The sequence below is a fragment of the Serratia sp. KG1D genome (genome assembly GCF_037150675.1).
In the GTDB taxonomy this organism is placed as follows: domain Bacteria; phylum Pseudomonadota; class Gammaproteobacteria; order Enterobacterales; family Enterobacteriaceae; genus Serratia; species Serratia nematodiphila.
Window position 1 is genome coordinate 1,929,930 of sequence record NZ_JBAGIH010000001.1, and the last position, 226,582, is coordinate 2,156,511.

General features: G+C 58.3%; 219 protein-coding genes, 2 tRNA genes, 3 other RNA genes, 1 pseudogene and 1 riboswitch (2 of these 226 only partly in view). Of the genes and pseudogenes, 90 read left to right on the plus strand and 135 right to left on the minus strand.

The window, feature by feature from the left end:
• Positions 1-526, minus strand: partial view of an epoxyqueuosine reductase QueH gene (locus tag WFM45_RS09370; protein WP_015378073.1) — the 5' portion only. 128 nt of this gene lie to the left of the window's left edge; 526 of the gene's 654 nt are visible here — the first part of the coding sequence; it begins with the start codon at positions 524-526; the stop codon falls past the left edge of the window.
• A 175-nt stretch (positions 527-701) separates the two neighbouring features.
• On the opposite strand from WFM45_RS09370, the gene WFM45_RS09375 reads away from it, so the two are divergent.
• Positions 702-998: a YciI family protein gene (locus WFM45_RS09375; RefSeq protein WP_213929034.1), complete on the plus strand. Its 297-nt coding sequence runs from the start codon at positions 702-704 to the stop codon at positions 996-998.
• A gap of 406 nt (positions 999-1,404) precedes the next feature.
• On the opposite strand, the gene WFM45_RS09380 is transcribed toward WFM45_RS09375, so the two are convergent.
• Both WFM45_RS09380 and WFM45_RS09385 read right to left on the minus strand, forming a co-directional pair.
• Positions 1,405-3,291, minus strand: coding sequence for a hypothetical protein (locus WFM45_RS09380; protein ID WP_336955303.1), 1,887 nt, complete (start codon positions 3,289-3,291; stop codon positions 1,405-1,407).
• Positions 3,292-3,461: 170 nt separating this feature from the next.
• Positions 3,462-3,785 (minus strand): annotated as a pseudogene (locus tag WFM45_RS09385) (substrate-binding domain-containing protein); the annotation flags it as partial.
• A gap of 4 nt (positions 3,786-3,789) precedes the next feature.
• Between WFM45_RS09385 and WFM45_RS09390 the strand changes: the two are divergent.
• A complete protein-coding gene (locus WFM45_RS09390) occupies positions 3,790-3,948 on the plus strand; it encodes an amidohydrolase family protein (protein ID WP_336955305.1) in 159 nt (52 codons plus the stop codon).
• Positions 3,949-3,960: 12 nt separating this feature from the next.
• On the opposite strand, the gene WFM45_RS09395 is transcribed toward WFM45_RS09390, so the two are convergent.
• A complete protein-coding gene (locus tag WFM45_RS09395) occupies positions 3,961-4,827 on the minus strand; it encodes a LysR substrate-binding domain-containing protein (protein WP_336955307.1) in 867 nt (288 codons plus the stop codon).
• A gap of 91 nt (positions 4,828-4,918) precedes the next feature.
• Between WFM45_RS09395 and WFM45_RS09400 the strand changes: the two genes are divergently transcribed.
• On the plus strand, positions 4,919-5,863 hold the full coding sequence (locus tag WFM45_RS09400) for a DMT family transporter (RefSeq protein ID WP_336955309.1): 945 nt from the start codon (positions 4,919-4,921) through the stop codon (positions 5,861-5,863).
• A gap of 24 nt (positions 5,864-5,887) precedes the next feature.
• On the opposite strand, the gene WFM45_RS09405 is transcribed toward WFM45_RS09400, so the two are convergent.
• Both WFM45_RS09405 and WFM45_RS09410 read right to left on the minus strand, forming a co-directional pair.
• Positions 5,888-6,889, minus strand: coding sequence for a LacI family DNA-binding transcriptional regulator (locus WFM45_RS09405; RefSeq protein ID WP_015378079.1), 1,002 nt, complete (start codon positions 6,887-6,889; stop codon positions 5,888-5,890).
• 71 nt (positions 6,890-6,960) lie between these two features.
• The gene (locus WFM45_RS09410; protein WP_280598317.1) at positions 6,961-7,515 is read right to left on the minus strand and encodes a D-lyxose/D-mannose family sugar isomerase; all 555 of its coding nucleotides are present in this window, start codon (positions 7,513-7,515) and stop codon (positions 6,961-6,963) included.
• 228 nt (positions 7,516-7,743) lie between these two features.
• Between WFM45_RS09410 and WFM45_RS09415 the strand changes: the two genes are divergently transcribed.
• From WFM45_RS09415 to WFM45_RS09435, 5 genes are all read left to right on the plus strand, one after another.
• The gene (locus tag WFM45_RS09415) at positions 7,744-8,778 is read left to right on the plus strand and encodes an NAD(P)-dependent alcohol dehydrogenase (protein ID WP_033632881.1); all 1,035 of its coding nucleotides are present in this window, start codon (positions 7,744-7,746) and stop codon (positions 8,776-8,778) included.
• A gap of 4 nt (positions 8,779-8,782) precedes the next feature.
• Entirely contained in the window at positions 8,783-10,300 is a 1,518-nt protein-coding gene (xylB, locus tag WFM45_RS09420) for a xylulokinase (RefSeq protein WP_336955311.1), read from the plus strand.
• On the plus strand, positions 10,297-11,802 hold the full coding sequence (locus WFM45_RS09425; protein WP_336955313.1) for a sugar ABC transporter ATP-binding protein: 1,506 nt from the start codon (positions 10,297-10,299) through the stop codon (positions 11,800-11,802). Before xylB ends, WFM45_RS09425 begins: the two co-directional genes overlap by 4 nt.
• 76 nt (positions 11,803-11,878) lie before the next feature.
• Complete coding sequence (locus WFM45_RS09430) at positions 11,879-12,856, plus strand: ABC transporter permease (RefSeq protein WP_016927501.1); 978 nt, start codon at positions 11,879-11,881, stop codon at positions 12,854-12,856.
• Positions 12,857-12,889: 33 nt separating this feature from the next.
• Positions 12,890-13,897 carry a substrate-binding domain-containing protein gene (locus tag WFM45_RS09435; RefSeq protein ID WP_021503840.1) on the plus strand — a complete coding sequence of 336 codons (1,008 nt, stop codon included), beginning with the start codon at positions 12,890-12,892 and terminating at the stop codon, positions 13,895-13,897.
• A gap of 142 nt (positions 13,898-14,039) precedes the next feature.
• Here WFM45_RS09435 and WFM45_RS09440 read toward each other — a convergent pair whose 3' ends face one another.
• Positions 14,040-14,603 (minus strand): TetR/AcrR family transcriptional regulator, encoded by a 564-nt coding sequence (locus WFM45_RS09440; RefSeq protein ID WP_336955316.1) that lies wholly within the window; start codon positions 14,601-14,603, stop codon positions 14,040-14,042.
• A gap of 127 nt (positions 14,604-14,730) precedes the next feature.
• On the opposite strand from WFM45_RS09440, the gene smfY reads away from it, so the two are divergent.
• Together smfY and WFM45_RS09450 are read left to right on the plus strand one after the other, a co-directional pair.
• Positions 14,731-16,203: a multidrug efflux MFS transporter SmfY gene (smfY, locus tag WFM45_RS09445; protein ID WP_336955318.1), complete on the plus strand. Its 1,473-nt coding sequence runs from the start codon at positions 14,731-14,733 to the stop codon at positions 16,201-16,203.
• A gap of 200 nt (positions 16,204-16,403) precedes the next feature.
• Entirely contained in the window at positions 16,404-16,895 is a 492-nt protein-coding gene (locus tag WFM45_RS09450) for a Dps family protein (RefSeq protein ID WP_004932132.1), read from the plus strand.
• A gap of 45 nt (positions 16,896-16,940) precedes the next feature.
• Here WFM45_RS09450 and WFM45_RS09455 read toward each other — a convergent pair whose 3' ends face one another.
• Positions 16,941-17,117, minus strand: coding sequence for a YciY family protein (locus WFM45_RS09455; RefSeq protein ID WP_025159792.1), 177 nt, complete (start codon positions 17,115-17,117; stop codon positions 16,941-16,943).
• Positions 17,118-17,359: 242 nt separating this feature from the next.
• Between WFM45_RS09455 and cls the strand changes: the two genes are divergently transcribed.
• Positions 17,360-18,820 (plus strand): cardiolipin synthase, encoded by a 1,461-nt coding sequence (gene cls, locus WFM45_RS09460; protein WP_004932137.1) that lies wholly within the window; start codon positions 17,360-17,362, stop codon positions 18,818-18,820.
• Between the two features lie 56 nt (positions 18,821-18,876).
• On the plus strand, positions 18,877-19,200 hold the full coding sequence (locus WFM45_RS09465; RefSeq protein WP_004932139.1) for an HI1450 family dsDNA-mimic protein: 324 nt from the start codon (positions 18,877-18,879) through the stop codon (positions 19,198-19,200).
• Between the two features lie 73 nt (positions 19,201-19,273).
• Here WFM45_RS09465 and oppF read toward each other — a convergent pair whose 3' ends face one another.
• From oppF to WFM45_RS09500, 7 genes are all read right to left on the minus strand, one after another.
• Positions 19,274-20,275, minus strand: a complete 1,002-nt coding sequence (oppF, locus tag WFM45_RS09470) for a murein tripeptide/oligopeptide ABC transporter ATP binding protein OppF (protein WP_004932143.1) — start codon at positions 20,273-20,275, stop codon at positions 19,274-19,276.
• A complete protein-coding gene (locus WFM45_RS09475; protein WP_015378086.1) occupies positions 20,272-21,288 on the minus strand; it encodes an ABC transporter ATP-binding protein in 1,017 nt (338 codons plus the stop codon). Before WFM45_RS09475 ends, oppF begins: the two co-directional genes overlap by 4 nt.
• An 11-nt stretch (positions 21,289-21,299) precedes the next feature.
• Positions 21,300-22,208: an oligopeptide ABC transporter permease OppC gene (gene oppC / locus WFM45_RS09480; RefSeq protein ID WP_004932149.1), complete on the minus strand. Its 909-nt coding sequence runs from the start codon at positions 22,206-22,208 to the stop codon at positions 21,300-21,302.
• A 14-nt stretch (positions 22,209-22,222) separates the two neighbouring features.
• Positions 22,223-23,143 carry an oligopeptide ABC transporter permease OppB gene (gene oppB / locus WFM45_RS09485; protein WP_004932150.1) on the minus strand — a complete coding sequence of 307 codons (921 nt, stop codon included), beginning with the start codon at positions 23,141-23,143 and terminating at the stop codon, positions 22,223-22,225.
• A gap of 82 nt (positions 23,144-23,225) precedes the next feature.
• Positions 23,226-24,863: an oligopeptide ABC transporter substrate-binding protein OppA gene (gene oppA, locus WFM45_RS09490; RefSeq protein ID WP_033632876.1), complete on the minus strand. Its 1,638-nt coding sequence runs from the start codon at positions 24,861-24,863 to the stop codon at positions 23,226-23,228.
• A gap of 147 nt (positions 24,864-25,010) precedes the next feature.
• Positions 25,011-26,648, minus strand: coding sequence for an ABC transporter substrate-binding protein (locus WFM45_RS09495; RefSeq protein ID WP_048323800.1), 1,638 nt, complete (start codon positions 26,646-26,648; stop codon positions 25,011-25,013).
• Between the two features lie 696 nt (positions 26,649-27,344).
• Entirely contained in the window at positions 27,345-27,989 is a 645-nt protein-coding gene (locus tag WFM45_RS09500; RefSeq protein ID WP_015378089.1) for a YchE family NAAT transporter, read from the minus strand.
• 531 nt (positions 27,990-28,520) lie between these two features.
• Here WFM45_RS09500 and adhE point away from each other — a divergent pair.
• Entirely contained in the window at positions 28,521-31,193 is a 2,673-nt protein-coding gene (gene adhE, locus WFM45_RS09505) for a bifunctional acetaldehyde-CoA/alcohol dehydrogenase (protein ID WP_033632874.1), read from the plus strand.
• A gap of 119 nt (positions 31,194-31,312) precedes the next feature.
• Here the strand turns inward: adhE and WFM45_RS09510 are convergent, their stop codons facing one another.
• Entirely contained in the window at positions 31,313-31,897 is a 585-nt protein-coding gene (locus tag WFM45_RS09510; RefSeq protein ID WP_015378091.1) for a thymidine kinase, read from the minus strand.
• Between the two features lie 700 nt (positions 31,898-32,597).
• Here WFM45_RS09510 and hns point away from each other — a divergent pair.
• On the plus strand, positions 32,598-33,005 hold the full coding sequence (gene hns, locus WFM45_RS09515; protein ID WP_004932170.1) for a histone-like nucleoid-structuring protein H-NS: 408 nt from the start codon (positions 32,598-32,600) through the stop codon (positions 33,003-33,005).
• A gap of 186 nt (positions 33,006-33,191) precedes the next feature.
• On the opposite strand, the gene WFM45_RS09520 is transcribed toward hns, so the two are convergent.
• From WFM45_RS09520 to rssA, 5 genes are all read right to left on the minus strand, one after another.
• On the minus strand, positions 33,192-34,202 hold the full coding sequence (locus WFM45_RS09520) for an NAD-dependent epimerase (RefSeq protein ID WP_049240803.1): 1,011 nt from the start codon (positions 34,200-34,202) through the stop codon (positions 33,192-33,194).
• Between the two features lie 9 nt (positions 34,203-34,211).
• The gene (locus WFM45_RS09525) at positions 34,212-35,555 is read right to left on the minus strand and encodes a UDP-glucose dehydrogenase family protein (protein WP_004932175.1); all 1,344 of its coding nucleotides are present in this window, start codon (positions 35,553-35,555) and stop codon (positions 34,212-34,214) included.
• A gap of 40 nt (positions 35,556-35,595) precedes the next feature.
• Complete coding sequence (gene galU / locus WFM45_RS09530; RefSeq protein ID WP_033632873.1) at positions 35,596-36,513, minus strand: UTP--glucose-1-phosphate uridylyltransferase GalU; 918 nt, start codon at positions 36,511-36,513, stop codon at positions 35,596-35,598.
• A 213-nt stretch (positions 36,514-36,726) separates the two neighbouring features.
• Positions 36,727-37,740: a two-component system response regulator RssB gene (gene rssB, locus WFM45_RS09535; protein WP_004932178.1), complete on the minus strand. Its 1,014-nt coding sequence runs from the start codon at positions 37,738-37,740 to the stop codon at positions 36,727-36,729.
• Between the two features lie 103 nt (positions 37,741-37,843).
• On the minus strand, positions 37,844-38,746 hold the full coding sequence (rssA, locus tag WFM45_RS09540) for a patatin-like phospholipase RssA (protein ID WP_336955329.1): 903 nt from the start codon (positions 38,744-38,746) through the stop codon (positions 37,844-37,846).
• 118 nt (positions 38,747-38,864) lie between these two features.
• Between rssA and WFM45_RS09545 the strand changes: the two genes are divergently transcribed.
• The 10 genes from WFM45_RS09545 (at position 38,865) to WFM45_RS09590 (ending at position 43,424) form a co-directional block, all read left to right on the plus strand.
• Entirely contained in the window at positions 38,865-39,329 is a 465-nt protein-coding gene (locus WFM45_RS09545) for a YchJ family protein (protein ID WP_016927486.1), read from the plus strand.
• 68 nt (positions 39,330-39,397) lie between these two features.
• Positions 39,398-40,246: a formyltetrahydrofolate deformylase gene (gene purU, locus WFM45_RS09550; protein WP_004932187.1), complete on the plus strand. Its 849-nt coding sequence runs from the start codon at positions 39,398-39,400 to the stop codon at positions 40,244-40,246.
• A gap of 175 nt (positions 40,247-40,421) precedes the next feature.
• Positions 40,422-40,506, plus strand: a tRNA-Tyr gene (locus tag WFM45_RS09555).
• A gap of 189 nt (positions 40,507-40,695) precedes the next feature.
• Positions 40,696-40,780, plus strand: a tRNA-Tyr gene (locus tag WFM45_RS09560).
• A 47-nt stretch (positions 40,781-40,827) separates the two neighbouring features.
• Positions 40,828-40,955: non-coding RNA, RtT sRNA (locus tag WFM45_RS09565), on the plus strand.
• A 47-nt stretch (positions 40,956-41,002) separates the two neighbouring features.
• Positions 41,003-41,130, plus strand: a non-coding RNA gene (locus WFM45_RS09570) — RtT sRNA.
• Positions 41,131-41,178: 48 nt separating this feature from the next.
• Positions 41,179-41,306, plus strand: a non-coding RNA gene (locus WFM45_RS09575) — RtT sRNA.
• Positions 41,307-41,497: 191 nt separating this feature from the next.
• A complete protein-coding gene (locus tag WFM45_RS09580) occupies positions 41,498-42,070 on the plus strand; it encodes a TIGR00730 family Rossman fold protein (RefSeq protein WP_004932190.1) in 573 nt (190 codons plus the stop codon).
• A 101-nt stretch (positions 42,071-42,171) separates the two neighbouring features.
• Complete coding sequence (gene xthA / locus WFM45_RS09585; RefSeq protein WP_004932192.1) at positions 42,172-42,978, plus strand: exodeoxyribonuclease III; 807 nt, start codon at positions 42,172-42,174, stop codon at positions 42,976-42,978.
• Between the two features lie 44 nt (positions 42,979-43,022).
• Positions 43,023-43,424 carry a pyrimidine (deoxy)nucleoside triphosphate diphosphatase gene (locus tag WFM45_RS09590; RefSeq protein ID WP_242141674.1) on the plus strand — a complete coding sequence of 134 codons (402 nt, stop codon included), beginning with the start codon at positions 43,023-43,025 and terminating at the stop codon, positions 43,422-43,424.
• Positions 43,425-43,445: 21 nt separating this feature from the next.
• On the opposite strand, the gene WFM45_RS09595 is transcribed toward WFM45_RS09590, so the two are convergent.
• From WFM45_RS09595 to WFM45_RS09615, 5 genes are all read right to left on the minus strand, one after another.
• Entirely contained in the window at positions 43,446-43,742 is a 297-nt protein-coding gene (locus WFM45_RS09595) for a YnjH family protein (RefSeq protein ID WP_033632870.1), read from the minus strand.
• Positions 43,739-45,664, minus strand: a complete 1,926-nt coding sequence (locus tag WFM45_RS09600; protein ID WP_004932196.1) for a DNA topoisomerase III — start codon at positions 45,662-45,664, stop codon at positions 43,739-43,741. Before WFM45_RS09600 ends, WFM45_RS09595 begins: the two co-directional genes overlap by 4 nt.
• A complete protein-coding gene (mnmH, locus tag WFM45_RS09605) occupies positions 45,664-46,773 on the minus strand; it encodes a tRNA 2-selenouridine(34) synthase MnmH (RefSeq protein WP_048325023.1) in 1,110 nt (369 codons plus the stop codon). Before mnmH ends, WFM45_RS09600 begins: the two co-directional genes overlap by 1 nt.
• Before the next feature lie 8 nt (positions 46,774-46,781).
• Positions 46,782-47,825 carry a selenide, water dikinase SelD gene (gene selD, locus WFM45_RS09610; protein WP_016927479.1) on the minus strand — a complete coding sequence of 348 codons (1,044 nt, stop codon included), beginning with the start codon at positions 47,823-47,825 and terminating at the stop codon, positions 46,782-46,784.
• Between the two features lie 157 nt (positions 47,826-47,982).
• The gene (locus tag WFM45_RS09615) at positions 47,983-48,534 is read right to left on the minus strand and encodes an NAD(P)H nitroreductase (protein WP_033632868.1); all 552 of its coding nucleotides are present in this window, start codon (positions 48,532-48,534) and stop codon (positions 47,983-47,985) included.
• A 160-nt stretch (positions 48,535-48,694) separates the two neighbouring features.
• On the opposite strand from WFM45_RS09615, the gene sppA reads away from it, so the two are divergent.
• The 4 genes from sppA (at position 48,695) to WFM45_RS09635 (ending at position 53,827) form a co-directional block, all read left to right on the plus strand.
• Positions 48,695-50,551, plus strand: coding sequence for a signal peptide peptidase SppA (sppA, locus tag WFM45_RS09620; RefSeq protein ID WP_082996723.1), 1,857 nt, complete (start codon positions 48,695-48,697; stop codon positions 50,549-50,551).
• A 93-nt stretch (positions 50,552-50,644) separates the two neighbouring features.
• Positions 50,645-51,661, plus strand: coding sequence for an asparaginase (ansA, locus tag WFM45_RS09625; RefSeq protein ID WP_336955335.1), 1,017 nt, complete (start codon positions 50,645-50,647; stop codon positions 51,659-51,661).
• 22 nt (positions 51,662-51,683) lie between these two features.
• On the plus strand, positions 51,684-52,316 hold the full coding sequence (pncA, locus tag WFM45_RS09630; RefSeq protein WP_033632866.1) for a bifunctional nicotinamidase/pyrazinamidase: 633 nt from the start codon (positions 51,684-51,686) through the stop codon (positions 52,314-52,316).
• A gap of 233 nt (positions 52,317-52,549) precedes the next feature.
• Entirely contained in the window at positions 52,550-53,827 is a 1,278-nt protein-coding gene (locus tag WFM45_RS09635) for a glycoside hydrolase family 18 protein (protein WP_103085345.1), read from the plus strand.
• A gap of 42 nt (positions 53,828-53,869) precedes the next feature.
• On the opposite strand, the gene WFM45_RS09640 is transcribed toward WFM45_RS09635, so the two are convergent.
• Together WFM45_RS09640 and msrB are read right to left on the minus strand one after the other, a co-directional pair.
• Positions 53,870-54,142: a YeaC family protein gene (locus WFM45_RS09640; protein WP_004932218.1), complete on the minus strand. Its 273-nt coding sequence runs from the start codon at positions 54,140-54,142 to the stop codon at positions 53,870-53,872.
• A gap of 63 nt (positions 54,143-54,205) precedes the next feature.
• On the minus strand, positions 54,206-54,619 hold the full coding sequence (gene msrB, locus WFM45_RS09645) for a peptide-methionine (R)-S-oxide reductase MsrB (RefSeq protein ID WP_004932219.1): 414 nt from the start codon (positions 54,617-54,619) through the stop codon (positions 54,206-54,208).
• A gap of 348 nt (positions 54,620-54,967) precedes the next feature.
• Between msrB and gapA the strand changes: the two genes are divergently transcribed.
• Both gapA and WFM45_RS09655 read left to right on the plus strand, forming a co-directional pair.
• The gene (gapA, locus tag WFM45_RS09650; RefSeq protein ID WP_016927474.1) at positions 54,968-55,963 is read left to right on the plus strand and encodes a glyceraldehyde-3-phosphate dehydrogenase; all 996 of its coding nucleotides are present in this window, start codon (positions 54,968-54,970) and stop codon (positions 55,961-55,963) included.
• 194 nt (positions 55,964-56,157) lie between these two features.
• Entirely contained in the window at positions 56,158-57,033 is an 876-nt protein-coding gene (locus WFM45_RS09655) for a D-hexose-6-phosphate mutarotase (RefSeq protein ID WP_021503854.1), read from the plus strand.
• Positions 57,034-57,127: 94 nt separating this feature from the next.
• On the opposite strand, the gene WFM45_RS09660 is transcribed toward WFM45_RS09655, so the two are convergent.
• Positions 57,128-57,892: a MipA/OmpV family protein gene (locus tag WFM45_RS09660; RefSeq protein WP_015378103.1), complete on the minus strand. Its 765-nt coding sequence runs from the start codon at positions 57,890-57,892 to the stop codon at positions 57,128-57,130.
• 426 nt (positions 57,893-58,318) lie between these two features.
• Between WFM45_RS09660 and yeaG the strand changes: the two genes are divergently transcribed.
• The 3 genes from yeaG to WFM45_RS09675 all read left to right on the plus strand — a co-directional run bounded on the left by yeaG (position 58,319) and on the right by WFM45_RS09675 (position 62,222).
• Positions 58,319-60,253, plus strand: a complete 1,935-nt coding sequence (gene yeaG / locus WFM45_RS09665; protein WP_004932230.1) for a protein kinase YeaG — start codon at positions 58,319-58,321, stop codon at positions 60,251-60,253.
• Between the two features lie 132 nt (positions 60,254-60,385).
• Entirely contained in the window at positions 60,386-61,654 is a 1,269-nt protein-coding gene (locus tag WFM45_RS09670; protein WP_004932234.1) for a YeaH/YhbH family protein, read from the plus strand.
• Positions 61,655-61,991: 337 nt separating this feature from the next.
• Positions 61,992-62,222 (plus strand): hypothetical protein, encoded by a 231-nt coding sequence (locus WFM45_RS09675; protein WP_004932237.1) that lies wholly within the window; start codon positions 61,992-61,994, stop codon positions 62,220-62,222.
• A 181-nt stretch (positions 62,223-62,403) separates the two neighbouring features.
• On the opposite strand, the gene WFM45_RS09680 is transcribed toward WFM45_RS09675, so the two are convergent.
• Entirely contained in the window at positions 62,404-63,093 is a 690-nt protein-coding gene (locus tag WFM45_RS09680; RefSeq protein WP_004932239.1) for an alpha/beta hydrolase, read from the minus strand.
• Between the two features lie 825 nt (positions 63,094-63,918).
• Between WFM45_RS09680 and WFM45_RS09685 the strand changes: the two genes are divergently transcribed.
• Positions 63,919-64,095, plus strand: coding sequence for a GhoT/OrtT family toxin (locus tag WFM45_RS09685; RefSeq protein WP_015378105.1), 177 nt, complete (start codon positions 63,919-63,921; stop codon positions 64,093-64,095).
• Between the two features lie 264 nt (positions 64,096-64,359).
• On the opposite strand, the gene WFM45_RS09690 is transcribed toward WFM45_RS09685, so the two are convergent.
• Positions 64,360-64,653, minus strand: coding sequence for a hypothetical protein (locus tag WFM45_RS09690; RefSeq protein ID WP_015378107.1), 294 nt, complete (start codon positions 64,651-64,653; stop codon positions 64,360-64,362).
• A gap of 225 nt (positions 64,654-64,878) precedes the next feature.
• Here WFM45_RS09690 and WFM45_RS09695 point away from each other — a divergent pair, with 225 nt between their 5' ends.
• The 3 genes from WFM45_RS09695 to WFM45_RS09705 all read left to right on the plus strand — a co-directional run bounded on the left by WFM45_RS09695 (position 64,879) and on the right by WFM45_RS09705 (position 67,499).
• Positions 64,879-65,361 (plus strand): hypothetical protein, encoded by a 483-nt coding sequence (locus WFM45_RS09695; protein ID WP_004932246.1) that lies wholly within the window; start codon positions 64,879-64,881, stop codon positions 65,359-65,361.
• Between the two features lie 306 nt (positions 65,362-65,667).
• A complete protein-coding gene (locus WFM45_RS09700; protein ID WP_033632864.1) occupies positions 65,668-66,228 on the plus strand; it encodes a 3'-5' exonuclease in 561 nt (186 codons plus the stop codon).
• A gap of 77 nt (positions 66,229-66,305) precedes the next feature.
• Entirely contained in the window at positions 66,306-67,499 is a 1,194-nt protein-coding gene (locus WFM45_RS09705) for a multidrug effflux MFS transporter (RefSeq protein ID WP_075686091.1), read from the plus strand.
• An 8-nt stretch (positions 67,500-67,507) separates the two neighbouring features.
• Here WFM45_RS09705 and dadX read toward each other — a convergent pair whose 3' ends face one another.
• Positions 67,508-68,581: a catabolic alanine racemase DadX gene (gene dadX, locus WFM45_RS09710; protein ID WP_033632862.1), complete on the minus strand. Its 1,074-nt coding sequence runs from the start codon at positions 68,579-68,581 to the stop codon at positions 67,508-67,510.
• Positions 68,582-68,657: 76 nt separating this feature from the next.
• Entirely contained in the window at positions 68,658-69,962 is a 1,305-nt protein-coding gene (locus WFM45_RS09715; protein ID WP_028127472.1) for a D-amino acid dehydrogenase, read from the minus strand.
• A gap of 539 nt (positions 69,963-70,501) precedes the next feature.
• On the opposite strand from WFM45_RS09715, the gene WFM45_RS09720 reads away from it, so the two are divergent.
• The gene (locus WFM45_RS09720; RefSeq protein WP_033632861.1) at positions 70,502-70,819 is read left to right on the plus strand and encodes an antibiotic biosynthesis monooxygenase family protein; all 318 of its coding nucleotides are present in this window, start codon (positions 70,502-70,504) and stop codon (positions 70,817-70,819) included.
• 46 nt (positions 70,820-70,865) lie between these two features.
• Here the strand turns inward: WFM45_RS09720 and zinT are convergent, their stop codons facing one another.
• Entirely contained in the window at positions 70,866-71,516 is a 651-nt protein-coding gene (gene zinT, locus WFM45_RS09725) for a metal-binding protein ZinT (RefSeq protein ID WP_033632860.1), read from the minus strand.
• A 298-nt stretch (positions 71,517-71,814) separates the two neighbouring features.
• Here zinT and WFM45_RS09730 point away from each other — a divergent pair, with 298 nt between their 5' ends.
• Positions 71,815-73,350 (plus strand): SpoVR family protein, encoded by a 1,536-nt coding sequence (locus WFM45_RS09730; RefSeq protein ID WP_016927460.1) that lies wholly within the window; start codon positions 71,815-71,817, stop codon positions 73,348-73,350.
• A gap of 57 nt (positions 73,351-73,407) precedes the next feature.
• Here the strand turns inward: WFM45_RS09730 and fadR are convergent, their stop codons facing one another.
• Positions 73,408-74,127 (minus strand): fatty acid metabolism transcriptional regulator FadR, encoded by a 720-nt coding sequence (gene fadR / locus WFM45_RS09735; RefSeq protein WP_004932271.1) that lies wholly within the window; start codon positions 74,125-74,127, stop codon positions 73,408-73,410.
• A gap of 244 nt (positions 74,128-74,371) precedes the next feature.
• On the opposite strand from fadR, the gene nhaB reads away from it, so the two are divergent.
• The 3 genes from nhaB to WFM45_RS09750 all read left to right on the plus strand — a co-directional run bounded on the left by nhaB (position 74,372) and on the right by WFM45_RS09750 (position 78,052).
• The gene (nhaB, locus tag WFM45_RS09740) at positions 74,372-75,937 is read left to right on the plus strand and encodes a sodium/proton antiporter NhaB (protein WP_033632859.1); all 1,566 of its coding nucleotides are present in this window, start codon (positions 74,372-74,374) and stop codon (positions 75,935-75,937) included.
• 120 nt (positions 75,938-76,057) lie between these two features.
• Entirely contained in the window at positions 76,058-76,588 is a 531-nt protein-coding gene (gene dsbB, locus WFM45_RS09745; RefSeq protein WP_004932277.1) for a disulfide bond formation protein DsbB, read from the plus strand.
• A 702-nt stretch (positions 76,589-77,290) separates the two neighbouring features.
• A complete protein-coding gene (locus WFM45_RS09750) occupies positions 77,291-78,052 on the plus strand; it encodes an aspartyl/asparaginyl beta-hydroxylase domain-containing protein (protein ID WP_033632857.1) in 762 nt (253 codons plus the stop codon).
• A gap of 113 nt (positions 78,053-78,165) precedes the next feature.
• Here WFM45_RS09750 and WFM45_RS09755 read toward each other — a convergent pair whose 3' ends face one another.
• The 4 genes from WFM45_RS09755 to WFM45_RS09770 all read right to left on the minus strand — a co-directional run bounded on the left by WFM45_RS09755 (position 78,166) and on the right by WFM45_RS09770 (position 80,773).
• Positions 78,166-78,612 carry a YcgN family cysteine cluster protein gene (locus WFM45_RS09755; RefSeq protein WP_004932284.1) on the minus strand — a complete coding sequence of 149 codons (447 nt, stop codon included), beginning with the start codon at positions 78,610-78,612 and terminating at the stop codon, positions 78,166-78,168.
• A gap of 122 nt (positions 78,613-78,734) precedes the next feature.
• The gene (locus WFM45_RS09760; RefSeq protein ID WP_033634830.1) at positions 78,735-79,391 is read right to left on the minus strand and encodes a fumarylacetoacetate hydrolase family protein; all 657 of its coding nucleotides are present in this window, start codon (positions 79,389-79,391) and stop codon (positions 78,735-78,737) included.
• A 58-nt stretch (positions 79,392-79,449) separates the two neighbouring features.
• Positions 79,450-80,412, minus strand: coding sequence for a lytic murein transglycosylase (locus WFM45_RS09765; protein WP_228392594.1), 963 nt, complete (start codon positions 80,410-80,412; stop codon positions 79,450-79,452).
• 88 nt (positions 80,413-80,500) lie between these two features.
• Positions 80,501-80,773: a YcgL domain-containing protein gene (locus WFM45_RS09770; RefSeq protein WP_004932294.1), complete on the minus strand. Its 273-nt coding sequence runs from the start codon at positions 80,771-80,773 to the stop codon at positions 80,501-80,503.
• A 136-nt stretch (positions 80,774-80,909) separates the two neighbouring features.
• Between WFM45_RS09770 and minC the strand changes: the two genes are divergently transcribed.
• From minC to minE, 3 genes are read left to right on the plus strand one after another with little or no spacing between them, the layout of a single operon-like run.
• Complete coding sequence (gene minC, locus WFM45_RS09775) at positions 80,910-81,605, plus strand: septum site-determining protein MinC (RefSeq protein WP_336955345.1); 696 nt, start codon at positions 80,910-80,912, stop codon at positions 81,603-81,605.
• A gap of 25 nt (positions 81,606-81,630) precedes the next feature.
• Positions 81,631-82,443: a septum site-determining protein MinD gene (gene minD, locus WFM45_RS09780; RefSeq protein WP_004932300.1), complete on the plus strand. Its 813-nt coding sequence runs from the start codon at positions 81,631-81,633 to the stop codon at positions 82,441-82,443.
• A 3-nt stretch (positions 82,444-82,446) separates the two neighbouring features.
• Complete coding sequence (minE, locus tag WFM45_RS09785; RefSeq protein WP_004932303.1) at positions 82,447-82,716, plus strand: cell division topological specificity factor MinE; 270 nt, start codon at positions 82,447-82,449, stop codon at positions 82,714-82,716.
• A gap of 241 nt (positions 82,717-82,957) precedes the next feature.
• On the opposite strand, the gene rnd is transcribed toward minE, so the two are convergent.
• From rnd to WFM45_RS09810, 5 genes are all read right to left on the minus strand, one after another.
• Positions 82,958-84,079, minus strand: coding sequence for a ribonuclease D (rnd, locus tag WFM45_RS09790; RefSeq protein ID WP_033632853.1), 1,122 nt, complete (start codon positions 84,077-84,079; stop codon positions 82,958-82,960).
• Positions 84,080-84,160: 81 nt separating this feature from the next.
• Positions 84,161-85,849, minus strand: coding sequence for a long-chain-fatty-acid--CoA ligase FadD (fadD, locus tag WFM45_RS09795; protein WP_085336654.1), 1,689 nt, complete (start codon positions 85,847-85,849; stop codon positions 84,161-84,163).
• A 209-nt stretch (positions 85,850-86,058) separates the two neighbouring features.
• The gene (locus tag WFM45_RS09800) at positions 86,059-86,649 is read right to left on the minus strand and encodes a Slp family lipoprotein (protein ID WP_049277274.1); all 591 of its coding nucleotides are present in this window, start codon (positions 86,647-86,649) and stop codon (positions 86,059-86,061) included.
• 101 nt (positions 86,650-86,750) lie between these two features.
• Complete coding sequence (gene tsaB / locus WFM45_RS09805) at positions 86,751-87,452, minus strand: tRNA (adenosine(37)-N6)-threonylcarbamoyltransferase complex dimerization subunit type 1 TsaB (RefSeq protein ID WP_049277275.1); 702 nt, start codon at positions 87,450-87,452, stop codon at positions 86,751-86,753.
• Positions 87,453-87,531: 79 nt separating this feature from the next.
• Positions 87,532-89,448 carry an ATP-dependent DNA helicase gene (locus WFM45_RS09810; RefSeq protein WP_004932318.1) on the minus strand — a complete coding sequence of 639 codons (1,917 nt, stop codon included), beginning with the start codon at positions 89,446-89,448 and terminating at the stop codon, positions 87,532-87,534.
• Between the two features lie 133 nt (positions 89,449-89,581).
• Between WFM45_RS09810 and WFM45_RS09815 the strand changes: the two genes are divergently transcribed.
• Positions 89,582-89,926, plus strand: coding sequence for a RidA family protein (locus WFM45_RS09815; RefSeq protein WP_015378124.1), 345 nt, complete (start codon positions 89,582-89,584; stop codon positions 89,924-89,926).
• Positions 89,927-89,988: 62 nt separating this feature from the next.
• Here the strand turns inward: WFM45_RS09815 and mdtI are convergent, their stop codons facing one another.
• From mdtI to zwf, 4 genes are all read right to left on the minus strand, one after another.
• The gene (gene mdtI / locus WFM45_RS09820) at positions 89,989-90,318 is read right to left on the minus strand and encodes a multidrug/spermidine efflux SMR transporter subunit MdtI (RefSeq protein ID WP_004932324.1); all 330 of its coding nucleotides are present in this window, start codon (positions 90,316-90,318) and stop codon (positions 89,989-89,991) included.
• On the minus strand, positions 90,305-90,673 hold the full coding sequence (mdtJ, locus tag WFM45_RS09825) for a multidrug/spermidine efflux SMR transporter subunit MdtJ (protein ID WP_004932327.1): 369 nt from the start codon (positions 90,671-90,673) through the stop codon (positions 90,305-90,307). The genes mdtI and mdtJ overlap by 14 nt, the downstream gene beginning before the upstream one ends.
• 552 nt (positions 90,674-91,225) lie before the next feature.
• The gene (locus tag WFM45_RS09830; protein ID WP_004932329.1) at positions 91,226-91,867 is read right to left on the minus strand and encodes a bifunctional 4-hydroxy-2-oxoglutarate aldolase/2-dehydro-3-deoxy-phosphogluconate aldolase; all 642 of its coding nucleotides are present in this window, start codon (positions 91,865-91,867) and stop codon (positions 91,226-91,228) included.
• A gap of 154 nt (positions 91,868-92,021) precedes the next feature.
• Entirely contained in the window at positions 92,022-93,497 is a 1,476-nt protein-coding gene (gene zwf / locus WFM45_RS09835) for a glucose-6-phosphate dehydrogenase (protein ID WP_004932333.1), read from the minus strand.
• Positions 93,498-93,944: 447 nt separating this feature from the next.
• Between zwf and WFM45_RS09840 the strand changes: the two genes are divergently transcribed.
• The 3 genes from WFM45_RS09840 (at position 93,945) to WFM45_RS09850 (ending at position 97,416) form a co-directional block, all read left to right on the plus strand.
• Positions 93,945-94,817, plus strand: coding sequence for a MurR/RpiR family transcriptional regulator (locus WFM45_RS09840; protein WP_004932335.1), 873 nt, complete (start codon positions 93,945-93,947; stop codon positions 94,815-94,817).
• Between the two features lie 189 nt (positions 94,818-95,006).
• Complete coding sequence (gene pyk / locus WFM45_RS09845) at positions 95,007-96,449, plus strand: pyruvate kinase (RefSeq protein WP_004932339.1); 1,443 nt, start codon at positions 95,007-95,009, stop codon at positions 96,447-96,449.
• Between the two features lie 85 nt (positions 96,450-96,534).
• Positions 96,535-97,416 carry a leucine-rich repeat domain-containing protein gene (locus WFM45_RS09850; protein ID WP_336955352.1) on the plus strand — a complete coding sequence of 294 codons (882 nt, stop codon included), beginning with the start codon at positions 96,535-96,537 and terminating at the stop codon, positions 97,414-97,416.
• 49 nt (positions 97,417-97,465) lie between these two features.
• Here the strand turns inward: WFM45_RS09850 and lpxM are convergent, their stop codons facing one another.
• From lpxM to znuA, 3 genes are all read right to left on the minus strand, one after another.
• On the minus strand, positions 97,466-98,434 hold the full coding sequence (gene lpxM, locus WFM45_RS09855; protein WP_004932345.1) for a lauroyl-Kdo(2)-lipid IV(A) myristoyltransferase: 969 nt from the start codon (positions 98,432-98,434) through the stop codon (positions 97,466-97,468).
• Between the two features lie 149 nt (positions 98,435-98,583).
• The gene (gene mepM, locus WFM45_RS09860; RefSeq protein ID WP_004932347.1) at positions 98,584-99,906 is read right to left on the minus strand and encodes a murein DD-endopeptidase MepM; all 1,323 of its coding nucleotides are present in this window, start codon (positions 99,904-99,906) and stop codon (positions 98,584-98,586) included.
• Positions 99,907-99,927: 21 nt separating this feature from the next.
• Positions 99,928-100,872 (minus strand): zinc ABC transporter substrate-binding protein ZnuA, encoded by a 945-nt coding sequence (znuA, locus tag WFM45_RS09865; RefSeq protein ID WP_049277287.1) that lies wholly within the window; start codon positions 100,870-100,872, stop codon positions 99,928-99,930.
• A gap of 78 nt (positions 100,873-100,950) precedes the next feature.
• Between znuA and znuC the strand changes: the two genes are divergently transcribed.
• Together znuC and znuB are read left to right on the plus strand one after the other, a co-directional pair.
• Positions 100,951-101,709 (plus strand): zinc ABC transporter ATP-binding protein ZnuC, encoded by a 759-nt coding sequence (gene znuC / locus WFM45_RS09870; RefSeq protein ID WP_021503875.1) that lies wholly within the window; start codon positions 100,951-100,953, stop codon positions 101,707-101,709.
• On the plus strand, positions 101,706-102,491 hold the full coding sequence (znuB, locus tag WFM45_RS09875) for a zinc ABC transporter permease subunit ZnuB (RefSeq protein WP_312423956.1): 786 nt from the start codon (positions 101,706-101,708) through the stop codon (positions 102,489-102,491). Before znuC ends, znuB begins: the two co-directional genes overlap by 4 nt.
• Positions 102,492-102,552: 61 nt before the next feature.
• Here the strand turns inward: znuB and ruvB are convergent, their stop codons facing one another.
• From ruvB to WFM45_RS09910, 7 genes are all read right to left on the minus strand, one after another.
• Positions 102,553-103,557, minus strand: coding sequence for a Holliday junction branch migration DNA helicase RuvB (gene ruvB, locus WFM45_RS09880; RefSeq protein ID WP_336955359.1), 1,005 nt, complete (start codon positions 103,555-103,557; stop codon positions 102,553-102,555).
• Positions 103,558-103,576: 19 nt separating this feature from the next.
• A complete protein-coding gene (gene ruvA / locus WFM45_RS09885; protein ID WP_004932365.1) occupies positions 103,577-104,191 on the minus strand; it encodes a Holliday junction branch migration protein RuvA in 615 nt (204 codons plus the stop codon).
• A gap of 112 nt (positions 104,192-104,303) precedes the next feature.
• Positions 104,304-104,825 carry a crossover junction endodeoxyribonuclease RuvC gene (gene ruvC / locus WFM45_RS09890; protein WP_004932367.1) on the minus strand — a complete coding sequence of 174 codons (522 nt, stop codon included), beginning with the start codon at positions 104,823-104,825 and terminating at the stop codon, positions 104,304-104,306.
• 57 nt (positions 104,826-104,882) lie between these two features.
• A complete protein-coding gene (locus WFM45_RS09895; protein WP_004932370.1) occupies positions 104,883-105,626 on the minus strand; it encodes a YebC/PmpR family DNA-binding transcriptional regulator in 744 nt (247 codons plus the stop codon).
• Positions 105,627-105,645: 19 nt separating this feature from the next.
• Positions 105,646-106,092, minus strand: a complete 447-nt coding sequence (nudB, locus tag WFM45_RS09900; protein ID WP_004932373.1) for a dihydroneopterin triphosphate diphosphatase — start codon at positions 106,090-106,092, stop codon at positions 105,646-105,648.
• On the minus strand, positions 106,092-107,876 hold the full coding sequence (gene aspS / locus WFM45_RS09905; RefSeq protein WP_336955363.1) for an aspartate--tRNA ligase: 1,785 nt from the start codon (positions 107,874-107,876) through the stop codon (positions 106,092-106,094). The genes nudB and aspS overlap by 1 nt, the downstream gene beginning before the upstream one ends.
• A 74-nt stretch (positions 107,877-107,950) precedes the next feature.
• The gene (locus WFM45_RS09910; protein ID WP_320204121.1) at positions 107,951-108,181 is read right to left on the minus strand and encodes an FmdB family zinc ribbon protein; all 231 of its coding nucleotides are present in this window, start codon (positions 108,179-108,181) and stop codon (positions 107,951-107,953) included.
• Positions 108,182-108,396: 215 nt separating this feature from the next.
• Between WFM45_RS09910 and WFM45_RS09915 the strand changes: the two genes are divergently transcribed.
• The 5 genes from WFM45_RS09915 to cmoB all read left to right on the plus strand — a co-directional run bounded on the left by WFM45_RS09915 (position 108,397) and on the right by cmoB (position 112,156).
• Positions 108,397-108,975 (plus strand): hydrolase, encoded by a 579-nt coding sequence (locus tag WFM45_RS09915; RefSeq protein WP_336955365.1) that lies wholly within the window; start codon positions 108,397-108,399, stop codon positions 108,973-108,975.
• Between the two features lie 53 nt (positions 108,976-109,028).
• Positions 109,029-109,844 (plus strand): DUF72 domain-containing protein, encoded by an 816-nt coding sequence (locus WFM45_RS09920; RefSeq protein ID WP_031299685.1) that lies wholly within the window; start codon positions 109,029-109,031, stop codon positions 109,842-109,844.
• Positions 109,845-109,946: 102 nt separating this feature from the next.
• On the plus strand, positions 109,947-110,342 hold the full coding sequence (locus WFM45_RS09925; RefSeq protein ID WP_004932387.1) for an MAPEG family protein: 396 nt from the start codon (positions 109,947-109,949) through the stop codon (positions 110,340-110,342).
• 102 nt (positions 110,343-110,444) lie between these two features.
• Entirely contained in the window at positions 110,445-111,188 is a 744-nt protein-coding gene (gene cmoA, locus WFM45_RS09930) for a carboxy-S-adenosyl-L-methionine synthase CmoA (protein ID WP_015378133.1), read from the plus strand.
• Positions 111,185-112,156 (plus strand): tRNA 5-methoxyuridine(34)/uridine 5-oxyacetic acid(34) synthase CmoB, encoded by a 972-nt coding sequence (gene cmoB / locus WFM45_RS09935; RefSeq protein ID WP_015378134.1) that lies wholly within the window; start codon positions 111,185-111,187, stop codon positions 112,154-112,156. Before cmoA ends, cmoB begins: the two co-directional genes overlap by 4 nt.
• Before the next feature lie 36 nt (positions 112,157-112,192).
• Here cmoB and WFM45_RS09940 read toward each other — a convergent pair whose 3' ends face one another.
• Positions 112,193-114,130, minus strand: coding sequence for an FKBP-type peptidyl-prolyl cis-trans isomerase N-terminal domain-containing protein (locus WFM45_RS09940; RefSeq protein WP_443005629.1), 1,938 nt, complete (start codon positions 114,128-114,130; stop codon positions 112,193-112,195).
• 32 nt (positions 114,131-114,162) lie between these two features.
• Positions 114,163-114,567 (minus strand): hypothetical protein, encoded by a 405-nt coding sequence (locus WFM45_RS09945; RefSeq protein WP_015378136.1) that lies wholly within the window; start codon positions 114,565-114,567, stop codon positions 114,163-114,165.
• Between the two features lie 438 nt (positions 114,568-115,005).
• Between WFM45_RS09945 and WFM45_RS09950 the strand changes: the two genes are divergently transcribed.
• Entirely contained in the window at positions 115,006-116,826 is a 1,821-nt protein-coding gene (locus tag WFM45_RS09950; RefSeq protein ID WP_261125596.1) for an exopolysaccharide biosynthesis protein, read from the plus strand.
• 131 nt (positions 116,827-116,957) lie between these two features.
• Here the strand turns inward: WFM45_RS09950 and cutC are convergent, their stop codons facing one another.
• Entirely contained in the window at positions 116,958-117,716 is a 759-nt protein-coding gene (gene cutC / locus WFM45_RS09955) for a copper homeostasis protein CutC (protein ID WP_015378138.1), read from the minus strand.
• A 101-nt stretch (positions 117,717-117,817) separates the two neighbouring features.
• Here cutC and WFM45_RS09960 point away from each other — a divergent pair, with 101 nt between their 5' ends.
• A complete protein-coding gene (locus WFM45_RS09960; protein ID WP_099982280.1) occupies positions 117,818-118,966 on the plus strand; it encodes a MalY/PatB family protein in 1,149 nt (382 codons plus the stop codon).
• On the opposite strand, the gene WFM45_RS09965 is transcribed toward WFM45_RS09960, so the two are convergent.
• Positions 118,963-119,529, minus strand: coding sequence for a VOC family protein (locus tag WFM45_RS09965; RefSeq protein ID WP_004929646.1), 567 nt, complete (start codon positions 119,527-119,529; stop codon positions 118,963-118,965). The genes WFM45_RS09960 and WFM45_RS09965 overlap by 4 nt on opposite strands.
• Positions 119,530-120,359: 830 nt before the next feature.
• Between WFM45_RS09965 and argS the strand changes: the two genes are divergently transcribed.
• On the plus strand, positions 120,360-122,090 hold the full coding sequence (gene argS / locus WFM45_RS09970) for an arginine--tRNA ligase (RefSeq protein WP_015378141.1): 1,731 nt from the start codon (positions 120,360-120,362) through the stop codon (positions 122,088-122,090).
• A gap of 62 nt (positions 122,091-122,152) precedes the next feature.
• On the opposite strand, the gene murJ is transcribed toward argS, so the two are convergent.
• The 4 genes from murJ to rimJ all read right to left on the minus strand — a co-directional run bounded on the left by murJ (position 122,153) and on the right by rimJ (position 125,949).
• Complete coding sequence (gene murJ, locus WFM45_RS09975; RefSeq protein ID WP_015378142.1) at positions 122,153-123,688, minus strand: murein biosynthesis integral membrane protein MurJ; 1,536 nt, start codon at positions 123,686-123,688, stop codon at positions 122,153-122,155.
• Between the two features lie 106 nt (positions 123,689-123,794).
• Positions 123,795-124,715 (minus strand): Gfo/Idh/MocA family protein, encoded by a 921-nt coding sequence (locus tag WFM45_RS09980; RefSeq protein ID WP_004929639.1) that lies wholly within the window; start codon positions 124,713-124,715, stop codon positions 123,795-123,797.
• Positions 124,708-125,355: a YceH family protein gene (locus WFM45_RS09985; protein WP_075684562.1), complete on the minus strand. Its 648-nt coding sequence runs from the start codon at positions 125,353-125,355 to the stop codon at positions 124,708-124,710. Before WFM45_RS09985 ends, WFM45_RS09980 begins: the two co-directional genes overlap by 8 nt.
• Before the next feature lie 9 nt (positions 125,356-125,364).
• Positions 125,365-125,949 carry a ribosomal protein S5-alanine N-acetyltransferase gene (gene rimJ, locus WFM45_RS09990; RefSeq protein WP_004929636.1) on the minus strand — a complete coding sequence of 195 codons (585 nt, stop codon included), beginning with the start codon at positions 125,947-125,949 and terminating at the stop codon, positions 125,365-125,367.
• A gap of 346 nt (positions 125,950-126,295) precedes the next feature.
• On the opposite strand from rimJ, the gene mdtH reads away from it, so the two are divergent.
• From mdtH to WFM45_RS10015, 5 genes are all read left to right on the plus strand, one after another.
• Entirely contained in the window at positions 126,296-127,501 is a 1,206-nt protein-coding gene (gene mdtH / locus WFM45_RS09995; protein ID WP_088381672.1) for a multidrug efflux MFS transporter MdtH, read from the plus strand.
• A gap of 73 nt (positions 127,502-127,574) precedes the next feature.
• Positions 127,575-127,823, plus strand: a complete 249-nt coding sequence (locus WFM45_RS10000) for a hypothetical protein (protein ID WP_004929632.1) — start codon at positions 127,575-127,577, stop codon at positions 127,821-127,823.
• A 127-nt stretch (positions 127,824-127,950) separates the two neighbouring features.
• Positions 127,951-128,598: a glutaredoxin 2 gene (gene grxB / locus WFM45_RS10005; protein WP_015378146.1), complete on the plus strand. Its 648-nt coding sequence runs from the start codon at positions 127,951-127,953 to the stop codon at positions 128,596-128,598.
• A 32-nt stretch (positions 128,599-128,630) separates the two neighbouring features.
• A complete protein-coding gene (locus WFM45_RS10010; protein WP_336955382.1) occupies positions 128,631-130,271 on the plus strand; it encodes an ABC1 kinase family protein in 1,641 nt (546 codons plus the stop codon).
• Between the two features lie 152 nt (positions 130,272-130,423).
• The gene (locus WFM45_RS10015; protein ID WP_004927555.1) at positions 130,424-130,987 is read left to right on the plus strand and encodes a lipoprotein; all 564 of its coding nucleotides are present in this window, start codon (positions 130,424-130,426) and stop codon (positions 130,985-130,987) included.
• Positions 130,988-131,044: 57 nt separating this feature from the next.
• On the opposite strand, the gene yebF is transcribed toward WFM45_RS10015, so the two are convergent.
• The 5 genes from yebF to cspE (WFM45_RS10040) all read right to left on the minus strand — a co-directional run bounded on the left by yebF (position 131,045) and on the right by cspE (WFM45_RS10040) (position 133,975).
• The gene (yebF, locus tag WFM45_RS10020; protein WP_015378148.1) at positions 131,045-131,404 is read right to left on the minus strand and encodes a protein YebF; all 360 of its coding nucleotides are present in this window, start codon (positions 131,402-131,404) and stop codon (positions 131,045-131,047) included.
• Positions 131,405-131,475: 71 nt separating this feature from the next.
• Positions 131,476-131,784, minus strand: a complete 309-nt coding sequence (gene yqfB / locus WFM45_RS10025) for a N(4)-acetylcytidine aminohydrolase (protein WP_021503892.1) — start codon at positions 131,782-131,784, stop codon at positions 131,476-131,478.
• 39 nt (positions 131,785-131,823) lie between these two features.
• The gene (locus WFM45_RS10030; protein WP_004927565.1) at positions 131,824-132,147 is read right to left on the minus strand and encodes a YebG family protein; all 324 of its coding nucleotides are present in this window, start codon (positions 132,145-132,147) and stop codon (positions 131,824-131,826) included.
• Between the two features lie 88 nt (positions 132,148-132,235).
• Positions 132,236-133,618 (minus strand): ATP-dependent RNA helicase DbpA, encoded by a 1,383-nt coding sequence (gene dbpA, locus WFM45_RS10035; RefSeq protein WP_031299688.1) that lies wholly within the window; start codon positions 133,616-133,618, stop codon positions 132,236-132,238.
• Between the two features lie 147 nt (positions 133,619-133,765).
• Positions 133,766-133,975: a transcription antiterminator/RNA stability regulator CspE gene (gene cspE, locus WFM45_RS10040; RefSeq protein WP_004927572.1), complete on the minus strand. Its 210-nt coding sequence runs from the start codon at positions 133,973-133,975 to the stop codon at positions 133,766-133,768.
• A 246-nt stretch (positions 133,976-134,221) separates the two neighbouring features.
• On the opposite strand from cspE (WFM45_RS10040), the gene purT reads away from it, so the two are divergent.
• Positions 134,222-135,400, plus strand: coding sequence for a formate-dependent phosphoribosylglycinamide formyltransferase (purT, locus tag WFM45_RS10045; protein ID WP_004927575.1), 1,179 nt, complete (start codon positions 134,222-134,224; stop codon positions 135,398-135,400).
• Between the two features lie 34 nt (positions 135,401-135,434).
• Here purT and WFM45_RS10050 read toward each other — a convergent pair whose 3' ends face one another.
• The gene (locus tag WFM45_RS10050) at positions 135,435-135,674 is read right to left on the minus strand and encodes a YoaH family protein (RefSeq protein ID WP_015378151.1); all 240 of its coding nucleotides are present in this window, start codon (positions 135,672-135,674) and stop codon (positions 135,435-135,437) included.
• A gap of 70 nt (positions 135,675-135,744) precedes the next feature.
• Complete coding sequence (locus WFM45_RS10055; RefSeq protein WP_015378152.1) at positions 135,745-136,746, minus strand: glycosyltransferase; 1,002 nt, start codon at positions 136,744-136,746, stop codon at positions 135,745-135,747.
• A gap of 522 nt (positions 136,747-137,268) precedes the next feature.
• On the opposite strand from WFM45_RS10055, the gene pabB reads away from it, so the two are divergent.
• The 4 genes from pabB (at position 137,269) to WFM45_RS10075 (ending at position 142,883) form a co-directional block, all read left to right on the plus strand.
• Positions 137,269-138,642: an aminodeoxychorismate synthase component 1 gene (gene pabB, locus WFM45_RS10060; protein WP_160125563.1), complete on the plus strand. Its 1,374-nt coding sequence runs from the start codon at positions 137,269-137,271 to the stop codon at positions 138,640-138,642.
• Positions 138,639-139,217 carry a CoA pyrophosphatase gene (locus WFM45_RS10065; RefSeq protein ID WP_336955390.1) on the plus strand — a complete coding sequence of 193 codons (579 nt, stop codon included), beginning with the start codon at positions 138,639-138,641 and terminating at the stop codon, positions 139,215-139,217. The genes pabB and WFM45_RS10065 overlap by 4 nt, the downstream gene beginning before the upstream one ends.
• Positions 139,218-139,663: 446 nt before the next feature.
• Entirely contained in the window at positions 139,664-141,028 is a 1,365-nt protein-coding gene (gene sdaA / locus WFM45_RS10070; RefSeq protein WP_004927589.1) for an L-serine ammonia-lyase, read from the plus strand.
• 268 nt (positions 141,029-141,296) lie between these two features.
• Positions 141,297-142,883, plus strand: a complete 1,587-nt coding sequence (locus WFM45_RS10075) for an EAL domain-containing protein (protein WP_004927593.1) — start codon at positions 141,297-141,299, stop codon at positions 142,881-142,883.
• 16 nt (positions 142,884-142,899) lie between these two features.
• Here the strand turns inward: WFM45_RS10075 and WFM45_RS10080 are convergent, their stop codons facing one another.
• Positions 142,900-144,444 (minus strand): TerC family protein, encoded by a 1,545-nt coding sequence (locus tag WFM45_RS10080; protein ID WP_015378155.1) that lies wholly within the window; start codon positions 144,442-144,444, stop codon positions 142,900-142,902.
• Positions 144,445-145,006: 562 nt separating this feature from the next.
• Here WFM45_RS10080 and manX point away from each other — a divergent pair.
• The 5 genes from manX (at position 145,007) to mntP (ending at position 149,177) form a co-directional block, all read left to right on the plus strand.
• A complete protein-coding gene (gene manX, locus WFM45_RS10085) occupies positions 145,007-145,966 on the plus strand; it encodes a PTS mannose transporter subunit IIAB (RefSeq protein ID WP_049186224.1) in 960 nt (319 codons plus the stop codon).
• A 56-nt stretch (positions 145,967-146,022) separates the two neighbouring features.
• Positions 146,023-146,823, plus strand: a complete 801-nt coding sequence (locus WFM45_RS10090) for a PTS mannose/fructose/sorbose transporter subunit IIC (RefSeq protein WP_015378156.1) — start codon at positions 146,023-146,025, stop codon at positions 146,821-146,823.
• A 15-nt stretch (positions 146,824-146,838) separates the two neighbouring features.
• Entirely contained in the window at positions 146,839-147,681 is an 843-nt protein-coding gene (locus WFM45_RS10095; protein ID WP_015378157.1) for a PTS mannose transporter subunit IID, read from the plus strand.
• 54 nt (positions 147,682-147,735) lie between these two features.
• Positions 147,736-148,194 (plus strand): DUF986 family protein, encoded by a 459-nt coding sequence (locus tag WFM45_RS10100; protein WP_060559774.1) that lies wholly within the window; start codon positions 147,736-147,738, stop codon positions 148,192-148,194.
• 218 nt (positions 148,195-148,412) lie between these two features.
• Positions 148,413-148,596: riboswitch (yybP-ykoY riboswitch) on the plus strand.
• Positions 148,597-148,607: 11 nt separating this feature from the next.
• Positions 148,608-149,177 (plus strand): manganese efflux pump MntP, encoded by a 570-nt coding sequence (gene mntP / locus WFM45_RS10105; RefSeq protein ID WP_004927615.1) that lies wholly within the window; start codon positions 148,608-148,610, stop codon positions 149,175-149,177.
• 63 nt (positions 149,178-149,240) lie between these two features.
• Here the strand turns inward: mntP and rlmA are convergent, their stop codons facing one another.
• Positions 149,241-150,059, minus strand: coding sequence for a 23S rRNA (guanine(745)-N(1))-methyltransferase (gene rlmA / locus WFM45_RS10110; protein ID WP_048323884.1), 819 nt, complete (start codon positions 150,057-150,059; stop codon positions 149,241-149,243).
• 161 nt (positions 150,060-150,220) lie between these two features.
• Here rlmA and pgeF point away from each other — a divergent pair, with 161 nt between their 5' ends.
• The gene (gene pgeF / locus WFM45_RS10115; RefSeq protein ID WP_004927619.1) at positions 150,221-150,937 is read left to right on the plus strand and encodes a peptidoglycan editing factor PgeF; all 717 of its coding nucleotides are present in this window, start codon (positions 150,221-150,223) and stop codon (positions 150,935-150,937) included.
• A 52-nt stretch (positions 150,938-150,989) separates the two neighbouring features.
• Here the strand turns inward: pgeF and cspE (WFM45_RS10120) are convergent, their stop codons facing one another.
• On the minus strand, positions 150,990-151,199 hold the full coding sequence (gene cspE / locus WFM45_RS10120; protein ID WP_002221949.1) for a transcription antiterminator/RNA stability regulator CspE: 210 nt from the start codon (positions 151,197-151,199) through the stop codon (positions 150,990-150,992).
• 41 nt (positions 151,200-151,240) lie between these two features.
• The gene (locus WFM45_RS10125) at positions 151,241-151,357 is read right to left on the minus strand and encodes a DUF2627 domain-containing protein (protein WP_002211058.1); all 117 of its coding nucleotides are present in this window, start codon (positions 151,355-151,357) and stop codon (positions 151,241-151,243) included.
• 306 nt (positions 151,358-151,663) lie between these two features.
• Between WFM45_RS10125 and WFM45_RS10130 the strand changes: the two genes are divergently transcribed.
• A complete protein-coding gene (locus WFM45_RS10130) occupies positions 151,664-151,954 on the plus strand; it encodes a hypothetical protein (RefSeq protein WP_336955399.1) in 291 nt (96 codons plus the stop codon).
• 84 nt (positions 151,955-152,038) lie between these two features.
• Here the strand turns inward: WFM45_RS10130 and WFM45_RS10135 are convergent, their stop codons facing one another.
• Positions 152,039-153,073, minus strand: coding sequence for an MBL fold metallo-hydrolase (locus tag WFM45_RS10135; protein WP_336955401.1), 1,035 nt, complete (start codon positions 153,071-153,073; stop codon positions 152,039-152,041).
• A 219-nt stretch (positions 153,074-153,292) separates the two neighbouring features.
• Between WFM45_RS10135 and WFM45_RS10140 the strand changes: the two genes are divergently transcribed.
• Complete coding sequence (locus WFM45_RS10140; protein ID WP_336955403.1) at positions 153,293-153,583, plus strand: hypothetical protein; 291 nt, start codon at positions 153,293-153,295, stop codon at positions 153,581-153,583.
• Positions 153,584-153,629: 46 nt separating this feature from the next.
• Here the strand turns inward: WFM45_RS10140 and WFM45_RS10145 are convergent, their stop codons facing one another.
• The 3 genes from WFM45_RS10145 to WFM45_RS10155 all read right to left on the minus strand — a co-directional run bounded on the left by WFM45_RS10145 (position 153,630) and on the right by WFM45_RS10155 (position 155,780).
• Positions 153,630-154,991: an amino acid permease gene (locus WFM45_RS10145; RefSeq protein WP_004927677.1), complete on the minus strand. Its 1,362-nt coding sequence runs from the start codon at positions 154,989-154,991 to the stop codon at positions 153,630-153,632.
• A 175-nt stretch (positions 154,992-155,166) separates the two neighbouring features.
• Positions 155,167-155,403: a DUF4060 family protein gene (locus tag WFM45_RS10150; RefSeq protein ID WP_004927680.1), complete on the minus strand. Its 237-nt coding sequence runs from the start codon at positions 155,401-155,403 to the stop codon at positions 155,167-155,169.
• A 74-nt stretch (positions 155,404-155,477) separates the two neighbouring features.
• Positions 155,478-155,780, minus strand: coding sequence for a phage protein NinX family protein (locus WFM45_RS10155; RefSeq protein WP_004927682.1), 303 nt, complete (start codon positions 155,778-155,780; stop codon positions 155,478-155,480).
• A 170-nt stretch (positions 155,781-155,950) separates the two neighbouring features.
• Between WFM45_RS10155 and fos the strand changes: the two genes are divergently transcribed.
• Positions 155,951-156,358 (plus strand): fosfomycin resistance glutathione transferase, encoded by a 408-nt coding sequence (gene fos / locus WFM45_RS10160; RefSeq protein ID WP_015378164.1) that lies wholly within the window; start codon positions 155,951-155,953, stop codon positions 156,356-156,358.
• Positions 156,359-156,397: 39 nt separating this feature from the next.
• Here fos and WFM45_RS10165 read toward each other — a convergent pair whose 3' ends face one another.
• On the minus strand, positions 156,398-156,673 hold the full coding sequence (locus WFM45_RS10165; protein ID WP_336955408.1) for a YebO family protein: 276 nt from the start codon (positions 156,671-156,673) through the stop codon (positions 156,398-156,400).
• 81 nt (positions 156,674-156,754) lie between these two features.
• Positions 156,755-156,913: a PhoP/PhoQ regulator MgrB gene (locus WFM45_RS10170; RefSeq protein ID WP_004927688.1), complete on the minus strand. Its 159-nt coding sequence runs from the start codon at positions 156,911-156,913 to the stop codon at positions 156,755-156,757.
• Positions 156,914-157,074: 161 nt separating this feature from the next.
• On the opposite strand from WFM45_RS10170, the gene WFM45_RS10175 reads away from it, so the two are divergent.
• Positions 157,075-157,308: a YobH family protein gene (locus tag WFM45_RS10175; protein ID WP_004927690.1), complete on the plus strand. Its 234-nt coding sequence runs from the start codon at positions 157,075-157,077 to the stop codon at positions 157,306-157,308.
• A gap of 40 nt (positions 157,309-157,348) precedes the next feature.
• Here WFM45_RS10175 and WFM45_RS10180 read toward each other — a convergent pair whose 3' ends face one another.
• Entirely contained in the window at positions 157,349-157,588 is a 240-nt protein-coding gene (locus WFM45_RS10180; RefSeq protein ID WP_004927692.1) for a DUF2766 family protein, read from the minus strand.
• Between the two features lie 184 nt (positions 157,589-157,772).
• Between WFM45_RS10180 and WFM45_RS10185 the strand changes: the two genes are divergently transcribed.
• Both WFM45_RS10185 and WFM45_RS10190 read left to right on the plus strand, forming a co-directional pair.
• Positions 157,773-157,985 carry a YccJ family protein gene (locus tag WFM45_RS10185; protein ID WP_004927694.1) on the plus strand — a complete coding sequence of 71 codons (213 nt, stop codon included), beginning with the start codon at positions 157,773-157,775 and terminating at the stop codon, positions 157,983-157,985.
• Positions 157,986-158,431: 446 nt separating this feature from the next.
• Positions 158,432-158,818 (plus strand): helix-turn-helix domain-containing protein, encoded by a 387-nt coding sequence (locus tag WFM45_RS10190; protein ID WP_004927697.1) that lies wholly within the window; start codon positions 158,432-158,434, stop codon positions 158,816-158,818.
• A 21-nt stretch (positions 158,819-158,839) separates the two neighbouring features.
• Here the strand turns inward: WFM45_RS10190 and WFM45_RS10195 are convergent, their stop codons facing one another.
• The 5 genes from WFM45_RS10195 to lysM all read right to left on the minus strand — a co-directional run bounded on the left by WFM45_RS10195 (position 158,840) and on the right by lysM (position 161,723).
• Positions 158,840-159,193 (minus strand): DUF1304 domain-containing protein, encoded by a 354-nt coding sequence (locus tag WFM45_RS10195; RefSeq protein WP_033632813.1) that lies wholly within the window; start codon positions 159,191-159,193, stop codon positions 158,840-158,842.
• Positions 159,194-159,620: 427 nt separating this feature from the next.
• On the minus strand, positions 159,621-160,562 hold the full coding sequence (locus WFM45_RS10200) for a pirin family protein (RefSeq protein ID WP_033632812.1): 942 nt from the start codon (positions 160,560-160,562) through the stop codon (positions 159,621-159,623).
• Positions 160,563-160,667: 105 nt separating this feature from the next.
• On the minus strand, positions 160,668-160,832 hold the full coding sequence (locus tag WFM45_RS10205; protein WP_004934557.1) for a hypothetical protein: 165 nt from the start codon (positions 160,830-160,832) through the stop codon (positions 160,668-160,670).
• Between the two features lie 23 nt (positions 160,833-160,855).
• Positions 160,856-161,011 carry a hypothetical protein gene (locus WFM45_RS10210; RefSeq protein WP_004934560.1) on the minus strand — a complete coding sequence of 52 codons (156 nt, stop codon included), beginning with the start codon at positions 161,009-161,011 and terminating at the stop codon, positions 160,856-160,858.
• Between the two features lie 265 nt (positions 161,012-161,276).
• Positions 161,277-161,723 carry a peptidoglycan-binding protein LysM gene (gene lysM, locus WFM45_RS10215; RefSeq protein WP_015378169.1) on the minus strand — a complete coding sequence of 149 codons (447 nt, stop codon included), beginning with the start codon at positions 161,721-161,723 and terminating at the stop codon, positions 161,277-161,279.
• A gap of 228 nt (positions 161,724-161,951) precedes the next feature.
• Here lysM and WFM45_RS10220 point away from each other — a divergent pair, with 228 nt between their 5' ends.
• Together WFM45_RS10220 and WFM45_RS10225 are read left to right on the plus strand one after the other, a co-directional pair.
• Positions 161,952-162,143 (plus strand): YebW family protein, encoded by a 192-nt coding sequence (locus WFM45_RS10220; RefSeq protein ID WP_004934567.1) that lies wholly within the window; start codon positions 161,952-161,954, stop codon positions 162,141-162,143.
• A gap of 123 nt (positions 162,144-162,266) precedes the next feature.
• Complete coding sequence (locus WFM45_RS10225) at positions 162,267-162,491, plus strand: biofilm development regulator YmgB/AriR family protein (RefSeq protein ID WP_060559781.1); 225 nt, start codon at positions 162,267-162,269, stop codon at positions 162,489-162,491.
• A gap of 82 nt (positions 162,492-162,573) precedes the next feature.
• Here the strand turns inward: WFM45_RS10225 and WFM45_RS10230 are convergent, their stop codons facing one another.
• The 6 genes from WFM45_RS10230 to WFM45_RS10255 form a co-directional block, all read right to left on the minus strand.
• Positions 162,574-163,656 carry a porin OmpC gene (locus WFM45_RS10230; RefSeq protein WP_015378171.1) on the minus strand — a complete coding sequence of 361 codons (1,083 nt, stop codon included), beginning with the start codon at positions 163,654-163,656 and terminating at the stop codon, positions 162,574-162,576.
• 568 nt (positions 163,657-164,224) lie between these two features.
• Positions 164,225-165,208, minus strand: a complete 984-nt coding sequence (astE, locus tag WFM45_RS10235; protein WP_015378172.1) for a succinylglutamate desuccinylase — start codon at positions 165,206-165,208, stop codon at positions 164,225-164,227.
• A gap of 10 nt (positions 165,209-165,218) precedes the next feature.
• Positions 165,219-166,559 carry an N-succinylarginine dihydrolase gene (gene astB, locus WFM45_RS10240; protein ID WP_049277969.1) on the minus strand — a complete coding sequence of 447 codons (1,341 nt, stop codon included), beginning with the start codon at positions 166,557-166,559 and terminating at the stop codon, positions 165,219-165,221.
• A 52-nt stretch (positions 166,560-166,611) separates the two neighbouring features.
• Positions 166,612-168,084 carry a succinylglutamate-semialdehyde dehydrogenase gene (gene astD, locus WFM45_RS10245; RefSeq protein ID WP_336955720.1) on the minus strand — a complete coding sequence of 491 codons (1,473 nt, stop codon included), beginning with the start codon at positions 168,082-168,084 and terminating at the stop codon, positions 166,612-166,614.
• Entirely contained in the window at positions 168,084-169,118 is a 1,035-nt protein-coding gene (gene astA, locus WFM45_RS10250; RefSeq protein ID WP_004934585.1) for an arginine N-succinyltransferase, read from the minus strand. Before astA ends, astD begins: the two co-directional genes overlap by 1 nt.
• 52 nt (positions 169,119-169,170) lie before the next feature.
• Positions 169,171-170,385 carry an aspartate aminotransferase family protein gene (locus WFM45_RS10255; RefSeq protein WP_015378175.1) on the minus strand — a complete coding sequence of 405 codons (1,215 nt, stop codon included), beginning with the start codon at positions 170,383-170,385 and terminating at the stop codon, positions 169,171-169,173.
• 666 nt (positions 170,386-171,051) lie between these two features.
• Between WFM45_RS10255 and WFM45_RS10260 the strand changes: the two genes are divergently transcribed.
• Positions 171,052-172,026 carry an alpha/beta hydrolase gene (locus WFM45_RS10260; protein ID WP_085336670.1) on the plus strand — a complete coding sequence of 325 codons (975 nt, stop codon included), beginning with the start codon at positions 171,052-171,054 and terminating at the stop codon, positions 172,024-172,026.
• Positions 172,027-172,028: 2 nt separating this feature from the next.
• Here WFM45_RS10260 and WFM45_RS10265 read toward each other — a convergent pair whose 3' ends face one another.
• From WFM45_RS10265 to WFM45_RS10290, 6 genes are all read right to left on the minus strand, one after another.
• Positions 172,029-172,997, minus strand: coding sequence for an ABC transporter ATP-binding protein (locus WFM45_RS10265; protein WP_004934594.1), 969 nt, complete (start codon positions 172,995-172,997; stop codon positions 172,029-172,031).
• Complete coding sequence (locus WFM45_RS10270; RefSeq protein ID WP_060559784.1) at positions 172,987-173,973, minus strand: ABC transporter ATP-binding protein; 987 nt, start codon at positions 173,971-173,973, stop codon at positions 172,987-172,989. The genes WFM45_RS10265 and WFM45_RS10270 overlap by 11 nt, the downstream gene beginning before the upstream one ends.
• On the minus strand, positions 173,970-174,920 hold the full coding sequence (gene opp4C / locus WFM45_RS10275; protein ID WP_048323906.1) for an oligopeptide ABC transporter permease: 951 nt from the start codon (positions 174,918-174,920) through the stop codon (positions 173,970-173,972). Before opp4C ends, WFM45_RS10270 begins: the two co-directional genes overlap by 4 nt.
• A 4-nt stretch (positions 174,921-174,924) precedes the next feature.
• On the minus strand, positions 174,925-175,881 hold the full coding sequence (locus tag WFM45_RS10280) for an ABC transporter permease (protein WP_004934604.1): 957 nt from the start codon (positions 175,879-175,881) through the stop codon (positions 174,925-174,927).
• Between the two features lie 48 nt (positions 175,882-175,929).
• On the minus strand, positions 175,930-177,585 hold the full coding sequence (locus tag WFM45_RS10285; RefSeq protein ID WP_443005631.1) for an ABC transporter substrate-binding protein: 1,656 nt from the start codon (positions 177,583-177,585) through the stop codon (positions 175,930-175,932).
• 187 nt (positions 177,586-177,772) lie between these two features.
• Positions 177,773-179,191 carry an aminotransferase-like domain-containing protein gene (locus tag WFM45_RS10290; RefSeq protein ID WP_004934613.1) on the minus strand — a complete coding sequence of 473 codons (1,419 nt, stop codon included), beginning with the start codon at positions 179,189-179,191 and terminating at the stop codon, positions 177,773-177,775.
• A 144-nt stretch (positions 179,192-179,335) separates the two neighbouring features.
• Here WFM45_RS10290 and WFM45_RS10295 point away from each other — a divergent pair, with 144 nt between their 5' ends.
• The 3 genes from WFM45_RS10295 to WFM45_RS10305 are packed head-to-tail and all read left to right on the plus strand — an operon-like array spanning position 179,336 to position 181,913.
• The gene (locus WFM45_RS10295; RefSeq protein ID WP_004934615.1) at positions 179,336-180,736 is read left to right on the plus strand and encodes a cytochrome ubiquinol oxidase subunit I; all 1,401 of its coding nucleotides are present in this window, start codon (positions 179,336-179,338) and stop codon (positions 180,734-180,736) included.
• Positions 180,737-180,738: 2 nt separating this feature from the next.
• Positions 180,739-181,746, plus strand: a complete 1,008-nt coding sequence (gene cydB / locus WFM45_RS10300; protein WP_033632805.1) for a cytochrome d ubiquinol oxidase subunit II — start codon at positions 180,739-180,741, stop codon at positions 181,744-181,746.
• A gap of 14 nt (positions 181,747-181,760) precedes the next feature.
• Positions 181,761-181,913 (plus strand): DUF2474 domain-containing protein, encoded by a 153-nt coding sequence (locus WFM45_RS10305; protein WP_004934619.1) that lies wholly within the window; start codon positions 181,761-181,763, stop codon positions 181,911-181,913.
• 9 nt (positions 181,914-181,922) lie between these two features.
• Here the strand turns inward: WFM45_RS10305 and WFM45_RS10310 are convergent, their stop codons facing one another.
• The 27 genes from WFM45_RS10310 to WFM45_RS10440 form a co-directional block, all read right to left on the minus strand.
• Positions 181,923-182,189 carry a hypothetical protein gene (locus WFM45_RS10310; protein WP_280598343.1) on the minus strand — a complete coding sequence of 89 codons (267 nt, stop codon included), beginning with the start codon at positions 182,187-182,189 and terminating at the stop codon, positions 181,923-181,925.
• Positions 182,186-182,410, minus strand: coding sequence for a hypothetical protein (locus WFM45_RS10315; RefSeq protein ID WP_015378182.1), 225 nt, complete (start codon positions 182,408-182,410; stop codon positions 182,186-182,188). The genes WFM45_RS10310 and WFM45_RS10315 overlap by 4 nt, the downstream gene beginning before the upstream one ends.
• Positions 182,411-182,516: 106 nt before the next feature.
• Positions 182,517-183,602, minus strand: coding sequence for an acyl-CoA desaturase (locus tag WFM45_RS10320; protein WP_015378183.1), 1,086 nt, complete (start codon positions 183,600-183,602; stop codon positions 182,517-182,519).
• Positions 183,599-184,681, minus strand: a complete 1,083-nt coding sequence (locus tag WFM45_RS10325) for a fatty acid desaturase family protein (protein ID WP_336955422.1) — start codon at positions 184,679-184,681, stop codon at positions 183,599-183,601. Before WFM45_RS10325 ends, WFM45_RS10320 begins: the two co-directional genes overlap by 4 nt.
• The gene (locus WFM45_RS10330; protein ID WP_336955424.1) at positions 184,674-185,807 is read right to left on the minus strand and encodes a sterol desaturase family protein; all 1,134 of its coding nucleotides are present in this window, start codon (positions 185,805-185,807) and stop codon (positions 184,674-184,676) included. Before WFM45_RS10330 ends, WFM45_RS10325 begins: the two co-directional genes overlap by 8 nt.
• Complete coding sequence (locus tag WFM45_RS10335; RefSeq protein WP_336955426.1) at positions 185,804-186,421, minus strand: phosphatase PAP2 family protein; 618 nt, start codon at positions 186,419-186,421, stop codon at positions 185,804-185,806. The genes WFM45_RS10330 and WFM45_RS10335 overlap by 4 nt, the downstream gene beginning before the upstream one ends.
• The gene (locus WFM45_RS10340; RefSeq protein ID WP_049277982.1) at positions 186,418-187,704 is read right to left on the minus strand and encodes a F390 synthetase-related protein; all 1,287 of its coding nucleotides are present in this window, start codon (positions 187,702-187,704) and stop codon (positions 186,418-186,420) included. Before WFM45_RS10340 ends, WFM45_RS10335 begins: the two co-directional genes overlap by 4 nt.
• Entirely contained in the window at positions 187,701-188,507 is an 807-nt protein-coding gene (locus WFM45_RS10345) for an MBL fold metallo-hydrolase (RefSeq protein ID WP_048323931.1), read from the minus strand. The genes WFM45_RS10340 and WFM45_RS10345 overlap by 4 nt, the downstream gene beginning before the upstream one ends.
• Positions 188,500-189,516 (minus strand): NAD-dependent epimerase/dehydratase family protein, encoded by a 1,017-nt coding sequence (locus WFM45_RS10350; RefSeq protein ID WP_336955430.1) that lies wholly within the window; start codon positions 189,514-189,516, stop codon positions 188,500-188,502. Before WFM45_RS10350 ends, WFM45_RS10345 begins: the two co-directional genes overlap by 8 nt.
• Positions 189,513-190,520, minus strand: coding sequence for a 3-oxoacyl-[acyl-carrier-protein] synthase III C-terminal domain-containing protein (locus WFM45_RS10355; RefSeq protein WP_336955432.1), 1,008 nt, complete (start codon positions 190,518-190,520; stop codon positions 189,513-189,515). The genes WFM45_RS10350 and WFM45_RS10355 overlap by 4 nt, the downstream gene beginning before the upstream one ends.
• A gap of 273 nt (positions 190,521-190,793) precedes the next feature.
• Complete coding sequence (gene narI, locus WFM45_RS10360) at positions 190,794-191,471, minus strand: respiratory nitrate reductase subunit gamma (RefSeq protein ID WP_336955434.1); 678 nt, start codon at positions 191,469-191,471, stop codon at positions 190,794-190,796.
• A 2-nt stretch (positions 191,472-191,473) separates the two neighbouring features.
• Complete coding sequence (gene narJ, locus WFM45_RS10365; protein ID WP_004934644.1) at positions 191,474-192,196, minus strand: nitrate reductase molybdenum cofactor assembly chaperone; 723 nt, start codon at positions 192,194-192,196, stop codon at positions 191,474-191,476.
• Positions 192,193-193,737 (minus strand): nitrate reductase subunit beta, encoded by a 1,545-nt coding sequence (gene narH / locus WFM45_RS10370; RefSeq protein ID WP_336955436.1) that lies wholly within the window; start codon positions 193,735-193,737, stop codon positions 192,193-192,195. The genes narJ and narH overlap by 4 nt, the downstream gene beginning before the upstream one ends.
• Positions 193,734-197,495, minus strand: coding sequence for a nitrate reductase subunit alpha (locus WFM45_RS10375; RefSeq protein WP_336955438.1), 3,762 nt, complete (start codon positions 197,493-197,495; stop codon positions 193,734-193,736). Before WFM45_RS10375 ends, narH begins: the two co-directional genes overlap by 4 nt.
• 454 nt (positions 197,496-197,949) lie before the next feature.
• On the minus strand, positions 197,950-199,809 hold the full coding sequence (locus WFM45_RS10380; RefSeq protein ID WP_443005633.1) for a carbohydrate-binding protein CenC: 1,860 nt from the start codon (positions 199,807-199,809) through the stop codon (positions 197,950-197,952).
• A gap of 11 nt (positions 199,810-199,820) precedes the next feature.
• Positions 199,821-200,564, minus strand: coding sequence for a glycosyltransferase family 2 protein (locus WFM45_RS10385; RefSeq protein ID WP_015378195.1), 744 nt, complete (start codon positions 200,562-200,564; stop codon positions 199,821-199,823).
• A gap of 7 nt (positions 200,565-200,571) precedes the next feature.
• Positions 200,572-201,627, minus strand: coding sequence for a glycosyltransferase family 4 protein (locus tag WFM45_RS10390; RefSeq protein WP_004934660.1), 1,056 nt, complete (start codon positions 201,625-201,627; stop codon positions 200,572-200,574).
• 1 nt (position 201,628) lies between these two features.
• Entirely contained in the window at positions 201,629-202,534 is a 906-nt protein-coding gene (locus WFM45_RS10395; protein WP_004934661.1) for a glycosyltransferase family 2 protein, read from the minus strand.
• Positions 202,535-202,537: 3 nt separating this feature from the next.
• A complete protein-coding gene (locus tag WFM45_RS10400; RefSeq protein WP_060559799.1) occupies positions 202,538-203,692 on the minus strand; it encodes a hypothetical protein in 1,155 nt (384 codons plus the stop codon).
• A 6-nt stretch (positions 203,693-203,698) separates the two neighbouring features.
• Complete coding sequence (locus WFM45_RS10405) at positions 203,699-204,547, minus strand: ATP-grasp fold amidoligase family protein (RefSeq protein WP_004934663.1); 849 nt, start codon at positions 204,545-204,547, stop codon at positions 203,699-203,701.
• Positions 204,528-205,826 carry a flippase gene (locus WFM45_RS10410; protein WP_336955445.1) on the minus strand — a complete coding sequence of 433 codons (1,299 nt, stop codon included), beginning with the start codon at positions 205,824-205,826 and terminating at the stop codon, positions 204,528-204,530. Before WFM45_RS10410 ends, WFM45_RS10405 begins: the two co-directional genes overlap by 20 nt.
• Positions 205,827-205,830: 4 nt before the next feature.
• On the minus strand, positions 205,831-208,011 hold the full coding sequence (locus WFM45_RS10415; RefSeq protein ID WP_166445196.1) for a polysaccharide biosynthesis tyrosine autokinase: 2,181 nt from the start codon (positions 208,009-208,011) through the stop codon (positions 205,831-205,833).
• A 27-nt stretch (positions 208,012-208,038) separates the two neighbouring features.
• Positions 208,039-209,172 (minus strand): polysaccharide export protein, encoded by a 1,134-nt coding sequence (locus tag WFM45_RS10420; protein ID WP_033632785.1) that lies wholly within the window; start codon positions 209,170-209,172, stop codon positions 208,039-208,041.
• A 45-nt stretch (positions 209,173-209,217) separates the two neighbouring features.
• A complete protein-coding gene (gene wecA / locus WFM45_RS10425) occupies positions 209,218-210,267 on the minus strand; it encodes a UDP-N-acetylglucosamine--undecaprenyl-phosphate N-acetylglucosaminephosphotransferase (protein WP_033632784.1) in 1,050 nt (349 codons plus the stop codon).
• Between the two features lie 173 nt (positions 210,268-210,440).
• Positions 210,441-211,403: an NAD-dependent epimerase/dehydratase family protein gene (locus WFM45_RS10430; RefSeq protein WP_015378203.1), complete on the minus strand. Its 963-nt coding sequence runs from the start codon at positions 211,401-211,403 to the stop codon at positions 210,441-210,443.
• Between the two features lie 179 nt (positions 211,404-211,582).
• Positions 211,583-212,482, minus strand: a complete 900-nt coding sequence (locus WFM45_RS10435) for a winged helix-turn-helix domain-containing protein (protein ID WP_033632783.1) — start codon at positions 212,480-212,482, stop codon at positions 211,583-211,585.
• A 771-nt stretch (positions 212,483-213,253) separates the two neighbouring features.
• A complete protein-coding gene (locus WFM45_RS10440; RefSeq protein ID WP_004934679.1) occupies positions 213,254-214,648 on the minus strand; it encodes a NarK family nitrate/nitrite MFS transporter in 1,395 nt (464 codons plus the stop codon).
• A gap of 349 nt (positions 214,649-214,997) precedes the next feature.
• On the opposite strand from WFM45_RS10440, the gene narX reads away from it, so the two are divergent.
• Positions 214,998-216,782 (plus strand): nitrate/nitrite two-component system sensor histidine kinase NarX, encoded by a 1,785-nt coding sequence (narX, locus tag WFM45_RS10445; RefSeq protein WP_015378206.1) that lies wholly within the window; start codon positions 214,998-215,000, stop codon positions 216,780-216,782.
• Positions 216,783-216,792: 10 nt separating this feature from the next.
• Complete coding sequence (narL, locus tag WFM45_RS10450) at positions 216,793-217,443, plus strand: two-component system response regulator NarL (protein ID WP_033632781.1); 651 nt, start codon at positions 216,793-216,795, stop codon at positions 217,441-217,443.
• Here the strand turns inward: narL and WFM45_RS10455 are convergent.
• A complete protein-coding gene (locus WFM45_RS10455; RefSeq protein WP_336955449.1) occupies positions 217,440-218,951 on the minus strand; it encodes a YchO/YchP family invasin in 1,512 nt (503 codons plus the stop codon). The two genes, narL and WFM45_RS10455, sit on opposite strands and share 4 nt — an antisense overlap.
• A gap of 429 nt (positions 218,952-219,380) precedes the next feature.
• Between WFM45_RS10455 and WFM45_RS10460 the strand changes: the two genes are divergently transcribed.
• Positions 219,381-220,049 carry a prepilin peptidase gene (locus WFM45_RS10460; RefSeq protein WP_235363636.1) on the plus strand — a complete coding sequence of 223 codons (669 nt, stop codon included), beginning with the start codon at positions 219,381-219,383 and terminating at the stop codon, positions 220,047-220,049.
• Here WFM45_RS10460 and WFM45_RS10465 read toward each other — a convergent pair.
• The 6 genes from WFM45_RS10465 to WFM45_RS10490 all read right to left on the minus strand — a co-directional run.
• The gene (locus tag WFM45_RS10465; protein WP_060559803.1) at positions 220,046-221,656 is read right to left on the minus strand and encodes a hypothetical protein; all 1,611 of its coding nucleotides are present in this window, start codon (positions 221,654-221,656) and stop codon (positions 220,046-220,048) included. The genes WFM45_RS10460 and WFM45_RS10465 overlap by 4 nt on opposite strands.
• Positions 221,657-221,876: 220 nt before the next feature.
• The gene (locus tag WFM45_RS10470; RefSeq protein WP_060559804.1) at positions 221,877-223,451 is read right to left on the minus strand and encodes an ABC transporter substrate-binding protein; all 1,575 of its coding nucleotides are present in this window, start codon (positions 223,449-223,451) and stop codon (positions 221,877-221,879) included.
• Positions 223,452-223,583: 132 nt separating this feature from the next.
• Positions 223,584-224,255 carry an ABC transporter ATP-binding protein gene (locus WFM45_RS10475; RefSeq protein WP_015378211.1) on the minus strand — a complete coding sequence of 224 codons (672 nt, stop codon included), beginning with the start codon at positions 224,253-224,255 and terminating at the stop codon, positions 223,584-223,586.
• A complete protein-coding gene (locus WFM45_RS10480; RefSeq protein ID WP_016927340.1) occupies positions 224,252-225,094 on the minus strand; it encodes an ABC transporter ATP-binding protein in 843 nt (280 codons plus the stop codon). The genes WFM45_RS10475 and WFM45_RS10480 overlap by 4 nt, the downstream gene beginning before the upstream one ends.
• Positions 225,084-225,953 (minus strand): ABC transporter permease, encoded by an 870-nt coding sequence (locus WFM45_RS10485; RefSeq protein WP_033632776.1) that lies wholly within the window; start codon positions 225,951-225,953, stop codon positions 225,084-225,086. Before WFM45_RS10485 ends, WFM45_RS10480 begins: the two co-directional genes overlap by 11 nt.
• Positions 225,950-226,582, minus strand: partial view of an ABC transporter permease gene (locus tag WFM45_RS10490; RefSeq protein WP_004934713.1) — the 3' portion only. 423 nt of this gene lie beyond the right edge of the window; 633 of the gene's 1,056 nt are visible here — the last part of the coding sequence; its start codon lies off the right edge, out of view; it ends in the stop codon at positions 225,950-225,952. The genes WFM45_RS10485 and WFM45_RS10490 overlap by 4 nt, the downstream gene beginning before the upstream one ends.

A 226,582-nucleotide genomic window follows, 5' to 3' on the forward strand; every position in this document is an offset into this window, starting at 1 on the left:
GCTTGCTGATCTCTATCATGCGCGACGAACCGCCCTTCTTGCGCCAGTTGTAATCCCAGTAGACCAGATCGGGATACTTTTCCGCCGCGCGGATGCCGCAGTCGGTGATCTGCTGCATGTTCTTCCAGCGCGAGATGCCCAGCGAGCTGGAGATAGTGTCGTAACCATGCTCATGCGCATACAGCGCCGTGCGCTCGAAACGCATGTCAAAACACATGGTGCAACGAATGCCGCGCTCCGGCTCATTCTCCATCCCCTTGGCGCGGGCGAACCAGTTGTCGGTGTCGTAATCGGCATCGATAATCGGCACCCCGTGCTGCTCAGCGAAACGAATGTTCTCTTCTTTACGCAGCAGATACTCTTTTTGCGGGTGAATGTTGGGGTTATAGAAGAAAATGGCATACTCGATCCCGGAGGCCTGAATCGCTTCCATCACCTCGCCGGAACAGGGCGCGCAGCACGAATGCAGCAGCAGTTTGTTTTTGCCCGCCGGCAAATCGAGTTTTTCCCTTACCAGTTCCGTCATGTCCTCACCTCAATGGCATATCAGTTTAAGCGCGCCGCACTATACGAATAAAAAGTAGCGGCTTCAAGGCATAAGCGCCAATCCGCCGGGAAATTCGCCCTATGCCGTTCCCCTGCCGCGCCTTTTGCGCTACCTTGGTAGCACCGTTTTATAGCCATGATTTTAAAGGTGAAACATGCTTTATCTGATCTACGCGCAAGACGTTCCCAATTCGCTGGAAAACCGTCTGGCGGTGCGCCCGGCGCACCTGGCGCGCCTGCAGGCGCTGCGCGACGCCGGCCGTCTGGTGGCCGCCGGCCCTAACCCGGCCATCGACAGCAACGATCCCGGCGCCGCCGGCTTTACCGGTTCGACGGTGATCGCCGAATTCGCCTCGCTGGCGGAAGCCCAGGCCTGGGCACAGCAGGATCCCTATATCGCCGCCGGCGTCTACGCCGACGTGACGGTGAAACCGTTCAAACAGGTGTTCTGATCTGCGGCACATTAACCTGGCCGGGAACGGCGCGCACTCGACGCCCGCTTCGCGCCGTTCGTCACCGATTACCCTCTCCAGCCGGGTGGGCTTTTCAAACCAAGGTAGGCTACATCCGATGTGCGAGAATGCAAAAAGAAGAAAGTGAACGCTATTGTCGGGTTCGCAATGCGGCAGCGTTGTTTCGTTGGACGCAGACTGAAAAAACGCTTAATTCAGTAACGAGTAGAATGTTCAATCACCGCCCGAATCTCGGTGAGTTCAAGTGGACGCTATGCAGTTCTTTAAAATCTCGCTTCACGTTGGTCAGCGACGAACGCAGCAAACGATGAGCCGTCAATGCAGCACCCCCGTTTGATAACGGGGTGTGCTGCATGTCATAACCGATTAATATTGGGAAATAGCATCAGACCTGCCGCAGATAAACATCCGTAATACGCAGGTCAAAGTTGCTTTTCATTTCGGTGACGTCAATAAGCAAGAAAGCGTGCGTAGCCCAGTCCGGCGCTCGCTCGAAGGCAGGAGGCTGCGTAGGATAACCCTGCATTTGGCCTGGGATGATAACGCTCTTCAGATCGGATTCATTGCCACTAAATTGATAGGTGTAAACGTGACCGGTTTGCTGCTTGAGAATTTGGGGTTCCACGTCTTGTTGCGGACCATATTCGCGCAGCTTCGCCCATAGGATTTTGACCTGGCAGCGTTGCCCATCACCCGCGTAAGTGTTGGCGCGAACATGGTGAATAACGCTGCCGTAACCTTTCAGACTAATGGTTCCCAGCACCGCCTGGAACACACCATTACCAGCGGCCTCGTTGCGCCCCAATGAAACGAAATCGGCCTGGCGAATAAGGCTGAAATTGGTGCTGTTAGTCGTACCCCACCCGTAGCGTGATTTGCGCACCGTATTAACACCTCCCGGCGGCAGAACCCAAACTTCCTCAGTCCATTTGTCGCTACCGTTGCTATACGTCGTGCCATCCAGCCAATTGTCCTGTACGGCGGTATCGGTTCGCACCTGAGTTAACAGATAAGGCCAGGCGATAGGCAATTGCGTATTACGCAAAGAGACAAATCCTGTGCCATCAATCCAGCCGCTGACGTTGGCGTCACCGCCTTGTTGCATCTCGCCAATACTGACCTTATCAAATACCACGCGAGCCAGACTGCCGACATAGAAAGGGTTAGAGGTTGTCGGATAGGTGGTTGGGCTGCCGCCAGCTTTGAAGGTGAACAGGCCGCCGATAACGTTGACTTTGCAAGGCTTAGCATCCGGGATGTTCAGGATGTAATTTTGCGGGCCATAGCCTTCAACGTGACAATCGCGGAAAATATGCTGCCCACCCTCTATATGCATATACTTTCCAACATGGCTGGTTGAGGTCTGCGGCCCATTCTTACCGTAAATGTAATCGAAGGAACAGTTGAAAAAATAGCTATAACCGCCCTGTAATTTCACCCCGCAATTACTCTGAGCAAAAACACAGCTGTGGAAATTCATTTCTTCACCGGAATTGAAAGTATTCTCGGGGAAGTAATAGCATATGTCGCAGTGATTGAAAGTAAAACCGTACATGCGCAGGAAGTAAAAATCGGTAGCGCCCGTAATACCATAGGCAAAACCTTCGATACCGCCGCCGATAAAGGTCAGTGAATTACGTCCATAGTTCGCCGAAAGCGAAGTAGAAAACGTCATGCCATCGACAAATGAATTAGTTCCAGGGCCAATCATACGCAAATTTTTCACGCTGAGATTGCCCTGGGTATAACCGGCGTTGTTTTGCCATTGAATCGCGATTTTACGTTCGGTGGCGTTGCCCTGTGTCATGGCGCTAAAATCCAGCAAGGCGCCGGAGAAATCGTAATCGACGGTTTTCAAATCCAGCTTTAGCGTTTCCGTACATTTAAATTGCCCGCTCCCGAACTGCAGATTCCCGTTTTTCAATACACGTGAACCGCTGGATACAGCCTGCGAACTGGCATAATCGTGAGCAGCTTGAATGGCAGCGGCATCCTCTGAAATACCGTCACCTTTCGCACCGAACATATAAGGCGACACCGTGCCGGCAACGTCCAGGACGCGCACCCACAACCAAGCGGCGTTGGGGCGGATGAACATCCCGCCATCATCCATCGGTGTCGATTGTGCTTTGGCGACGAAGATACCGCCGCCGAGGGGCTGACGATTGCTGGCATTCCAATCGCCGTAGTATGCGGTCACGGCGATCAATTCGCCGACTGCGCCAGGAAGAGTGTTTCGTAACGTAGCGATATCAGGGCAGGTATTCATCATATTATCCTCATAGGGTTACTGTATTTATATACAGCCATATAACTCTATGAACGAATGAACCGTGCATCAATAGCGAGAGTGTTGTTCTATTGCCCACCGAACATACCGCTCTATTGGATGGCCTCCTTCCGCTCCTTTTATCCCCTCCATACAAAGGCAGAGACATGCCGTTACGCGACGAGTTCTCCCCGCACCACCACCTTGCCCGGCTTGATCTCGGGGTCGGCAATATGACAGATCGCCAGATTCAACGCTTGCCAGGCGATCTCTTGCAAATCGTGTGATACGTACGAGAAATGAAAACCGTAGATCTCAGCATGTGAAACCTCATCGATGCTGAACAGCGACACCTCCTGCATCAACGGCAGCCGATGTTCGATGCAGGCCTTGATAAGGCCCAAGGAGATCTGGTTATTGCACCCAACGTAAAAGTCTGGGGCGCGGTTATTGGCCAGCCAACGGCTCGTCTCTTACCAGGCGACATCCATAAAGAAACGGTTGTTCGGCACCGATTTTCCGTTCCAGCCAGGCGAACTGTTTCAAACCACAGTGGACTACATCCGACGGGTGGGTTTGCCGGAGGAAGACGTGAACGCCATTTTGGTGCGCAATGCGGCTACGCTATTTGGGCTGCAGGATGTGAAGCGGCCCACATAGGTTTGGCCTCGTTTACAGCACGATGTGTTCACCGCTCTGAAAATACTCACCGATGACGCTTTCCAGCACCGCCACCGCCGGTTGGCTGGCGGCCGCGGCAGAACGGAGCAGTTGCACTTCATGTGGTGCGACCGACGGCAATTCGTCGAGTATCCGCATCGCCGCCGAAACCCGTGCGCGGTCGAGCAGCGTGACGGCCAATCCTGCCTCGACGGCAGCCGCCACCACACTGGCCGAAGGGCTGCTCACAACCACTCGCCAATGCCTTCCCGCCCTGGTCAATGCATCGATCATAGCCTCACGATAAGGGCAATCGGCGGCATGCAACGCCAGCGGCAGTGGCCGGTTAGCCTGCAGCGCCAGCGAACGGCCTCCGGCCCACACCGGCGCAGTCACCGCGAGCGGTGTCTGGCACGGTTTCCCCGCGGGTTGAACCACCAGCGCGAGATGCAGCCGATTACGGCCAACTTGTTCCGCCAGCGCCTGACTGGCAGCGGTAGAGACCTCCAGTTCCACTGCGGGAAAACTGTCGGCAAACCGCGGCAAAATATGGCCTATCACATGGGAAGCGTACTCATCAGGCAACCCCAATTTGATATGGCCGCTTAGCGGCGCGCCCTGCAGTTCCCGCAGAATATCGTCATGGGCGCTCAGCAGCCCGAGCGTCGAGGCCAGCAGCTTGTTGCCCAGCGGCGTCAACGCCACGGACTGATTGTCACGCTCCAGCAAGCGGCCGCCCGCCACCTGTTCCAGGCGCCGGATATGCACGCTCACGGCGGCGGGGCTGCGATTGACAAATGCCGCCGCCGCGCGAAATTGCCCCAAACGCGCAATAGCGTGAAAAGTGCGCAAGAGATCGATATCCAATGTCGGCCGCATGATTTAACCCCATTAAACAACTGAACGAAAATTATTCGATTTATTAAATTATAGCCACTCACTACCATCGGGCGGAAAGGAGGTGACCATCATGTCCCTGCCACCATTTCGCCCCTCTTCCCACCGCGGCAAAGCCGCCCTCTGGCTGGCTGCGGCCGAGGTCCTGCTGATCGTGGCCTGGAGCTCCGGCTTCGTCGGCATCCGCTTCGCCGCCGATTACGCGCCGGTGTTGCTGGTGGCGTTCTGGCGCTGCGTGGTGGTCGCGTTCGCGTTGCTGCCGCTTAGTGTGCGTGCCATCAGGCGCGCATCTCCGCTGACGATAGCTGTTCACGCCGGGATTGGGTTGCTCGCCATGACCGGTTACCTGACCGGCGTCAGCAAAGGCATCGAATATGGCGTGCCGGCCGGGTTGGCCGCGCTCATCGCCGATTTGCTCCCGCTCGGCACCGCGCTACTGAGCATGCTGTTGCAACGCCGCTTGCCCGATGGCCGCATTTGGTCCGGGTTAGTCTTGGGGGTTAGCGGGGTAACGCTGGCGACCGGCAGCGCCATCTCATGGGGAGACGCCCCATTGTGGAGTTACCTGTTGCCGCTGGCGGGGATGTTGGCGCTGGCGCTGGCAACGCTGTGGCAGGAACGGCTGCCGCAGACGCAAGCAATGAGTTTGCCAGCCTCGCTGGGGATACAAAGCGCGGTTTCCGCGCTGGCTTTCGCCGCCATGGCCGGCGCGGAAGGCCCGCTGCTGCCAACGGTAACGACGGGGTTTGTGATCGGCGTGCTTTGGACCGCGCTACTGGCGACGCTGGCCGGCTACGGTCTGTACTGGTTTTGTCTAAGGCACACTTCTGCGCTGCGCGTGACGAGCCTGCTGTTTCTCAGCCCCTTCGTCACCTTCTGCTGGGCAGGGTTAATGTTCAATGAACCCCTTTCCTGGCCCATGCTGCTAGGCGCGGCGGTGGCAGGAAGCGGTTTATGGCTGCTAATCCGTCCCGCCGGGCGGGATGAGCCCAAAACAGCGCAACGCGCTGAAAAATGACGGATAAGGCGAAAAGCGGCGCCGTTATGCGACGAGTTTTCCCCGCACCACCACCTTGCCCGGCTTGATCTCGGGGTCGGCAATACGACGGATCGCCAGATTCAACGCTTGCCAGGCGATCTCTTGCAAGTCGTGTGACACGCACGGGAAATGAAAACCGTAGATCTCGGCATGTGAAACCTCATCGATGCTGAACAGCGACACCTCCTGCATCAACGGCAGCCGGTGTTCGATGCAGGCTTTGATAATGCCCAGGGAGATCTGGTTATTGCAGCCAACGAAAAAGTCCGGGGCGCGGTGATTGGCCAGCCAACGGCTCGTCTCTTGCCAGGCGACATCCATAAAGAAATCGGCATACAGCACTTCAAACGACGCCACTTTCCCTTGCAGCGCCGCCTGCAGCCCTGTGACCCTGTCCCGTGCAACGTTGGAGTTCTCCGGCCCGGACACCACCACCACCCGCTGCGCTTTCTGTTCCAGAAGCCAGCGCCCCGCCTGAAGACCGCAGTCCAGGTTATCGATATACACCCCGCTGCAGTGGCGATTGTCCAACTCACGGTCGATCAATACCACCGGGATATTCAATGTTTCCAACCGCTTTAGATAGGAAGGCTGGTACAGATGATCGTTGGAAATGACCGAGAGAATGATCGCATCGACGTTGTAGCCAATCAGTTTGTCGATGATTCTGTCTTCGCTTTCCTGAGACTCATAGGAATCGAACACCAGGGTGTCATATCCCATTTTTTGCGCTTCAAGCGTCATCAACCGCGTCAGGCCGCCAAAGAACGGGTTGGCCATATCAGGGTTGACGATGCCGATGGTTCTGCTGCTTTTCGCCCGCAGGTTGCGCGCCGCAGCATTGACCACATAACCGAGTTCGGCAGCGGTCTCCCGAATGCGGCGCAGCGTTTCCGGATGAACCTTGTCCGGCTGTGAAAATGCCCGCGACGCGGTGATTTTACTGACGTTTGCCTGTGCGGCCACGCTAGCCAGCGTCGCTTTCCGTCCTCGCCCCACCGCCAAATGCAGCTCCTTAGCTTAAAGTTATCATTTTGTACCATTAACAACATCATGACAGAACTTTCATCGTGGCGCTAATGGTTTACGCCTGCCAGCCGGTTAATCCGGGGATCGGTAAAGATATCCAGCTCGTCACGGCTCTCGGAAGAGAACTCGGACACCACCGCCCCCCGCTTTCCAGCCTGAAACCAGTGCCGGGTATTGGGCGCGATGGTGTATTGTTCGCCAGGCCGCAAGAGGATATAGCGATTGCAGGTATACCACTGCTCCGCGCCTTCCGGCACCCGGCATACCGGTTCACCGCCGGCGTCATTAAGCATCAGGTTTTCATCGTCGACAAACAGAAACACCTCGCCCCAACGGCAGCGAAACGTCTCTTGCTTGCCGGGCGTGCCGGCAAAAGGAGGATGCAAATGCTCTGGGCAAGTCTGCTCAGGAAACAGCACCAACTCTTTCGCACAATACCGAGGTGAGTTGACATAGGTCAGCAGCTGCAGCCCTGAGACAGGATAGTCGGCCAAGCCAAATGTCGCAATTTCAATACGTTGCTGCTCTTCTTCGGTCAGAACGATGTCCGCCTCGCGCAAATATTCCAGCGTAACGGCTATGGCACGTTGTTGTTTGTTCATCATTTCCCCTGCAAAGTGACGGTATCGATATCAGAATGCTGATATTAAAACCGTCATTACATCGCCGATTTTGTGATCTTCATCTCCATATTGAATAACAACCCACCAGCAAAATTAACTCCCATCGAGTAATTCCAACATCGATCACAGTTTAACCACCCGCTTTAGCCCACTATCGCCGCATTGAAATGATATCGTTACCATAAAAATGATTCACCAGGAGGCAATATGAAAGCATTAGTGTTGGCCAAGGCGGGGGAAATCGCTATCGAGGACGTCCAGCTCGCCGAAACGCTGGGGCCCGATGATGTGCAGATAAAAATTCATTCCGTGGGCATCTGCGGCAGTGATGTGCACTATTACCAACATGGCCGCATTGGCCCGTTCGTGGTTAACGCCCCGATGGTGCTCGGCCATGAAGCTTCTGGCGTGGTGCTCGCGACAGGTAAAAACGTCACTCACCTCAGTATCGGCGATCGCGTTTGCATGGAACCCGGCATTCCGGATCTCAACTCGGCGCAGACGCGCGCCGGCCTTTACAACCTTGATCCGGCCGTGCGCTTCTGGGCGACGCCGCCGGTGCACGGCTGCCTGCGCGAAACCGTTATCCACCCCGCCGCCTTCACGTTCAAATTGCCGGACAACGTCAGTTTCGCCGAAGGCGCCATGGTGGAACCCTTAGCCATCGGCATGCAAGCAGCCACCAAAGCCGGGATCAAACCCGGCGATATCGCGCTGGTGATCGGCGCCGGGCCGATCGGCGTGGTCACCGCTCTCGCGGCGCTGGCGGGCGGCTGCTCGGACGTCATTATTTGCGACCTGTTTGACGAAAAACTCGCCGTTGCGGCCAGTTATGAGGGGCTGCACGCCGTCAATATCAAAACCGGCGACCTGGCGGGGAAAGTGGCCGCGCTCACCAGCGGCAATGGCGCCGATGTCGTGTTTGAATGCAGCGGCGCAAAACCGGCCATCGCTACGCTGGCCGAACATGCGGCGCCAGGAGCGACCGCCGTGCTGGTCGGCATGCCGATCGATGCCGCGCCGATGGATATCGTCGCCGCGCAGGCCAAGGAAATCACCTTCAAGACCATTTTCCGCTACGCCAACATGTACCCGCGCACGCTGCGGCTGTTGAGCAGCGGCAAATTGCGCGTCCAGCCGTTGATAAGCCAAACCTACAAGTTCTCCGACAGCGTGGCCGCCTTCGAGCGCGCGGCGGCGGGACATGCCTCGGACATCAAAATCATGCTGGAAATGGAGTGATCCTATGGCGCTCTATGCTGGAATAGACTGCGGTACGCAAGGCACGAAAGTCGTGATTGTCGACAGCACACAGGGCGTGATCCTCGGTGAGGGCAACGCCCCTCACCGTCTCATCAGCCAAGCCAATGGCCGGCGCGAACAGGAGGCCGACTGGTGGATCGAGGCGCTGGTCATCGCTTTTCGCCAAGCCGTGACTAACGCCGGCGTTGATGCACGGGAAATTCATGCTCTGGGGGTCTCGGGCCAACAACATGGATTTGTACCGCTGGACGCAGACGGCAACGTGCTGCACAGCGTCAAGCTGTGGTGCGATACCGAAACCGCAGAGGAAAACGAACGGCTCCTGCAGCAGCTCGGCGGTGCCAACGGCTCGCTGGAAACACTCGGCCTGCGGATCGCCACCGGTTATACCGCGTCAAAAATCCTTTGGTTCAAGACACACCATCCGGCGTTGTGGGTAAAGCTGCACACCGTATTGTTGCCTCATGATTATTTGAACTTCTGGCTGACCGGAGAGCGCGTAGCGGAATACGGTGACGCTTCCGGCACCGGGTTGTTCGATGTGCGCACCCGTAGCTGGAGCAAAGCCGCCGTCGATCTCATCGACGACAGCGGTCGTCTGTGGCAAGCCCTGCCGCCGCTCAAAAACGCGGAGTGCTGCATCGGCACGGTGCGCCCCGCCGCGGCGGAAAAACTCGGCCTCGGCCCAACGGTGCGGGTATCGACCGGCGGCGGCGACAACATGATGGCGGCCATCGGTTCCGGCAACATCGAGGCCGGCACCCTCACCCTGAGCCTGGGCACCTCCGGCACGCTATTCGCCTGGTCTGCCGCCCCCGTCGCGGCGGAATCAGACATGATTGCCGGCTTCTGCTCCAGCACTAACGGGTGGCTGCCATTGATTTGCACCATGAATGTCACCTCGGCCACCACCGCGGTACAAACGCTGCTGGACGAAGACCTTGCCGGCTTTAACGGTTTATTGGCGCAGGCCTCACCCGGCGCAGGCGGTGTCGAGATGCTGCCGTTCTTCAATGGCGAACGCGTTCCGCCGTTGCCTCACGCGCGCGCCAGTCTGCATAACCTCGATAGCGACAATTTTACCCGCGCCAATCTCTGCCTGGCGGTGGTCGAAAGCGCCACCTATGGCCTGCGCTATGGCATCGAGCTGTTTCGCCGTCAGGGCATTGAAGCGCGCGAGATCCGCCTCACCGGCGGCGGCGCTCGCAGCGCCGCCTGGCGACAAATCGTCGCGGACGTGATGGGGTGCCCGGTGGTCTGTCTGAAAGCCAAAGAGACCGCTGCGCTGGGCGGCGCCATTCAGGCGATGTGGGCGACGACGTTAGCCGACGATCCGCTGCGGAATGCCGGCGCGTTGTTGTCCGAACTGTGCCAACGTTTCGTTGCGCTGGATGAGGCCACACGCGCACGGCCACATGCCGGCAGACGAGCGCAATACGAGACGCTTTATCAACGGTACCTGCAACGCTTGCAGCAGACCTACCCGGAGGTGCAACTGTGACGCGAGATCCCCATACGCAAGCGCCCGCCTACCTGCTGGAGGTCAGCGGCGTCAGAAAAGCCTTTGGCCCGGTCGTGGCGCTCAAGAATGCGGAGTTTTGCCTGCGGCGTGGTTCCATCCATGCCCTGTGCGGCGGCAACGGCGCGGGTAAATCCACCTTTCTCAGCATTCTGATGGGCTTTATTCAACCCGATGGCGGCGACATTTTTATCAATGGCCAACGCTGTGAATTTCATCATCCCCGGGAAGCCCTCAACGCCGGCATCGCCATCGTGCAGCAGGAACTGAGCGCGATCCCGGATCTGACGGTGGCCGAAAACATTTGGCTGGGCCGTGAGCCGAGACGCCTGGGGTTCGTCGATTTCGCCACGCTCAATCAACGCACCACCAGCCTGCTCAAGGAACTCGATTTCAAGATCGACGCCCGAGAGAAAATGCGCAACCTGAGCGTCGCCGAGCAGCAGCTGGTCGAGATCGCCAAAGCGCTGTCGCATGCCAATGCCGACATCATCATCATGGATGAACCCACCTCGGCGATTGGCGAGGAGGATGCGCAAAAAATCTTTCAGACGCTTCAGCAATTGGCGGCGAAAGGTAAAGGCATTATTTACGTCTCTCACCGTTTGTCAGAGATATTTCAAATTGCGGACAGCTACACCATTTTCCGCGACGGCGCCTATATCCATGAAGGCTATATCGCCGACATTACCCGTGAGCAGTTGATCGAACACATTATCGGCGGCGAGTACGACAGCGAGTTCGCCAAATTCAATCAGCCCGGCGAAGAGGTCTTGCTGGAGGTCAACGGCCTGTTTTGGCGCAGCAAGATAAAGGATATCAGCCTGCAGCTTAAGCACGGTGAAATCCTGGGCATCTACGGGCTGGTGGGATCGGGCCGCAGCGAATTTCTCGATCTTATCTTCGGCATTCAGCATGCCGACAGCGGCACGATCCGTTTGGGCGACAAGACGCTGAACCGCCATTCCCCGCGAGAGGCCATCGACAGCGGCATTGCCTACGTGACGGAAGATCGCAAGGAAACCGGCCTGGTGCTGTGCCGTTCCGTCAGTGAAAACATCAATATCGCCTCTTTTGCCGGCATCAGCCGAATGGGGTTCGTCAGCGAGAAACGGGAGCAAGCGCGAACCCGCGACATGATCCAGCGCTTCAACGTTAAAACCCACGACGGCGAACAGCCCGTGGGCAACCTGAGCGGCGGCAACCAGCAAAAAGTGGTGCTGGGCCGCTGGGCGCTGCTGGATCCGGAGGTGTTGTTGCTCGACGAGCCGACGCGCGGCATCGACGTCGGCGCCAAGAAAGAGATCTATCGATTTATGTCGGAGTTCGCCTTGCAAAACAAGGGGATCATCATGGTTTCCTCCGAGCTTTCGGAAATTATCGGCATGAGCGATCGCATATTGGTGTTTCGTGACGGGCAGTTGGCCGGTGAGCTTTCGGCAGCCGATGCGACCCAGGCAGCACTGATGAAACTTGCGGTTTAACAGAGAGAGAAAAAAAATGAGCAGCGCCCACTCCTTATCACCAGGAATTTCATTTTTCACCCGCAATAAGCGCCGTATGCACAAATACGGCATTATCATCGCCTTCTTCGCGCTGTGCCTGATCGTGGCGCTGATTGGCGAATATCAGGTCGCCCAGGGGGCCTGGAGCAGCAATTATTTTCTCAGCAATGAAAACACCCTGATCGTCCTGCGCCAGGTCTCGATCAACGGCATTCTGGCGATCGGCATGACCTTCGTCATCATTACGGCCGGCGTCGATCTCTCCGTGGGCTCGGTGCTGGCGCTAAGCGGGATCGTCGCCGCCCGCTTCGCCACCAACAACAGCGGATTGGCTATCGGCGACACCGCGACCGCCGTCATGGCGCCGCTGATCGTGGCGCTGGGCATCGGGATCGTCTGCGGCCTGGTGAACGGCACCGTGTTGGCTCGCTACCGGCTGCAACCCTTTATCGTCACCATGGGCATGCTCTCTGCGGCGCGCGGTTTAACCATGTTGACCACCAACGGCAATCCGGTTTCGCAATTGAACAGCGATTTCCGCTGGTTGGGCAATGGTTATGTCGGCGGCGTTCCGGTGCCGGTCATCATCTTCATCGTGCTGTTCGCCCTCGCCTGGCTGGTGCTGAATAAAACCCTCTTCGGGCGCTACATCTACGCCGTCGGCGGCAACCCAAAAAGCGCGCGCACCTCGGGGATTAACGTCACGCGCATCAAAATACTGGTGTATACGCTGTGCGGCGCGCTGGCCGGCATCGCCGGCCTGATCCTCACCGCACGCACCGGTTCGGCGCAGACCAACGCCGGTGCAGGGTATGAGCTGGACGCCATCGCAGCGGTGGTGATCGGTGGCACCAGCATGGCCGGCGGCGTCGGTACGCTGGTCGGCACCTTCTTCGGCGTGCTGATTATCGGGGTGATGAATAACGGCCTCGATCTGCTCGGCGTGCAATCGTACTACCAACAAATTATCAAAGGCGCATTGATCGTTCTTGCCGTATTGCTCGACCCATCGCGTAAGCAACAGCGCGATTAATAACATCAGACCCAACTCTACCAGGAGAAAACCATGAATAAGACCAAGATAGCGTTGTTTGCCTCTGCCATGATGCTCGGTAGCCTGTCGGCTGCTCAGGCGGCCCCGGTAAAAATCGCGGTATTGATGTACGGCAACAAAGCCGAGTTCGTGCAATTGATGGAAAGGTTCGGCAAGGAGCACCCGGCGGTGAAAAGCGGCGAAGCCGTGCTGACCTTCTACGATGGGCGTTATGATGCCTCGGTGCAAAACGATCAGGCCGCCACCGCTATCCAGACGCGCGCCGATGCCATTATCGTCAACCCGATGGATTTTGAGGCCAATATCGATATCGTCACTAATGCCAACGAAGCCAAAATTCCGGTGGTGGTCACCAACGCGCGCCTGAACACGGACGCGATGACGTCTGAAGTAGTGTCTAATGACGAGTTGGGGGGATACCTGGAAGCCAAAGCCGTCCTGGACAAACTCGACTGCAAGAACCGAAAGGTGAACGTGGTGATTATCGAAGGCCCGAAAGGCGGCAGCGGCGAGATCCAGCGCGGCAAGGGCAATGATAAAGCGATTGCCGAGTGCGGCGCCGGTCAAGTCACGGTATTGGAGCGTAAAACGGCCAACTGGTCACGCGCGGAAGCGCAGCCGCTGATGGAAAACTGGCTGCAGAAACACCGGGGCAAAATCAACGGCGTGATTGGCCAAAACGACGAGATGGCGCTGGGCGCTATCGAGGCGATCAAAGGCGCCGGCCTGAATGTGAAGGACTTCGCGATTGCCGGCGTTGACGGCGTTTCCGACGCGATTCATGCGGTGCAGGCCGGTGAAATGGTCTCTATTCTGCAAGATGCCAAAGGCCAGATGCAGGGTTCCATCGACGTCGCGCTGCGCGCCGTGAAAGGGGAAAGCTATCAACCGCAGTCGGAGATCTGGAAGCAATACGCCAAGGATCTGAAATGGGAGGGCGGCACGCAAAAGCATTACTACATTCCGTGGACCGTCGTTACCGCAGAGAACGCCCAGTCGCTGTTGGACGCCCGTAAATAATTTCCCCCGCCCCCTGCCTTCAGGGGGCCCCGCTGGGACGCTTGCCTGCAAACAAAAAAAAGCCAGCACGGAGTGGCTGGCTAAAAAGTTCTTCGAGGGAATATCTTGTGCGATAAACATACGCCTTTCACTGCGGGCTTTACTAGCTATCAGTGCGATAGGCACCCTCAGTTAAAATCAACGCCTGCATATCGGTGAACATCGCTTCCCATTCCACCTGATCGATATCCATCAAACCAAAGTAACGCAGCATAAAGGCGCCTTCGGTGGCGAGAAACGCCAGGCGCGCGCGCTTGCCTTCTTCCGTCGTCAAATCCAAACCGGCGATGCGGCTGCGATACCATTCGCGCGTGCTCGCCAGATGCTCCGGCGTTTGAATCAGCGTCGCCATCAGCCCGGCGGCCTTGGCGCTGGCGGTCTGATCCGAGCTTTGCGTCGCCAGCATATGCGCCCGCACGCCGGTCTGCGGTGAAGGATCGTCACCGGCGATAGCGGCGAACAGCGTCTCGTAGGCACTGCCCCAGCGATCGAACATGGCGTCAATCAGGGCGTCTTTGCTGCCGAAACAGTACTGCACCCCGCCCTTGGAGATCCCCATCGCTTTGGCGACGGCGTCGATGGTCAAACCGGCGGCCCCCTGAGTGGCGACGATCTCTTCGGCGGTGTCCAAAACCTTGTCGCGATCGATGCTGCGTTGACGTCCCATTAAGAAACCCTTCTTTTCAATACGAACGTATGGATATATATTATCACCAGTATATCACCCGGCATCGCCGGAGGGTTACCCGAATGGCGGCGCCTTCGCGCCGCCCACTTTAACTGGATTATGACTTATGTACGCCAAGAACCGCTGGTTGATCCTGACGATGGTCGCCAGCGCCCTGTTCCTGATCGTCATCGATATGACGGTGTTATATACCGCTCTGCCGCGTTTAACCCAGGCGCTGGACGCCAGCGCCTCGCAAAAACTCTGGATCGTCAACGCCTACCCGTTGGTGGTGGCCGGTCTGTTGCCTGGCGCCGGCATGCTGAGCGATCGCATCGGCCATAAACGGCTGTTTCTCGCCGGGCTGCCGGTGTTCGCCGTCGCGTCGCTGTGCGCCGCTTTCTCGCCTACCGCCGAGTGGCTGATCGCCGCGCGGGTATTCCTCGCCGTTGGCGCGGCAATGATGATGCCCGCCACGCTGTCCATCGTACGCCACGTCTTTACCGACGAACGCGAACGCGCGCTGGCGATCGGCATCTGGGCGTCGGTGGCCTCCGGCGGCGCGGCCATCGGCCCGGTGGTCGGCGGCCTGCTGTTGGAGTATTTCTGGTGGGGCTCGGTGTTCCTGATCAATGTGCCGGTGGTGTTGCTGGTCTGGCCGTTGGCATGGAAACTGATCCCGCGCTGCGGCGGCGATAACCCGCGCCCCGCCGACATCGTTGGCTCGATACAGATCATGATAGGCCTGGTCGGCGCTATCTATGCGCTGAAAGAATTGAGCAGGCCGGCGCCTGACGTCAGCGCCTTGCTCACGGCGGCTGCGATCGGCGTGTTGTTCCTGGTGCTGTTCGTGCGTCGTCAGCAACGCAGCGCCCACCCGATGATCGATTTCTCTCTGTTCCGCAACCGGCTGTTCGCCGGCGGCATCGGCGTGGCATTGCTGTCGATGGTGGCGCTGATCGGCGTCGAGCTGGTGCTCAGCCAACGCTTGCAACTGGTGCTCGGCCTCAGTCCGCTGCAGGCGGCGCTGTTCATCTTGCCGATCCCGCTGGCCTCGGCGCTGGCGGGGCCGATGGCCGGTTTACTGTTGCCGCGCTACGGCGAACGCAGCATCATCCTCGGCGGTTTCGCCCTGACCACCTTCGGCATTGCCGCCCTCGCCCTGCTGTCTCAGAGCGGCATAGCGCCGCAGCTGGTGAGCCTGGCGTTGGTGGGCTTTGGCCTCGGCGGCGTGATCACCGCCGCTTCCACCGCCATCATGCTGAACGCACCGGAGGAGAAATCCGGCATGGCGGCGTCCATCGAAGACGTCTCCTACGAGCTGGGCGGCGTGCTGGGCGTGACATTGCTCGGCGGGCTGATGACGGCGGTTTACAGCCACACTCTGGCGCTGCCGGCGGAGCTGCCGGTCAGCGATTTAGCCTACGACAGCATCGACGAAGCGTTGCGCCTGGCGGCCGGAATGGCGGCCGATCGCGCGCAGCAGTTGACGCAGCTGGCGCGTCTGGCCTTTGATCGCGCCTTTATTTCGGTACTGATCGCCGCCGCGCTGTTAATGGCGCTGGGCGCAGGTGTGGTAAAACTGGCGCTGCGCAAGTAACCGAGAAAAGCGGCTTTTTTCGCCTGCGGAACCTGCGTAAACTGATTCGGCAATTTGCTCGACGGATTTATCGTCATCGGTTTGAGCGATGGCAATAATGCCTGTTATCGTATTTAACCCTGCGATAAATCCGGTTACTGTAACAGCTATGGAAATTGATTCTGTCTACTATCGGAACAAATAATCAGGAGAAGATTATTATGGCAACGGCAAAGAAAGCAGCGAAAACCCATATCGGCCTTGACAGTAAACAATCGGCAAAACTCGCCGAAGCGCTCAATGCGCTGTTGGCGAATTATCAGGTGCTGTATATGAACGTGCGCGGCTATCATTGGAACATTACCGGCCCGCAGTTCTTTGAACTGCACGCGAAATTCGAAGAGACATATAACGATCTGCTGACCAAGGTAGATGAGCTGGCGGAACGTATTCTGACGTTGGGCTCGCAGCCGCGTCACGCTTTCAGCGATTATCTGAAAACCGCCGACATCAAGGAACACACCAACGTGACCGATGATAAGGGCACGCTGCGCGGCCTGTTGGAAGGGTATTCAATCTTGCTGCAACAGCAGCGTGAGCTGCTGACGGTGGCGGCAGACGCCGGCGACGAAGGCACCGCGTCGTTGATGAGCGATTACATCAAAGAGCAGGAAAAACAGGTCTGGATGCTCAACGCCTATTTGGGCAAATAACTCAGACGCCATAACAAAACAGTCCCTTAAGGGACTGTTTTCGTTTTACCACTCGCAGGATACCGCAAACAGCAGCGCGCGCCGATGCTGATCGTCCAGGCGGCGCCGCACCCGGATAATATGGCGATTGCTGCACGACTGGCGTTCCAACCAGCGATGCCGCCGACGTTGGCTCTGCCGCAACATGCGCCAGCGGCCCACTTCATTTCTACTGCGTCTCATAATTCCGTCACTCGTTCGTCTAATGCCAACCGCGGGCATTATAGCCCTTTCCGCCCGCGATCCAAGCCGCCGTTATCGGCGGCACAGCGGACGCCACGCGGGCAAAAGCCGCCCTTTCAATTTCGGCAAGTGCCTTAACTTCATCATATTTATGTAACATAAGCGCCGATAAAAGGTTTCGCCTTGCCCGATCTGTGCGTACACTCATCATTGGTGGTTTGCGAACGGGATTTTTCGCCTTTATGACAACATTTTATACCGTAATCAGTTGGCTCATGGTGTTCGGCTACTGGCTGCTGATCGCCGGCGTGACGATGCGCATTTTGATGAAACGCCGTGCGGTTCCCTCTGCCATGGCCTGGCTGCTGGTTATCTATATTCTGCCGCTGTTCGGCATCGTCGCCTATTTATCGTTCGGCGAACTGCATCTGGGCAAGCGCCGTGCCGAGCGCGCCAAGGCCATGTGGCCGTCGACCGCGCGCTGGCTGAAGGAATTGAAAGAGAGCCGCCGCATCTTCGCCACCGAATACAGTGAAGTCGCCGAACCGCTGTTCCAGCTGTGCAACCGCCGCCAGGGCATCGACGGCGTCAAGGGCAACCAGCTGCAGCTGCTCACCACTACCGACGACACGTTGAAAGCGCTGATCCGCGACATCGAGCTGGCGCGCCACAACATCGAAATGGTGTTCTATATCTGGCAGCCCGGCGGCCTGGTCGATCAAGTGGCCGAATCGCTGATGGCCGCCGCGCGGCGCGGCGTACACTGCCGCCTGATGCTGGACTCCGCCGGCAGCCTGCCATTTTTCCGCAGCCCCTACCCGGCGATGATGCGCAACGCAGGCATCGAAGTGGTCGAAGCGCTGAAGGTCAACCTGCTGCGCGTATTCCTGCGCCGCATGGATCTGCGCCAGCACCGCAAGGTGGTGCTGATCGACAACTACATCGCCTATACCGGCAGCATGAACATGGTCGATCCGCGCTATTTCAAGCAGGATGCGGGCGTCGGCCAATGGATCGATCTGATGGCGCGCATGGAAGGCCCGGTGGCCACTACGATGGGCATCGTCTATGCCTGCGACTGGGAGATTGAAACCGGCAAGCGCATTCTGCCGCCGCCGCCGGACGTCAACATCATGCCGTTCGAGCAGGAAAGCGGCCACACCATTCAGGTGATCGCCTCCGGCCCCGGCTTCCCCGAGGAGATGATCCACCAGGCGCTGCTGACCGCGGTCTATTCCGCGCGCGAGCAGCTGATCATGACCACGCCGTACTTCGTGCCGAGCGACGATCTGCTGCACGCCATCTGCACCGCCGCTCTGCGCGGCGTTGAGGTCAGCATCATCGTACCGCGCGACAACGATTCGATGATGGTGCGCTGGGCCAGCCGGGCGTTCTTCTCCGAGCTGCTGGAAGCCGGCGTGAAAATCTATCAGTTCGAAGGCGGCCTGTTGCACACCAAGAGCGTGCTGGTCGACGGCCAGCTCAGCCTGGTCGGCACCGTCAATCTGGATATGCGCAGCCTGTGGCTCAACTTCGAGATCACCCTGGTGATCGACGACGACGGCTTCGGCAGCGATCTGGCCTGCGTGCAGGAAGATTACATCGCTCGTTCCAAGCTGCTGAACGCCAAAGAGTGGTTGAAGCGGCCATTCTGGCATCGCCTGGTCGAGCGCCTGTTCTACTTTTTCAGCCCGTTGCTGTAAAAGCCGCGGCGAGCGTGCTTTAATAGCGCCAAATCATTTGTTATCAGGATTTTTTTATGGATTTGAATAACCGCCTTACCGAAGACGAAACGCTGGAACAGGCCTACGACATCTTCCTCGAATTGGCCGGCGACAATCTGGATCCGGCGGATATTCTGCTGTTCAATCTGCAGTTTGAAGAGCGCGGCGGCGCAGAACTGTACGACCCCTCCGAAGACTGGAGCGAGCACGTGGATTACGACCTGAATCCGGACTTCTTCGCCGAAGTGGTGATCGGTCTGGCGGACAGCGACGGCGAGCCGATTAACGACGTGTTCGCCCGCGTGCTGATCTGCCGCGAGAAAGACCACAAGCTGTGCCACATTCTGTGGAAAGAGTGATTCGCCGCTCATATTTCGGATAAAAAAAGCCCCGCTGACTCAGCGGGGCTTTTTGTTGCCGGCTAGCGGCGCATTACAGCGGATCGACCTTCAGGCATGAAACCGCATGACGGAAACTGCCCTCCAGCAGCGGACGCGTCTTGGCGCACTCCGGCCCGGCGATCGGGCAGCGGGTGCGGAACACGCAGCCGGACGGCGGGTTGATCGGCGAAGGCAGCTCCCCTTCCAACAGCTGGATCTGCTTTTCCTTCTCCTTGTCCGGATCCGGAATAGGCACCGCCGACATCAGCGCCTTGGTGTAAGGGTGCTGCGGATTGTGGTACACCTCGTCATAGGTGCCCAGCTCCACCGCATGACCCAGGTACATCACCAGCACGCGATCGGAAATGTGCTTCACCACCGCCAAATCGTGGGCGATAAAGATCAATGACAGCCCCATTTCGCGCTGCAGCTGCTGCAACAGGTTTACCACCTGCGCCTGAATCGACACGTCCAACGCGGAAACCGGCTCGTCGCAGATCACCAGCTTCGGTTCGAGGATCAACGCGCGCGCGATGCCGATGCGCTGGCATTGGCCGCCGGAGAACTCGTGCGGATAACGGTTGATCAGGTTAGGCAGCAGGCCGACCTTCAGCATCATCGCCTTGACCTTGTCCTTCACTTCCTGACGCGGCATTTTCGGGTAGTAAGTGCGCAGCGGCTCGGCGATGATTTCGCCGATGGTCATGCGCGGGTTGAGCGAAGCCAGCGGATCCTGGAAGATCATCTGGATATCGCTGCGGGTTTTGCGCCAGTCGGCGTCGTTCATGCCCAGCAGATCTTTACCCAGCCAGGCGACGCGCCCGCTGGTGGCCTTCACCAGACCGATGATGGCGCGCGCGAAGGTGGATTTGCCGCAGCCGGATTCGCCGACCACGCCCAGGGTTTCCCCCTCGAACAGCCGCAGCGTAACGCCATCGACCGCCTTTAGGGTTTTCGGCGGCTGCCAGAACCACTGCTTGTCGTCATGAATGTCGAAGTGCACTTTCAGATCGGCCACTTCGAGCAGCACTTTCTTGTCGGTTACCGCTGTCATACCAACGCCTCCACCGGTTTAAAGCAGGCGCGCAGGCGCCCTTCCCCAAATTGCTCCAATGGCGGAGCGCTCGCGCACTGTTCCATGGCGTACGGGCAGCGCGGCTGGAACGGGCAACCTTTCGGCAGCCGCAGCAGGTTCGGCGGGTTGCCGGGAATGGTCAGCAACGCTTCACCTTCGGCGTCGAGGCGCGGCACCGCGTTCAACAACCCGATGGAGTACGGGTGGCTCGGCTGGTAGAACACCTCGCGCGCGCTGCCGTATTCCATGGTGCGGCCGGCGTACATCACCAGCACCTTGTTGCAGATGCCGGCCACCACGCCCAGATCGTGGGTAATCATGATGATGGCAGTGTTGAACTCGCGCTTGAGCTCGTTGAGCAGCGTCATGATCTGCGCCTGAACGGTCACGTCCAGCGCGGTGGTCGGCTCGTCGGCGATCAGCAGCTTCGGCCGGCACAGCAGCGCCATGGCGATCATCACGCGCTGGCGCATGCCGCCGGAAAACTCATGCGGATACATGCGCATGCGCTTGCGCGCTTCCGGCATTTTCACCGCGTCAAGCATGCGTACCGACTCTTCAAAGGCTTCGCTTTTGCTCATTTTCTTATGCAGCATCAGCACTTCCATCAGCTGTTCGCCAACGCGCATATACGGGTTGAGCGAGGTCATCGGGTCCTGGAAGATCATCGAGATCTCTTCGGCCCGCAGCTTGTTGAGCTGGTTTTCCGGCAGGTTGAGGATTTCGCGGCCGTTGAATTTGGCCGAGCCGCCGATGCGGCCATTGCTGGCCAGCAACCCCATCAGGGCGAACGCGGTCTGCGATTTGCCGGAGCCGGATTCGCCGACGATGCCCAGCGTTTCACCGGCGCGCAGATCGAAGTTCAGATCGTTCACCGCCGTCACGTCGCCGTCCGGGGTGGAAAACGTGACGCGCAGGTCTTTCACGTCCAGCAGCGGCGACGCTTTAACGCCGACGGCGGTTTGCATCTCAGGATGTTCAATGGTGCTCATGGTGGCACTCCTTAACGATCTTTCGGGTCGAGGGCGTCACGCAGGCCATCGCCGATGAAGTTGAAACAGAACAGAGTGACAACCAGGAAACCCGCCGGGAACAGCAGCAACCACGGTGAAACTTCCATTGAGTTGGCGCCGTCGCTGAGCAATGCGCCCCAGCTGCTCAGCGGCTCCTGCGTACCCAGCCCCAGGAAGCTGAGGAAGGATTCGAACAGGATCATGCTCGGCACCAGCAACGAGGCATACACCACCACCACGCCGAGCACGTTAGGCACGATATGCCGCAGCACGATGTTGCGCGTGGAAACGCCGCACACCAGCGCCGCTTCGATGAACTCCTTGCGCTTCAGACCGAGGGTTTGGCCGCGCACGATACGCGCCATGTCCAACCACGATACCATGCCGATCGCCACGAAGATCAGCAGGATATTCTGGCCGAAGAAGGTCACCAGCAGGATCACGAAGAACATGAACGGGAAGGAGTTGAGGATCTCCAGCAGGCGCATCATCACCGAGTCGATCTTGCCGCCCAGATAGCCGGACATCGCGCCGTACAGGGTGCCGACGATCACCGCCACCAGCGCCGCCGCCACGCCGACCATCAGCGAGATGCGCCCGCCGATCGCCACGCGCACCAGCAGATCGCGCCCGGAGGAGTCGGTGCCGAAATAGTGCCCCGATTCAACGCTGGGTGCGGCGGACATCATCGCCCAATCGGTATCGTCGTAGGCGAATTGCGACAGCATAGGCGCCAGCACCACAAACAGAGTGATCAGCGCCAGTATGAACAGGCTGCTGACCGCCGCGCGGTTGTGCATAAAACGCCGACGCGCGTCTTGCCACAGGCTGCGCCCTTCCACTTCCAGCTTCTCGCTGAAGTGTTCCAGAGCTTCGCTGTTCTTTTTAGTCAACATCATTCGCGTGCTCCAGATTAATAACGGATTTTCGGATCGATGACCGCATACAGCACATCGACGATCGCGTTGAACAGAATGGTCAGAGCGCCCACCAGAATGGTCAGGCTCAACACCAGGGAGTAGTCGCGGTTCAGCGCGCCGTTAACGAACAGCTGGCCGATCCCCGGCAGACCATAGATGGTTTCGATCACCATTGAACCGGTGATGATCCCGACGAACGCCGGGCCCATGTAGGACAGCACCGGCAACAGCGCCGGCTTCAGCGCGTGGCGGAAAATGATGCGACGCATCGGCAAGCCTTTGGCGCGCGCGGTGCGGATGAAGTTGGAGTGCAGCACTTCAATCATCGAGCCGCGCGTGATACGGGCGATGCTGGCGATATAGGCCAGCGACAACGCCACCATCGGCAAGATGATGAACTTAGGCGCACCGCCGTTCCAGCCGCCGCCCGGCAGCCATTTCAACGTGATGGCGAAGATCAGCACCAACAGCGGCGCCACCACGAAACTGGGTATCACCACCCCGGTCATGGCGAACCCCATCACCGTATAGTCCCATTTGGTGTTCTGGTTCAGCGCGGCGATCACACCGGCGCTCACGCCCAGCACCACCGCCAGCAGAAACGCGGCCAGGCCGAGCTTGGCGGAGACCGGGAAAGAACTGGCCACCAAATCGTTGACCGAATAATCCTTGTATTTAAAGGACGGGCCGAAGTCTCCCTGCGCAAGCTGCGCCAGATAATGACCGTACTGTTTCCAGATCGGGTCGTTCAAATGATATTTGGCTTCGATATTCGCCATGACTTCCGGCGGCAATGCGCGTTCCCCGGTAAATGGACTGCCGGGCGCCAGGCGCATCATGAAGAATGAGATGGTGATAAGGATAAATAGTGTCGGGATCGCTTCCAACAAGCGACGAAGTATAAATTTAAGCATTGCCCTAACCCTGTGCGACAGCCTGATGACGGCTTATTATTCTCAACATGGGCCGGCGGCCAGGCCGCCGGCGCTTACCGTATCAATGCTTGATGATGTACAGGTTTTTGTCGTACACGTTATCAAGCGGGTCTTTGCCGGTGTAGCCACCGACGTAAGGTTTCACCAGACGGGCGTTCACGTAGTAATACAGCGGAACAATGGCGGAATCTTTATCCAGCTGAACTTCCGCTTTCTGATACAGATCGGCGCGCTCGTCTTTGCTCTTCGCGGTCAACACGTTGGCCATCAGCTTATCGAACTCGGCGCTTTTGTAGTGCGGGGTGTTACTGCTGCTGTCGGACAGCATCATGTTCAGGAACGAACTCGGTTCGTTGTAGTCGGCGCACCAGCCGGCGCGCGCCACGTCATAGGTGCCCTGATGACGGGTATCCAGGAAGGTTTTCCACTCCTGGTTCACCAGCTTCACGTCCACGCCCAGATTTTTCTTCCAGATGGAGGCGGCGGCGATCGCCAGCTTCTTGTGCAGGTCTGACGTGTTGTACAACAGGGAGAAGGTCAGCGGTTTACCCGGGCCGTAGCCGGCTTCCGCCAGCAGTTTCTTCGCCACTTCGTTGCGTTTTTCCTGCGTCCAGCCGAACCACTCCGGCGCGGTCAGCTTGGCGCCGTCGGTGTATGGCGGCGTAAAGCTGTAGGCCGGCAGATCGCCCTGGTTTTTCACCTTGTTGACGATGATGTCGCGATCCATACCCAGCTTCAGCGCTTCACGCACGCGCGCATCGGTGAACGGCGCCTTCTGGTTGTTGATTTCGTAGTAATAGGTGCACAGATAAGGATCGACGTGCACCTCTTTCGGGATCTCTTTCTTCAGCTTCTGGAACAGTTCGATCGGCATGTTGTTATAAGTCATGTCGATTTCGCCGGTGCGGTAGCGGTTAACGTCGGTCACTTCCGACGAAATAGGCAGGAACGTCACTTTATTGATGATGGTTTTGGCGTTATCCCAATATTCCGGGTTGCGTTCCAGTACGATGCGTTCGTTGACAATCCAGTCTTTCAGTTTGTAGGCGCCGTTGCTGACGTAGTTGGCCGGCAGCGTCCACTTCTCGCCGAATTTCTCCACCGCCTCTTTATAAACCGGCTTCATGGCGTAGTGCGGGGTCATTTCAACCAGATAAGGCACCGGCTCGCTCAGGGTCACCTGGAAAGTGTGGTCGTCGATGGCCTTCACGCCCAGCGTCGACTTGTCTTTTTTACCGGCGATGATGTCATCGACGTTTTCCACATGGGCGTACTGCAGGTAGCTGGCGTAAGGCGACGCGGTTTTCGGATCCACTACGCGCTGCCAGCTGTAGACGAAATCTTGCGCCGTCACCGGCTTGCCGTTGGACCATTTGGCGTCTTTGCGCAGGTGGAAGGTCCAGACTTTGAAATCCTTGTTATCCCAGCTTTCCGCGACGCCCGGCACGATGGAACCGTCCGGGCTGTTGTTCGCCAGGCCTTCCATCAGATCGCGGGTCACGTTGTTTTCCGGCACGCCCTCGATTTTATGCGGATCCAGCGACTGCACTTCGGAACCGTTGTTTTTGACGATTTCTTGCTTATCCGCCAGCTGCACCCCCGCAGGAACGTCGGCGGCGAAAGCGCCGGTGGTTGCTGTGATGCCGAGCGCAGCGATGACGCCGGCGGCAATGAGGGTTTTCTTCGTGATGTTGGTCATACTTATCGACTCCAGTTTTTATTATCACAGGCTCTTCGTGGAACCTGCGTTGCCCGTAAGCGGACTCTGTTTTCCCGCCGCCGCGGAACGAATGCGGCGGCCGGCCTTCCCTATATTCCCCAGCGCCTCGGCGTGAGGAATACCCCTTTACTGCTTGATAATGTACAGATTTTTAACGTCGGTATAGTCCAGCGGATCTTTGCCGGTGAACCCGCCTACCGTCGGCTTAATCAACCGCGCGCTGACGCGGTAATACACCGGGATCAACGCGGAGTCTTTGTCCAGTTGCGCTTCTGCCTGCTGATAGAGCGCGGCGCGCGCGGCCTCATCCGGTGCCTTCAGGGTGGCGGCCATGATGGCGTCGAACGCCGGGCTCTTATAAAACACGGTATTGATGCTGCTGTTGGACAGCACCAGGTTCAGGAACGCGCTGGGCTCGTTGTAATCCCCGCACCAGGTGGCGCGCGCCACGTCGTATTGCCCCTGATGGCGGCTTTCCAGCGAGGTCTTCCACTCCTGATTGCGCAGCGTGACGTCGGCGCCGAGGTTCTTTTTCCACATCGACGCGGCGGCGATCGCCTGCTGTTTGTTTTGATCGGAGGTGTTGTACAGCAGCGAGAATTTCAGCGGCTTGGCGTCGCTGTAACCCGCTTCCGCCAGCAGTTTCTTGGCTTCGGCGTTGCGCTGTTCCTGGCTCCAGCCGGCCCAGGCGGGCTGCGTGAAGTTGGCGCCTTCGGTGAAGGTTGGCGTGAAACTGTAGGCCGGGATCTGCCCCTGGCCCATGATCTTGTTGGCGATGATGTCGCGATCCAGCGTCATCTTCACCGCCGCACGCACCCGCGGATCGGTGAACGGCGCCCGCTGGTTATTGAGTTCGTAATAGAAAGTGCACAGATAAGGGTTAACGTGCAGTTGCTCGGGCACTTCGCGCTTCATTTTGACGTACAGGTACGGCGGAATGGCGCTGTTGGTGATGTCGATCTCGCCGCTGCGGAAGCGGTTGACGTCGCTGACTTCGGAAGCGATCGGCAGGAAGGTCGCCTGATTGATCACCGTCTGCTTGTTGTTCCAGTAGCTCGGGCTGCGCTCCAGCACAATCCGCTCGTTCACCACCCACTCTTTCAGACGGTAAGCGCCGTTGCCGACATAGTTGGCGGGCAGCGTCCATTTGTCGCCGAATTTCTCCACTACCGCGCGCTTCACCGGTTTGAGCGACGTGTGGCTCAGCATGCTGATGAAATACGGCACCGGTTCGCTCAGCGTCACCTGCAGCGTCTGGTCGTCCAGCGCCTTGACGCCGAGGGCCTGTGGAGGCTTCTTACCGGTCAGGATATCGTCGATATTGTCGACTTTGGTGTACTGCAGGTAGCTGGCATAGGGCGAGGCGATTTTCGGATCGGCCAGGCGCTGCCAGCTGTAGACGAAGTCTTGCGCGGTCACCGGGCTGCCGTCGCTCCACACCGCGCCGGGGCGCAGGTGGAAGGTCCATTGCTGATAATTCTGGTTTTCCCAGCTCGCCGCCGCCGCCGGCACCACATGCCCGTTGGCGTCGGTGCTCACCAGCCCTTCCAGCAGGTTAAGAATGATATTGCTTTCCGGTACGCCCTCGACCTTATGCGGATCCAATGAAGCCACTTCGCTGCCGTTGTTGATCACAATATTCTGCTGCTGCGCCAACTGAACGCCGGCCGGCACTTCCGCCGCCAAACTGCTATTTATGGCGCCGACGCTCAGCGCGCCGCTAATCAACAAGGTCAAAGAAGTGCGCTTCAGGGTTTGCTGCATAATCGAGGCTCCTTTTCACCGACAAGCATCGCTTATCGAAGTTTGTGAAGTGTTTATAAGAATTCTAAATAAACGGATACCAGCAAAAATCATTCCCGTTTTTATGGCGCATTTCAGTTAATTGACCACGGGAAAGTTGCTCGGAAATTAGCAGAAGCCAAATTCCATAGCCAATAAATTTTACGAAAATGTTAAGCAATTCTCTTTTATCGCACGAAGCCCGATCCGGCCCCCAAGTTCGAGGACACGGAGAAACAAAATCATCGCTATGATTTTAAAGAAAAAAAAGACGAAATCATTTCATTTGAAACCATCAACGCAATCTCATTACCGCACAAAGAAACATTCAGTTAACAATCCGGACATTCAAAGAACAAACACCTGCCTATGGTCGGTTAATCACTAATAACACCTGGATGAAAGTGAGACAAGCCCCACAGAATGATGTGATTAATTTAACAACAGCTTTACCGTTGAACGGGGGCAAAACGCGCGGAAATGGGGGAAGAAAAGTGTCTGAAATAACGCTTAGCGTTTTTTTTGCACAGCAACATGAGATTTATGCAACATAAGAGTGCAACCGCATAAATTTTATTCATCCTGTGCACTATAATAATGCGAACCAATAAATAATTTAAACTTTAAAATTAATTTTAGCCGCGCCAAGGCGAAAGGTGCGCGGCTAAACCAAGGGTATTACAACAGGCCGGGGAATATCGCCTTAATGCCGGTAACGATAAACTCGATCCCGAGCGCCATCAGCAACAGACCCATGATACGGGTGATCACGTTGATGCCGGTCTGCCCAAGCAAACGCACCAACAGCGGCGCGGCGCGGAACAACAACCAACAGCAAAAGGCGAACAAGGCGATCGCGACCGTAAAGCCGAGCAGGCTTTGCCAGTTGTGATAACGGGAACTCCACACGATGGTGGAACTGATCGCCCCCGGCCCCGCCATCAGCGGCAGCGCTAACGGCACCACGCCGATGCTCTCGCGGATCGCGCTCTCCGATTTTTCCTGTTTGTTCTGTTTGTCTTCTCCCAGCTTGCCGCTGATCATCGACATGGCGATGGTCACCACCAGAATACCGCCGGCGATGCGGAACGAATCGATGGAGATGCCGAACATCCGCAAGATCCCTTCGCCCAGGAACAGCGATGTCCACAGAATAATGGCGACCGACAGGTTGGCGGTCAGGTTGGTTTTATTGCGCCCTGCTTCCGCCTGGTAGCTGGTCATGCTGATAAACACCGGCAAGATGCCCACCGGGTTGACCAGCGCAAACAGACCGACAAAGAACTTGATAAAGCCGGAAAGATCCAACAGAGATTGGCCCACAGATGGCTCCGCGTTAAGTGCTATAAAAAGGTGTGCTGCCTATGCGCGCTAATGTAATGGAATTGCCGCGGGTAATCCATCCGGCCAGAGCAGCATTTTTGACTACCAGCAAGTTAGGCAACAAAACAAATGCCCTTTGTTAAAGTGATGTATGGCCTTTTGATTTTTTATGTTGAAAAAAGAGTCATCGATCACAGTTATTGATAACCACTCTCAACACCGTCAAGCTGAAAGGTGTCAGCTTGCACTTTTCATGATTTAGATCACAAATTAACTACCCAACAGTGGGTAAGCTCTTAGTCGTAGTCAGGGAGTAGAACAAAGTCGGTGGCAATCCAGCCGGTTCCGTTCTCTTCACTGCCTGCCCCTCCGGTTGGCGCAGGGTAAAGCTCTTTAAGCAAATCAGCAGCATGCGAAGAAATAACGCGGGAACCCCCCGGTATTCGAATCACCGTCTATTCCCGTTATGACTATACTAGTGGCTCGCACGGCTTATTTACTGAAAGAGTTTAACATTATCAGGAGAGCATTATGGCTGTAACGAATGTCGCTGAACTGAACGAGCTTGTCGCACGTGTCAAAAAAGCCCAGCGCGAATATGCCAACTTCACTCAAGAGCAAGTGGATAAAATCTTCCGCGCTGCCGCCCTCGCCGCTGCTGATGCCCGTATCCCGTTGGCCAAAATGGCCGTGGAAGAATCCGGAATGGGTATCGTCGAAGACAAAGTGATCAAAAACCACTTCGCTTCCGAGTACATCTACAACGCCTATAAAGATGAAAAAACCTGTGGCATCCTGTCTGAAGATGACACTTTCGGTACCATCACCATCGCCGAACCTATCGGCCTGATTTGCGGTATCGTTCCTACCACCAACCCAACTTCTACCGCGATCTTCAAAGCGCTGATCAGCCTGAAAACCCGCAACGGCATCATCTTCTCGCCGCACCCGCGTGCGAAGAATGCCACCAATAAAGCCGCCGATATCGTGCTGCAAGCCGCTATCGCCGCCGGCGCGCCGAAAGACATCATCGGTTGGATCGACCAACCTACCGTCGAGCTGTCCAACCAGCTGATGCACCACCCTGACATCAACCTGATCCTGGCCACCGGTGGCCCGGGCATGGTGAAAGCCGCCTACAGCTCCGGCAAACCCGCCATCGGCGTCGGCGCCGGTAATACGCCGGTCGTGGTAGACGAAACCGCAGACATTAAGCGCGTGGTCGCCTCTATCCTGATGTCCAAAACCTTCGACAGCGGCGTTATCTGCGCTTCCGAACAGTCGGTCATCGTCGTTGACGCTATCTATGATGCGGTACGCGAACGCTTCGCTTCCCACGGCGGCTATCTGCTGCAGGGTAAAGAACTGAAAGCGGTGCAGGACATCATCCTGAAAAACGGCGGTCTGAATGCGGCCATCGTCGGGCAATCCGCACCGAAAATCGCCGAAATGGCAGGCATCAAAGTGCCGGCCAACACCAAAGTGCTGATCGGTGAAGTGAAGCTGGTCGACGAGTCCGAACCTTTCGCACATGAAAAACTGTCGCCTACCCTGGCGATGTACCGTGCCAAAGACTTCGAAGACGCCGTCGCCAAAGCCGAAAAACTGGTCGCCATGGGCGGTATCGGCCACACCTCCTGCCTGTACACCGACCAGGATAACCAAACGGCTCGCATCGCCTACTTCGGCGATAAAATGAAAACGGCTCGCATCCTGATCAACACCCCGGCTTCTCAGGGCGGTATCGGCGACCTGTACAACTTCAAACTCGCGCCTTCGCTGACGCTGGGTTGCGGTTCCTGGGGTGGCAACTCCATCTCTGAAAACGTCGGACCTAAACACCTGATCAACAAGAAAACTGTAGCGAAGCGAGCAGAAAACATGTTGTGGCACAAACTTCCGAAATCGATCTACTTCCGCCGTGGCTCGCTGCCTATCGCGCTGGAAGAAGTGGCGACCGACGGGGCGAAACGCGCCTTCATCGTGACCGACCGTTTCCTGTTCAACAACGGCTATGCTGACCAGATCACCAAGGTTCTGAAGTCTCACGGCATCGAAACCGAAGTGTTCTTCGAAGTGGAAGCCGATCCGACGCTGAGCATCGTGCGTAAAGGCGCCGAGCAGATGAACTCCTTCAAACCGGACGTCATCATCGCGCTGGGCGGCGGTTCGCCGATGGACGCCGCGAAAATCATGTGGGTGCTGTACGAACATCCTGAAACCCACTTCGAGGATCTGGCGCTGCGCTTCATGGACATCCGCAAGCGTATCTACAAATTCCCGAAAATGGGCGTGAAAGCGAAAATGATCGCCATCACCACAACCTCAGGCACCGGTTCGGAAGTCACGCCGTTCGCGGTCGTGACCGACGACGCCACCGGGCAGAAATACCCGCTGGCCGACTATGCGCTGACCCCGGACATGGCGATTGTCGACGCCAACCTGGTGATGAACATGCCGAAATCCCTGTGCGCCTTCGGTGGCCTGGATGCGGTGACCCACGCGCTGGAAGCCTACGTCTCGGTGCTGGCGAACGAATACTCCGACGGCCAGGCGCTACAGGCGCTGAAACTGTTGAAAGAGTATCTGCCAGCCAGTTACAAAGAAGGCGCGAAAAACCCGGTTGCCCGTGAACGCGTGCACAACGCCGCCACCATCGCCGGTATCGCTTTCGCCAACGCCTTCCTCGGGGTTTGTCACTCCATGGCGCACAAACTGGGTTCGGAGTTCCACATTCCGCACGGCCTGGCCAACGCGATGCTGATTTCCAACGTCATTCGCTACAACGCGAACGACAACCCGACCAAGCAGACGGCCTTCAGCCAGTACGACCGCCCTCAGGCGCGCCGCCGCTACGCTGAAATCGCCGACCACCTCGGTCTGAGCGCACCGGGCGACCGCACCGCGCAGAAGATTGAGAAACTGCTGGCCTGGCTGGACGAGCTGAAAACCGAGTTGGGCATCCCAACCTCCATCCGTGAGGCGGGTGTGCAGGAGGCGGACTTCCTGGCGAAAGTCGACAAGCTGTCGGAAGACGCGTTCGACGACCAATGCACCGGCGCCAACCCGCGCTATCCGCTGATTGCCGAACTGAAGCAAATCATGCTGGATACCTTCTACGGCCGCGAATTCAGCGAAGCAGTCGAAGAGGAAGCGGCAGCTCCGGCTGCAGCCAAAGCCGCGGTAAAGAAGCCCAAGAAATAACGGTTTCGTGAACCGATAAAAAAACCCGCCAAACGGCGGGTTTTTTATTGCGCCGGAGGCGCTGCATTTCGACTCACGCCGCCAAAACGCCTCAGCGGGCTTTGGCGGCGTTTTCTCCCCTACTCCAGGGAGTGAATCGCCTCTTTATAATGCTTGCGGCAGACGGAGACATAGCTCTCGTTACCGCCAATCACCACCTGCTCACCGGCGTGCATCGCCTGGCCGTTTTCATCCAACCGCAACACCATATTGGCTTTGCGCCCGCAGTGACAGATGGTTTTCAATTCCACCAGCTTATCGGCCCAGGCCAGCAAATATTGGCTGCCGGTAAACAGCTCACCGAGAAAATCGGTACGCAGGCCGTAGCACAATACGGGAATGTCCAGTTGGTCCACCACATCGCACAATTGCTCAACCTGCGCCTTGGTCAGGAACTGGCTTTCATCCAGCAGTACACAATGCACCGGCTGCTGTTGATGCTCTTGCTGAATCATGGCGTACAGCATCGAGTCGTTGTTATAGAGCTGGGCCTGCGAGGATAAACCGATGCGCGAGCTGACCTTACCTACGCCAAAGCGGTGATCGATCTCCGCAGTGAACACCAGCGTGCGCATACCACGTTCTTGATAGTTATATGAAGACTGTAGCAGCGCGGTGGACTTGCCGGCATTCATCGCAGAGTAATAAAAATAAAGTTGAGCCATGGCCCCGCAACTCCGATGGTATAAGAAATATTCAAATGTCGATTAGGACGGTAAGTGTACCATAAGCCGCCCCCCAGGCTCAGCCCAAAGCGAACGAATATTGCGTTCGCCGTAATAATGCGCTTTCAAGCGAAACATATCGTTCTGTCGGCCCGTTCTTTTTACAGCTATTTACAGGATAATGTATGCCTGTCATCACTATTAATTCTTGCTAATGGTTAACCGCGATCATTTGCCCATTAATGCATAATCACCCTTTCGCCGCGGCGGGTGCCGCAACCGCAACGGCGCGCCAGTCTATTATACACGGGGCCAATACAGGGCATTTAATCACCTCCGCTGTCCCCGAGGTTTCCTGACGCAATCTTTACCTATATACCCCTATTGTTTACAATGTCTGCCTTGCCATGACGTGATTAAGCCCACAGAACCCATTGTAATATTGATATAAATTACGGCGATAACTTATCGATGAAAGCCTTGCGACACGCGCCTTTTAAAGCATGCCTGCTGAAATTTTGACTTAAGTGCGACAAGGGTAATAGTTAACAGCCCTTCCTATATTAGTCGGACAGATCCGATTAACGGTTTTTTAAAAGGTAAATTTGAGTATTCAAGTCAATTTGGCTATTGCAGAAAAGAAAATAGCGCTCTATTATTATCGAGACGCCCCCCACCAATATAATTTGAGACTAGGACAATGAGCGAAGCATTAAAGATTTTGAACAACATCCGCACTCTGCGCGCCCAGGCAAGAGAATGCACACTGGAAACGCTGGAAGAAATGCTCGAGAAACTGGAAGTTGTTGTGAACGAACGTCGCGAAGAAGACAGCCAGGCTCAAGCAGAAATCGAAGAACGCACCCGTAAACTGCAGCAATACCGCGAAATGCTGATTGCTGACGGTATCGATCCGAATGAACTGCTGCAAACCATGGCTGCCAACAAGGCTGCCGGTAAAGCAAAACGCGCAGCACGTCCTGCTAAATACCAATATAAAGACGAAAACGGCGAATTGAAAACCTGGACCGGCCAAGGCCGTACTCCAGCGGTGATTAAGAAAGCTATCGAAGAGCAAGGTAAATCTCTGGACGATTTCCTGCTGTAATAGCGATTCGGCCCGTATCTGAAAGGCTCCCTGCGGGGGGCCTTTTCATTTTAAAGCTTATCGCCGCGATCCTGCCTCATCCCTTTCCTTTTAGTAAATATCCTAATTCGCATTTTGTTCCTTGCATGAGGTTCACGCGATAAAAAAGGGCCCTAAGGCCCCTTTGTCGCATATACCCTCGTTCAATTATTGAACCTGGTAGAATGCCTTATACCAATCAACAAAGCGCTTCACACCCTCTTCAACGCTGGTTTCCGGCTTAAAACCAATGTCACGATAAAGCTCCGCGGTATCCGCGCTGGTATCCATCACGTCGCCAGGTTGCATTGGCAGCATATTCTTGCGGGCAGTTACCCCCAAAGCCTGCTCCAACGCCGTGATATATTCCATCAGTTTAACGGGGGTGTTATTGCCGATATTATAAACATGATACGGCGCAGAACTGGTCGCCGGCGATCCCTGTTCAACGGTCCATGACGGATCTGCCTGCGGAATAACCGCCTGCAGCCGCACAATCGCCTCGGTGATATCATCAATGTAAGTAAAGTCACGGTGCATTTCACCGTGGTTATATACATCGATGCTCTCCCCCGCCAATATGGCCTTGGTAAACTTGAACAGCGCCATATCCGGACGCCCCCAGGGACCATATACGGTAAAGAAGCGTAGCCCCGTCGTCGGGAGACCGTATAAATGAGCGTAACTGTGTGACATCAGCTCATTGGCTTTTTTGGTTGCCGCATACAGTGACACAGGGTGGTCGACAGAATCTTCGGTAGCAAACGGCAACTTGCGATTGAGGCCATAAACAGAGCTGGAGGAAGCGTAAAGTAAATGCTCGACCTTATTATGACGGCAGCCTTCCAGAACGTTCAAATGACCGATCAGGTTAGCGTCCGCATAAGCCAACGGGTTGACCAGCGAATAACGCACGCCGGCTTGGGCACCCAAATGAATGACTCGTTGGAACTGATGCTCGGCGAACAATGTCGCCATGCCTTCACGATCGGCCAAATCCAACTTGATGAAGCGGAATCCCGGCTTATCCGCCAGTCTGTCCAGACGGGCCATTTTCAGGCCCACGTCATAATAGTCATTCAGGTTATCGATGCCGACAACCTGATGCCCGGCGGTCAACAAACGCTCTGCAACGTGATAACCAATAAACCCTGCGGCGCCTGTAACCAGGAATTTCATGCCCACTCCTTAAATAACCGGTTTAATCGAGGCACCGCGGCCAATCGCATAGTAGGTAAAGCCGCGATTCGCCAAACGCTCAGGATCATACAGGTTACGTCCATCGAAGATCACCGGCTGCTTCAACGCGCCCTTGATCACATCAAAGTCCGGCGCGCGGAAATTCTGCCATTCGGTACAGATCACCAGAGCATCGGCGCCGTGCAACGCAGCCTCTTTGGTACCCATCAGCTTCAAGTCGTCGCGCTGGCCATAGATGCGCTGAACTTCGTTCATCGCTTCCGGATCGTAGGCCTGAACGGTGGCGCCGGCAGCCCACAGCTGCTCCATCAGCACACGGCTGGACGCTTCACGCATGTCATCGGTATTCGGCTTGAACGCCAGACCCCACAGTGCGAAGGTTTTGCCCTTCAAATCGCTGCCGAAATAGTCTTTGATAAAGCTGTTCAGCTTGTCTTTTTGTTGGTAGTTGACCTGCTCTACCGCCTGCAACAGCTTCGGTTGGTAACCGATCTGCTCCGCCGTGCGGATCAGCGCCTGAACATCTTTCGGGAAGCAAGAACCACCGTAGCCACAGCCAGGATAGATGAAGTGATAACCGATGCGTGAATCGGAACCGATGCCCTGACGCACTTTCTCGATGTCCGCGCCCAACATTTCCGCCAGGTTGGACATTTCGTTCATAAAGCTGATTTTGGTCGCCAGCATGCAGTTGGCGGCATATTTGGTCAGCTCCGCGCTGCGGATATCCATCATGATCATACGATCGTGATTGCGGTTAAACGGCTCGTACAGCTCGCGAATAGGCTCGATCACCTCTTTATTATCGGTGCCGATCACGATGCGCTCAGGGCGCATGCAGTCAGCCACCGCAGCGCCTTCCTTCAGGAATTCAGGGTTGGACACCACGTCGAATGGCACGTTGCTGCCGCGTTTTGCCAGCGTTTCCGCCATCACTTGACGCACTTTGTCCGCCGTACCGACCGGCACGGTAGATTTGTCGATCACCACTTTGCGATCGGTCATGTGCTCGGCGATGGTGCGCGCCACCGCGGTGACATATTTCAGATCGGCGGAACCGTCTTCATCCGGCGGCGTACCGACGGCGATAAACTGGATATTCCCGTGCGCCACACCCGCTTTGGCATCGGTGGTGAAATGCAGGCGCCCAGCCTCATAGTTTTGCTGTACCAGCGGCGTCAGGCCCGGTTCAAAAATCGGGATATTCCCTTTTTTCAGGTTCTCGACTTTTCGTTCGTCAACATCGATGCACATAACGTCATGGCCAACTTCAGCCAGCACGGCGGCCTGTACCAGCCCCACATAACCAATACCAAAAACTGTTACTTTCATGTGAAAATCCTAGTTTTTCAAATTAAGACGAAAGATCAAATTACTTCTTGTCAGCGGCAACAACCTGTTGCAGCCACTGAGAAAACTCTTTGCCCAGGCTGGCATGACGCATGCCGTACTCCACGAAGGCCTGCATGTAACCCAGCTTGTTACCGCAATCATGGCTCACGCCTTTCAGGTGATACGCTTCCACCGTTTCCTGCCGCATCAGCATTTCGATGCTGTCAGTCAGCTGAATTTCATCGCCGGCGCCTGGAGGCGTTTTCGCCAACAGCGGCCAAATATCGGCGGACAACACATAACGACCGACAATCGCCAGGTTGGAAGGGGCTTTATCCGGTGACGGTTTCTCAACCACGCTGACCATCGGCGCGCTTTCGCCCGGTTGCAAATCAACGCCCTTACAGTCGGCTACGCCGTAGTTTCCGACATCCTTATGCGGCACGGGTTCAACCATGATCTGGCTGACGCCGGTGGCTTCGAAGCGCTGCAGCATTTCGTGCAGGTTGTCTTTTTTCGGATCGGCGCTGTATTCGTCGAGGATCACGTCCGGAAGCACCACCGCGACCGGTTCATCGCCCACCATCGGGTAGGCACACATAATCGCGTGCCCCAGGCCTTTGGCATTACCCTGACGAACCTGCATCACGGTAACGCCTTTCGGGCAGATCGACTGCACTTCGTCCAGCAATTGGCGCTTGACGCGTTTTTCCAGCATCGCTTCGAGTTCGAAACTGGTATCAAAATGGTTTTCGATCGAGTTCTTGGAGGAGTGGGTGACCAGCACAATCTCGTTAATCCCCGCCGCAATGCACTCATTGACGACGTATTGGATCAGAGGTTTATCAACCAGCGGCAGCATTTCTTTCGGAATGGCTTTGGTGGCCGGCAACATCCGCGTACCCAAGCCTGCAACCGGGATCACGGCTTTTCTGACTTTGCGATTTACAGCAGGCATTATTTCCTCTCTTAAAGCTAAAGCGCTCATTTTATGAGCTTGGGCTCGATATAAAAAAACCTTCGGAGTATACCAGCTTATGCGCGCCGAGCATTAACCAGAACACAAATAGAAAACATTTAGGACTATTACCCGTTCGGATAATCCGGAGAATAAATAAACGGTTTAATTACAGATAAGTAAATAGCTTAAGATCGCGCCGATCGCTGCCTGCTATTCAGCGCTGAGCATCAGTCGCAATCGGCCACCGCTGCCCCATACCTGACATTGCCAGGCGGTACAACGCTGGCTGATCTGATTCATGTAGGTAGCCCCCAGCGTCCCCAGTGGCACGCCGTTGCTCAGCTGGATTTGATTGTCACCGGTATTGACGTTGGCATGCAGCCCGGCGGAAACCAGAATCAGGTTTTTATTTTCGGCGTGATAATATCCCAACAACAGAGGGAATTGACCGTCTAATTTCCCCTGCCGCAATAATTGATTAACCTGCTTTAACAATGCCGACATTTGCGGCAAACGATGCTGTTGATTAGCCAGATGGTCCTGCAGCAGCCCATTAAATAATGCGCGCAACAGCAATGCCGCCAATACGCCATTATCGCCGGCGCGCGTGACGTCCAGGCAATAGAATGCCAGGTCCTTTTCTGACAAGGCGGCGATATCCAGCACCAGGCCGGGATTTTCGCCGGTGGTTAACTGCCGATAGTTGATCCGGCAATGCGCAATGGTCTGTTGTACCGGCGGCTGCAGTTGCTTAAGCAGTTTGACGGCTTCGGAAGGATTTTTGCTCAATGCATCCCAATCCTGAAACAGTTCAACCTCTTCAATCGCCTGGGAAGTGAACATATTGGGGTATAAGCACGCCAGCACCGCTTCACGCAGGCGATTGAGATCGGTCAGCGGCTTGAGCAGCACATCCTGCACGCCCAACCGCAGCACCTTGGCGATGTCCGCCATCTTGTCGGTGGCCGAGATCACCAGCACCGGGATCTGCAGCCCCTGCAAACGCAGGTGTTCAACGAATTCGATACCGCCCATTTCCGGCATCGCGAGATCGCACAGAATCAGATCCGGCTTGAAGTCATCGACGGCACTCAGCGCCTGTAAACCGTTGGTCGCCTCGCCGGTTTCAGCGCCCAGCGAGGTCAGATAACCGACCAGCACGGAACGAAAAACCTGTTCGTCCTCAACGATCAAGATGCGCTTGTGAGTGAGTGGTAATGCCATCAGCCGAGCCTCGTCCCTTTCCATAGTGTAATAGTGGCTCAAAAAGGTCACTTATGCTCGTCTGAAACAGACCAACTGCGCATTGCCAACCAAGAACCGAGAATTATCTATTTTTTATCAACGGCAACAACCGATCCAGTTGTTTTTCAACCGCCAGCAACCCCGCCTCGATCGCTTCATCGGCGCGGTGAAAATCCAGCGTTGAGATTTGCGGGCAAAAAGGCTGGATCAAGACATCCGGCGGATCGCTCGCCATCCGGTTGCGCTTCAGGCGATTTTCCAGCATTTGAATCGATGTGCTCATAATCTCCATCGCCGTCGGCGCCGTCGCCGGTTTGCGCTTGCGCATTCTGCCGACGCGTTCCCGCAGACGCCCGCGCCAGGTAGCCGCAGGCGCATCGTCCGGGCCTTCTTCCTCGATACGTATCGAGAACAGATCCTGCTGCATCAGGTGCGCGTCATGCTGCAGATCGACCGCAATGACGATATCGGCGCCCATGGCGCGGCAAAGCGACACCGGCACCGGATTGACCACCGCGCCATCCACCAGCCAATAGCCGTCGGCCCATACCGGCGCCAACAGGCCGGGCATGCTGCAGGAGGCGCGTATCGCCTGATGAATATCGCCTTCGGTCAGCCACAGCTCACGCCCGGTACTGAGATTGGTCGTCACGGCACCGAACTTCAACGCACAATCGGCGATATCATTGATCTTCAGCAGCTGTCCGACGGCGTTAAACACCCGCTCGCCGCGCAACAGGCCGCCGCGCTGCCAGGAAAAATCCATCAGGCGAATCACGTCCCAATAGCTGAACGATCGCACCCACTGCTCCATCGCCGGCAGGCGATGGCTGGCGAACGCGGCGCCCACCAACGCGCCGACAGAGCAGCCGGCAACGATATCGACCTCAATCCTCAGCTTCTTTAACGCATTGATCACGCCGATGTGCGCCCAGCCTTTAGCCGAGCCCGCTCCCAGCGCCAGTCCGATCTTGATTTGCCGCATCGCGTCATCCTCTCGGTAAACGGTGTTCTCTGCTTTCAGGGTAGATTGTCACTGACGAATATTGTTAGGTAACATATGCGCTAAATTCATTTTCAGCCTCGTTTTCTCAGGAGTTATTTTGCCCGAATCATGCCCATGCGGCAGCGGACTGGCGTATAACGCGTGCTGCGCCCCTTTTATCAGCGGCAGTCAGCCGGCGCCGACGCCCGGCCAACTGATGCGTTCACGCTTCACCGCCTACGTGAATCATAACGTCGACTATCTGATCGCCACCTGGCACCCCGACTGCGGCGCCGAAGCGTGGCGCAATGCCATCGTCGACAGTTTTAAGAATACCGAGTGGCTGGGCCTGACGATCGTGGAAGAGAAAGCCGGTCATGAGCCGGATGAAGGCTTCGTCGAATTCATCGCCCGTTTCACCGATGGCGAAAGCGGCGAGCCGCAGGCGATGCATGAGCGCTCGCGCTTCCTTCGTCGCGATCAACGTTGGTATTATATCGACGGCACCAAACCCCAGCCCGGCCGAAATGCGATGTGTCCCTGTGGCTCAGGGAAAAAATACAAGAAGTGCTGCGGGCGCTAACCGGCCGGCGCTTCACGTTTACGCCTGCGCAGACAGGCCGTTCAGTATCAGACAGGATCCTCAAACCCATGCCACACCAAAATGTACAACGGAAAGTGTTACGCACCATCTGCCCGGACGCCAAAGGGCTGATCGCCAAGATCACCAACATCTGTTACAAGCACGAACTCAATATCGTCCAGAACAATGAGTTCGTCGATCACCGCACCGGGCGTTTCTTCATGCGCACCGAACTGGAAGGCATTTTCAACGACAACACGCTGCTGGCCGATCTGGACAGCGCGCTGCCGGAAGGTTCGCTGCGTGAACTGCACAGCACCGGACGTCGGCGCATCGTGGTGCTGGTCACCAAAGAGGCGCACTGCCTGGGCGATCTGTTGATGAAAAGCGCCTATGGCGGCCTCGACGTTGAGATCGCCGCCGTAATCGGCAACCACGACACGCTGCAAACGCTGGTGGAGCGTTTCGATATTCCTTTCCATCTGGTGAGCCACGAAGGCTTGACGCGCGAACAGCACGACCGCGAAATGACGGCCAAGATCGATCAATATCAGCCGGATTACGTGGTGCTGGCCAAATATATGCGCGTGCTGACCCCGGCCTTCGTGCAACATTATCCGAATCAGGTAATTAACATTCACCATTCGTTCCTGCCGGCGTTTATCGGCGCACGGCCTTATCACCAGGCCTACGAGCGCGGGGTAAAAATCATCGGCGCCACCGCCCATTACGTTAACGACAATCTCGACGAAGGCCCGATCATCATGCAGGACGTGATCCACGTCGATCACACCTATTCTGCCGAGGATATGATGCGCGCCGGCCGCGACGTGGAGAAAAACGTGCTCAGCCGCGCCCTGTATCAGGTGCTGGCGCAGCGCGTCTTCGTCTACGGCAACCGCACCGTTATTCTGTAATCGTTCAATAAATCGGTGCATTTCGTTCAGGGATGCACCGCCAAGAATAAAAAAACGGCAAACGATTCATTTTCTGCATTTCAATACTTTACACATCCGCTTCATTTGATATGATGCGCCCCGCTTACCGAGACAGCGCTCTCGCAAGCAAGGCCAGTTAAGTAGCCATGTATATGGTGGGGTTCCCGAGCGGCCAAAGGGAGCAGACTGTAAATCTGCCGTCACTGACTTCGAAGGTTCGAATCCTTCCCCCACCACCATCTTCTCTTTGTTGATGAACTTGAAGCGAAAGCTGAAATATCATTAAACGTCAAGGGGGAGGATGAGAAGCTTCGACAAGGTTCGAGCCGAGCGTAGCGAGACAACGCGCTTTAGCGCGGTAATCCTTAGAAGTGCACAATAGGAATTTAGCCGATTCCTTAAAAAATCAGCAAATCCATGAATACCATGGTGGGGTTCCCGAGCGGCCAAAGGGAGCAGACTGTAAATCTGCCGTCACTGACTTCGAAGGTTCGAATCCTTCCCCCACCACCATCCCTTGCAAAAAATCCCCGAGCCTAATTAAAACACATCACTTCCATAATGTTCCGCATTGGGGAAGGATGAGAAGCTTCGACCAAGGTTCGAGTCTCACGCAGTGAGACAACGCGCTTCAGCGCGGCCCGCAGGGTGAGTCGCGCAGCGACGAATCATCCTTCCCCCACCACCATCCCTTGCAAAAAATCCCCGAGCCTAATTAAAACACATCACTTCCATAATGTTCCGCATTGGGGAAGGATGAGAAGCTTCGACCAAGGTTCGAGTCTCACGCAGTGAGACAACGCGCTTCAGCGCGGCCCGCAGGGTGAGTCGCGCAGCGACGAATCATCCTTCCCCCACCACCATCTCTTGTAGAAAATCCCCGAACTTAATTAAAAGCACATCACTTCCATCATGTTCCGCATTGGGGAAGGATGAGAAGCTTCGACCAAGGTTCGAGTCTCACGCAGTGAGACAACGCGCTTCAGCGCGGCCCGCAGGGTAAGTCGCGCAGCGACGAATCATCCTTCCCCCACCATCATCCCTTGCAGAAAATTCCAACCCTACTTAAAACACGTTGCATCCAATGTTCTCGTATCAATAAATCAAGTTATCTCCCCTTATCGCCGCTTTCACCTTGATGTTTTATCTCCGCTCTCCCAGCCGTAACTTGAACTCCGGCCGACAATTCGCTATACCACTGGCTTCTTTAGTGCAGTAAGGAACAGGTGGATGCGAAACAATATTTGCGTTTTTTGTGGCGCCAGCGAAGGCGTCAATCCCGCTTATGCCGAGCAGGCTCGTCAACTGGGGCAACTGCTGGCCGCACAGGGGCGCCGTTTAATCTATGGCGGCGGCAAAAAAGGATTGATGGGGATCGTGGCGGACGCGGTGTTGGCCGCAGGCGGTGAAGCAGTCGGCATTATCCCCGAGCGCCTGGTTGAAGCGGAAACGGCGCATCGCGGCCTGACTGAATTGGAAGTGGTGCCAGACATGCATACGCGCAAAGCCCGTATGGCGGCGCTGGCGGACAGTTTTATCGCCCTGCCCGGCGGCATCGGCACGCTGGAAGAGCTGTTTGAAATCTGGACCTGGGGGCAAATCGGCTATCACAACAAGCCGGTCGGCCTGCTGAACGTCAACGGATTCTACCGCCCGCTGAGCCAGTTCCTCGAGCACGTCGCCGATCAGGGCTTTATGCGTCACGACTATCTCGGCACCCTGCACATCAGCGAATCGGCACAGACGCTGCTGCAACAGTTTGACGACTATCAACCTAAAAATTACGACCGCTGGGCGAAATAAACCCGCTGCGCAGTCAGCGGTCATGCCGCTGTCTGCGTTACATTTCCCGCCAAACTCTGCTACTATCACAGCACATTTTTCTCGTGAAAACGGCACCGCTCATGAAGTTTGTCTCTTTTAATATCAATGGACTGCGCGCGCGTCCGCATCAGCTGGCGGCAATTATCGAACAGCACCAGCCCGACGTGATCGGTCTGCAGGAAACCAAAGTTCACGATGACATGTTCCCATTGGAAGAAGTCAGCCAGCATGGCTATCACGTGTTCTATCACGGGCAAAAAGGCCATTACGGCGTGGCGCTGCTGACCAAAGCGGAGCCCCTGGCCGTGCGCCGCGGTTTCCCAACCGATGAAGAAGACGCGCAGCGTCGCATCATCATGGCCGATCTGGCTACGCCACAGGGCACGCTGACGGTGATCAACGGCTACTTCCCGCAAGGTGAAAGCCGCGACCATCCGATCAAATTCCCGGCTAAAACACGCTTTTATCAGGATCTGCAAAACTACCTGGAGCAGCAGCTGTCGGCGGAATCCCCGGTGCTGATCATGGGCGACATGAATATCAGCCCGAGTGATTACGATATCGGCATCGGCGAAGACAACCGCAAACGCTGGCTGCGCACCGGCAAGTGCTCCTTCCTGCCGGAAGAGCGCGAATGGATGGATCGCCTGCTGAACTGGGGCCTGGTGGATACCTATCGCCACGCCAATCCGGGGCGCAACGACGAGTTTTCATGGTTCGACTACCGCTCCAAAGGGTTCGACGACAACCGCGGCCTGCGTATCGATCTGCTGCTGGCCAGCACCCCGCTGGCTTCGCGCTGCATCGCCACCGGCATTGATTACCAAACCCGCGGCATGGAGAAACCTTCCGACCATGCGCCGGTCTGGGCGGAATTCACGCTGTAACCCCATCCCCCCGGCGCTCGCCGGGGTTTTATTCTGTGAAGCCAATGAAAATTATCGACGTAGTAGCCGCCATTCTGGAACAAAATGGGCGTATTTTGCTGGCCCAGCGCGGCGCAGGCAGCGATCAAGCCGGCCTGTGGGAGTTTCCCGGCGGCAAGGTTGAAACCGGCGAAAGCCAGCCGGAGGCGCTGACGCGCGAGCTGGATGAAGAATTGGGGATTAGCGCCCGTATCGGCAACTATGTGGGCAGCAATCAGTGGCGGCAAGGCGAACGCATCATCCGACTGCATGCCTGGCGAGTCGCGGAGTTCTCCGGTGAACTGCAACAGCGCTGCCATTCGGAGCTGGTCTGGGTCACGCCGCAACAGGCGCAGGAATACCCCCTGGCGCCCGCTGACGTTCCACTGCTGGCGGATTATCTCGCCGCGCAAGGCGAGGCGCGCTGAGCGCGGTGACAGGTTACATCGTCACTTCTTTAATCGTACCCAAATCAAGGGGTTGGTGCCGATAGTATTAGGCTCACGCACGCACTGCAGCACTTCCCCTTCGACTTTGAGCACCGCCCCCTCGGAATAGTTCTGATTCTGGTAGACGCAACAACGGCTGCAGGGCTGCGCCGGCGGCGGATTGTCGCCGCTTTTGGCCGCGCCCCAGATCTCCGGCGAAACCGGTAGCACCACGTCCACATCGCCGCGATTGGCGGCGGCCAGGCCGGAAAACATCAGGGCCGCGGCAGCCAATACACCAGTGAGTCCACGCTTCATTCACTCTTCTCCTGCGCCTTGCCGGCGCTTTTCCTGCGTTTTTTGCCTCCGCTGGAGGGCGGCGGCGGCAATCCACGAAACGCCATGCTCGCCCGGCTCTGCTTGGCCTGATAAATCAGCTCTTGCAGCGTGCCGACCAACGGCTGCATAAAGTCCTGATAGCGGCAGGATTTCTCGCTGATTTGCGTCAGCGTGGCTTCCCAGTTGGCCGTCATATCAGGGCGTGCAGCAAGATCCGGCAGCGAGTGAATCAATGCGCGCCCGGTTTCGCTGGAGTGAATATAGCGTCCCTTCTTGTACAGAAACGCCCGCTTGAACAGCAATTCTATGATCCCCGCTCGCGTCGCTTCCGTACCTAAACCATCGGTCGCCCGCAGGATTTTCTTTAGCGCTTTATCTTGTACGAACCGCGCGATGCCGGTCATGGCCGACAACAGGCTGGCGTCAGTAAACGGCCGCGGCGGCTGCGTCTGGCGCTCCACCACTTCACCGCGCTCGCACAACAGCTCATCATCTTTAGCCACCACCGGCAGCGGCGCACCTTCGTTCTCCTCGTCACGCTCCTTGCTGCCCAGCAGCGTACGCCAGCCGGCTTCCGCCAGGAATCGCGCCTTGGCGATAAATTTGCCGCCGGCGATATCCAGCTCGATCACACATTTGCGGAATACCGCATCCGGACAGAACTGCATCAGATACTGGCGCGCCACCAGCCCATACACGTTCCGCTCATCCTGCGTCAGATTAATCTTGCCGGCACGGGCGGTGGGAATGATGGCGTGGTGCGCGTCGACCTTTTTATCGTCCCAGCAACGGTTGCGGCGATCGCTGTCGATCACCGGCTGCGGATACAGCTCGGGCTGGTGCACGCTGATGGCGTTCAGCACCGCGTGGCGGCCGGCGAAATGCTCTTCCGGCAGGTAGCGACAGTCGGAACGCGGATAGGTAATCAACTTGTGGGTTTCGTACAGCCGCTGGCAAACGTCCAGCACCTGTTGCGCGCTGAGGTTATAACGCCGTGCCGCTTCGATTTGCAGCGTGGAGAGCGAAAACGGCAGCGGCGCGGTATCCGATTCCCGTTTATCGTTATAAGACGTGACCAGAGCCGGCTGGCCTTCAATGCGCTTGACCACATGCTCCGCCAACGGCCGGTGCAGCAAACGCCCCTCTTCGTCCTGATAAGGCTCACAGGACTCACTGGGCTGCCACAGCGCCACGAAGCGTTCTTCTTTCGGCGTGACGATGTGCGCCTTGACCTCAAAGAAGTCTTTTGGCACGAAGTTTTCGATCTCTTCATCACGCCGTACCACCAATCCGAGCACCGGCGTCTGCACCCTGCCTACCGACAGCACGCCGTCGTAACCGGCGTTGCGGCCCAGCAGCGTGTAGGCGCGGGTCATATTGATGCCGTACAACCAGTCGGCGCGCGAACGCGCCAGCGCAGACACGCACAACGGAATGAAATCACGGTTGTCGCGCAGGCGTTCAACCGCGCGCTCCACCGCCTGCGGGTTGAGATCGTTGATCAGACAGCGGCGCACGTTCTGGCGCTTTTCCGCCGTCAAATCCAGGTAGTCCAGCACCTCATCCACCAGCAGTTGCCCTTCGCGATCCGGGTCGCCGGCGTGAACCACTTCATCGGCTTCGAGCAGCAACTTTTTAATGGCGTTGAGCTGTTTGCTGACCGAAGGCCGCGGCTGCAACCGCCATTTTTCGGGAATTATCGGCAGGTCTGCCAACGACCAGCGCGCATAGCGGCTGTCATAGGCGTCAGGCTGAGCCTGCTCCAACAGGTGGCCGACGCACCAGGTCACCACGTCGTTGTTGCCACAGGCGATATAACCGTCGCCGCGGCGATGCGGCTTGGGCAAGACGTCGGCAATGGCGCGCGCCAAACTCGGTTTCTCGGCTATGAACAGTCGCATTAATCACCGTTTTTCTGGCTGAACGTCATCAAGAATTCTCTTACTTCTGCATAGTTCCCACGGAAGACGATCCGCTGGGCTTTCTTTTCCAACTGATAGCAATACATCGGATCGTAGTACTGCTGCAACAAGGGCGCCAACCACTCGCGGTGCGCGTCACCCTGGCCGCTGAGACGCTGTGCCCGCAACGCCGCTTCCAGCCGCTGCGTCAGCTGCTGGAAGCGCTCCAGGCCCAACCGGCGGCGAATGGCGAACAGGCCATGATGCAGATAGTCGTCGTACTGCCGCCAGCCTTCTTCCACGCCATAGGCCTGTTCGAACTGTTCGCGCATCCCGTCGATATATTCGGCCTGCAGGCGTGCCAGGCGAATATCAAACGGATCGTCGATCACCGCCACCGGCGCCTGCTGCATGCCGTTGAACAACGGCAACGGCAGATTGTTGCTGCCGATGATCCGCCCTTCGTCTTCCAGCACCCAACGGCGGCTGCCACCATGCTGTTTTTTCAGCAATAACACAGCCAGACGATTCTCAAAATCGATCTGTGAGCTTTGCCCCGCCAGCGTTCGGCCAAAAGATGAACCGCGATGGCGCGCCGCGCCTTCCAGATCGACGCCGTCAGCCAGTTCGTTGACCAGCAGCGTCTTGCCGCTGCCGGTATTGCCGCCCACCAGGGCCATCGGCAATGCCGCGCTTTGCGCCAACACGCCGAGCAGATAATTGCGCAGCGCCTTATAACCGCCAGTAATACGCGGGTACTCGACGCCGGCCTCATGCAGCCATTGCTGCACCAGCTGTGAGCGCAGCCCGCCACGGAAGCAGTAAATATAACCTTCGGGTCGCTGCGCACAGGCCGCCAGCCAGGCGGCGGTGCGCTGTTCCCGCAGTTTGCCGTTCACCAGGCTGTGGCCGAGCGCAATCGCCGCTTGCTGACCATGCTGCTTATAGCAAGTGCCCACCGCCTGCCGCTCGCTGTCGACCATCAGCGGCAGGTTCACAGCCTGAGCGAAGGCGCCTTGCTGAAACTCGATCGGCGCACGCACGTCAATCAGCGGCACGTCCTGCAGAAAAATGCGTTGATAATCGGCGCTGTCCGGCCTGCCTTGCATCTTGGACACTACACAACCTCGATCAGCGGTTTACCTGCCTGTGCGGCATGCAGCTCACCGATAGGATTGAGCGTGATGCCATGCTGCTCGGCAATCGCCAGCACCTGCGCCTGCGCCTCAGGCAATACCGCCAACAGCAAACCGCCGGAGGTTTGCGGATCGCACAGCAGCTGACGCTGCAAATCGCTCATCTCGCCCACCAGATGGCCGTAGCTGTCGAAGTTGCGCCCGGTGCCGCCCGGCACGCAGCCCTCGGCAATATACGCCTCGACGTGCGGCAGCTTCGGCACCCGATCGAACCAGACCGTCGCCTGCAGACCGGAACCCTGGCATACCTCGCTCAGGTGGCCCAGCAAGCCAAAGCCGGTGATATCGGTCATCGCCGTGACGCCCGCCACTTCGGCAAAGTCGGCGCCCGGCTTATTCAGGCGGCACATCACGTCCGTCGCCAGCCCTTGATGTTCAGGGCGCAGCTTGCTTTGCTTCTCGGCGGTCGTCAGCACGCCAATGCCCAGCGGCTTGGTCAGATAGAGTTGCGCCCCGGCCTGTGCGGCGCTGTTCTTTTTCACTCGCTCGGTGTTGACCACGCCAGTGACCGCCAGGCCGAAGATAGGTTCCGGCGCATCGATGGAATGGCCGCCGGCCAGCGCGATCCCCGCCTGCTGGCAGGCGAAACGTCCGCCGTCGATCACCTGCTGCGCCACCTCCGGCGGCAGTTTGGCGATTGGCCAGCCGAGAATGGCGATCGCCATGATCGGTTTGCCGCCCATGGCGTACACGTCGCTGATGGCGTTAGCGGCGGCGATACGGCCGAAATCGAACGGATCGTCGACGATCGGCATGAAGAAGTCGGTAGTGCTGATGATGCCGACGCCGTTGCCGATGTCATACACCGCCGCGTCGTCGCGGGTTTCATTGCCGACCAACAGACGCGGATCGACAAATTTTTCCCGCTCGCTGTGCAAGATGGTTTCGAGAACTTTCGGTGAGATTTTGCAGCCGCAGCCAGCGCCATGGCTGTACTGGGTTAAACGGATCGCTGGCGATGTCATAGTCCACTCCCTTCGGTAACGGCACTCAAGATAACATAGGGTAGCGCTTGCCGAGGGGATTGATAAGAGCGCGCCGCGGATAAGCGAGCGGCCTGCTCAGAAACCATGCAATTTTGCGGGGTTTGGCGCATTTTCGCCGCACCCCGTTGGAAAAAACTTAGAAATAGCTGACGAAAGGCGTGCTGTCCGGCGGCGTCACTTTGGTGGCGGCCTTCAGCTGCGGCGTGCCCAGGTAGAGGAAACCGACGATCTCATCCTGCTCGCGGCAGCCGAAGGCTTCGCGCACCAGCGCATGCTCGGTCCAGGCGCCGGTGCGCCAGATGCCGTTAAAGCCCTGCGCCAGCGCCGCCATCTGCATCGCCTGCACGGCGCAACCGGCGGAAACCACCTGCTCCCAGCGCGGCACCTTGGTTTCCTCAGTGCAATGCGCGATGACGGTGATGATCAGCGGCGCGCGGAACGGCGCCTTGGCGGCTTTTTCAATCGCCGCTTCGTCCAGCCGATCCTGCTTCGCCGCCGCCTGCAGCAGCTGGCTGAAGCGCTCCAGACCCTGATTCTCGATCATCACGAAACGCCACGGCTGCAGCGCGCCGTGATCGGGCGCACGCAGGCCCGCGTTGATGATATTTTGGCGCACTTCCCCCGCCGGCGCCGGTTCCGCCAGGCGCGAAGCCGAGCGGCGATTCAATAAAAGATCCAGAGCATCCATTGTAAACTCCTGATAACAATTTTCATTCCGGCCACGTTAACATAGCTAAACGACGAGTTACAGCCTCGGCGATAGCGTCCGTGTGCCACGATTTAAAGCTGACATTTACCCGGCCGCTCATTAGGATAGCGGAACATTCTCGACTCTTGTTGGAGAGCACATGCGCACATTGTGGCAAATTTTTGCCGGCATTTTCCGGTGGACATGGCGTCTGCTGAATTTTATCAGGGAACTGATCCTTAACCTGTTCCTGGTCTTGCTGATCCTGGTTGGGGTTGGCATCTATCTGTCCTTCCAAAGTTCCTCCACCTCGGCGGCCCCGGCGCGCGGCGCGTTGCTGGTCGATTTAAGCGGCGTGGTGGTCGATCAGCCTTCGGTAAACAACCGGGTGCGGCAATGGGGCCGCGAACTGTTGGGCGCCTCCAGTAGCCGCCTGCAGGAAAACTCGCTGTTCGATGTAGTCGACAGTATCCGCAAGGCCAAAGACGACAAAAACATTACCGGCATGGTGTTGCAGTTGAATGACTTCGCCGGCGCCGATCAGCCGTCGCTGCGCTATATCGGCAAAGCGCTGCGCGAGTTCCGCGACAGCGGCAAACCGATCTTCGCCATCGGCGACAGCTACAACCAAACGCAATACTACCTGGCCAGCTACGCCAACAAGGTCTACCTGTCGCCGCAGGGCGCGGTCGATCTGCACGGTTTCGCCACCAACAACCTGTACTACAAGTCGTTGCTGGACATGCTCAAGGTCACCACCAATATCTTCCGCGTCGGCACCTATAAATCGGCGGTCGAACCGCTGATCCGCGACGATATGTCCCCGGCGGCGCGCGAAGCGGACAGCCGTTGGATCGGCGGCCTGTGGCAGAACTACCTGGAGACCGTGGCCGCCAACCGCCAGCTGACGCCGCAGCAGCTGTTCCCGGGCGCAGCCGGCGTGCTGAGCGGCCTGCAGGCGGCCGGTGGCGACACCGCCCGCTATGCGCTGGACAATAAGCTGGTGGATGAGCTGGCGTCGCGCACCGCGATCGAAAATCAGCTGGTCAAGACCTTCGGCTGGGACAAACAGGCGAACGATTTCAACGCCATCAGCATCTACGACTATCAGCCGAAGCCGGACGCCAACCAGGGCGGCAAGATCGCCGTGGTGTTCGCCAACGGCGCCATCATGGACGGCCAGCAGACGCCGGGCAACGTCGGGGGGGACACCACCGCCGCCGAGCTGCGCCAGGCGCGTCTGGATCCGGCCGTCAAGGCCGTGGTGTTCCGCGTCAACAGCCCAGGCGGCAGCGTCAGCGCGTCCGAAGTGATCCGCTCCGAGCTGGCCGCCGTGCGCGCCGCCGGCAAACCGGTGGTGGTGTCGATGGGCGGCATGGCCGCGTCGGGCGGCTACTGGGTCTCGACGCCGGCCGACTATATCATCGCCAGCCCGAGCACCCTGACCGGTTCTATCGGCATTTTCGGCATCATCAATACCTACGAGAAAACCCTGGATACGCTGGGTGTGCACACCGACGGCGTGGCGACCTCGCCGCTGGCCGATATCGCGGTCACCAAGGCGCTGCCGCAGGAGTTCTCGCAGATGATGCAGCTGAATATCGAAAACGGGTATAAGAACTTCCTCGATCTGGTCGCCAAATCACGCAAGATGACCCCGCAGCAGGTTGACAAAATCGCACAGGGCCACGTCTGGCTCGGCAGCGACGCCAAGGCCAACGGCCTGGTCGATCAGTTGGGCGATTTCGACGACGCGGTGAAGAAAGCCGCCGAGCTGGCAAAGCTGCAGCAGTGGCAGCTCGACTGGTTCGTCGATACCCCAAGCCTGAGCGATATGGTGCTCAGCCAGTTTGGCGTTTCCATTCACGCCATGCTGCCGGCCGCGATTCAGGCCATGCTGCCCGCCCCGCTGGCTTCGGTCGCCAACGCGGTGAAAGAACAACCGGGCTTGTTCAATAACCTGAACGATCCGCAAAACCGTTATGCGATCTGTCTCACCTGCGGAGAAGTCCGCTAACAAATAATTCTGCAGCCCGGCCACCGCCGGGCTTTTTTTCTGCCGCCATGTCCCTATAATTCAGCCCATCTTATCTTTGTTAAAATCATAACCATGCAAAAGAAATCCATTTACGTCGCCTACACCGGCGGCACCATCGGCATGCAGCGTTCCGATCACGGCTACATCCCGGTTTCCGGCCACCTGCAGCGCCAGCTGGCGCTGATGCCCGAATTCCATCGGCCGGAGATGCCGGATTTCACCATTCATGAATACGCGCCATTGATTGACTCTTCTGACATGACGCCGGAAGACTGGCAGCACATCGCCGACGACATCAAGCAGAACTACGATCGCTACGACGGCTTCGTGATCCTGCACGGCACCGACACCATGGCGTTCACCGCCTCTGCGCTTTCCTTCATGCTGGAAAACCTGGCCAAACCGGTGATCGTCACCGGCTCGCAGATCCCGCTGGCGGAGCTGCGCTCCGATGGCCAAACCAACCTGCTCAACGCGCTGTATCTGGCGGCCAACCATCCGGTGAACGAAGTCAGCCTGTTCTTCAACAACAAGCTGTTCCGCGGCAACCGCACCACCAAAGCGCACGCCGACGGCTTCGACGCCTTCGCCTCCCCGAATTTGCCGCCGCTGCTGGAAGCCGGCATCCACATTCGCCGCCAGCAAGGCATCGACAGCCCGGCTTGCAACGGCGCGTTGCAGGTGCATGACATCACGCCGCAGCCGATCGGCGTGGTCACCATCTATCCGGGCATTTCCGGCGCGGTGGTGCGTAATTTCCTGTTGCAGCCGGTCAAGGCGCTGATCCTGCGCTCCTACGGCGTCGGCAACGCGCCGCAAAAGGCCGAGCTGATCGACGAGTTGCGTGCGGCCTCTGAACGCGGCATCGTGGTGGTCAACCTGACGCAGTGCATCTCCGGGCGCGTCAATATGGAAGGCTACGCCACCGGCAACGCGCTGGCGCATGCCGGGGTGATCAGCGGTTTCGACATGACGGTGGAAGCCGCCCTGACCAAGCTGCACTATCTGTTGAGCCAGCCGCTGACGCCGGAACAAATCCGCGCCCGGATGCAGCAAGATCTGCGCGGCGAGCTGAGCATCAACGGTTAACCTACTGAACTCTGGAGCGGCGATGAAAACGGCCCTGTTGTTGATCGATCTGCAAAACGATTTCTGCCCCGGCGGCGCGCTGGCGGTCACGGAGGGCGACGCCGTCATTCCGGTCGCCAATCAGGCGATCGCCGCCTGCCTGGCGCGGGGCGAGCCGGTGGTGGCCAGCCAGGACTGGCATCCCGCCAATCACCGCAGCTTTGCGGTGAACTCCCATGCGCAGGTCGGCACCCTCGGCCAGCTGGAAGGCCTGCCGCAGGTGTGGTGGCCGGTGCACTGCGTGCAAGGGAGCCACGGCGCCGATTTTCATCCTCAATTGCAGCGGCAACACATCAATGCCGTTTTTCGCAAAGGGCAGGATACGAGCATCGACAGCTACAGCGCGTTCTTCGATAACGGCCACCGGGCGCAGACCGAACTGCACGGCTGGCTGCACTCGCAGGGCGTCCGGCGGCTGGCGATCATGGGCCTGGCGACCGACTACTGCGTGAAGTTCAGCGTGCTGGATGCACTGGCTGCCGGCTATCCGACGCAGGTGATCGTCGACGGCTGCCGCGGCGTGAATCTGCAGCCGGGCGACAGTGAACGAGCGCTGCAGGACATGGCGCGCGCCGGCGCACAGCTAGTTACCCTGTCACAGTTTCTCGCCAACTAAATCCTCTCGGGCGCCACCGGCGCCCTCTCTACGCAGCGGCGAAATTATCGACGCCGCTCACAATACCACCTTTCTTCTTCCCCAACGGCTTGTGACCGGCAGGCGCTTTTGCTGTTATGGCTGCGACGCTTTTGGCGTCAATCGGTTATACGCATCCGGGGCCCACTGAACCCGGCTTTATTGTGCCCGCCCCTGGCGGTACGGTCGGCCTTGCCGACCACAAGGAGACAGACATGAAAATAACCCGAAAACTGCTGCCTTTGCTGGCGGCGGTGCAGTTGTCTATGGCCGGCGCAAGCACGGCCCAGGCGGCCTATCTCTCCGTCGGCTACTTCAACGGCGGCGGCGATGTCACCGCCGGCCCCGGTGGCGACATCGACAAGCTGGACGTGACGCAAATCACCCATCTCAACTATTCGTTCGGCCTGATCTACAACGACGAGAAAGACGAAACCAATGCGGCGCTGAAAGACCCCGCTCGCCGTCACCAGATCTACCTGTCGCCGAAAGTCACGGCCGATCTGCAACGTCTGCCGGTGCTGCGCAAACAGAACCCCGAGCTGAAAGTGCTGTTGTCGGTCGGCGGCTGGGGCGCACGCGGTTTCTCCGGCGCCGCCGCCACCGCGGAAAACCGGGCGATATTCATTCGCTCCGCGTTGCAGGTGATCGCACAGTACCGGCTGGATGGGATCGATCTGGACTGGGAATACCCGGTAAACGGCGCCTGGGGTTTGGTGGAAAGCCAACCGGCAGACCGCGACAACTTCACCCTGCTGCTGAGAGAGCTTCATCAGGCGCTGGGTAAAGGCAAGCTGTTAACCATCGCCGTCGGGGCCAACGTCAAAAGCCCGCAGGAATGGGTCGATGTGAAAAGCATTGCCCCTTACCTCAACTACATCAATCTGATGACCTACGATATGGCTTACGGCACGCAGTACTTCAATGCCAACCTGTACGATTCAACGCGTTGGCCAACCGTAGCCGCCGCCGACCGCTACAGCGCCGATTCCGTGGTAAAACATTATCTGGCCGCCGGATTAAAACCGGCGCAGATGAACCTGGGTATCGGTTTCTACGGCCGGGTGCCGAAACGAGCGACCGAGCCGGGCATCGACTGGGACAAGCCGGACGCCGCCAAACATCCGGTGACGCAGCCTTATTTCAGTGCGCGAGAAACCGCTCTGTTCCGCACGCTGGGGTTGGATCTCAGCAAAGACACTTACTTTAAATACCGCGATATCGTCAGCAAATTGCTCAACGATCCGCAGCAGCGTTTCCGCGAGCACTGGGATGACGCCGCCAAAGTGCCTTACCTGACGCTGCAATCCGCCGAAGGCAAACCGCTGTTCGCTATCTCCTACGAGAACCCGCGTTCGGTGGCTATCAAAGCCGAGTACATCAAAAGCCGGGGATTGGGGGGAGCGATGTTCTGGGAGTACGGCGCGGACGACAATAACCGGCTGGCGCAACAGCTGGCGGAGTCGCTGGGAATAAAAGGCGAGAAACGGTAAATCGACGGGGCGATGGCGACATCGCCCCGCTTTAGGGACAGCTTACTGCGGTTTAAGTTTGACCAGCGGCTCGGCAACAAACTGCTGCTTCAGTTCTTGCTTGCTCTTCATCACGATCTGTCCGTCGGTGCCGATGCTCATGTGCTGCGGATCGACGTTATTCATCGACTGCCACAGCATCACCGCCTGCAGGCTGTTTTCCTTCTGCTCAGGCGTCAGCGCCACGCCGTCCGGCCACTTGCCAAGCTCAACCGCCTGCACCAGGCGCTGGTATATCTCGGGCGTCATCGCCGCAATCAGATCTTTCACGTCCATCAGAGCCCTTCTCGCTTACAGATGAATAATTAGCTGAATCGATTTTGTTGATTAAATTACCACTTAACCGGCCGTTTGGTCGCCATTTTCGCCATCGGTGAAACTCAACGAGGCGGAGTTGACGCAGTAGCGGTCGCCAGTCGGCTGCGGGCCATCAGGGAAAACGTGCCCCAGATGCGCGTCGCAGTGGCCGCAGCGGATTTCAACACGATGCATATTATGTGAATTATCATCAAGATAACGGATTGCATCGGCGGAAACCGGCTCATAAAAGCTCGGCCAGCCGCAGCCGGAATCGTATTTGGTTTCGGAATAGAACAGCGGCTGGTTACAGCACAGGCAATGGTACACGCCCTCGCGCTTGTTGTGCAGCAATTTGCCGCTGAACGGCGCTTCGGTGCCACGCTGTTGCGTCACATAACGTTGGATTTCATTCAGTTCCGTGACCGGATGACCGGGGGTTGTCTCTTTAGCCATTTGTGCTTATCTCTGAATGTGGATAATGTCAACGAAAACAATGATTAATAATAACAAAAAATTAACACCGCTGCAGGGGTTTTTGGCCTAAACTGTAGCCCATAAAGGCCACGTCACGATGATATGTGATAACGATCACACATCTTGCGTATGCTGACTTTATACTTGGCGGCTTGTCCCCATATAACGGATGAGGCCGAGCGCAAATGGACTGTGCAATAAGCGTGCAAAACCACCCTTCCGGTTTGACTTGCCGCAAGTATTGACACGATTCCGCTTGACGCTGGGTAAGGTTTTTGTAATTTTACAACCAACCTTTTATTCACTAACAAATAGCTGGTGGAATATATGACTATCAAAGTAGGTATCAACGGTTTTGGCCGTATCGGTCGCATTGTTTTCCGTGCTGCTCAAGAGCGTTCTGACATCGAGATCGTTGCAATCAACGACCTGTTGGACGCAGAGTACATGGCTTACATGCTGAAGTATGACTCTACTCACGGCCGTTTCAACGGTACGGTAGAAGTTAAAGACGGCCACCTGGTTGTTAATGGCAAAACCATCCGTGTTACCGCAGAGAAAGACCCGGCTAACCTGAAGTGGAACGAAGTGGGTGTTGATGTGGTTGCTGAAGCGACCGGTATCTTCCTGACCGACGAAACCGCGCGTAAACACATCACCGCCGGCGCTAAAAAAGTGGTTCTGACTGGCCCATCCAAAGATGCGACCCCAATGTTCGTTCGCGGCGCCAACTTTGACAAATATGCCGGCCAGGACATCGTGTCCAACGCCTCTTGCACCACCAACTGCCTGGCGCCGCTGGCTAAAGTCATCAACGACAACTTCGGCATCGTTGAAGGCCTGATGACCACCGTTCACGCCACCACCGCGACTCAAAAAACCGTTGATGGCCCGTCTCACAAAGACTGGCGCGGCGGCCGCGGCGCATCCCAGAACATCATCCCTTCTTCTACCGGCGCAGCGAAAGCGGTTGGCGTGGTTCTGCCAGAGCTGAAAGGCAAACTGACCGGTATGGCGTTCCGCGTACCGACGCCTAACGTGTCCGTTGTCGACCTGACCGTGCGTCTGGAAAAACCGGCTACCTACGAAGAAATCAAGAAAGCCATCAAAGACGCCGCTGAAGGCTCTATGAAAGGCGTTCTGGGCTATGTTGAAGACGACGTGGTTTCCACCGATTTCAACGGCGAAGTGCTGACTTCCGTGTTCGATGCCAAAGCCGGTATCGCACTGAACGACAACTTCGTGAAACTGGTTTCCTGGTACGACAACGAAACCGGCTACTCCAACAAGGTTCTGGATCTGATCGCTCACATCTCCAAGTAATGGCATGATGTTAAGCTGATAATGAGGGCGACATTTTTTTGTCGCCCTTTTTTTACCCGTCATCTTTCGAGTCACAGCGTTGTTCGCTGCACACACTCACCTCAGTCACTGTCTAAGCATGCGCCTGAGGGCCTGGTTGTGACCCGAAAGCTAATAGGGTCCATTTCTATCTCCGGCAAACAATAGGTCATGAAATGAACGAGAAAATTTTCACCCTGCCCGTTTCCGAACAAATTTCTCCTTATATCAGCCAGCGGCAACTCGATGAGCTGGGCGTGGTTGTGGTGTCGCACCCGAAAGTGCGCGCGGCCGTCGCGCTGCAAGGCGCGCATTTGCTGGCCTGGCAGCCCAGCGGTGAGCAGCCGGTGATTTGGCTCAGCAACAACACGCCTTTCGCCACAGGCAAGGCCATCCGCGGTGGCGTGCCGATCTGCTGGCCGTGGTTCGGCCCGGTGGCGCAACCCTCCCACGGCTTTGCCCGCAACCAGCCCTGGAGCCTGACGGCGCACGATGAAGATGAGAACGGCGTCATCCTGACCTTTACGCTGAAAGACAATGAGCAGACCCGCAAACTGTGGCCGCACGCCTTCACGCTGATTGCTCGCTTCAAGCTGGGTGAAGAGTGCGAGATCGAGCTGGAATCGCACGGCGATTATCAAGCCACGGCGGCGCTGCACAGTTACTTCCAGGTCGGCGACATCGATCGGGTCAGCGTGGCGGGCCTGGGCGAGCCTTATATCGACAAGGTGGCGGGCGGCGCAGAGGCGCATCAGACGGGTGAAGTGACATTCATCGGCCAAACCGACCGCGTCTATACCCGCCCGGAAGCTTTCAGCCAGATCCGCGATCCGGCACTCGCTCGCACCATCGAGGTTCACCACCATCATATGAGCGACGTCATCGCCTGGAACCCCGGCGTGGAACTCTCCTGCAGCATGGGGGATATGCCGAACGACGGTTACAAGACCATGGTCTGCATCGAGACCGGGCGCGTCAGCAAACCGCTGGTCGCTGCCGGCGAGCAACCCGCCCGTTTGGGTGTCACCTTCCGCAGTCGTAAGAAGGCCTGAGGAACCGTGCGCGGAAGCGCACTACAGATGTGCAAAAGGGGCGCCAGCGCCCCTTTTTGATGCACGACACGCACGATAATTGTGCAATGCGTGATTAGAAGGTGTAGCTCACACCCGTCATCAATAAACCGGTGTAAGATTTATCCACCATCGGGCTGTCTTTCACTTCATCCGACAATTTCACATAGCGGCCGACGAAGAAGGCGTTCCAGCTTTTGTTGATCTGATAATTGGCGCTCAGCTCGAGATACGGAGCCCAGCTATCGCCAGGGGTGTAGCTGTCCAGGCCGCTGCGGCGTGATTCATTGGCGCTGACGCCGTAGTAATATTTGTTCTGGTTCTTACTGTTCCACATCACGCCCACGCCCGGGACCAGCGTCAGCGCGTCCAGATCAAACTTGTACAGATAAGCGACATCGCCCACCAGCCCGTTGCTGTTGTTCAGCGTGTCGCCGGTGAACGTGGTACGAAGGGTGCCCCACTCTGCGTTGTGTGAATAGGCCAGGCCGGCCATCAGCGTGCCGCGACGCTTGTCGAGACGCTTCATGCGATCGTCGTCGCTGTCGCCCGGACGGTAGCCCCATGGCGTGTAATACCCCATGATGCTCAGCTGATTTTCTTGATCTTTCCACAGGTAGTAACCGGCGGTCAGAGTACGGAAGTAGAAGTCGTCACCTTCATAGTCGATGACGGGCACCGGATAAACGCGGTCCTGATAACCGCGATACGCGTCCGGGCTAACCAGCGCGGCAGCACCGAGTGACCAGGTCCCCGCCTGAGCACTTTGCGCACAAACCATTGCGGAAGCGATAATTGCTAGCGTTTTGAGTTTTGAAATCTTCACTGGTTCTTTTTCCATAAATTACAGGGTTAATAGCCGCGATAGTTTATGTGAAAATTTAGTTGCGCGCCTAATCTTTACAAAGGAAAACGACCAAGATCGAATAACTTATAGCGGAATTATGAATTAATCATGGCGGAACGATGACGTTTTATCCCGCAGGCCGCGCCAGACAAGGCATTTGGTTATCCCGGCAATAACTGAGTCATTGATATGACTTAAAAAAAGCTTTTTCTACGGCAGGAAATTTTCCGGCAAGCAAACTAAGCTTAAATCAGAAGGTGAATTTATCCTGGGCCCAGTGGCATACAGCGCAACTCGCGATAATAAGCGCACCAAGTTGGCATACGGGTTGCTGTACTCAGGCGTATTCTCATCTTTCGGGAGCCAGAACACTATCACACGCTCTCTTTAACCTGTGCTAATAACGAAAGGACGGGCATCATGAACATATTTGACCACTATCGCCAGCGCTACGAAGCTGCCAAGGACGAAGAGTTCACACTGCAGGAATTTCTTACCATTTGCCGGCAAGATCGCAGTGCCTATGCCAACGCGGCCGAACGTCTGCTGATGGCTATCGGTGAACCTGTGATGGTCGACACTGCACTAGAATCACGCCTGTCGCGCCTGTTCTCCAACCGCGTGATCGCACGCTATCCGGCCTTCGAAGAATTCTACGGCATGGAAGAGGCCATCGAACAGATCGTCTCTTACCTGAAGCACGCCGCGCAGGGCCTGGAAGAGAAGAAACAGATCCTTTACCTGCTGGGCCCGGTAGGCGGCGGTAAATCCTCACTGGCAGAACGCCTTAAAGCGTTGATGCAGCGCGTGCCCATCTACACCCTCAGCGCCAACGGCGAACGCAGCCCGGTCAACGATCATCCGCTGTGCCTGTTCAACCCTCAGGAAGATGCCTCAATCCTGGAAAAAGAGTTCAACATCCCAAGTCGCTATCTCGGCACCATCATGTCGCCGTGGGCGGCGAAGCGCCTGCACGAGTTCGGCGGCGATATCACCAAGTTTAAAGTCGTGAAGGTGCGCCCTTCCATCCTGGAGCAGATCGCCATCGCCAAAACCGAACCGGGCGATGAGAACAACCAGGACATCTCGGCGCTGGTCGGTAAAGTGGACATCCGTAAGCTGGAGAACCACGCGCAGAACGATCCGGACGCCTACGGCTATTCCGGCGCACTGTGCCGCGCCAACCAGGGGATTATGGAATTCGTCGAGATGTTCAAAGCGCCGATCAAAGTGCTGCATCCGCTGCTGACGGCGACTCAGGAAGGTAACTACAACGGCACCGAGGGCATCTCCGCCCTGCCGTTCAACGGCATTATTCTGGCGCACTCCAATGAATCCGAGTGGGTGACCTTCCGTAACAACAAGAACAACGAAGCGTTCCTCGACCGCGTGTACATCGTCAAGGTGCCTTACTGTCTGCGCGTGTCGGAAGAGATCAAGATTTACGACAAGCTGCTGGATCACAGCGAGCTGACTCACGCGCCCTGCGCGCCGGGCACCCTCGAAACGCTGGCGCGCTTTAGCGTGCTGTCGCGGCTGAAAGAGCCGGAAAACTCGAGCATTTACTCGAAAATGCGCGTGTATGACGGCGAAAGCCTCAAGGATACCGATCCGAAAGCCAAGTCCTATCAGGAGTACCGCGACTACGCCGGGGTTGACGAAGGCATGAACGGCCTCTCCACCCGTTTCGCCTTTAAAATCCTCTCGCGGGTATTCAACTTCGATCACGCCGAGGTGGCAGCCAACCCGGTGCACCTGTTCTATGTGTTGGAGCAGCAGATCGAACGCGAACAGTTCCCGCAGGATTTGGCCGAGAAATACCTCGAACATCTGAAAGGCTATCTGATCCCGAAATACGCCGAGTTTATCGGCAAAGAGATCCAGACCGCCTATCTGGAATCCTACTCGGAATACGGACAGAACATTTTTGACCGTTACGTGACCTACGCGGACTTCTGGATCCAGGATCAGGAGTATCGCGACCCCGACACCGGTCAGCTGTTCGACCGCGAGTCTTTGAACGCCGAACTGGAGAAAATTGAAAAACCGGCCGGTATCAGCAACCCGAAAGATTTCCGCAACGAAATCGTGAACTTCGTGCTGCGCGCCCGCGCCAACAACAACGGCCGCAATCCGAACTGGACCAGCTACGAGAAGCTGCGCACCGTGATCGAGAAGAAAATGTTCTCCAATACCGAAGAGCTGTTGCCGGTGATTTCATTTAACGCCAAAACCTCGACAGACGAGCAGAAAAAACACGACGACTTCGTCGACCGCATGATGGAGAAAGGCTATACCCGCAAGCAGGTGCGCCTGTTGTGTGAATGGTATCTGCGGGTCAGAAAATCCTCATAACGCCTCAGGTAAGCGGCATTATCAGGGCCATGTCCACAGTCATGGACGTTGCAGCGCAGCCCAAGGAGGGGCTTACACATTGCGCTGTCGCGACCGGGACATGAAGAGTTGGCAACGTCGTTTGGGGGAAGTATGGCCTATTTCATTGACCGACGGCTGAACGGCAAAAACAAGAGCATGGTGAACCGCCAGCGCTTCTTGCGCCGTTACAAGTCGCAAATCAAACAGTCGATTGCCGAAGCCATCAACAAGCGTTCGGTCACCGACGTAGACAGCGGGGAGTCGGTCTCCATCCCCACTGACGATATCAACGAACCGATGTTTCATCAGGGGCGCGGCGGCACACGCCATCGTGTTCACCCAGGCAATGACCACTTCGTGCAGAACGATCGCGTTGAGCGGCCTCAGGGCGGCGCAGGCGGTGGCGGCGGCCAGGGCAACGCCAGCCAGGACGGTGAAGGCCAGGATGAATTCGTCTTCCAGATCTCCAAAGACGAGTACCTCGATCTTTTGTTCGAGGATCTCGCCCTGCCCAATCTGAAAAAGAATCAGTACAAGCAGTTGACCGAGTTCAAAACCCATCGTGCCGGCTATACCGCCAATGGCGTGCCGGCCAACATCAGCGTCGTGCGTTCGCTGCAGAATTCGCTGGCGCGACGAACCGCCATGACCGCCGGTAAAAGACGCGCGTTGCACGAGCTGGAAGATGCGCTGACCCAGTTGGAAAATACCGAGCCGGTGCAATTGCTGGAAGAGGAGCGGCTGCGCAAGGAAATTGCCGAACTGCGCAAGAAAATCGAAAGCGTGCCGTTTATCGATACCTTCGACCTGCGCTACAAAAACTATGAGCGCCGGCCGGAGCCCTCCAGCCAGGCGGTGATGTTCTGCCTGATGGACGTGTCCGGCTCGATGGACCAGGCGACCAAAGACATGGCCAAGCGTTTTTACATTCTGCTCTATTTGTTCCTGAGCCGAACCTATAAAAACGTCGAGGTGGTCTACATTCGCCATCACACCCAGGCGAAAGAGGTGGACGAACAGGAGTTCTTCTATTCGCAGGAAACCGGTGGCACCATCGTTTCCAGCGCGCTGAAGTTAATGAATGACGTAGTCGAAGAACGTTATGACCCGGCGCAATGGAATATCTATGCCGCGCAAGCGTCGGACGGCGACAACTGGGCCGACGATTCACCGCTGTGTCATGAGCTGTTGGCGAAAAAGATCCTGCCGATGGTGCGTTATTACAGCTACATAGAAATCACTCGCCGCGCTCACCAAACGCTGTGGCGCGAATACGAGGATCTGCAGGCGAAATTCGACAACTTCGCCATGCAGCATATCCGCGAACCGGACGATATCTATCCGGTATTCCGCGAACTGTTCCGTAAACAGACCGTGTGAATAACGCCGCGTGAATGTCACCACAGCCGGAAAGCACCGTTTTCCGGCTGTTTCTTTTTCGCATTATACATTTGCAAAACCCATGTTTATTTTTTAAACAATGGCAACAACAATAATAAGTCAGATTCCCCAGAACGGTTCTCTCTATTATTTGTTCTTCTGAGGTTATTCCTAAACATCCGCCGCTACCCCCGCACGGCTTGATAGGAATATTCCCATTCAGTTATCGTTACCCCATCGCTTAAGTCTCTTCCTAAGCGAAATTTGCATCATTTTATTTTTCTATGGCTTCTCAGCCCGCTGCGGCGGGCATTTACCTGTCAGCAGGTTAGACATCATGATCGACTACACCCTCTATGGCCTCAACAAGCACGATGTTGATGAATACCATAAGCAAATATGTTGCCTGCTCGGCAAAAATGTGCTGCTGGTGTTGACCGCCAACAAGCCGATAACCAAACAGAACCTGCTCGCCAGCCTTATCCAGGAGATAGAAAAGCAGCCCGATGACTATTTTCAGCGGCTGCATCGCGCGGCAATAGAAATGATCGGCGTTAACGGGCGCTAAGGCGATATGCGTAAGGCAGACCTCTACGCCATTATTACCGCCGCCGTCGTGTTGATGATGCTGTTATAGCGATATCAGCGCTTATCCCTAATTAGCGCCTATTACGCCGGCGCTTTCGTCCGGCGTAATAGGCAGCGAAGGGATAATCTGCCGCAGAATGTCGAGCCTTCCTGCCCCTGCTTTATTTCAAACCTGCCGCTTCGTCAATCAAACCCGCCACCTCATCGGCATGGGAAACCAGCGAGGCATGGCTGGCATTCAGCACCATCACTTTCTTGGCCTGCAGCCGCTGCGCCATGCGCCGCTGATTCTCCGGCGCTATCATGCGATCGTCGCTGGAAAGTTGATACCATGACGGCTTATGTTTCCAGGCGGGCTCGCCGATGGTGTTGCCAAAGGTATCGGCCAGCGGGGCCTTCTGCGCCACCGCCATCACCAATGCCTCGTCGGCGGTCAGATCCTGGCAAAAGCTTTCGTGAAACTTGTCGGTTTTAATCCACAGATAACCGTCGCTGTCCGGGGCCAGATTCTCGACTGCCGCAGGAGGATGCGCTTGCGTAATACCGCCGGCACTTTCACCGGCATCCGGCGCAAACGCGGCGATGTAGACCAGGCCAACCACGTTAGGCTGGTTGCCCATTTCCGTGATCACGGCACCGCCGTAAGAGTGCCCGACCAACAATACCGGTCCCGCTTGCTGCGCGACCATCTTACGCGTACGTTCCGCATCCTCAGCCAGCGACGTCAACGGCATTTCCACCGCATGAATCGCCGTATATCCCCTGCGCGACAACTCGATGATGACCTTACTCCAGTGCGCGGCGCCGCCCCAGAATCCGTGTACCAGCACGATAGTTGGTTTTGTGCTCATTGCCGACTCCTTCATCTCATAGGAAAGCGCCGCAGGCAGATGAACGGCCCCGCAAGGGGCGAGCCTGGCTGCCTTCGACGCCACGCAGTCCCCCTTTTATATAGTCAGCCTCATGGCGTTCAGCAATAGCTACGACGAGTTAACGTCCCCGATTTCCCACCGCCGCCACGGCTTATCGAAGCGGCTTACGCCGCAAGGCCGGGAAAAAACAGGATTAAAACTAGGATTTTTACCCATACCGATCTAAAATTTCGCGCAAAAACAAAGAGAAGTAAATTTGGCTCACCGGGAAAAGGAATGAAGTTGTGAAGGAAATGATCTCCATCGTTTTTATGGCATGCCTGCTGGCGCTGCTGTTTTCGTGGCTGTTCGTCTACGGTCTTAACATTCATTAAACCCGTAACGACAACCATCCCCCTCCCTGGCGGGCAAGCGGCGCATCGCGACCGATGCGCTAAAACCGGCGCCTGAGGGTTCACGTACCGCCAAACCCGACGCCACCTCACCTTAGCCTTGCCGTCCGCAAATACATCATTAATTTTTATGAGTCATAACCCCACCGCGTTTCCCCCTTCACCGACTCTTTAACTGCTCAGCGGAGTTCACTCCAGAAGGATGGCTTGCCTGACGCAAGATGTTACCGGTAACTATGCTGTTGATTTCTTTTGGCAATAAACATAAAGCCGCTAATAACCCTACGTTCTTTATAGAAATAAATTATGCATACTTATGGATAAAGGTTTGAATAAAGGGCCTTTGGTCATTGATTATCACCCGCCAAGCTCCTAGAATTCGCGCGTAAAAATACAACTGGGATCGGGTTTCATGTCGCCGCTGTGGGTTGCAACGCAATACTGTTATTTTATTGGTCTGTTAGTTTCTATGGTTTTCACCTACCTGGTTAGCCGGGACACCGTCAAAATTCGCTGTATCAGCGCACTGACCATCGGGTTAACCTGGCCGTTGAGCCTGCCGGTGGTGTTGCTGTTTTCGCTGTTCTAACGCCCCAATGCCGCGCGCTGGCTTTTAAACAGTCATATTAATGAAAAGAGGCTGACCACCGGCGTCATGGTTTTTGGCGTGGGATAAAAAAGTGCCAGCGCAAGGCTGGCATGAAAACGGGAAGCAATGTGAGCAATGTCGTGCCGGATCGGGGGGCACAGAAGGAGATAACCCTTTTCCCCTCACCGGCGAATAAAATGATAATACGTCTCATTATTGAATACAAAGTCATTTCCCCAGGCAACTTTCCCCTTTGAGAAACTATCAGCCGCGCGGCGATCGCCAGCGCTGATACAATCGCCCAGCCCCCCACACCAGCAGCCAGAGCAAAGCGTTCAACCCCAACCATAGCATCAGCAAGTAGAAGAAAGTCTGATAGCCGGGTATGCCCCGATCGGCCAAAAACGGGTTGAAGTGAAAAAATTTGACGATCGCGAACGGATTAAGATTGAAACGGTTGAACACGACCGCCGTCAGCAACGGTGGCAATAGCGTATAAAACGCCAGGCTGAACAGCAGCAGAATTTTTGTGCCCGAAGTGTTTTTATAATCTTTCATATCAATAAATTATATCTGTCATCATAATGCAAAAACCGCCAGGCATTCGTACGCCAATCGACCCCGCGGGCGCAAAAGAGTTCCAGGCCAACGCGGAAATAAAGCCGATCCCGCGTTTAATTGTCATTTAGCGCTCGGGTGATATATACCCTGTGGATTTTAAATTACGATGTCGCCGCGCCGTCTTCAAGCACAGCGTTTACATGGCATCATCAGGAGGCATTAATGAAACCGGACGCACTCTCCCTGCCGCCGACCCCGAAAAAGCTCAAGGTCATCTACGGCTGGTATATTTATGTGATCTATATCCTGCTGGTTTTCAACATTTATATGGCGGTCTACAACGTCTGCGTTCGGCACCCGATCGAGGCCCCGCTGCTGTCGCTGTTTCACAGCCTGTTTCTCGCGTTGATGCTGCAGCAGGTGCTCAAGAAGAACGTCGTTTTCGCCTGGATCTTGCTGAGCTATTTTATTCTGATGCGCCTGTATTACGCCAATGTGCTGCATGTTGAGTTCACGTTGGTGAGCCGTTGCCTGGTGCTGCTGATTCTGACGCTGCTGCTGACCGGCGCCGTAGCCGTCGGGCAACTGTCCACGCCGCCGCAGCGGCATGACTGGCTGGCGCGGCTGGGCTGGCGGCAATGGGGGGCGCTCACGGCGCTGGCGGCCATCCTGACGCCGCTGATTACCACCGACTATCTGGGATAAACTGGGGGCTATTTGGGAATATGAGGTTCGGAAATGTCTACGACGCGGCATATTTTGGTGTAGTTACCCGCCTTCTCACAGATCTTGTCCGTGACGAACATGCTAAGGTAGCCCAGCAACAGCAAGTAGCCGGCCATGCACAGAATAAAGATAAGCGTTCTCACCGATAGCGACCAACCTGACAAGAGTATCACGAGCATCATAACCTGAACGAGGCGCTTTAAAAGGATTTCATGTGCGCACCGGCCGCATCGGCGCACGTTCTGTAGTAACATTAAGCCACCACGCCCACCACCGGAAACGCCGATGCACCATCTGATGTTAGACATTGAAACCCTGGATATAAAACCCAGCGCCGTCATTCTGGTGGTTGCGGCGGTGTTTTTCGATCCCCGGACCGGGGCGCTGGGCGCCGAATTCGAAACCGCCGTCAGCAGTCAGAAAGACCAACCGGGCCGTACCATCAGCCTGGACACGGTCGCCTGGTGGGCGAAACAGTCCGATGAAGCGCGCAAACAGGCCTTCGGCGGCACCGAGAGCCTGAAGCGCGTGCTGAGCAGCCTCAGCCGCTTTATCCATATGAACAGCACCGACACGGTGAAAGTCTGGGGCAACGGCAAAGAGTTCGACTGCGCGATCCTCGAACACGCCTTCCAGCAGTTGGAAATGCCCTGCCCGTGGAAGTTTTGGGATACTCAGGACGTGCGCACGGTGATCACGCTGGCGGAACTGCATGGCTTTAACCCGAAAAAGGCTCGCCCGTTCGAAGGTATGCCGCATCGTGCGCTGGATGATGCTCGCCACCAGGCCCGTTATGTGGCCGATACCGTCTCGGCGCTCTATTATCGTCAGGGGGCGCAGCGCTGACCCGCTTTGCCCCTTTTCATTTGCCGCCAGAGTCTCTACTCTAGCCCTCTTTGTCACTCGGACGTGCCTTTTCTGTTATGCAAAAGTTTCTGTTTATGCTTCTCAGCCTGGTGCTGCTCGGCCCATTAGGCATCGATCTTTATCTGCCGACGATTCCCGCTATTGCCGTCGGTCTGGGCAGCAGCGAAGCGTTGATCCAATCCACCATATCGCTATTTATTCTGGTGCTTGGCCTCGGCCAGGTCATCGCCGGCCCGCTGGTGGATAACTATGGCCGCAAACCGGTGGCGCTGGCCGGCATTATCCTCTACATGATCGGCGCCGCGATGGCGGCGCTGGCCACCAGCCCGACGATTTTCATCGCTTCGCGTCTGCTGCAAGGGGTGGCCGTTTGCTGTACCGCCGTCGTCGCCTTCAGCGGCGTGCGCGATCGCCTGAATGGCGACGACGCCGCCCGCGCTTTCGGCTTTCTTAACGGCACGCTGAACATCATCCCGGCGCTGGCGCCGCTGCTCGGCGGGCTGCTCGCCGAAGCCTTCGGCTGGCGCGCGCCCTTCTGGTTTCTGGTCGGCTACGCGCTGCTGGTGTTGGCGCTCATCGCGCTGCGCCTGCCGGAAACTCGCCCCGCCGACACCGTGCCGGTCAAGGGGTTGCCGGTGCGTCAATACGCGCGCATCCTCAGCGAACGGCGTTTTCTCTCCTTTGCGGTGGTGAACTCCGGGGCGATGGGCATGGCGCTGACCTACGTTTCTCTGGCACCGAACGTGCTGATGGGCACCGCCGGCCTGACGCCGCTGCAATTCTCGCTGGTGTTCGGCGCCAACGGTTTCTGGATCATGCTGGTCAGCTTCTTCGCCAACCGCATCATCCACAAGGTCGGCCGCCCGGTTTGTCTGGCGACCGGCGGCATGTTGATGGGGCTGGGCTGTCTGGGCCTGCTGCTGGGCGTCATGCTGCTGCCCGCGACGGCGCAAACGCACTGGCTGGCGTATATGCTGCCCGTCGCCAGCGCCTGCGCCGGGTTGGCATTCGTGATGGGCCCGGCCACCAGCTACGCGTTGGAACCCTACTCCAATGAGGCCGGCGTCGCGTCCGCGCTGGTCGGTTTCGTGCAGATGGCGGGCGGCGCCGCGCTGGGTCTGGTGGCGATGGCGTTGCCGCTGCAACCCAAGCTGTCGCTGGCGCTGGTGATGCTGGCGGGCTGCCTGCTGGCGCTGCACGCGCGGCGGCTCAGCAAGCAGATTAAAGGGCAAATCAGAAAAGTCGCCTAAGCCCCGGCTCAGGCCTCGATGGCGACCGGCACTCGCGCCGCTAACGCCGACAGCAGTTCATAGCCTAACGTCCCTGCCGCCGTGGCCACCTCATCCACCGGCAGACGTTTCCCCCACAGCTCGACTTCGGCGCCCAGTTCGACTTGCGGACAGGGCGTCAGATCCACCGCCAGCATATCCATCGATACCGTTCCCAGGGTGCGCGTCAGCACGCCGCCAACCCATACCGGCGTACCAGTCGGCGCATGACGCGGATAGCCGTCGGCGTAACCGCAGGCCACCACGCCGATACGCTGTGCGCCTGCGGCGCTGTAACGACCACCGTAACCCACACGATCGCCAGACTTCAGCTGCTGAATGCCGATGATTTCACTGCTCAGCGTCATCGCCGGCTGCAGCCCCGTCGTCGCAACGTCATTCCAGCAACCGCTCGGCGAAGCGCCATAGAGAACGATCCCAGGACGGATCCAACTGCCGTGGGTCGAAGGGTGCCACAGCGTGGCGGCCGAGTTGGCCAGGCAGCGCGGCAGCGGTATATCGGTAGCCGCCGCCTCGATGGTGGCCATCTGCTGCGTCACGCCTTCGGGGCCGTCGGCGGTGGCGAAATGGCTCATCAGCGTAAGCTCGGCAATGTTGGCTACCGCCTGCGCCCTGCGCCACACCTCATGCAGCCGCTCGGGTGCGAACCCCAGCCGATTCATGCCACTGTTCACTTTCAGATAGACATTGAGCGGCGCGTTCAGCGTGGCGTCGGCGATCGCCGCCAGTTGCCAGTCGCTGTGCACCGCCGTCGTCAGGCGATAACGATCAAGCAACGCCAGATCCTGCGGCTGGAAGAAGCCTTCCAACAACAGGATAGGTCCTTGCCAACCCGACTCGCGCAGCAGCACCGCTTCGGCCAGATCCAGCATGGCGAAGCCGTCGGTTTGCGCCATGCTGCGCCAAACGTGTTTGATGCCGTGGCCATAGGCGTTAGCCTTGACCACCGCCCAGACTTTGGCGCCGGGGGCGAAACGGCGCACCACCTGCAGGTTATTTTCAATCGCGCCGAGATGCATCGTGGCAGTTATGGGACGGGGCATCGCTTCTCCTTGGGGCAGCGTACGGCGGCCACGCGCACCTGCGCGTGGCCGGGAAAGTCTATGACAGAGCCAACGATTAACGTGCGGGATGCACGTCGTTCAGCGGAACCGCGTGTTGCTGACGAAACCCGGCGCTGTAACGCGCCACCGCCAGGTCATCGGAAGGGATCGCCGGCGTAATGCCGGACATCAGATCGGACAACAACTGCCCGGAGCCACAGGCCATCGTCCAGCCCAACGTGCCATGCCCGGTATTGAGATACAGGTTCTTCAGCGAGGTGCGGCCGACAATTGGCGTACCGTCCGGCGTCATCGGCCGCAGGCCGGTCCAGAACGTTGCCTCTTCCACTCGGCCGCCGTTCGGGTAGAGATCGCGCACCACCATTTCCAGCGTTTCGCGCCGTTTTTGCTCCAGCTGCGTATTGAAACCGACGATCTCCGCCATGCCGCCAACGCGAATGCGCTGGTCGAAGCGTGTGATGGCGATTTTATACGTCTCATCCAATACCGTAGAGAACGGCGCCGCCGCTTCGTCGGTGATAGGAATGGTCAACGAATAGCCCTTCAGCGGGTAAACCGGAATGGACACCAGGCCGCGCAGCAGCGCCGTGGAGTACGAGCCGAACGCCACCACATAGCTGTCGGCCTTGAACACTTCCTCGCCGCACTGCACGCCGGCGATCTTGTCGCCCTCCACCAGCAGACGATCGACGCTGCGGTTGAACAGGAAGGTGACGCCCGCCTGCTCTGCCATCTTCGCCAACTGTTGCGTAAACAGCTGGCAATCGCCGGTTTCGTCGTTCGGCAACTGCAGGCCACCGGTCAGCTTGTGCGCCACCTGCGCCAGCGCCGGCTCGACGCTGCCGAGCTGGCCGGCTTCCAGCAACCGGTAAGGCACGCCGGCATCTTCCAATACCGCAATGTCTTTCGCAGCGTTTTCGAACTGTTGTTGAGTGCGAAACAGCTGCAGCGTGCCGCCCTGGCGACCTTCGTACTGGATGCCGGTTTCCTGACGCAGCGCCTTGATACAATCGCGGCTGTATTCCGCCAGGCGCACCATGCGGCCTTTGTTGGTCATGTAGTGTTCGGTGTTGCAGTTTTTCAACATCTGCCACATCCAGCTCAGCTGGAAGCTGCTGCCGTCGAGGCGGATGGCCAACGGCGCATGGCGCTGGAACATCCACTTGATGGCCTTCAGCGGCACGCCCGGCGCCGCCCAGGGGGCAGCATAACCCGGTGAAATCTGCCCGGCGTTCGCCGCGCTGGTTTCCAGTGCGGGGCCTGGCTGACGATCGATCACCGTCACCTCATGCCCCGCCTTCGCCAAATACCAGGCACTGGCTACGCCCACCACTCCACTACCTAAAATTACCACTCGCATCGCTGACTCCAGCCCAAGGCTTCACAAAGCATAATCTTCTGCTTACAGGAAATTAACTCAGTGAAAAAATCCGTCCAACAACTTCGTCATCAAACGTGACAATATTCACAATTAATTTATCGTCGATGGGCCATGTATTTGCAATAGCCGTCTGAAAATAGCGATAAGATGCGGTTTAGAGGGGATTATAGCGTCATACCGCCACTGAATTGATATCAACGCTATCAATGATAGCACTCAAAAAAGGCGTAATAAGCAACATTGATTTAACAGAATATAAAAATACCAGCCAACATTTAAACAGAATAAAAATCCAATAAAATAAAAAATACCAACATAACAAACAAAGAGAGCCCCCTCCCTCCGCAGCAGAAAAATCGCGCAAAATTTCAGCTGCCGTTAACCTTGCTTTCAGTGCCGGAATAAAACACCCGAGCCCTTGGCCCGCCCGTTTATGTTGAACGCTGCAGCACGATATGAACGTTAAAGCCAGAAGCAGCGCCTAAAGTTCACACCGTCGCTATTGTGGAGAACGTCTTATGTTCATCGCCATCTACCAGTTTTCAGTCAAACCCGGACACGAACACGCCTTTCGCCAGGCTTGGCTGGCGTTGACCCAAGGTATCTATCTGCAGCGCGGCAGCCTTGGCTCGCGCCTGCATCGGGATGTGGGCGGGCAGTTTATCGGCTATGCGCAATGGCCAAGCCGAGTCGCATGGGAAAGCGCCGGTGATATTCAGTTGGATGAACGCTACCGGCAAGCCCGGGAACGAATGCGTGCGACCTTGTTGGCAGATAAAACGCTATTTGAAATGGAAGTGACGGACGATTACCTGCAAATCAGACCGTTTGACTGAGCACAAGCCCACACAGGCGGGCTTGTGGTTGCGGGAACGAGCAGCATCAATGATGCAGCATCTCATCCACGACTTCTTTGGTTTGCAGTTGGAATGGGTAGTAAGTCGGCCAGTTATCCATCTCTTTCAGCAACGCTTCCTGCGACGTGTTACCCATAAAGATATGGAAATGCGCCGATTTGCGCGGGCCGATAATGTGATCGCTGAACTGCACGAATTTCGGCGCCAGGCTGCCGGCATCCTGACATTCAAACAGATAACGCACGCCCTTTTTACCGGAAACATACGTCAGGATCTTATGCCCGGCGTACTTATACTGACAGGCGCTGGATTGGTCACCGCGGTGAAATTCCATGACGCCGTTTTCAATGCCGATGGTATCCACATCGGTGGCATACCCTTTGCGGTAATACGCCTTCACTTCGGCGAAGGTCTTGCGCTTGTCCTGTGCCGCTTTCTTCTTGAACACCGGGTCAAGATCCCCATTGAGCAGATAGGGATACACGGATTGCCACACGCCCTCCCAGTCGGCCAGGTCGCGATCTTTGACGTCCTTATCGTCGAACATCCCCGCCTCCGCCTTTTTTTCCGCCTCCGTCAACGGCTTGCCATGTGAATGATGCCCGTGGGCGCATGCCTGCCCGCTGATAAACAACGCGGCCAGCGCCACCGCCAGTTTGCCAAAATGCCTCGCCAAAATGCGCTCCTTGTCCGTTATCGGGAAAAATTAAAAGTTACAATATAACATAACCATTTTCAATCCTTGTCGTGCAACAGGCATTGTGTTGCGCCCCCCTGCCGCAGGGTTATACTCGAAGAGGAAGTGTGGTGCCGCACCGCCTTCTGCCGGGACGGGCGCCGGATTGACCGCCGTTCGCTCCTTTGCGTACCGGCATTTTTATTTCACTGATTTGCAATGGTTAATTATGACTTGAACTATGCTTGTTACAGGGTCTGCCGTTTGAGCAAGACCCGTGAATAATGAGGGTGCGCTGATGACTACTTCAACACATGAAAAGGTTAAGGATGATAAACGTCTGAGCGATGGACCGGACTGGACGTTCGAACTGCTGCAGGTGTATTTGGAGCAGATCGACCGCGTCGCCAAGCATTACCGACTCGACACCTACCCCCATCAAATCGAGGTGATCACCTCCGAGCAGATGATGGACGCCTATTCGAGCGTTGGCATGCCGATCAACTATACCCATTGGTCCTTCGGCAAGAAGTTCATCGAAACCGAACAGCGCTACAAACAGGGCCAGCAAGGGCTGGCGTATGAAATCGTCATCAACTCCAATCCCTGCATCGCCTACCTGATGGAGGAGAACACCATCACCATGCAGGCGCTGGTGATGGCGCACGCCTGCTATGGCCACAACTCGTTCTTCAAGAATAACTATCTGTTCCGCAGCTGGACCGACGCCAGCTCCATCGTCGATTATCTGCTGTTCGCCCGCCACTACATCAGCCAGTGCGAAGAGCGCTACGGCGTCGATGAAGTGGAGCGACTGCTGGACTCTTGCCATGCGCTGATGAACTATGGGGTCGACAGGTACAAGCGCCCGCAGAAAATCTCCCTGGTGGAAGAGAAAGCGCGCCAGAAAAGCCGCGAAGAGTATCTGCAAAGCCAGGTGAATACGTTATGGAAGACCTTGCCACGCGTTGAACGCGAAGAGTCGCCGGAGCAGGCGCGCCGGTATCCGAGCGAACCGCAGGAAAATATCCTCTATTTTATCGAAAAGAACGCACCCCTGCTGGAACCCTGGCAGCGTGAGGTGTTGCGCATCGTGCGCAAAGTCAGCCAGTATTTCTACCCGCAAAAGCAGACTCAGGTGATGAACGAGGGTTGGGCCACCTTCTGGCATTACACCATCCTCAACCATCTGTACGACGAGGGCCGAGTGACCGAGCGGTTTATGCTGGAGTTTTTGCACAGCCACACCAACGTGGTGTATCAGCCGCCGTACAACAGCCCGTACTATAACGGCATCAACCCTTATGCGCTGGGCTTCGCCATGTTCCAGGACATCAAGCGCATCTGCCAATCGCCGACCGAAGAAGACCGCTACTGGTTCCCGGACATCGCCGGAAAAGACTGGCTGGAGACATTGCACTTCGCCATGCGCGACTTCAAGGACGAGAGCTTTATCAGCCAGTTCCTGTCACCCAAAGTGATGCGCGATTTCCGGTTGTTCACCGTGCTGGACGACGATCGCAACAACTATCTGGAGATTGCCGCGATCCATAACGAAGCCGGTTACCGGGCGATCCGCCAGGAGCTGTCGGCGCAATACAACCTGAGCAACCATGAGCCGAACATTCAGATCTGGAACGTGGATCTGCGCGGTGACCGCTCGCTGACATTGCGCTACATCCCGCAGGAACGCGCGCCACTGGATAAGAGCCGCCGCGACGTGTTGAAGCACCTGCATCGCCTGTGGGGCTTCGACGTGATCCTCGAGCAGCAAAATGAAGACGGCAGTGTAGAGTTGCTCGATCGCTGCCCGCCGCGGCCTACGCCGCTGTAACCGCCACAACGACAAAGGGCGCCGCATGGCGCCCTTTCTTATTTCATTGACTCGCGATTAACGACGCGCTTCGGTCAGATCGCTCGGCATGGTGCCCTGCATGCTCTGCCAAATCGCTCCGCTGTCTTTACCGTAGCTGCGCACGGTATCCATCACCTGGTCGTACAATTTCTCATGGCACAGCGTGGACAGCTTGCTGTAGAAGGCCAGCGCCAGCTTGCGCGCTTCCGGATTGGAGAAGTAGTAACGGCCCACGCGGGTGTACAGCCCTTTCAGACCGTTGAAGATCAGGCCGTAGATCGGGTTGCCGGAAGCGAACGCCAGACCGCGGAAGATCTCGTAATCGAGCAGATTGAAAGCGTCCGCCTGATCTTCTACCTCGGCGGCCTTCGCCAACACTTCCTGGGCCTGCTCAGGATGATTGCGCACCGCGGCGCGAATAAAGATCGACGCGATATTGGTGCGCACGGACAGCAGGTTATCGATCAACTGAGGGACGCTTTTGTGATCGAGACGGGCCACCGTCTCAAGGATATTGAGGCCGGACGTTTCCCAAAAATTGTTCACTTTGGTCGGTTTGCCATGCTGAATGGTCAACCAGCCATCGCGGGCCAGACGTTGCAACACTTCACGTAACGTGGTGCGCGTGACGCCAATCAACTCCGAAAGCTCACGCTCCGCGGGCAAAATAGAGCCAGGGGGGAAGCGATTATTCCAAATACTCTCAATAATGTACTCTTCCGCGAAACCGGCAGGACTCTGCGCCTTTATGACCATGTGTTTGACGTTCCGTTGCGACGATAAAATCAGTAAAAGTAATCAGCTCATCATACCAGATCGTGCTGACATGACATAGCGTGAGCGAAAAACAATAAACGAAAGTGTGCATAACGTGGCAAAAAAACGAGCAAAAATACCGGTCGCAGGAATTTTCTCATCGTAAAACAAGCTCAGGTTGCGCACGCCCCCGCCGCATTGTTAGGGTACGTGCTACGACTGATTGAAGGATGCATAGAGCACAATGGAAACAACCCTGCGTAGCGCCCTGCTCAAAAATTTTCTGGGGCAATCTCCCGACTGGTACAAACTGACCATTCTCATTTTTCTGGCGATCAACCCCCTGGTGTTCTTTTTCGCCAGCCCGTTTATCGCGGGTTGGCTGCTGGTGGTCGAGTTCATCTTTACCCTGGCGATGGCGCTGAAATGCTACCCGCTGCTGCCGGGCGGCCTGCTGGCGCTCGAGGCCGTGGCCATCGGCATGACCAGCCCGGCGCAGGTCTCGCAGGAGATCGAACACAATCTGGACGTGTTGCTGCTGCTGATCTTTATGGTGGCCGGCATCTACTTTATGAAGCAACTGCTGCTGTTCGTGTTCACCAAGCTGCTGCTCAATATCCGCTCGAAAACGCTGCTGTCGCTGGCGTTCTGCCTGGCCGCTGCCTTTCTTTCCGCCTTCCTCGACGCGCTGACGGTCGTGGCGGTGGTGATCAGCGTGGCCACCGGCTTCTATTCCATCTATCACAACGTGACGTCGAATCGCCCCGACGGCGACATCGGCGATGACAGCGATTTTACCGGCGAAGAGCGCAAACAGACGCTGGAGCAATTCCGCGCCTTTCTGCGCAGCCTGCTGATGCACGCCGGCGTCGGCACCGCGCTCGGCGGTGTCATGACCATGGTAGGCGAGCCGCAAAACCTGATCATCGCCAAAAACGCGGGCTGGGGTTTTATCGATTTCTTCCTGCGAATGGCGCCGGTCACGCTGCCGGTGTTGGTGTGCGGCCTGCTGGTTTGTTGGCTGGTAGAACGTTTTCGCCTGTTTGGCTACGGCGCGCAGCTACCGGAAGCGGTACGCGACGTGCTGAAAGAGTATGACCGCAAGGCCACTGCGGGCCGTAGCAAACAAGAACGACTCAAACTGGTGATGCAAGCGCTGATCGGCGTTTGGCTGGTGCTGGCGCTGGCCTTCCACCTGGCTGAAGTGGGGCTGATTGGCCTGTCGGTCATCGTTCTCGCCACCTCCCTGTGCGGCGTGAACGACGAGCACGCCATCGGCAAAGCGTTCCAGGAAGCGCTGCCGTTCACCGCGCTGCTGACGGTGTTTTTCACCGTGGTCGCGGTCATCATCGAGCAGCACCTGTTCAGCCCGGTGATCCAGTTTGTGCTGCGCGCCGAGCCCGCTTCTCAGCTTTCGCTGTTCTACCTGTTCAACGGCCTGCTGTCGTCGGTTTCCGACAACGTGTTCGTCGGCACGGTTTACATCAACGAGGCGCGCACCGCGCTGGAAACCGGCGCTATCGGGCTGAAGCAGTTCGAGCTGCTGGCGGTCGCCATCAATACCGGCACCAACCTGCCCTCGGTCGCCACCCCTAACGGGCAGGCGGCGTTTCTGTTTCTGCTGACGTCTGCGCTGGCGCCGCTGGTGCGTTTGTCGTATGGCCGCATGGTATGGATGGCCCTGCCTTATACGGTGGTGCTGACGGTGGTTGGCCTGCTGTGCGTCCAGTTCACCTTGGAACCGGCGACCGAGCTGTTGACGCAGTGGCATTGGCTGACGCTGCCGTCCATCGACGCCGTCGGCCACTGAGACGGCGCCGGCAGGGTGAACCGACTATTTTTACGCTGAATCCGGCCCAGGTGGCTGGCAGCGAAGAGGAATTGGTTTACACTGCCGGTTCAATTGCTTACTGCATGGAAGAATCTAGATATGTTGCAATTCTTTAACCGCTGTTCACAAGGACGCGGCGCCTGGCTGCTGATGGCCCTGACAGCGTTGGTGTTGGAACTGGTCGCGCTCTATTTCCAGCACGTTATGCTGCTGCAGCCGTGCGTGATGTGCATTTACGAGCGTTGCGCGCTGTTCGGTATCCTCGGCGCCTCGCTGGTGGGCGCCATCGCGCCGAAAACGCCGCTGCGCTACGCGGCGATCTTGCTGTGGATCTACAGCGCCTGGGAAGGCGTACAGTTGGCGTGGAAGCACACCATGATCCAGTTGCATCCTTCGCCATTCAATACCTGCGATTTCTTCGTCAGCTTCCCGTCATGGCTGCCGCTGGACAAATGGCTGCCGGCGGTGTTCCACGCTTCCGGTGACTGCTCCGTGCGTCAATGGCAATTCCTGACGTTGGAAATGCCGCAATGGTTGGTCGGCATCTTCGGCGCCTATCTGCTGGTGGCGCTGATTGTGCTGATCGCGCAGTTTGTTCGCCCACGCCGCCGCGACCTGTTCGGCCGCTGATCGGCAGACAAACAAAAAACGGCGCCGGAAGGCGCCGTTTTTTTAGGTATTGCTGCCACATTCCGAGATAAAGCCACCTCAGGTATGTGTAAGGAAGTAAACGAGCACGATCAGCGCTCCAGCTACGGCAAACAGGCGGATCATTTTCATTGTTATACTCTCGAACTTGCGGGAGAGCGGCCAAATTACCCAACTTATCGTTTAAAAAGAAGCATCCCGGCACAGTTAAGCGCGTAATTTACATAACATTAAGCTTCTGCGATATCGGCGACTAAAAACTGGCCATTCTGGCACCTTCCTTTCAGCCTTCGAGCATCAATAAATTACCGTTACTTATGAACGACTGCACCTTTGTCACATTCAGAGCACAATATTTTGGTGAAGTTTACCCATAAAATCCTTATAGTATCGGCAAAGTGAGTACTACCGATTTCCCTGGTGTTGTTGTGTGTCTTGCCCCTCATCTTTGCAGGGGCTTTTTTCCCCCCCTCCTCCCTCACACAAGCCCTTACCATCCTTAAATAAATTGTTGGAATTTGCCTCTATCCGGCAGCAAGCATCAACGCTATTCGCGCACTAAAGATTAAAATCGTTCGCGATGCTTTCCCTATGCTAAATGACGTGTTGACTTTCACCCTTTCTTCCTGTGAGCCAGGTTTTGGCTGACTACAGCACAACATATGACATCAAGGACACGATACTATGCCGGATACCACATTGCCCCCTTCGTCTCAGCGCCCCTTCCTGCGGCGCATGCTGCTCAAAGCCGGGAAAAAATTCCTGCGCTGGAACGGCGAATTTCAGACTCGCCATTCGCTCATCTCCACCACGCCGCGGATCGGTAATCATGAATTTCATTGGGTGACGGCGCTGGAAGCCCGTTGGCCGGCCATTCGCGAGGAGTTGGATCGGTTGCTGGAGCACCCGGAGGATATCCCAGCGTTCCACCAAATATCGCCGGATCAGAAACGCATCTCTAAAGGAGATAACTGGAAAACCTTCGGGCTGTTTGTCTACGGGCAACGGGTTGATGAAAACTGCGCCATCTGCCCGCGCACGGCAGAGGCGGTCAGCGAGATCCCGGGCATGCGCACCGCCATGTTTTCAATCCTCAAACCGCACTATCACATCGTGCCCCACAAGGGCCCGACTCGAGCCGTCGTGCGCGCGCATCTGGGATTGATCGTGCCAAAGGATCGGGACAAGCTCTGGATCCGCGTTGACGACCAAATTCTGCACTGGGATGAAGGCAAGGTGATTTTGTTTGATGATTCTTATGAACACGAGGTCCGCAATGATACCGACGAGCTGCGTGCGGTGCTGTTTCTCGATGTCGACCGGCCAATGGACAAAGTGGGCACGGCGGTGAATAAACTGCTGTTCAGCCTGATCAAAGCCAGCCCGTATGTGAAGCAGCCGCTGAAAAATCTGGCCAACTGGCATCGCCGAGATAAAAAAGCGTGAAGCAAGAGTCTCACGCGCGTAAGCTCAATAGCCAAGAGGGCGGAATGTCTTAACACGCCGCCCTCTGGCATTAAAACTCGTGTTGCCTAGCAACATCTGTCAAGGTATCCGCGTTATCTGGCCCAGTCCGGCTTGTTGAGGATATGATCCTGCCAGTCCACCACTTCACTCTCGCGCACCGCAATATGCCGCACCGTGATGCGCTCGCCGTGCATCGCCGCTTTGGAGCCGCTGATCAGCGGGTGCCAGGGAAACAGCGGCTTGCCTTCGCCAATAAGGCGATAGGCGCAGGTCGGCGGCAGCCAATCGAAGGTAGTGAGGTTCTCGCGCGTCAGTTTGATGCAGTCTTCTTCCAGCTCGAAGCGCCGCTCATAGTTACGGCATTGGCAGGATTTGATGTTGAGCTGGTTGCAGGCTACGTTGGTAAAATAAATCTCGTCGGTATCTTCGTCGATCAGCTTATTCAAACAGCATTGCCCGCACCCGTCGCACAGCGATTCCCACTCTTGTTCTGACATTTCCGCCAGCGTTTTCTGTTGCCAAAAAGCGAGTTGTGACATGTTAGCGTCCGGTTTCGGTAAATGGATAAGTCACCTGCGCGCAGGTTCGAGGGGGGACTATATAGACATTTTAGCCACAAGATGCAAGCTTTGCCGCCGACGATGTCGGCGGCAAGGAGAAATCAGATCACCCGGGTGCTGAGCATTTTGCCGTTCAGGCTGATTTTCAGCATGTCGCCGGAAGCCATCGGCCCCACGCCCTGCGGCGTGCCGGTCAGGATGATGTCACCGGCGCGCAGCGTGAAGAAGCGGCTCATGTAGCTGATAAGCGGCAGGATTGGCGTGATCATGTCGCGCGTATTGCCCTGCTGGCGCAATTGATCGTTGACGGTCAACGACAGCTCGGCGTTTTGCGGATCGCCGAATTCCGCCACCGGGATAAATCCCGACATCGGGCAGGAACCGTCGAAGGCCTTGGCCTTTTCCCACGGCTGACCGGCCTTTTTAAAGCCCGCTTGCAGATCGCGCAGCGTCAGATCGAGCGCCACACCGTAACCGGCGATCGCCCGCGCAACGCGATCTTCGTTGGCCTGTTTCAACGGCGTGCCGATCAATACCGCCAGCTCCACCTCATGATGCACCGCACCGAACTCTTTGGGGATGGCCACCGGCTGGCGAATATCACACAACGCCGTTTCCGGTTTGATAAACACCACCGGTTCGACGGACACCGCGCTGCCCATTTCCTTGATGTGATCGGCGTAGTTGCTGCCGACGCAGACCACCTTGTTCACCGGGAAATCGAGCAACGAACCCTGCCAGTCTCTGTGTTGATACATACCGCTTCTCCCAAACTGTAGAGGCTTGGCGCGCCAAGCCGATTATTGGTGTGCCGGATCAATGCCCGATCGCGTCTGCCATCATACCCACGGCGAGAGCGAAATAGTAAGAGCGATTCCAGTGCATGAGGGTGCGGAAATTATCATAGACCAGGAACGTCCGCCCCTGCAGATCATCCGGCGCGATAATCCAACCGCGCTGCACGGCATGCGGCAACGCACTGCCATCCGCGCGGCGCACGCCGCGTTTCTGCCAGTCGTTGACGCTGCGCGCCTGCGCGTCTTTCAGGCCCAGTTCGGCCGGGTTGAAACCGGCGGGCAATTTGACCTCGCGCCCCCAACCGATGCCGGGCTGCCAACCCTCTTTGGACAAATAGCTGGCTGTAGACGCGAAAACGTCGTCAATGTTATTCCAGATATCGATGCGCCCGTCGCCGTCGCCATCCGCAGCGTAGCGCAAGAAGGAGCTCGGCATAAACTGGCATTGCCCCATCGCGCCGGCCCAGGAGCCTTTCAGCGGCGTATCGCCGACGTGCCCCTGCTCAACTATCTGCAGCGCCGCCATCAGTTCCTGGCTGAAAAAAGCTTCACGGCGCCCTTCAAACGCCAAGGTCGCCAGCGCAGACACCACGTCTTCCCGCCCCTGAATCTTGCCGTAGGCGCTCTCCATCCCCCACAGCGCGATGATATAACGCCCTGGCACCCGATAGCGCTCGCTGGCCCGCAACCATTGCGCATGGCGCAGCCGATACAGTTCGCGCCCCTGGCGCACCTTGGCGGGCGACATCACCCGCCGTAGATAGTCGTCCAGGGTTACCTTCTGCTCCGGCTGATTGCGATCGGCCTTGATCACCCGATCGACGAAATGGATTTGCGCAAACGCGCGATCAAGGGTGGCCTGACTGATGCCCTGTTCCCGCGCCCGGCGCTTAAGTTGATCGACATACGCCGGGAACTGCGCCGGATCGCGGCCGCTCGCCGCCAGCGTCGTCTCCTGCGCCGCCTGCGATGCGCCGGGCATCAGCACCCCGCCCAGCGCCAACCAGGCGGCCAATACGGTCTTTCTCGCCGAACGTGTCATCGCGCCTCCCCTGGCCGTGGCGACTGTCTCAGGCCTTATCGCCCGCCAGATGCTGATTGAGCAGGTTTTCAACCGGCGGCGGGAACTGCAGATAATAGCCTTCGTCTTTCAACGCCTGCTTCACCTTTTCGATATCCGCTGAGGCCAATTTTTTGCGCTCATCGAGCGACAGCATCATGGCGAATTGCGGCACGCCGAAACTTTTCATCAGCTCTTCCGGCACACGAGAGAAATCGTCTTTTTTTTCGACATAAAGATAAGTTTGATCGCGTTTCGGGCTTCTATAGATCACACAAAGCATTTTTTTAACTCTATTTAATTGAGGGAGCGTCTTGCCTGGATATAACTCTGACTATAACATGCTTATAGTACATCGGAATATCGCACCCCGAGTGGTATTCCGGGGATTTAAAGTTGCTGAGACTGAGTCAGGATAGATGTCACAATCGCCAATTGAGCTAAAAGGCAGCAGTTTTACCCTATCGGTTGTTCATTTGCATAATTCGCAGCCCGAGGTAATACGCCAGGCGTTACAGGAAAAAGTTGAGCAAGCGCCCGCTTTTCTGAAAAACGCCCCTGTTGTTATCAACGTCGCAACGCTGGAAGGCGATGCGAACTGGAAAGAACTTCAACAGGCTGTCGCGGCAGCAGGTCTGCGCGTTGTGGGTATCAGCGGTTGCAGAGATGAGCGTCAAAAGCGCGCGATAGCCCGCGCCGGGCTGCCGCTGCTGAGCGAAGGCAAAGGCCAGAAAATGGCGGCGTCGGAGCCTGCGCCAGCGCCCGTGGTGGCGGATAACGCCCCCGCCAAAACGCGCATCATCAGTACGCCTGTCCGCTCCGGCCAACAGATTTACGCCCGCAACAGCGATCTTATCGTGACCAGCAGCGTCAGCGCCGGCGCCGAATTGATTGCCGACGGCAATATTCATGTCTACGGCATGATGCGCGGTCGCGCACTGGCAGGCGCGTCAGGCGACACGCAATGTCAGATTTTTTGCACCCACCTGGCGGCTGAGCTAGTCTCTATCGCAGGGCAGTACTGGTTGAGCGACCAAATCCCGTCCGATTACGTCGGGCAGGCCGTACGACTCAGCCTGTTGGATAACGCTTTAACCATACAACCTTTAAATTAAGCCCTTTTGACAAGGAATCCATTTCATGGCACGCATTATTGTTGTTACATCGGGTAAAGGGGGCGTTGGCAAGACCACTTCGAGCGCGGCCATCGCTACCGGCCTGGCCCAAAAAGGCAAGAAAACCGTCGTGATCGATTTCGATATCGGTCTGCGTAATCTTGACCTGATCATGGGCTGCGAACGTCGGGTAGTTTATGATTTCGTGAACGTGATTCAGGGCGATGCCACGCTGAATCAGGCGTTGATCAAAGACAAACGCACTGAAAACCTCTATATCCTGCCGGCTTCGCAGACACGCGACAAAGACGCGTTAACCCGTGAAGGCGTTGAAAAAGTCCTCAACGATCTCGGCGAGATGGATTTTGACTTCGTGGTCTGCGACTCACCGGCCGGTATCGAAACCGGTGCGCTGATGGCGCTGTATTTCGCCGACGAAGCTATCATCACCACCAACCCGGAAGTGTCTTCGGTACGCGACTCCGACCGTATCCTGGGCATTCTCTCTTCCAAATCACGCCGCGCTGAGAAAGGCGAATCGCCTATCAAGGAACACCTGCTGCTGACCCGTTACAACCCGGGCCGCGTCAGCCGTGGCGACATGCTGAGCATGGAAGACGTGCTGGAAATCCTGCGCATTCCGCTGGTGGGCGTAATCCCGGAAGACCAGTCCGTACTGCGCGCTTCCAACCAGGGTGAGCCTGTCATTCTGGATGCCGAGTCAGACGCCGGTAAGGCGTATGACGATACCGTTTGCCGCTTGTTGGGGGAAGAACGCCCATTCCGCTTCATTGAAGAAGAGAAGAAGGGTTTCCTGAAACGCCTTTTTGGGGGATAAACCATGGCCTTATTAGACTTCTTTCTGTCCCGCAAAAAACAGACAGCCAATATAGCCAAGGAACGGCTGCAGATTATCGTCGCTGAGCGTCGCCGCGGGGACAGTGAGCCCCCGTATCTGCCTGATTTGAAACGCGATATTCTGGCGGTTATTTGCAAATACATTCAGATCGATCCTGAAATGCTGCACGTGCAGTTCGAGCAGAAAGGGGACGATATTTCGGTACTTGAACTTAACGTGACATTGCCGGAATCGGAAGAAGCAGCTAAATGATTGCGACGCATTAATTACCCCCTGTATATTTTATGCAGGGGGTAACTGTATGTACATCCAGTTATTAAGCATTATCGGCAGCAAAAAATCGATTTTCCCTTTGGGACAATTCCCAATTAACTTTGCCGCCACCTCGTTTAAAGTAAATTCTGGCCAGATTTACCTTCAACGCATTATTTCCTGCCTATATTCACCCGAGCAGAGTTTCCCTACCCTGCCCTGCCCTGGTGATAATCAGCGATTAATAATCTTTCAGGATGTCCTGCAACGGCGCCATTAATAAATCGCCGCGCCAGCCGCTGATTAATTCAGGGCGACTTTCGCCGTCCTTCAGTTTCCAATGCCAGTTCAACAATTGGTTAATTTGGCGACGGGATGCCAGCAGCTCGCTGCTCAACCCGCTTTGCTCGCTGACGGTGGCGATCGCCGCCTTGATGTCTTTGAACACCTTCTTGTAGCCCGGCTGATCGATAAGGTTGGCCAACGGCGCCGGCAACTCGGACTCGTCCAGCGCTTCGGCCTCCGCCACCAGCGCCAGCAGCGTTTTACCGTGATAACGGATCTCCGGCCCGCTCAGACCCAGCGAATCCAGTTCTCCCAGCGAAGACGGCATATAGCGCGCCACCTGCCACAGGTTCTCCTCACGCACCACAAAGTTCACCGCCAGATCGCGCTCACGCGCCTGGCGCAGCCGCCATTCCGCCAACTTCTGCAGACAACCGAGCTGACGCGGGCGCAGCTGCCAGGCGTTGCTGATTTCGCGGTAGGCCAATGCCGGCGCCAGCGTCTCGCTACGGCGCTGGCACAGCAGCAGGCACTCGTTATTGGCCGCCGCGGTCCAACCGGCCTCTTCGGTCTCCTGCACCAACTGTTTAGCCATCGGCAGCAGATAGAACACGTCGGCGGCCGCATACACGCACTGTCTTTCAGTCAGCGGGCGCGCCAGCCAGTCGGTGCGCGACTCGCTCTTGTCCAGCTCAACCTTCATGTACTCCGCCACCAGCGTCGCGAAGCCACAGGAGAGCGGCCGGCCGGTAAAGGCCGCCAGGATCTGGGTATCGACCATCGGCGTCGGCAGCGTTTTAAAGGCGTTGAGAAACACTTCGAGATCTTCACTGCCGGCATGCAGGAACTTCACCACGGCGGTGTCGGCCAGCAGGTCGACAAACGGCTGCCATTGCTTGATCGGCAGAGGATCGATAAGGGAGAGTTGTTCACCGTCGTAGAGCTGGATCAGGCCCAGCTGCGGATAGTAGGTGCGCGTTCTGACAAACTCGGTGTCCAGCGCAATCTGGGCATGCTTTCTCGCCTGCTCGCAGACCTGCTGCAATCCGGCATCGGTAGTGATCAACTGATAATTCAAAACATCATTCTCTTGTAGGATTCAAACACAACAACGCCGGCATTCACCGGCGTTGTTGATAGTCAGGCGCGAGAGCGACACCTAGGCGGCATCGGCCGGCTTCGGCGTTTTTAGCTCATCGCGCAGTTCTCGCCGCAAAATCTTGCCGACGTTAGACTTCGGCAGTTCATCGCGGAACTCAACAATTTTAGGCACTTTATACCCGGTCAGGTGCCGACGGCAATGGGTCAACAGCTCTTCCTTGGTCAGCGAGGCGTCTTTCTTCACCACGCAGATCTTCACCGTTTCGCCGGAGGCCTCGCTCGGCACGCCGATCGCCGCACATTCCAGCACTTTCGGATGCTGGCTGACCACGTCCTCGATCTCGTTCGGGTAAACGTTGAAACCGGAGACCAGGATCATGTCTTTCTTGCGGTCGACGATGCGCACGAACCCCTGCTCGTCTACGGTCACCACATCGCCGGTCGCCAACCAGCCATCTTTCAGCACTTCGTCGGTGGCGTCCGGGCGCTGCCAATAGCCTAACATAACTTGCGGCCCTTTGACCCACAGTTCGCCCGGTTCGCCCGGCGGTACATCCTGGCCATTGTCGTCCACCAGACGAATGTCCGTCGACGGCACCGGCAGGCCGATGCTGCCGCTGTAGTGTTTCAGATCGTAAGGGTTACCGGCCACCAACGGCGCGCACTCCGTCAGGCCATAACCTTCCAGCAGGTGTTTACCGGTGGTTTTCTCCCACTTCTCGGCCACCGCTTTTTGCACCGACATGCCGCCGCCGACCGAGAAACGCAGCGTAGAGAAATCGAGCTTGTGGAACTCTTCGTTGTTCAGCAACGCGTTGAACAGCGTATTCACCCCGCTCATGGCGGTGAACGGATATTTGCCCAGTTCTTTCACCAGCCCTGGAATGTCGCGTGGGTTGGTGATCAGCAAATTGCGCCCGCCCAGATCGATAAACAGCAGGCAGTTCACCGTCAGCGCGAAAATGTGATACAGCGGCAACGCCGTCACCACCAGTTCCTGCCCTTCGCGGAACAGCGGCGAATAGGCGGCCTTGGCCTGCTCGAGGTTGGCCTGCATGTTGCGGTGCGTCAGCATCGCGCCCTTCGCCACCCCGGTGGTGCCGCCCGTATATTGCAGGAAGGCCAGATCGGCATTAATGATGTCCGGTTTTACATACTGCAGGCGGCGGCCGCGCTGCAGCGCGCTGCGGAATGAAATGGCGTCCGGCAGGTTGTATTTCGGCACCAGACGCTTGACGTACTTGACCACGAAGTTGACCAGCGTACCTTTGGCGGCCGACAGCTGATCGCCCATGCGCGTCAGGATCACGTGCTTAACCTGAGTGTTGAACACCACTTTTTCCAGCGTATGGGCGAAGTTGGACACGATGACGATGGCGCTGGCGCCGCTGTCGTTCAACTGGTGCTCCAGCTCACGCGGGGTATACAGCGGGTTGACGTTGACCACCACCATGCCGGCGCGCAGAATGCCGAACAGGGCGATGGGGTATTGCAACAGGTTAGGCATCATCAGTGCGACGCGGTCGCCCTTCTTCAGGCCCAGTTCATTTTGCAGGTAAGCCGCGAAAGCCCGGCTGCGTTCTTCCAGTTTGCGGAAGGTCATCACCTCGCCCATATTGATAAAGGCGGGCTGATCGGCATAGCGCTGCACGGCATGCTCAAACATTTCGATCAACGACGAATAGCGATCGGCATCAATCTCTGCGGGCACATCTGCCGGATACCGTTTTAACCAGACCTTATCCAAGGTATTACTCCTGAAATCATTACTAATTATCATCGCAGCCCTCAAACTCGCAGCCTAACCATAACAATATTTTAACTCAGCAGACCAGTTCGGGTTTTAAACATTATTCAGGTTGCGATGTACGTCACTAATTGTCGGATATTCCTTATCCCAAAAAACAAAAGGGCGGCCTGAGCCGCCCTGTCAAATGTGTTCACATCAAGCGTATGCTACTCGGTTACGATGGTTTGCACCTGTGCCGGGCCAGGGTTGTACCAGCCATAGCCTGCGCCCCAACCGGGTCCCCACGGACCTCCGCGCCAGCCCCAAGGGCCCATCGGCGCCGGCGGCATCACCACCTGCTGCACCAGATGCCAGCGCTTGAAACCGGTCACGTTCATCGTTACGAAGCGATATGGCGTCATGCCGATCCGCCCCTCTTTCAGGCCGGTGATAGGGCCGACGACGGTCACCAGTTGGCCTTTGAAATCGACCGGTTCGAGGAAGCCGTTCACCGTGGCCAGCAAGCGGCCGTTCGACGGTTCACCCAGTATCGGCCGCGCACCGCTGTCGAGCGGCACCGCCGCAATCTCCAGCACCGTGCGCCCTTGTTCGTTGGCGACGTTTACCACGGTGCCGCCGAAACGGGCTTCCGCGCCGGTAAACAGGTTGGGTGCATTTTGTACCGAGGACAGCTGAGTCACCGGCGTAGGGCTGGAGCCTTTGATCGCATCCGGTACGGTGACGCACCCGGATAAAACCAGCGCGCCGCAGGCGACGGCCAGCAGCGACAGCTTTTTACTTGCAGTGCGGATTAACATGGTCGCAATCTCCTGAAATGGCTGTAACTTTGACCGCGTTTCATCGTTCAAGTTGCAACCCCTCATCGCCCGGCATCAACATCAGCACAATAACGCCGCGATTACTCGCGGCCCGGCAGTTTTTTCCAGGTGACTTCATTGCGCAGATAGGTCGGCTCGGCGTTTTCCACCGCTACCGCCAGCCCTTCTTGCCAGGCCTGCAGCGCCAGCGGCAGCATGTCTTCCGCCTGCGGCAACAGCATTTGGCCGTCACGTACGCTCAACGCGGAACCCTTGACCAAGTCGGGATAGGTTTGCCACCCGGTGCCAACATGGGCCCATTCGCCCTGCAGGCGCTGCGCACGCTCCAGCGCCTGCGCCGGCGACAGCACGGCCTCGCTTTCGCTTTCCAACCAGCGGCCGTCCGCCTGGCGTTCGAACTGCCCCCAGTAGACCTCGCCCATGCGCGCATCGATCGCCGCCAGCACACGCCCCGCGCCGCTGACGCGCCAGGCGCCCTGCGCCATGGTTTGCAGCGTGGAAACGCCGATCATCGGCAGATCGGCGCCCAGCGCCAGGCCTTGAGCGATGCCGATACCGATGCGCACCCCGGTAAAGCTGCCGGGGCCACGGCCGAAGGCCAGCGCATCGAGCTGATTGAGCGCCAGACCGGATTCCGCCAGCACCTGCTGCACCATAGGTAAAATTCGTTGCGTATGCTCGCGTGGGCACAGCTCAAACAGGGCGTGGATTTCGCCTTGATTCCAGACGGCGACGGAACAGGCTTCCGTCGCGGTATCGATCGCTAAAATTCGCGTGGACATGCCAACCTCTGGCGGGAATAAAACTGGGTTTTTCATACAGGGCGCGCATTGTAGCACAGCCCCGTAAGCCCTTCATCTTTCACGTGGCCGACGTGTCGGCGGCCTGCAGGAAGGCGATTGCCTGCTTCAGATCGCGGGTGCGCGGCGTGGGCGGCAGGCTATTGAGGAACACCTCGCCGTAAGGGCGCATCACCAGACGGTTATCGCAAATCACCAGCACGCCGCGATCGTCGGTGTCGCGGATCAAACGGCCGACGCCCTGTTTCAGGGTGATGACCGCATCCGGCAACTGCACATCATTGAACGGATCGCCGCCACGCAGGCGGCAATCTTCAATGCGCGCCTTCAGCAACGGATCGTCCGGTGACGTGAACGGCAGTTTATCGATGATGACGCAGGACAGCGCATCGCCGCGCACGTCCACCCCTTCCCAGAAGCTGCTGGTCGCCACCAGCAGCGCGTTACCGGCGGCGACGAACTGCGCCAACAGCTGGCCTTTACTGGTTTCCCCTTGCAACAGCACCGGCAGCGTCATCGTGGCGCGAAACTCTTCCGCCAGCTCGCGCATCATCTGGTGCGAGGTGCACAAGAAGAAGCAGCGGCCGTTGTTGGCTTCGATTAATGGCCGCAGCATGCGCGCCAGCTGGCGCGCCCCGCCGGGCTGATTCGGCGAAGGCAAAAAGCGCGGCACGCACAGCAACGCCTGTTTGGCATAGTCGAACGGGCTCGGCAGCAGCAGCGTTTTGGCCTTGGTCAGCCCCAGCCGTTCGGTGAAGTGACCCAGCTGATCGTTGACCGACAGCGTGGCCGAGGTAAAGATCCAGCTGCCCGGCTTCTCGTCCAGCATTTCGCGGAAACGATCGGCCACCGTCAACGGCGTCAGCGCCAGCACGAAGTGGCGCGAATTGCACTCATACCAATAGCTGTAGCCCGGCTCCGTCACCGCCTTGAGGCGTTTGAGGCGCGCGCGGTACAGCGTGGCGCGCTCAAAGGCGGCGTCCAGCAGCGCCGAACGCCCCAGCGACAGTTTCATGACGTCGTAACACAGCTCCAGCGCGTCATCGAGCAGCAACAAAGCGCGCTGCACGTTCGGCTCCCCGAGCACGTCACGCAGATTGCCGCGAAAACCCGGCTCTCCCAGATTAAGGCGAAAATCTTGCGTGCTCAGGCTGAGACGATCGGCGCTTTTTTGCAGTTGGGCGGCATCGCGCACCTCGGTGCGGTAGGCGATGGTGATGTCCTTCGCCAGATCCAACAATTGGCGGCTGGTGAGCTGCTGGCCAAAATACTGGCTGGCGATGTCGGGGATTTGGTGCGCCTCATCGAAAATCATCACCTCGGCTTCCGGGATCAGCTCGGCGAAACCACCCTCTTTCACCACCATATCCGCCAGGAACAGGTGATGGTTCACCACCACCACATCCGCATCCATCGCGCGGCGGCGCGCTTTAACCACGAAGCAATCCTGATACAGCGGGCAATCGCTGCCGAGACAGTTGTCATTGGTGCTGGTCACCAATGGCCAGACGAAGCTGTCTTCCGCCACTTCGCTGCAGGTGCTGATGTCGCCTTCTTTGGTCTGCGACGACCACTTGCGCAGCTGCACCAAATCGATCAGCGTCTGCCCCGCCAGTTCGCCGCCGGCCATAGACTGCTGCTCCAGCCGCTCCAGGCACAGGTAGTTGGAGCGCCCCTTCAGCAGCGCCAGCTTGCCTTTGTACTTCAGCGCCTTGGCGACGGTGGGCAGATCGCGCGCATACAGCTGATCCTGCAACGCTTTCGAACCGGTCGAGATGATCACTTTGCGATCGGCGCGCAGCGCCGGCGCCAGATAAGCGAAGGTTTTGCCGGTGCCGGTGCCGGCTTCCACCACCAGTTCCTGCTTGAAATTGATCGCTTCGGTGACGGCCTGCGCCATCTGCCGCTGCGGCTCACGCGGTTTGAATCCCTTGATAGCCTGCGCCAATGCGCCGTCTGTTGCAAAATCGTCTGTCACGCTGTCTCTCTGCCGGTGTCATTCAGCGGTGATTATGCCAAGCCTGCCGCCCGGCTACCACCCACTTTATCGCCGCGCTTTTTCATCACCGGCTGTGCTACCCTTAGCGGGACTATGATATGGAGATAAGCAAATGAATATCGAAAGAATTGATCCCGATCAGCGCTGGTCCGAAGCCGTGGTGCACAACGAGACCGTTTACTATACCAGCGTGCCGGAGAACCTGGATGATGACGCGACCGCGCAGACCGCCAACGCCCTTGCAGCCATCGACGTGCTGCTGGCGCGCGTAGGCTCGGATAAAAGCCGCATTTTGGACGCCACCATCTTCCTGGCCAATACCGCCGACTTCGCCGCGATGAACGCCGCCTGGGACGCCTGGGTGGTTGCCGGCAGCGCGCCGGTACGCTGCACCGTGCAGGCGCAGCTGATGAATCCGAAATATAAAGTGGAAATCAAAATCATCGCCGCGCTGTAAGCCTGAGCGCAGACGAAAAAAAACCGCAGACGGCAACGCCTGCGGTTTTTTATTGCCCGCTATCAGGACAGTTTAAGGATCACCATCCCCGCCAGCAACAGCGCCAGGCCGATCCAGCCTTTGGCGTTCAACCGCTGGCCGAACATGATCCAGCCCGCAGCGATAGTGGCGGCGATACCGAAACCGCCCCACAACGCATAAGCGATCGACAGATCGATGCCCTTCACCGCTTGCGCCAGGGCGCTGAACGCACCGAGTACCGACAGCAGCGACAGCAATCCCAGCCAAATTTTACGGAAACCGTCCGACATCTTCAGGAAGATATTGGCGATGATTTCCAGCACGATGGCCAATCCCAGGAACCCAATGTGGTACAACTCAAACTGTTGCATGGTTGTCACCTCGCGGGCTGACCTGTTTTCGCTCTTTGCGGGTACCGGATTTCACCAGCATGATACCGGCGATCAGCGTAGCCAGACCCAGCACCTTCAGCGCGGAAATGGGCTCGTCGAACCACAGCACGCTGAACAGGGTGATGAACAGAATGCCGATGCCTTCCCACAGCGCATAAGCCACGCCCAACGCCACGCGTTTTACCGCTACTGACAACAACACATAAGACGCGGTGATCATCACGTACATCACGATATGCCCAATCATGCCGCCATTGACGCTGGCGTATTTCATCGACAAGGTGCCGATGATTTCGGTCATGATGGCCAAACCTAAAAAGATCCAATAAATCATAATTTTTCTCCCAAACGGCGAATAACGCGCGCCAAGGCATATTTATCCCGATTTATCTCGTCGAACGGCCACAGTACGGCGCGCAAGACGCAGAGATCCCTGGGGATAAACTGACCCAAACGCAAAAAGAATGTTTGCCCGGCTGAACGGTAGAACGAAGGCCTAAGCCCGCTACCCGCACCGGTTAAGGGAGAAAGACGCTATAGCTCGCTGCACCAGTGATGCTCACTGGCAAGGATCGCAGACAGGAAGAGTTGGCACGTAGAGGTTCTGAGGGTAGTTCCGTTAATAGTCATCATAATAGTTCTCTATTATCAGCCGCACACCGTGCGATTTGCCCAATATCCTCATAAAAGTAAAATTTTCAACTGAGATATTTTTACCACAGCCAAAATAAGAAAGCAAACTGCCGTTTTCATCAAAAAGCAGAAAAAAACGGGTTAAAAATAAGAAAGTTAATCACGATAAAAATTAAAAAAGGCTCAACAAAGGGTTGAGCCTTGCGATATCCGCGGGTGAGCAAATAAGCGCCAACCCCAGGCCTAGCGCGGGTTACAACGCGGCGCCGCTGACGGCGCTGCGCGCCAGTTCAGTGATGCGCGCATAGTCGCCTTTTTCGAGCGCGTCCGCCGGCACCAGCCAGGAACCGCCGATGCAAAGCACGCTTTTCAGCGCCAGATAATCGCGGTAATTGTTTGGCGTAATGCCGCCGGTCGGGCAAAAACGCACCTGCGGGAACGGGCCGCCGATCGCCTGCAGCGCCTTCACGCCGCCGTTGGCTTCCGCCGGGAAGAATTTAAATTCGCGCAGGCCGTGATCCATGCCCTGCATCAGTTCAGACACGGTGCTGATGCCCGGGATCAGCGGGATGGGTCCCGCCGTCGCCGCCTGCAGCAAGGCCTCGGTCAGCCCTGGGCTGATGGCGAACTGCGCCCCGGCTTCGGTCACCTGCCGCAGCTGCTGCGGGTTGATCACCGTACCGGCGCCGATGATCGCCTCCGGCACCTCTTCGGCGATAGCGCGGATAGACTCCAGCCCGCAGGCGGTGCGCAGCGTCACCTCCAATACCCGCACGCCGCCGGCAACCAGCGCTTTCGCCAGCGGCACCGCCTGCTCCAGCTTGTTGATCACGATAACAGGCACCACCGGCCCCGCCGTCAGGATCTGCTCGGCGCTGGTTTTCCAGTTTTTCATCGTTATTTCTCCATTACTCGCGGTTAACAATGGCACGCCCCTGCCACAGGGCTCCGCACAAATGCGCGGACGTCCGGCCGTACCGTAAGTGATGAGGCCCACGCGCAGATCGCAGGCAAAAAAAAGCCGGCAGACAGGCTGCCGGCATTACGCATTATTCGAACTCGTTCCAGGAGCGGCCGTCGCGGGTGATCATCGCCACCGAGGCCACCGGCCCCCAGGTACCCGCCTGGTAAGGCTTAGGCGCCTCGTTGTCGGCTTTCCATGCGTCCATGATGGAGTCGACCCACTTCCAGGCTTCTTCCACTTCATCGCGGCGCACGAACAGCGCCTGAATGCCACGCATGGTCTCCAGCAGCAGGCGCTCATAGGCGTCCGCCACGTGCTCCTGGTTGAAGGTTTCCGAGAAGCTCAGGTCCAGCTTGGTGGTCTGCAGGCGGTGCTTGTGATCCAGCCCCGGCACCTTGTTCAGCACCTGAATTTCGATGCCTTCGTCCGGCTGCAGGCGGATGGTCAGCTTGTTCTGCGGCAACTGCTGGTAAGAATCGCTGAACAGGTTAAGCGGCGGGTTTTTGAAGTACACCACCACCTCCGAACATTTGGTCGGCAGACGTTTACCGGTACGCAGGTAGAACGGCACGCCGGCCCACTGCCAGTTGTCGATATCCACGCGGATAGAGACGAAGGTTTCGGTGCTGCTGCTCTTGTTCGCCCCTTCCTCTTCCAGATAACCCGGCACTTTCTTGCCCTGGACGAAGCCGGCGGTGTACTGACCGCGCACGGTGGTTTCCCGGACATTGGTCTGATCGATGCGGCGCAGCGAGCGCAGCACCTTCACCTTCTCGTCGCGGATGCGGTCGGTCGTCAGATCCGCCGGCGGTGACATGGCGATCATGGTCAGGATCTGCAGCAGGTGGTTCTGGATCATGTCGCGCATCTGGCCGGCCTGGTCGAAGTAACCCCAACGCCCTTCGATGCCTACCTCTTCCGCTACGGTGATCTGCACCGAATCGATGGTGCGGTTATCCCAGTTGGAGGCGAACAGCGAGTTGGCGAAACGCAGCGCCAACAGGTTCAGCACTGTCTCTTTGCCGAGATAGTGGTCGATACGGTAAACCTGGGATTCGTTGAAGTACTCCGCCACCTGATCGTTGATCACGCGTGAGGACGCCAAATCGGTGCCCAGCGGTTTCTCCATCACCACGCGCGCCGGCTCATGGTTCAGCTTGGCTTCGCCCAGCCCTTTGCAGATGGCGCCGAAGGTGCTTGGCGGCATGGCAAAGTAGTTGATGGTGGTGCGGTGCTTCTGATCCAGCATTTTACCGAGTTTGGTAAAGTTCTTGCTGTCGTTGACGTCCAGGTTGCAGAAGTCCAGGCGCGCGCTCAGCGTGGCCCAGAGTTCGTCATCCAGTTTTTCCTTCATGAAGGTGCCAAGCGCTTCCTTGACCACTTCGGTATAGGCTTGTTTATCCCACTCCGCGCGGCCGACGCCGATGATCCGCGTATCCGGGTGGATGTGTCCGGCTTTCTCTAACTGGTACAGGGAAGGCAGCAGCTTACGGCGCGCCAAATCACCTTTCGCGCCGAAAATAACCAGGTCACACGCCTGGGCTGTAGAGGTTACCGCCATGTTCATCTCCTCGTTGCAGGATATTTGTAATTTTCTTACATTACTAATGTACTCTGTTTGACTACGGCCAGCAAACCCGGAGCAAAGCAGAAAAAAAGGCCTCAAGATTCCAGTGGAAAGCGCCAATGTACGCCAACGCCCTCACCACGGGCAAAACTGTAATTTTTCGTCTTTTTTGACGCTCTGTTACCATTATGAAAGTTAGACACAGGTCATATTCTGGTGAAAAAACCCTGCATACGCCATGTCGAGACTGCCAACGGTTACCAGCACGTAGTATATTTTCACTAAACCGGCATTGATTTCTCCTTTGTTTGAAATCGACATACCCTATCGATTCCAGGTTACAGCCGCTCGTTTGGCGTCTGCTTGCACGGCGAACACGGGCGAAATTCGACGCTGTTGCTTGAAAGCCACAGGGATAAAACCATGAGTGACTCTCGTTATATGAATACGCTGGACAAAATCCAGAGCCATCTGGAACTCCTGAGCAAATCTGAAAGGAAAGTCGCCGAGGTGATCCTGGCCTCCCCGCAGACCGCCATTCACTCCAGCATCGCCACGCTGGCGCGCATGGCCGACGTCAGCGAACCTACCGTCAACCGTTTTTGCCGCCGCCTTGATACCAAAGGCTTTCCCGATTTCAAACTGCATCTCGCCCAAAGCCTGGCTAACGGCACGCCCTACGTAAACCGTAACGTTGAGGAAGATGACAGCGTCGATTCCTATACCAGCAAGATCTTCGAATCGGTAATGGCCAGCCTGGATACAGTAAAGGCAAATTTGGATATTGCCGCAATCAATCGTGCGGTTGACCTGCTCACCCAGGCAAAAAAGATCTCTTTCTTCGGGCTGGGCGCCTCCGCGGCGGTGGCGCACGATGCGATGAACAAATTTTTCCGCTTCAACATTCCGGTGGTCTACTTTGATGACATCGTCATGCAGCGCATGAGCTGCATGAACTCCAGCGAAGGCGACGTGGTGGTGCTGATCTCACACACCGGCCGCACCAAGAATCTGGTGGAGATGGCCCACCTGGCGCGGGAGAACGACGCCACGGTACTGGCTATCACCTCGCGCGACACCCCGCTCGCCCAGGCGGCGACCCTGGCCCTGCTGCTCGACGTGCCCGAAGACACCGACGTTTACATGCCGATGGTGTCGCGGATCGCGCAATTAACGCTCATTGACGTGCTTGCCACCGGATTTACCTTGCGCCGAGGGGCTAAATTCAGAGATAACTTGAAGCGGGTCAAAGAAGCGCTCAAAGAATCGCGCTTTGATAAAGGTGTGGTCATTCCCAACAGTTTTGATTCGTGACCCGACGAAGAAAAAATCGCCGTTCAACAGACATTTGAATGACGGCATCAGAGGCGGTACCCTGTTAACATGCTCATGCGGGTAACCCGGGTGAAATATCAGTGTTGTAAAATTACATTTCACGCCTGGTTTCGTTATCCGACGTTATCGCAACACCAATATTTGCTTCACCAGTCAACGGAGTAATACATGTCCAGACGGCTCAGAAGAACCAAAATCGTTACCACCCTGGGTCCGGCTACAGACCGCGACAATAATCTGGAAAAGATCATTGCCGCCGGCGCCAACGTAGTTCGGCTTAACTTCTCCCACGGCAGCCCGGAAGATCACCAGGCTCGCGCTGACAAAGTGCGCGAAATCGCTGCCAAACTGGGGCGTCACGTCGCTATCCTCGGCGATCTGCAAGGGCCGAAAATTCGCGTCTCCACCTTCAAGGAAGGCAAAATCTTCCTCAACGTGGGCGATAAATTCCTGCTGGACGCCAACCTGTCAAAAGGCGAAGGCGATAAAGAAAAAGTCGGTATCGACTATAAAGGCCTGCCAGCCGACGTGGTGCCGGGCGACGTCCTGCTGCTCGATGACGGCCGCGTTCAGTTGAAAGTGCTCGAAGTTCAGGGCATGAAAGTGTTTACCGAAGTGACCGTCGGCGGCCCGCTGTCCAACAACAAGGGCATCAACAAACTCGGCGGGGGCCTGTCGGCCGAAGCCCTGACCGAAAAAGACAAGGCGGACATCGTGACCGCCGCCAAGATTGGCGTCGACTACCTGGCGGTCTCCTTCCCGCGTACCGGTGAAGATCTGAACTATGCCCGCCGCCTGGCGCGCGATGCGGGCTGCAACGCCAAGATCGTGTCCAAGGTTGAGCGCGCCGAAGCGGTTTGCACCGACGAAGCGATGGACGACATTATTCTGGCCTCCGACGTGGTGATGGTCGCCCGTGGCGACCTGGGCGTCGAAATCGGCGATCCGGAACTGGTCGGCATTCAGAAGAAACTGATCCGCCGCGCCCGCACCCTGAACCGCGCAGTGATCACCGCGACCCAGATGATGGAGTCGATGATCACCAACCCGATGCCGACCCGCGCCGAAGTCATGGACGTGGCCAACGCCGTGCTGGACGGCACCGACGCCGTCATGCTGTCGGCGGAAACCGCCGCTGGCCAATACCCGGCGGAAACCGTGGCGGCGATGGCGCGCGTTTGTCTGGGCGCCGAGAAGATCCCGAGCATCAACGTTTCCAAACACCGCCTGGACGTACAGTTCGACAACATCGAAGAGGCGATCGCCATGTCTTCGATGTATGCCGCCAACCACCTGAAAGGCGTCACCGCGCTGATCGCCATGACCGAATCCGGCCGCACTGCGCTGATGATGTCGCGCATCAGCTCCGGCCTGCCGATCTTCGCCATGTCGCGGCATGAGCACACGCTTAACCTGACCGCGCTGTATCGCGGCGTGACGCCGGTATATTTCGACAGCCACAAAGACGGCGTGATCGCCGCCAATGAAGCCGTCAATCGCCTGCGTGACAAAGGCTTCCTGGTCTCCGGCGATCTGGTGATCGTCACCCAGGGCGACGTGATGGAAACCGTCGGCACCACCAATACCAGCCGTATTCTGCGCGTCGAGTAATCCACGCCGCAGACGACATGCCGGCCGGCTCACGTTGGCCGGCATTTTTTTTGCCCTGACACCGCCATAAACGACGGAGAACGCCATGCTCCACCAACGCAATCCAGCCTCGACCGGTGATGCACTCGATCTCGATGGGCGCGGTCTGACGCAGCTCGACGAATCGCAGCTAACCGGCCATGCGCTGCGCAAAATCAGCCTGTACGACAATCAGCTGACGGCCTTCCCCGCCTCCATCTTGCAACACCGCAACCTGCAGGTGCTGAACATCTCCTGCAATCAGCTCGACCGCCTGCCGCCGGAGATTGGCCAGTTGCAACAGCTTGAGATGTTCGACTTCGGCCACAATCGCGCCAGCGAGCTCCCCGAAGAGCTGGGCCAACTGCATCGGTTGAAATACCTCTACCTGAGCGATAACGGCTTTAGCGATCTGCCGCACTCGCTGGCGCAGCTACAGCAACTGGTTTACCTCAATGCGACCGACAACCGCCTGGCCGTTTTGCCCCTGGCGATACCGAGGCTTGCGGCATTGCAGGAGCTGCGTTTATACAACAACCGCATCGGCAGCCTGCCCGGCGAAATCGGGCAACTGCGCGCGCTGCGCGAACTGCATATCATGAAAAATGCCCTGACCGCGCTGCCGGCGGAAATGGCACAGCTCGGTGGGCTGGAGATACTCGACGCGGCCAGCAACGCCATCGCCGAACTGCCGGAAGCCTTCTGCCGGCTGCCGCGGTTGAGCGAGTTGAACCTGCGTTTCAACCAGCTGACGCGCCTGCCGGAAAATATCGGTGAGCTGACGGCGCTGAGAAGCCTGGATCTGCGCGCCAACCGCCTGAGCGATCTGCCGGAAAGCCTCGGCGAACTGAGTCGACTGCGCAAGCTTGATCTGCGCTGGAATGATTTCACCCACACGCCTAAAATCGTCGACATCCTGCGGGCTCGCGGCTGTAGCGTACACATCTGAAGAGACGCCGGCCGGGATGTGACCCTGCCGGCGTTAGCGGTAGAAAGGATTAACGATACAGATCGTCGCGCGAGTAGGGTTCAATCTCCCCTTCTTTGCGCGTCTTCAACAGTTTGAGGATCCAGGTGTACTGCTCCGGGTTCGGGCCCACCAGGTTTTCCACTTCTTCATTCATACGGCGGGCAATCCGTGGGTCATCGGCTTCGGCCAGATCGTCCATCGGCTCGCGAATATAGATATCCAGCATGCTGGTTTTGCCGTCGTACACCGGGAACAACGGCACGATCGCCGCACGGCATACCTTCATCAGCCGCCCGACCGCCGGCAAGGTCGCTTTATAGGTGGCAAAGAAGTCGACAAACTCACTGTGCTCAGCGCCGTGATCCTGATCGGGCAGATAATAACCCCAATACCCCTGGCGCACTGAACTGATAAAGGGTTTGATGCCGTCATTGCGCGCGTGCATGCGGCCGCCGAATTTACGACGCACGGCGTTCCACAGGTAGTCGATCAGCTGATTGCGCTGGTTGTGGAACATCGCCGCCATCGGTTGGCCGCGCGCGGCCATCAACATCGCCGGCACATCCACCGCCCAGCCGTGAGGCACCAGGAAAATCACGTTGCGCCCTTCCGCACGGATCTTGTCCAACACCTCTTCACCGTGCCAACGCACGCGCTTGAGCACTTTCTCGGGCTTGGTGCAGGCCAGCTCCGCCATCAGCACCATCGACTGCGGCGCGCAGGCGAACATCTGGTCGATAATGTGCTCACGGTCGCTTTCCGGCAATTCCGGCAAGCAATACAGCAGGTTGATGCGGGCACGACGGCGCGCGCCCTTCGCCAGCTTACCGGCCAGTTTGCCGACCGCACCCAGCACCGGATCGCGCAGGCGCGCAGGCACCAGCGAAATGCCGGCCATCAGACCGGTTCCCAACCACACGCCCCAGTAGCGCGGATATAAAAAGGCTTTTTGAAACTGCGGAATGAACTCTACGTTCGATTTCTTCTCGTTTTGCATGCACATGCTCTTGGCTTAGCGATTCGGCTAATCATAATTGCCAGCACCGATTTTGCAATTAACAACCGCGAACCGCCCAGGTAAAACAGCATCGGCCCGCAATCAGGCCGATGAAATTAACGGCGCCGAAGCGCCGGAAAAAGGGGGCGTTAATCCAACTGCAGCTGAGGAACCACTTCCTTCACCTGCGCCAGATAATCGCTGCGGTCTTTGCCGCCCAGCCCTTCGGAACGCGGCAGTTTGGCCGTCAGCGGGTTCACCGCCTGTTGGCCGGTCCACAGTTCAAAGTGCAGATGCGGCCCGGTGGAGCGGCCGGTGTTGCCGGAGAGCGCAATGCGATCGCCGCGTTTCACCTTCTGGCCTGGTTTCACCAACAGTTTTTTCAGGTGCATATAGCGCGTGGTGTACTGACGACCGTGGCGGATCGCTACATAGTTACCCGCTGCGCCGCTGCGTTTGGCGATCACCACCTCACCGTCACCGACCGCCAGCACCGGCGTGCCGACCGGCATGGCGAAATCGACGCCCTTGTGCGGCGCCACGCGGCCCGTCACCGGGTTCACGCGGCGCGGGTTGAAGTTGGAGGAGATGCGGAACTGTTTCATGGTCGGGAAACGCATGAAGCCGCGCGCCAGGCCAGAGCCTTGGCGATCGTAGAATTTGCCGTCTTCGGCGCGGATCGCATAGTAATCCTTGCCGCCGGTGCGCAAACGCACGCCCAACAGCTGGCTTTGCGATTTCTTACCGTCGAAATGCTCACGCGACATCAGCACGGAGAACTGATCGCCTTTGCGCAGCTTGCGGAAATCGAGCTGCCACTGCAACGCCTTGATCACCGAGTTGATTTCGTTACGGCTCAGCCCGGCGTCGCCGGCGCTGCTGACGAAGCTGCCGTTGACCCGGCCGCTGATCACGTTGTTGCGCCATTCGCCCTGCTGCGCCTCTTTTGACTCCTTGAAGCTGTTGCCGACGCGATCATAGGTGCGAGTTTCGCGGCGGGAAACCTCCCAGGTCAACTGCTGCAAATCGCCTGCGTCGTTCACGGTCCACGACAGCTGTTGGCCGATCTTCAGATTACGCAGATCGCGGTTTTGCGAAGCCAGCAAGGTGACATCCGACATATCGATGCCGTACTGCGTCAGAATGCTGCCAAGGGTGTCACCGGTGGAAACCACATATTCATGCACGCCATCATCGCCGGCATCCTTCTGGTCCAGCTCATCCTGCGGGATTTCGTCATCGGGGGTGGGTTGGTCGACATCTATCGGTTCACTGGCTTCAGGGAGCAATGACCGCATCTGGCTGGATTCTAACTCGACGCTCTTGGCGATGGGGTTGTGTTCTGGGTGGTAAACAAAAGGCCGCCAAACAGCGACGGCCAATGTGACGACTGTCAGCGACCCCAGCATGACGCGGTGGGGCCGTGGCAGGTTGTTATACGCCAGAGCGATAGTTCGGACTATCTGCTGCACTCGATATTATCCTCATAAGCTTTACTTCAGGCAGCTCACGTACTGGTTTGACAACTGTGTCAGGAATTTCCCGTAGCTGTCCTTCCCCAGCGCGATGCCGGTGCCCAGCGGGTCCAGCGTTCCGGAACGCACTTTGGTACCCTTGGCGACGGCATTGATTACGGCCGGCCTGAATTGTGGCTCAGCAAAAACGCATACCGCTTTCTGCTCAACCAACTGTGTTCGAATTTGGTGTAGGCGCTGTGCTCCAGGCTGAATTTCGGGATTGACGGTGAAATGGCCCAGCGGACTCAAACCGTAGTGTTTTTCAAAGTAGCCGTAAGCATCATGAAAAACAAAATAACCCTTACCTTGCACAGGCGTAAGCATGTTACCAACATTTTTGTCAGTTTGCGTCAGCAGATTCTCGAACTGGCGCAGGTTTGCGTCTAATTTGTCCTTATTTTGCGGCATAAGTTCCAACAATCTGTCGTGAATCGCGATCGCGGTCACTTTTGCTATCTCCGGCGACAGCCAAACGTGCATATTGTACTCGCCGTGATGATGCCCATGATCGTCATCGGCATGGTTATGCGCTTCGCCTGCATGTTCATGATCGTCGTCCTCTTCGCCTTTCATCAGCAGCGGCTTCACCGCCGGCAGTTCGCTGATAGCCAGCTTTCGCGTCGCCGAGATCGGCACCAGCGCCTTGGTCAGGAACGCTTCCATGTCCGGCCCGACCCACAACACCAGGTCAGCGGAACGCAGGCGCTGGATATCGGAAGGGCGCAACGCAAAATCGTGTGGCGAAGCGCCGTCCGGCAGCAACACCTCGGTCGGCGTCACGCCGTCGGCGATGGCCGCAGCGATAAAGCCTAAGGGGCGAATCGAGGTCACCACCGCAGCGGAAGCGCTGCTCAGCGGGCCGGCCATCAACAGTGCGCTGGCCAGCAGCGTGCGCTGCAGCCATTTATTTTTCTTTGCCATCATCAGTAATCCCATCGTTTTCATCAACAAGACGTGATATTATAACATCCGCTTCGTTCTGCAACCTGTAATCTCGAGATGTCTACACTGATAACGCTAAAAAATATCTCCGTCGCCTTCGGCAGCCGCAAGGTGCTGTCGAACATTTCCCTCAGCCTGCAGCCCGGCCGTATTCTCACGCTGCTTGGCCCGAACGGCGCGGGCAAATCCACACTGGTACGCGTGGTGCTGGGATTGGTCAAACCAACCGCCGGCACGCTGGAGCGGGAGCCCGGCCTGCGCATCGGCTACGTGCCGCAAAAACTCCACCTCGACGCCACCCTGCCGCTGACCGTTAGCCGCTTTATGCGTCTTAAACCCGGCGTAAAGAAAGCCGACATTCTGCCGGCGCTCAAGCGCGTGCACGCCGCCCACCTGCTCGACCAGCCGATGCAAAAGCTCTCCGGCGGCGAGAACCAACGCGTACTGCTGGCGCGAGCGCTGCTGAATAAACCGCAGCTGCTGGTGCTGGACGAACCCACGCAAGGGGTGGACGTCAACGGCCAACTGGCGCTGTACGATCTGATCGATCAGCTGCGCAAGGAGCTGGGCTGCGCCGTACTGATGGTCTCGCACGATCTGCATCTGGTGATGGCGAAAACCGACGAGGTGTTGTGCCTCAATCAGCATATCTGCTGCTCCGGCGCGCCGGAGGTGGTCTCGATGCATCCCGAATTCATCGCCATGTTCGGCAACCGCGGCGCAGAGCAGCTGGCGGTGTATCGCCACCATCACAACCATCGCCACGACCTGCAGGGAAGAATTGTCTTGAAGAAAACCGGGAGCCACGAAGCATGATCGAATTGTTACTTCCCGGCTGGCTGGCCGGGGTGTTGCTGGCTAGCGCCGCCGGGCCGCTGGGCTCCTTTGTGGTTTGGCGCCGCATGTCCTACTTCGGCGACACCCTGGCGCACGCCTCGCTGCTCGGCGTCGCCTTTGGTCTGCTGCTGGACATCAATCCTTTCTATGCGGTGATCGCCATTACGCTGCTGCTGGCCCTGGCCCTGGTGTGGCTGGAACGCCGCCCGCAGCTTTCGGTAGATACCCTGCTCGGCATTCTGGCCCACAGCGCCCTGTCGCTGGGTCTGGTGGTGGTGGCGCTGATGTCCAACGTGCGGGTCGATCTGATGGCCTACCTGTTCGGCGATCTGCTGTCAGTCACGCTGAGCGATATCGTGATGATCGCCGGCGGCGTCGCCGTGGTGCTGTTGGTGCTGTGGTGGCAATGGCGCGATCTGCTGTCGATGACCATCAGCCCGGAGCTGGCGCACGTCGACGGCGTCAATCTGGCGCGGGCTCGCACCGTGCTGATGCTGATTACCGCATTGACCATCGGCCTGGCGATGAAATTCGTCGGCGCGCTGATCATCACCTCGCTGCTGATCATTCCGGCGGCCACCGCTCGCCGCTTCGCGCGTACGCCGGAGCAAATGGCCGGCGTCGCCGTGTTGCTCGGCATGGTGGCGGTCACCGGCGGCCTGACCTTCTCGGCGTTTTACGATACGCCGGCCGGCCCTTCGGTGGTGCTCTGCGCCGCCGTGCTGTTCACGCTGAGCCTGTTCAAAAAACAGCAGGCCTGATTTAAAGCCGGGATATGACAAGGGCCGCATTTGCGGCCCTTTTTCATTGAGGATGGAAAACTTACTCTTCGCGTTCGAGACCAAAGTGCCGGTAGGCGTGCTGCGTCGCCAGACGGCCGCGCGGCGTGCGCTGGATAAAGCCCTGCTGGATCAGAAACGGTTCAATCACGTCTTCAATGGTTTCGCGTTCTTCACCGATCGCCGCCGCCAGATTATCCAACCCGACCGGGCCACCGGTAAACTTGTCGATAATCGCCAGCAGCAGTTTGCGATCCATATAGTCGAAGCCTTCGGCATCGACGTTGAGCATATCAAGCGCCTGCGCCGCCACCGAACCGCTGATCACGCCGTTGGCGCGCACTTCAGCGAAATCGCGCACCCGGCGCAACAGGCGGTTGGCGATACGCGGCGTGCCGCGCGCGCGGCAGGCCACTTCATGGGCGCCCTCGTCGGACAGCTCCAGCCCCAGGCACCCGGCGCTGCGCGAGACGATGTGCTGCAGATCCGCCACCTGATAAAACTCCAGCCGCTGGACAATGCCGAAGCGATCGCGCAGCGGCGAGGTCAGCGAACCGGCGCGGGTGGTGGCGCCCACCAGGGTAAACGGCGGCAGATCGAGCTTAATCGAACGCGCCGCCGGCCCTTCGCCGATCATGATATCCAGCTGGTAGTCTTCCATCGCCGGATACAATACTTCTTCCACCACCGGTGACAAACGGTGAATTTCGTCGATGAACAACACGTCGTGCGGTTCGAGGTTGGTCAGCATCGCCGCCAAATCGCCCGCCTTCTCCAGCACCGGGCCGGAAGTGGTGCGCAAATTTACGCCCATTTCGTTGGCCACGATGTTGGCCAGGGTGGTTTTCCCCAGCCCCGGCGGGCCGAAGATCAGTAAATGGTCGAGCGCGTCGCCGCGCTGCTTGGCCGCCTGAATGAAGATCTCCATCTGCTCGCGCACGTGCGGCTGGCCGACGTATTCAGTCAGCAGCTTGGGACGAATGGCGCGATCGAGGACTTCTTCCTCGTTGAGTGGTTCGGCGGAAATCAGGCGATCGGCTTCAATCATTATCTACCCCTTTTCGGCCTTACAGGGCGGCGCGCAGCGCGTCGCGGATCAGGGTTTCGCAGTCGGCGCCCGGCTTGGCAATCTTGCTGACCATGCGGCTGGCTTCCTGCGGCTTATAGCCCAGCGCCACCAGCGCCGAGACAGCTTCGGCTTCCGCGTCCGCTTCCGGCGTTTTGTCGGCGGCGGCCGGCAGGCTGATCTCGCTGCTGTTGTTGAACAGATCGCCGTTCAGCCCTTTGAAGCGATCTTTCATCTCGACCACCAGGCGCTCGGCAGTTTTCTTGCCCACGCCCGGCAGCTTGACCAGTGCGGTGATCTCTTCGCGCTCCACCGCGCTGACGAACTGCTGCGCGGACATGCCCGACAGGATGGCGAGCGCCAGTTTCGGCCCGACGCCGTTGACCTTAATCAGCTCGCGGAACAGCGCGCGCTCCTGCTTGTCGTTGAAACCGTACAGCAGCTGCGCGTCTTCACGCACCACGAAGTGGGTAAACACGATGGCCTCTTGCCCCAGTTCCGGCAGCTCGTAAAAGCAGGTCATCGGCATGTGCACTTCATAACCCACGCCGTTCGCCTCCAGTAACACCAGCGGCGGCTGCTTTTCCAGAATATTTCCTCTGAGACGACCTATCATTTACCCTCCTGCAGAATTACCGGGCATGGCGCCCTGCCATGCCGTTGCTGGTAAAGCTTATAACATAAAAAAGGCTGGATGAATATCCAGCCTGAGCAATCATCGTTTCGCGTCAGCGCAAACGCCCGCGCGCCAGGTTCAGCCGCCCTTCGCTCATTCGCAGCACGTTCTGGCTGAGGTGGCAGTGGGTGATGGCGATGGCCAGGGCATCCGCGGCATCCGCCTGCGGGTTGGCCGAGAGTTTGAGCAGCGAGCGCACCATGTGCTGTACCTGCGCCTTTTCGGCCGCGCCGGTGCCGACCACGGTTTGTTTGACCTGCCGCGCCGCGTACTCGAACACTTCCAGGTTCTGATTAACCGCCGCCACGATCGCGACGCCGCGCGCCTGGCCGAGCTTGAGCGCCGAATCCGGGTTCTTGGCCATAAACACCTGTTCGATGGCGAAGAAATCGGGCTGAAACTGGGTGATGATCTCGCTGACGCCGGCGTAAATCAGCTTCAGCCGCGTCGGCATGTCGTCCACCACCGTGCGGATGCAGCCGCTGGCGATATAGCTCAACTGGCGCCCCTGCTGGCGGATAAGGCCATAGCCGGTGACGCGCGAGCCGGGATCGATACCGAGTATGATCGCCATATCTACATCCACCTTGCATGCACGGCGCCGCCGAACGGCGGCGCCCGTTTTACCGGATTACAGCGTCGCCGCCACTTCGTCGGAGATTTCACCGTTATGGTAAACTTCCTGCACGTCGTCGCAGTCTTCCAGCATATCGATCAGGCGCAACAGCTTAGGCGCGGTTTCCGCGTCCATGTCGGCCTTGGTCGATGGGATCATCGACACTTCCGCCGCTTCGGCTTCGAAGCCCGCCGCGGTCAGCGCGTCTTTCACCGCGCCCAGGCTTTCCCAGGCGGTGAACACGTCGATGGCGCCATCGTCATAGGTCACGATGTCTTCCGCACCGGCTTCCAACGCCGCTTCCATTACGCTGTCTTCATCCAGGCCCGGTGCGTAGGTGATCACGCCCTTCTTGGTGAACAGATAAGCCACGGAACCGTCGGTGCCGAGGTTGCCGCCGCATTTGGTAAAGGCGTGGCGCACTTCCGCCACGGTGCGGTTGCGGTTGTCGCTCAGGCATTCGATCATGACGGCGGTGCCGCCAGGACCGTAACCTTCATAGATGATGGTTTCCATATTGGTATCATCATCGCCGCCCACGCCGCGCGCGATTGCACGGTTCATGGTGTCGCGCGTCATGTTGTTCGACAGCGCCTTGTCCATCGCCGCGCGCAGACGCGGGTTGGAATCCGGATCGCCGCCGCCCAGCTTGGCGGCCGTGACCAGCTCACGAATAATCTTGGTGAAAATTTTACCGCGCTTGGCGTCCTGCGCCGCTTTACGGTGCTTTGTGTTGGCCCACTTACTATGACCTGCCATAAAAAATCTCCGAAAAAAACTACTGGACTGAATTGATCACGAACTCTTCAATCGCCTGCTGATTGCTCCACGACTTGGTCAACTTCACGGCCTCGGCCGCCTCAAGCCATTGGTAAGCGTGATGCTCGGTAATCACCGGATCGCGCTCCTCGGGCAACGCCAGACAGAACCAGTGCTCTTTATTGCGCGTGGTTCCCGGCGCATAGCGATGTCGCAAATGGACAAAGAGTTCAAACTCCACGCAGCGCTGGCAATCGAACAACGGCAGGTGCTCTGCTTCGATATCGATGCCCACTTCTTCCATGACCTCACGCCGCGCGGCATGCGGCGGCGACTCATCCTGTTCCAGGCTGCCGGTGACCGACTGCCAGAACTCGGTATCGTCGCGCCGCTGTAACATCAGCACCCGACCACTGGATTTCGCGTAAATCACTACCAGGATAGATTCAGGGCGCTTGTAACTCATCACTCGCTCTCTTGTTCCGCACCGGCTTTCTTTACCACGCTGATCGCCAGCTCCTGCAGCGCCGCCGGGTTGGCGAAGCTCGGTGCGTCGGTCATCAGACAGGCCGCCGCGGTGGTTTTCGGGAAGGCGATAACGTCGCGGATGTTGTCGGTGCCGGTCAGCAGCATCACCAGACGGTCCAGGCCGAAAGCCAGGCCGGCGTGCGGCGGCGTGCCGTACTTCAGCGCGTCCAGCAGGAAGCCGAACTTCTCGCGCTGTTCGTGTTCGTCGATGCCCAGAATGCTGAATACCGTCTGCTGCATTTCGCTGCGGTGAATACGCACCGAACCGCCGCCCACTTCGTAACCGTTGATCACCATGTCATAGGCGTTGGCGATGGCGTTGACCGGCGCTGCGGCCAGCTCTTCCGGGCTCATGTCGCGCGGCGAGGTGAACGGGTGGTGCATCGCCGCCAGGCCGCCCTCTTCGTCTTCTTCGAACATCGGGAAGTCAACCACCCACAGCGGCGCCCAGCTGTCGAGTTGGGTCAGCCCCAGATCGCGACCCAGCTTCAGGCGCAGCGCGCCCATCGCATCGGTGACAATCTTGAAACTGTCTGCGCCGAAGAACAGGATGTCGCCTGTCTGCGCGTCGGTGCGCGCCAGGACGGCTTCCAGCACTTCCGCACTGAGGAATTTGGCGATCGGGCTCTGCACGCCTTCCATGCCGGCGGCGCGGTCGTTGACCTTCAGCCAGGCCAGGCCTTTGGCGCCGTAGATGTTGACGAAAGCGCCGTACTCGTCGATCTGCTTGCGGGTCAGCTGTGCGCCGCCCGGTACGCGGATCGCCGCCACGCGGCCTTTGTCGTCGTTGGCCGGGCCGGAGAACACTTTGAACTCGACGTCCTTGACCAGGTCGGCCACGTCCACCAGCTCCAGCGGGTTACGCAGGTCCGGCTTGTCGGAACCAAAGCGACGCATCGCTTCGGCGAAGGTCATGACCGGGAAATCGCCCAGATCCACGCCCTTCACGTCCAGCCACAGTTCGCGCGCCAGCTTCTCCATCACTTCACGCACCTGCTCGGCGGTCATGAAAGAGGTTTCGACGTCGATCTGGGTGAATTCAGGCTGACGGTCCGCACGCAGGTCTTCGTCACGGAAGCATTTGACGATCTGATAGTAACGATCGAAGCCGGACATCATCAGCAGCTGTTTAAACAGCTGCGGAGACTGCGGCAGCGCGTAGAATTTGCCCTTGTGCACGCGGCTCGGCACCAGATAATCGCGGGCGCCTTCCGGCGTCGCTTTGGTCAGCATCGGCGTTTCGATGTCGAGGAAACCGTGGCTGTCCATAAAGCGACGTACGAAGCTGGTGATTTTGGCGCGGGTCTTCAGACGCTCGGCCATTTCCGGGCGACGCAGATCGAGGTAACGGTATTTCAGGCGCGCTTCTTCGCTGTTGACCTGGTTGGAGTCCAGCGGCAGCGGCTCGGAGCGGTTGATGATCTCGAGCGCGTGGGCGAACACTTCCACTTCGCCGGTGGCCATATCTTTATTGATCTGGCTGTCCGGACGCGCACGCACGGTGCCGACGATCTGGATGCAAAATTCATTGCGCAGGTCATAGGCCTTGTCGAACGCCACTTTCTCGTCCGGGTCGAAGAACACCTGCACGATGCCTTCACGGTCGCGCATATCAATAAAGATCAGGCCGCCCAGATCGCGACGACGATTGACCCAACCACACAGAGTGACTTCCTGGCCCACGTGGGACAGATTCAACTGCCCGCAATATTCAGTACGCATACGCTATCCTTTTACACAGCCGATGCCGCGCCGGGCTACTGCGCCCCTGTCGCGCGGCTGTTATCTGATAAATTCTACTTGTTGCCCGGTTTAAAATCCGTCGCATACCAGCCGGTGCCCTTAAGCTGGAAACCGGAAGATGAAATCAACTTGGTCAACGCGGGCTGCCCACACGCCGGGCAGTCTGCCAGCGGCGCATCGGAAAATTTTTGCAATTTCTCTAACCGATGGTTGCAAGCACCACATGCATATTCATAAATCGGCATAGGTCGTTGGATTAAAGAGTGTTGAAAAAAGGGAGTCATTATAAAGGAAATTCATCCGCCCGATAAGTGCGAACACAGCATTGTTACTGCACTAAATGGCGCGTTTTTGTTCGAATCAACACATCGGTTAACAAATTTCCCATTAACCTGCGACAGTTTTTTCACGTAGCCTGATTCTCCCCCGGTTTTGCGCCGAACGCAGCTCGCCCGACGCGCCGAACAGTTTTTATCCACTTCGCAACGAGATGAAATCCATGCTGAAACTTGACGCCCAAACCACCGCTCTGGTGCTGATCGATTTGCAAAACGGCATTCTGCCTTACGCCGTCGGCCCGCACGGCGCCGACCAGGTGGTGGCGAACGCCGCCCTGCTGGCCGCGCGTTTTCGCATGCTGGGCGCGCCGGTGCTGTTGGTGCGCGTCGGTTGGTCAGACTCCTTCGCCGAGGCGCTGAAACAACCGGTGGATAAACCGGCTCCCGCGCCCGCCGGCGGTTTGCCGGCCAGCTGGTGGGAATTCCCCGCGCCGCTGGCGGTCTGCGACAACGATATTCTGATCACCAAACGCCAATGGGGCGCCTTCTACGGCACCGATCTGGACTTGCAGCTGCGCCGCCGCGGCATCAAATCCGTAGTCTTGGGCGGCATATCCACCAATATCGGCGTGGAATCCACCGCCCGCGCCGCCTGGGAGCACGGCTATGAGCTGGTGATCGCCGAAGACGTCTGCAGCGCGCAGAACGCGGAAATGCACCGCTTCGCGTTCGAACACATCTTCCCGCGTTTGGCGCGGGTGCGCGACACCGGCGAAATTCTTGCCGCGCTCGAGCGGTAACGTTAAGTTGTAGCCTGATAAACCAAGCACAAGTAAAGGAAGACGACGCCGTGATCTACATCGGACTGCCGCAGTGGCAACATTCAGCCTGGAATCGTATCGGGCTGCGTGATTTGGCGGATTACAGCCGCTACTTCAACTGCGTGGAAGGCAACACCACCTTCTACGCGCTGCCGAAACTGGAAATCGTGCAGCGCTGGCGCGACATGACCGGCGACGATTTTCGCTTCTGCTTCAAATTCCCGTCGGACATCAGCCACAAGGCCGCCCTGCGCAACTGCGCCGCCGAGCTACAGGCGTTTTACCACTGCCTGAGCCCGGTGCATCAGCGCATCGGCCAGTTGTGGCTGCAGCTGCCCGCCGCCTTCGGCCCCGATGAGCTGCCGCGCATGTGGCAGTTCTTCGAAAGCCTGCCGCAGGAGTTCACTTACGGCGTAGAAGTGCGTCATCCGGCGTTTTTCGCCAAGGGTGAGGAAGAGCGCGCGTTGAATCAGGGGTTACACCAGCGCGGCATCAATCGGGTGATCCTCGACAGCCGCCCGGTGCATCACGCCGCCCCCAATACCGCCGCCGTGCGCGATGCCCAGCAGAAAAAACCGAAGCTGCCGGTACACGCTCTGGTCACCGCCGACCAACCGTTGGTGCGCTTTATCGGCGGTGACCAACTGGCCGATAACCTGCGCTGGTTCGAAGCCTGGCAACAAAAACTGCCGCTGTGGCAGCAACAGCATCAGCCCTATCTGTTTATTCATACGCCGGACAACGGCGATTCGCCCCAGCAGGCGCAAAAAATTTGGCAGCAGTTGCGCCTGGCGATCCCTGATTTGCCTGCGCCGCCAGACTGGCCAGAACAAGATGCACTGTTTTGACCTATTAATCTGACCAATAACATCAAATATTTCCCCGCGACAGTGAATACAATGACGGCTATGATGCTGGCTGCCAGTTTTGGTTAGGGAACGGAGTTAAAAATGGTAAGCGCGCTTTATGTGGTGCTCGGCGCATTGTTGTTGATCAAACTCTCTTATGACGTAGTCAGGTTAAGGATGCAGTACCGCGTAGCCTACGGCGACGGCGGTTTCTACGAATTGCAGACCGCCATCCGCGTGCATGGCAACGCCGTTGAATACATTCCTATCGCTGCCGTATTGCTGGTGATCATGGAAATGAACGGCGCAGAAATCTGGATGATTCACCTCTGCGGCCTGATGCTGATGGCCGGGCGGTTGGTGCATTACTACGGTTTACGCAACCGCGAGGTTCGTTGGCGCCGTTCAGGCATGGCCGCGACCTATATCTCTTTGTTGTTGATGGTTCTGGCAAATATCTTCTATCTGCCTTGGGATCTGATTTTCAGCCTGCACTGATCCCGTTTTATCATCAGGCGGCCGCGCCGCCTGCTTCCGCTCCGCTTTTTTGCGCTTTTCTGTTAGACTACGCAGCTTCGAATTCTGAACTGATTTGCCGCTATGCCAAACCGCGATACTCTTTTCTCCGCCCCCATCGCCAAACTGGGCGACTGGACCTTCGACGAACGCGTCGCCGAAGTGTTCCCCGACATGATCCAACGCTCCGTTCCCGGCTATTCCAACATCATCTCGATGATCGGCATGCTGGCCGAACGTTTTGTGCAACCCGACAGCCGGGTGTATGACCTGGGCTGCTCACTGGGCGCGGCGACGCTGTCAATGCGGCGGAATATCAAGGTGCCCGGCTGCCATATCGTCGCCGTCGACAATTCGCCGGCGATGGTGGAACGTTGCCGCCGCCATATTGACGCCTTCCGCGCCGACACGCCGGTTGAGGTTATCGAAGCCGACATTCGCGACATCGACATCGAAGACGCCTCGATGGTGGTACTGAACTTTACGCTGCAGTTCCTCGAGCCGGCCGATCGCCTGCGCCTGCTGGAGAAAATCTATCGTGGCCTGCGCCCAGGCGGCGCGCTGGTGCTGTCGGAGAAGTTCAGCTTTGAAGACGCCGAAGTCGGCGAGCTGCTGTTCAACATGCACCACGATTTCAAACGCGCCAACGGATACAGCGAGCTGGAGATCAGCCAAAAACGCAGCATGCTGGAAAACGTGATGCTGACCGATTCGGTGGAGGCGCACAAGGCGCGTCTGCAACAGGCCGGATTCGAGCATGCTGAAGTGTGGTTCCAGTGCTTCAACTTCGGTTCGCTGATCGCCCTGAAAGCGGGGGATGCGCAATGATCGAATTCGGTGATTTCTATCAGCGCATTGCCAAGAGCCCCCTCAGCCACTGGCTGGATACGCTGCCCGCGCAGCTGAGCGCCTGGCAACGCGAATCGCTGCACGGCAAATTCAAGCAGTGGTTCAACTCGGTGGAGCATTTGCCGACGCTGACCCCCACCCGTCTCGATCTGCTGCACGGCGTGCGCGCTGAGATGGAGCCTGGCCTGTCGCCGGGCCAGCGTGAAGGCGTCGAGAAAATGCTGCGCACCCTGATGCCGTGGCGTAAAGGGCCGTTCTCGCTGTATGGCATCGATATCGATACCGAATGGCATTCCGACTGGAAGTGGGATCGCGTGCTGCCGCACATCTCCCCGTTGGCCGGACGCACCATTCTCGACGTCGGCTGCGGTAGCGGTTATCACCTGTGGCGCATGATCGGCGCCGGCGCACACTTTGCCGTAGGCATCGATCCGATGCAGCTGTTCCTGTGCCAGTTCGAAGCGGTGCGCAAGCTGTTGGGCGGCGATCAGCGCGCCCACCTGCTGCCGCTCGGCATCGAGCAGTTGCCGGAACTGGCGGCATTCGACACCGTGTTCTCGATGGGGGTGCTGTATCACCGCCGCTCGCCGCTCGATCATCTGTATCAGTTGAAAAATCAGCTGGTAGCTGAAGGCGAACTGGTGCTGGAAACGCTGGTGGTGGAAGGCGATCGCCACCAGGTGCTGGTGCCGGGCGACCGTTATGCGCAGATGCGCAACGTGTATTTCATTCCTTCCGCCGAAGCGCTGAAATGCTGGCTGGAGAAATGCGGCTTCGTCGACGTGAAAATCGCCGATATGTGCGTCACCAGCCTCGAAGAACAGCGCCGTACAGACTGGATGACCAGCGAGTCGCTGGCTGAATTCCTCGACCCGAACGACCGCAGCAAAACGGTTGAAGGCTATCCTGCGCCGCTGCGCGCCGTATTGACCGCCAAAAAGCCCTAGCGCTTGCTAATCGGGCCGGCCTGAGCCGGCCTCAACTTACCCGTTGCCGGCATCGACAATCCGCAGCTCATACACCATCGTCGCGTTCGGCGGGATCTGCGGCGCATAGCCCGTTTCACCGTACGCCAACTCCGGCGGCACCACCATCGTCAGCGAACCGTGATTTTTCAGATGGCCGATCGCCTCGCGGAACAACGGCGGATAGGCGGAAAGCGGCTGAGACATCACCTTTCCACTGCGATCCATATCCTGGATCACGCTGCCGTCGGTTAAGCTCTCTTTCACCACGATATCCACCCGCGCGTTTTCCGCAATGGTTTCATCACCCGCATAATCGATGCGATACCAGAAGCCGGCTGGCGACTTCTGCGTGCCCTTCTTCTTTTTGAACTCGGCAACGAACGCTTCGCCTTTGCTGGTTTGCCTCTTCGCCGCCTGACTTCTGGCGTCGTTCACCGCTTTTTCCGACTCCGCCAATGCGCGGGTCAGCTGCGCATCGCTCAACTGGTAATGGCCGTTGAAGGTATCGATCACGCCGGCCAGCAGCACGGTTTTATCGGGTGTGATGCCCCAATTTTTACGCTCCGCCAGCATCGTTTGGATATCGCGCCCCAGGGCGACGCCGGCAGCATAGCTCTGTTGTTCCGGCTTTTTCTTCAGCGTTTTCACCTCCGGCAACCATTTGGCCCGCGATCTCAGCCCGCTCAGTTCGTCTTGCAAAGCTTGCTGAGCCTGATGGGCGGCAGCCAGCTCCGCCGCCGTTTTATCCGCCCGTTGCGTCGCTTCATCCCTCTTCTGCGCTGCCTGCGCGCTTTCCGCCGTCACCGCCGCCAGACGTTGTTCCAGCGTTTTGGCCTGCTCGGTTTGCGTTTTGTTTTTTTCCTGCAGTTGCGCCAACTGCCGCTGCAGTTCCTCCGTCGCTTTGGCGGCTTCTATCGCCTGCTTTGCCAGCGCCGCCTTCAGGCTGTTCTCTTGCTGCTCGGCCTGCTGGCGTTGGTCATCACGCTCTTTTTGCAGCGCTGCCAGCTGCCGCTGCAGTTCCCCCGTCGCTTTGGCGGTCTCGGTCTTTTGCTGCTCCAGCGCCATCTTCAGGTTTTTCTCCTGTTTTTCGGCCTGTTGGCGTTGGAGATCCTGTTCTTTCTGCAGTTGTGCCAGCTGCCGCTGCAGTTCCCCCGTCAACTTGGCGGCTTCGGCCTGTTGCTGCGCCAGCGCTGTCTTCAGGCTTTTCTCTTGTTGCCCCTCCTGTTGTCGTTGGACACCCTGTTCTTTCTGCAGTTGTGCCAGCTGCCGCTGCAGTTCCCCCGTCAACTTGGCGGCTTCGGCCTTCTGTCGTTCCAGCTCAGCAGCGGCCGCTTTTTTGTCCTGTTCATAACGCTGACGCGCTTTATCGTTGGCGGTTTGCGCCGCCGCCAGCTTCTCCTCCCAAACCTGCTGCCGAACGTTTTCCGCTGGTTTAGGCAAGGCCGCCAGCCGTTGTTCCAGCAAGGCAATGCGCCGATCTCGCTCCGCGGTTTGTTGCTTTTGCCGCGCTAACGCGGCTTGCGCTTCGGCGATCTGCGCCTGAGCCTTGCGTTCCTGCGGCGTCAGATTCAGCGCCTGTCGCACGCCGCTGGCGAAGTCGCTCAACGCGCTCAGATCGGGAGCAGGTGCCGGTTTATCGGCAGCCGTCAGGGATGACGCAACGCGCAGCGCGGTCAGCTCCTGCTGCAGTGATTGAATAGCGGCTTGCTGTTGTTCCAATCGAGTCTCTTTCTCACGCAGCGCCTTTTGCAGCTGCGTCAGTTGCTTTCTCTGCGCAGCCGTTTCACGAATCTGAATCGGCCGGGACGCCGGCTTTTGGGTTTCCCGAGATGGGGTAACCACGGTATCAGCCGCCGGTGCATCCTGCCGCTGATAACGCTCGGCAAACTGCAATAACGCCGGCACATCGTCATCCGCCGCGGCCACCGCTGGCGCAAACGCCAGCGGTATCATCAGGCTCAGTAATGCCTTTCTTGCACGAGGGGTCATTGGGCGCGTTCTCCGCGCTCAGCCAGGCCGGTCATCATGGCAGAACTGATGTCTGCGCAGAGACGGCTGGTGCGATAACGATACAGCGCGTCGACGGTTTCCTGCGTGCCCGTATTGACCCGCTGACGTACCCCGGCATACTGCGCGGCGCCGCTCATCAAGGTATCGAACTCGCGTTTGAATTTCTGATATTTCTCGTTATCCATGCCGCGCATGGCATCCAGTTCGCGCTGGCACTGTTGCATGCGCTCGGCCTCACGCTGCCGCTTATCTTGCTCCGCAACTTCTTCTGCACTGGGCGGCTTACTCAATGTAGAAACGGGCCGCTTGGCGGTCTGGCAGCCGGTCAGGGCCAACGTCAGTAAAAGCGCCGCGGTCCAACAGTGTGCCGTTCGGGTCATTATCATTATCTCCTTGTTAAATCCGCCGCCAACGCGCTCTGCAGTCGAGCTGACGGCTCTCCTCATTGATGCTGTGATGTTCCGGCCATCAGCCAAGCTGTGTTCGGACATGAAAATGCAGACGCAGCATTGAGAGGCATGGCGCCAATCATTTACTGCATCAATACATATCAAAAAATCATTTAATATTATGATATTTAAAGGATTTTAACTCACAAACTTATCAGCAGGACATGACGATCGCAAGAAGAGATGGGGGGTTGGTCGACCGAGATACCACGTTGAAACGGGCGAATGGTCTTTACAAAACATAAAAAAAGCCCCGGCAAAACGCCGGGGCCTGACTTTACGCTGTATCAGCGTCCTACAAACCTTATCGACTGTTTCAATCGTCCCATCTGATTGACAATCATGTTGCCAACCAACAGGAGAAATTCCATGAGCAATATGATTAGTGTAAATAATATCAGTGAATTGCGTAATCTGACGCCAGTTACAGATGACCAGATTGTCTTTTTAGTTTCTCACGCCGCCGGACGTTTCGCCGGCGGCGGAGAATTCTATTATGCGAAAACGGATACAACCAGTGCGGATAATAACGGCACCGTGGTGGTTACATCGGGAGGAGCCCGCTGGAAACGACTGGAGCAGAAACTTAGTTTCGATCACTTCGGCGCCGATCCCAGTGGTGCCTCCGCCTCGGATGCAGCAATCAGCGCGACATTAAACTATGCCGCGAGTTTAAAAAACAAAGTGGTCTATGCTTCGGAAAATGCTCAATATCTGCTGACCAGTGCTCAACCTATCAACGTCGCTAGCGGCGTCACTGTGAGAGGCTCCCGTCGCGGTATTGCTCAAGGCCCTGCAAGCCTCACAAGCAATGGCCCTAATCGGGCAGGCCTTGCGGACGACAGTGCTTTCATTATCAAAAAACCCGCGGGTACGGTTTGTTTCGCCTGCGATAAGAATGTTGTCTTTGATGGTTGGTCGTTCCTCTACCCGGATCAAAAATATACTGCCACCCAGCCGGAGACATTCGTTCAATACGGTGCCACCATTACCGCAGGTGGCGCTCTGTCAGTCGCCAACTGCCGTTATGTAGGCGCCTATGACTTTGTTGAAGCTCGAGGAGAAGCCAACAACTTTGAGAATATCTACGGTTGGGCAGTCCGCTGCGACTACAGGGTTTATGAAAGCAGGGACATCAACAGATTTACCAATGTTCACGTCAATGCCAATGTCGTGCGTCCGACAGAAAACGCGGTTACTGCCTCTATCGCCGTAGCCGGTTCTTGTGCTTTCAATTTCGATCGCCACGACAATACGTTTATGGTGAATGTATTCTCTTATGGCAAAAAGATCTTTATCAAAACCACAACACAAGGAACTTCCTATTTAGGCGGTCTCAGCCTAAGCAATTTCATGGCAGACAGAAATGGTACCGGCATCGATATCGACTCAGATTCCTCCGCCAATATTCAAATCGCCAACGGTTCCTACATCAATGATTATGGTGATGCCGTTGGGGGATTCCTGGTATTAAGAAAATCCACCAGCCAATCTAATATCACCCCAGTTCAAATCAGTAATGTTAACTTCGCTACCGCCAATGGGCCCAAGGGCACACTGTCGCCCCAGGCTATTCGCTTCGAAGCTAACGCTGGGTATCAACTCTCATTCAGCAACACCGTTATGCCAATGTGGACAAACGGCAGTCTGAACAATGAAGCGGGTTACAACATTCTCAGAGGCACACTGAGCATTGCACAGCGCAGTTATCAGCTGCATGAGGCCCCGCTAAATTATTTGACGAACAGCAATCTGATCGCCATCGGTGCTGATAATCAGCCTACAGGCTGGTTTATCGACGGGAAACTGACGGTAGACAGCAATCTTCTGACAGCCACTGGCGACAACCCGGCCTACAAAGGTTTGGGTCAACGTATTCATCGGAGCATGGGACCGAGGACATTCTGGGCCATCGCATCCTCTATCGGCGATCAATCTACCGCGCAAGCTTCGACTGGCATTTGGGCCCGCTCGTTCAACGATAACTATACCGACACTGTCGAGAGCAATCAGGCTATTCCCTGGATACGCATCGGCAACCTTTACTACGCGCGTTTTGTCATGAACAACAATCGCACTATCCACGATATCTTGGTCAATCCCGGCAGTGGCAATAATACGGTGCGCATTTTAGCCTGCGGCATTAGCCCGGGTGAAATCTTCGACTTCTCGCCTGACACGTTGCAATAGTCTCTCGCGGCATAAAAAAAGCCCCGGCAAAACGCCGGGGCCTGGTACTTGCGTGATCGCCGAGGGCTCAGTGACACGCAAAGGGGTCTTACGGCCCGGAAACCGGTTGTCAAACGCGGCTAACTGCGTGTTTATGCGCTTTGCGCCAGAGGATCAACCAAGGCCAGCGCGTTTTTCATCGCCTCCACCATTTCGCCATCCACGCAATAATGGCTAAATTCGTCAAATTCGTTATCGGAACACATGGTGACGCCCGCCTTGCGATAACGCATGGTCGACGGCACCAGATGGCCGGAAGAGCTGTGCAGTTCATGCAGGCCGATATCGACAAACTTATGCAGATTGCTGAGGCGCACGCCGGCACCCGCCATGATCACCGGGCCTTGGCTGGCCTGGCGCAAATCGCGTAGCAACGGCAGGCCAAGTTCGGCGCTCTGCTGCTGGCCGGAGGTCAGAATGCGCGCCACACCCAGCTCGGTCAGTTGCTCCAGCGCCACCATCGGATTCTGGCACATATCGAACGCGCGATGGAACGTCACCGCCATGCCTTCGCACAGCCTCATCACTTCGCGCATGCGCGGCAGATCGATGTGCCCTTCGTCGTCCAGCATGCCAACCACCACGCCGGGGAACCCCATCTCGCGAATTTGGCGGATATCTTGTTTGATCACTTCGAAATCCACCGCGCCGTAGCAGAAATCGCCACCGCGCGGGCGAACGATCGGATGCACCGGGATCGCAACCCGCTCACGCGCCAGACGCAGCGTGCCATAGCTCGGCGTCAATCCCCCTTCGCTCTGGCTGGCGCACAACTCGATGCGATCGGCGCCCGCCCGTTCGGCCGTCAGCGCACAGTCGACGCTAAAGCAACAAACTTCCAGTTTTATCATTGTCACCCCCAGATAACGGCCAACATACGGCGGCAATTGTTCATTTCTTCATTTCTCACGTAGGCTCATGCATAGGCATAAACCGGCTCAGGGTTATCACTATGGCATTCAATTTTGATCAATGGGTAGACCGCAGTCACAGTGACAGCGTTAAGTGGGATAAATATCGCGGCAGCGACATCATCCCGCTGTGGGTCGCCGACAGCGATTTCACCTCACCGCCGGCGGTGATCGAAGCCTTGCAGCGCCGCGTAGCACACGGCGTATTCGGCTACACCCACCCATCCCCTGATCTTATTGAGGTTTTTATCCGCCGCATGGTAGAGCGCTACGATTGGCACATCAAGCCTGAATGGATCATTTTCCTGCCTGGACTGGTGTGTGGCCTGAACCTGTGCGTGCGGGCCTGCACCGAAGAACATCAGAGCACGCTGGCCCCCTCGCTCATTTATCCGCCGTTTCGCAAAGCGGCCAAATTCGCCGGGCGTAAACACCTTCCGGTATCGCTAACAGCGGTCAACCAGCGTTGGGGACTGGATTTTTCCTCGACGCATGATCAGCTCAACGGCAACGAAAAACTCCTGTTGCTGTGCAACCCGCAGAACCCCGGTGGCACCGTGTATCGCCGAGAGGAGTTGTTGCAGCACCATCAGTTCGCTCGCGAACACGATTTAATCGTCTGTTCGGATGAAATCCACTGCGAACTGCTGCTTGAGCCCGGCGCGCGGCATATCCCCTTCGCCACCCTGAATGAAGACGCGGCCCAACGCAGCGTGACGCTGATGTCACCGTCAAAGACGTATAATCTCGCCGGGCTCGGCGCCTCACTGGCGATCGTTCCCAACGAAGCATTGCGACAAAAGCTGAAACGCGCGCGCAGCGGCATCGTGCCGGAGGTCAATCTGTTGGCGCTGGTGGCGGCGCAGGCGGCTTATCAATACGGACAACCCTGGCTGGATGAGCAGTTGATTTATCTGCGCGCCAATCGCGATCGGCTGACAAAACGTATCAACGCCATGCCGGGATTGACGTTGCTGCCCGTCGAGGCCACCTACCTGGCCTGGATAGACTGCAGCGCACTGCCGGTAGATAACCCGCATCAGTTCTTCGAACGTGCGGGCGTTGGGTTAAGCGCCGGCCTGGACTTCGGCGATCGGCGCTTTGTACGGCTTAACTTTGGTTGCCGATGGGCTCTGCTCGATGAAGCGCTCGATCGCATGGCGCGCGCCTGTGCGGCGCTGCCTGGCTAACCTTGTTCGCTGGCGACGATGTCTCGAATGGAATACGGATGAAACTTGATCGTAACCGTTCCGTCGGTGATGGCCAGCGTCGGGTTCGGTAGCCGCTCGCCCTCGCCTTTTGGCGAGCTTTGCTTCAGCTTGATCCCCGGCGCCAACAATGCCTCATCGGCAAGGTGGCTCAACGCCCGAGCGTACAGCGTCTGAGGATCGCCACTGAGCACTAATTCGACGTGTTCCCAGCCTTCGTGCGGATAGCGTTTCTCCCCAGGATACGGCAGCTCGATGCAGTCTATCCGCCACGGCCCTACGGCCAGCGGCTGAGACAAATCGAACAGACAGATAGGCCGCCCGTTGATCATCGATTCGGATAGCAGTGTCCCGCACTGCATCAGCCCCTGACGCCAACGTTCGGCGGTGGCATTCTGGTGACAGCGCAAAGAGATGTGATCGGCGGTGAACGCGGCCAGATCAAGCCGCAATTTGGCGGCAAATTGATGCAGCGCCTGCTCGAAACGCGGCAAATCGAGCTTCAGATCGTCAAGCTCGGCAATGGCCTGCAAGGGAGTGGTCATAGAAACCTCAAAACAACGGAGCGCAAAGTTAAACGCGGTAATTTACACGGTGGCGGCAGCGCTCGCCACCGTTACGACGTTTTTCGGCGGCAGTTCAGAATGATTTTTGGTTGCGGACGGGGAGAATAAAAAAACCAGTCCCTTATTAAGATGACAGCTTATTAAAGCAACAGAAAAATAAAAAATAAGATTTTTCGCAAGCCATTATACCTTTTCTTCATGACGCTATGATTTAAGTTATTTTGCACAAAACTCTCTGCAGTCCATTGGGCAACTCGATTGAATAGTCTGGTTTAATCAAACCTGATCCACTTATCGAAACCACATAAAACCATAAGCACAACCTATTGTAAAAGAAGACAATAAACCCCACTAATTGATGTGAAACTAAGGATTATCTTAATTTACCCCCGGGCAATTGATTCACCAAGACAACTCAGCTACTTTGGAGGAAATTTAAATTCGAGATGATCATTATGTTATTGCTGACGATATCCTTGGTGTTGATAATTATCGCCGTATACGCCATCTACCGTCATTTCAAATCACGCAGCGCCAACACGCTGGATGCCGGTCGCCGCAATAAAAAGCGCTAGCTTCGCAACTCTCCCCTTCGTACATTCTGTTCAGATCATTCTGCTTTCACCTTCCGGCAATCAACGCGCCGCCCTCGACAACTGTTTCATCGCAGCGGCCGCGCCAACTGCTGACGGGCTCCGTCAGATCGGTTACAATTACAGGCTGTTTTGTGGCGGTCGCCCATCGCGCCCGCCACCGTTGAATCCCGCAGGGGCTGGCTTCAGCCCCTCGTTCGTCATTAAGGTAACCCGGTGAATATTCAGGTTCTTCTTTCAGATAAAGTCAGTCAGGCGCTGATCGCCGCTGGCGCGCCAGCCGATTGCGAAGCGCAGGTCCGCCCTTCCGCCAAGGCGCAGTTTGGTGATTACCAGGCCAACGGCGTGATGTCAGTCGCCAAAAAGCTGGGCATGCCGCCCCGTCAGCTGGCGGAAAAAGTGGTGCAACTGCTGGATCTCGGCGACGTCGCCGGTAAAGTGGAAATCGCCGGTCCCGGCTTTATCAACATTTTCCTGAACAGCGATTGGGTCGCCCGCCAGGCCGATCAGGTGCTGAACGCACCGAAGCTGGGCATTGCGCCGGTTGAGCCCCAAACCATCGTTATCGACTACTCCGCACCGAACGTGGCGAAAGAGATGCACGTCGGCCACCTGCGCTCCACCATCATCGGCGACGCCGCGGCGCGTACCCAGGAGTTTTTGGGCCATAAAGTGATTCGCGCCAACCATGTCGGTGACTGGGGCACTCAGTTCGGCATGTTGATTGCCTACCTGGAAAAAATGCAGAACGAAAACGCCAGCGATATGGGCCTGTCCGATTTGGAACAGTTCTATCGCGAAGCCAAAAAACACTACGACGAAGACGCCGAGTTCGCCGAGCGTGCGCGCGCTTACGTCGTGAAGCTGCAGGGCGGCGATCAGTACTGCCTGAAAATGTGGCGCAAGCTGGTCGACATCACCATGGCGCAAAACCAGCTGACCTATAACCGCCTGAACGTCACGCTGACCGAAGACGACGTGATGGGCGAAAGCCTGTATAACGCGATGCTGCCGGGCATCGTCGCCGATCTGAAAGCCAAAGGGCTGGCGGTGGAAAGCGAAGGCGCCACCGTGGTGTTCCTCGACGAATACCAGAACAAGGACGGCGACCCGATGGGCGTCATCATCCAGAAAAAGGATGGCGGCTACCTCTACACCACCACCGATATCGCCTGCGCCAAGTATCGCTACGAAACTCTGGGCGCCAACCGCGTTCTGTATTACATCGACTCCCGCCAGCATCAGCACCTGATGCAGGCCTGGACCATCGTGCGCAAAGCCGGTTACGTGCCGGAGTCCGTCTCGCTGGAACACCACATGTTCGGCATGATGCTGGGCAAAGACGGCAAGCCGTTCAAAACCCGCTCGGGCGGCACGGTGAAGCTCTCCGATCTGCTGGATGAAGCCATCGAACGCGCCGAACAGCTGATCGCCGGCAAAAACCCGGATATGCCGCAAGACGAAATGAAGACCGTGGCCCGCGTGGTCGGCATCGGCGCGGTGAAATACGCCGATCTGTCGAAAAGCCGCACCACCGACTATGTCTTCGACTGGGACAACATGCTGGCCTTCGAGGGCAATACCGCGCCTTATATGCAATACGCCTATACCCGTGTGGCATCGGTATTCAAGCGCGCCGGGATCGACGAAAGCAGCCTGACACTGCCGCTGACGCTGACCGAAGAGCGTGAGATTGCGCTGGCTACCCGCCTGCTGCAGTTCGAAGAGGTGCTCACCACCGTCGCACGTGAAGGCACGCCTCACGTCATGTGCAGCTACCTGTATGATCTGGCCGGCTTGTTCTCCGGCTTCTACGAGCACTGCCAGATCCTGAACGCCGACAGCGAAGAAACCCGTCAGAGCCGCCTGAAGCTGGCGCTGCTGACCGCTAAAACGCTGAAAACCGGCCTGGATACGCTGGGCATCGAAACCGTCGAACGTATGTAAACCGCACCGCGCGGAAAGTAAAAAGGTCGCCAAGGCGACCTTTTTTTGTTCTTGCATTCGGCTCAGGCGACGCGGCGCGCAAAATCACGCGGGCGGAAGCCCAACCCGGCCAGCACGCCAAAGTAGGCCACCACACCGGCCACCACCACCGCCGCCAAACGCAGCAAACGTTCCAGCATATTGCCCTGATCCCAGGCCGGCATCAGCCACATCACGCCAATCAGCACCGCCGACATCGCCAGCACGGCGATCACCAGCTTAGTGAGGAACAGCGCCCAACCCGGCTGTGGCTGGAAGATCTTCTGCTTGCGCAGCTGCCAATACAGCAGCGAGGCGTTCAGGCAAGCCGCCAAGCCGATCGACAGCGCCAGGCCGGCATGCTTCAGCGGACCAATAAACGCCAGGTTCATCACCTGCGTCATGATCAGCGTGATGATAGCGATCTTGACCGGCGTTTTGATGTCCTGCCGCGAATAGAAGCCCGGCGCCAGCACTTTAACCACGATCAGCCCCATCAGCCCTACCGAGTAAGCCACCAGCGCGCGTTGCGTCATCGCCGCGTCAAAGGCGCTGAACTTGCCGTACTGGAACAGCGAGACGGTCAACGGTTTGGCCAAAATGCCCAGCGCGATGGCGCTCGGCAGCGCCAGCAGGAAACACAGGCGCAGCCCCCAATCCATCAGGCGCGAATACTCATCGTGGTTGCCGCTCGAGAAGCTTTTGGCCAGCGACGGCAGCAGGATGGTACCCAATGCCACGCCCAACACGCCGGAAGGAAATTCCATCAGGCGGTCGGCGTAGTACATCCAGGACACCGAGCCGGATACCAGGAACGATGCGAAGATAGTATTGATGATCAGCGAGATTTGGCTGACCGACACCCCAAGGATCGCCGGCCCCATCTGACGCATTACCCGCCAGACTCCGGCATCGCCCAATTTGATGCGCGGCAGCACCAGCATGCCGATCTTGCGCAGGTGCGGCAGCTGGTAGCCCAATTGCAGTACGCCGCCCACTACCACCGCCCACGCCAGCGCCAGCACCGGCGGGTGGAAATACGGCGCGGCGAACAGCGCGAAGCCAATCATGCTGACGTTAAGCAGCGTTGGCGCAAAGGCCGGGATCGAGAAGCGGTTCCAGGTATTGAGGATCGCCCCCACCAGCGACGCCAGCGAGATCAACAGAATATAGGGGAATGTGATGCGCAGCAGCGCCGACGTCAGGGCAAACTTGTCGGGCGTATCGGTAAAGCCCGGCGCGGTGAGATAGATAACCCAGGGCGCGGCCAACATCCCCAGTACCGTCACCACCGCCAGCACCAGCGTCAGCAGCCCGGAGACATAGGCGATAAAAGTGCGTGTCGCCTCGTCGCCCTGCTGGCTTTTGTATTCGGCCAGGATCGGCACGAAGGCCTGCGAAAATGCCCCTTCGGCAAAGATACGGCGTAACAGATTCGGGAGTTTGAACGCCACGAAGAAGGCGTCCGTTGCCATGCCGGCCCCGAACACCCGCGCGACGATCGCATCGCGGGCAAAGCCCAACACCCGCGAAAACATCGTCATCGAGCTGACGGCAGCCAAGGATTTGAGTAGGTTCATGTGGTTGTCTGATAGGTACCGTAAATATCAACGCCTGCAACAGCAGGCGTCAGTGAAACAATCGGCTCAGTTTACGCATCCGGAAAAGAATAGCTACCGCCAGATGTTACATAGAGTTATCCCGCAGCAAACGCTCGACCACCCGCTGGGCAAGCAGCGCCTGTTCGCCGCCGGTTTCCGGCGCGCTCTGATTGGCGACGGCATCAAGGAAATGCCGCACCGCACCGTCGAAGCCGCGTTGCACCAGCGTGCTTTGCCAGCCCGGCACCGGTTGTTCCAACTCGCCCTGCGCATCTTCACGCAGCCAGTGGCGCATATCGGTCAACTGATACAGCGCGCCGTCTGTCACCGCCTGCACGCTTTCGCGCTGGCTGCCGCCGCGGCGATGCATGCTGGTCGTCACCTGCGTATCGCCGCAGGCGAAGTGATGCTCGGCGTACAGCATTTCGCCTGCGGCGTTGGTGCGCACGCTGCCGCTCAGCAGTTGCTCGCCGCCGCCCGCCAGCCACAGCGCCGTGTCCACCACGTGCAGGTAATCATCCAACAGGGTAAAACGCAGATCGTGCGGGCCGACGCTGTCCGCCCGATGTTTATCCATGCGAATGGAGGCCGGCTGGTTCATTTGCTGCTTGAGCTGCCGGTAAAGCGGCGCGAAACGCCGGTTGAACCCCACCATCAACGTTTTGCCTCGCCGCTCGGCCAGCTCAAGCAACTGCTCGCCCTGCTCCAGCGTCTCCGCCAGCGGTTTATCGACGTAAACGTGCACGCCGCGGTTCAGCAGCTCGCCTATTACTGAAAAATGGCTGGCGGTGCTGCTGTGAACAAAGACCGCGTCGCACTGTTCGGCCAGGCTGTCCAGCCGGGAGAAACAGGCCATGCGGTAGCTGTCGCACAGCGGCTGCGCTTTTTGCTGATTGGGCGAAAAACCGCCCACCAGCGTCCAATCCGCCGCCTGGCCGAGGATTGGCAGATAAGCCTTCTGCGCGATACTGCCCAATCCCACCACGCCTACACGCAATTTAGTCATTCGCATCCCTCACCAACAGATGTTGCAACTGCCGTTTCAGTTCCGCCACTTCGCTTTCCAATGCGCTAACCCTGGCGCTCAGTTCGCCGTCGAACTCGGATTCGAACGCCGCCGCCGGCGCTTCATCAATCTGGCCGCTGAACAGATGCATGAATCGGCTTTCGCGCTTGCCCGGCTCACGCGCCAGGCGCACCACGAACGGGCCATCTTCTCGCGTGGCCAACTGTTGCAACACCTGTTCGACCTCGTTGACATCACTGAACTCGTGCATCCGATTGGTACGGGTGCGCAGCTCGCCGGGCGTTTGCGCGCCGCGCAGCAGTAAGGTGGCGATCACCGCCAGTTCGGCGGGCGTAAGTTTCAGTTGGCCGAACTCGGAGTTGCAAAACCGCTGTTCGTACTTCACTACCCGGTTGCCGAATCCGCTGAGGGTGCGCAGGAAATGTTTGCGCAGCAACAGATCGAGCAGCTGCTGCACTTCGCTTTCGCTCAGATCCATCACCGGTTCACGGTTGGTTTTTTGGTTACATGCCAGCGTAATAGCATTCAGCGAAAGCGGGTATTGATCCGGGGTCGTGACCTGTTTTTCCAACAGGCAGCCGATAACCCGAGCCTCTTTGGCGTTCAATTCATATTTCATCGTTTGGCCTCAACGTGGGGGTAGCCACTCTTTATTGGTGTATGCCGTCAAAACGTGGTCTTGCCACTGGCCGTCGATCAGCAGGTAATCCTTGGCGTAACCTTCGCGTTCGAATCCCAGACGCGTCAGCAATGCGCCACTGCGCTGGTTGTGCGGCATATAGTTGGCCATGATGCGGTGCATGCGCTGTTGGCGCAGCATATAGCGGATGGCGGACTGCAAGGCTTCGAACATCAGCCCCTGTCCCTGCCATTTCTCCCCCAGCGAATAACCGAGGAAACAGGCGTGAAACGAACCGCGCAGCACGTTGCTGAAGTTCGCCACGCCGCGCACTTCCTGCTCTTCTGGATCGAGCAGGATAAAATAGTAGGCGCTGCCCTGCTTTTGCATTTCAGCGATCATCCCCAGACGCGCCTGCCAGCCGGAAGGATAACAATGGCTTTCGTCGCGCACCGGCTCCCAGGGTTTGAGAAAGGCTCGGTTCTCGGCATAATAATCCGCCAGACGATAGGCATCCCGTTCATGCACTAAACGGACCACCATCCGGTCGGTAGTAAGACGTACTTTTGGCGATGCAGAGCGGTAGCCGAACATCATTTCCCCCGCAGTCAAAACGGTTCGATAAGAAGTATTTATTGGGAAGCCGCGTGGATAATCATCCGATGCCGATCTGATGGCATGATTTTATTTTGCCAATAGCGCTTCAGAACCGCACTTCCCTGCATTCAATATAACCGTAGCCCGCCCCCGAGGTAAAACCTCGGTCGCTCAGTAAATCGCCGAATACGCGTTTTACGGCATTTTTCCGCCCATTTTGCAGTACAGATAACACCTTGACGATAAAAAAATATTATCTACACGCCCCCTGTCGCCGTCCGGCAATTGGGTAGAGAATGGAAGCGTTGTTCTCCCCTCTGTCTTTAATTGCTCATGGTGAAGCATGTCTCTGGTGTCGCAAGCGCGCAGCTTGGGTAAATATTTTCTATTGCTCGACAACCTGCTGGTGGTTTTAGGCTTCTTTGTCGTTTTTCCGCTTATTTCGATCCGCTTCGTCGATCAATTGGGATGGGCGGCGCTGATCGTCGGCATCGCGCTGGGTTTGCGTCAGCTGCTGCAACAAGGGCTCGGCATCTTTGGCGGCGCCATCGCCGATCGCTTCGGCGCCAAGCCGATGATCGTCACGGGCATGTTGCTGCGCGCCGCCGGTTTCGCCACCATGGCGATGGCCGATGCCCCCTGGATCCTGTGGTTCTCTTGCGCACTGTCCGCCCTCGGCGGCACGCTGTTCGATCCGCCGCGCACCGCTTTGGTGATTAAGCTGACCCGCCCGCACGAACGCGGCCGCTTTTTCTCGCTGCTGATGATGCAGGACAGCGCCGGCGCGGTCGTCGGCGCGCTGATCGGCAGTTGGCTGCTGCAGTACGACTTCCACTTTGTCTGCTGGGTCGGGGCGGCGATCTTCGTGCTGGCCGCCGGCTGGAACGCCTGGCTACTGCCGGCTTACCGCATCTCAACCGTGCGCGTGCCGATGAAAGAAGGCATGCTGCGGGTCGTGCGCGATCGCCGCTTCCTCACCTATGTCCTGACGCTGACCGGCTACTATATGCTGGCGGTACAGGTGATGCTGATGCTGCCGATCGTGGTCAATGAAATCGCCGGCTCACCGGCGGCGGTGAAATGGATGTATGCGATTGAAGCGGCGCTGTCGTTGTCGCTGCTCTATCCGCTGGCGCGTTGGGGAGAAAAACACTTCCGGCTTGAGCAGCGCCTGATGGCGGGCCTGCTGCTGATGACGCTCAGCCTGCTGCCGATCGGCCTCGCCAGCAGCCTGCAAGGCGTGTTCACGCTGATCTGCTGTTTCTACCTGGGTTCGATCATCGCCGAACCGGCGCGCGAGACGCTGAGCGCTTCGCTGGCCGATCCACGTGCGCGTGGCAGCTATATGGGCTTTAGCCGCCTTGGTCTGGCGCTGGGTGGCGCGTTAGGTTACACCGGCGGCGGCTGGATGTACGATACCGGACGCACGATGAACATGCCGGTGCTACCCTGGTTGCTGCTTGGGGCAGTGGGCTTCGCTACGTTGCTGGCGCTGTACTGGCAGTTCAGCCCGCGACGCAGTGCATCGATGATGCTGCGCGGCGGTTAACGCCATAGAAATCCGGCCGAATCGGCAACAGCTGCTATCCTGTTAGTAAAAACCCCCACAGGAGCCCGTCGGCATGAGCGAAGAAGCAAAATTACCGCAACTACTCGAACATATGATACTGAACTTGCGCATGATTTATGCGCGTTCCACCCTGGTGGAAAAGGCCCTGGCCCATATCCTCGCCAGCGACGCCGGCCTGAAAAACGATATTATCAAACAGCTGCAGGTCGTCACCGCCGCCAACGAACGTGACAAAATCGACCTGGAAGAAGCTCGCATTCACCTGATCGATGTGCTCAACTCGGTACCGGCCAAGAAATAACGCCCCCTAGCCCGCGCCGGTGCGCGGGCAATATCGCAATAACGCACCATCCAACACACGCACGTCAAGACAGCCTCGATAAGCTGTGGTAACTATTGCTGTTAAAACCTGACAACCCGGAGCAAGCATGAAACTGTTCATTTACGATCATTGCCCATTCTGCGTTAAAGCCCGCATGATTTTTGGCCTGAAACGTCTGCCGATTCGCCTGGTCACGTTGCTCAACGACGATGAGACGACTCCGTTCAACCTGATCGGCCAAAAAATGGTGCCTATCCTGGTCAAAGACAACGGCGAAGCGATGCCGGAAAGCCTGGATATCGTGCGCTATGTCGATAACCTGGACGGCAAGCCGGTGCTGACCGGCCGCACCAACCCGGCCATTGCCGAGTGGCTGCAGCGGGTCGGCGGGTACAGCGCAAAATTGCTGTTGCCGCGTATTGCGCATGCCGATTTCGAAGAGTTCGCCACCGACAGCGCCCGCCGTTATTTTATCGATAAAAAGCAGGGGTCAATCGGTGATTTCGCCGAGCATCTCGCCAACAGCGCCGATCTGATCGCCCAGCTGGAGGCCGATCTGCAAACCCTGTCACCGCTGATCGTCTCCGCCGAAGCGGTAAACGGCGAACTGTCCGAGGACGATATCCACCTGTTCCCGCTGCTGCGCTCGTTGTCGATCGTCGCCGGGGTTGCGCTGCCGGAGAACGTGGAAACCTACCGCAACCGCATGGCGCAGCGCTGCGAGGTGCCGTTGCTGCTGGACATGGAACAATAACGTTTGAATAACCCAAAGGATAGGGCGTACTGATGCTGAAAATGGTGCTCGCCACCGCTCGCGATCGGGCGCGGCTGAAGGAAATTACCTCTGTTCTGATTCGTTACGGCCTGCAAGACGTTCTGCGTCTGCTGGGCCTGGGGGCTTTGCTGCGCGGCGCCCGCGCTGGATCCGCCCAACAGGACGCACAAACCCTGCCCGAGCGGCTGCGCGAAGCGCTCGAGGCGCTGGGCCCGACCTTCGTCAAATTCGGCCAAATCCTGGCCACGCGTTCTGATCTTCTGGATCCGGCCTGGACCAACGAACTGGATCGCCTGCACAGCCAGGCAGCGGTGTTGCCATGGGAAACGCTGGCGCCGCAAATCATCGCCGATCTGGGGGGCGAGCCCGAGCAGCAGTTTGCCGAATTCGATCGCACGCCGCTGGCCGCAGCATCGATGGCGCAAATTTACCGCGCCCGCTTGCACAGCGGCGAACAGGTGGTGGTGAAAGTGCTGCGGCCCGGCCTGGCGAAAACCATCCACGCCGATCTGCGGCTGCTGGCCTCGCTGGCGGAAACCGTGGAGCAGCAGAGCCCCGCGTTGGCGCGCTATCGGCCGCGGCAGATGGTCAGAGCGCTGGCGACGGCGCTCAATCATGAGCTGGATTTGACTCACGAAGGGCATAACTGCGATCGCGTCGCCAAGATGTTCGCGCATGAACCCGATGTGGTCGTGCCGAAAATCTATTGGCAATGGTCTTCCCCGCGCCTGTTAGTGCAGGAGTACTTGCCCGGCACCGCGCCGGAGAACCCTCAGCAATTGGCGGCGGCGGGCTTTGACGGCCCGCTGCTGGCGCAACGCGGCGCGCGCGCCTTTATGAGCATGGTGCTGGAGCATCGGTTGTATCACGCCGATCCTCACCCCGGCAACGTCATGGCGCTGAGCGGGGACCGCGTTGGCTTTATCGACTTCGGCATGGTGGGCCAACTGTCTGAGCGGCGGCGCAATCAGTTGCTTCTGCTGCTGCAGGCCATTGCCGATCGTCAGTCCGAAGGCATCGTCAACACGCTGATCGCCTGGTCGGACAGCGAACCGCTGGATCTGATGGATCTGGAGCTGGCGGCGCAAAACTTTCTCGACAAACAGGCCGCCGCCACCCTGACGTTGGGCAAGGCTCTGACCGACCTGCTGGTGATGGCGCGTGAACACCAGTTGGCGCTGCCGCCCGATCTGGTGCTGCTGTTCAAGGCGTTAATCACCGCCGACGGCGTGCTGCACCGATTGGATCCCGCCTTCGATATCGTCGCCACGCTCAAACCGATGCTGCAACAAACGGTGCTGCAACGCTATGCCCCTGACGCCGTGCGCCAGCGGTTGTTGGCCCTGGGCGGGGAAGCGCTCGACGCCGGGGAAGAACTGCCGCAAACCCTGCGGCTGTTGGTGCGCCGCCTAAAACGCGGGCAGCTCAATGCCGATATCAACGTCAGTAATCTCGGCCAGTTGAGCAAAGCGCTGGAACGCGCCGCCGTCACCCTGGCTATCGCCATTGTCACCGCCGCTTTCACCCTGGGTCTGGCGCCTTATCTGATGCACTCCTCACTGCAGTTGTGGGGCATTCCGCTGTTCCCGCTGTTGGGGGCCGCGGCCTGCCTGGCCGGCGTGATCCTCCTGGCGCTGCGATTGCGGCGCTGACGCTTTCGGCGTTATCCGATAGGTGTCGCCCGTTTTTGCGCGCACTATCCTCTGCACATCGCCGCCTGCCGTTTTCACGCGCAGGCGGAACGTTTATAATGATTAATCAATTATCTGCAGCACTTTTCGCCAGCAGTCGCAATGAGGCATTAATGAAGAAGATCCTGATGGGCGCAGCCGCCCTGCTGTTCGCCGGCGTATTGGCCGGTTGCAATCAACTGACCCAGTACACCCTGAGCGAGCAGGAAGTGAATGATTACCTGCAGAAACATAACGACTATCAGAAGCAGATCGGCGTGCCCGGCCTGGTGGACGCCAACATCGTGCTGACGCAGCTGCAAAGCCAGATCGGCCGCAGCGAGCCGGGTAAAGTCACCCTTTCCGGCGACGCCAAGGTCAACATCACGTCGATTCTCGGCCCGCAGGCGGCGGATCTGAAGCTGACGCTGAAAGCGCAGCCGGTTTACGACCGCGCACAGGGCGCCATTTACCTGAAAGACATGGAACTGACCGATTACAGCGTGCAGCCGGAAAAAATGCAGACGGTGATGAAAGCGCTGACGCCATATCTGAACCAGTCACTGAAGTCTTACTTCGACCAAAAACCGGCTTATGTGCTGAATCCTGACAACAGCAAAACCGAAGCGCTGGCGAAAAAACTGGCGAAGGGATTGGAAGTGAAACCGGGTGAGTTGGTGATACCGTTCAGCGACTGACGCCGTCTGGGGACATCAAGCCCGCCGCCAGGCGGGCTTTTTATTGCCAAAAAAGCGTTACTGCGGCGCGCTGTAGGCGATCTCGCCGGTGTTGCAGTTGAGCGTCACGTTGTAGGTTTTATCTGCCTTGGTGCCACGCACCGTCAACGGCACCTGCCATACCTGATCCTTGCCGGTGATGGCATCCGGGCTGACCCAGGCGATCGGGGTGGCGGTGCCCAGCAGCTTTTTGTCCGATTCCCAGCGCGTGATGCGGTTCTGCAAGAAGTCGCGCTTGACCTGGGCGGCGATATCCGCCGGCTGCAGACCCGCACACTGCCCCACCTTGGCGGCGCGCTGCTCGTGATCCTGCGCCCACACCGCAGTCGATGCTCCCATCATGGCCAACAAGGCGATAGCCAAACCCGTTTTTTTCATATCTCCTCCCGTTGTGATTAGCGCTATCCGGGCGCCCATCCCTGGCTCACAACAGGGTTTCGGCAAAGGGTTTACCGTTTGACGAACTCGATGACAAACAGCGAATCCAGGCCCGGATAGATTTCCTTGATCACCTGCTTCAGTTCGCCGAGCGACATGTTCTCCTGCTGTGCGTGGCGTTCAGTCAGCGCGTCCAGGCGCACCGGCGTTACCGACAGCACTTCGATAAAGCAGAAAAATACGCCGTCTTCATTGCGGCTTACGCGCAATACCTCGCCCGGTTCGAAGTGCGACTCACTGGCATCCCGAATGGTGATGGTTTTGCGCCCGGCCAGAATATCTTGCTCAAAGCGGCTGAAGAAAGTTATTTCACGGCTCATTTTAGATCCTTTTTCATCACAACACCGCAACATAAGTCATTATGCCGCTTGCTTTTCTGACGCAGATCCCTCTTTTGAGTTAGAGGCCGCTTTTTTCGCTTTCGCTTCCGCCGGTTTCTTGAGGGTTTCCGCCGGTGAAGCGCCGCGCAGAATCAGACCCAGCGCATCTTTATTCTCTGCCAGGAAGAAGCTCAGCCCTTCGCGCTGTTCGTCGTCCAGGTTTAGCGGCGCCTGTTGCAGCCACTCTCCGAGGTTATCCGCCAGATCCAGCATTTTGTCGTAGGCGTCGGCTTCTTTCTTGCTCGCGAAAGTCATTTTTTCCTCACCGTTTCTCACCACCACATATTTAACTTCAACCGCCATGCGTGCGTCCTCAAATACTCAAGTAACTGTAATTACATACAGTATAAATAGATAATGGCGGGAGGGCAAACCGCCGCCCGCCTTCGGCTTATTTCAGCAGCCGCACCTTGCAGCTCTTGCCTTTGATTTTGCCCTGTTGCAGCTGTTGCAACGCCTTGCGCGCGCTGGCTTTACGGATCGCGACGTAGGCATGCACCGGGAACATGTCGATCTTGCCCACTTCCGCCGCCGTCAGCCCGGCATCGCCGGTCAGCGCGCCAAGGATATCGCCGGGACGGATCTTCGCCTTGCGGCCGCCGTCGATGCACAGCGTCACCATCTCTGCCTCCAGCGAGCCGTTGGCCGCCCCGCTCAGCTCGGACACCGGCGCCCAATCGACGGTCATCTGCAGGTAGTCTTCAATCGCATGCGCCCGCGCCATCTCCTGCGGCGTGCACAGGCTGATCGCCAGCCCGCTCATGCCGGCGCGGCCGGTGCGGCCGATACGGTGCACATGCACTTCGGGATCGAACGCCAGTTCGTAGTTAACCACCAGCTCCAGCTCTTTGATGTCCAGCCCGCGAGCGGCGACGTCGGTCGCCACCAACACTCGGCAACTGCGATTGGCGAAGCGCACCAACACCTGATCGCGGTCGCGCTGCTCCAGATCGCCATGCAGCGCCAGCGCGCTGATGCCGCGGGCCTCCAGGGCCTCAAGCACTGTCTGACAATCGCGCTTGGTATTGCAGAACACCACGCAGGACGCGGGTTGATGGTAGCGAATGGCCGACACCAGGAGCGCCGGACGCTGCTCGCGCGTAGTCTCATAAAAGCGTTGTTCGATAGCGGTCTGCGCTTCGTCATCGTCCACTTCGACGCTCAGCGGCTGACGCTGAACACGCTCGCTGATGCGTTCGATGCCCGCCGGATAAGTGGCGGAAAACAACAGCGTCTGACGCTGCGGCGGCGTGTAGCTGATCACATCGTCGATATCGTCAGCGAAACCCATATCCAACATGCGGTCGGCCTCATCCAGCACCAACACCTTCAGCTCGTCCAGCAGCAGCGTTTTCTTGCGCAGATGCTCCTGAATGCGCCCCGGCGTCCCCACCACGATGTGTGGCGCGTGCACCAGCGAGTCGAGCTGCGGCCCCATCGGTTGGCCACCGCACAGCGTCAGAATTTTGATGTTTTGCGTGAAACGCGCCAGGCGACGCAGCTCTTTGCTCACCTGATCGGCCAACTCGCGAGTGGGGCAGAGCACCAGCGCCTGCGTGGCAACCTGAGTAACGACGATGTTATTCAGCAAGCCAATGCCGAATGCCGCCGTTTTGCCGCTGCCGGTTTTCGCCTTGGCGCGCACGTCTCGCCCTTGCAGGATAGCGGGCAACGCGGCGGCCTGCACCGGCGTCATTTTGGCGTACCCCAGTTCGTTGAGGTTGGCCAACTGTTCGGCTGGCAGAGGCAGGGAAGAAAAAGAAACTGTGCTCACGGCGATAACTCTTATATGACGAATGGAATGGCGGCGCGCCCGCAGGTTGGCGCCGAATCAGCGGTAAATGATAACAGAGATGGGCGGCGTTACGGGCTGCGGGCATAAAAAAACCCGCCGGCGGCGGGTTTCTTGGCGGCTCAGTCGTTAAATCGCAACGACGTTGGCTGCAGCTGGGCCACGTTGGCTGTCCTGGATGGAGAATTCAACCTGCTGGCCTTCAGCCAGAGTCTTGAAACCATCGCTAACGATAGCGGAAAAATGAACGAAAACGTCTTTAGAGCCGTCGGCAGGCGTGATGAAGCCGAAACCTTTGCTTTCGTTGAACCATTTAACGTGACCAGTGATCTTGCTCATTTGTGTTTCCTTTACTTGATAAACCTGCCTTGACGGCACGAGACGCGAAAACCTTGCTATATATAGGCCTTCTTTCGCCGTCGCTTATTAACGCACAATCGCCCAGGCAGGGCAAATATTTCTGCTTGTTATAAAAACAGTAAGTTAGCAACAAACCTGGCGCGGTGGCTGTGAACGCAATCGTTTTCGTATATACTGCCCGCCGATCATCAATCCGCTTACTTTCACCGATCCAGGTACGAAACTATGTTAACGATTGGAACCGCCCTGCGCCCTTCCGCCACCCGCGTTATGTTGCTCGGCTCCGGGGAGCTGGGTAAAGAAGTCGCCATTGAATGCCAGCGCCTCGGTCTGGAAGTGATCGCCGTCGATCGCTATGCCGACGCCCCCGCCATGCATGTGGCGCACCGCAGTCACGTCATCAATATGCTGGACGGTGACGCGTTGAAAGCCGTTATCGAACAAGAGCGGCCGGACTATATCGTTCCCGAAATCGAAGCGATCGCCACCGCCATGCTGGTGGAACTTGAACGTCAGGGCCACCGCGTGGTGCCCTGCGCCGAAGCCACGCGCCTGACCATGAACCGCGAAGGCATCCGCCGTCTGGCGGCGGAAGAACTTGGCCTGCCCACCTCCAGCTATCGCTTTGCCGACAGCGAAGCGGCTTTCCGGCAGGCGGTCGAGCACATCGGCTACCCGTGCATCGTCAAACCGGTGATGAGTTCTTCCGGCAAAGGACAAAGCCTGATCCGCGCGCCTGAGCAGCTGCAAAGCGCCTGGGATTACGCGCAACAGGGTGGACGCGCCGGCGGCGGCCGGGTGATCGTCGAAGGGTTGGTAAGATTTGATTTTGAAATTACGTTGCTGACCATCAGCGCCGTGGACGGCGTACATTTCTGCGAGCCGATCGGCCATCGTCAGGAAGACGGAGATTATCGCGAATCCTGGCAACCGCAGCGCATGTCAGCCACGGCGTTGAGCCGTGCTCAGGCTATTGCGGAGAAGGTGGTGAAAGCCCTGGGCGGATTCGGCCTGTTCGGCGTGGAGCTGTTCGTCTGCGGCGACGATGTGATCTTCAGCGAAGTGTCTCCGCGGCCGCACGATACCGGCATGGTTACGTTGATCTCACAGGATCTGTCCGAGTTCGCCCTGCACGTTCGCGCATTTCTCGGGTTGCCGATTGGCGCCATCCGCCAGTTCGGCCCTTCCGCTTCGGCGGTGATCCTGCCGCAGCTCACCAGCAGCGATGTGCGTTTCAGCGGACTGGAAAATGCGCTGCGCGGGCACAACCAGCTGCGCCTGTTCGGCAAACCGGAGATCGCCGGGCAACGTCGTCTGGGCGTAGCGCTGGCGACGGCCAACACGACGGAACTGGCGGTGGAGCAAGCGAAACAAGCCGCCGCCGCCGTGACGGTCAACGGCTGATACTCACGGGGCCGCTTGCGCGGCCCCGATAACGTCAATAGTCTTCGTCTTCTTCAGCATCGTCATCCCGCGACGCCTCCGGTGCGGCCTCATGTTGCTCGTCTTCGTCATCGAACAATACCGCAACCTGAGCACCCTGATGCTTCTCGCGAATTTCCTGCGCAACGCGAGCAATGGCCTCACCGCTGCTCATGCCCTGCTCCATCAGTTGATGGATGCGATCCGCCGCTTCCTGCTGCTCCGCGTGATTCAGTAATGGCATACCTGCATGCATGTGTCGTTCTCTCCGGCAAAAGGGAGAAGGAGTATACGCGCTAACGCGGCGGATCCCAACGTCTGGTGCGTCAGGCCGGTTGCGAACAGCCGTTATCGTTGCGCCACTGCTTCAGGCGATGCCGCCACAGCATGACATGCCACCCCTGCTTCAGGCCGCGCGCATTGGCGAACATCGCTCTATCGATACCGCGCTGATAGAACTCTTCGGTGATCTGACTCTGAGCGGCCGGTTCCGGCTCGCGACGAATGCTGTGGCAAATGCCCAGCGCTTCGCGGGTGATTTGCCAATGGAAAGCCGGACGAATGACGATAGTGCCCGCATAGCGCTGGTTGAGCCGCTCCAGCATGTCGACGATTTTCATATAGTGGCGTTGATACTCCACGTTCGCCTTACCGATGCGACGACGATTACTGATCGACTTGTCGTGCACCCGTTGACGGTACAGCGGCGTACTTAAATATTTGACTCGTTTGGCATTAAACATGACTTCTGTCGTCCAGGGAATATCCTGGTGATGTAACCCCGGCTCGAAATAAAGCCGATGCTGGCGAATAAAGTCGAGGCGATATATTGCCAGCCATACAACGTGAATAAACTTTCGCGATTTCAGCGCACGTTCAAACCACTGCACGCCACTGATCACATCGGTGGTACGCAAACGCGCCTCGGGAAAAATCGGCTGCAATTCATCTTGGCTGGTGAAATAGCGCTCGCCATTACATTGCATCACGTCTAATTGGTGTTTTTCCGCCTGTTCCAGCAGCGTGGAATACATCTCCGGCGCCAGCAAGTCGTCGGCATCGGGAAACGCCACATATTTGCCTTGGGCAACGGCAAGCCCGGCATTACGCGCGTTAGAAACGCCGGCATTGGCCTGATCGATCACACGAATATGCGGATGTACCGCCGCGTAACGGTGCGCGATCTCTCCTGAACCGTCAGTGGAACCATCGTTGACGATGATCACCTCCAACCGTTGCTCGCGCTGGGCCAGCAGCGAGGCCAGGAAAGGCTCCAATAATTCCCCCGCATTGTGCATCGGGACGATCACGCTCAGCATTAACGACATAGTCAGCTCTTCAATGATAATGTAACAAAATAATAATTTTATTTTTCTAAAAGACTCATTCGGCCTGCGTAGGCTTGGGATAGGCGTGAAACACTGCAAATTCCCGCGCTGGCTAATGGAACCGAACTGGCCTTTCTTTCTCAAACCCGCGCCAGAAAAGCGCTGAGTAATTAAGCCATTAATTCTAAAAGGCGGCGACGTTGCTAAAATCGGGCATAGCAACATCTCCCCCGCTTCTAATAACAAGCAGAAATAATAAATTTATGAAATTAACGAATCTTTTTTTATATTTCTCGGGTATTGCGCCCTCGATGAATAGGCTTCCAGTGCATTTGACGTTAAATTTTTAACATATCGAAGTATAATCAATGGCGCAAAAAATGCCTTATTTAAGGTTTGTTGAGCTGCTGTTTATGTGAACTGTGCTTCATGTCGTGCATGGCAAAACATGCATGACGTGGCTGTCTATGGCACACTAGCCGCCAGATATCGCCGTCCTCACAGCCAGGTTTATTGACGTTCATGAGCGTAACCGCCCCAAACATAAAATCTTTGCCCTACAGCCGCCGTGCCCTGATGACGCTTTTCGCCCCGCTTTCATCGCAGCCTTGGGCGATGCTGCTGCATTCGGGCTTTGCCGACCATTCGCACAACCGCTTCGATATCCTGGTCGCACAACCGCGCGTGACACTCACCACCCGGGGTGCCGACACGCAAATCGAAAGTGACGGCGTCACCATTCAGTCGCAGGAAGATCCGTTCTCCTTGCTGCAGCAGCAACTGGCGGCGCAAGGCTGGCAGCCGGCGTTTAATCCGGACCTGCCGTTTCAGGGCGGAGCTCTGGGACTGTTCGGCTACGATCTTGGGCGCCGGGTGGAAACCCTGCCGCAGTTGGCCGAAGCCGACCTCGCTTTGCCGGATATGGCAGTGGGCATTTATGACTGGGCAGCGATCGCCGACCACCAATTGCAAACCCTGACGCTGCTCAGCTATGGCGATGTGGAGCAGCGCTGGCGCTGGCTCAATAGCCAAACCGCACCTACAGAACGCCCTTTCACGCTGCTGAGCGACTGGCGCGCCAATATGAGCCGGCGACAATACGGCGAGAAATTCCAACGTATTCAGCACTACCTGCGCAGCGGCGACTGTTACCAAATTAATCTGGCACAACGATTCTCCGCCGACTATCAGGGGGATGAATGGCAGGCGTTCTGCCGCCTGAGCGCCTGCAACCGCGCGCCGTTCTCGGCCTTCCTGCGCTTGCCGCACAACAGCGTACTGAGCGTCTCTCCCGAGCGCTTCCTGTGGCTGGAGCAGCAGCGTATCCAAACCCGCCCGATCAAGGGCACGCTGCCGCGGCTGGCGGACGCGGAACAGGACGCCGCGCAGGCTCGCCGTTTGGCCGATTCACCCAAGGATCGCGCTGAAAATCTGATGATCGTCGATCTGCTGCGCAACGATATCGGCCGCGTCGCCCAACCTGGCAGCGTACGGGTGCCGGAACTGTTCGCCGTGGAGCCGTTCCCCGCCGTGCATCACCTGGTGAGCACCATCACCGCGATCCTGCCAAACCATACCTCGGCGGCCGAACTGCTGCGTGCCTGCTTCCCCGGCGGTTCGATCACCGGCGCGCCCAAGGTGCGCGCGATGGAAATCATCGAAGAGTTGGAGCCGCAGCGCCGCAATGCCTATTGCGGCAGCATCGGTTACCTGAGCGCCTGCGGCACCATGGACACCAATATCACCATTCGCACGCTCGTCACCGAAAACGGTCGCATCCACTGCTCCGCCGGCGGCGGCATCGTGGCGGACAGCCAGGAGCAGGCGGAATACCAGGAGACCTTCGACAAGGTCGGCCGCATTTTGCCGCAGCTAGGGGAGTATGCCCTGTCGTGATCCCATCGAACGCACCGGCCTCACTGCTCGCCTTTATCAGCCGTTTTCAACTGCAGCTGCCACAGGCGACGCAGATTTCGCACCATGTGCGCCCGGCGGCGGTGCTGATCCCGATCGTCTGCCGCGCCGAGCCGACGCTGCTGTTGACCCGCCGTGCCGACTCGCTGCGCAAACATGCCGGTCAAGTGGCCTTCCCCGGCGGCAAAACCGACGCCGAAGACGGATCGGCGATCGTCACGGCGCTGCGAGAAGCGCAGGAAGAAGTGGCGATACCGCCGCAAGCGGTGACTGTCCTCGGCCAAATGGCGCCGCTCGACAGCAGCACCGGATTTCAGGTTACCCCTATCGTCGGCCTCATCCCGCCGGACGTGCAGTTCCACGCCAATGAAGGCGAAGTGGCGGACGTGTTCGAGATGCCCCTGCGGGAAGCGCTGACCCTGTCACGTTACTATCCGCTGGATATTCATCGCGCCGGCCATACGCACCGCATCTACCTCTCCTGGTATCACAGCCAGTTTATCTGGGGGCTGACCGCCGCTATCATTCGGCGCCTGGCGCAACAGGTCAGTATTTAGCCCGCATTACGTGATCTGACTCGCAATCTGGCACGGTTGCCGACCTCCGCGGCGGGTAAAGCGATCGCTATCACTTCATTTGATCGCTTTTTCAACTACCGTTCCGTTTGAATGGTTTTAAAAAAACTGTAAACCCTCTCTTAAACCTTACGAAATACCTGTAAAATACCACCGTCCGAGATAAACCACTGTAGAAACAGGGATTAAGCCGGCGGCGTTCAGCACGGAAAGCTGGCGCGATTACCGCTAATGGAGCTTGGGCGAAAGCGGATACCCCGCACAAGGGTTCGCCCCGGGTAATCAGTAAAAAAAGCGACACCACGGATTATTTAATTTCATGCGAAAAAGGCAGCCGAACCCGCACGGCCCTTTTACAATATCGCTGTTCCCTGCGCGGTTTTTGACCGCCGCAGCCATAACAATACGTCTCTTTAAGGAGTTTTAGCGTGATTAGCGTTTTCGACATGTTTAAGATCGGCATCGGCCCGTCCAGCTCTCATACGGTTGGACCGATGAAAGCCGGCAAACAGTTTGTCGACGATCTGGTAAATAAAGGCCTGATGCCTTCTATCACGCGTGTTGCCGTAGACGTTTACGGCTCACTCTCATTGACCGGCAAAGGTCACCATACCGATATCGCCATCATTCTCGGCCTGGCCGGCAACATGCCGGACACCGTCGATATCGATAGCATTCCGGGTTTTATTCGCGATGTAGAACAACGTCAACGCCTGATGCTGGCCAACGGCCTGCATGAAGTCGATTTCCCACGCGACGGCGGCATGGTCTTCCGCAGCGACAACCTGCCGCTGCACGAAAACGGCATGCAGATCCACGCCTTCGCCGGCGATAAAGAAGTGTACAGCAAGACCTATTACTCTATCGGCGGCGGTTTCATCGTCGACGAGGAGAATTTCGGCAAGGCCGCCGAGCAAGAACTGCAAATGCCATATCCGTTCAACTCCGCGCGCGAAATGCTCGACCACTGCCGCGAGACCGGCCTGTCGCTGTCCGGCATGGTGATGCAGAACGAACTGGCGCTGCACAGTAAGCAAGAGATCGAGACCTACTTCGGCAACGTCTGGCAAACCATGCGCGCCTGTATCGACCGCGGTCTGAACACCGAAGGCGTACTGCCGGGGCCGCTGCGCGTACCGCGCCGGGCCTCCGCGCTGCGACGCATGCTGGTGGCGTCGGACAAACTGTCCAGCGATCCGATGAACGTGATCGACTGGGTCAACATGTTCGCGCTGGCGGTTAACGAAGAAAACGCCGCCGGCGGCCGCGTGGTCACTGCGCCGACCAACGGCGCCTGCGGCATCGTGCCTGCGGTGCTGGCTTACTACGATCACTTCATCGAGTCCGTCAGCCCGGATATCTACATCCGCTACTTTATGGCGGCGGGTGCGATCGGCGCGTTGTACAAGATGAACGCCTCCATCTCCGGCGCCGAAGTCGGTTGCCAGGGTGAAGTCGGCGTTGCCTGCTCCATGGCGGCGGCCGGTCTGGCCGAACTGCTGGGCGGCAGCCCTGAGCAGGTCTGTGTGGCGGCGGAGATCGGCATGGAACACAACCTGGGTCTGACCTGTGACCCGGTCGCCGGCCAGGTGCAGGTGCCGTGCATCGAGCGCAACGCCATCGCCTCGGTCAAGGCGATCAACGCCGCCCGCATGGCCCTGCGTCGCACCAGCGAGCCGCGCGTTTCGCTGGATAAGGTGATCGAGACCATGTACGAAACCGGCAAAGACATGAACGCCAAGTACCGCGAAACGTCACGCGGCGGCCTGGCAATCAAGGTGCAATGCGACTGACAGACAACCCCGCCACCCGGCGGGGTTTTTTATGGGTAATCAATTCACTGGCCGCTTTTTGTGACAATGTCACCAGAAAAAATCCTGCATTTCTCTCATCGATCCGGTGGTTAGCCTGCAAATTGACCTTCTGTTTTGCCAAATCGAAATAATTTACTGAGTTACCATCAATCTTGTATAACCTCAGGCTAGAATTAGCCGAGCGCAACTTAAGGATCTATGACCTGACCGTGACTCGGGGCTGGATTACCGAACAAGGATTTACCGGATGTTGATGACCCACCTCGCCGCGTCCCGATATCGTTATTACCGTTGGCTGCTGGCCGGAGCGGTGGGCGCGGCTATTCTGTTGGTATCGCTGTATACCCGTTACTATCAAGAGGTCAAAAGTATCGAGCTGAGCCAACAGACATTGGCCACCCGCACCGTCGGCAAGCTCAACCAGTTGTTGACGCCGGCTCAGCTGCAGGCGGAGCGCAGCATGGACATGCTGGACCAGCCCTGCGAGAACGTTTCGTCGACCCTGCGCTTTCGCGCCGCGCAGAATCAGGCGCTACGCGCCATGTTGCTGGTAAAAAACGGCATTATTTACTGCTCCAGCCTGTTTGGTTCCCGTCATTATCAGCTGGCCGCGGTAATGCCGACCTTCGTCAACAGCAACGCCAGGCTGGCGCTGCGCCCCTCGCTGGCGGTGAGCAAAGGCCTGCCCACGCTGGTGATGTGGACGCCATCCCCCCACGATAAAACCAGCGGCGTGCTGCACGTGTTTAATATCGAGCTGCTGTCCAACTTTTTACTCGAGCCGCAGGAGCCTTACGTTCAGCGCGTGGTGCTGAACGTGGCTGACAGCAGCCTGGAATACGGCCGACGCGAAATCCTGAGCCGTGACACCCTGACCAACGATCTGCGCTACACCGCCGGCTCTGCGCTATACCCGTTCTCGATTTCGCTGTTCGGCCCGCAGATCGGCATGCTGGCGCTTTCCGCACTGCCGCGCCATATCCCGCTCGCGCTGCTGATCAGCCTGTTGGCCGCCTATGTGGTCTATCTGCTCACCGCTAACCGCATGAGCCTGTCTTATCACATCGGCCATGCCATCACCCATCGCGAGTTCCGCGTCTATTGCCAGCCCATCATCCATAGCGACACCGGGCGCTGCGCCGGCGTTGAGATGCTGCTGCGCTGGAAAAAGAAGCGGCAAGGGTGGATCTCCCCCGACGTGTTTATTCCGCTGGCCGAGCAGCATGAGCTGATCATTCCGCTGACCCGTTATCTGATGAACACCGTGACGGAAAATCTGCAGCTGTTCCCGCCGCGACCGTCGTTCTACATCAGCATCAACGTCGCCGCCGAACACTTTAAAACGCTCAACATCATCGACGATATCCGTCGGATTTGGCTACCGGCGCATCCGATGCCGTCACTGATGCTGGAGCTGACCGAACGCACCGCGCTGTCGGCGATCCAGCATGACCAGATCCGGACGCTGAAAGACATGGGGATCATGCTGGCCATCGACGATTTCGGCACCGGCCACAGCTCGCTGAGCTACCTGAAGAACCTTAGCCCGGACGTGTTAAAGATCGACCGCGGGTTTACCGCGGCCATCGGTACCGACGCGGTCAACGCCACGGTGACCGATACCATCATTACGCTGGCGCAGCGGCTGAAGCTGAAGCTGGTGGCTGAAGGGGTAGAAACGGCGGAACAGGCCGACTATCTGCGCTCGCGTGAGGTCAATGCCCTGCAGGGGTATTATTTCGCCAAGCCGATGCCGATCCACGTTTTCCCGCTGTGGTTGCAGCAGTACGAATCGCGCGTCAGGAAAACAGAAGAGAATACGCCGGAGGCCTGAGCCTCCGGCGGGTGGGTTACGAATGCGCCGGTTCGTCGAAGACGACGCGGGTGACACGCACCAACTCAATGCGATAGTCGGAGACCTCGACGATATCGAAACGTAGGTGGTTCAGTTCAATGGTGTCCCCCACTACCGGCATCTGGCCGTAGTGGGCTAACAGCAGCCCCGCCAGAGTGGCGTAGTCTGCGGTTGGGCTGACCAGGTCATCGCAGGCCAGCGCCTGTTCCAGCGAGTGCAGGTCGGTCCCGCCTTTGACCAGCCAGCCGTCGCCTTCCGCCACGATGTCCGGCGTTTCATCTTCGTCCGGGAACTCGCCGGCAATCGCTTCCAGCACATCCAGCGGCGTCACCAGCCCCTGCACCACGCCGAACTCGTTGGTGACCACCACCAGGCGCCCTTTGGCGCGGCGCAGCACCGCCAGCAGCTTGATGACATCCATGGTTTCCGGCACCACGATCGGCGGCGTGCGGGCGGCAAACTCGGCGATATCTTCCCCTTGCTCCAGCGCCACCAGCAGATCCTTGGCGCGTACCACGCCGACGATCTCATCCACAGAGTCGCGACACACCGGGAACAGGCTGTGCGGCGTATCCAGCAACTGTGCACGCACCTCCTCACGGGAGCGCTCGCAGTCGACCCAGGAGATGTCAGTGCGCGGCGTCATCACGCTGCGCAATGAGCGCGAGGCCAGCGTCAGCACACCGCTGATCATATAACGCTCTTCCGCCGCAAAGGTTTCATCCCTCGGCAACGCCACCGCGTCGTCAGGCTGCTGTGCGCGCTGCTGCCCCATCAGGCGCATGATCGCTTCCGCGGTGCGCTCGCGCATCGGGCGACGCGCCTGATGCTTGATAAAGTTGCGGCGCGCGATCTGGTTGAACAATTCAATCAGGATCGAGAAGCCGATCGCGGCGTACAGATAGCCTTTAGGAATATGCAAGCCGAAGCCTTCGGCGATCAGGCTCAGACCGATCATCAACAGGAAGCTCAGGCACAGCACCACAATGGTCGGGTGCGCGTTGACGAAGTTGGTCAACGGCTTGGATGCCAGCAGCATCACCGCCATCGCGATCACCACCGCCGCCATCATCACCGGCAGATCGTTCACCATGCCCACGGCGGTGATCACCGCATCAAGCGAGAACACCGCGTCAAGGATCACGATTTGCACCACCACCGCCCAGAACTTGGCGTAACCGCGGTTGGCGCCATCCTGGTGCGTCTGCCCTTCCAGCCGTTCATGCAGCTCCATGGTGGCCTTGAACAGCAGGAATACCCCGCCGAACAGCAGGATAAGATCGCGGCCGGAGAAGCTGAAATCGCCGACGCTGAACAGCGGCGTGGTCAGGGTTACCATCCAGGAGATCACCGACAGCAGGCCCAAACGCATCAGCAATGCCAGCGACAGGCCGATGATGCGCGCCTTATCGCGCTGCTTCGGCGGCAACTTGTCGGCCAAAATGGCGATGAACACCAGGTTGTCGATGCCCAGCACGATTTCCAGCACCACCAGCGTAAGCAACCCCGCCCAAATAGAGGGGTCCATTAAAAATTCCATATCAGACTCCAGAAAAAAGTGGGAATGAGCGCACGCCGCTCAGACGTGACGATGCCGCCGCTGCATGGGCGCAGTCGACAATAGCAAAGTGACGGGATGGGATTACCGGGAGATGGCCGAAGGGCCGAACAGCATATGCAACGCCAGCAGGTGGCGGGTGAAACCTGGAAAAACAGTTACTTCGGTGACAGTCCATAGGGAGGGCTGAGGCCCTTCACTCCTTAGTGATGAAAGAGGAAATTACTGTATCAGGATTTTTCTGGGGGACAAAGCGGCTTTTTCAACGGCGGTTTAGGGTGACGCCACGCCATATCGTCTGCGACAGCTAAGATTTCTCCGAGCATTCAATAGCGGAGCAGCGTCACAAAAAATATTTTTTCACTCACTAAAATAAATCTCGCGTTCGTGAAATATCACGCACAGGCATTTGATACTGCGTGAGAAATGTTAGGCGTGCGTTTCTTTTTTTCTACCATAATGTATCTGAACCGCGGAAGTGACTGCCAAGACGGCGCGGAGAAACGACACAAACCGCGCCTGGAGTTCAACGAGGAGGTAGCGAGTGGCAATAGCTATTATCATCGGCACACACGGGGCTGCAGCGGAACAACTGCTGAAAACGGCGGAGATGCTATTGGGCGAGCAGGACAACGTCGCCTTTATAGACTTCGTTCCCGGTGAGAATGCCGAAACGTTAATCGTCAAATACAACGAAAAAATCAGTGGGTTGGATACCAGCGGCGGCGTGCTGTTCCTGGTGGATACCTGGGGCGGCAGCCCGTTCAACGCCGCCAGCCGCATTGCGGTCGACAAAGAAAACTATGAGGTCGTCACCGGGGTCAACATCCCGATGCTGGTGGAAACCTTCATGGCGCGGGACGACAACCCCGCTTTCGATGAACTGGTGGCGCTGGCGTTGGAAACCGGCCGAGAAGGCGTGAAAGCGCTGAAAAAACCGCAGGAAGAACCCGCAAAACCCGTGACGCCCGTCGCCAAAGCCGCTGCCCCTCAGGCGCCGCTGGGGCCGAACGACCACATGAAAATCGGCCTGGCGCGCATCGATGACCGCTTGATTCACGGCCAGGTCGCCACCCGCTGGACCAAAGAGACCAACGTCAGCCGCATTATCGTCGTCAGCGATGAAGTCGCCGCCGATCATGTACGCAAAACCCTGCTGACTCAGGTTGCCCCGCCGGGCGTCACCGCCCACGTGGTGGACGTGGCGAAGGCCATCCGCGTCTGGAACAACCCCAAATACGCCAACGACCGCGTGATGCTGCTGTTTACCAACCCGACCGACGTCTGGCGGCTGGTGGAAGGCGGCGTGGATATTCAATCCGTCAATATCGGCGGCATGGCATTCCGCCAGGGGAAAACCCAGGTGAACAACGCCGTTTCCGTCGATGAAAAAGATATCGAAGCGTTTAAGAAACTGAACGATCGCGGTATCGAGCTGGAGGTGCGTAAGGTCTCGTCCGACAGCCGGCTAAAAATGATGGACCTGATTAACAAACTCAATTAGTGGCGCCAGCCGCTGATTATTTTACTCAGAGCTTTTTTGGTCATAGGAGAAGTGCAATGGAGATCACCACTCTTCAGATTGTGCTGATATTTATCGTTGCCTGTATCGCCGGGATGGGTTCCGTCCTCGACGAGTTCCAGTTCCACCGTCCGCTGGTCGCCTGTACCCTGATCGGCTTCATTCTCGGCGATATGAAAACCGGCATCATCATCGGCGGTACGCTGGAAATGATCGCCCTCGGCTGGATGAATATCGGCGCGGCGGTCGCGCCGGATGCCGCCCTGGCGTCCATCATCTCGACCATCCTGGTCATCGCCGGCGGGCAAAGCGTCGGCGCCGGTATCGCCCTGGCCATTCCGCTGGCGGCGGCCGGCCAGGTATTAACCATCATCGTGCGAACCCTCACCGTGGCCTTCCAGCACGCAGCGGACAGCGCGGCAGAGCGCGGCAGCCTGCGCGCCATCAGCTGGATCCATGTCGGCGCCCTGCTGCTGCAGGCAATGCGTATCGCCATCCCGGCGGTCATCGTCGCCATCTCAGTGGGCACCGCCGGGGTGCACGCCCTGCTCAACTCGATCCCGGAAGTGGTCACCAGCGGCCTGAACATCGCCGGCGGCATGATCGTGGTGGTCGGTTACGCGATGGTGATTAACATGATGCGCGCCGGCTACCTGATGCCGTTCTTCTATCTCGGTTTCGTTACCGCCGCCTTCACCAACTTCAATCTGGTGGCGCTTGGCGTCATCGGCGTGGTGATGGCCGTGCTGTATATCCAGCTCAGCCCGAAATACAACAAGTCTCAGGTTGTCCAGGCCGGCCCGGCTAACGCGAACGATCTCGATAACGAACTCGACTAGGAATAGGTGAGAGAAATGGTTGATACAACTGCTCAAAAGAAACTCACGCCGGCCGATATTCGCGGCGTATTCCTGCGCTCGAACCTGTTCCAGGGTTCATGGAACTTCGAACGCATGCAGGCGCTGGGTTTTTGCTTCTCGATGGTGCCGGTGATCCGTCGCCTGTATCCGGAAAACAATGACGACCGCAAACAGGCGATCAAGCGTCACCTGGAGTTCTTCAACACTCACCCTTACGTGGCGGCGCCGGTGCTCGGCGTGACCATGGCGATGGAAGAGCAACGCGCCAACGGCGCACCGATCGACGACGCCGCAATCAACGGCATCAAGGTTGGTTTGATGGGGCCGCTGGCGGGCGTCGGTGACCCGATCTTCTGGGGCACCGTGCGGCCGGTATTCGCCGCGCTTGGGGCGGGCATCGCCATGAGCGGCAGCCTGCTCGGACCGATCCTGTTCTTCGTGCTGTTCAACCTGGTGCGCCTGCTGACCCGCTATTACGGCGTGGCCTACGGTTACCGTAAAGGGGTGGATATCGTCAACGACATGGGCGGCGGCTTCCTGCAGAAACTGACGGAAGGAGCGTCCATTCTCGGCCTGTTTGTCATGGGCGCGTTGGTCAACAAGTGGACGCACGTGAATATCCCGCTGGTGGTGTCCAAGATCACCGACCAGACCGGGCATACCAACGTCACCACGGTGCAGACCATCCTCGACCAGCTGATGCCGGGCCTGGTGCCGCTGCTGTTGACCTTCGCCTGTATGTGGTTGCTGCGCAAGAAAGTCAACGCGCTGTGGATCATCATCGGTTTCTTCGTCATCGGTATCTTTGGCTATTGGATTGGCCTGCTGGGCCTGTAATCGTTCGAAACGGCCGGGGGGTAACCCCCGGCTTTTTTATGTGTGGAGCAAAAGATGTCACTGACCGACGCCGTACTGATGCTGTTTATCGCCCTGCTGTTGCTGTATTCGCTGTACGACGAATTCGGCATGGATCTGCTGAAAGGCAAAACGCGGCTCAAAGTGCCGCTCAAACGCCGCAACCGCCTCGACAGCCTGATTTTCGTCGGCCTGATCGCCATTCTGATTTACCGTAACGTCACCGCCAACGGCGCGCTATTAACCACTTATCTGCTTATTTCTTTGGCGCTGCTCGCCATCTATATTGCTTATATCCGCTCGCCCAAAATGGTGTTTAAAGCGCACGGTTTTTTCTTCGCCAATGTTTTTGTCGAATATAACCGCATTAAAGCCATGAATTTATCGGAGGACGGCATTCTGGCCATCGACCTGGAGCAGCGCCGGCTGTTGGTTCAGGTGACGCAATTGGATGACCTGGAGAAGATATACAATTTTTTCGTTGATAATCAATAAATAAAGGGAAATTAATTTTATTCTCGCTCAAACCTTGCGCTGTCTGTGGATAATTAATCGGCAGCGCCATTTCATTTCTGACTATTATTTCTGCAACATTGTTACCCACGTCTACATTATATTCCCACATGAACTCAGATTAATGAAAACGAGTCTCAATTAAGAACAAAAATCGCGCCAGAATAAAGTTGTCGGTACTGGAAATAATATGGTATGGTTGCGCCGTCATTGGGGAGTAGCCGGTTTCTGGAGAATAAAACGCCAGAAACGCCCGTATCAACATACTCGTTTCGTCGTATGAAACGTGGTGCGGGCAGCCAGGTAAGGTTGGCGAGACCATAGACACGTAACTCCGTCGTTTGGTTGGGGGTGGGTTACGTGTATATGGAGCCACCCGGCCGAGGCTATTTCACATGAACCTTTCAGCAACGCTTATTCTCGCTTTCGGCATGTCCATGGATGCATTCGCCGCTTCTATCGGCAAAGGCGCCAGTCTGCATCAGCCGCGCTTTCGCGAAGCGATCCGCACCGGTCTGATCTTCGGCGTGGTCGAAGCAATCACCCCGCTCATCGGTTGGGCCATCGGCCTGTTCGCCAGCCAATACATCATGGAATGGGATCACTGGGTCGCCTTCTCGCTGCTGTTCATTCTCGGCATGCGCATGATTGTCGAAGGGGTGCGCAACAGGCCCGACGAAGAAGAGAAGGTCAAACGCCACGGCTTCTGGATATTGGTGGCCACCGCTATCGCGACCAGCCTGGACGCCATGGCGATCGGCGTCGGTCTGGCCTTCCTGCAGGTGAACATCGTGCACACCGCAATGGCCATCGGCTGCGCCACCATGATCATGGCAACGTTGGGCATGATGATCGGCCGCTTTATCGGCCCGCTGCTGGGCAAACGCGCCGAAATCCTCGGCGGCGTGGTGTTGATCGGCATCGGCGTCAACATCCTGCTGGAGCACCTCGGCTACCTGGCCTGAGGCGACCGAACTGCAAAAAAAACCTGCCGCGGCAGGTTTTTTTGTTTCTGAGTTCAAGACCCCTTAAGCGCGACGTCGGTACAACGCCAACACGAAATCCGTCTCGCACACAAACTCGCCGCCCTCGGCCAACCGCTGTTGCACCTCCGGCGTAGCGCGCCAGGCGAACGGGGTCATCTGCAGCAGATTGGCGGCCTGCGCGCCCGGTAGGGTCATCGTATAGGCCAGCGCCTCTTTGCGCTGACAGTCGAAACCGGCAAACTGTTCATCCTGTTCGGCATGCAGCTGCACCTGCTGGTACACCTGCTCTTTCAGCTGGTACAGATGACGCGGGCCCGGCGAAACCGTCAGCACCACGCCGCCCGGCTTCACTACCCGCGCCAGCTCCTCCGCCTTGCAAGGCGCATAAATGCGCAAGACCGCGTCCAACGCCCCGTCGGCGAACGGCAAACGGTGACTGGAGGCAACGCAGAACGAGACCGCCGGATAACGTTTGGCGCCATAACGGATCGCCACTTTGGCGACGTCCAGCCCATAGACCGCCATATTGCGCTCCTGAGCCAGCCGTGCGGCCACGGCGGCGGTGTAATACCCTTCCCCGCAGCCTATGTCCAATAACGCGCCTGCATCGGCCGCCAGCGCCGAATCCAGCCATTCGGCCACCTGCGCTTGCAACGGCTGATAATATCCACCGTCGAGAAACGCGCGCCGTGCCTGCATCATTTCCACGCTGTCTCCCGGCTGCTTCGATCGTTTGTGCTGCACCGGCAGCAGATTCACGTAACCTTCTTTGGCTTGATCGAACTGATGATTGCCGTCACAACGCCAGTGTTGTGAGGAAAAATGCAGCGGTTGATGACACAGGGGGCATTGATAAGACATGAATGGGCTTCCAGAAAGACAGGGCGCGGCTAGTCTAAAGAAGGCGTCGGCTTGATGCAAGGCGCATCCCCGCTCGCTTTCGTCGCCAACAACACCTGGCCAAGCGGGGAAAAAGCTGGCTACACTGAGAGTCTGTTTTCTCATGCAGGTGAACATAACTTATGAGCGATCGTTCCGCGCTGCTCGATGCGGTGCCCCACATTCAGCACGGCTTCGGCAGCAAACTCGCGCTGCTGCCCGGGCATCTGCTGCCCTACAGCGCCACGCTGCCGGAAAAAAAACAGGTGCACGGCACCCGCATCGTCGATGTGCTGCAGCCGGCGCAGGCATGCGGCGAGGCCGATGGTTTCTATACTCGCCAGCCCGGCATTCTGCTCAGCGTACTGACGGCGGACTGTTTGCCGGTGCTGTTCAGCCGCCGTGACGGCGGCGCCATCGCTGCGGTGCACGCCGGCTGGCGCGGGCTGCTGGACGGCATTCTGGAACAGATGGCAGCACGCATTCGCCAGGACGGCGACACCGCCGATTGGGTCGTCTCCATCGGCCCTGCCGCCGGCCCGTGCTGCTACGAAGTCGATGAAGCGCTGGTGGAGAGTTTTAAACAGCGCCTGCCGCTGCCCGCCACGCTGATCAGCCCGCATTACCGGCATCTCGATTTGGCCGCAATTGCCGAATACAAGCTGGCGGCGCTCGGCTTCGCCGCCGTTGACCGCGCCGGCAGTTGTACCATCTGCACGCCGGACGTCGACCCACAGCGGCCGCAGCGCTTCAAATACACCAGCTATCGCCGCAACAGCCACCGGCGCGCGCAGGATCCGACGCATCCGGGGATCAAAGGCCGCAACCAGTACGCCGGCATCATCATCGCCGCCGGATGACGGAAACGAAAAAGCCCGCGCGAAGGCGGGCTTTTTGTACAGCTGACGCTGATTAGATAGCAGTAACGTTTACTGCAGATGGGCCTTTCTGGCCATCTTGGATTTCGAACTCAACGTTCTGGCCTTCAGCCAGGGTTTTGAAGCCGTTACCCTGGATTGCAGAGAAGTGTACGAACACGTCTTTGCTGCCGTCAGCCGGGGTGATGAAACCGAAACCTTTAGACTCGTTGAACCACTTAACTTGACCTTTGATCTTTGCCATCTTGAGTATTTCCTTTGGATTGTTTAAACCGCCCGAGGGCGTTACATAGACAAACTAGAGTCGTTACTGCTTGAGGCACTAAGATAAGGATCGGCAGAGAAGCGGTATTCAACGCTAACGTCTTTACTCAGAACTTCTTTACTGAAAATGCCACACATATACAGAACTGTACCTCGTTTTACCCAGATGCGTTATCACATACTCTGTATGCGATGGCAAGCCATTTTTAATCACTGAACGACATGTCGCACATATTTGAAACGGTCGAGCGCAACATTTGCTTAAATAGGCCAAAAGATGTTGAAGCATCGGCTATTTTCTGCTTGCCAAAATCACTGCGCCAGACCCCGCATTCTGCTGGAGTTTTAACAAAACTTTCATCGTATTGACGCCTTTGCGTCTCATCATTTCCGCTTTTTTGCCGCTTATAGCGTTAAAAAATTTGAATCTTTATGGAATGTGATATGCAACATTTGAATATCGATGAACGGGGGCCAATTTATTCATCGCTCCTCCGACCATTTACCGCCGGAAAGCCCATTCATCATCGGCTTTCCGGCCTGCCGCCAAACGGCGCGGGCGAGAACGGCACACGGGTCGGCGGCAACGTCTCTGCCCTGCACAACGGATGCATAAGCATGCAAAGCGCCGGCACATCTTCCGCTGCCGGTGGGTTCATCATAAATAATCCGAATGTCATTAACCTCAATAGCCGGAATAATCTTATCAATAACGAAAGTTCAACGTTGAATTAAATCCTGAAAACACGGGGGTTATTTGAATCACCACCCGCACTTATCAATTCTGCTAATTACAGCTGCGCTTTCAAACCATTGACTTTATTCATCCCGCTGCGCCGCCGGGTGATGAGGTAACGCAGGCGATGAACCCTGCAACGCGATGCGCTCGCCAATCTTCAGCGGGAGGAATTGATGCTGCTCCAACCCCGCCTCGCTCAGGGCCAGGTTCAGCTGCTGCGGCGGTTCGTCCAACGATTCATCCGCCAGTTCGAATACTCCCCAATGGATAGGAATGGCTCGCGGCTGATTCAGTTCGCGATACAGCGCCACCGACTGCTGCGGATCCATATGCTGCTCCTGCATAAACCAGCGCGGCGCATAGGCGCCGATCGGCAACGCAGCCACGTCGAACGGCCCCAGCCGTTGACCGATCTCCGCCAGCCGTTCCGAATAACCGCTGTCGCCGGAAAAATAAAACCGTAGCGCCGGATGGTGGATCACCCACCCGCACCACAGCGAGCGATTGCGATCCCACAGCGTGCGCATGCTCCAGTGCCGCGCCGGCGTGGCGTAGACCGTCAGCTCGCCCAGTGACAGGCTCTGCCACCAGTCCAGTTCATGCACCTTCAGCCGGTAGCGGCGAAACCAGCGCTTCAACCCCAACGGCACGATGAACTCGGCCTGTGGGAAACGCCGCGCCAATTGCCGCACCGTGCGCCTGTCGAGGTGGTCATAATGGTTATGAGAGATCAGTACCACATCCACCGCCGGCAGTTGCCCCACCGTCAACGGCGGCGGCGTTCTGCGCTTTGGGCCGTAAAAGCTCAGCGGCGATGCACGTTCGGACAATACCGGATCGATCAGGATATAGCGGCCACTCAATCGCAATAGCATCGAGGCATGCCCCAACCACCAGACGCTGTCGTCGCTGCCACTGAGATCGGCAGGTTGCCACCAGCGCTGGGTAAATTGCGCGTAACCCAGCTGCGGCGGCCTGGGCAGCCCCTGCCGCTTGCGTTCATCTTGCCAACGCCGAAGATCGCCCTCCTGGCGCCGCGAAGGTTCCAGGTTGCGAAATCCCTCCGGCGTATGATGCGCCTTGGCCGCGTCGTAATAACGGTTGATTTTTTTCATCCTGCCTTTTCTCCCGACCACAGCGCCCTGCACGGGCATGACTTTCAGTGTAACAAACCCGATGAAGCTCGCACTTTGTCAGCCGTGCGCTGCATCTCGGGACCTTTTGCCGTATGCTGTTGTCTCACTCCGGTGGAAAGCCAGGGCCGCCAAGAGCCCGTTAAGACTCTCTTAAGATCTTTGTGATTGACTTGTAGGGCATACAGAAAAGGAGAAGTTATGAGTCGTTCGACATCCCGCAAATCAGGCATCGGCCTGGGGCGTCGTATTCGCAGCGCGCTGCTGGCGCAGAAGCAATACTGGAAAATGTATTTCGCCATGAAGCTGCGCCGCGTGCGCGTGCCTGCACCGCTGGTGCTGCTGGGCGGTTCGCTGCTTGGGTTCTTCATGCTGACTCTGCTGATGCTCAGCGTAGTCGCCATCGACGTTATCAGCACCCTGCTGCTGCTGTGCCGGAAACTGTTGGGGCGGGGTCACGGTGAGAGCCGCGCCTTTATGCCGCGCGGCTAACGAGAAAAGAAGCGGAGGCGGGCAATACGCCTCCGCAGCACGCAGATTAACGCTTGGCGCCTTTGCGGCGCGTCAGCATGAACCCGCACCACAGCACCGCAACCCATACCGGCATCAGCAACACCGAAATGCGGATCCCTTCGCTGAAATACATGATCACCAGAATCAGGCCGAGGAACGCCAGGCACAGGTAGTTGCCGAACGGATACCACAGCGCCTTAAAGCTGGGGATGACGCCCTGGCGGTTCTTGGCGGCACGGAACTTCAGATGCGCCAGGCAGATCATCACCCAGTTGATCACCAACGTTGACACCACTAGCGCCATCAGCAGCTCAAACGCCTTACCGGGCATCAGGTAGTTGATCAGCACGCCGATCGAGGTAATCAACGCCGACAGCGCGATGGACAGCACCGGCACGCCGCGTTTATTCACGCGCGTCAGCACCTGCGGCGCATTGCCCTGGCTGGCCAGCCCGAACAGCATGCGGCTGTTGGCATAAACGCCGCTGTTGTAAACCGACAGCGCGGCGGTCAATACCACTACGTTGAGCACCGTTGCCACCAGATTGCTGTTCAGCGCATGGAAGATCAGCACGAACGGGCTGCCGCCCTCCACCACTTGCCCCCACGGATAGAGCGAAAGCAGCACGGTCAGCGAGCCGATATAGAAGATCAGGATGCGGTACACCACTTGATTGGTGGCTTTGGGAATGCTGCGACGCGGATCGGCGGCTTCCGCCGCGGTGATGCCGACCATCTCCAGCCCGCCGAACGAGAACATGATCACCGCCATCGCCATCACCAGCCCGGAGAAGCCGTGCGGCATAAAGCCGCCCTGCTGCCAGAGGTTGGTGATGCTGGCCTGCGGCCCGCCGTTACCGCTGGCCAACAGCCAGGCGCCGAAGACGATCATGCCGACAATCGCCACCACCTTGATGATGGCGAACCAGAACTCGGTTTCGCCGTACAGGCGCACGTTCACCAGGTTAATCAGGTTGATCAGCACGAAAAACAGCGCGGCAGAGGCCCAGGTGGGGATCTCCGGCCACCAGTACTGAATGTAGATGCCGACGGCGGTCAATTCCGCCATGCCGACCAGAATGAACATTGCCCAGTAGTTCCAGCCGGAAAGGAAGCCGGCGAAATCGCCCCAGTATTTATAGGCAAAGTGACTGAAAGAGCCGGCGACCGGCTCCTCCACCACCATTTCACCCAGCTGGCGCATGATTAAAAACGCGATAAAACCGCCGATGGCGTAGCCCAGCAGCACGGCGGGGCCGGCCATTTTAATGGTTTGCGCAATGCCGAGAAATAAACCGGTACCGATGGCGCCCCCGAGGGCAATAAGCTGTATGTGTCTGTTTTTTAAACCGCGTTTTAGCGGAGTATCCTGATGCTGACCGCCCATCTTATCCTCATATGGCGTATACCCTTGCCGCTATCGGCCAAGATTTAACCAATCAATAAATGTATCTGCGGGCGGCTTTTTAACACTTAACCCCGTGAGCATCAAGGAGAAGCGCCCCGAGACGGCAGGCCGGAGCGCGATTTTTTTACCGCGAGAAAGCGGATAACGGCAGCGTTTAGCCAGGCATACCGCACAGTTTGGTCAGATTGCGCGCGCCGATCATCAGCGTGGCGACATAAGATTGGCTACGCGTGACCACTTCCACCGCCACGCGATCGTTTTGATATTTTATCAGGTAGGTCGAGGGCCAGCCCTGACGGCGCTGGCCGAAGCTTTCGGCATGACGATCGATCGCCGCATGGGCAATCACCAGATGAGACAAGTTTTTATCACCTTTGATAATGCGCTTCATAAACAGCCTCCGCCAACGACAGCTCTGTTATTAGAAAAAGGAGAAACTCTTACCAATCACCGGTATTGTTCGACTCAGTTAGCCTGTCGGCTCATCAGGAAGCAGATCATCGCCGCGCGCAGCGGGCTGGCGCTGTCCGCCTGCCATTCACCGCCCTGAGTGCTCATGCGCGCCTGCCACTGCGGGCTGTCGCTTTGGTTGTCGGGGTTCAGACTGATTTTGTTGGCGCAAATGATCGGCCAGGCATCGGAGGGATTCTTGCAGTAATCTTTACCTTTCACACCACCGTAGGGATACCACTTGTCCGGGTTCTCTCCGGTCAGCAGCGCAATGCTGCGGTTCACTTCGGCATCGCTTTCTTCGTACCATTTAATCATCGGCTTCATCCAGCTTTCGTAAGGTTCGCGCTACATTACGATGTCTGTACGACAGTTTTATGACAGCGCCGCCGGTTTTCACATTATCTCTACTAATGCTTTGTCCCCTTTATCTTTCCTTAGCGCCTGCGTAAACTTTTCTCCCTGTTCAGCGCCCAGAGAACGCATGCATGTTGACCGGCCTTAACCATCTGACGCTCGCCGTCAGCAATCTCGATCGCAGCTTCGATTTTTATCGTCATCTGTTGGGATTTATCCCGCACGCCCGCTGGCAAGGCGGCGCCTATCTGTCGTTAGGGCCGTTGTGGCTATGCCTGTCGCTGGATGAAACGCGCATGCAACAACGCGAGCGCGATTACACCCATTACGCCTTCAGCGTCGCGCCGGAACACATTGAGCAGGTCAGCGAGCGGTTGCGCCAGGCCGGCGTCGAAGAGTGGAAAAGCAATCGCAGCGAAGGCGAATCACTCTATTTTCTCGATCCCGATGGGCATCAATTGGAGATCCATGCCGGCGATTTGGCCAGCCGCCTGGCGGCATGCCGGGAAAAGCCGTATCAGGGCATGGTGTTTTACTGAGGCGCCCCGGCGACGCTGCCGTCGGCCGGGGCATCATGCTCAACGTTCGGGGATGAAACCTTTGAAATCCAGCGCGGGGTTGAGTTCGTCGTCAGCAGCAGCGGCGCCGTCTGCGCCGGCGCGGTGCGCCATACGCTTCAACAGCGCCGTTTGCTGGCGTTGTTGCTCGGCAATCTCCTGCAGCAGGCGAATCTGCTCATTGGCGCGCACGCTGGCGCGGTTCACCAGGAACCAGACCCACAGCCCGGCCAGCAACGCCACGGCGACGAGGGCCAGCGACAACAGGCCGTTCTGGCCAAAACCTAAATCGTACATGGACAACCCTATCTACTGCGAAATTCAGACAGCCATCTTAACACTCGCGGCGGCCGTGCGAACATCCCTGCCAAAAATTGCTTACCAGGGCACGAAGCGGGTTACCGAACAGATGCCCAACGCAAAATTTCCACCATCGTCGCAATAGCTGTCCAGCGCCAGCAGGTAGAAAAACAGGCAGGCAGCGACGGCCGTCATTATCACGAGGATTTTTTTTCGCAACAAATTTAGCAGCCTCATTGTTATCTTGGTAATCTATCGCGCATGTTATCACAGCGAAGTTAAACGAAGTTTAACTTTCCGTTTAGATTTCTGGCTATCGCCCGGTTTTCAGACTGTTACCCTTGCCCTCGCATAGGCGCCGTGGCTAGATGAACCCTCAGGGATAACGAGGAAATACGATGAGCAAATTGATTAAGTGGGTATTGGTGTTGGCGGTCATTTACGGCGGCTTTTTGATCTCTGGCTACGGCGTGCTGATCGGCAGCAACAAAAACGTTGGCGGGTTGGGGTTGCAGTGCAAATACCTGACGGCGCGCAACGTGGCGATCGCCCAGTACGTGAATGGCGACAACGGTTTCATCGGCGTAGCCGACTGCCCGCTGTTCAAGAAAATCGAAACGGTGGTGGATTAACCGCCACCGCCCGACGCCGCCGCTTTGCGGCGGCCCCGCCTCAGTTGCGGGTAAACTTCATCTCAATCAGCGCAATCGCCTTGTCAATCGCTCGGCGGGTCACCGGATCGGCGCCGGCAGGATGCGTGGAGAAATCGATGCTTTTGAGCTGACCCGCCATCTTGTCGCGCACTTCGGTCGGCGCAATCACGTCGATAACGTCCAGAATCTGTTTGATGACCAGTTGGCAAGCGACCAGATCGGAAGCCAGTTCCTGCTCGTTGCTCAGCATGTCAGACATAATAAATTTCCTTCTTGATTCAAACGCCGCACAGAATAGCATGGCGTCCGCGCCATTGCCCGCACTCCCCGTCTTTTTCCCCATTCTGCGCACCGGCGGGCAAAAGCCTGCGGCGGATTGGCCTATACTTGCTGCATGGCGGTGGTAAAAACCACCCGCAAGCCACAACCAACAGGAGAAAGTTATGGCGAATCACAATGTGAAATCCTGGGCGACAGTGCGTGAAACTTCGGTGGAAATCGCCGAAGCCATTTTTGAGCTGGCAGGGAACGATGAAGTGTTGGCGCAGAAAATCTGGGAAGAAGGCAGTGATGAGGCGTTGGAAAAGGCCTTTGCCAAAACCACCGCCGACCAGCTTTATTGGGGAGAAGAAACCGTCGAGCGGAAAAACGTTTGAGCGGTTACGCAACAAAAAGCCCGGGTTTCTGACCCAGGCTTTCCCGATTAGCGCTCGCCCCGCTCAGCGGCGTGCATGTCTTCTTGCTCTCACGGTTCTTCACCTCCCACACTTTCCGCATTCTTCATGCTCATCACCGGCGTCGCCATAAAAGCGCCGACGCCCACGATTACAACCAGAGTAATAATCACTGTCATTAACATGCGATCACCCCATCAACGTTGAGTTGTTACGGCTGACTCTGTTTTGGCGGTTCTTGCTGCGGCTTTCTTTGCGTCCCCCACCGCGGCGGCGACAGTCTCAGATTAGCCGTTTTTCCTTTCGGCTGACAAGCGGCGGTCAAACGGTTTTTCCGAATAATTGCCCTCCGTCACCGGCGGCATTTTTGTCCACGGCGGCAAGTTGTGTATACTTCACCGCTATGTAGGTCTCACACTGACGCACTGATGATACAAGAACACCACCTCTCGTTGGTCTGCGCCCTCAGCAAATGGGTCGAAACTCACCTCGGACGAGTGATCCATCTCGAAGAGCTGGCCGAGTACTCCGGCTACTCGCTGTGGCACATGCAGAAGCTGTTCAAAGAAGCGACAGGGATTTCGCTCGGTAAATACATTCGCGAACGCCGTCTGGCCGGCGCAGTCTATCAACTGCGCAGCAGTGAAGCGTCGATCTTCGACATCGCCCTGGACTTTGGCTTCGGTTCACAGTCCCACTTCACCTACATGTTCAGAAAGCGTTTTAATATCACACCCTATGATTTCCGCCAGGATTTGAGCGTTGATCTGCACATCGATCCGCCGCTGCACGTCATTCACCAAAAATCCGCCTGAAGCTCGCCGCAAGTCGGCGGGTTAACGCGCCCCCCAGACCGCCAGCATCGCGATCGCGGCCGGCAGCGCCTGCACCCACAAAATTTTGCGACTGGCGCTCAACCCGCCGAACACCCCGGCCGCCAGCACACACCCGAGAAAGAACAGCTGCAGCGCCACATCTTCACGCCAATAGCCCCATACCAGGCCCAGCGCCAGAAAGCCGTTGTACAACCCCTGATTGGCGGCCAACACCCGCGTGGCTGCGGCGAACTCCGCCGTTGTGCCGAATGCGCGCCTGCCGAGGGGCGTACGCCACAGGAACATTTCCAGCACCAGGATATAAAGATGGAGCGCTGCGATGAGCAGCAGCAAAATATCGGCAAAGAACTTCATGATGGTTCCAGTCGTTTATTGAAGATGCCATCAATTATAAACACCTTCGCTCGCCTCCCCATCGGCGGAGATAAAAAAACCCGCCGAAGCGGGTTTATGCAGGAGTCATTTTTTGAGGTTAGTTTAATACGGCGACCAACAATGCCGCGACAGAGACCCAAAACAGCGCCGTGGCAACCACGACATGGGACAATCTTGCACGATAAAGTACCTGACTCATAATGACCTCACTGACATCTGACTGACGGGAGACAACCTGACTTCCTGAGGATTATCCTAAACTTCTTCTCACTGTCGTTATATGCGCCAGATCACTTTTCCGCCGAGAAACCTTATATTGTCGTAAAGCTGGAGCCGCGATCACATTAATTACGCCTTATTAGAGCGAAATAAGCCGAATAATCGCGGCGATTATATCCTAACGCTATCAAACATCGTTCCAGGGCAGGCGCGGTGCGGTCATGCGCTCACCAGAATAACCGCTAACCGGCGGGAAACGCGGCGCGCCTTGTTCCCAATCATGCTGAGCCCGAGTAATTTCAGCCTTGGTATGGCCAACGAAATTCCACCAGATAAGGATCTCTTCGTTTAATGGCGCCCCACCGATGAGTAATCCCCGGCTCCCCTTCCGTGCATTTAACCCAATAGAGTTATTCTTTATGCCCAAATAAGCGAATTCATCAGGTGAAAAGGTTTCATCATTAAGTTCAAATGCACCAATAAGGGGCAAAAAGCCGATTTCATAATCATCGCGCAACGGCAATTCGATTCTTGCCGCTTCTTCCCATTCCAGATCAATGGCGATTAATGGCGAAAGAGTGAACACCGGTGAACGATACGCGCCAAATTCCCCGACCAACAAACGATGATTCACGCCGTTATTCTGCCATTGCGGCAAGTCAGGATAATGATCGAAGCGTGGCGCCATGTCGGCATGTTCGGCCGGCAGCGCGATCCATAATTGCGCAGCATGCAATCGCCGTTGCTCACCCACCGACTGTTCCGTATGCGCAATGCCGTGCCCTGCGGTCATCAGGTTAACCTGACCCGGGCGAATCACCTGCTCACTGCCAAGGCTGTCTCGGTGCAGCACCTCACCTTCTATCATCCAGGTGAACGTTTGCAGCCCGGTGTGCGGATGCGGCCCCACATCCATGCCGGGCGAAGTGCCGTTGAATACCGTCGGCCCGGCGTGATCGAGAAAACACCAGGCGCCGACGGTGCGCCGCTCCCGGGTTGGCAACGCGCGGTTGATCGGAATGCCCCCCACTTCGGCGTTACGCACGGCAATACGTTGTATCTGGCGCACGCCGTCAACGACGGGGCACTCGCGTGAAGGTGAAGAGAGCGTAGGACGTGGCTGACTCATCGCAAAGACCTCCTGAATGGCGCCGATTCGCCAAGGGTAACCGCCCAAGCTTAACACAGGACAGCTCCCCCGCAGAGCGGCGACGTGCAGGCACGTTCGCGCGGTTCAGGGGGCTTTGATATAGCAGCTCTTGATGTCTATATCGTCATGCGCGTGCCTGAGATCGGAGAAATAGGTCACGCCAAAGAGAATTGATACCACCAGCAGCACGGACACCAACAGGCCGATGATCGCCAGCAGTTTGGTTTCATCATGGAGATTAGGCTCCATTTTATCTCCCCTAGTTAATCGCGTCAGGTCACCCACAGCGTGACCGCCAGCGTAAAGATAATCAGTGAGCAGGACGCCACCGCCAACACGACGATCGCAAATTGCGCATCACCCAAGGTTTCTCGATAATTTTTATCCGTTGAGGCGTTACGCTCTTGTTTCACTAAATCGGTTTTCACTCGTTCAACTGCTGCGTTGCTGTTTGGCGGGGCAAAACATCCCCTCAGAATAAGGCGCCAACGTCGCTGACTTGGTCGCTCCGGCCTCAACCGGGGGATGACGCTATCAATTTTCCCCATCAGGGTCAACACCGCGCCTGCCGGTGAGCGAGCAAGTACACAGGGGAGATGTAACTGGCATGGAGATCGCAGGGAAATAAGAGACGCCGATTGCAGAGGACAAAAAAAAGCCCGGTACGTAACCGGGCCAGGGTAGACCGACGCGTTATTGCGGGATACGCAACACCTGCCCCGGATAAATCTTGTCCGGGCTCGACAGCATCGGCTTGTTGGCTTCGAAAATCTTGTTGTACAGATTGGCGTTGCCATACATCTCTTTAGAGATCGCGCTCAGCGTATCGCCCTTCTTCACGGTATAGAAGCGGCTCTCGGCGTCGGATTGCGCTACCGCCACCTTGTCTTCCACACCGCTGATACCCGCCACGTTGCCGATAGCCACCAGGATCTTCTCTTTTAACTCCTGGCTGACGGCGTCGCCGGTCACTACGGCTTTACCATCGACCACCTGCACATTCACTTTGTCAGTGCCCGGCAGGCCGCTCTTATCGAGATGCTCCTTGAGTTTGGCGCTTTGATCTTCGGCGGAGGCATTGCCGGTGACTGTATCCCACAGTTTTTCGCCCGCTTCTTTGACGAAGTTAAACAAGCCCATATTCACTCCTTTTGATGGTTGCAGTAATTCGTTTAAGTAAGGCTTGTTAAGCTTAGCATCGACAAAAGGATATGCCATCCGCTCACGGCGTCAGAAACGGGTAGAGTATTCCGAAAGTGTCGTCAGCGGCGTTTCCATGGCGACTTATCGTGCAATGATGCTGAAAAATCGCGCTTTTCTACCTACACTGTTGCAGACAAGGCAACTCGACGAAGGAGGCGTGCGACGATGTACGCATTGGTGATGTTTGTCTGTTATCTGGATGGCGGCTGCAGTGAAATGGTGGTCGATATATTGCGCGACGAGCCGCAATGCCTGGTCGCGATGAAGGAACAGAACTTGCGACACGCCGGCTGTTATCCCATGGAAGAGTTTATCGACGGCTTCTGGTTGCCAGCCAGCGAATATTCGGATTTTTAACATCCTCCCCGCGCAATGCTGAGGAATTTCTGATTTCATCGGAAACTTCGTCTTCCTCTGAGGCATAAGGCCGCTGTTTTGCTAAATTGCGGCTCCCGAAGAAGAGAGAGACAGAGAAAGGTCATGCCAGCATCGGCTCATTCCAACGAGCAATATGAAACTCTGCTGCGCGACGTCAGCCTGGCGTTAGGCGACGCAGTGTTGCAGTTAATCCAAAACCATAAAAAGGTATCCGGCGGCAATATTCTTTCGCAGCTGGTGGACGAAATAGAGCGTGAGCAGGATCAGCAACGTTTCGTCGCGCTGCGTTCCGCCATTGAACTGATCGGGCTGGCGCCCAAAGGCTGAGATCCCGATAAAACAAAGGCAGGGCTTGCGCCCTGCCTGATTACCAATCCCGACACAGGATGAAGGTAATGAAATTGCAGAATTAGAAACGATACGTCAGGCTGACGGCAACGATATCATCGTTGGCCAGTTTCAGTTTGTTATCGTCGCTCAGCTGGTTGATTTGATAATCGACGTAGGTGTACATATTTTTGTTGAAGTAGTAAGTCGCCCCCACTTCCACGTATTTCACCAGGTCGGCATCACCGATCCCTTCGATATCCTTGCCTTTGGACTGCACGTAGGCCACGGAAGGACGCAGGCCGTTCTCGAATTGATACTGAGCCACAACTTCGAAGTTTTGCGTTTTATTGGCGAAGCCGGAAGTGCCGTTGACGCTGATCGGCGTCATGTTACGGGTTTCGGCATACATCGCAGCCAGGTAAACCTGGTTGGCGTCGTATTTCACCGCGGTGGTCCAGGCGGTAGCGCTGTCACCCTTGCCATACTGCAGCGCTTTCTGAGCGCTGGTGCGGTTGGAATCGGAGAACGCCGCCGCTACGCCGATGCCGGAACCGCCGATATCCTGGTAGTCCAGAGACAGGCCGTAACCGTCGCCGTTTTGCTTGGTCACGCTGCGGCCGTCACCGTCGTTTTTACCCTGATACTGCACCGCCAGGTTCAGGCCCTCCACCAAACCGAAGAAATCACGGTTGCGGTAGGTGGCCAAACCGTTGGAACGGGCGGTCATAAAGTTATCGGTATAGCTGTAGGAATCGCCGCCGAATTCCGGCAGCATGTCGGTGTAAGCCTCGGCGTCATACACCACGCCGTAGTTACGGCCGTAGTCGAAAGAACCGTAGTTGCCGAATTTCAGCCCCGCGAAGCCCAGACGCGTTTTGGTGCCGGCGGTGCCCTGCGCTTCGTCGTGATTGGCCTGGACGTTGTATTCCCACTGGCCGTAGCCGGTCAACTGGTCATTGATTTGCGTTTCGCCTTTGAAGCCCAGGCGAACATAGGTCATATCACCGTCGTTGGACTTACTGTCGCTGAAATAATGCTTGGCGTTAACGCGGCCGTACAGGTCGAGTTTATTGCCATCCTTATTGTAGATTTCAGCCGCGTTGGCGAAGGAGGTGATCGCCCCGAGGGCGACAGCTAAGGCTAATACACTGCGTTTCATCATTTATTTTCCTAGATATTATAATTAGAACCCTGCCCGTCACGCCCAATTTATAATTTGGGCTGTGATTTTATCTTTTGGTATTTTATGAGCTCCCCTAATGCAGGGGTGATGTGACATTAGCATCATGAATCAAAACTTAAAATCAAAAAGTTCATGAAACAACGAGGAGAAAGCATGTTTATTTGTAACTGAATGTGTCAATAAAGAAATCACTCAACTCATTGAATATAAGAATTTTTTATCACATAAGTTATAACCAAAACGGTGCATAGCACCAAAGTGGTGCAAATCGGTTTCGTTTTGCGTGCTTTCTGCGCGATTCAAAAGTAACAACAAGATTAGCATGGTTATTAAAAACGTTACTTATTTCACATTTTTATCTTAACAAACTCATCAGGCAATTAAGGCTTTCAGATAACGACCCGAAACTGCCTTCTATTCACTCGCATAAAGACGCGGATTAGTGACGAATAAAATTCGCCTTACGGGAATAAAAATAGCGGGAAATAGCAGATTAAAATAATGAAAGGAATAACGGCGGCGCGCTGACGGCGCCACCGTGGATAAATCAATACAGCGTAGAGCGGGAAACCTCGCTCAACAACATACCGGCACGCAGGCCCAACGCCACGCTGGGGTTAGGGAACAGTATCCACGCCCCCTCCTGGCCCACGCGATAGTCCTCCTGCGGCTGCTCGCACAGCAACATGCCCGGTTGCAGTTCGGTGAAGTTGGCCGTGTCATCGTCCAGATGCAGTTTGAAATCTTCGCTGTGCTTGATCAACGAGTGCATCACACGGAAAACCCGAATCTCGGCGCCCGCACGCGTCGGCAGCGCCCCTTCGCTGACCGCCGCCCGCAGAGCGCGATCGATGGCGGCGAACTGCTGCAGATCGTTGCTGCCGAACGGCCGCGCCTTGCCCAGCTCGAGCGTACAGCTCGCCGCATTGAGATGTTCGCTGGAGTAATGGCTAAAAGTCCCGCCCGGCGCACTGTGTACCACCAACGCATCCAGATCGGCGGCATCCAGCAGCTTCAACATCGGCTCACTGTACGGGCGTTTCTGAAAGGGCAGAATGCCGAAACGTGGCAAACGCGATTCACGGATGGCGGTGTGCAAATCGTAATGGAAACGCGCCGCCTGCTCCCCATCGAAAAAGGCGGCGAGCGCACGCTCCAACTGCTGCGCGCGCACGGTTTCGCCGCTGGCGGCGAAGTTGCGGTAGCGGCCGCCGAACATGCGGTTCATATCGCTGTGCAGATAACGCTTGCCGGCCCGCATCGCCGCCGGGTTGCCCAGTACCACCAACAGTCGCACCGTCAGCGGCAACCGGCCGGCAAGGAGATCGCCGACCAGTTGATTGAGCAGTTCAATCGGCGCGGTTTCATTGCCGTGCACGCCCGCCGACATCACCATCGCCTGGCGGTAAGGCTGTCGCGGCGTAAGCTCCAGCACCCCTTCCCCCTGCCAGCGCCACCGCAGCTGCGGTGTTTCACCTTGCCATTCGACGGGTTCGTTCCCTTCCAGCGTCAGGGGCAGTAGATCGATCATGCTGCCTCCCTTAGCGTTGGAACGGATAAATGGCGCCGAGACCGAGGATCGACGTCAGCGCATCCAGCGCCTCGCGCCCTTCGCGCAGCAGCAGCGGATCGGCCAGGTCATCCTGCGTCAGGCGATCGCGGTAATGACGATCGACCCACTCGTTCAACGTTGCGAACAGCCGATCGTTCATCATCACGCGTGGATTGACCGCTCTCAACTCTTGTTCGTTGAGCGCCACCCGCAACCGCAGGCAGGCAGGGCCGCCGCCGTTGCGCATGCTTTCACGCAGGTCGAACACGCGGATTTCATCGATAGGGCCGCCGCTGCCGACCATGTCGTTGAGGTAACGCCACACGCCGGCGTGCTGACGCGACTCCTCCGGCACGACGATCATCATCTTGCCGTTCGGTTTGGTAAGAATTTGGCTGTTGAACAGATAGGTCGCCACCGCGTCCGCTACCGAGACGCGCTCTGTCGGCACTTCTATCGCTACCAGCTCGCTGTCCAGCGTCGCCATCTTGCGGCGCACTTCATCCAGCGCCTGTTGCTGGCGGTAAAACGCCTGCTGATGATGGAACAGCACGTTCTGGTTGCTGACCGCAATCACGTCGTTATGGAACACGCCCTGATCGATCACCGCCGGGTTTTGCTGCACGAAGACCGTATGCTGTTCATCCAACTGGTGCAGGCGAGCGATCGCCTCGCCGGCTTCACGCGTCTGGCGCGCAGGGTAACGCGCCGGCGCCGTTTCGCCGCCAAACTCCTGACGACCATAGACGAACATCTGCACGCTGCGCTTAGCGTAATCACCGCCCAGACGGTTATGGTTGGCCGCCCCTTCGTCGCCGAACAACGCCACCTGCGGCAGCGCCTCGTGGTGGGCGAAATGCCGATCGTCGCTGAACATCGCCCGCAATACGGCGGTGGTGGTTTCCGCTTCGATGGCGCGGTGGAATTTGTTGTTCAGGTTGGCGGCGGTGAAGTGCACCTTGCCGTCGGCGCTGTCCGCCGAAGGCGACACGGTGGCCGCATTGGCGGTCCACATGCACGACGCCGAGCTGAGCGCCGACAGCAAGCGCGGCGACTGACGCATCGCCTGCGCCAGCACCGCCTCATCGCTGCCGCTGAAACCCAGGCGACGCAGCATCGGCAAATGCGGCCGCTCCTGCGGCGGCAAGACCCCTTGCTGGAAACCGAGATCGGCCAGCGCCTTCATTTTCAGCAAACCTTGCTTCGCCGCCAGCTTCGGGTTCGATACGCTGTTTTGATGCTGCGTCGACGCCTCGTTGCCGAACGACAGCCCGGCATAGTGGTGCGTCGGCCCCACCAAACCGTCGAAATTGACTTCATATCCTGACATGTTTATCCCCTGGGGATAGCGTGCGGCAGCGCCATCGCGCCGCCGCAGACGATTAACGGAACGACAAGCCCGGCGATAGCGTCGCCGGCAGCGACAGGCTTTCGCTTTCCAGCGAAGCCATCGGCCAGGCGCAATAGTCCGCCGCATAGAAGGCGCTTGGGCGATGGTTGCCGGAGGCCCCCACGCCGCCGAACGGCGCCGCGCTGGACGCCCCGGTCAGCGGCTTGTTCCAGTTGACGATGCCGGCGCGCGCTTCCAGCAACAGCCGCTCGAACAGCTCGCGCTGCGGCGAGACCAGTCCCACCGACAGGCCATAGCGCGTCTGGTTGGCGAGCCGCAGGGCCTCGTCGAAATCGCGGTAACGCACGATGGTGGTCAACGGCCCGAAATACTCTTCGTCCGGCACGCCGGCCACGCCAGTCAGATCGATGATCCCCGGGCTGAGCAACGAGCTGCCCGGTTCCAGCAGACGCATGGCCAGCAGCGATTTGCCACCCAGCGCCAGCAAGCGCTGCTGCGCTTTCAGCATGTTTTCCGCCGCGGCAGCCGACACCACCCCGCCCATGAACGGCTGCGGTTCGGCATCCCAACGGCCGACGCGCAGTTCGCCCGCCACCTGAACCAAACGCGCGATAAAGGCATCGCCTTCCGCCCCTTGCTTCACCAGAATGCGACGCGAACAGGTACAGCGTTGACCGGCGGAGATAAATGCCGACTGGATAGCCAGGTTGACCGCCGCGTCGCGATCCTCGAAACCGTCGACGATCAGCGCATTGTTGCCGCCCATCTCCAGCGCCAGGATCTTCTCCGGCTGCCCCGCCAATTGGCGATGCAGGTGATAGCCGGTGCCGGCGCTGCCGGTAAACAGCAGACCGTCGATATCCGCACTGGCCGCCAAGGCTTCGCCGGTTTCCCGGCCGCCCTGCACCAGATTGATCACCCCGTCCGGCAGACCGGCCTGCAGCCACAGTTTCAGGGTCTCCTCGGCGGTCAACGGCGTCAGCTCGCTCGGCTTGAACACCACGCAGTTACCGGCCAACAGCGCCGGCACGATATGGCCGTTCGGCAGATGGCCGGGGAAGTTATAAGGCCCGAATACCGCCAGCACGCCGTGCGGACGATGGCGCAACACCGAAGCGCCGTCGGCCATCGCCGTCTGGCTAAAACCGGTGCGCGCCTGATAGGCCTGCAGCGAAATGCCCACCTTGCCGATCATCGCCTGAATTTCGGTCAGCGTTTCCCAACGCGGCTTGCCGGTCTCGCGGCTGATGGTTTCCGCCAGCGACTGCTTGTGTTCCTCCAGCAAGGCGGCGAAGCGTGTCACCAGCTGTTCGCGCTGCTCGAACGGCGTGCGCGCCCAGGCGGGGAACGCGGCGCGCGCAGCTTCGCAGGCGGCGGCGACGTCGGCGGCGTCGGCGGCGTTGGCCCGCCACAGCGGCTGATTGCCGACCGGGTCGGTCTTGTCGAACTCAGCGCCGCGGCCCTGCCGCCAGACGCCATTAATCAACAGAGCAGGATGGGACATCATGCTTTCTCCTGTGCAATAAGGGGGAGCACCCGCACCGGGCTGCCCTGCTCGACGCCCAGCGCCGCGGCGGTGGCGGCGTTGATATGCAGGCGGTCGTCATACAGATCGGCATTGACCAGCAGTGCGCGGTAGTTCTGATAGTTGTCGTTGGCCACCAGATGCACCGGCGCATCGGCGCGCATCGGCGTGTCATCCAGTACCACTTTCACCAGGCGGCTCTGCTTCACCGCACGGATGTGGTCGATCTCGGCTTCCAGCGTCGGGCCGCCGTCGAAGATATCGACGTAGCCCTGATAGCTCAAGCCTTCCGCCTCCAGTAGGCGGCGCGCCGGCAGGGTTTGTGGGTGCACCTCACCGATCACTTTCTGCGCGTCTTCGGCCAGGAAATCGACATACAACGGATGTTTCGGCATCAGCTCGGCGATAAACGCCTTTTGCCCGGTGCCGCTCAGGTAGTCCGCCTTGGCGAACTCGATGGAGAAGAAACGGTGACCGACGCTCTCCCAGAACGGCGAACGGCCGTTTTCATCGGAGAAACCGCGCATCTCGGCTATCAGGCGCCGGGAGAAGCGTTCACGGAACGCGGCGATAAACAGGAAACGTACCTTCGACAGCAGCTTGCCGTTCTCGCCGTGGCGATAATCCGGATCGAGGAACAGCGTACACAGCTCCGAATGGCCGGTATGGTCGTTGCTGAGGAACAGCGTCGGCACCGATTTATAGACGTTCAGCTGTTTGGAGGCATGCACCTGCGTGCCGACGCGGAAGCTGTACCAGGGTTCCGCCAGGCCAACGGCCACTTCGATCGCGCAGACCCCCACCGCCTGCCGGCGCTCGCTGTCTTCCAATACGAATAAATAACACTGGTCACTTTGCGGAAGTTCGCCTTGCCAGGTTTTTAACGCCCGCTCAATGCGCGCCGACAAGGTATCTTCATTCTGCGGCAGTGAAGTGAGACCGATGCCGGATTTACCGGCAAGCGTCAGTAAATCCGCCAGATCGCGACGCTCTATAGGGCGAATAATCATCATAATGCGAACCTCTTCTGAATCAGGCTGCGCCGGTGAAGGCGCAGCCCGCTGATTAGCTGCAAATACGCGCCACGGCGCGCGCGAATCGCGCCAGCCCCTCTTTCACATCCTGCTCAGGGATGATCAGCGACGGCGTGAAACGCACCACGTCCGGACCGGCGATCAGCGCGATAACGCCTTCTTCGTTGGCCAGTTGGGTGATCTGCTTCGCTTTGCCGGCATAGTCTTTCTTCAATTGGCAGCCGATCAGCAAACCGCCGCCGCGGATCTCGGCGAAGATCGGGTACTGACGGTTGATATCGTTCAACCCGTCGATGAACCACTGGTGACGTTGTTTGACGCCTTCCAGCACTTCCGGCGTGTTGATGATGGAGAACACTTCCCCCGCCACCGCCGTCGCCAGCGGGTTGCCGCCGTAGGTGGTGCCGTGGGTGCCGACGCCCAGCGTTTTCGCCAGCGCATCGGTGGTCAGCATCGCGCCGATCGGGAAGCCGCCGCCCAGCGCTTTGGCGGTGGTCAGCACGTCCGGCACCACGCCGTACTGCATGTAGGCATACAGATGGCCGGTGCGGCCAACGCCGGTCTGTACTTCGTCGAAGATCAGCAGCGCGTTGTGACGATCGCACAGTTCACGCAGCCCCTGCAGGAAACTGGCCTCCGCCGGCAGCACGCCGCCCTCACCCTGAATAGGCTCGACGATCACCGCGCAGGTGCGATCGTTGATAAGCTCGGCCGCTGCGGCCAGATCGTTATACGGCGTATGGGTGATGCCGCCCGGCAGCGGCGCAAAATCCTGCGAATATTTCGGCTGGCCGCCGGCGGAGACGGTGAACAGCGTGCGGCCGTGGAACGCGTTGTTGAACGCCACAATCTGATCTTTACCGGCGCCGTGCTGATCGTGCGCGTGCTTACGCGCCAGTTTCAGCGCCGCCTCGTTGGCTTCTGCACCCGAATTACAGAAGAACACCTTGTCGGCGAACGTGGCGTCGATCAGTTTTTTGGCCAGACGCAGTACCGGTTCGTTGGTATAGCCATTGCCCAGATGCCACAGTTTGCCCGCCTGTTCCACCAGCGCCGCCTTGACCGCCGGGTGCGCATGGCCCAGCGCGTTAACCGCGATGCCGCCGGCGAAATCGATGTAAGACTTACCCTGCTGATCCCACACCTGCGATCCTTCGCCACGCACCAGAATAAAATCGGCAGGGGCATAAACCGGGACCATCCAGTCATCGAAAGACTGGCGGGTAACTGCGATTGGCTGTTCCATAGTGACCTCATAATCTCAGCAAAGGCTGAATTTTGACTGTAAGGGCCGCTCAAGCCCGGTTAGACCGCCACAATGCACAAAAACCGTTGTTCAAAACCGACTTTCGCGGCGGAGAAAATGCTGTCCCTTACCGCTGATTTAGAAACAAATCTGTTACATAAAATCGGTTTTTCACTATTTATGGCGTATATCCGGTCCCTGAGCGGGGAGTAAATGTTAACGAGCAGTTAAAATACATGTCGTTTGATAAAGAGTGTAGAGCAGCTATCGTGCCAAAACGGGATTTTTGCCGGATTTGGCTATTTTTTACGTTAAAACAACGGCTTATAATGAATATTTATTCATTTTCTATGCATTGGTAATGCATAAATTAAAAAATAAGGCCTAAAATCATCATTGCGTGCGAAATCCTATTCAATTACGAAAAACTTCAGGATTTCTGATCGGGCTCGCAAAAATAATTTCCCCCAATTTGCTCGCTATCACACTTTTTGCCCCCATCGGGTGCAGCGGCGCGCCAGCATGGTGCAACGCGGCAGCGACGCAGAGGCGCCACCCGCCATACTCGCGAAAAAGGAGCCGCGCTGACCGCGGTTCCTGCTTTGTACGCCAGCGACTACACTGTGATCCTGACCGCCCCTTCTCTTCTGCGCACAAGGAGCCACCATGCCCAAGAAAACCGTCGATCTCAGCCAGCCGCACGCCCAACACGACATCCGCGCGTTTCTCGACGCGCTGAATGCCGGTGGCGGTAAACCCATGGAGCAGATGAAGCCCAAAGAAGCGCGCAAGGTTTTGGAGGACGTGCAACGCAGCGTCGAGGTGCCGCTGCGCGAGGTGGAAATCAGCGAGAAAACCATCCACGTTGAGGGCCAGGATATTCTGCTGCAGTTGGTGCGGCCGGCCAGGGCCAAAGAGAAGCTGCCGGTATTCATGTTCTTTCACGGTGGCGGTTGGGTGCTGGGCGATTTTCCCACCCATGAACGGCTGGTGCGCGATCTGGTTTACAGCTCCGGCGCGGCGGCGGTATTCGTCAACTACCCACGCTCCCCGGAAGCGCATTATCCTCAGGCGATCAATCTGGCCTACGCCGCCACGGAATGGGTGGCCGAGTACGGCGAAAAAATCAACGTCGACGGTTCACGGCTGGCGGTGGTCGGCAACAGCGTCGGCGGCAATATGGCAGCGGTGGTCAGCCTGATGGCCAAAGAGAAAGGCATACCGGCATTGCGTTGCCAGATCCTGCTGTGGCCCGTCACGCACGCCCACTTTGATACCGATTCCTATCATCAGTTCGCCGAAGGCCATTTCCTGACCCGCAACATGATGAAGTGGTTTTGGGACAGCTATGCGCCCGATAAGGCGCAGCGCAAAGAGATCTACGCCTCGCCGCTCAACGCCACGCCGGAACAGCTGCGGGGCTTGCCGCCGGCGCTGGTGCAGACCGCCGAACTGGACGTGCTGCGCGATGAGGGCGAAGCCTACGCGCGTCTGCTTGACGCCGCCGGCGTCGAGGTCACCGCCACCCGCTACAACGGCCTGATCCACGACTACGGCCTGTTGAACCCGCTCGCCCACGTCCCGGCGGTGCATTCGGCGATCCACCAGGCCGGGCGCGCGTTGAAGCACTACCTGTCCTGACGCTAACCGACCAGGTGGCAAGCCACCTGATGACCGGGCGCCACGCTGCGCAGATGCGGCGCCTGTTCACGGCATTGCGCCGTGGCCAGCGGACAGCGGGGATGGAAACGGCAGCCGCGCGGCGGGTTGGCGGGATTGGGCGCTTCTCCCCCGGCCACCCACGCCGGCGAACGGTGCGCATCCAGCGTCGGCACCGCCGCCAACAAGGCCTGCGTGTAGGGATGCAGCGGTTGGCGAAACAGCGAATCGCGGTCGGCGCTCTCGACGATCTGCCCCAGATACATCACCGCCACGTCCTGGCACAGATGCTCCACCACGCCGAGATCGTGCGAAATAAACAGCAGCGTCACCCCCTGCCTTTCCTGCAAATCGGAAAACAGATTGATGATCTGCGCCTGAATCGACACGTCGAGCGCCGATATCGGTTCATCGGCGACGATAAATTCCGGTTGCAGGATCAGCGCGCGCGCGATGCCGACGCGCTGCCGCTGGCCGCCGGAAAACTCATGTGGAAACCGCCCGTAATGCTGCGGCGACAGCCCGCAGATCGCCAGGGTATCGAGCACCCGTTCGCGCAGTTCCGCCTTGCTTGCCAGGCCATGCTGCAACAGCGCTTCGCCGATGGCGTCGCCCACGCGCAGACGCGGATTCAGCGAGCTGTACGGATCCTGAAACACCAGCTGCATTTTCGGCCGCAGGGCGCGCAGCGCGTCTTTGCTGAGGCTATCCAGCGCCTGCCCTTTGAACATCACCTCACCGGCGGTTTTATCGTGCAGGCCGAGCAGCGTGCGGCCGACTGTGGTTTTGCCGCTGCCGGACTCGCCCACCAGCCCGAAAACGCGGCCCTTGCGAATGCTGAAGCTGACGTCGTCCACCGCCTTCAGTTGGCCGGTGGTTCGCCCGAACAGCCCGTCGCGCAGCGGGAAATATTTCTTTAATCCTTTCACTTCCACCAGGGGTTCAGTCGACATGCAGGCGCCCTCCGGCGTTGAGGAAGCAGGCGGATTGGCGCTGCTGAGTCCCGTACAACGGCGGGATGCCGTCGCGGCAGCGCGCGGTGGCCTGCGCGCAACGCTCGGCAAACGCACAGTGTTCAGGCAGCCGCGCCAGATCCGGCACCTGGCCGGGAATGGAGTACAAACGGCGACGCCGCTGCCCCGGCACCGGCCGCGAGGCGATCAGCCCCTGAGTATAAGGGTGCCGCGGTTCGGCCAGCACTTCCCGCGTCGTTCCCTGCTCGACGACGCGCCCGGCGTACATCACCGCCAGCCGATCCGCCATTTGTGCGATCACCCCAAGATCGTGGGTGATCAAGATCATCGCCATATTGTGTCGCCGGCTCTGCTCGCGCAGCAACGCCAGGATTTGCGCCTGTACCGTGACGTCGAGCGCCGTGGTCGGTTCATCGGCGATCAGCAGCGCCGGCCGGCACCCTATCGCCATGGCGATCATCACGCGCTGCAGCATGCCGCCGGAAAGCTGGTGCGGGTAGCAGCGCATCAGCGCCTCCGCGCGCGCCAACCCCACTTCCTCCAGCAGTTGCACCGCCTGACGCCAGGCCGCTTTTGGCGACAGGGCCAGATGACGAATCAGCGGCTCCAGCAGCTGTTCGCCGAGCGTCAGCACCGGATTGAGCGCGCTCATCGGCTCCTGAAAGATCATCGCCAACCGGTTGCCGCGCAAATCTGCCATCTGCGCCGCCCGCAGCGACAGCAGGTTTTGTCCTTCAAAACGAATCTCACCGCCGTCTACCTGCGCCAGCGGCTGCGGCAACAGCCCCATCAGCGCCATGGCGGTCACGCTTTTGCCGCAGCCCGATTCGCCGACGATCCCCAGCGTTTGCCCGGCCTGCAGTTCCAGGCTGACCTGCTGCACCGCCCGCACCGGCCCCTGCTCGCTCTGAAACGACACCGACAGTCGGTCGAACGCCACCAGAGGTTGACTCATCGTGTTACTCCGTTCATTTTCGGATCGAGCGCGTCCCGCAGGCCGTCGCCCAGGATATTGATCGCCACCACGGTGACGAAGATCGCCAGCCCGGGCGGCATCCACAGCCAGGGCCGGCGCTGAAAGTCGATCAGGCTGTTGGCGGCGTCCATCATGTTGCCCCACGACGGCGTCGGCGGCACCACGCCCAGCCCGAGGTAACTCAGCGCCGATTCGCTGAGAATGGCGTTGGCCACCGCCATGGTAGCCACCACCACCAGAATCGGTACGGTGTTGGGCAGCAGATGGCCGAAGAGGCGTCGCCGAGTGGAGAGACCCAGCACCTCGGTGGCCAGCATGAAATCCCGCTCGCGCAGCGACAGGATCTGGCCGCGCACCAGCCGCGCCAATGACGGCCATCCCAACAGGCTAAGCATGATCATCACCATGTAGATGCGGTAGTCCGGCGACACGTCGAGTTCGGTCAGCATCGCGCCCATGATGATCAACAGCGGCAGGCCGGGAATGGTCATCAGCAGATCGGCGAAGCGCATGATCAGCCGGTCCGCCACGCCCCCCAGATAACCGGCGAACGCCCCCAGCACATAGCCCAGCGTCACCGACAGCAGCATCGACACCAGGCCGATGGTCAGCGATATTCGCCCCGCCAGCAGCAGCCGGGTGCAAATATCGCGGCCGAGAAAGTCGGTGCCCAACCAATGCGCGCCGCTCGGCGCCTGATTGATGTTCAGCACATCGCCGGCGTCGTCGCGCCACGGCGACAGCGACGGCCCAATCAGGCACAGCAGCGCCAACAGCACCAGCAGCGCCAGCGAGATCATCGCCGGTCGGTGGCGGCGCAGACGGCGCCAGGCCTGCGCCGCGGGCGGTGGCGACAGTTGCGCCAGCGCCGGCAGTTGCGCCTGGCGCCAGCGGCGACGGCGGCCGAAAAACAGCGTTACCCACATCGTGTTACCTCAAGCGAATGCGTGGATCGGCGTAGGCGTACAGAATGTCCGCCAGCAGATTGCCGAGAATGGTCAAGGCGGCCAGAAACAGCGTGAACCCCATCAATACCGGGTAATCACGCGCCGCCAGCGAATCGATATGGATGTGTCCGGCGCCCGGCCAGTTGAAGATTTTTTCGGTGATCAGCGCGCCGGAGAACAATCCAGGCAGCTCGAACCCCAGCAGGGTGATGATCGGCAATAGCGCATTGCGCAGCGCGTGTTTGAGGATCACCGTTTTCTCCCTGAGCCCTTTGGCGCGCGCGGTGCGAATATAGTCCATGCGGATCACCTCCAGCATGCTGGCGCGGAAATAGCGCGTCAGGCTGCCGGCCTGCAGCATCACCAGCGCCAGCACCGGCAACAGCAGGTGCGCCGCCACCTCCAGCGCCCAGGCCAGCCCGCTCGCCTCGCTGCCGGTACGCAGCATGCCGCCCGCCGGCAGCCAGTGCAGATCGACGGCGAACCATTTGATCAGCAACAGGCACAGGAAGAACGTCGGAAACGACATGGCGGCGAACACCGCCACGGTGATCAGATGATCGAACAGCGAATAGGGTTTCATCGCCGAGATCACTCCCACCGCCAGCGCGATGCCCCAATACAACACCATCGCCACCGCCGCCAGCAGGAACGAGTTCCAGATGTATTGGTTCAGCAGCGTGCTGACCGGGATCTGGTACTGCAGTGAAAAGCCGAGGTCGCCCTGCAGCAGCCGGCCAAGCCAGTGCAGATAGCGGCTGAACAACGGCTGATCCAGCCCGTACAGCGCCCGCAGCTCGGCGGCGCGTTGCGCGGTCAGATTGATGTTGCCGTCGATAAAATCGCCGGGCGCCAGGGCGAAAATGCAAAAAATCAGCAAGGAAGCCAACAGCAGCATCGGGATCGTCTGCAGCAGACGGCGCAGGATAAAATTTCTCATCGCGGGTTCCATCGCCGCCGCCCGTAATGGCGCGGCGGCGTCAGGGCGTTACGGCGCCGGTTTGACGTTCGGCAGGCTGCCGACCAATCCGTTGTAGATATCCGGTTTAAAGCCGGTGACGCGCGCGCTGCTGGCGCTCAAAATTTCGCGGTTGCCGAGCAGGATCACCGGCGGATCGTCGGACAGCGCCTGATACAGCTGATGGTACAGCGGCTTGCGCTGCGCGATATCCAGCGTGGCATTGGCTTTGGCGATCAGCGCGTCCACCTGCGGGTTGTGGTAGCCGGTCTCGCTCTCGCGGCTGATGAAGTCGCGTACGCCGTCGTGCGGATCGTTCAGCGTGCTGGTGCTGAGAGACGCCAGGTCGTAATTGCCCGCCTTGCGCTGCGCCAGCAGCGCGTTGAAATCCAATACCTGCGGTTTCAGCACCACGCCGAGCCGGCGGTAGTTATCCTTGGCGATCGGCACCAGCGCGTCGTTGTTCAGCTTTTTGGTCACCAGCAGCGTCAGCTCCAGCTTTTTACCGTCTTTCTGCCGGATGCCGTCCGCACCCACCTGCCAACCGGCCTCGTCCAACAGCTTTTTGGCTTTATCGAGATCGTAAGCGTAAGGATTGATGCCGTTCGCGTCATAGGCCCAGGAGATCGGCGAAATCGGCTGATTGGCGACTTTGCCGTAACCCTGATACACCACGGCGATCAGCTTTTGCCGATCCAGGCCGTAAATCAACGCCTGGCGCACCCGCTTGTCCTGCAGCGCCGGACGCTTGAGGTTGAAGTCGATGCGGCTGTAATCGCTTGAGCTGTAAAGGTTGATATTGGCGAAGCCGAGCAGCTTGAGCTGTTCGATATCGTCCGGCTTGGCGGTAAAGGCGTCGTAGTCGGTCTCACCGGTCTGGAACAGCTGGAAGTTGGTGGCCGGGTTGGTGACGCGGTAGATAAAGCGCGCCATCGGCGGCGTACCGAGGTAGAAGTTCGGGTTGGCGTGGAAGCGGATCTCCTGCCCCGGCACGTACTTGTCGTAAATATAGGGGCCGTTGCCGAGCGGTTTGGCGTTCAAGGCGCGCACGCCGTCGAGCTTGCCCCGCTGATAGTCTTTGCCGTAGTAAGCCCGCGACAGCACCGGGCCGCCGATCAGTTGCAGCGTGGTGGCGCCCGGTTGCGTGGTGACGATCTGAATGGTGCGATCGTCGATCACCTTCAGGCCGCTGATGCCGGCGGCGGTGCCGTTTTTATACTCGGCGCCGCCCTGAATGTGCGCCGGCGTGATGTCAGTGTCGCCGTCATAGGCCGGATCGTGCAACAGCGTCAGGGTAAAGGCGATATCGTCGGCCTTCAGCGGCGAGCCGTCGCTGTAGACCAGATTCGGCCGCAGCTTGATGGTGTAGGTCAGATTATCGGGGCTGACCTGCCAGGACTCCGCCAGACGCCCTTCCGGCTTGCCCTGGCTGTCCAGGCCGATCAGGCGGCTGAAAATCACGTCGGTCACGTTCTCGTCCCAGCCGTTAGTGAACAGATACGGGTTGAAAATCCCCTGCGGTTCCGAGATGCCCGCCACCACGGTGTCTTTGCGCAGCTTGGCGGCGGCCGGCACCCGGCTGGCGTCGCTGGCCGGCGTGATGCCTTCGGCCAGCGTTTCCGCCTGCGTGCCGGCGCTCAATCCCAGCGCGCAGATCAACGCCAGCGGCGTCAACCGATAACGCAACAGTTTGTTTAGCTTGTTTTTTATTCTACTCACCCACTGCCCCTCGTCTACCCGTTGATAAAAATGTGACAAAATTTATCGCAGAGTAATGGGCGGCTGGAGGGCTGTCTAACAACGAAACCGGCATTCCATTGCCGAAAAAAGCATTATGAATTTTTCTGGGGCGAAGCGGCGTGAAAAACGCGGCTCAACCGGCCGCCGCCAGCCCCCGGATAAGTTTGGCTAAGGTTTTGATCGCCTCTTCAAAGCGATCATTCCATTCAAAAGAGGCGTTGAGACGGAAGCAGTGGTTGAAATGGTCGCCGGTGGTGAACATGCGCCCCGGCGCGATGCTGATACCCCGGGAAAGGGCCCGCCGGTACAGCTCCATCGACGACAGCGCCGGATCCAGCTCCAGCCACAGGAAGTAACCGCCGTCGGGCTGGCTGACCTTTACCGTCGGCGGGAAATGGTGGGCAATCGCCTGACGCATCGCGCTTTGGCGCTGGGCCAGCAGGCGGCGCAACCGCCGCAGGTGGGTGTCGTAACCGCCGTGCAGCAGATAATCCGCCAGCGCCATCTGGGTCGGCACGCTGGTGGAAACGGTGCTCATCAGCTGCAAACGCTGGATCTGCTGCGCATAACGCCCCGCCGCCACCCAGCCGACGCGAAAGCCCGGCGCCAGGCATTTGGAAAACGACGAGCAGTGCAGGATCTGGCCGCCGCTGTCGAGCGCCTTGGCCGGCAGCGGCCGTTCGGCGCTGAAGTACAGCTCGCCGTAGACATCGTCTTCGATCAGCGAGATCTGCCGTTCGCGCAGCAGCGCCACCAGACGCTGTTTGTTGGCTTCCGGCAGGGTGGCGCCCTGCGGGTTCTGGAAGTGGGTCATCAGCCAGCAGGCTTTGATCGGATACTGCTCCACCGCCTGCTGCAACGCGTCCAGATCGATGCCGTCCTGCGGATGGGTGGCGATCGCCACCGCCTTCAGCCGCAGCCGTTCCAGCGCCTGCAGCGCGCCGTAAAACGCCGGCGACTCGATCGCCACATAGTCGCCCGGTTGGGTCACCGCCTGCAGGCTGAGGCTGAGCGACTCCATCGCCCCGGCGGTGATAACGATTTCGTCCGGCGCAACCTGCATGCCGCTCAGCGCATAACGTTGGGCAATGTGCCGCCGCAGCGCGTCGTTGCCCGGCGGCAGGTTAGCCAGCGAACTGTGCGGCGTGAATTTGCGCGCTACGCTGCTCAGCGCCCGCGCCAGCTTCGGCTGGGCGAACAGCGTGGCGTCGGGAAAGGCCGAACCGAAAGGCACGATGTCCGGATCCTTGCAGGCCTGCAGCACGTCAAAAATAAAGGCGTTGATGTCCACCTGCTCGCTCAGCAACAGTTTCTCGCCGCGCGAAGGCTGAGGCAGCGGCTGCGGGCGCGCCGCCACGTAGTAACCCGACTGCGGCCGGGCGACGATCCACCCCTGGCTCTCCAGCAGTTGGTAAGACTGCACCACCGTCATCAAGCTTAATCCGGCGCGTTTGCCGCTCTCGCGCAGCGAAGGCAGCTTGTCGCCCGCCCGCCACACCCGGTTCTGGATCTGTTCTCTAATCTGCTGCGCAAGCTGTTCGTATCGGGTCATAACCATTAACTGTTATATGAAAAAGTAAAATAACTGTCACTATTATAGTCACTGTACTTCGTGATTAACTTCACGCCAAGCTTTTCACATAAAAATGACAGCTATACTCAAGAGGTTAATTTATGTTCAACCCTAGGAGGCGCCATGCTGGGTCTTGATGCACTGGAACTCGCCAGAATACAGTTCGCCTTCACCGTGTCTTTCCATATCATCTTCCCCGCCATCACCATCGGCTTAGCCAGCTATCTGGCGGTGCTGGAGGGATTATGGTTGAAAACGCACAATGAAGCCTATCGTGAGCTTTACCATTTCTGGTCAAAGATTTTCGCCGTTAACTTCGGCATGGGCGTGGTTTCCGGGTTGGTGATGGCCTACCAGTTCGGCACCAACTGGAGCTTCTTCTCCGAGTTCGCCGGCAGCATTACCGGGCCGCTGCTGACTTATGAAGTGCTGACCGCCTTCTTCCTCGAAGCCGGTTTCCTCGGCGTGATGCTGTTCGGCTGGAACCGCGTCGGCCCAGGGCTGCATTTCTTCGCCACCTGCATGGTGGCGCTCGGCACGCTGATCTCCACCTTCTGGATCCTGGCCTCCAACAGCTGGATGCAGACCCCGCAGGGACACGAAATCATCAACGGCCAGGTGGTGCCGGTCGACTGGCTGAAGGTGATCTTCAACCCGTCCTTCCCGTACCGCCTGCTGCACATGTCCACCGCCGCCTTCCTCTCCTCGGCGTTCTTCGTCGGCGCGTCGGCCGCCTGGCACCTGCTGCGCGGCCGCGACACGCCGGCGATGCGCAAGATGCTGTCGATGGCGATGTGGATGGCGCTGATCGTCGCGCCGGTGCAGGCGCTGATCGGCGATGCGCACGGCCTGAATACGCTGAAACATCAGCCGGCGAAGATCGCCGCCATCGAGGGCCACTGGGAAAACCCGCCGGGCGAAGCCACGCCGCTGATCCTGGTCGGTTGGCCGGACATGCAGCGTGAAGAGACCCGCTTCAAGCTGGAGGTGCCCTACCTCGGCAGCCTGATCCTGACGCACAGCCTGACCGAGCAGGTGCCGGCGCTCAAATCCTTCCCGCCGGAAGATCGCCCCAACTCCACCGTGGTGTTCTGGTCGTTCCGCATCATGGTCGGGCTGGGCATGCTGATGATCCTGGCCGGGGTGTGGAGCCTGTGGCTGCGCTGGCGCGGCGGGCTGTATCAGTCGCGTCCGTTCCTGTACTTCATTCTGTGGATGGGTCCGTCCGGGCTGCTGGCGCTGCTGGCGGGCTGGTTCACCACCGAGATCGGCCGCCAGCCGTGGGTGGTGTATGGCCTGCTGCGCACCAAGGATGCGGTCTCCGCGCACGGCGATCTGCACATGAGCATCAGCCTGCTGGCGTTTATCATCGTCTATTGCTCGGTGTTCGGCGTGGGCTACTCCTACATGATGCGCCTGATCCGCAAAGGGCCGCAGCCGCATGAGCACCAAGAAGACAATACCGAGGGCCGCCCGGCGCGTCCGCTGTCCGCGGTCAACGACACTCTGGACGACAGGAGCTGAACATGGGTATCGATCTTCCGCTGATTTGGTTTGTGATCATCGTGTTCAGCACCATGATGTATGTGGTGATGGACGGTTTCGATTTGGGCATCGGCATCCTGTTTCCGTGGGTGAAAGAGAGCGGCGATCGCGATCTGATGATGAACACCGTCGCCCCAGTGTGGGACGGCAATGAGACCTGGCTGGTGCTGGGCGGTGCGGCGCTGTTCGGCGCCTTCCCGCTGGCCTACTCGGTGATCCTCGACGCGCTGGCGATCCCGCTGACGCTGATGCTGATCGGGCTGATTTTCCGCGGCGTGGCCTTCGAGTTTCGCTTCAAGGCGACGCCGCAGAAGCGCCATATCTGGGACAAGGCGTTCATCTGGGGCTCTCTCTTCGCCACCTTCAGCCAGGGGGTAGTGGTGGGCGCCGTGATCAACGGTTTCCCGGTCGAAGGCCGCACCTACGCCGGCGGCGCGCTGGACTGGCTGACGCCGTTCGCGCTGTTCTGCGGGCTGGGGCTGGTGGTAACCTACGCCCTGCTCGGTTGCACCTGGTTGGTGATGAAAACCGCCGGCGATCTTCAGGCGCGCATGTATTACCTGGCGACGCCGCTGCTGGCGATCCTGTTGCTGGTGCTGGCCGCAGTCAGTATCTGGACGCCGATCGCGCATCCGGAAATCGCCGCCCGCTGGTTTACGCTGCCGAACCTGTTCTGGCTGCTGCCGGTGCCGCTGCTGGTGCTGCTCAGCGCCTGGGGTATTCACCGCGGGGTAAAACGCGGCGCGCACTACTCGCCGTTCATGCTGACGCTGTTGCTGGTGTTCCTCGGCCTGAGCGGGCTTGGCATCAGCATCTGGCCGCACCTGATCCCGCCGGCCATCAGCCTGTGGGACGCCGCCGCGCCGCCGCAGAGCCTCGGCTTTATGCTGGTGGGCGCGCTGTTCATCATCCCGATCATCCTGGTCTACACCTTCTGGAGCTACTACGTGTTCCGCGGCAAGATCAGCCATGAGCACGGCTATCACTGAGGAGGGAGGACGCTATGCAAGATAAAACGGCAGCCGCCGCTCCGGCGCCCTGGTGGAAACGCATCGGTTGGCTGGTGATCATCTGGAGCGCCAGCGTGCTGGGGCTGTTCGTGGTCGCCTCGCTGTTCCGCCTGCTGATGACCGCGGCGGGCATGAAGTCGCATTAACGCGGCGCCTTATCTGGCCGCGCTGTTGGGAAAGTAAAAAGAGACCACCAGCGTGACCAGCGGCAAAGCGCCGATCTTCACCAGCTCGAACACTTGACCGAGCGCTTCGTTTTTGTCCCAATACGCGTGGGCGGCGAATACGCCCACGCTGACCACAAATATCCCGCACAGTACCTGGCGCGCCAGGCGCAGCCGCTCCATTTCGTCGAAGACCAACACCTGCTCCAGATAAACCTGGCTGGCTTCATCGCGCAGATTACGGCTTTCGATGCTCATGGGAAGATCTCCACGACCCGTCCCACCGCTTCAAGCTGTTCGCCATTCTCTCGTACGATGCCTAGACACGTACCATCCTGCTTCATCCAGTACTTATCGGCAATGGCGATCAGTGCAAACGCCATTTTGATTACCTCGGTTTTTTCCATCCCGTGACGCCGGGCGATATCGTTCAGATCATCATCAATTTTGTTCGATAACCGAATAGGTAAACTCCGCATACTCCACCTCCTGTGGTCGTTGATTCACAGGGGGAAAGTCTACTGGAAGGGTAAATGTCGTTCAATTAGTGAACTGCGTAACGCCTCGCATAACCCGCATGCAACGCTAGTGCGGCTTGCGCCCCATCGCGCTGAGGAAACGCTGCTGCAGGCGCAACAGCTCCTCCAACTCCAGCAGGCGGTAGTCGATGCCGAAACGCGGCGCCACCTCGCCGATAATGCGGCTCAGCGCCGGGTAATGGCGGTGGCTCCAGTGCGGGAACAGATGATGCGTCAAATGCAGGTTCGCCCCGCCGAGCCAGTACCCCAGCCAGCGCGGCCGGGTCAGCCAGTCGAAGGTTGTGGCGAACACATGATGATACCAGCCGTGCGGCATTGCGCCTTGTTCTGGCGCCTGGTAGAAGTTGGCCTTGGCCCAGTGGGTGCCGATGATGAGCATCACGAACAGCAGTGAAGAAAGCATCTGGCTCAGCAAATAGACCAGCAGGATTTGCCCGATGCCGATAGCCGGCGGCAGCAGCCAGCACGGGATCGCCAGCGCCAGCAGCAGGTGCGCCGCCTTCCCCGCCAGAAACCCGATCCAGCCACGCACGCCCTGCTGCGCCATGCGCGCCGCCACGCGGGTGCGGCCCGCCCTGTCCAGCCAATCGAACAGCCAGATGTAGTACGGAAAAGTCAGCGCCGCCACCAGCGGCCAATAGTAACGCTGCGCGCGCATAAAGGGCCGCCAGCGCTGGAACGGCGTTTGCCGCAGCACGCCGTTGGCGTCGATGTCGGGATCGTAATGTTCGATATTGTTATGGGCATGATGGAACAGCACGTGCCGCACGCGCCAGCAGTCGGGATCCAACCCCAGCGGCACGCTCACCAGGGCGTTCAACCCGCGGTTGGCCCAGGGGCGACGGAAAAATGCGTTGTGCGAGGCGTCGTGCACCACGTTCACCGTCAGGAACATGCCGATAAAGATAAAACCGAAATAGCAGGCGAAAAACGCCCAGCCGTTCTGCTGTTGCAGGCTCAGCCCGTAACACAGGCCGCACAGCGCCAGCAGCAGCGCGACCTTCGCCAGCATGCCGCCGTCGGCGAAACGGTGATCGCCGTTGGCCGCCAGATAATGCTGGGCGGCCTGCATCAGCGCGCGGTGCAACCCGCTGTCGTCGCGCCGATAGGCTAACGGACGCAGCGGTTTCACGGTTGCCCCATAAGGCGTAAGAAGCGCTGTTGTTGCGCCAGCAGTTCGCGATAGCCGATGCAGCGATACGCCATGCCGTGCCGCTGCGCCACCTCTGCCACCGCCGCGGCCAGCGCCGGGTAATGGCGATGATTCCAGCCGGGAAACAGGTGATGGGTCAGGTGATAGTTCAGCCCGCCGGTCAGATGCTCCAGCCAGCGCGGTTCGGGCTGCCAGTCGCAGGCGGTGGCGAAATTGTGCCGATACCAGCCTTGCGGCATGCTGTCGCCCGTCGGCGCCGGGTAAAACTCGGCCTGCGCCCAATGGGTGCCCAGCAGCAAGAACACCACCAGCAGCGAGGCGCACATCTGGCTGAGCGCGTAGGCCAGCAGCACCCAGCCCCAGCCGATGCCGTGCAAGTGGCCCACGACCAGCGGCGCTACCAGCACCAGCGCCAGATGCGCGAGCTTGCACAGCACGAACAGCGTCCAACCGCCGCGTCCCGCCAGCACGCGTTTTTCCCGCAGCGGCGTTTTATCGAGCCGATCGGACCAATCGAAAATCCACGCGATGTAAGGCAAGGAGAGCGCGGCGATCAGCGGCCAGTACAGATGCTGATAACGCATATGCGGTCGCCAGCGCTGGAACGGTGTCTGGCGGAAAAAACCGTTCTCTTCGGTATCCAGATCGTAGTGTTCGACGTTGGCGTAAACGTGGTGGTAATCCACATGCCGCGTGCGCCAGTAGTCCGGATCGACGCCCAGCGGCAGCGTCACCAGTCGCCCCACCAGGCGATTCGCCCAGGGCGCGCGCAAGAAGGCGTTATGCGAAGCATCATGGTTGACGTTGACGTTAAGCAGCATGCCCATGGCCACGAACAGGAAATAGCAGAGGAAAAACGCCCAGGGCTGGTGCTGCAGCAGACTCAGCGCGTAAAACCCGGCGCACAGCGCCAGCAACAGCGCAGCCTTGGCCAATCGCGCGGCATCGGCATAGCGATGATCGCCCGCCAGACAGGCGTGGGCCGCGCGCTTAAGATCGCGGTGGAAGGCCTGTTCGCCATCGGCGGGAAAACGCAGCGGCGGCAATAATTCAGCCATGCGGTTCCTCCACGGCGGCCGGTGCGGCTACTCTTCCCCAGCCCAATGCGACGCACAGGGCATGCAACGCCACGGCGGCCATGGCGATATGCCAATAGCGCTGCGGCCAACCTAGATAGCCGATAAACAGCAGCGGCATGCCCAGCGCGACCAGCAACCAGATGGCGCTCGCCCAAGGTCGCCCTTCCGTCATGCCGCCCAGCGCCACCGAGCCCAACGCCAGCAGCGCCAGCAGCGCCATTTGCGGCCAGCTGATGTCGCCGTAGCCGTAACCGTATTGGTAGACGTAACCGACCACCAGCGAGAACAACAGCATGGCGCCGCTGAAAACGCTGAGCGCCGAACGGCGGTCGCGCGGCCGGCCCGGCGCCGGGCGCCAGGCCAGACGGAAATAGCGCAGGAACGGCAGATTGCTCGCCCAGAACGGGTTAGCGGACGACCTGTCGCCGCTGACGCCGTAGCTGAACGGCGTGGTCGGCAATGCCGGGCAGAAGGTGCCGAACAGTTTGTCCCAGAAGATAAAGCTGCCGCCGAAGTTCTTATTGGAATAGGCCATGTCCTTGACGTGATGCACCCGGTGATGCGCCGGCGTGACCAGGATTTTTTCCAGCACGCCAAGCTTCGGCGTCAGCGCACTGTGGTTAAACAGTTGAATGCTGTAGTGAAAAATCGAGACCGCGACGAACACCGACAATGGCACGCCCGCCAGCGCCAGCAGCAAAAAGAACGGGATCGACGTCAGCGACGAATACCAGGAGTTGCGCACCCCCAGCGACAGATTGAAATGCTCGCCCTGATGGTGCACCACATGCACCGCCCACAGCAGGCGGAAACGATGATGCAGACGGTGCAGCCAGTAGAAACCGAAGTCCCACGCCAGCAAAGCGAACAGCCACATCAACAACGGCGGCCAGGCGTCCACCAGCCCCAGGCTGAAATGCGCAGCCACGTAGCCGTAACAGGTGATCTCCAACCCGCGGAACAGCCACAACATGATATGGCCGGAGTTCAGGTTGAACACCAGATCGTGCCAGTTGACCGGCTCGCGACGCCCCCACTGCAGCGCCACCGCCTCGGCCACCACGATGAACAGCATGAACACTATCGGCAACGCCAGATCGCTCATCCCATTTCTCCTTTAACCACGCGCCGGCGCAGGGTGTTCATACGCAGGGCCAGCCAGCCGGCGAACAGCGCCAGCAGCGCGCCGCCGGCCAAATCGACAAACAAATGGCGGCGCAGTTGCAGAATCGAGAACGCGATCGCCGCGCCCCACAGCATCCACAGCGCCGTGCGCACTTTGCGCTCGCCGTCGCTCAGCGCCCACACCGCCAGCACCGTCAGCGCCATATGCAACGAAGGCAGGCAGTTCTGCGGCGAATCCACCTGGGTTAACGCCGCCAGCAACTGCGCGCTGATCCCGACGCCATCGCTCTGCGGATAGGCCATGGTGGTCGGCCACAGCAGGTAAACCGCCCCGGCGCCCAGCGCGGTGAGCTGCATCGCCCGCGTCAGCCATGTGATCCGCTGCAGCGGCGCCAGCAGATAGCCCGCCGGGACGATGAGGAAGAACGACAGGTAGAGCCATATGGCCGCCGGGTTGAACGGGATCGCCCGGTCAAGCGCCGACGGCGGCAACAGGGTTCCCGCCCCCTGCAGGCGATCGGTCAGACTATACACCACCCCGACCGTCCCCCAGCCGAGCAACATGTGCCCTAGTCTGAACAGCGTATTTTTCATGCCTCCTCCGCCTGGCGCACGATGCGCCGCCGCTTGCGATCGAACTGCGGCAGCACCGCCTGCGCCGTCAACCGCCATTCGAGGCGCTCGGTGGCGATGCCCTGGCGAGCGAACAGCGCCATCAGCTGCGCCTGGCAGTGCGCCAATTCAGACTGGCTGCAATCGGCAATCAATTCCAACCGCCGTTCACCGCGCTGGATCAGGCGATAATCGCTGCTCAGCGGCAACGCATTGGCGATCGTTCGGCTGCAGGCATCGGCGAACACCGCCTGCGGTTGCCGCCGCGCATCGGGCAGCATCAGTTGATCGTCGCGCCGCCCCTCGATACGGGCGATCGCCCGCGTCGGCTGCCCGCACGGGCAGGGTTCCTTGCGCAACACCAGTACATCGTCCAGCCGATAACGCACGATCGGCTGCGTGCTGCGGGTAAAGTCGGTGATCAACGGCGTAAAACGCAGTTCGTCGATCCACTGCGGTTCGATATGCAAAAACTCTTCGTTCAGATGCAGCGTACCGTGCGCGCAGGTCGCGGCAAGAAATCCTTCGGTGGCCTGATACACTTCGCCGACCGCCGGAAATACCTGCAGCAGCAGGCGGCGGTCCTGCTCTTCCAGCACCTCGGCCACCGAGATCGCTTTTTTGACCGGCAACTTCACCTGTCCGGCCAGCACCGCCAGCGCCAAGGCGCGCAGCACCTGCGCCGGGGCCACGATGATGCTGGGCGCCTGCCGTTCCAATGCGGGCAAATGCTCGCTGAACGGTGCAAGCAGATCGTAAAACGCCAGGCTCAGCCAACGATTGTTCACGCTGTGATAGAGATTATTGTCCGCCCGCAGAAACAGCGCAACGCGCTCGCCGGCCAACAGACCGTCCGGCAGCATCTTCGCCAGCATGCCGCCGGCCCACACCTGCTGTTCGCGCGGGCTGACGACAAACACGCCGCGCTGCCCGGAGGTGCCGGACGACAATCCGACGCTGTAGCGCCCGATCTTCGGCGTGAAATCGCGATCCGCCTCGCTGCGCTGCGCGCAGGCCAGCACCGCATCGCGCTGCAGCCCGGCGGTGTTCATCCGGTCGAACTGCGCCATCATCAGCGCCTTGTCCATCTGCGGCCATTCGGCGAACGGCCGGCGACTGAAGCGTTGAAAATAGGGGCTCTTGCTCAGCACCCGACGGGCGAAGCCCGCGAGCTGCCGGGCCTGATGCGCCTCCAGCGCCGCACGATCGCCAAAGCGCAGGCGCCGGGCGCGGAAATAGTGCCAAAGGGTCATGAACGGGATCACAGGTCCCCCTCGTGGCACAGCAAAATGTTGACCTGGCCGCCCGCCCACAGCTGGTTGAGCCGCTCCAGCGTGCGGATGTACGCCGCCGCGTCGTCCATCACCAGATTGGCCAGGCGCGAAGGCCCGCGCAGCGTCTGGTAACTCTGCGGCGACCAGGCGGCGTCGCTGGCCAACAGCGTCCAGCCGGCGTCGGTGAGAATAAAGGCGCCGATATGGCCGGCCGCATGCCCCGGCAGCGGCACCAGCACGATCTGCCCTTCGCTGCCCGGCAGCGCATAGCCGCGCTCGAACGGCGCCAGCAGCGCAGGCAACGCCACCGAGGGAAAAGCTTCCATAAACTGCAGGTTGCTCTCGAAATCCGCCGGGATCAGGCCGGGAATAAAGGCGCGCTTCAGCGCCGCGAAACCGCGCAGCCCGCGGGTTTGCTGCCAGCCTTCGCCGGAGCAAATAAAGTCGAGTTGGCTGAAATCCTGCAGCCCGGCGATGTGATCGGCGTGAAAATGCGAGACGATGAGCGCCTGAATATCCCCTTTGGCGTAACCGGCTTCGCGCAGCTGATGCGCCAACGACTCGGCGGGATCGAAATAGACCGGCGTCATCCGGCGATACAGGCTGAACACCCCCGACTGCGTGTGCTGCTGAAAATAACGCGCGTAGCCGGTATCCCACAGCCAGCGGCGCTCCCCCACCTCCAGCAGATAGGCGCGCGCCGGGAATTTGCACACCCGGAACCCGGCGCCGCGCAGCGCCATGCAGCCGATATGCGTGCAATAGCCCACTTCAAAAACGGTAACCTTAGCCATGCTGTATGCCTCCTTGCCGCCGCAGCCACTCGCCGGTCAGACGAATGCCCTCTTCCATCGAATAACGCGGCTGATAGCCCAGCTCTTCGATCGCACGGGTCTGGCTCAGCGTCATGTCAAAATGCACCGCCGCCACGCTGTAGCGCGTCAGCAGCGGTTCCTTGCCGCTCAGCGTCGCCCACAGCTCCATGCAGCCGGCCAGCGTATGCAGCAACGGATAGGGCACGGCCTGCAGCCGGTAGTGCAGCCCCAGTTCCTGACGCAGCAGCGCATCCAGCATCTCCGCCAGCCGCTGCGGCTGGTGGTTGGTGATGTTGTAAACGGCGCCGGACGGCAACCCGCGCTGCCGACTGGCCAACTCCATGGCGTGCACCACGTTGGGGGCGAAGGTCAGGTCCAGCAGCGCTTGCCCACCGCCGGGCAGCCGCAGCACGCCGCGATCGCGTTCGAGCTGCTGCAACAGCCGCGGCACGATCACCCGATCGTGCGGACCAAACAGGCCGCGCGGCCGCAGCATAATGTAGGTGGTTTGCGGGTAGATCTTCGCCTGCGCCAACAGGCGTTGTTCGGCCGCATACTTGCTGGCGGCATAGTGATTGGCGAAGCGACGGGCACGATAACCTTCGTCAAGATCGTAATGCGGCTGAAAATCGAAGTAGATTGCCGGCGTGGAGATATGCACAAAGCGCCGCACGCCGCAGCGCCCCGCCGCCTCCGCCAGCCTCTCCGTCGCCGCGGCGTTGATGCGGTGAAACTCCGCTTTGCCGCCCCAGGGTGAAGACTTGGCCGCACAGTGCCACACCCACTCGCAGTCGGTGACGAGCTGCCGACACTGCTGCGGCGTGGCCTGCGCCAGATCGAGCGCGCAAAACTCGGCGCCCAGCTGACGCAACGCTGCGCCGGCCCGTTCATCGCGGCCGGTGGCGCGCACCTGATGTCCGGCCTCCAGCAGCCACTGCGCCGCGTTGCGCCCCAGCCCGCTGGTCGCCCCAGTCACCAGCACCCTCATGGCAACAACACCATGCCAGCCAGCGCCAGCCCGGCGGCGGTGCCGATCAGCATCACCGGCTGGCCGGGGTTGAAGCGCCCGGTGGTCACGGCGGCATGCAGCGCCGTCGGGATGGACGCCGCCACCTGGTTGCCGTGGTGGCGATAGATATCCACCAGCGCCTCGCTGGAGACATGCAGCCGCTTGCGCATATGTTCGAGCGACAAATGGCTGGCCTGATGCGGCACCACGGTGGCGATCTGCGCCAGGGTCAGGCCGCTGGCGCTCAACAGCCGATCGAGGTAACCCTCAATCAGCGCCGACGCCTGGCGGAACAGCGGCTTGCCCTGCATATGAAACAGGAAGTCTTGCTCGCACATGCCGGCGCGCGGGTTGCGCCGCGTGCCGCCGGCGCGGATTTCGCACAGTTCGCTGCCGACGGGATAGGTCTCCACCAGGCTGGCGAGGATGCCGCTGGCGCCGTCGCCGCGCTCCACGATGGCGCAGGCGGCGCCGTCGCCGAAGATCAGCGACGACTCTTCGTGCTGCCAGTCGATGCCGCGTGAAGCGAGATCGGCCGAGACGATGGCGATGCGTCGGTACGTCCCGGCGTTCAGCAGCCCCGCCGCCACCTGCAGCGCAGAGATAAAGCTGACGCAGCTGCTGTTGATGTCGAAGCCCGGCGTGCCCGGCGCCAGCCCCGCCACCTTGAGAATGTGCGCGGCGGTGCACGGCAGCGCCTGCACCGAAATCGCCGAGGCAGAGATCAGCAGATCGATAGAGGCTGCCGGAAGGGCGCTGCGAGCCAGCGCGTCTTGCAGCGCGGCGGCGGCGAGTTCGGCCTGGCTGGCATCGTCGGCGGCGTGATAGCGGTAAACGATGCCCGAGCGTTTTTCAACGTAGCCGGCCGGTTTCCCCAGCCGAGCGTCGAGCGCAGAGGACGCCACGCGGTTAGACGGCAACGCGGCCCCGGTGGCGATGATTTTCAGAGGCAGCAGCTCGGGTGAGCGTAATTGTGTGGTCATTATTGTTATTGATTAACCTGACTATCCATAAAGCGATTCTCCCGTACGGCGCGAAGGCCACACGGATCATCCCCGGTTTTTATGTCCCAAAATGCCTTTCATCAAGGCGGTATCTCTTGTTATCGGCTACCACAGGCCGACGTCCGTCGGCGGAAGCATAAACGTAACATAACTGAGATAGTGAGTTTACGACAAGGCGACGAGAATGGGCAGACGGCGGGGGAATTATCGGAATAGCGCCGCCGCTGGCGATCGGCGGCGGCGGGGTCAGGCTCAGCGGCGGTTGCGCACCAGCTGGTAACGGCGGGTCAGGTACTCTACCGGCGCACTCCAGATATGCACCAGGCGGCAGAACGGGAACAGCACGAACAGCGTCATGCCCAGCACCATGTGCAGCTTGAAGATAAGCGCCACCCCTTCCAGGTGCGCAGAGGCGCCGGCGTGGAAGGTCACGACCGCCTGCGCCCAGGCCACCAGCTTCATCATTTCGCTGCCGTCCATATGCTGGGCGGAGAACGGAATGGTCAGCAGCCCGAGACACACCTGCACCACCAGCAACGTCAGGATCAGGATGTCGGCGAAGCTGCTGGTGGCGCGCACCCGCGGGTTGGTCAACCGGCGCTTCAGCAACAGCGCGCCGCCGATCAACGTCATCAGGCCGCAGGCGCCGCCGGCGATTATCGCCAGCTTTTGCTTCACGTCGATCGGCAGAAAGGCCTCATACATCCAGTGCGGCGTCAGCATGCCGAGGAAATGGCCCGCGAAGATGCCGATAATGCCGATGTGGAACAGGTTGGACGCCAGCCGCATGCCTTTTTTATCCAGCATCTGGCTGGAGCCGGCGCGCCAGCTGTATTGCCCGTAGTCGTAGCGCAGCCAGCTGCCGATCAGGAACACCGCGCCGGCCAGATAAGGGTAGATGTCGAAGAAGAACTGATTCAAAAATTGCATGATTAGCGTCCTTTGGTTCCGGTTAACGCATCCGTCAGATCCAGATACTGTGGCGCCACCGCGCCGGCGAAGCGCCGCTGGTGCGCCGTCTGCTGGGCGGAGGCGCAGCCCTGTTCACCGAGAAACTTGACCTGCTCCTCTTCCCACACCGCATCCAGCGCCTGCGGCGTATCGTCGCGCGCCTCTTGCGCCACCTGCGTCTCCAGCGCCTGCGCCTGCACCTCGCTGCCGGACAACGCCAGCAGCAAATCGAACAGCACTGCATACGGGCTTTCACGCTGCTGCAGACGCGCGCCCAGCAGCGCCAGGATCGGCGCGATGTCCTGCAGCCCTTCGCGCGCCTGCGCCGCGTTGCGGCTGGCCAAATACTCCAGGTACAGCGGCAGGAAATCCGGCAGCTCGCGGCTGTCGATCTCCAGCCCGGCGGCGCGGTACTGCGCCATCAGGTCAACCATCGCCTGGCCGCGATCGCGCGATTCGCCGTGCACGTGTTCAAACAGCAGCAGCGAGGTGGCGCGGCCGCGATCGAACAGTTCGCAATAATCGGCCTGCGCGTCCAGCAACGGGCGCGCGCACAGGCGGCGGATAAACAGAATCAGCTGCGCGCTGTGGTGCAGATCCAGCTCGCTGGCCGGCTCCAATGCTTCGATCAGCGCCTGCTGATGGTCAAACAGCGCCTGCTCCGGGTAATCCAGCAGGCGGGCGATCACTTTCAGGCTGATCATGAGGCGTCCTCCGGCCGCGCGCTTCTCGCGCTCACGTCGATGGCGTCGATACGGCGGCTGTTGAACAGGTTGAACTTGCCGTCGCTGCCGTGGCAACCGTCGCCGAAGCTGAAGCCACAGCCTTTGCTTTCCGGGAAGGCTTCACGCGCCAGCTCGCGGTGGCTCGACGGCACCACGAAGCGATCTTCATAGTTGGCGATCGCCAGGTAGCGATACATTTCCTGCGCCTGCGCTTCGCTCAGACCGACCTGCTCCAGCGCGCTGGTGTCGACCACGCCGTCGACGGTTTCCGCCCGTTTGTAATGGCGCATCGCCAGCATGCGCTTCAGCGCCAACAGTACCGGTTCGGTATCGCCGGCGGTCAGCAGGTTCGCCAGATACTGCACCGGGATGCGCAGGCTCTCGACGTCCGGCAATACGCCGCTGTGCGCCAGCTCGCCGGCGTCGGCGGCAGACTGAATCGGCGACAATGGCGGCACGTACCACACCATCGGCAGCGTGCGGTATTCCGGATGCAGCGGCAGCGCCAGCTTCCAGTCCATCGCCATTTTGTACACCGGCGACTGCTGAGCGGCTTCAATGACGCCCTGCGGCACGCCGTCCGCCAGCGCCTGAGCAATCACCTTCGGATCATGCGGATCGAGGAAGATATCGAGCTGGCTCTGGTACAGATCCTTGTCGTTCTCCACCGCCGCCGCCTGCTCGATGCGATCGGCGTCGTACAGCAGCACACCGAGGTAGCGAATGCGGCCGACGCAGGTTTCCGAACAGACCGTCGGCTGCCCGGCTTCGATGCGCGGGTAGCAGAAGATGCACTTCTCGGACTTGCCGCTCTTCCAGTTGAAGTAGATTTTCTTGTACGGGCAGCCGGTCAGGCACATGCGCCAGCCGCGGCACTTGTCCTGGTCGATCAGCACGATGCCGTCTTCGCCGCGCTTGTAGATCGCCCCGCTCGGGCAGGTGGCGACGCAGGCCGGGTTGAGGCAGTGCTCGCACAGGCGCGGCAGGTACATCATGAAGGTGTTTTCGAACTGGCCATACATCGCCTTCTGCAGGTTGTCGAAGTTTTTGTCCTGCGAGCGTTTTTCGAATTCCCCGCCGAGGATCTCCTCCCAGTTCGGGCCGCTTTCGATCTTGTTCATGCGCTGGCCGGTGATCAGCGAGCGCGGGCGCGCCACCGGCTGGTGCTTGCCCTGTTTGGCGGTGTGCAGATGCTGGTAGTCGTAATCGAACGGCTCGTAGTAGTCGTCCAGCGCCGGCACATCCGGGTTGGCGAAGATTTTCGCCAGCACGCCGACGCGGTTGCCCATGCGCGGCTCCAGCTTGCCGTTGATTTTACGGATCCAGCCGCCCTTCCATTTTTCCTGATCTTCCCAGGCGTGCGGATAGCCGACGCCGGGTTTGCTTTCCACGTTGTTGAACCAGGCGTATTCCATGCCTTCGCGGCTGGTCCAGACGTTCTTGCAGGTGACCGAACAGGTGTGGCAACCGATGCACTTGTCCAGATTCAGCACCATGCCGACTTGCGAACGAATTTTCATTTGTGGTTCTCCTGCTGACTGCCCTGCGCGTAGTCGTTGCCTTCGTCGTCCAACCAATCAATGCGGTTCATCTTGCGCACCACCACGAACTCGTCGCGGTTGGAACCGACGGTGCCGTAGTAGTTGAAGCCGTAGGCCAGCTGCGCATAGCCGCCGATCATGTGGGTCGGCTTCGGACAGGCGCGGGTCACCGAGTTGTGGATGCCGCCGCGTTGGCTGGTGATCTCCGAGCCCGGCAGATTCACGATGCGCTCCTGCGCGTGGTACATCATGGTCATGCCGGCCGGGATACGCTGGCTGACCACCGCGCGCGCCGTCAGCGCGCCGTTGGCGTTGAAGGCCTCGATCCAGTCGTTGTCCGCGATGCCCAGATCTTTGGCGTCGTCTTCGCTCAGCCAGACGATCGGCCCGCCGCGCGACAGCGTCAGCATCAGCAGGTTGTCGCTGTAGGTGGAGTGGATACCCCACTTCTGGTGCGGCGTCAGGAAGTTCAGCGCCTTCTCCTTGTTGCCGTTCGGCTTGCTGTTGAGCAGCGGCTGGGCGGCGCGGGTGTCGATCGGCGGCCTGTACGCCAGCAGGCTTTCGCCGAAGGCGCGCATCCACTCGTGGTCCTGATACAGCTGCTGGCGGCCGCTGAGCGTGCGCCACGGGATCAGCTCGTGCACGTTGGTGTAGCAGGCGTTATAGGAGACGTGTTCGTCTTCCAGGCCGGACCAGGTTGGGCTGGAGATGATTTTGCGCGGCTGCGCCTGAATGTCGCGGAAGCGAATTTTCTCGTCTTCCTTGTTCCGCGCCAGATGTCGGTGATCGCGGCCGGTGACGTTGCTCAGGGCTTCCCAGGCTTTCACCGCCACCTGGCCGTTGGTTTCCGGCGCCAGCGACAGGATCACTTCCGCCGCGTCTATCGCGCTCTCGATCTTCGGGCGCCCCGCCGCCGGGCCGTCGGCCTTGACGTAGTTAAGCTGCTTGAGGAAATCGACCTCGGTCTGGGTGTTCCAGCTGATGCCCTTGCCGCCGTTGCCCAGTTTGTCCAGCAACGGCCCCAAGGAGGTAAAACGCTCGTAGGTGGCCGGGTAATCGCGCTCCACCGCAATGATGTGCGGCGCGGTTTTGCCGGGGATCAGTTCGCACTCGCCTTTCTTCCAGTCCTGCACGCCGTAAGGCTGCGCCAGCTCGGCGGCGGAGTCGTGCTGAATAGGCAGGGTCACCACGTCGGTTTCCTGACCCAGATGGCCGACGCACGCCTCGGAGAAGGCTTTGGCGATGCCCTTGTAGATCTCCCAGTCGCTCTTCGAGTCCCAGGCCGGATCGACCGCCGCCGACAGCGGATGAATGAACGGGTGCATGTCGGAGGTGTTCATATCGTCTTTTTCGTACCAGGTGGCGGTCGGCAGCACCACGTCGGAATACAGGCAGGTGCTCGACATGCGGAAATCGAGCGTCACCACCAGATCCAGCTTGCCTTCGCCGCCCTGCTCGCGCCATTCCACTTCCTGCGGCTTCACGCCGCCCTGCTGGCCGAGATCTTTGCCCTGAATGCCGTTTTCGGTGCCCAACAGGTATTTGAGCATGTACTCATGACCCTTGCCGGAAGAGCCCAGCAGGTTGGAGCGCCAGACGAACAGGTTGCGCGGGAAGTTCTGCGGATTGTCCGGCTGCTCGGCGGCAAAGCCCAGCGAGCCGTTTTTCAGGCTGTCGACGGTAAATTCGACCGGCGACTGACCGGCCGCGCGGGCCTGCTCCGCCAGGCGCAGCGGGTTAGCGCCCAGCTGCGGCGCCGACGGCAGCCAGCCCATGCGCTCGGCGCGCACGTTGAAGTCGATCAGGCTGCCGCCGAAGCGCGACTTGTCCGCCAGCGGCGATAGCAGCTCATCGGCGCCGACGGTTTCATAACGCCATTGGCTGGAATGGTTGTAGAAGAACGAGGTGCTGTTCATGTGGCGCGGCGGACGCTGCCAGTCGAGGCCGAACGCCAGCGGCAGCCAGCCGGTTTGCGGCCGCAGTTTTTCCTGGCCGACGTAGTGCGCCCAGCCGCCGCCGCTCTGGCCGACGCAACCGCAGAAGATCAACATATTGATCAGGCCGCGGTAGGTCATGTCCATGTGATACCAGTGGTTGACGCCGGCGCCGACGATGATCATCGAACGGCCGTGGGTCTTCTCGGCGTTTTGCGCGAACTCGCGGGCAATGCGGATGATGTTGTGGCGCGACACGCCGGTGATCTGCTCGGCCCAGGCCGGGCTGTAAGCCTTGACCTCGTCATAGTCGGCGGCGCAGTTGGCGTCGCCCAGTCCGCGCTCCAGGCCGTAGTTAGCCAACGTCAGATCGTACACGCTGGTCACCAGCGCTTCGCTGCCGTCCGCCAACTGCAGGCGTTTCACCGGCAGTTTGTGCAGCAGGATCTCGTCCAGCGCCACGCTGTTGAAATGCTCGCTGTCGGCGCCGCCGAAGTACGGGAAACCCACCTCGGCGACGTCGTCATGCATGCCCAACAGGCTGAGCTGCAGCTCGACTTCCTGTTGCGCCTTGCCTTCGCGCTGCTCCAGGTTCCACTTGCCCTTCTCGCCCCAGCGGAAACCGATGGAGCCCTGCGGTGCCACCAGCTCGCCGCTGCGGCTGTCGATAGCGACGGTTTTCCACTCGGGATTGTTTTCCTGGCCCAATCCGTCCACCAGATCGGCGGCGCGCAGCAAGCGGCCGGCGGCGTAGTGGCCGCCTTCACGCGGCTCGAGCAGCACCAGCATCGGCATGTCGGTATAACGACGCACATAGTCGCGGAAGTAGCCGACTTCGCGATCGAGATGGAACTCTTTCAGCATCACGTGGCCCATCGCCAGCGCCATCGCGCTGTCGGTGCCCTGCTTCGGATTCAGCCAGTGGTCGCACAGCTTGGCGACTTCGGCATAGTCCGGCGTCACCGCCACGGTTTTGGTGCCCTTGTAACGCACTTCGGTAAAGAAGTGGGCGTCCGGGGTACGCGTTTGCGGCACGTTGGAGCCCCAGGCGATAATGTAAGAAGAGTTATACCAGTCGGCGGACTCCGGCACGTCGGTCTGCTCACCCCAGGTCATCGGCGAAGCCGGCGGCAGATCGCAATACCAATCGTAGAAGCTCAGGCAGGCGCCGCCGATCAGCGACAGGTAGCGGGCGCCGGCGGCGTAGGACACCATCGACATCGCCGGGATCGGCGAGAAGCCGATAATGCGGTCAGGGCCGAAGGTTTTGGCGGTATAGACGTTGGCGGCGGCGATCAGTTCATTGACCTCCTGCCAGCTGGAGCGGACGAAACCGCCGCGGCCGCGCGCCACCTTGTAGCTTTTGGCTTTTTCCGCATCGCCGACGATAGAGCCCCAGGCTTCGACCGGATCGCTGTGCTGCGCTTTCGCTTCGCGCCACAGCTTGAGCAGGCGCTTGCGCATCAGCGGGTATTTCAGCCGGTTGGCGCTGTACAGGTACCAGGAGTAGCTGGCGCCACGCGGGCAGCCGCGCGGTTCATGGTTGGGCAGATCGGGCCGGGTGCGCGGATAGTCGGTTTGCTGGGTTTCCCAGGTCACCAGACCATTCTTCACGTAGATCTTCCAACTGCAGGAACCGGTGCAGTTCACGCCGTGGGTGGAACGCACCACTTTGTCGTGCTGCCAACGGCTGCGGTAGCCGTCTTCCCAGTCGCGGTTGGTGTTCAAGGTCTGGCCGTGATCGCCAGAAAAAGGCTCCGCCAACTGCTTGAAATAGCGGAAACGGTCTAAAAATTTGCTCATCCGGAATGCTCCTGAAGGCTCTTGTCGTTATAAGAAGACATGCTCAATCTGCCGCCAGCCTACTGACGGCCAACCGGCGGCAAATTGATTGCGATCAAGAGAAAGCGGGAGGCGACGCGCGCGTCGGGGGTGAAATACCACCAAAGTATAGGTGTGAAAGATTAAGTTAATTGATTGAATTAAAACGAGTAAAACAGAATATAGAGATAAAGGTAGGCAGGCGGGAGGCAAGGCGAGGTATTTGGGGGTAGGAGCGGGAGAAACCTCCCGCGTCAGACTGTTGACAAAGGGGGAAAAAGCGTGGTTTTTCCCCCTTTGTGGTGAGCGGCCGAAAATCAATAAATTGATTTTCCTTGTTTTTTATTTGGTGCTCTCTGCCAACCCGGCAAGGGTATAAGGTTTGTCATCAATCTCACGCGGGAGAAACCTCCCGCGTGATGCTGACTCGATGCTTTCAGCGTTGGAGCCACAGCGTCGCGGTGCCCACGGCGGGCAACGTCAGCTTGACCTCCGTGCCCTCTCCCTGCTGCCGCCAACCCGCCGGAAGGTGCAAGCGGGTGCTTCCCTCCCGATAGTAAGGATTGGCTACCAGCAGCAAGGCGCGATCGCCCAGAACAAACATCCGCGCCGGCATTTGCGGGTCGCTTCCCGCCAGCGGCGTCGATTTTCCCGTCAGCAGATAAGGGGTGAAGGCGGCGATTTGCTGCGACACGGCAGCCACGCCACGCCAGGTGGCGTCAAACTCCCGTTGGTCGAAGCGGCCGGTTTTACGCTTATAAAACAGATCGGTATAAGAATAAAACAACAGCCCCTTGGCGCCGCCGATCAGCGCCTGCCAGGCCTGATTGCGAATTTCCGCCTCTGACGGCGGATGTGGCTTGCGGCGGGCGTCATAAGCGGCGTGATCCATGATTTGCATCACCACCCAGGCCCCGCGTGCCTGGCGGGCGGCCTGCACCGTCAGTGCGGTATAACGCGTGGTGCGCGTCAGATCGCGATCGTTCCCCACCGGATAAGGGTCGGTCGCCAAAATGTCGCTGCTGTTGAAGTGAGCGTCCAACTCCCCGGTTTTGTTCAGCACCTGGAAAGTCGGATGATCGCCGTCAAGTCGCTTTATTTGCAGGTTTTTTTCCTCGATTTTATCGAGATATTCCGGCCCCAGCTCATCGTTGATGTACCAGGCAAGCAGGTTGGGCTGAGAGCGCAAACGCTGTACGTACCAGGCAGTCAGCGCCGCGTAGTCGCCACCGCGGACGGCCGGCGCGAAGCGGCTGCCGCGGTACTGATCTTTGACGGAGTAAATGACCAACAGCCCGCGCTTGCGTGCGTTGCGGAAAAAGGCGTATGGATCTTTCTTTTCCCCGTAATCATAGTTCAGCACCGTGTTGAATCCCGCCGAGGCGATGCGCGCCAAATGCTCATCGGTAGCCACGTTGGCGTAAATGCCCAACGGGAAAAGCCGTTGACCGTCGCGCAGGGTAAAACCTTCGCTGTCGATCGCCACTTTGGCCGCAGGCTGCCCGACGCGAAAAGACAGCTCGCTGCCCTGAGCCTGGCGGGATTGTGGACCGGTAACCTGCTGACGCAGGCGGTATTCACCCTGGGCCAGGCCGGCCGGCGGTTGGTATTCGATACGGCGTTGTCCTTCCACCTGATAACGGTCGCGGCTACTGTGAACAACCTGCCCCTCGGCATTGAGCAATTCGCTGTCGACCTGCAAATGCTGCGGTTGCGAAGTGACGACCAGCGTGTCAACTTTCCCCTGCGCCGACGCGCCGAGCTGATACAACGCCGGCATAGACGCTCGAGCACAGGCATAGGCGTCGTCAAACCAGGCGGTACCGGTGCTCCCCTTACGCAGATAAACGCCAAAAGTGATTCGCGCCGCCTGCGGCGGCACGGTATAGCTGGCGTTCACCTGCCGCCAGCCGCTGTCGCCGGTCACCCCAGCCGGATAGCTGCCTTCCAGAAAGCGCCCCTGCGCATCAAAGCTCTGCAGATAAACCCCAGCGCCGCCGTCGCGGCTTTGCCCGCGTACGCCGCGAGTCTTGAGCCAGACGCCGAAATCTATCGTCTGTCCGGGCACAACCTGCAGCGCCTGGTTGAAGGTACGGTATTGCGCTACATCTGCATTGTCATAACGCAGACTCCCCCTGCCACTGTGCGTATCGCCGTCGGCCTGCGCGCCCTGCGCTCGCCAGCCGCTGAGCCCCTGCTCAAAGCCGGGGTTGGTCAACAGATTGGGTTGGCAGTTCTGCGCCAGAGCCGCTGCGCCCCACAAGGCGCAACAGCCCAGAGCCGCCCGCCGATACATCCCCCTCATGGTCATTTCCTTTTCACCACGGCATTGAACAGATAGGTGGCGAACAAATAGCAGGATTTCTGGTACGACAGCCCCAAATGCTGACGGTAAATCCGCCATTGCCAGTCCGCAGCGCGGATTTTGTTGCCCGACAGCGAGTGGGTAGACAATCGGTAACAGGCCAGCGGTTCGGGAATGCAGTAGGCCAGGCCGTTACGCGCCTTCTGCAGCACCGCCAGCCACATCAAATAGTCCTCATGCCCCACTTTTTGCTGATACACCTTACCGATGCGCTTCTGGTTATAGATGCCGGTGAGATTGCCGATCCAGTTGCTTTTCAACATGTCCTGATAGCCGATAAGCTCATCCGCACCACGGGTGTTTTTGATCAACTTCAGATCGTCTTCGAAGGTGTAATAATGGGAACACACCACGTCATAGCGGCGGGTTTGCAAAATGCTCGCCTGGCGCGACAGCTTGTTGGGGAGCCATACGTCATCACTGTCGCAGAAGGCGATATAATCCCCGCTCGCCGCCTCAATGCCGATGTTGCGCGTTTCCGCCACGCCCTGGTTATGCTCATTGCGTATATAGGTGAGGCGATCGTGGATAAACGGCCGCACCACCTCGGCGGTGTTGTCGGTGGAGGCATCATCGATCACATACAGGTGATAGTCGGTAAATTGCTGGTTCAGCACACCAAGAATCGATTCTTTGATTGAGTTTGCCGCGTTGTAAGCGGGCATTATCACGGATATCTTTTCCATTCGGTCCTCACTCAATGAGCTGTTGCCACTGGGGATAAATACGTTCGGGAGAAAAACGGCGAGACTTATCAAGCGCAGCGACAGAAAAGCGATCGCGCAGAGCCGGATCGCGCATCAGTTCGAGCACGCCTTCGCTGAAGGCGGCGGCATCGTCATCGGGCACCAGATAGCCGTTGACGCCGTTGTCTATCAGCTCGGCCGGGCCGGTCTTGCAGTCGTAGGCCACCAGCGGCAGGCCGAAACTCATGGCTTCGATCAGCACCATCGGCAACCCCTCATAGCGCGACGTCATCACGTACAGGCTGGCCTGGCGATAATAGGCCGCCACGTCGGCGGTGGCCGGCAGCAGGCTCACCTGCTGCTCCAGCCCGGCGCCTTCAATCTGCCGCCGCAGTGCGTCGCGCTCAGGGCCGTCGCCAATAATCAACAGCCGCCAATCCGGCATCTGCGCCGCCACCCCTCGCCACAGCGCGATCAGACGATCGAAGCCTTTCTGATTGCTCAACCGCCCCACCGCCAGCGCCACCTTTTCCTGCAGCGCCGGCGTCGGCGCCTGTGCGCCGAACGGCGAAACGTTCTCGATCACCCGGCATTTCCCGGCGCCCACCCAGCGAGCGATGGCGTCGCTATCTTGCCGCGTCAGGAAAATCACGCGATCGCTCAACCGGTAAACCAACAACTTCAACCATTTAAATACGCGCGGATACTGGTGAAAGCTGACGTGTTCGCTCAATAACAGCCGGCTGCGGGCACAGAACAAACGTAGAAAAGGCGTCATCACCACCGACAGTTTTCCCATGGAAACGGTAATGATCACATCCGCGCGTTCACGCCGCAGTGCCAACGCCAGCCGCCATGGCCAGAACAGCGAATCGCCGCCGCCACAGCGTAGCCGGACGTTGCTCGCCAGCGGAAAGAAGCTCCGTTCGCCACACAGCGAAAACACCGCCACCTCGTAATTCGGCAGACGCGCCAGCGCATTGGCCAAACCGCTGGCGACCCGTTCAGTGCCGCCCTTGCCCGCCATATTTTCGATGACGATGATTACCTTGCGTGCTTGCATATCATCTCCTGAATCCCTGGCGCACATTGCGCAACAGCCGGCCGCCAACCGAGAACAACCCCAGCCGCGTCAGACAATCGCCATACCATTTGATCATCTTGAACTTGCCGCTCAGGCTGTGCCGCACGATGCGCGACGAGTAATAATTGAACGCCTGGGCGTTTTCCGAATACAGCGAGGCCAGCAGGTGCTTGCAGGCGAATCCGCTGATATGGCGATCGCTGGGGCTGAGGAAGGTATTGATAAAGCGGTCGCTGGCCTCCAGGTTAAGCTTCGCCGTCATGCGTCCGTAGCGCCCCACGTCGAGAAACACCCCGCCGCCGGCGTCATGCGCCACCTGCGCGCCCAAATTGGTGGCGTTGACCAGAAAGCCCCAATCCTGATGTTTGTTGAGAAACTCGGGAAATAAAAAGCGGCGATCGCTTTTTTTACGCATGCTGATGGTGGATGACCGAATATCGCCCATTTCCAGAAAAAGAAAATCCTCGCCGGAAGAACCGGATTTGTAGTGGAAGTTGAAGTCGCGTACCGAATCGCCGCTCACCTCTGCATAATTACCGAAGATAATATCAATATGGCGATCTTCATGCTTCTTCATGCGGCGAATAATATAGTTGGTAGTGAAGTAATCATCCGAATCGAGAAAAAACACGATCTCCGATTGCGCTAAATTGGCGCCCAGGTTGCGCGATACCGCCGCATTGCTCTTCTGTTTTTTCTCATGCAGCATCACGTTGCTATTAGTCGCCGCTATCTGGCGAATATATTTGATGTCATCCTCGTCAGAGCAATCATCAACCAAAATCACCTGATAGTCGAACCCTTGGCAAGCGTTGAAAATCCGCTTCAGAGTTTTAGGCAGGTAACGCGCACTATTATAAATAGGGATCACGATCGAGAAATCCATTTCTTAACCCTCCAACTTAGAATTTATCATTTCTTTTCCACGGCAAAGCAGCAATAACGACACGTTAAATACCGGGACCAAAAAATAGGTTTCCGTAAAAGTTGTCAGCAGGAAAACCACCACTACCCAGCGCATGAATCGACTCAGCCTGCGCATATTCCCCAACAGGTGAAAATAACAAAAAAGCATGACAACAGAGGCGATCCCACCAGCCGAATAAAACATGGCGATGAAGAAAAAATCGACCGGCTTATAGGGTTCGATATTCATGCCGAACAGCGGATTGGGTAGCCCCACCGCCTGAAACATCTGCCAGGAGAACCAAATGCGCCCGGTCAACGCCTGGTTCAACAGCGCGTCCAATGCCGGATTGTTCCCCCAGCGTATAACGCTGGCGAACTGAAAGCCTATGATGGCCAACGTCAGCGCAATGCAGACTTTTCTATTGGGGGTAAAACGCAGCAGCGGCGCCAGCCAAAACAGCAACAACATCAACAGCGCCAACATAAAACAGGTGCGGGAATAGGAATACATCAGCACCGGGATAATTAACGCCGACACCGCCAGTGAGGCGATATTTTTCATTCCACGCGTTAATTTCGCATGGTCGATCAGGCACAGCAGCATGGCGAACAAGGCAAAAGAGTAATACGCCAAGGTGTTCGGGTTATCGAAACCCAGCGTTAATCTGTTGCCATAGCGCTCATCAAGGTAAACAAATCCCTCGGTGTAAAAGGTATAGGGGACAACCATCAACAGCCCGGCAACCACAAAAGCGATAGCGAACATTTCAGCGCCGCGCACCATCTCGATGCGGCGGAATAAAATTATCACCGCCGAGCTGAATACCGCGCCAAAAAGGTAATCACCATGTCCGGTGGCGATATTAACCAGAAACAGCAGAACCAAAAAACCCGCAACCGCTTTTTCCGCCATCGTAGCGATGAAAAATGCATAGCCGACATAGAGCAACATCAGGGCATTAAGCCCCGTCACGGTTTTATTAATCAGCTCGCTGTTGAACGATCCCGAGGTCAGGAAAGTTTTCACGAAAAAGATCAACAGGAAGGTCAATATGATTGATTGATTGACCAAATCCCGCGACTGATTATAACCGACATTGGCATGCATGTGAAAATTGGAGGCGACTCTCTGCATAAGCGTTTACTCAGTAAAATAACTGCCCCATTCCTGCTCGATGTTTTCCGGCTTAAGCTTGCTTAACCCCGCACCAGGCGTAAACGTCAATTCACCGAAATAGACCTTCTCACCGACCTGGTAGAAATCCACGCGGACATAAGAGAACTGCTGCGCAACCTGGCGAGCCAAGCGCGTCATTTCTTCCAGTCGCGTAGGCCGCGGCATCGGTTCGTCGGCATTCGGCAAGCTGATGCGGATTTCGGTGCGGTTCCAGTCGATATCAAAAATGTCGCGCCGATGGGTGCCGAAACGCTGGTAATCCACCTGGATGAACATGCGAATTTCATGGTTGTCGTTGAAACAATGAAACTTGATATCGTTCGGCACCTGCTCACCATCCAGCAACATGCGTTCCACCATGATGCAGGGTTCGATGTCCAGATAATGCTTTTCGCGACTCTGCTCGTAAAAGTTGCTGCGCATCCACGCACTGCTGAGATCGTACAATTCCGCGTAGCTGACCTGTTGCTTGTCGAACACCAACCGGTTATAGCCGCTGCCATGGTTGGCCTTAAGCACGAAGGCGTCGGGCAACTGCCTGAACGTGTCGTAGCTGAGTTCAGTGCCATGCGCATACAGCTCCACCAGATACTCTTCGCCCCACAGGCCGGCAATAAATTCACGGACCTTGTATTTGTCCGACAAGGTGGTGTAGATGCTGCGCGGATAAATTTTGCGGCGCATGATCTTTTCGCTGAAGCCGGTCGGTTTTGACAAGTGCGGCAGTTTTTTGAAATAGAGCGCGTATTTAACCTGATGGTGCCAGGCATCGGGCAGGCGCTTGGAAATGCTTTTAACCAGGGTGTTTAACATGCTCTCTCCTTAATTTGCTGACAAGACGCGGCAGGCAGTAAAAACAGGTCAGCTGCAGTCGGGTAATTTTCCCGCCACGGAATAAACTGTTCAGAACGAAGAATGAAATGAATTCCGCCAGTAGCGTAGACACCGCAGCGCCGGTCAGGCCGTAACGCGGGATCAGCAGCAGATTCATCGCCACGTTCATCAGAGCCACCAACGGCATCTTGATGGCGATAAAGCGATAACCGGCGAACAGCACGATGCTGCGGTACGAAACCGTCCCCATCACTGAGAACAGCGAGGTCAGCGTACAAATAGCCAGGATGTCGGCGGCCGGTTGAAAAGCAGCGCCATACAGCAGCGCAATAGCCGGCTGGGCGAACCACCACAGCCCCAGCAGCACCGGCAACGACAGGCCCAATACCACCAGATACAGCACCCGGATGCGGTACTCCTGCTCCAACGGATCGCGACAGTTGGCAATACCCGGCATCAACGAGGTGATCAGCGCCATCGGCACAAAAACCCACCCCTGACTGAGGGTGGTAGCGGCGCTGAACCAGCCCACCGCCTGCTCGCCGACCAGATTGCCCAGCATGATTTGATCGATGCGGGTATAAATCACTATCGCCAGACTGGAGATGGCCAACGGCAGACCCACTTTCAGCAAATAACGGCCATAGCGCCCGGCCTGGCGCGGCGTAACCCGCGGCGTGGCCGCAGCTTTCCCACGGAATAGCCAGAGGCGCGCCAGATAAGGTACGGCGCTGCTGAGGATGTAGGGTACCGCGAACCACACCAGCGGCAGCGCGGCGCTCACCAGCGCCAGCCGCAGCCCGATCGACAACAGCAGCGCCAGGTTGTTGATCAGCGTATTGCGTTTCGACTGCAGGCGGGCATCGTAATAAATCTTGTACACGTCCTGAATCGAGAAATAGGCGCTGATAAGCAGCAACAGCGTCATCAGTTGACTGGCTGGCGGCTGGCTGAAATAGCTCCATATCAGCATCGGCAGCGCCACCACCAGGAACAGCCGGCGGCGCAAACGCATCGAAGCCAACATCAGGCGAATGCCGCTCGGCTGGCGGCGGGCGACGCGGTTGAAAATGATGCTGTCGGCGCCCAGCTGCACCAGCGGCACCACGATGGCGATCGTCGCCAATAGATAGTTGAGAGCGCCAAACTGGGCGGGCCCCAGATAGCGCGCAACGTAAATGGAAACGAAGATGCCGGACAGGCTGAGCGAAACGCGTTCCAGCATCAGCCACAGGGCGTTGGTGATAATGGCCTTCACCCGCTTATTCCTCTGCCTGCCGGCGATCTTCCCGATGGCTTGGATAGGCGAAGTTGTAATAGCTCATGTCGGTCGCCGCCCTCTTCACGATGCCGTTGAGGATTACGCCTCTGATCGCCACGCCATTCTGTTCGAAACGGCGCATGCTGGTTTCGATCTGCTTGACGGTGTTCACCTCAAAACGCACCACCAACAGTGACGTACCGGCGTGATTGCCGACGATGGCCGCGTCCGTCACCGCCAGAATCGGCGGCGTATCGATCAGCACCAGATCGTAGTTTTGCCCGGCCCAGCGCAGGAAATCGGCGAAACGGCGATGCATCAGCAGCTCGGACGGGTTCGGCGGCACCTGGCCACGCGGTACGAAATCCAGATTGGCGATGGCGGTTTTCCGCACCGCCTGTTCCGTCGTCACTTTGCCCACCAGCATGTCGGACAGCCCTTGATGAGCGTCGTCCGATAGCCAACGATGCAAGAATCCTTTACGCATATCCGCGTCGATCAACAGCACCCGCTGCCCGGCCTGCGCCACCACCACCGCCAGGTTGGTGCTGGTAAAACTCTTGCCGCTTTCCGGGCTGGCACCGGAGACCATCAAAATGTTGTTTTTGGCCTCCAGCATGGCGAAATGCAGGCTGGTGCGCAGGCTGCGAATGGCCTCCACCGACAGATCCGCCGGCTCGGCCACCGCCAGGATCGGCAGGCGACGACCGCCGGATTTGGGCAACAGCAGGCGTTGTTCGCGATTGCGTTTCGCCTGCCATGGCGACAGCGGCACGGTGGCGTAGACGTTGATGCCTCTCTTCTCCAGCGTATCGATATCATTGATGCCGCGATGGAAGGCCGTGCGCAGCAGCACCACGGCCGCGGTGCCTGCAGCGCCCAATATCAACGCCAACAACACGATGAGCATCTTTTGCGGCTGAATCGGTCGGATAGCGGTTTCCGCCTCGTCAACGATGCGAATATTGCCCACCGTGCCGGCCTTGCTGATGCTCAGCTCCTGCTGTTTGTTCATCAGTTGCATGTAAACCTGCTGATCCACCTGCACGTCGCGGGTGAGACGCAGGATCTCCTGCTGCATTTTCGGCAGCGTCTGTACCTGTTTGCCGAGCCGCGCCTTTTCCGCCTCCAGCGTGGCGCGCTTTTCCAGCAGCGCCCGGTAAGCCGGGTGCACGCGGGTATAAAGCTTGGAAATCTCCGCCTCTTTGAAGGTCAGCTCGTTGAGCTGGGCTTCGAGCTGTACCTGCGTGTCCAGCACCGATTTGGCTTCCAGCGACAGATCCACCGAGTCGTTTTGCTGGCGGAACTGGTTGAGCTGGGTTTCGGCGTTGTTGAGCGAGGTTTGCGTTTGCGGCAACTGCTCCTGCAGGAAGGCCAGCATCCGCTGCGCCTCTTCCGTTTTGCGATCCACGTTCTGCTGCAGGTAGTTATCGGTGATGTTCTTCAGCACCGCCTCTGCACGCTGCGGATCTTCGCTCGGCAGCGTAAACGTCATGATGCCGCTGTCTTTGCCGCTCGGCACTACCCCCAGGTATTTACGCAGATCGTCCACCGCTTCTTGACGCGCGACTTTCACCACGGTGAAACTGGTGCCCGGCGCCGCGTCCAGCGCCGAAACGGTCATGCCCCACTCGCCCTGCGCCACCGGTTGCCCAACCACGCCACTGAACAATTTGGCGCCGTCATGGCTCAGCTCATAATGTTGCCCATCGCGCACCGTCAGCGTCAGCGCTTCGCCCTGCATGTCCGCCGGCGTTGTCAGCGTGGCGATGTCCAATACCGGCGCCTTTTCACCGCTCAGTCGGGCAAAGCCTTTACCGAATACCGGGAAATAGTCCGGTTCGACGCGCACCGTCAGGCCGAGGGCATCCACCGTTTTGCCGAGCACGTAGCGCGACTTGACCAGCGTCACCTCATCCTGCGTCGCCGAATTTTGCCCCAGCGAACTGTCCAGCGTTTCACGCAGCAGCGAATCGCCGGACAGCTGATTCTCCACCTGCACCACCGCCGTGGCCTGGTACACCGGGGTAGCCAACAGGGCGTAGGCGACGCCCAGCGCACCCGCCACGCCGGTCACGACGGCGATCCGCCAGCGGTTATCCCACAGCGGCCCTACCAGACGCTCCCACTCCAGCTTTTCATCTTGTTCGGCCACCATCACGGACAGCGCATTGTTTTTCATCTTCTGTTCCTTATTCACCCTGCGGAGTTACCAGTTGCGCACGCGCAAGGTAGCCTCGCTGAGATCGTTAAAACTGCTGATGGTCGGCACCAGCTGGCTGATCAAACGGTTCCAGCGCGCGATAGGCGCCGCGGTGACGTACACGACGTCGTAAGGGTGCAGCTGAAATTCAGCGCCCATCGCCAGCGCGCTGGCGTCGGAGAGATCGAACTGATACAGCGTCGCCAGCCGCTGCGGGGGATTGCCGCCGCTCGGCCGGATCACGAACACCCCGGTCGCATCCGCCACCGTCTGGCTGATCCCTTCGGAAGATCCGAGGGCTTCGGTCAGGGTCATGCCGCTGCGATCCATCTTCAGCGTCGCTTGCTTGCCCACCTCGCCCATCACGAACACTTTCAAGTTGTCATTGCGCGGAATGTAGAGGATGTCGCCCGGCTGCAGCAGCGCGTTCTGGCTGATGTCGCCACGCTGCATCAGCGCCTGCAGCGAGATGGCCCGCTCTTTGCCCTGATGGGTCAGCACCACGTTGCGCCAGTCGGCATTGTCCGTCAGGCCGCCGGCGGCGTTGATCGCATCCAGAATGGTCAGCGGCACGTTGGTGATCGCCTGCTGACCGGAGGTTTTCACCTCACCGGTCACATAAGCCTTCTGCGAGCGGAACGCGGCGATGCTGACATCCACCTGCGGGCTTTCCACATACTGCGCCAGACGGCCGGCGATCAGGCTGCGTACTTCGGTGACGGTTTTACCCACCACCGCCACGCGCCCGATATAGGGGTAAAAGATCGTGCCATCCGCATGCACCCAGTTACCGGTGTCGCTGGCGCTGCGATATTGCCCGGCCGGCGTGGTCAACTCGGGATGATCCCAGACGGTGACGTTCAACACGTCGCCGACGCCGATACGGTATTGGTAGCTCTGCAACCGCTGATCCAGTGCTGGATTCGGCTGGGCGACCGGTTCAATACGCCGCATTTTCTGCAGCAGCATCGGTGACATGCGGTAGACCTGTACCTGGCTGTTCAAATCGAAATCGTCGTCTTGTTGCACGACGATGGCTTTTCCGCTGGTCGGTAAATGTGAGCCGGGAACCACCGTACAACCGCTCAACAACGCGGAGGTGAAGGCCAACGGCATCAAAAGAGGCAAATGAAAATTCATGGAAGTACCGTGATAAACGGGCTGCTGCCGCAGCCCGTGAGAGGATTAACGCCCGACGGTTGGATTATCGCTGAGCATCGTCGCCTGACGCGGTTCGCGCAACATGGCGAAATAACCGCAAAAACAGAACAGAAACGCCACCAGCATCAGGCTTTCCTGCAGCTGCAACACTTCACTGCAAATGCCGATGCAGGCCAGCGTCACCGCCAGCATGGTGCTCATCGCCAGTGCCTGACGCGCATTGAGCCCGCGACGCATCAGAATATGGTGCAAATGATCGCGGCCCGCTTTGAAGGGGCTTTGGCGGCGCAACAGGCGGCGCACCATCACGGTCACCATGTCCATCAGCGGAATGGCGATCAGCCACAGCGCGGTGACCGGGCGCATTACCGCCTGCTGCCCCTGCGTCGCCAGCAACACCAGCCACAGCACGCTGAAGCCGATCACCATGCTGCCGGCGTCCCCCATAAAGATTTTGTTACGCGCGCCGAACAGGCTCAGGTTGAACAGCAGATAAGCCGCCAGCGCGACGATCATGCCCAGGCACCACAGCGCCAGATCTTCCCGGCCACCCAGTCCGAACACGATAGCCAGCGCAACAAAGGTCACGCAGGACAAGGCGCCCAGTTGCCCGTCGATGCCATCCACCATGTTGTAGGCGTTGATCGCCCCCCATACCGCCAGCGGCGTGAGTAGCAACGCGCCATAACCGAGCATCACTTCCTGATGGCCCCAGGCATGGCCCAATGAGGAAAGCTGCATCCCTGCCGCCAGCATCATCGCCAGCGCGATCCCTCCCTGCACCATGACGCGCGGCGCCACGGGCAGATCAAAGCGGTCATCAAGTACGCCCAACACCACCAGCGCCGTGATGCACAGCAGGTAGACGGTGTTGTCGGGCAGCCAGTCGGGTTGCCACAGCGTCATCAGCATCAGCGTCAGGTATACGGCGATGCCGCCGACCAACGGAATATGTCCCAGATGTTGCTTGCGCGCATTGGGCTTATCCACTAATCCCACCGTCAAGGCGACCCGGCGGGCAATAAGGATCCACGCGACCGCCAGCACAAATATCACGCTCAGTTGATATAACATCGTTCCTCCAGCGAATAAGCACGCTACCGCCCTTGAGTTACAGCTCCCAATGCGCTATTAACAAAAACAAAATTGATCCTGCCAGGATATAAGTCAGCATGAATTTATCCTGAAAAATACAGATTTATCCGCTTGTCGGCGGAATAATCAAATAACGTCAGCGTGCGATTAAGTTATCTATCAGAAAACTCATGTTTAATGGTTCTTTCGATTGCCGAATCAAGTTCAACAGGCGCCACGAAATTATTTTTCACATTACTTTTAAACTGCGTTCTGGCGCAGAATTTCTGTACTCTGACGCGACTGATTGGGAATTTTTTGCGACTTATTTTACTCACAACATCCAATGCGGTTGCGCCGCATATGCCTACGGCATAAGGAATGCGAATCGTCTTATTTTCTCTCCCCAATGAAGAGGAAATTACGTCAACCAATTGATTCATCGTAAAGTCCGGTTTATCGACGTAGTTGCTGACCTGATAACTTGACTGTTGATCCAGCGCATATTCCAGCCGCGCGGCAATATTTTCAACGTAGGCCATCGACTTCATATTATTGCCGCTGCCAATCATCACGAAACGTCCGCTGGCGATCTGACGGAACAGGTTATACACGTTGCCACGGTTGCCTTCGCCGAATACCACCGTTGGGCGGATGATAGTCAACCGATTTTCCTCATCGGCCTTGCGCCAGGCTTCATAAACGTATTCCGCCTCAAGCTTGGACTTGCCGTAATGGTTGAAAGGCTCGAAACGTCCTTCTTCGCCGGTCTCCTGTTTGACGAAGCCGTAAACAGCGACCGAGGAGGTGAAAATGATTTGACGGATATTCAGGGCGGAGGCGGTCATGCAGACATGGCGCGCGCCTTCGACATTAACCTGATAATAGAGCGAAATAGGATCGACATTGTCCTGATGCTCCGCCGCCAGATTAATGATGGCGTCGCAGCCCGCCAGCGGTTCTTGCAAGGTCTGGGGTTGCGTCACATCGCCATACTGATAAAGGGATGGAAAATGTGCACTGGGTTGCTTATCGACGATGACCAATGTCAGATCATCGCGCTTACTGAGACGTTTCGCCAGGCGTGTTCCGATAAAACCGGAACCCCCGATAATAGCTACTTTACGCTTATCCATAATTTGTCACTCAGCAGGTTCTCATTATTCCCGTCACCCGATTGGGACAGGACGCTAATACGCGTTAGGTAATGAGTTCCAGACTGGACAAATCGAACCTGGCTTTCAAATAACAAATAATGAAATAAAAGATTTCATCAAATGTAAAATTATCGCTATAGATAAAACCTCATTCAGCGCTAATTTTTAACATCGTAAGCAACTTGATATTGCAAGGTTTTATTCGGCAATATAAGATTAATCCGACCCTTACCGGTGGACGAAGAGGTCTCATATTTTACCGGCAATTTCAGCTGGCCTTGCTTAGGATCGACACATTCGATGGTCGCCTGCTCCATGCTCTCGCCCTGGTACAGGCAGAACAGAGTTTGCGGGCTGTTGGTATGAGGGTTATTCAGCGTCAGCGTCAACACCACACGCGTGTTGTTCTGAATATCATTGATCACCGGGGGGCGAGTTTGGTTGCCAAGCACGTATGAAAAATGTGAAATAACCAGCAAAGAGGCGAATACCGTCAGGTATTTCACTACACGGCTGGCGGGCATGCTGAAAAAGCGACGCGCCGCCGCCGACTTTTTTTCACGCGCCGGTTCTTTGGATGACTCCACCGTTGCAACAGGCGCAGCAACCAGCGTCGATTTATGCGGCTTATCTATTTTTTCATCGTTTGTTTCAGACGACTCACTTTCACTTTCAGAAAGTTCCGCTTGAATATTAACACCAATATCTTCACCGCCATTTAATATATCATCATCAGCGTAGTCTTCATCCTCGGATATAAAGTGAAAAGCCGCTTGATTTTCCACCTTGTAACCCAAACGAGGAATGGTTCTGATAAGCGTGTGTTCCGTATCGCTAATCTTTTGGCGAATAGATTTAATTGTTTGATTTATCGTTGAATCTGAGCAATAGGTTCCTTTCCAGATATTTTCTATAATTTCCGTTCGGGTAACCAGTTCTGGCGATCTGGCGACAAGCAGCGAAAGAATTTGATACTCCTTCCAACGCAGACGAAATTTCTCCCCGGCAGGAGTCAGAACATCTAGATTCCTAATCTTTATTCTTTTATCAAGATTCACTTTTAATTTCCTTAGCGTGCCTGTCCTGCACACTTTGTATAGAAATATCAAAAAATGTTCAAGAAATTAAATGTAAACTCAACAGGTTGCATTCATCGGATATTGGCCTTTATAAAAATTTTCTGATTTCATTTTTTACATTAGGCCATATTAAGGATGTTCCGTTTATCCAAATGACTCTTTTTCCCTGTTGGCAACATGGATTTCTTTCATGGTTACCGTAAAATTCAAATGAACACCTCATTGATTTAAAAAGAAAAAACTAACTATGTTGTTCGATTGTTAATCGAATGAAATTGTGAAATTTCATTCTTATCCGTGAATTCATGGTGTTTTCCCACCTAATCTGATTGTCAGATAGACTACAAAAAGCCGAAAAAAACAGAATGAGAGTTATCTGATTTAACCCCGTTACACATTCCACTCGGTGTGTGCTGCATCTAAGACAAAATCCTATTACTGATTTTATAACAATCGCACTAATTATGCTTTGCCCTCCCGGAAATTTCATTTAATCTGCGAAAAAACATTAACGCCTTAATGTAAGAATACTCTCAATAAAACGAAAAAAACGTGCAAATAATATAATCCGTTTTGGCGAAAACATTCTCACATTGAGAGATAGTGCTATAAAAAAAGAAAAAAACGGCAAGCGAAGATGAGAATTTTACCTAAAGACAGAAAATTTCACTGAGGAGGCGAGGAGAGATGACTCGGAATGAGAGAAATATCCCTCCCCTGGCGGGAGGGATTGAGAAAGCAGTTTGATACTCAGGCCTTTTTCTTGCGGCCATACACCGCCCAGGTGATGACCACACACAAGATATAGAACACCAGGAATACTTTCATTGCCCCCGCCGGCGAACCGGTCAGCGCCAGCGAGGTACCGAATGCCTGGGGAATAAAGAAGCCGCCTGCAGCGCCGATCGCCGAGATAAAGCCCAATGCGGCGGCGGAGTCCGTCACCGCTTCACGCTGTGCGCTTTCGTCACTGCCGCCGGCCGCTTTCACGCGATCGACAGTGATTTTACGGAAAATGACGGCGATCATTTGGAAAGTCGATCCGCTGCCCAGCCCCGCCGTGAGGAACAGCACCATAAAGATGCCGTAGAAGGCGATGAACGAACCGCCCTCGCCCGCCGTCGGCAAGGTCAGGAACAACAGCGCGGCGAACACGGCCATCACCACAAAGTTGATCAACGTCACCCGCACGCCGCCGAAACGGTCAGACAGCGCGCCGCCGACCGGCCGCGCCAGCGCCCCGAGGAACGGCCCGAAGAAAGCGTAATGCAGGATCACGACCTCCGGAAATTGCGTCTTCGACAGCATGGCGAAGCCGGCGGAGAAACCGATGAAAGAACCGAAGGTCGCGAGGTACAGCAAACTCAGCATCCATAAATGCCCACGTTTGAGCACTGGCAGTTGCTGGCGCAGCGATGCCTTGGCCGCCGCCAGATCGTTCATGCCGAACCAGGCCGCCAAGGTGGCAACCAGCAGGAACGGTACCCAGATCCAGGCGGCGTTTTCCAGCCACAGCTGCCCCCCTTCTGCCTGATCTTGCGCCGTGCCGCCAAACAGACCAAACAGGCTGAAAGAGATCGCCAGCGGCGCGACCAGTTGCATGACGCTGACGCCCAGATTCCCCAACCCGCCGTTGAGACCCAACGCGCCGCCCTGACGCGCTTTCGGGAAGAAGAAGCTGATATTGGCCATGCTGGAGGCAAAGTTGGCGCCCGCAAAACCGCACAGCAGGGAAATGATGACGAACACGCTGTACGGCGTGCTGCTGTCCTGCACCGCGAATCCCAGCCACAAGCACGGCACCAGCAGGAAGCAGGTGCTGATAGCGGTCCAGCGACGGCCGCCAAACAGCGGGATCACGAAGGAATACGGCACGCGTAAAATAGCGCCCGAGACCGACGGCAGCGCTGTCAACAGGAACAGTTGATCGGTGGAAAAGTTGAAGCCAACCTTGTTCAGGTTGACCGCAACGGCGCTGAACAGCATCCAGACGCAGAAGGCCAGCAGCAGACAGGGGATGGAAATCCACAGGTTGCGGGTGGCGATGCGATGGCCACGCTGCTGCCAAAAGGCGCTGTCTTCAGGATGCCAATCCTGAATCAGCGCACCGGTTTTCTTTGATGAAGGCGTTGCAAGTTGCGACATAAAAACCTCAGACACGGGGGATTATTCCGACACCCTAGGGGGCGGCCCCGGCGGCAAAGTTGATGTATATCAACCCGAATGCAAGTAGTTGGCGGCACAAATAGCGCCTTCATCCCCTTAGGGGTACGTTCCGGATAAAAATTAAATCATTTATAATCAATAAATTATAATCAACCACTTCGTCATCCTCACCGCTTCGCCGCCCCGCTGGAAACTAATGGGTACTTCATTCGAGGTATGGGGTTATGCTCAGGGATAATCAAAAATACGGCTGAATCGTTACTTGTTTACCCCATCGCCGCCTTCGCCCCTGAGCTTCTGCGGCGCCAAATGCCAGGAATCCGCGCTTATGAAACGCCTGTTGGCCCCGCTTTCGATCGTGAATCAGGTCGCCCTGCTGATGTTGCTGTCGGGCATTCTGGGCGTGGCCGGCATGGGGATTTCCGCCTGGATGTCGCAAAGCATTCAGGGCAACGCGCATGCCATCAACAAGGCCGGCTCGCTGCGTATGCAAAGCTACCGTCTGCTGGCGCAGGTGCCGCTGGATGAACGGCATGAAGCGTTGATCCGCGAACTGGAGCGCGACGAAAACAGCCCCGACCTGCAGCGTTCAGTGGAACAGGAAGGGTTGACGCAACCTTTCGACACCTTGCGCGACTACTGGCAACAGACCCTGCAACCTCGCCTGCGCAGCGCGCAGCGCCCGGCCGACGCCGCGCCGCAGGTGGCGCACTTCGTGCAGCTGTTGGATAAGCTGGTCTCGGATATCGACAGGCAAACCGAGCGCCGCCTGCTGATGGTGACGCTGGTGCAGGCCGGCTTTATCGCGCTGACCCTGCTGCTGCTGATCGGCACCACCTGCTACCTGCGCCGCCGGTTGCTGCATCCGTGGCGGCAGCTGGTGGAAATGGCGTTGGCGGTGGGCCGCGGCGACTTTAGCCGCCGCTTCGCGCAGCGCGGCCATCAGGATGAAATGGCGTCGCTCGGCGGCGCGTTGAACACCATGTCCGACGAACTGTCGGCCACCTACAGCGGGCTGGAGCAGCGCGTAGCCGAGAAGACCGCGGACCTGCAGCAAAAAAATCAGATGCTGAGCTTCCTCTATCGCGCCAGCCGCCTGCTGCACGCCAGCGAGCCATTGTGCAGCCGCCTGACGCCGCTGCTCAACCAACTGCAAATCCTGACGCCGCTGCGCGCCATTCAAGTGCGGCTGTATGAAAACGACAGCCGGGAGCCGCTGCTGCAGCTGAGCGGTAACCAGCCGTTGCGGCCGGAGCATTGTCATAATCCGGTGTGCAGCGCCTGCCTGCACGACAGCGACCGCCAGCATCCCGACAACCCGTCGCTGAGCTGGAGCCTGAGTGACAAACTTGGCGACTATGGCGTGATCGTGGCGCAACATGCGCCGCAACAGCCGCTGAACGATGAGCACCGCCAGTTGGTCAACACTCTGGTGGAGCAACTGACCAGCGTGCTGGCCATCGAACGTCAGGTAGACCACCAGCAGCAGCTGATGCTGATGGAAGAACGGGCGGCGATCGCCCGCGAGCTGCACGACTCCATCGCCCAATCGCTCTCCTGCCTGAAAATGCAGATCGCCTGCCTGCAGATGCAAGGCGAAACGCTCTCGTCCGCCAGCCAGGCGCTGGTGCAGCAGATGCGCGAAGAGCTGAACGGCGCCTATCGCCAGCTGCGCGAGCTGCTGACCACCTTCCGCCTGCAGCTGACCGAACCGGGCCTGCTGGCGGCGCTGCAATCGACGGTAGCGGAGTTCAATCCCAAACTGGGTCTGAACATCAGCCTCGATTACCAACTGGGGCCGCGCACGGTGCCCGCCTACCAGGCCATTCATCTGCTGCAGATCGCCCGCGAGGCGCTCAGCAACATCCTTAAGCATGCCGCCGCCAGCGAGGTGAGCATTCAGGTCATCAACAAACGGGGCGAAGTGACCCTGAGCGTATGCGATAACGGACGCGGCCTGCCGGCCGAAACATCCCGCCCCGACCATTACGGCTTGATCATCATGCGCGATCGCGCCAAGAGCCTGCACGGCCGTTGCGACATTTTACCGCGCAGCGGCGGCGGCACCGAGGTGCGAGTCAGCTTCACGCCGGATAACCACGCCATCGACTAACGGAGACACCATGACGACAGAAACCGCCGCCACCATCTTACTGATCGACGACCACCCGATGCTGCGCAACGGCGTAAAACAGCTGATTGGCTTGGACGCTCGCCTGCAGGTCATCGCCGAAGCCAGCAACGGAGAACAAGGGGTCACGCTGGCGGAGCAGCACGATCCGGATCTGATCCTGCTCGACCTCAACATGCCCGGCATCAACGGGCTGGAAACGCTGGATCGTCTGCGCCAGACCGACCTGTCGGGGCGCGTTGTGGTGTTCAGCGTGTCCAACCATGAAGACGACGTCGTCAGCGCGCTCAAACGCGGCGCCGACGGTTATTTGTTGAAAGACATGGAGCCGGAGGATCTGCTGAAGGCGCTGCATCAGGCGGCGGCCGGGCAGATGGTGCTCAGCGAAACGTTGACGCCGATCCTCGCCGCCAGCCTGCGGGAAAACCGCCCCAGCGCCGATCGCGATATTCAGCAATTGACGCCGCGCGAACGGGATATTCTGAAGCTGATCGCCCAGGGGCTGCCGAACAAGCTGATCGCCCGCCGCCTGACCATCACCGAAAGCACCGTCAAGGTACACGTCAAACACCTGCTGAAAAAGATGAAGCTAAAATCCCGCGTCGAGGCCGCCGTGTGGGTGCTGCAGGGCAAAAACGGTTAGTCGCCGCCGTACAGCGGCCCGGTTTGCGCCGGGATCGGCGGCGGCGTCAGGGTTTTGATCGGCGGCAGGCCCGCGTCATCACCGGCGGTCGCCGTCAGCGGCGGCGCCAATTTCAGCTCTATCCAGTTGGACGTCACGCGCTGCTGTTTATCGTCCTCCAGCGTGACCGATAGCCGGTAGCTGTTGGCGGCGCCCGGCGCATCGTCCCACGGCGGCACGATCGCCGTCCAGCCCTGCGGATCGTTGGCGTTGTGCGGCGGCGTCAGGCTCAGCGCCTGCGTATCCCCCTGCCAACTGACGTGAGAAATCCCGTTCAATGCCTTGATTTCCAGCACCAGCGGCACGGTTTCCCCCGCCTGCAGGCTCCACGGCGGCGTGGCGAGGAACACCTGCAGCGTTTTGCGCTGGCGGAACTCCAACACCGGCACGTTCTTGCGTTCGATAGGATCGTAGCGGCTGCCGCGCAGCGACTTGGCCTGCGCCACATACTCCGGCGAAATCTGCTTCACCAACGGCACCCCGAGCCGATAGCTCAGCGCCAGCTCGATCTGATCCTGGCTCTGCCCGCCCGCGCCAATCTTATGCAGCGCCTTCATCGTCACCAGCGGCACCGGGGTGTAATTGAGCCCCAGCTGCATCGCGCGCGGATCGTTTTGTTTTTTGCCGCTGCCGAACAGATCGACATTATCGCCGAGATACTGCTCATAGCTGAGCGAACCGCCGATCTGGCGATAAAACGGCAGATAGCCTTGCGTCGTAATGTCGTAACCGCGCGCCGGGCGGCTGAAAAACACGCCATCGCCAGGCTGTTGCGCCAGCGCCGACAGCGGGTAGTAATAGTTGGTGGAGAAACGCAGGTAGTCTCCCCAGGCCTCCGCGCCGACGCTGCCGCGATTGCGCTGCCGGGCGAAATCGCTGTCAAGCGCCGTGTTGTACCCCAGCAGCCAGTCACCGGCGATCCAGCGCTGCCCCAGCGCGAAATTACCGAGCGCCCCGGCGCTTTGCTGTAGCCAGCCGATCTGGCTGTAGGTCAGCAATCCGTCGACGTCGTACAGCGGGCTGAATAACTGCCCGTTGCTGCCGGTAAAGTCCCCCTCACCGGTCATCTTCAGCGATAATCGGGCGGTGCCCAGCGGCGACAACAGTTCCTGCGCCTGCTGTTGCAGCGCGCCGGTCGCCTGGCCCAGCAGATAATCCTCGGCGCGGCTGCGCATCTGCTGACGGGAAACGTTATTCAGATCTTTTTCGCCGAACTGCTTGGCCATCTCGGCCCACTGCTTCTCGCGCGCGGCGTCATCGGGCGCGCCGCCCAGTTCGGGCAAGTTCGCCGCCGGATCTGCGGCGGCCGGTGCGGAAGAGACAACGCTCTCCGGCGCCGGCGGGGATTCGGCACAGGCGGGCGCCGCGCCGGCCAGCCACACCAGCGCCCCGGCCAGCCACGCCGTCTGGCGTCGGCGCCAGAGTCGTTTTTTAGTCTTGATGAGTACTGCCTGAATAACGTCTTTCATGACACCGTTGGCTTCCCTCCTTCCTGGAGCACGCCAACCCACTGCTTTGCTGTCGCCTTTCCCGCGGCAGTTCTGGAAACCCTACGCCCCGTCCAGGCCGGGGCGCCTCTCCCTTAAAGTCTAACGGCTTGACGAACAGAAACAATAGGATAAACCCCAATCACTCCCCAGTGACGCCGTCACTTACGCCATTTGCCGATCCATTCCGGCCGCCAGGTGAATTCACACCATTTCAGCACCGATTTTGCCGATAAAAAGCGCAACACCCCACTGCTGCGCGCCTCCGCGCATGACATTGCCTCACTCTGCAATACGTGAAGTGGCGATGCGTACAACTGCGCATTCCTCACAGCCCACCGCATTTCACCCCGATGAAATACGCATTTTGCCGTTATTTTAAACATCTATTTCACGACTGACGGAGCCCCGATGTTTCTTTCCTTACTGTGGCCCGCGCTGTTTTTCACCGCGCTGCTGTCGGCAGGTGCGGTCGCCTTCACGCTCATCACCCGATTGGAGCGAACGGCGGCCGTGCGCGCCAGCCCACCGAAATTGCGCCGCCGTAGCCTGCTGCTGACGGCCTTCGGTTTGGCGTTGACGGCGCTGCCCTTCGACCTGCCGGCAGCACACCGGCTGTGGTTGCCGCCGGCCGCGGCGATGCTGATCGCCCTGGCCTGGCTAGACTGGCGCCACCGCTGGTTGCCGGACCGGTTAACCCAGCCGCTGCTGTGGGGCGGGATGCTGTGCAATCTTGACGCTCGCTGGGCGACGCTGGGCGACGCGGTTATCGGCGCTGCCGCCGGCTACGGGGGGTTGTGGCTGCTCAACGCGCTTTATCGGCAGGTGCGGCGGCGTAACGGCATCGGCCAGGGTGATTTCAAACTGCTGGCGGCGCTGGGCGCCTGGCTCGGTTGGACGATGCTGCCGCTGCTGGTCTGTCTGGCGGCCATGTTCGGATTAGGCATGGCATTGACGCGCGGCCGCCGCAACCGCCGCGCCTGGCGAACGCGGCAACCTTTCGGCATCGCCTTGGCGGCCGCCGGCTGGCTGTTGCTCTTGATGGACGCCGGCCAGAACGCGCCGGCGTTATTCGGTTAGTTCTTCAGTGTCTCGATCAGCCGATTGAGCAATCCGGCCACTTCCGCAGTGCTGGCCGTTGTCGGATTGGCCAGTGGCTGGATCACCGCGAGCCTGGTGGTGGATAACACCTCATCGCTGCGGATTTCCAACGCATCGGCGGGTGGCGTGCTCAATGAAACGCCGTCCGGCCGCCAGTAGCTGCCGCGCGTAGTCTGCACCTGATAACTGCCAAAGCCGAAATCTTTCTCGACGCGGTAATATATTTCGCAGCTTAACGGCCCGGTGCGCCGCAACATAAAGGCGCCCTTCGCGCTATAGCTGCCTTTATTGACGACAAAGGCGGTCGCCTGCGAAGACAGATCGAACGTGATATATAAATCGCACGCCAGCACCTTGGTGCTTACACCCTGTTGCAGAGTAATGCGCGTTGTTGGTTGCCGATCCGGCGCGGTCAGGGTGCCTAAAAAAGTCCACGATTGCTGTTTCGAGATATTGCGCGGCAAATGGTTGCTGGTGGCGGAAGGGGCAATTCCCCGCTCGCCCAGACTGTACATCGCTTCGACCCCGCTTAAAAACGACGTAACGTCGACGGTGCTTTTGCCGGCCACCGGGACGCCGCCGTTGTATACGTTACTGAAGGTTACCTCGGTATTGTTGCTGCAGGCGGCGATCGCCGCCGGGAACGGCGTCTTAGAACCGCTGTAAAGAGTCAACTGACCGATGTCCCAACGAGATTCGTTGATGAATCGGCACAACACGCTCCCGCTCTCCACATTCTGCGCGTCCTGGATATTGATATTGCCTATCGTGCCCTGGGCAAAGTTGGTGGACAACACGCTGACATTGGCGGCGCGCTGCGTGTTGCGGTTCTCGCAACCCAACGAATTGATCGTGCCGTTAAAATCTTTGAACGAGTAGATATCGCCGATGCAGTCATCCGCAGCCAACGAGCCGATAGTAGAGTAAAACCCTGAAATTCTGAACGCAGTCCCCTTGGCACGAGCGGCGTAGAGGCCGTCTATAAAATTGGTGGTGCCGGACTTGTCCATCCACAGCACCCCATCGCCCGGGCGATTGGCGTTTGCCTCCATCTGCACGTTCACCAGCCAGTTAATGAACATGTCGCCCGAGACAAACAGCGAATAACCGCCGACCTTGGTGTAGATGTCGCGAATATCAAACTTCGTCATATTGCGATCGCTGAACCACACGCCGTGAGTGTCGTCTACGCCGGTATCATCCCGCAACGTCAAGCCGTGCAGCGTCAGATTGGCGAAGCCTTTCACCACGATCACCGCTTTCTTCGTTTCGCCCTGTTCGTTGGTGTAACTGCTGTCCGCCGTCTTGACAATTTTGGTCGCCCGTCCCAATCCGACCACCCGCAACCCGATGCCGCCGTAGATGTCCGTTGTCGTCTGAATGAGTACGTGTCCGGCGACCGTATACACCCGCTTCCCAAGGGACAGCGTACCACCGGCTTGCAGCGCCGCCGCCGCCGCTTTGTTGATCGCCGGCCCCCAGTTGCTTCCGTCGCTGTCCTGATAAAACTGTTCCGGCGTAACAACCTCACCGGTGGCGAACAAGGTTGCTGCGCGCGATCCTGAAGCGTTTTCGTTATTGTCCATAATATCTCCTGACGTGATGTGTCCGCATCATTGCGGACGGCCGCGGTGAAAGGCGTAAACAACGCCGCCTTTCAGTGCCAATCTATCACCGTCATATGAGCGTGTTATGAAATTTCATTTTATTTCACCCTGACACAACATCTCGCGATCCGAGGTGGAAACAGCCAGCGATTTCACTCGCCGTTGGCCTTTTGTGCGACAGAAAGCTCGGACAAACCCGCTACTTGCTGACCCGATCCAGATACAGCATGCTGTTGGCGATATCCAACCGGGCACCTTCGACGTTGTCTCGCAATGCCACCAGCGTTTGCCCCTGCAGCGCCACCACATACGGCGAACTGGCCTGCAGTTCCCGTTGCAACGTGACGTAACGTGCGCTGCGCGCGGCGCTGTTCCCTTCCGCAGCCGCGGCGCGCGTTTCCGCGCTGATGGCGGGAATGTTCCACTGGGTGCGCCAGGCCAGGGTTTTCGGCCCACCGGGCACGTTATAGGCAAAGGCGCTGGCATTGGTGTTCGGATCCAGGTAGTCGGCGCCCCAGTAGGTGAAGATCGCCTGAAAATCGCGGCCGCGCATCTTGCCCCACAGATCGCTTTCTACCACCGGATGGATATCCAACCGCAGCCCGGCCTGCGCAAAACTGGCCTGCAGCGCCTGCGCGATGTCGGTATACGGCGGTTGGTTGATGACGATAAGATCGATGCGCGTGCCTTCAGCGATGCCGGCATCGCGCAGGATCTGTTTGGCTTTGTCCACGTCGAGCTTAAACGGCCGATCGTCGAGTGCCCCGTCCAATCCCTGCGGCAAGAAGGCCTGATGCACGCGATATTGCCCTTTCAGCAGTTGCTCGGCGATGCTCTGATAATCGACCAGCCAGCGCGCCGCCTGCCACAACGCCGGATTGCCCAGCGCCGGATTGTCTTTGCTGCCGGTGTTGAAACCGAGGTAATAGATCCGGGGCGCATCGGCCTGCTCGATGCGCACGCCAGACGCGTTACGCAGCGAGTCGAACTGGTCGGCCCCCAGATCGTAGGCCACGTCGGCATCCCCTTTCAGCAACAGCAAACGGCGGGTACCGGCGTCGCTGACGTTCTTGAACAACACCGTTTTCAACCTTGCCGGCGACGGGGCGTAGTCATTACGGCCAAACAGCAGCGCTTCATGCGGCACATAGTTGTTCACCCGATACGGGCCGCCGCCGGCGGAATGGCTGCGCAGCCAGGCGTTACCGTAGTCCCCCTGCTGCGCGTGCTCGTTCAACAGCTTTTCATCCACGATCGAAGCCACATTCGCCGTCAGCAGCCGCAGCGCCAGCTCGCTGCCGATGTTGGCGGGCCAACTGAGTTGCACCTGGTTATCCCCCACCTTCTTCAGCTGTTGCTCAACGTTATCCGGCGTCCAGCCAAACTCGCCGAGAATAAACGACGGCGCCTTGTTCAGCTTCACCGCGCGAACCAGCGAAAAAATCACATCTTCTGGCCGCAGCGGGTTGCCGGAAGCGAAACGCTGCTGCGGTTTCAGGGTAAAGGTCAGGCTGCGGCCATCGGCGCCCGCTTGCCAACTGCCTGCGGCGTCCGGCGCCAGCTTTTGCGGCGCGGCGCGATCCGGCGCCACCAGGCGCTGATAGAGGTTGACCAGATTGGCCGAACTGACGGTTTCAAAGCTCTCCGCCGGATCGAGGCTGATAATGCCCTCCAACGAACTGACCACCACCAAGGTATCCTGCGGGGTGGCAGCCTGCGCACCGAAAGCGGCCGCCAGCGCGCCATACAATAAGGTTGGAATTAACCGTTTCATCGATACACTCTCCACAATCACGCGGTTGCGCTGTTTTTCGAGTGTAGGGGGTAAGAATTAACAGAAGAACGACGATAAATTGCTTTATTTATTACCAAGATGGATATGCCCGCCGCGTTGGCGGGCACAGGTTTAAATGCTGATGCGGCCGTGAGCCATTGCCACCGAACGATCGCACATATGGTCAATCACGTCCGCATCGTGGCTGACCAGCACCATAGTCAGATCGCCCGCCTGCTTCAGCTCGTTGAGCAGATTGAGGATCTCCGCCTGCACCGACATGTCCAACGCCGAAGTCGGTTCATCCAGCAACAACAACTTAGGCCGCAGCAACAATGCGCGCACGATCGCCACGCGCTGCCGCTGGCCGCCCGACAGCTGATGCGGGTAGCGATCCAGCAGGCGCGGATCCAACCCCACCTGGCGAAAGCCCGCGCTGATCTTGCGTTCGATATCGCTTTCCTGCAGCAGTTTGAGCGGTTCCGACAGCGTGCGCAACAGCCGGTGCTTGGGATGTAGCGAAGCATAGGGATCCTGAAACACCATCTGCACCTCGCGCCGCAGCTCGCCGGTAAATGCCTGCCCCGGCTGCAGCCGCCGCCCCAGCAGCTCAAAACCGCCCTGCCAGCTGCCATTCAGCCCGGCCAGCACCCACAGCAACGAGGACTTGCCGCAGCCGGAAGGCCCCACCAGCCCGAAACACTCACCCGGTTCGATGTGCAGGTTAACCTCATGCACCACGGTGCGCAGCTCGTAGCCCTGGCGGTGACTGACGCTCAGGTTCTCCAGTGCAATTACGCTCATTTCAACGTCTCCAACAGCGCGCGGTCCAGCACCGGCAGCGGTTTGCCGCGCGTCTCGCGGCTCGGCCGGCACGCCCACAGCGTGCGAGTGTAAGGATGCGTGGCCTGCGCCAGCTCTGCCGCCGGCAGTTGATCCAACAGCTCGCCTTTGTACATCACCAGCACCCGCTCGCAGTGGTGCGCCACCTGCTGCAAATCGTGGCTGATCAAGATCAGCCCCATGTTGCGTTGCGCCACCAGATTGTCTATCAGTTGCAGCACCTGATCGCGCATCTGGTGATCCAGCGCCGAAGTCGGTTCGTCGGCAATCAACAGCTGCGGATCGTTGATCAACGCAATGGCCAGCATCACCCGCTGCCCCATGCCGCCGGAGAGCTGATGCGGATAACGGCCGCACAGCGCCGCCGGATCGGGCAATCCCACCGCCGCCAGCATCTCCAATACCTTTTCACGCCGCTCGGCGCGGCTCAGCTTGGCATGCAGCACCAGCGGCTCCTCCACCTGACGGCCGATCGGCTGATTGGGATTCAGCGCATGTTTGGGATCTTGCATCACCATCGCCACCCGGTCGCCGCGCAGGCGGCTCCACTGGCGTTCGCTCAGGCGCGTCAAGTCTTCATCGCCCAGCGTCAGGCGCTGCGCCTGCAGCTGCAACGGCGGCGGCAATAGCCCCATCAGCGCACGCGCGGTCAACGACTTGCCGGAACCGGACTCGCCGACCAGCGCCAGCCGCTCCCGCCCCATGCTGAACGAGATATTCTTCACCAGCGCCGCCGGCTGCGGCCCCGGCACGCCGATCGCCAGCCGTTCGACGGTCAATAAAGTGTTATCAGTGCCCATGACGAGGATCCATTTTGTCGCGCAGGCCATCGCCCAGCAGGTTAAACGCCAGACTGGCGAACAGGATCGCCCCGCCTGGTGCGGCGGCGACCCACCATTGGTCGAAAATCACTTTACTGCCTTCGGCCACCATCGAACCCCATTCGGCGGTCGGCGGCGCGACGCCCATGCCGAGGAACCCCAGACCGGCGGCGGACAGGATGATGCCGCCCAGGCTCAGCGCCGCACGCACCACCGCGCTCGGCAGGCATAAAGGCAAAATGTGGCCGACCATCAGCCGCAACCCGTTGATGCCCTGCATGCGCGCCGCCGCCAGGTAGTCACTGCGGCGCAGCGCCAGGGTTTCGGCCCGCGCCTGGCGGGCAAAGGCCGGCCAGCTGGTCAATGCCAGCGCCAGCGCGCCGTTCATCAGCCCCGGCCCCATCACCGCCACGAACGCCAGCGCGATCACCAGACTCGGCAGCGACAGGAAAATGTCGGTCAGACGCATCAAAATGCGCTCGACCCAGCCGCCGAGGTAACCGGCGCAAATGCCGACCAGCAGGCCGATGGGAATGGTCAACACCAGAATCAGCGACACCAGGATCAGCGTCGGCCGCGCGCCGTAAATCACGCGGGAGAGCAAATCGCGGCCAAAGCCGTCGGTGCCCAGCCAATGTGCAGCCGAAGGCGGCAGTAACCGCAGCTCGATATGCTGCAGATTGGGATCGAAAGGCGCCAGCCACGGAGCCAGCAGCGCGGTGACAATCAGGATCGCCACCAGCGCCGCGCCCAGCGTCAGCGTGGTCAGACGCCGACCGCGGCGGTCACCGACGGCTGGCTCGCTTTGCGGTTCGTGTTCAGAGAGATATTGGCTCATCGAGTTCGCGGATCCACTAAATAGGTCAAGGCGTCGGCCAGCGCATTCAACAGCACGAAACAGGTGCCGATCAGCAGCGTGGCGCCGAGGATCGCCGGCGTGTCGGCAGCAAACAGCGCCGAGGTCAGGTAACGCCCGACGCCGGGCCAGGCGAACACCGTTTCGGTCAATACCGCGCCCTCCAGCAGGCTGGCGTAGGAGAGAGACAGTACGGTGATCAGCGTGCCAAGCACATTGGGAAATACATGGCGCAGCAGAATGCGCAGGCGGCCGGCGCCCTTGGAACGCGCCAGCGTCACGTATTCCTTGTTGCACTCTTCCAGCATCGCCGCCCGCAGCAGCCGGGTAATGCCCGCCATCGACAGCAGCGCCAACGCCACCACCGGCAGCCACAGGTGGCCGATGGCGTTGTAGAACATTTCACGATCGCCGGACAGCCAGCTGTCGATCAACACGAAACCGCTGCGCGGCTCCATGCTGTACAAGTAAATGTCGTCCAGCCGCCCCGGCCCCGCCGACCAATGCAGCGTGGCGTAGAACAGCAACAGCCCGAGCAGGCTCAGCCAGAAAATCGGCACCGAATAACCGATCAGCGACAGCAGACGCGCCGCGTTATCCAGCCAGCTGCC

Bases quoted from the DNA above. Each gene is read 5' to 3' on its own strand.
- cydB (WP_033632805.1), top strand. From the start codon at position 180,739: ATGGGTATCGATCTTCCGCTGATTTGGTTTGTGATCATCGTGTTCAGC.
- WFM45_RS09685 (WP_015378105.1), top strand. From the start codon at position 63,919: ATGTCGCCGCTGTGGGTTGCAACGCAATACTGTTATTTTATTGGTCTG.
- WFM45_RS09720 (WP_033632861.1), top strand. From the start codon at position 70,502: ATGTTCATCGCCATCTACCAGTTTTCAGTCAAACCCGGACACGAACAC.
- sppA (WP_082996723.1), top strand. From the start codon at position 48,695: ATGCGCACATTGTGGCAAATTTTTGCCGGCATTTTCCGGTGGACATGG.
- WFM45_RS10175 (WP_004927690.1), top strand. From the start codon at position 157,075: ATGAGCAAATTGATTAAGTGGGTATTGGTGTTGGCGGTCATTTACGGC.
- oppA (WP_033632876.1), bottom strand. From the start codon at position 24,863: ATGACCAACATCACGAAGAAAACCCTCATTGCCGCCGGCGTCATCGCT.
- WFM45_RS10155 (WP_004927682.1), bottom strand. From the start codon at position 155,780: ATGATTAAATGGTACGAAGAAAGCGATGCCGAAGTGAACCGCAGCATT.
- narJ (WP_004934644.1), bottom strand. From the start codon at position 192,196: ATGATCAGCCTGAAAGTGATCGCCCGCCTGCTGGATTACCCGGAGCAG.
- lpxM (WP_004932345.1), bottom strand. From the start codon at position 98,434: ATGCAAAACGAGAAGAAATCGAACGTAGAGTTCATTCCGCAGTTTCAA.
- oppC (WP_004932149.1), bottom strand. From the start codon at position 22,208: ATGATGTTGACTAAAAAGAACAGCGAAGCTCTGGAACACTTCAGCGAG.
- WFM45_RS10015 (WP_004927555.1), top strand. From the start codon at position 130,424: ATGAAGAAGATCCTGATGGGCGCAGCCGCCCTGCTGTTCGCCGGCGTA.
- astE (WP_015378172.1), bottom strand. From the start codon at position 165,208: ATGATCGATCTACTGCCCCTGACGCTGGAAGGGAACGAACCCGTCGAA.
- WFM45_RS09415 (WP_033632881.1), top strand. From the start codon at position 7,744: ATGAAAGCATTAGTGTTGGCCAAGGCGGGGGAAATCGCTATCGAGGAC.
- cmoA (WP_015378133.1), top strand. From the start codon at position 110,445: ATGCCAAACCGCGATACTCTTTTCTCCGCCCCCATCGCCAAACTGGGC.
- znuA (WP_049277287.1), bottom strand. From the start codon at position 100,872: ATGGCAAAGAAAAATAAATGGCTGCAGCGCACGCTGCTGGCCAGCGCA.
- WFM45_RS09395 (WP_336955307.1), bottom strand. From the start codon at position 4,827: ATGCGGCCGACATTGGATATCGATCTCTTGCGCACTTTTCACGCTATT.
- mdtH (WP_088381672.1), top strand. From the start codon at position 126,296: ATGTCTCTGGTGTCGCAAGCGCGCAGCTTGGGTAAATATTTTCTATTG.
- WFM45_RS10150 (WP_004927680.1), bottom strand. From the start codon at position 155,403: ATGAAGCGCATTATCAAAGGTGATAAAAACTTGTCTCATCTGGTGATT.
- narX (WP_015378206.1), top strand. From the start codon at position 214,998: ATGAAACGCCTGTTGGCCCCGCTTTCGATCGTGAATCAGGTCGCCCTG.
- minD (WP_004932300.1), top strand. From the start codon at position 81,631: ATGGCACGCATTATTGTTGTTACATCGGGTAAAGGGGGCGTTGGCAAG.
- ruvC (WP_004932367.1), bottom strand. From the start codon at position 104,825: ATGGCGATCATACTCGGTATCGATCCCGGCTCGCGCGTCACCGGCTAT.
- WFM45_RS09430 (WP_016927501.1), top strand. From the start codon at position 11,879: ATGCACAAATACGGCATTATCATCGCCTTCTTCGCGCTGTGCCTGATC.
- grxB (WP_015378146.1), top strand. From the start codon at position 127,951: ATGAAACTGTTCATTTACGATCATTGCCCATTCTGCGTTAAAGCCCGC.
- WFM45_RS09910 (WP_320204121.1), bottom strand. From the start codon at position 108,181: ATGACTCCCTTTTTTCAACACTCTTTAATCCAACGACCTATGCCGATT.
- WFM45_RS10185 (WP_004927694.1), top strand. From the start codon at position 157,773: ATGGCGAATCACAATGTGAAATCCTGGGCGACAGTGCGTGAAACTTCG.
- WFM45_RS10295 (WP_004934615.1), top strand. From the start codon at position 179,336: ATGCTGGGTCTTGATGCACTGGAACTCGCCAGAATACAGTTCGCCTTC.
- rssA (WP_336955329.1), bottom strand. From the start codon at position 38,746: ATGCGGCAAATCAAGATCGGACTGGCGCTGGGAGCGGGCTCGGCTAAA.
- WFM45_RS10315 (WP_015378182.1), bottom strand. From the start codon at position 182,410: ATGCGGAGTTTACCTATTCGGTTATCGAACAAAATTGATGATGATCTG.
- WFM45_RS10265 (WP_004934594.1), bottom strand. From the start codon at position 172,997: ATGTCGACTGAACCCCTGGTGGAAGTGAAAGGATTAAAGAAATATTTC.
- murJ (WP_015378142.1), bottom strand. From the start codon at position 123,688: ATGAACCTACTCAAATCCTTGGCTGCCGTCAGCTCGATGACGATGTTT.
- WFM45_RS09895 (WP_004932370.1), bottom strand. From the start codon at position 105,626: ATGGCAGGTCATAGTAAGTGGGCCAACACAAAGCACCGTAAAGCGGCG.
- WFM45_RS10100 (WP_060559774.1), top strand. From the start codon at position 147,736: ATGTCACTGACCGACGCCGTACTGATGCTGTTTATCGCCCTGCTGTTG.
- WFM45_RS09840 (WP_004932335.1), top strand. From the start codon at position 93,945: ATGAATACGCTGGACAAAATCCAGAGCCATCTGGAACTCCTGAGCAAA.
- WFM45_RS09945 (WP_015378136.1), bottom strand. From the start codon at position 114,567: ATGACCCGAACGGCACACTGTTGGACCGCGGCGCTTTTACTGACGTTG.
- WFM45_RS09450 (WP_004932132.1), top strand. From the start codon at position 16,404: ATGGCAACGGCAAAGAAAGCAGCGAAAACCCATATCGGCCTTGACAGT.
- WFM45_RS09615 (WP_033632868.1), bottom strand. From the start codon at position 48,534: ATGGATGCTCTGGATCTTTTATTGAATCGCCGCTCGGCTTCGCGCCTG.
- WFM45_RS09525 (WP_004932175.1), bottom strand. From the start codon at position 35,555: ATGAAAGTAACAGTTTTTGGTATTGGTTATGTGGGGCTGGTACAGGCC.
- WFM45_RS09980 (WP_004929639.1), bottom strand. From the start codon at position 124,715: ATGACTAAATTGCGTGTAGGCGTGGTGGGATTGGGCAGTATCGCGCAG.
- WFM45_RS10095 (WP_015378157.1), top strand. From the start codon at position 146,839: ATGGTTGATACAACTGCTCAAAAGAAACTCACGCCGGCCGATATTCGC.
- WFM45_RS09600 (WP_004932196.1), bottom strand. From the start codon at position 45,664: ATGCGACTGTTCATAGCCGAGAAACCGAGTTTGGCGCGCGCCATTGCC.
- WFM45_RS10405 (WP_004934663.1), bottom strand. From the start codon at position 204,547: ATGTTAAACACCCTGGTTAAAAGCATTTCCAAGCGCCTGCCCGATGCC.
- WFM45_RS10485 (WP_033632776.1), bottom strand. From the start codon at position 225,953: ATGAGCCAATATCTCTCTGAACACGAACCGCAAAGCGAGCCAGCCGTC.
- narI (WP_336955434.1), bottom strand. From the start codon at position 191,471: ATGCAATTTTTGAATCAGTTCTTCTTCGACATCTACCCTTATCTGGCC.
- wecA (WP_033632784.1), bottom strand. From the start codon at position 210,267: ATGTTATATCAACTGAGCGTGATATTTGTGCTGGCGGTCGCGTGGATC.
- WFM45_RS09475 (WP_015378086.1), bottom strand. From the start codon at position 21,288: ATGAGCACCATTGAACATCCTGAGATGCAAACCGCCGTCGGCGTTAAA.
- yqfB (WP_021503892.1), bottom strand. From the start codon at position 131,784: ATGAGCCGTGAAATAACTTTCTTCAGCCGCTTTGAGCAAGATATTCTG.
- narH (WP_336955436.1), bottom strand. From the start codon at position 193,737: ATGAAAATTCGTTCGCAAGTCGGCATGGTGCTGAATCTGGACAAGTGC.
- adhE (WP_033632874.1), top strand. From the start codon at position 28,521: ATGGCTGTAACGAATGTCGCTGAACTGAACGAGCTTGTCGCACGTGTC.
- WFM45_RS10195 (WP_033632813.1), bottom strand. From the start codon at position 159,193: ATGAAGTTCTTTGCCGATATTTTGCTGCTGCTCATCGCAGCGCTCCAT.
- nhaB (WP_033632859.1), top strand. From the start codon at position 74,372: ATGGAAACAACCCTGCGTAGCGCCCTGCTCAAAAATTTTCTGGGGCAA.
- WFM45_RS10420 (WP_033632785.1), bottom strand. From the start codon at position 209,172: ATGAATTTTCATTTGCCTCTTTTGATGCCGTTGGCCTTCACCTCCGCG.
- WFM45_RS10385 (WP_015378195.1), bottom strand. From the start codon at position 200,564: ATGGAAAAGATATCCGTGATAATGCCCGCTTACAACGCGGCAAACTCA.
- WFM45_RS10290 (WP_004934613.1), bottom strand. From the start codon at position 179,191: ATGACCCGATACGAACAGCTTGCGCAGCAGATTAGAGAACAGATCCAG.
- WFM45_RS10270 (WP_060559784.1), bottom strand. From the start codon at position 173,973: ATGAGTCAACCTCTGGTGGCGTTCGACCGACTGTCGGTGTCGTTTCAG.
- cmoB (WP_015378134.1), top strand. From the start codon at position 111,185: ATGATCGAATTCGGTGATTTCTATCAGCGCATTGCCAAGAGCCCCCTC.
- WFM45_RS09985 (WP_075684562.1), bottom strand. From the start codon at position 125,355: ATGAAATATGAATTGAACGCCAAAGAGGCTCGGGTTATCGGCTGCCTG.
- WFM45_RS09960 (WP_099982280.1), top strand. From the start codon at position 117,818: ATGGCATTCAATTTTGATCAATGGGTAGACCGCAGTCACAGTGACAGC.
- hns (WP_004932170.1), top strand. From the start codon at position 32,598: ATGAGCGAAGCATTAAAGATTTTGAACAACATCCGCACTCTGCGCGCC.
- WFM45_RS09435 (WP_021503840.1), top strand. From the start codon at position 12,890: ATGAATAAGACCAAGATAGCGTTGTTTGCCTCTGCCATGATGCTCGGT.
- WFM45_RS10335 (WP_336955426.1), bottom strand. From the start codon at position 186,421: ATGAAAAATACGCTGTTCAGACTAGGGCACATGTTGCTCGGCTGGGGG.
- ansA (WP_336955335.1), top strand. From the start codon at position 50,645: ATGCAAAAGAAATCCATTTACGTCGCCTACACCGGCGGCACCATCGGC.
- WFM45_RS09850 (WP_336955352.1), top strand. From the start codon at position 96,535: ATGCTCCACCAACGCAATCCAGCCTCGACCGGTGATGCACTCGATCTC.
- pgeF (WP_004927619.1), top strand. From the start codon at position 150,221: ATGAGCGATCGTTCCGCGCTGCTCGATGCGGTGCCCCACATTCAGCAC.
- WFM45_RS09495 (WP_048323800.1), bottom strand. From the start codon at position 26,648: ATGCAGCAAACCCTGAAGCGCACTTCTTTGACCTTGTTGATTAGCGGC.
- astB (WP_049277969.1), bottom strand. From the start codon at position 166,559: ATGTCAGGATATGAAGTCAATTTCGACGGTTTGGTGGGGCCGACGCAC.
- WFM45_RS09680 (WP_004932239.1), bottom strand. From the start codon at position 63,093: ATGAGCACAAAACCAACTATCGTGCTGGTACACGGATTCTGGGGCGGC.
- minE (WP_004932303.1), top strand. From the start codon at position 82,447: ATGGCCTTATTAGACTTCTTTCTGTCCCGCAAAAAACAGACAGCCAAT.
- WFM45_RS09760 (WP_033634830.1), bottom strand. From the start codon at position 79,391: ATGTATCAACACAGAGACTGGCAGGGTTCGTTGCTCGATTTCCCGGTG.
- WFM45_RS10140 (WP_336955403.1), top strand. From the start codon at position 153,293: ATGAGTCGTTCGACATCCCGCAAATCAGGCATCGGCCTGGGGCGTCGT.
- WFM45_RS10200 (WP_033632812.1), bottom strand. From the start codon at position 160,562: ATGAGTCAGCCACGTCCTACGCTCTCTTCACCTTCACGCGAGTGCCCC.
- WFM45_RS09520 (WP_049240803.1), bottom strand. From the start codon at position 34,202: ATGAAATTCCTGGTTACAGGCGCCGCAGGGTTTATTGGTTATCACGTT.
- WFM45_RS10350 (WP_336955430.1), bottom strand. From the start codon at position 189,516: ATGAGGGTGCTGGTGACTGGGGCGACCAGCGGGCTGGGGCGCAACGCG.
- WFM45_RS09940 (WP_443005629.1), bottom strand. From the start codon at position 114,130: ATGATACCGCTGGCGTTTGCGCCAGCGGTGGCCGCGGCGGATGACGAT.
- mnmH (WP_048325023.1), bottom strand. From the start codon at position 46,773: ATGCAAGGCAGGCCGGACAGCGCCGATTATCAACGCATTTTTCTGCAG.
- WFM45_RS09755 (WP_004932284.1), bottom strand. From the start codon at position 78,612: ATGTCACAACTCGCTTTTTGGCAACAGAAAACGCTGGCGGAAATGTCA.
- WFM45_RS10170 (WP_004927688.1), bottom strand. From the start codon at position 156,913: ATGAGGCTGCTAAATTTGTTGCGAAAAAAAATCCTCGTGATAATGACG.
- oppB (WP_004932150.1), bottom strand. From the start codon at position 23,143: ATGCTTAAATTTATACTTCGTCGCTTGTTGGAAGCGATCCCGACACTA.
- WFM45_RS10225 (WP_060559781.1), top strand. From the start codon at position 162,267: ATGCCAGCATCGGCTCATTCCAACGAGCAATATGAAACTCTGCTGCGC.
- WFM45_RS10180 (WP_004927692.1), bottom strand. From the start codon at position 157,588: ATGTCTGACATGCTGAGCAACGAGCAGGAACTGGCTTCCGATCTGGTC.
- pncA (WP_033632866.1), top strand. From the start codon at position 51,684: ATGAAAACGGCCCTGTTGTTGATCGATCTGCAAAACGATTTCTGCCCC.
- WFM45_RS10465 (WP_060559803.1), bottom strand. From the start codon at position 221,656: ATGGACAATAACGAAAACGCTTCAGGATCGCGCGCAGCAACCTTGTTC.
- WFM45_RS10220 (WP_004934567.1), top strand. From the start codon at position 161,952: ATGTACGCATTGGTGATGTTTGTCTGTTATCTGGATGGCGGCTGCAGT.
- WFM45_RS10050 (WP_015378151.1), bottom strand. From the start codon at position 135,674: ATGCATGCAGGTATGCCATTACTGAATCACGCGGAGCAGCAGGAAGCG.
- WFM45_RS09695 (WP_004932246.1), top strand. From the start codon at position 64,879: ATGAAACCGGACGCACTCTCCCTGCCGCCGACCCCGAAAAAGCTCAAG.
- WFM45_RS10145 (WP_004927677.1), bottom strand. From the start codon at position 154,991: ATGGGCGGTCAGCATCAGGATACTCCGCTAAAACGCGGTTTAAAAAAC.
- lysM (WP_015378169.1), bottom strand. From the start codon at position 161,723: ATGGGCTTGTTTAACTTCGTCAAAGAAGCGGGCGAAAAACTGTGGGAT.
- WFM45_RS09465 (WP_004932139.1), top strand. From the start codon at position 18,877: ATGGATTTGAATAACCGCCTTACCGAAGACGAAACGCTGGAACAGGCC.
- WFM45_RS10375 (WP_336955438.1), bottom strand. From the start codon at position 197,495: ATGAGCAAATTTTTAGACCGTTTCCGCTATTTCAAGCAGTTGGCGGAG.
- WFM45_RS09590 (WP_242141674.1), top strand. From the start codon at position 43,023: ATGAAAATTATCGACGTAGTAGCCGCCATTCTGGAACAAAATGGGCGT.
- mdtJ (WP_004932327.1), bottom strand. From the start codon at position 90,673: ATGATTTATTGGATCTTTTTAGGTTTGGCCATCATGACCGAAATCATC.
- WFM45_RS10395 (WP_004934661.1), bottom strand. From the start codon at position 202,534: ATGGATTTCTCGATCGTGATCCCTATTTATAATAGTGCGCGTTACCTG.
- WFM45_RS10260 (WP_085336670.1), top strand. From the start codon at position 171,052: ATGCCCAAGAAAACCGTCGATCTCAGCCAGCCGCACGCCCAACACGAC.
- selD (WP_016927479.1), bottom strand. From the start codon at position 47,825: ATGACATCGCCAGCGATCCGTTTAACCCAGTACAGCCATGGCGCTGGC.
- smfY (WP_336955318.1), top strand. From the start codon at position 14,731: ATGTACGCCAAGAACCGCTGGTTGATCCTGACGATGGTCGCCAGCGCC.
- dadX (WP_033632862.1), bottom strand. From the start codon at position 68,581: ATGCCCCGTCCCATAACTGCCACGATGCATCTCGGCGCGATTGAAAAT.
- tsaB (WP_049277275.1), bottom strand. From the start codon at position 87,452: ATGTCCACGCGAATTTTAGCGATCGATACCGCGACGGAAGCCTGTTCC.
- astA (WP_004934585.1), bottom strand. From the start codon at position 169,118: ATGATGATTATTCGCCCTATAGAGCGTCGCGATCTGGCGGATTTACTG.
- WFM45_RS09965 (WP_004929646.1), bottom strand. From the start codon at position 119,529: ATGACCACTCCCTTGCAGGCCATTGCCGAGCTTGACGATCTGAAGCTC.
- WFM45_RS10310 (WP_280598343.1), bottom strand. From the start codon at position 182,189: ATGAGCATCGAAAGCCGTAATCTGCGCGATGAAGCCAGCCAGGTTTAT.
- WFM45_RS09815 (WP_015378124.1), top strand. From the start codon at position 89,582: ATGAATATCGAAAGAATTGATCCCGATCAGCGCTGGTCCGAAGCCGTG.
- WFM45_RS10470 (WP_060559804.1), bottom strand. From the start codon at position 223,451: ATGAAACGGTTAATTCCAACCTTATTGTATGGCGCGCTGGCGGCCGCT.
- WFM45_RS09770 (WP_004932294.1), bottom strand. From the start codon at position 80,773: ATGCTTTGTGTGATCTATAGAAGCCCGAAACGCGATCAAACTTATCTT.
- astD (WP_336955720.1), bottom strand. From the start codon at position 168,084: ATGTCCCATCCTGCTCTGTTGATTAATGGCGTCTGGCGGCAGGGCCGC.
- WFM45_RS10075 (WP_004927593.1), top strand. From the start codon at position 141,297: ATGTTGATGACCCACCTCGCCGCGTCCCGATATCGTTATTACCGTTGG.
- WFM45_RS09950 (WP_261125596.1), top strand. From the start codon at position 115,006: ATGAGCAATATGATTAGTGTAAATAATATCAGTGAATTGCGTAATCTG.
- WFM45_RS09595 (WP_033632870.1), bottom strand. From the start codon at position 43,742: ATGAAGCGTGGACTCACTGGTGTATTGGCTGCCGCGGCCCTGATGTTT.
- WFM45_RS10010 (WP_336955382.1), top strand. From the start codon at position 128,631: ATGCTGAAAATGGTGCTCGCCACCGCTCGCGATCGGGCGCGGCTGAAG.
- WFM45_RS10055 (WP_015378152.1), bottom strand. From the start codon at position 136,746: ATGTCGTTAATGCTGAGCGTGATCGTCCCGATGCACAATGCGGGGGAA.
- WFM45_RS09510 (WP_015378091.1), bottom strand. From the start codon at position 31,897: ATGGCTCAACTTTATTTTTATTACTCTGCGATGAATGCCGGCAAGTCC.
- WFM45_RS09410 (WP_280598317.1), bottom strand. From the start codon at position 7,515: ATGAACAAACAACAACGTGCCATAGCCGTTACGCTGGAATATTTGCGC.
- znuB (WP_312423956.1), top strand. From the start codon at position 101,706: ATGATCGAATTGTTACTTCCCGGCTGGCTGGCCGGGGTGTTGCTGGCT.
- WFM45_RS10390 (WP_004934660.1), bottom strand. From the start codon at position 201,627: ATGCAAGCACGCAAGGTAATCATCGTCATCGAAAATATGGCGGGCAAG.
- WFM45_RS10000 (WP_004929632.1), top strand. From the start codon at position 127,575: ATGAGCGAAGAAGCAAAATTACCGCAACTACTCGAACATATGATACTG.
- minC (WP_336955345.1), top strand. From the start codon at position 80,910: ATGTCACAATCGCCAATTGAGCTAAAAGGCAGCAGTTTTACCCTATCG.
- WFM45_RS09375 (WP_213929034.1), top strand. From the start codon at position 702: ATGCTTTATCTGATCTACGCGCAAGACGTTCCCAATTCGCTGGAAAAC.
- galU (WP_033632873.1), bottom strand. From the start codon at position 36,513: ATGCCTGCTGTAAATCGCAAAGTCAGAAAAGCCGTGATCCCGGTTGCA.
- WFM45_RS10135 (WP_336955401.1), bottom strand. From the start codon at position 153,073: ATGAAAAAAATCAACCGTTATTACGACGCGGCCAAGGCGCATCATACG.
- WFM45_RS10190 (WP_004927697.1), top strand. From the start codon at position 158,432: ATGATACAAGAACACCACCTCTCGTTGGTCTGCGCCCTCAGCAAATGG.
- rimJ (WP_004929636.1), bottom strand. From the start codon at position 125,949: ATGTTCGGCTACCGCTCTGCATCGCCAAAAGTACGTCTTACTACCGAC.
- WFM45_RS09750 (WP_033632857.1), top strand. From the start codon at position 77,291: ATGCCGGATACCACATTGCCCCCTTCGTCTCAGCGCCCCTTCCTGCGG.
- WFM45_RS09715 (WP_028127472.1), bottom strand. From the start codon at position 69,962: ATGCGAGTGGTAATTTTAGGTAGTGGAGTGGTGGGCGTAGCCAGTGCC.
- WFM45_RS09640 (WP_004932218.1), bottom strand. From the start codon at position 54,142: ATGGACGTGAAAGATCTGATTGCGGCGATGACGCCCGAGATATACCAG.
- opp4C (WP_048323906.1), bottom strand. From the start codon at position 174,920: ATGTGGGTAACGCTGTTTTTCGGCCGCCGTCGCCGCTGGCGCCAGGCG.
- WFM45_RS09690 (WP_015378107.1), bottom strand. From the start codon at position 64,653: ATGAAAGATTATAAAAACACTTCGGGCACAAAAATTCTGCTGCTGTTC.
- WFM45_RS10305 (WP_004934619.1), top strand. From the start codon at position 181,761: ATGCAAGATAAAACGGCAGCCGCCGCTCCGGCGCCCTGGTGGAAACGC.
- cutC (WP_015378138.1), bottom strand. From the start codon at position 117,716: ATGATAAAACTGGAAGTTTGTTGCTTTAGCGTCGACTGTGCGCTGACG.
- WFM45_RS10380 (WP_443005633.1), bottom strand. From the start codon at position 199,809: ATGTATCGGCGGGCGGCTCTGGGCTGTTGCGCCTTGTGGGGCGCAGCG.
- WFM45_RS09765 (WP_228392594.1), bottom strand. From the start codon at position 80,412: ATGCCCGGCGCATCGCAGGCGGCGCAGGAGACGACGCTGGCGGCGAGC.
- dsbB (WP_004932277.1), top strand. From the start codon at position 76,058: ATGTTGCAATTCTTTAACCGCTGTTCACAAGGACGCGGCGCCTGGCTG.
- WFM45_RS09670 (WP_004932234.1), top strand. From the start codon at position 60,386: ATGGCCTATTTCATTGACCGACGGCTGAACGGCAAAAACAAGAGCATG.
- WFM45_RS10480 (WP_016927340.1), bottom strand. From the start codon at position 225,094: ATGGGCACTGATAACACTTTATTGACCGTCGAACGGCTGGCGATCGGC.
- znuC (WP_021503875.1), top strand. From the start codon at position 100,951: ATGTCTACACTGATAACGCTAAAAAATATCTCCGTCGCCTTCGGCAGC.
- WFM45_RS09915 (WP_336955365.1), top strand. From the start codon at position 108,397: ATGCTGAAACTTGACGCCCAAACCACCGCTCTGGTGCTGATCGATTTG.
- WFM45_RS10460 (WP_235363636.1), top strand. From the start codon at position 219,381: ATGTTTCTTTCCTTACTGTGGCCCGCGCTGTTTTTCACCGCGCTGCTG.
- WFM45_RS09655 (WP_021503854.1), top strand. From the start codon at position 56,158: ATGAACGAGAAAATTTTCACCCTGCCCGTTTCCGAACAAATTTCTCCT.
- mntP (WP_004927615.1), top strand. From the start codon at position 148,608: ATGAACCTTTCAGCAACGCTTATTCTCGCTTTCGGCATGTCCATGGAT.
- pyk (WP_004932339.1), top strand. From the start codon at position 95,007: ATGTCCAGACGGCTCAGAAGAACCAAAATCGTTACCACCCTGGGTCCG.
- yebF (WP_015378148.1), bottom strand. From the start codon at position 131,404: ATGAAAAAAACGGGTTTGGCTATCGCCTTGTTGGCCATGATGGGAGCA.
- zwf (WP_004932333.1), bottom strand. From the start codon at position 93,497: ATGGCGGTAACCTCTACAGCCCAGGCGTGTGACCTGGTTATTTTCGGC.
- WFM45_RS10400 (WP_060559799.1), bottom strand. From the start codon at position 203,692: ATGCAGAGAGTCGCCTCCAATTTTCACATGCATGCCAATGTCGGTTAT.
- WFM45_RS10455 (WP_336955449.1), bottom strand. From the start codon at position 218,951: ATGAAAGACGTTATTCAGGCAGTACTCATCAAGACTAAAAAACGACTC.
- WFM45_RS09800 (WP_049277274.1), bottom strand. From the start codon at position 86,649: ATGTTAATCCGCACTGCAAGTAAAAAGCTGTCGCTGCTGGCCGTCGCC.
- oppF (WP_004932143.1), bottom strand. From the start codon at position 20,275: ATGACAGCGGTAACCGACAAGAAAGTGCTGCTCGAAGTGGCCGATCTG.
- pabB (WP_160125563.1), top strand. From the start codon at position 137,269: ATGAGCGTAACCGCCCCAAACATAAAATCTTTGCCCTACAGCCGCCGT.
- xylB (WP_336955311.1), top strand. From the start codon at position 8,783: ATGGCGCTCTATGCTGGAATAGACTGCGGTACGCAAGGCACGAAAGTC.
- gapA (WP_016927474.1), top strand. From the start codon at position 54,968: ATGACTATCAAAGTAGGTATCAACGGTTTTGGCCGTATCGGTCGCATT.
- WFM45_RS09580 (WP_004932190.1), top strand. From the start codon at position 41,498: ATGCGAAACAATATTTGCGTTTTTTGTGGCGCCAGCGAAGGCGTCAAT.
- WFM45_RS10330 (WP_336955424.1), bottom strand. From the start codon at position 185,807: ATGAGCGATCTGGCGTTGCCGATAGTGTTCATGCTGTTCATCGTGGTG.
- WFM45_RS09675 (WP_004932237.1), top strand. From the start codon at position 61,992: ATGATCGACTACACCCTCTATGGCCTCAACAAGCACGATGTTGATGAA.
- cspE (WP_004927572.1), bottom strand. From the start codon at position 133,975: ATGAGCAAGATCACTGGTCACGTTAAATGGTTCAACGAAAGCAAAGGT.
- WFM45_RS09455 (WP_025159792.1), bottom strand. From the start codon at position 17,117: ATGAGACGCAGTAGAAATGAAGTGGGCCGCTGGCGCATGTTGCGGCAG.
- WFM45_RS10130 (WP_336955399.1), top strand. From the start codon at position 151,664: ATGCAACATTTGAATATCGATGAACGGGGGCCAATTTATTCATCGCTC.
- WFM45_RS10475 (WP_015378211.1), bottom strand. From the start codon at position 224,255: ATGAGCGTAATTGCACTGGAGAACCTGAGCGTCAGTCACCGCCAGGGC.
- WFM45_RS09700 (WP_033632864.1), top strand. From the start codon at position 65,668: ATGCACCATCTGATGTTAGACATTGAAACCCTGGATATAAAACCCAGC.
- ruvA (WP_004932365.1), bottom strand. From the start codon at position 104,191: ATGATAGGTCGTCTCAGAGGAAATATTCTGGAAAAGCAGCCGCCGCTG.
- WFM45_RS10345 (WP_048323931.1), bottom strand. From the start codon at position 188,507: ATGGCTAAGGTTACCGTTTTTGAAGTGGGCTATTGCACGCATATCGGC.
- ruvB (WP_336955359.1), bottom strand. From the start codon at position 103,557: ATGATTGAAGCCGATCGCCTGATTTCCGCCGAACCACTCAACGAGGAA.
- nudB (WP_004932373.1), bottom strand. From the start codon at position 106,092: ATGAGTTACAAGCGCCCTGAATCTATCCTGGTAGTGATTTACGCGAAA.
- WFM45_RS09660 (WP_015378103.1), bottom strand. From the start codon at position 57,892: ATGGAAAAAGAACCAGTGAAGATTTCAAAACTCAAAACGCTAGCAATT.
- WFM45_RS09635 (WP_103085345.1), top strand. From the start codon at position 52,550: ATGAAAATAACCCGAAAACTGCTGCCTTTGCTGGCGGCGGTGCAGTTG.
- purU (WP_004932187.1), top strand. From the start codon at position 39,398: ATGCCACACCAAAATGTACAACGGAAAGTGTTACGCACCATCTGCCCG.
- WFM45_RS10440 (WP_004934679.1), bottom strand. From the start codon at position 214,648: ATGTCGCAACTTGCAACGCCTTCATCAAAGAAAACCGGTGCGCTGATT.
- WFM45_RS10030 (WP_004927565.1), bottom strand. From the start codon at position 132,147: ATGGCGGTTGAAGTTAAATATGTGGTGGTGAGAAACGGTGAGGAAAAA.
- aspS (WP_336955363.1), bottom strand. From the start codon at position 107,876: ATGCGTACTGAATATTGCGGGCAGTTGAATCTGTCCCACGTGGGCCAG.
- WFM45_RS10125 (WP_002211058.1), bottom strand. From the start codon at position 151,357: ATGTGTGGCATTTTCAGTAAAGAAGTTCTGAGTAAAGACGTTAGCGTT.
- WFM45_RS10355 (WP_336955432.1), bottom strand. From the start codon at position 190,520: ATGACCACACAATTACGCTCACCCGAGCTGCTGCCTCTGAAAATCATC.
- rssB (WP_004932178.1), bottom strand. From the start codon at position 37,740: ATGGCATTACCACTCACTCACAAGCGCATCTTGATCGTTGAGGACGAA.
- WFM45_RS10090 (WP_015378156.1), top strand. From the start codon at position 146,023: ATGGAGATCACCACTCTTCAGATTGTGCTGATATTTATCGTTGCCTGT.
- WFM45_RS10165 (WP_336955408.1), bottom strand. From the start codon at position 156,673: ATGTACGATTTAGGTTTTGGCCAGAACGGCCTGTTGTCGCTGGCCCTC.
- mdtI (WP_004932324.1), bottom strand. From the start codon at position 90,318: ATGCAACAGTTTGAGTTGTACCACATTGGGTTCCTGGGATTGGCCATC.
- purT (WP_004927575.1), top strand. From the start codon at position 134,222: ATGTTAACGATTGGAACCGCCCTGCGCCCTTCCGCCACCCGCGTTATG.
- rlmA (WP_048323884.1), bottom strand. From the start codon at position 150,059: ATGTCTTATCAATGCCCCCTGTGTCATCAACCGCTGCATTTTTCCTCA.
- WFM45_RS10280 (WP_004934604.1), bottom strand. From the start codon at position 175,881: ATGAGAAATTTTATCCTGCGCCGTCTGCTGCAGACGATCCCGATGCTG.
- WFM45_RS10255 (WP_015378175.1), bottom strand. From the start codon at position 170,385: ATGGAACAGCCAATCGCAGTTACCCGCCAGTCTTTCGATGACTGGATG.
- WFM45_RS10325 (WP_336955422.1), bottom strand. From the start codon at position 184,681: ATGGCTGAATTATTGCCGCCGCTGCGTTTTCCCGCCGATGGCGAACAG.
- WFM45_RS09380 (WP_336955303.1), bottom strand. From the start codon at position 3,291: ATGATGAATACCTGCCCTGATATCGCTACGTTACGAAACACTCTTCCT.
- WFM45_RS09925 (WP_004932387.1), top strand. From the start codon at position 109,947: ATGGTAAGCGCGCTTTATGTGGTGCTCGGCGCATTGTTGTTGATCAAA.
- fadR (WP_004932271.1), bottom strand. From the start codon at position 74,127: ATGGTCATAAAGGCGCAGAGTCCTGCCGGTTTCGCGGAAGAGTACATT.
- WFM45_RS09705 (WP_075686091.1), top strand. From the start codon at position 66,306: ATGCAAAAGTTTCTGTTTATGCTTCTCAGCCTGGTGCTGCTCGGCCCA.
- WFM45_RS10205 (WP_004934557.1), bottom strand. From the start codon at position 160,832: ATGGAGCCTAATCTCCATGATGAAACCAAACTGCTGGCGATCATCGGC.
- msrB (WP_004932219.1), bottom strand. From the start codon at position 54,619: ATGGCTAAAGAGACAACCCCCGGTCATCCGGTCACGGAACTGAATGAA.
- yeaG (WP_004932230.1), top strand. From the start codon at position 58,319: ATGAACATATTTGACCACTATCGCCAGCGCTACGAAGCTGCCAAGGAC.
- xthA (WP_004932192.1), top strand. From the start codon at position 42,172: ATGAAGTTTGTCTCTTTTAATATCAATGGACTGCGCGCGCGTCCGCAT.
- WFM45_RS09440 (WP_336955316.1), bottom strand. From the start codon at position 14,603: ATGGGACGTCAACGCAGCATCGATCGCGACAAGGTTTTGGACACCGCC.
- WFM45_RS10080 (WP_015378155.1), bottom strand. From the start codon at position 144,444: ATGGAATTTTTAATGGACCCCTCTATTTGGGCGGGGTTGCTTACGCTG.
- WFM45_RS09830 (WP_004932329.1), bottom strand. From the start codon at position 91,867: ATGAAAAACTGGAAAACCAGCGCCGAGCAGATCCTGACGGCGGGGCCG.
- WFM45_RS10430 (WP_015378203.1), bottom strand. From the start codon at position 211,403: ATGGATAAGCGTAAAGTAGCTATTATCGGGGGTTCCGGTTTTATCGGA.
- fos (WP_015378164.1), top strand. From the start codon at position 155,951: ATGTTGACCGGCCTTAACCATCTGACGCTCGCCGTCAGCAATCTCGAT.
- WFM45_RS10230 (WP_015378171.1), bottom strand. From the start codon at position 163,656: ATGATGAAACGCAGTGTATTAGCCTTAGCTGTCGCCCTCGGGGCGATC.
- WFM45_RS10415 (WP_166445196.1), bottom strand. From the start codon at position 208,011: ATGAAAAACAATGCGCTGTCCGTGATGGTGGCCGAACAAGATGAAAAG.
- cspE (WP_002221949.1), bottom strand. From the start codon at position 151,199: ATGGCAAAGATCAAAGGTCAAGTTAAGTGGTTCAACGAGTCTAAAGGT.
- cls (WP_004932137.1), top strand. From the start codon at position 17,360: ATGACAACATTTTATACCGTAATCAGTTGGCTCATGGTGTTCGGCTAC.
- narL (WP_033632781.1), top strand. From the start codon at position 216,793: ATGACGACAGAAACCGCCGCCACCATCTTACTGATCGACGACCACCCG.
- WFM45_RS09400 (WP_336955309.1), top strand. From the start codon at position 4,919: ATGTCCCTGCCACCATTTCGCCCCTCTTCCCACCGCGGCAAAGCCGCC.
- WFM45_RS09730 (WP_016927460.1), top strand. From the start codon at position 71,815: ATGACTACTTCAACACATGAAAAGGTTAAGGATGATAAACGTCTGAGC.